We start from the raw sequence: 230,686 nt of genomic DNA on the forward strand, positions 1-230,686 counted from the left end.
TTGACGATTGCACTTGCCAGCGCATTGCTATCTGCTATTGTCCTCTATGGCTTTGGGGTTATGCAGGAAACGCAGAACCGCAACCAAAAAACAGCGCAGATTATGTATCATGCGATTTCTGAACAACAGGGACAGGAACTATACAAGCAAGAAGAAATTGCGTGGGTTGGGGAATTTTTTAACGCATTTTCTGAACAGGTAAACCATTCAACCGTGAATTTTACTTATGCAAATGCAGATATGCTAAAATCCCAAAGTATGCCCTATTCGGGAGATTTACCAGCTTCGGAGAATGAAATTGTAGTGCAAGAATCCTTTTTGGATAGTTTGGGCTATTCAAATGAATTGGGACAGACAATTCAAATCCCCTTTTCTGACGGCACTACCCATGATTTCAAATTGACGGGAATCTTAGATGTGAAAACCGGCGATATTGGGCGCTATACAGCCATTATATCGAAAGAATTAGTAAGACAGCAGTATGGCGACGAGGGCATGATTGATTATTACATTGGGCTGAAAGGCGCTCAAAATATGAGCGAGGAAGAAGCCACCAACTATGCAAACACTCTGGCGCAGCAATTAAAAATTTCCGATGATAATGTGATTGTCCGTTCCACATATTTTAACTTAAAGGACGAAAATCACGGAAGCGATATGCTGTTCTATTTCTTGATTGGTTTTGTAACTTTCATTGGTTCCGGCATTGTGATCTATTCGATTTTTTATATTTCAGTAGCAAGCAGTATCCGTAACTATGGACAGCTTCGCACAATCGGAACTACAAAACGACAGATCAAAAAGATGGTTTACCGCGAGGGGAAATTACTTGCTGCCATTGCTATCCCGATTGGTCTGGTTATTGGAAATGTGATTGGGTACTTCCTGATTCCTGCCGGTTGGTACTGGCTGACTACTTTATGTGTGACGGTCGGGGTTGGCCTTTTTGCATTTATTATTGTGATGATTGCCATTCATACTCCTGTAAAAAGAGCTGCGGCAGTATCTCCGCTGGAAGCATTGCGATATTCCGATTATCAGGGAAAAATGAAAGAAAGTTCCGTGCTGCACCGTAAAATAACGCCTGCTTCACTTGCTAAAATGAATCTGTCCAGACAAAAGGCAAAGTCCACTTTAACAATACTTTCTCTTTCACTCGGCGGAGTATTGGTTGTATTGATTTCGACAATGTTAGTTTCCTATGATGGCGTTGCAGAGGCAAGAGGCAGGGCTTTCCCTGTCGGTGAATTTAACATCCAACTCAACGCAAATCAATCGTGGGACACTGCCGGTATTTCTTTGTCTGGATTGCAGCAAAAGAATTTTCTAAATGCCGATTTTATAAATGCAGTAGAAACTATTGATGGCGTTACAGGAATCAAGCACTGGTATTACACGGACGCAGAATATCGTGTAAATGGTAATTCTGGAAAATGGATTCAGGGCTTTTGCCGAGATGAACAGCAGAATTTGGAGAAAGAGCGAATTGCGGGAACGACTGATTATGATGAACTGGTGGCAGGAAATGGAATTGTCTTGCTTCAAGAGCGTGCCGATCTCTATGATATTGAGGCTGCGTTGGGTGATACCGTCGAAGTGGACTATAAAACCGAATCCGGCCAAATTTGCACAAAGACCTATACCGTCATGGGCATTGTAAACGAATATTCTTACTCCGGCTTCTCAAAATGCTTTGCGCTTCCGGAGCAGTTTATGAATGAAGCGACCGGGATAGATTGCACAGGTACGATTTCTGTAATTACCGATATGGAAAAATTTGATACAGTTGAAGCTGCATTAAATCAACTGATAGACGGAAATAGCGATTTGATTATGGAAACCATAAAAGAAAGTATCACTTATTATAGCGGACTTCAACAACTTTCCTTCGGGGTATTGTTGATCGTGGCTGTTATTGTTGTGTGCTTTTCTTTAATCAACCTTGTCAATACGACAATCACAAACTTCTTATCCCGTAGGCAGGAAATTGGAATGTTACAGGCGATTGGTTTGAGTAAAAAGCAGCTTATCAAAATGCTGTGCTATGAGGGGTTGATGTATTCAGTTTTTGCTACGCTGGTAACATTGGTTTTGGGGACTGGACTGGGCTTCCTATCCGTACAGGTAGTTGTGAAAACGATGAATCCATACTTTTACTATTCATTTCCGTGGCTGATCGTATTGATATATTTAGCAATCCTGCTGATTGTGCAATTCACCTTGATTTCTTACACAACTGGAAATCTGAAAAAACAATCTCTTGTTGAGCAAATCAGGACGATGGAATAGCCGTATGGGATCGGCGGGGCGGCGTGTGCTGCCCCGCTTTTTTCGCCATTTCTCAAAAAAATTTTTGAAATGTCCGAGCGTTGTAACAATTCAGCCTGTTTTTCTGTCGAAATCAAAGGCACCTCGGACATTTGTGTAACATTTGTAGTTTATGCTTGTGGTAAATCAATATTGGGGGTGAGGACACATGAAAAAGATACTGCTGATTGACGACAGCGACACCTATACATGGTGTCTGCAAAAATACTTACAGCACCGGGGCTACCCGGTAAAAACGGCTTGTACGCTGAAAGAAGCGCGGGCCGCCATCCAAGAGGAAATGCCGCTGGTGGTCTGCTGTGATCTCGACCTGCCGGACGGTTCCGGCATGGACTTTCTGGACGAGGTACGGGCGGCAGACAAGGAGCTGCCCTTTATTCTGGCATCCTGCCATGACAGGGACGACTACGAACAGGAGGCCAAGCGTCGGGGCGCGACGCTGTGCATGGACAAAATGAAAGGACTGCTGCTGCAAGATAAGCTGGTGGAATATGCCTACCGGCAGCTATCCGGCGAAAAGGCCCCGACTTTTCACAAGCTGCTTTTTGTCCATGCAGAAGATACCAGCGCCGGAGTGCTGCAGGCGGCTATGCTGCAAAAGGGCTTTGACCTGATTCTGGTTCCCTCGATTGGGGAGGCCAAGCGCCGGATTTTTGAGGATAAGGAAATAGAACTGATCTTGTGCGATCTGAAACTGCCGGACGGCACAGCAATGGAGCTGTTTCATACGCTGCGGCGGGTGGCAGGGATGTTCCAGATGAAGAATCCCCCTGTCCGGCTTCTGCCGTTCTTTATCCTCACCGAGAACAACGACCTTGCCATGGAATATGAATACCGGCATGAGGGCGTGAACGACTATATCACCGCCCCGGTCAATATCCCGGAGCTGATCCGGCGGGTTCTGTTCTTTGTGGAATGAAACGAGCCTACATATTCAAACATCTGCCTCCACAGCGGGGAAAAGAAAAAAACCGCTGACGGGCAGAGGATTTCGTGCGCTTTCCTGTATCACTGACGGATACGGCGGTTTTGAGTAGATCAAGGCCGCCGTTTTTTTGCTTCGACGACCCCTGCACCGTGTTCTGGCATGGCGGCTTTAGGAGGGAGCCGCTATGCAACGAAAACTACTTCGACAAAATCCGACAGGGATTAGCCTGTCAAAAAAAGCCGTCCCCCGGCAGCGGGGACAAGCGGCTGTGCGTATGTACTATACCATGTAGGGAAAGAACATATTGCTTTTGTTTCGCCCTGTGGGTCTTTGACCTGCCGGGCGAATTTTGTTGTTTCCTGCGGCCTGCTATCCGGCGCAAAAAGAAATTTCAAAAAAGTGAAAAAAGGAGGCGTTTAGCGGGCAGCCAGAGAGATTCCATTCGCTCTATTGGCGGAAAGGGAGAGAACCACCACATCCCCCATAGAAAGGGGGTGAGAAGATGGAAGCGATCCCCCGCAAATACGGTGAATGGAGCCAGTTTGACCGCTACTGCAAGCTGGTTCTGTACCATGAGGCGATAGATTATCTGCGGGAAATGAAGTGCCGCCGCGACCGTGAAGTGTCGCTGGACGCTGTTTCCCCGGCTGATTGGGACAAGCTCTCGACCGTAGATCGGTATTCCTGCGACAGCTTTACATTCAGTTCGCATGGCTATGACCTACATATCGACAACGAGCTTGTGGCCGAAGCGTTTGCCAGCCTGCCAAAAGACGAGCAGAGTATTTTGATTCTCCGCTTTGTTCTGGATTTGACTGACGAAGAAATCGGCCGCCTGATGGGAATGTCCCGCAGCGCAGTACAGCGCCACAGGACAAGCACCCTGAAAGACTTGCGTATAAAATTGATGGCGTTCATGCCGGAGGGAGGTTAAACGCGGATGAAGCAATCCAGTTACAAGGGCAAAAGCCCTCTGCCGGATTTTGTGATCGACGCGGCCTGCGCCGGTAACGCCGAAGCCGTGGAGCGTGTCTTGCAGCATTACGACGGCTATATCAATAAGCTGTGTACCCGGACGCTCTATGACGGCAGCGGCCAGCCTCATATCTGCATTGACGAGTATATGAAGCGCCGATTGCAAATCAAGCTGATCCATTCCATCGTTAGTCCCATTGGCGACTGACGGTTAAGGCCCCGGCCATAGACAGGCGGCTTTCCCTTTCCCCGCCTGCCTGTTTTCCCGGCGGCCCCTTTGCTCCTTGACAAATACGCCCGCAGGACAATGGCGGCGCGTCATAGGGCAGACGGATACATTCTGTCTGTGCCGAGCCGGGCGGCAGGTGCGCCAAGAGGCTTTCCCTCATTGGGGTAAGCGGAGCGATTTTACCGTGCCGTAAAGCAGGTGTGGCAGCCTGCGGGCGACGACGCGCAGATAGGACAATGATACTCCCTTGCCGTCGTAGTCCGAGCGTTTGAAGCGTCGCAGGCAACGAGCAGGGCCGCGTGAGAACCACGCGGGGGTGAGATTCCCGTGGAGCTGTGCCAGCAGCCGTCCGTTCTTTTCTGCCCACTTTCACAAAAACAACCTTTGTTTTGAAAAGAAAGGGGGCCTTGTTATGAGTAATAACGATGTGCCTATTTGGGAAAAATACACGCTTACCATTGAGGAAGCGTCCAAATATTTTCGGATTGGGGAAAACAAACTGCGTCGGCTTTCCGAGGAAAACCCCACCGCTGGCTGGGTGATCCTGAACGGCAACCGCATCCAGATCAAGCGGAAGCAGTTTGAAAAAATCATTGATTCCCTTGACACAATATAGTGAAAAAGGGCCTTGCGCGTGTTATAATAGGTTATAAGCGTGTCAAGGCTCTTTCCGTCATGGAAAGGAGCATGACGAAATGCCAAGAAAAGAACGAGATGAAAAAAGACGGGACAACAAAGGCCGCCTTTTGAAGTCTGGAGAGAGCCAGCGATCAGATGGAAGATACGCTTACAAATACATTAACACCTTTGGAGAACCCCAGTTTGTTTACTCATGGAAGTTAGTACCCACCGACAAAGTACCTGCCGGGAAACGGCCCTGTCTTTCCCTGCGCGAGAAAATCAAGCAGATACAGAAAGACCTTGACGACGGGATAGACACCATCGGCAAGAAAATGACCGTGTGCCAGCTTTATGAAAAGTACACCCGGCAGCGCGGGAATGTGCGGAAAGGAACCCAAAAGAGCCGCCAGCAGTTGATGAAACTTCTGTCCGAAGATAAGCTGGGCGCGGCCAGCATTGACAGCGTGAAGCTGTCTGACGCGAAAGAATGGGCCTTGCGTATGCAGGAAAAGGGCGTTGCCTACAACACCATCTGCAACAGCAAGCGTTCCTTAAAAGCCATCTTTTATATGGCCGTACAGGACGATTGCCTCCGCAAGAATCCCTTTGACTTCCAGATCAATGAGGTTATCAACGACGATACCGTACCAAAGGTGCCGCTTACCCCTACACAGGAAAACGAGCTTTTGGACTTCATGCAGAACGATCCCGTCTATGCCAAGTATTATGACGAGGTGGTGATCCTGCTGGAAACCGGGCTTCGTATTTCCGAACTCTGCGGCCTGACGCCAGCCGACCTGAATTTTGAGAAGCGCTTTGTGAATGTAGACCACCAGCTTTTGAGAAGCACCGAGGACGGTTACTATACCGAAGCGCCAAAAACAGAAAGCGGATTCCGTCAAGTGCCTATGAGCGCAGCCGCCTATGAAGCGTTTGAGCGCGTGTTGAAGAAGCGCAGGGACGGCAGGTGCATTGAGGTTGACGGTTATAAGGACTTCCTGTTCCTGAACCGGGACGGCCTGCCCAAAACCGCCGTCAACTATGACGCCATGTTCAAGTGCCTTGCCAAGAAGTACAACAAGTGCCACAAGGAGCCGCTGCCCGATGTGATGACGCCGCACACCATGCGGCATACATTCTGTACCAGAATGGCAAACGCGGGCATGAACCCCAAGGCATTGCAGTACATCATGGGACACGCCAACATTGTAATGACGCTGAACTATTACGCCCACGCTACTTTCCATTCCGCACAGGAGGAAATGGAACGGCTGCAAGCCAAGGCAAAAACCACCGCAGAGGCCAAGCCGGAGCCTGCGGCGGAAAGCGCCGAGGAAACCAAGGCGGCATAAGTAGTACGCAGAATTTACTACTGCTTTTACTACTTTTGAGAGCGAAAACATAAGGGGTAATAAAAAGATTTGTGAGGTTCTTCCGATATGAAAAGTGCCGGAAAAGCCCGGAATAACGGGCTATACCGGCATATAAGAACATCTAAAGAGATAATTAGAAATCTATTAAATGATTCCAAAAAATGTTGGAATGTGCTCAAAAAGCATATTTCCAACATTTTTTGTCGTTCATTATGCTAAGGACAAGAAAAAAGCCTCAGGCAGACACCTGAGGCCAGTTAAACTCGATTTAGGCTCTTTCAACTAAACCGGATCTTAAGCAAGAAGTACATACATACATCTTCTGAGCTCCGCCATTAGTTTTAACCTTAACAGACTTAACGTTAGCTTTCCACATTTTGTTAGATCTTCTATGTGAATGACTCACTGCATTACCAAAATGAGCAGCTTTCTCGCAGATTGCACACTTAGCCATCGTAGCACCTCCTTAACCGATCATTGGACTTCCTATTAAAATCCATAACAAAGGTATAATAGCAGAAAATAGGAAAATATGCAAGTGAAAAACCAAAAAAAATAAAAAAAGTTTTCGACAGATGTCTATTTTCTATTTCCTTTTTAACGTGGGTGGTGTATAATATACGCGTAAGCCATGAGTCATGCGGATAAAAAAGGCTGAAAAACGGTGTTGTGCTTGCACATAAGCCGTATTTCAGACATTTTTATCCATAGGGCGAAGCCCGTGAGCGAGATGGAGCGAAGCGGAATCGAGCTGCATGACGGGGTAGAGAGACGCATATATTTCATTCCACGCGCAGATACAGGAGCCGCTCCGGCTCCGCATATCCAGCCCGTGAAGTACTCATCCCACGCGCCGACACAGAAGCCGCCCCGGCTCCGCATGTCCAGCCCGTAAAAAATCATGGCATAAAATTCGAATCAAACAAAAACAAGTAAAGAAACGGAGGCTGTCAATATGAAAGGACGCATCGACAATAAAATGGGTTCGATCCAGATCGATCCGGAAGTAATTGCAATGTACGCCGGAACGACAGCAGTAGAATGCTTCGGTATCGTTGGCATGGCGGCTGTCAGTATGAAAGATGGTCTGGTAAGACTGCTTAAAAAAGAAAGCCTGACACACGGTATCAACGTAGCCATCAAGGACAATGCACTCAGCATCGATTTCCACGTAATCGTGGCATACGGAGTCAGCATCTCTACCGTTGCGGACAACCTGATCGAGAGTGTAAAATATAAAGTAGAAGAGTTTACTGGCATGAAGGTTGAGAAAATCAGCATTTATGTTGAAGGCGTAAGAGTGATAGATTAAGGAGGAACAAACCCTGTGGGCATGAATTATATAGATGCCGGGATGTTAAAGAATGCATTTCTGGCTGGAGCAAAGGGCCTGGAGGCCAACAAGGAATGGATCAATGAGCTGAACGTATTTCCTGTTCCAGATGGAGATACCGGTACGAACATGACGATGACGATTCTGTCAGCCGCCAGAGAAGTGGCAGCCGTTGAAAATCCGACGATGGAGGCGCTGGCGAGAGCGATTTCCTCCGGTTCCCTGCGTGGCGCACGAGGCAATTCCGGCGTTATCCTTTCACAGCTCTTCCGCGGATTTACGAAAGAGATTAAGACGGTAGATGTCATTACGACGAGTGTTCTCTCAGACGCATTTAACCGTGCGACGGAGACAGCTTATAAGGCAGTTATGAAGCCGAAGGAAGGTACGATTCTGACGGTTGCCAAGGGAATGGCGGATAAAGCGGCAGAACTGGCACCGCAGACCGAGGACGTACTTGAATTTTCAGAGAAAGTATTGGAGTACGGCGAATATGTTTTAAGCCAGACACCGGAGATGCTTCCGGTTCTGAAAGAGGCAGGTGTAGTGGATTCTGGCGGACAGGGTCTGATTCAGGTTATCAAGGGCTGTATTGAGGGCTTAAAAGGAAAAGTCGTGGATATCGACGCGGCAGTTACTCCGTCTGTATCGGGAAATGGAGCGGCAAAAACAGCAACAGGCGCCGGAAGCACGCAGGCAGCGGATATCCGTTTTGGTTATTGTACGGAATTTATTATCAATGCAGAAAAACCGGCGGATGAGACGACAGAGCAGGAACTGAAAGATTATCTGAGCACGATCGGCGACTCTCTGGTAGTTGTGGCAGATGATGATATTGTCAAGATTCACGTTCATACAAACGATCCAGGTCTGGCGATTCAGAAAGCACTGACCTACGGTTCCCTGTCCCGCATCAAGATTGACAATATGCGTGAGGAACATCAGGAGAAACTGATCAAAGATTCCGAACGTCTGGCGGCACAGCAGAAGGCAGAAGAGGAAGCCAAAGAGAAGAAGGAAGAACCACGCAAGAAATATGGATTTATCGCCGTATCGGTCGGAGAAGGTCTTTCTGAGATTTTCAAGGGTATCGGCGCTGACTATATCATCGAGGGCGGACAAACGATGAATCCGAGTACGGAGGATATGCTGGAAGCAATCGAAAAAGTCCATGCCGAGACAGTTTACATTCTGCCGAACAATAAAAATATTATTCTGGCGGCAGAGCAGGCAAAGAGCCTGTCAGAAGATACCAAGGTATATGTAGTTCCGTCCAAGACGGTTCCGCAGGGTATCACGGCGCTGATTAATTTTGCTCCGGATCTGACGGCGGAAGAAAATATGGAACAGATGTCCGAGGAGATGAGCCACGTTAAGACCGCTCAGATTACCTACGCAGTCCGCAATACATCGATCGATGGTATGGAGATCGCAGAGGGCGATATCATGGGGATCGGCGACAGCGGCATGCTGTCAGTTGGCAAGAATATCGAGGAGACCGCGATGGAGTCTCTTCGTAAGATGGTAGATGATGAGTCTGAGCTTGTGACGATCTATTATGGTGAGGATGTCACGGAAGAGGACGCAGAGGCATTCTGTGAGAAAGCCCGCAAAGAATTTATATCCTGCGAATTTGAATGCCAGAATGGCGGGCAGCCGATTTATTATTATATGATTTCGGTAGAGTAGATTTAGGTCGTTTAAAGTGATTGAAATGCGTTAAATGAATCTGCACTATTGGCTGAGAAAATGCAGATAACGAGAAAATGAATTTTCTATGTGATGGCGCAGATAAAACATTTGACGTATAAAACAAAATAATTCATAAGTATGAAATGAGGCAGGTCAGGGGAGAGATCCCTGCGTCCTGCCTCTCTTTCATTCCAATGTATTCCCGGATTTTTTGTCCGGTAACTGTCCGCGTGGCTGATTTTCCGGAGAATATTCTGAAAAGCAGGAGGAGATAAATGGAACAGCAGAATATAACCGCTGTCAAGGGCATCGGTGAAAAGACGGCAAAGCTATTTCAAAAAATAGGCGTGGAAACGGTGGAAGAACTGCTCCATTATTATCCGCGTGCTTATGATGAGTTTAAGGAACCGCAGCCGATCGCGGAACTGAAGGAAGATACGATCGCGGCAGTCGGCGGAATCCTGGCAAAAACGGCGGATGTGGTGCGGTATGGAGCGCGCCTGCAGGTTACGACGGCTGGATTGCGGGACAGCGGAGGCACACTGGCGCTGGCATGGTACAATATGCCCTATCTGCGCGGGACGCTCAAGGCGGGGGAACGCTTTATTTTCCGTGGCCGTGTGGTAAAAAAAAGGGGAAGACTTACGATGGAGCAGCCGGAGATCTACCGCCCGGAACAGTATGCGAAAGTCGTGTCGTCTATGCAGCCGGTTTACGGACAGACGAAGGGACTTGGCAATAAGACGATCGCAAAGGCAGTCACGGAAGCCCTCACGATGCACCAGATGGAACGGGAATATCTGTCGGCTGGTCTGCGGGAAAAGTACGGATTGGCGGAAATCAACTATGCGTTGGAGCACATCCATTTTCCGGCAAACCGGGAAGAACTGATGTTTTCCCGGAAACGTCTTGTGTTTGATGAATTTTTCATGTTCCTGATGTCAGTGCGCCTGCTCAAAGACAAAAAAGAAGATAAAAAGAGCGCATATCCATTTACGATTTCTGGGGAAATGGCGTCGGTGGAAGAGCGCCTCCCATATGCTCTGACCGGGGCACAGAAAAAGGTAATCCGGGAGGTGTACGCCGATTTGTCCGGCGGGCATATCATGACCCGATTGATTCAGGGCGACGTTGGTTCGGGTAAGACGATTGTGGCGATTCTGGCGTTGCTACAGGCGGCGGCAAATGGATATCAGGGGGCACTGATGGTGCCGACGGAGGTACTGGCGCGCCAGCATTACGAGTCGATGACCGAATTGTTTGCGTCACTGGGAATCACATATCGTCCGGTGCTTCTGACCGGTTCGATGACAGCGAAGGAAAAACGGCTTGCCAGAGAGTCGATTGAAAATCATGAGGCAGATATCGTGATTGGAACCCACGCGCTGATTCAGGAAAAAGTGGTGTACGACAATCTGGCATTGGTAATCACGGATGAACAGCACCGTTTTGGAGTGGCACAGCGGGAAATGCTGAGCAAAAAAGGCGGCGAGCCGCATGTGCTTGTCATGAGTGCGACGCCGATCCCGCGGACGCTGGCGATTATTTTATATGGGGATCTTGATATTTCCATCATCGATGAACTTCCGGCAAACCGGCAGCCGATCAAGAACTGTGTCGTGAACCGTGAATTTCGCCCGAATGCCTACCGTTTCATCGAAAATGAAGTCCGTGCCGGCCGTCAGGCATACGTCATCTGCCCGATGGTCGAGCCGAGCGAGATGCTGGAGGCAGAGAACGTCATCGATTATACCGAAGAGCTGCGCCGCGCCCTGTCCCCGTCGATCCGGGTGGAATATCTGCACGGAAAGATGAAGGGAAAAGAAAAAAATGCGATCATGGAAGCATTTGCGGCAAATGAGATTCATGTACTGGTATCCACCACGGTCATCGAGGTCGGAATCAATGTCCCGAATGCCACCGTTATGATGATCGAAAATGCCGAGCGTTTCGGTCTGGCGCAGCTTCATCAGCTCCGCGGGCGCGTCGGTCGAGGAAAAGACCAGTCCTACTGCATCATGGTCAACGCCTCCGGCGAGGAAGACGCCGGAAAGCGGCTGGATATTCTCAATAAGTCAAATGACGGCTTCTACATCGCCTCCGAAGACTTAAAACTGCGCGGTCCCGGAGACCTCTTCGGCGTCCGCCAGAGCGGCGATCTCGAATTCCATTTAGCGGATATATTTGCAGATGCAGATATATTGAAGGCAGTTTCGGATGAAGTGAAGAAATTAATGGATAAAGATCCGCTGTTGGAGGCGGAGGAGAATCAGGAACTGAAACGGAAGATGAATGGGTATTTGGAGAGAGGTTGGGAGAAGGTGAATTTGTGATGGGGATGGATTGAATTGCAAATCGCGGTTTGAGTAGATTAATTAGAAAAAGCTCCTGCATACACAGAATGAAGATTCATCTGTGTATGCAGGAGTTTTTTGAAATTTCCAGCCGTTTATCAGCCGTCAATTCTCATTACATTTTCCCTTCGTTATATCGCTTAATCAGCTTCTGGATCTTCGCAGTCGGAGTCAGTGCGTTCTCCAGAGATACGTTATGGTTCAGGGAGTTGATGATTGCAGCGATAAACTTGCTCATATCAGCTTCTACATACCAGTCACGCTGCAGAAGTTCCGGCGTGTGGTAGTTTAAGTTGGTGGTTACAACGCAGTCGAGGTAACCTTTTGCGAAAAATTCGTCGAATTTCTCAAGTCCGTTGGTGAACAGACCGAAGGTAGCGCATACAACGACGCGTTTTGCCTTGCGCTCTTTGAGGGCGCGGCAGGTGTCCAGCATGCTCTCGCCGGAGGAGATCATGTCATCGATGATGAGAACGGTCTTTCCTTCAACGGAAGAACCTAAGAACTCATGGGCAACGATCGGGTTACGTCCATTGACAACACGGGAGTAATCGCGGCGTTTGTAGAACATACCCATGTCAACACCCAGGTTGTTTGCCAGATATACGGCGCGGGACATAGCGCCCTCGTCCGGGCTGATAACCATCAGGTTGTCCTTGTCGATCTTTAAGGTTTTGTCATGGTTCAGTAATGCCTTGATAAACTGGTAGGTCGGCATGAAATTATCAAAACCGCTTAACGGAATGGAGTTCTGTACACGCGGGTCATGTGCATCGAAAGTAATGATGTTGCTTACGCCCATCTGAATCAGTTCTTCGAGCATCATCGCGCAGTCAAGGGATTCACGACCGCTGCGCTTGTGCTGGCGTCCTTCATATAAGAACGGCATGATAACATTGACACGATGTGCGGTAGCAATGGATGCGCCGATGATACGTTTTAAATCCTGGTAATGGTCGTCCGGGGACATATGATTGGTAAATCCGCTCATTTTGTAGGTCAGGCTGTAGTTGGTTACATCGACCATGGCGTAAATATCGGTACCACGGACAGACTCATTGACGATGCCTTTTGCTTCACCGCTTCCGAAACGCGGGCACGCGCAGTCAAGCATGTAGGAATCAGCATCATAGCCGCGGTACTGTAAATTTTCCTGACGCTTTTTCAGGACTTCAATATCGTTGCGGCGGAAATTGATAATGTGGGAGTTGACTTTCTCAGCCAGATCCCGGCAGCTCTCCAGTGCGGCAATTTTAAGCGGCGCAACCGGAAGCGTGTCATTAAACACGTAGTCATTCGACATGATTATACCTCCAAACAGTGTAGGTCCTTCGGTGCATGCGGGCAGAGCGTACAAGTTTGTCTGCCATTTGCAGGACATAATACAACTATTTTATACCATTTTACGATAAGAAACGTCAATAGCAAATGAGAAAATTACAAAAAAAATCAAATATTTGGCTTGCTTTCATTTTTTATTTCATAGGACGTATTTTCCTGTGAAACAAAAAATCCACATCTGCGAATCGGAAGCACAACTTTACAAAAAAGCTGATTACTGTTAATATAATACTGGATTCTTAGGGTTTAAAAATATTTGAAATGAGGATTTTATAAATGAAAAAAGGTCATCTGATAAAATCGGTCGATCCGGGCTCGATTGCGGAGGAAATGGAGCTGGAGCCGGGGGACGTCCTTTTGACGATCGATGGAGATGAGATAGAGGATATTTTTGATTATGAATATAAGATAAACAGCGAGGAGATCACGCTGCTGGTCCGCAAGAAAAACGGTGAGGAGTGGGAACTGGATATCGTAAATGAGTATCAGGATCTGGGGATTACCTTTGAAAATGGTCTGATGAGCGATTATCGTTCCTGCAGGAATAAGTGCATCTTCTGTTTCATCGACCAGATGCCGCCGGGCATGCGTGAGACACTGTATTTTAAGGACGATGATTCCAGACTTTCGTTCCTGCAGGGCAACTATATCACGCTGACGAATATGAAGGATAAGGATATTGAGCGGATTATCCGGTTTAAGCTGGCGCCGATCAATATTTCAGTGCAGACGACAAATCCGGAGCTGCGCTGCAAGATGCTTCATAACCGCTTTGCCGGTGAGGCGCTTCAGAAAATCGACCGCCTGTATGAGGCGGATATCCCGATGAACGGTCAGATCGTTTTATGCCGGGGCGTCAATGACGGGGCGGAGTTAGACCGTTCGATCCATGATCTGACGAAATACATTCCGGCGATGCAGAGTGTTTCGGTCGTGCCGGTCGGTCTCTCGAAGTACCGCGATGGTCTGTATCCGCTTGAGCCGTTTACACCGGAGCAGTTGGGCGATACCATTGATTTGATAGAGAAATGGCAGAAGAAGATCTATGCGGAACACGGTATTCACTTCATTCACGCCAGCGATGAGTTTTACATGGGCGCCGGGCGCCCGCTTCCGGAAGCGGATCGCTATGATGGCTATATCCAGCTGGAAAATGGGGTCGGCATGATTCGCCTGATGGAGGAGGAGATAGCCGAGGCGCTGGAGCAGCTGCATCCGGGAGAGGCTGGCGAGGTGTGCCCGGAGGAGATTTCGATTGCAACGGGACGGCTGGCTGCTCCGTATATTGAGCAGTATGTAGAGCGCGTGTGCCGCCAGTTCCCGGGGAAAAAGGTACATGTATATGCGATCCGCAATGACTTCTTTGGTGAGCGGATCACGGTGGCGGGGCTGATCACGGCAAAGGATCTGATTGCACAGTTAAAGGAACAGCCGCTTGGCAGCCGCCTGCTGCTTCCAAGCGCCATGTTCCGAAGCGGCGAGGAGACATTTCTGGATGATCTGACCCGCACGGATGTACAAAATGCTTTACAAGTTCCGGTGGATATTGTAAAATCAAGCGGACGTGATTTTGTGGAAGCAATTCTGGCTCCTGTGAAGGAGGAAAGCTCCAGGCATGGCGAGTATGAGCCGGATCCGGAGGAATTTGCCGCTCAGATGGATGATAACTGGCAGGAAGAAGATCTGGATGGCGTACAGGTGTACGCATATGAGCCGGAAGACCTGGATTAGGATGCCCCGGACGAAGTCGTTTGTTTTGAAGAGGAAGACTTAGATCTGGAGGATGAGAAAGAAACGTGATGGCTGGAAATACAGTGGAAAACGTGCTTTCGGACACACAGAAAGAAAGCGTCTGGATGTGAAATGCATCACAATGAATGAAACAAGTAACTGGACAATAAAAATAGCAGCTGTGGATTTACAAACCAGCTGCGGAGCATGAAAATAAATGGAGGCATAAATATGAAAAAGAAACCGGTGGTGGCGGTCGTTGGACGTCCAAACGTGGGAAAATCCACCCTTTTCAACGTCCTTGCGGGCGATATGATTTCGATTGTAAAAGATACTCCAGGTGTAACGCGTGACCGTATTTACGCGGACTGTACCTGGTTAGACCATTCTTTTACCCTGATCGATACTGGCGGTATCGAGCCGGATACGAAGGATATTATCCTGTCCCAGATGCGTGAGCAGGCGGAGATCGCGATCGCGACGGCGGATGTGATCCTGTTTATCGTAGATGTGCGTCAGGGCATGACCGATTCGGATTCCAAGGTGGCGGATATGCTGCGTAAATCGAGAAAACCGGTTGTTCTGGCGGTCAATAAAGTAGACAATCCGGCGAAATTTGGCAATGACGTCTATGAGTTCTACAACCTCGGTATCGGTGATCCGGTAGCGATCTCGGCAGCCTCTCGTCTGGGACTGGGCGATCTGCTGGATGCAGTCGTGGCACATTTCCCGGAGGGAAGCGGCGACGAGGAAGAGGATGACCGTCTGAGAGTGGCGATTGTCGGAAAACCAAACGTAGGTAAATCTTCTATTATAAATAAGCTTCTGGGCGAGAACCGCGTCATCGTATCGGATATCGCCGGTACGACCCGCGATGCAGTCGATACAGAGATTGTCCGCAACGGTACCGAGTATGTCTTTATCGATACGGCAGGTCTGCGCCGCAAGAGCAAGATCAAGGAGGAGCTGGAGCGCTACAGCATCATCCGTACCGTAACGGCGGTTGAGAGAGCTGATGTGGTTCTGATGGTCATCGACGCGAAAGAGGGAGTAACCGAGCAGGATGCAAAGATTGCCGGTATCGCACATGAGCGTGGAAAAGGTATTATCATCGTGGTAAATAAATGGGATGCGATCGATAAGACCGATAAGACTATTTATGAGTACACCAATAAGATTAAGACCGTTCTGTCCTTTATTCCGTATGCGGAGTTCGTGTTCGTATCCGCACTGACCGGACAGCGTATGAATAAGCTGTTTGAGATGATCGACATGGTGCGCGAAAATCAGACACTGCGTATTGCAACCGGCGTTCTCAATGAGATCCTGGCAGAGGCAGTGGCACTGCAGCAGCCGCCGTCTGACAAGGGCAAGCGTTTAAAGCTCTACTATATGACACAGGTAGCGGTCAAACCGCCGACATTCGTTGTGTTTGTCAATGATAAGGAACTGATGCATTTCTCATATACACGGTATCTCGAGAACAAGATCCGTGACGCATTCGGATTCAAGGGAACTTCCTTAAAATTCCTGATCCGCGAGAGAAAGGGGAAGGATCAATAATGGAACGTCTCATCTGTATTGTGATTGGCTATATCTTTGGTCTGATCCAGTCCGGCTATCTGTATGGAAAGGCGAATCATATGGATATCCGCCAGTACGGCAGCGGAAATGCCGGTTCTACGAACGTCCTGCGTGTGATGGGAAAGAAAGCGGGCGCGATCGTATTTTTAGGGGACTTTTTCAAGGCGGTGTTTGCAATGGCAGTCTGCCGTCTGCTGTTTAAGGGAAATGCGGACGTGGATCTTCTTGCGTTGTATGCGGGTCTGGGAGTCACACTCGGTCACAATTTCCCGTTTTACCTGAAATTCAAGGGCGGCAAGGGAATTGCCTGCATGGCGGGCATCATGACAGCGATGGATCTGCGGATTACGCTGACCTGTTTCGTGATTTTCTCCGTGACGGTGTTCCTGACCCGCTATGTATCGCTTGGTTCGATTCTTGTGTCGATCACCTTTTTTGCAGAGCTTGTGATCTTTGAGAGCATGGGTTCCTACCGGGTAAGCACGCCGAACCGCATCCAGTTCTATGCACTGGGCGCGATCCTGATGTGCATGGCGATCTGGCGCCATCGGAGCAATATTGGGCGTCTGTTGTCCGGCACAGAAAACAAACTGGGCGCGAAGAAATCATGAGAGAAGTTTAACAACACTTTACATAGTTGCCATAAGGTAATTGTTCACAGGTAGGCACTTTTGGAACCGAAAGTGCCGTAAGAAAACGTGGTGGCAGCAGGAATTTGCCGTATTGAAATGCGAGCCACGGCAAATCCCGTTACTGGGCACGTATGCGTGAACAGTAACGTCATAAGTAATGGGAATTAATGGGAATGTATAAAAATTTCCAAATAACATTGACCTGTAGAGAGAAGAAGAGAGAAAAGCAGGTCGGGAGGTATCAGGATGGCAGCAGTAGGAATTATCGGAGCCGGAACCTGGGGCACAGCCCTGGCGGTGCTTCTGAACAATAATGGGCAGGATGTGACAATCTGGTCCGCATTTGATACAGAGATCCAGGAAATGAGCCGCACCAGACGGCACAAAAATCTGCCGGAGGTTGTACTTCCGGATCCGATCCAGATGACAGCGGATCTGCGCACTGCGATGGCGGAGAAGGATATGCTGATTATGGCGGTTCCGTCCGTCTATGTCCGCAGTACGGCGGCGAAGATGAAGGAATATCTGCGTTACGGTCAGATTGTCGTGGATGTGGCGAAGGGAATCGAGGAGCAGAGTCTTATGACGATGTCACAGGTCATCGAGGAGGAACTTCCGCTGGCGGAGGTAGCCGTCCTTTCCGGACCGAGCCATGCCGAGGAGGTGAGCCGGGGACTTCCGACTACCTGTGTGGCAGCGGCGCACCGCAAAAAGACTGCCGAGTTCATGCAGAGTGTGTTCATGAGTCCGGTGTTCCGCATTTACACCAGCCCGGACATGCTGGGCGTCGAGATTGGTGCGGCTCTTAAAAATGTCATTGCGCTGGCAGCCGGTACAGCGGATGGGCTGGGATGCGGCGATAACACGAAGGCGGCGCTGATCACCCGCGGAATTGCGGAGATTGCCCGTCTGGGTATTGCAATGGGCGGAAAACAGCAGACCTTCTACGGATTATCCGGCATCGGTGATTTGATCGTAACCTGTGCGAGCATGCACAGCCGCAACCGCCGGGCGGGTATCCTGATTGGAAAGGGATACACGATGGATGAGGCGATGAAGGAAGTGCAGATGGTTGTCGAGGGCGTTTATTCTGCGAAAGCCGGCCTTCTGCTGGCACAGAAATACGGCTGCGATATGCCGATTGTTTCCCAGGTCAACCAGGTGTTGTTTGACGGGAAATCTCCGAAAGAGGCGCTGGCGGATCTGATGATGCGTGATCCGCGGATTGAATCGAGCGATCTTCCATGGAAGGGATAATTCAGACGGCAGTCATTATTCTGAATTTGAGTGATATAATTCAGAATAATAGCAATGAGATCTACTATGTTTTTCTGGAAAATGCAGGTGTCCACGTCAGGTGGACAAAAGCTTATAAAAGTGTTTGCTATAACCTGTAAGAATACTTAATATAACTACGAGATCTGGAAAAGAGAGAATTTAGCGAAAAAAAACGAAAATCCGCTAAATTCCCTCTTTTTTAAGTGGTTTTTGTATTGACAATTAGAGGGGTAAAATTTATAATTGCCTCATTCAAATAGTTGTTGTATTCCATTGCAGCATAGAATTGGAGGAGAATATTATGAAAAAAAGAGTAGTTAGTCTTGGGCTTGCAGCTATGATGGCGATGTCTATGACCGCTTGCGGCGGTTCTGGAAATGCGGGCACTTCTGAATCAGCAGCAGAAGATGCACAGGGCGCAGAGGGAGCTGACGGCGAAGTATTTAAAATCGGCGGCATCGGACCGATCACCGGCGCGGCTGGCGCTTACGGCGAGGCTGTAAAGAATGGTACTGAGCTGGCAATCAATGAGATCAACGAGGCTGGCGGTATCAATGGTTACCAGGTAGCGTTCAACTTCCAGGATGATGAGAATGATCCGGAGAAGGCGATCAACGCATACAATACCTTAAAAGACTGGAACATGCAGATGCTTCTTGGCACCGTTACTTCCAAGCCGTGTATCGCAGTTGTAGCAGAGACAACAGCAGATAACCTGTTCCAGCTGACTCCGTCCGGATCTGCTGTTGAGAGTATTTCCGGCGACAACGCATTCCGCGTATGCTATTCTGACCCGGATCAGGGACGTGCATCCGCTCAGTACATCGGCGAGCACAAACTGGCAACCAAGATCGCTATCATCTACGACAGCTCCAGCGAATACTCCGATGGTATCCGCGAGTCCTTCGTAGCAGAGGCTCCGAATCAGGGTCTGGAGGTAGTAGCCAGCGAGGCATTTACATCTGATAACAATACCGATTTCTCCGTACAGCTTGACAAAGCAAAAGAGTCTGGCGCTGATCTGGTATTCCTGCCGATCTACTATCAGGAGGCATCTGTTATCCTGAAACAGGCAAACGATAAAGATTTCCACCCGCAGTTCTTCGGCTGTGATGGTATGGACGGTATCCTGAGCGTTGATGGCTTTGATGAGTCCTTAGCAGAAGGTCTGATGCTTCTGACTCCGTTCTCCGTAGACGAGGAGTCCAGCCAAGACTTCGTAACTGCTTACCGTGATGCATACGGCATCGACCCGCTTCAGTTCGCAGCAGACGCTTACGACGGCGTATATGCAATTAAGGCGGCTGCTGAGAAGGCAGAGATCACACCGGATATGAGCACTTCCGATATCTGCGATGCACTGAAAACAGCTATGACTGAGATCCAGATAGATGGTCTGACCGGTACAGAGATGCACTGGACTGCAGAAGGCGAACCGCAGAAAGCTCCGAAAGCTGTAGAGATCAAAGATGGCAAATACGAGATGATGCAGTAATTAAAAATTTAAAAACTGCAGAACCGTTGCGGCTATATTTATGTAGCTCTGATGGGACTGCTACTGGATGTCCGGCGGCACAGATGGCTGCCGGGCATTTAGTAACAGCTTTCTTTTTAAAACGGTTCACTGCACATGCTTGCCTGCGACGGCGACTGGGTGTTTGCTTTCTGCGGACTGCGAGACGGTCATGTTTGTTCTGCTAAATTCGGTCACAGGTAAACATGTGCAGCGAAATGCGTGTACAGGGAAATGCGAAAACGTAGAAACAAAGAGGTAGGTGTATACATATGAGTTTTCTTTCTTATTTAATCAATGGCATCAGTCTGGGAAGTGTCTATGCGATCATTGCACTGGGCTACACCATGGTTTATGGCATCGCGCGTATGCTGAACTTCGCACACGGCGATATCATCATGGTAGGCGGTTTCACAGTGTTTACGATTGTCACAACGATGGGCGGTTCTCCGGTTGTGGGTATTCTGGCTTCGGTGGTTGTGTGTACAGTGCTGGGCGTTACCATCGAGCGGGTTGCATACAGACCGTTGCGTGACGCGTCCCCGCTGGCAGTTCTGATCACCGCGATCGGTGTCAGTTATCTGCTCCAGAACGTGGCGCTTCTGATTTTTGGTTCCAATGCGAGACAGTTTACATCAGTTATTACTGTACCGGCATTAAAGCTGGCTGGCGGCAAGCTTTCGATCTCCAGTGTCACGATCGTGACGATTTTAAGCTGTATCGTGATTATGGCTGCCCTGATGACATTTATCAACAAGACGAAAATGGGGCAGGCGATGCTGGCGGTTTCTGAGGATCGCGGTGCGGCAACCTTGATGGGTATCAATGTAAACCGCACGATCTCCGTAACCTTTGCGATTGGTTCCGCCCTGGCGGCAGTAGCAGGCGTGCTGCTCTGCTCGGCGTACCCGTCCCTGTCTCCGTACACCGGTTCCATGCCGGGCATCAAGGCATTCGTGGCAGCGGTATTTGGCGGTATCGGTTCGATCCCAGGCGCATTTATCGGCGGTATCCTGCTTGGTATCATTGAAAACCTTGCCAAGGCGTATATTTCCTCCCAGCTTTCTGACGCGATCGTATTCTCTGTCCTGATTATCGTGCTTCTGGTCCGCCCGACCGGTATTCTCGGCAAGAAGATGACGGAGAAAGTATAATAGAGAAAATTATACGATGGTTCATGCCGGGGACTTTTGAAACGGAAAGTGCCGTGTGAAAACAAGATGGTGCATGAACTGCAATAAGCAAGAGAAAGTGCAGGTGTTTAAAATGAACGCATATAAAAATAAAATTCGGATTCAGAATGCGATCACATATGCGATTGTAATCGGCTGTTACATTCTGATTCAGATTATGATGGCAGGCGGCCATGTAAACAGTCTTTTAAAGGGTATTCTGGTTCCGCTTTGTACCTATACGATTTTGGCGGTTTCCTTAAACCTCACGGTTGGTATCCTCGGCGAGCTGAGTCTGGGTCATGCCGGATTCATGTGTGCGGGTGCGTTTTCAGGTGCATTTTTTAATCATGCCATGAAAAATCTGATCGCAAGCAACCAGGTACGCTTCATTCTGGCGCTCTTTGTCGGTGCGGCGGTAGCGGCGGTATTTGGTATCCTCATCGGTATTCCGGTTCTGCGTCTGAAAGGAGACTATCTGGCGATTGTAACGCTGGCATTCGGTGAGATCGTTAAAAATATTATCAATGTTCTGTACGTCGGCATCGACGGAAACGGAATCCACGTTTCCATGAAAGATGTAGCTTCCTTAAAGCTGGCAGCGGACGGTCAGGTGATCATCAAGGGTGCACAGGGTATCACAGGTACACCGAAGACGGCGACCTTTACGATCGGCATTATCCTGGTACTCCTGACCCTGTTTATTGTATTGAATATCATCAATTCCCGGACAGGCCGTGCGATCATGGCGATCCGCGACAACCGTATTGCGGCAGAGTCTGTGGGTATCAATATCACGAAATACAAACTGATGGCATTTACCATCTCTGCTTCCTTAGCCGGTGTGGCAGGCGTTCTGTACGCACACAACCTGGCGACGCTGGCAGCGACCCCGAAAAGCTTCGGTTATAATATGTCCATTATGATCCTTGTATTTGTGGTTCTGGGCGGCATCGGAAATATCCGTGGTTCCATGATCGCGGCGGTTATCTTAACCCTGCTTCCGGAGATGCTTCGAAGCCTCAATAATTACCGTATGCTGATTTACGCGGTCGTCCTGATTGTAATGATGCTTTTGACCTCCAGTCCGAAGGCGATCGAGGTCCGCGGGCGCATCTTTTCATCATTCCGGAAAAAGAAGACAGAAGGGGAGGCGTAAATCATGGCAATGCTGGATGTAAAAAATTTAAGTATTTCTTTTGGCGGTCTGAAAGCGGTCGATGATTTCAGCATCACGATAGAAAAAGGACAGCTCTACGGCCTGATTGGACCGAACGGCGCTGGTAAAACGACTATTTTCAACCTTTTGACGGGCGTGTACAAGCCGGATGGCGGACGGATTCTGCTGGATGGAAAGGACATTACCGGTCACAAGGCAATCCAGATCAATCAGGCAGGCATCGCGAGAACCTTCCAGAATATCCGTCTGTTCAAGGAGCTGAGCGTGCTTGACAATGTAAAGGTTGGTCTTCACAACCATCATAAATATTCTACGCTGAGCGGCATTCTGCGTCTTCCGTCCTATTACAAGGTTGAGAAAGAGATGGATGAGCGCGCGATGGAGCTTTTGAAGGTGTTTGACCTCGACAAAGAGTTTGATTATAAGGCATCGAACCTCCCATACGGCAAGCAGAGAAAGCTGGAGATCGCCAGAGCGCTGGCGACCGAGCCGAAGCTTCTGCTTCTTGACGAGCCGGCAGCCGGCATGAACCCGAATGAGACGGCAGAGCTGATGAAGACGATCCGTTTCGTGCGCGATCATTTTGATATGACCGTACTTCTCATTGAGCATGATATGAAGCTGGTCTCCGGTATCTGCGAGCGCCTGACGGTCTTAAACTTCGGTCATATGCTGGCAGAGGGACCGACCAGCGAGGTGCTCAGCAATCCAGAAGTTATCAAAGCATATCTGGGAGAATAGGGGGAAGTTTCGTATGTCAATGCTGGAAGTAAAAGATTTACAGGTATATTATGGTGTGATACAGGCACTCAAGGGAATTTCCTTTGAGGTAGAACAGGGCGATGTGGTAGCGCTGATCGGTGCCAACGGAGCCGGAAAGACGACGACGCTTCACACGATCACGGGTCTGCTGCCGTCCAAGGCAGGCAATATCACATTTGAGGGAACGGATATTACCCATGTACCGGGCTATAAGCTGGTATCAATGGGAATCGCCCACGTGCCGGAGGGGCGCCGTGTGTTCGCCTCCTTGACGGTTCTCCAGAACCTGAAAATGGGTGCGTATACGAGAAATGACAAGAAGGAAATTGAAGATACGATCGAAATGATTTACAAGCGTTTCCCGCGTCTGAAAGAGCGCAAGAACCAGCTTGCCGGAACTTTGTCCGGCGGCGAGCAGCAGATGCTTGCGATGGGACGCGCCCTCATGAGCCACCCGCGCCTGATCGTTCTCGACGAGCCGTCGATGGGTCTGTCCCCACTCTATGTTAATGAGATTTTCGATATTATCCAGGAAATCAACAAGGACGGAGTGACCGTTCTTCTGGTCGAGCAGAATGCGAAAAAAGCGCTCTCCATTTCCAATAAAGCATATGTGCTTGAGACGGGCAATATCGTTCTGAGCGGTGATGCGAAAGAACTGATGAATAATGAGAGAGTGAAGAAGGCTTATCTGAGCGAATAAAAATGTTCTGTGAGCCGGAGCTTTCCAAATGGGAATATTCATAACCCCCTTATGGTCTGAATACATTGTATCAGCAGACCAAGGGGGTATTTTTATGGATCATTTTAATGTATACAGCGATATCCAGGCGCGAACCGGCGGCGAGATCTATATTGGAGTGGTTGGTCCGGTTCGGACAGGGAAATCGACCTTTATTAAGCGCTTTATGGAACTTCTCGTCCTTCCGGGGCTGGAAGATGTCCATGCCCGCGAGCGCGCCCGGGATGAACTTCCCCAGTCTTCGGCGGGGAAAACGATCATGACAACGGAACCGAAATTTATCCCTAAAGAGGCGGCAAAGCTCTCGCTTGGGGACGGTGTGGAGGTGCGGGTCCGCCTGATCGACTGCGTCGGTTTCATGGTGGAGGGCGCTGCCGGTCATATTGAAAACGAGAAAGAACGCATGGTGCGGACGCCGTGGTATGAGGAGGAGATCCCATTTACAGCGGCAGCCGAGCTGGGAACGCGCAAGGTCATCACGGATCATTCGACGATCGGGCTTGTGGTTACGGCGGACGGCAGTTTCGGGGAGTTGAAACGGGAGAATTATGTTCCGGCGGAAGAGAAGACCGTGCAGGAACTGAAAAAACTGGGAAAGCCGTTTCTGGTGCTTTTAAACTCGCAGAAACCGTATTCGGAGGAGACGCGGGCGCTGGCAGCCCGGATGACCGAAAAATACGAGGTGCAGGTGCTCCCAGTCAACTGTGAACAGCTGCGCGCCGAGGATATCCGGGAGATTCTGGGGCAGGTGCTTCTGGAATTCCCGGTCACGGAGATCGATTTTTCGATTCCGAAATGGCTGGAGATTCTGCCAAACAGCCATTGGCTTAAATCGGAGGTCATACAGGCAGTCCGGGGGATGATGGATCGGACGGTACATATGCGCGATGTGGCGTTGGCGCTGCCAGAGGAAACCGGGGAAGCGATCCGCCGGATCCGGATTGTATCAATGAAAATGGATGATGGCAGCGTTCAGGCGGTGGTCGAGCTGGACGACGGGCATTATTATCAGATCCTCAGCGAGTATGTGGGAATGCCGATCGAGGGCGAGTACCAGCTGATGCAGACCTTGAAGCGGTTGGCGTCGATGCAGAGCGAGTATGAAAAGGCATCCGTGGCGCTCACGCAGGCGCGCAAGAAGGGCTATGGGGTTGTCACGCCGGAACGCGGGGAGATCGTCCTCGATGAGCCGCAGGTGGTGCGCCACGGCAATAAATATGGAGTCAAAATGAAAGCGCAGGCGCCGTCCATCAATCTCATCAAGGCGCAGATTGAGACTGAGATCGCGCCGATTGTGGGAAATGAACAGCAGGCAGAGGATTTGATCCGATACATCCGGGAGAATGCTGGAAAAGGTGAGGAAGGCATCTGGGAAACCAATATTTTTGGAAAATCAATCGCCCAGATCGTCGATGACGGGATTCAGGCCAAGATCTCCCAGCTCACTGAGGACTGCCAGGTGAAGCTGCAGGATACGCTGCAGAAAATCATCAATGACAGCAATGGGGGGATGATCTGTATTATTATATAATAGAATAGGTCTGGCTCTTGTTGGGAAAATGGTGCGTTGTCTGGAATGGGAATGTGGGACAGATAAGGTGATTTTATGAAAATTTTATCGAAACTTTATCGGGGAAATTGCAAAATTGTCAGAAATCAGTTATAATGAAGCTAATAGCAAAAACATTTTCCGCAAGGGGTATGCGGAAACATAAACGACAGAACAGGGGGCTGATTTTATGAGGCTTACATTTATCGGTGCGGATCATGAGGTTACAGGCAGCTGTCATTTCCTGGAGGCAAGCGGACTGAATATTCTGATTGATTGCGGTATGGAACAGGGGATCAACAAGTATGAAAATGCAGAACTTCCGATTCCGTATTCGGATGTGGACTATGTGCTGGTGACGCACGCCCATATTGATCATGTGGGATTGCTTCCGCTTATCTATGCGAGGGGATTCCGCGGACAGATTATGGCGACGCGCGCGACCTGCGATCTGTGTGATATCATGCTGAAAGACTGCGCCCATATCCAGGAGTCAGAAGCGGAGTGGAAAAACCGGAAGGCCATGCGTGCCGGAAAACCGGAGGTGACGCCGATTTACACGATGAACGATGCAGAAGGGGTACTGCATCACTTTGTCCCCTGCAATTACAATGAGATTATCCGTCTGAATGACAATCTGGAGATTCGGTTTGTCGATGTGGGACATCTGCTTGGTTCGGCTTCGATCGAGATCTGGATGAAGGAAGACGATTGTTCCAAGAAGATTGTATTTTCAGGTGATATCGGTAACAAAAACAAGCCGCTCATCCGCAGCCCGCAGTACATCCGTCAGGCGGATTATGTTGTCATGGAGAGCACTTACGGCGGTCGGTTCCACAAGAATACAGGCGATCACGTGGAAGAATTTGCCCGCGTGATTCAGGAGACGCTGGATAAGGGCGGCAATGTCGTGATCCCGGCATTTGCGGTCGGCAGAACGCAGGAAGTGTTGAATTACATCCGTATTATCAAGGAGAAGAACCTTGTAACCGGGCACGGCGTATTTCCGGTTTACTTAGACAGCCCGATGGCGGTGGAAGCGACCGGCGTGTTCAAGGACAATATGATGGATTGCTACAATGAAGAGACGAAGGAGCTGGTAAAAAAGGGCATCAATCCGATTTCTTTCCCGGGTCTGCATCTCTCGATCACCAGCAGCGATTCCGTTGCAATCAACTTCAACGAGGAACCGAAGGTTATCATCTCGGCAGCCGGCATGTGTGATGCGGGCCGTATCCGCCATCATTTGAAACACAACCTCTGGAGACCGGAGTGTACGATTTTGTTTGCTGGCTATCAGGCAGTCGGCACACTGGGACGCAGCATTATTGAGGGACGCGAGGAAGTGAAGCTGTTCGGTGAGTCGATCGAGGTCAAAGCACGGATCGAGAAGATCGAGGGCATCAGCGGCCATGCGGACGAGACCGGGCTTTTGGAGTGGGTTGGCAGTTTTATGGAAAAACCGTCCCAGGTCTTCGTGGTACACGGCGATGACACAGTGTGCGATGCATTTGCAGAGACGGTCAAGGAGACTTACGGCATCAATGCGATGGCTCCGTTCTCCGGCAGTTCCTACGACCTGAAAGAGGGATGCTTCGTGACTGTTACGAAGGGTATTCCGATTCAGAAACCGGCAGTGAACGAAGCAACGAAGAAAGCGGCTGGTGTATTTGCCCGCCTGCTGGCAGCCTGCGACCGCCTGCGCCGTGTTGTTATGCATAACGAGGGCGGGGCGAACAAAGATTTGGCACGTTTTGCCGACCAGATCAACTCGCTCTGCGATAAGTGGGACCGCTAAGCTTCAATAATAGACATAAAGGAGATTTCTGACTTGAAAGTAACTATATACACAGACGGCGCCGCCCGCGGCAATCCAGATGGTCCGGGCGGATTTGGAACCGTCATTCACTATGTAGATCCGGCAGGAAAACTGCACACGAAAGAGATTTCCGGCGGCTACAAACGAACTACGAACAACCGTATGGAGCTGATGGCAGCTATCGCCGGTCTCGAGGCGCTCAACCGCCCCTGCGAGATCGAACTCTATTCAGATTCCCAGTATCTTGTCAACGCTTTTAACCAGCACTGGATCGAGGGTTGGATCAAAAAGGGCTGGAAACGCGGCAAAAATGAGGAGGTTAAGAATGTAGATCTATGGAAGCGCCTGCTCGCTGCCAAGGAACCCCATCAGATTTCGTTTTTCTGGGTGAAGGGGCATAATGGGCATCCGGAGAATGAGAGATGTGACTTTTTGGCTACTTCGGCGGCGGATGGGGACGAGCTGATGGTGGATCCGGGGGTATAGCTCGTTACTGCTCACACATGTGTGACCAGTAACAGGATTTTACCGATGCTTCGCATTCCAAATCGGCAAAATCTGCATCCGGAACTGTATTGTACGGAATTTTCAGTTCAGAAAATTCCTACATGTGAGCAGTTACTATAACAACCCTTACGATATGTTTACATCTTTCGATCATCTATTTTCAAACCGTATTAAATGTGCTATTTTAAAATTATCAAGTGAACAGGAATAGCAAAGGCGGTTGAGAGTAATTTGAAAAATAAAGGAATGATCGCTGCCCTCGGTTTGATTCTGGTGCTGGGGATTGTGACGACGGCGGCAACGCGGCGTTATATCCGGGAGCAGGCGGGAAGTGAGAGAAGCCTGACGGTCGGACCGGAGGCGATGTATGAGGCGGAACCATTTGCGGCGGAAGCAGCGGAAAATGGTCTGGCGGAGGATGCGCCGGAGCCATCTTCTAAAAAAATGGCGCATGTGGAAAGCGTGGGGACAGAAGATAGAGCCTGTATGCAGGCGGAAGGAGATGTTTCTGTCCAGTCTTTAGGTGAACAAAAGGAAAAACGTGCAGATAATCGGGCGGCTGCTAAGGCGGCAGAGAAGCAGAGCGCGGGCGATGAGTCGGATCATTCTGTGAATACAGGGGAGGTTGTGTCCCCGGTTGAAAATGGAATTGTATCTCCTGCGCGAGGCGCGTCCTCCGGGACAGGTGCAGGCTCGGACCGGACAGCGGAAGATTACCGGAACCGGCTGGGCGAGATCGAGAATACGATTCAAAACCTGGAAAATTCGGGAAGTGCGAATACGACCGACGCGATGCGGGAGGCGGTCGCGTATGAGTACCGGCTCTGGGATGCCGAATTAAATCAGATTTATCAGGCAATCATGGCGGTGCTTCCAGACGAGGAGACAGACACGCTGCGTGGTCGGGAACGCAGATGGATCCGGGAACGTGATACGGCGGCGAAACAGGCGGCGGAGCGCTACAAGGGCGGCACGATGGAAAATGTCGAGTACACGGCGTCGCTGGCAAATTCGACGCGGGATCGGGCGTATGAGCTTTTGGATTTGTATGAATCGTATCTTCCGGCAGAGTAGTGAAAAAATTAGAAAATGGGACTTTTGCGGCATATAGAATTGCGGTAAGGGTCCCATTTTTACACACTTTTTGTACACTTTTTGTACCGATAAACCTCTTGCGAAATGTAAATTCCTATGATAGGATATAAAGAATGAGGAAAATTTTACTTAAATAGAAGTAACTATAGGAGGAAGCAACGTGAAAAAATACGGTGTGAACGAACTTAGAAAGATGTTCTTAGACTTTTTTGAGAGCAAGGGACATCTGGCAATGAAGAGTTTCTCTCTGGTTCCGCATAATGATAACAGCCTTCTGCTTATCAACTCTGGTATGGCTCCGTTAAAGCCATATTTTACGGGTCAGGAGATTCCGCCGAGAACAAGAGTATGTACCTGTCAGAAATGTATTCGTACCGGCGATATCGAGAATATCGGTAAGACTGCCCGTCATGGTACCTTTTTTGAGATGCTTGGCAACTTCTCCTTCGGTGATTATTTCAAAGAGGAAGCGATTCACTGGTCCTGGGAATTTTTAACCGAGGTTGTCGGACTTGATCCGGATCGCCTCTATCCGTCTGTGTTCGAGAGCGATGACGAGGCATTTGATATCTGGAATAAAGAGATGGGTATTCCGGCAGAGCGTATTTTCCGCTTTGGCAGAGAGGATAACTTCTGGGAGCATGGCGCTGGTCCGTGCGGTCCGTGTTCTGAGATCTACTATGACCGCGGTGAGAAATACGGCTGCGGCAAACCGGGATGTACGGTAGGCTGCGAGTGTGACCGTTACATGGAGGTATGGAACAATGTATTCTCCCAGTTTAACAACGACGGTCACGGCAACTACACCGAGCTGGAGCACAAGAACATTGATACCGGAATGGGTCTGGAGCGTCTGGCAGTGATCGTACAGGATGTAGATTCCCTGTTTACGGTTGATACCAACAAAGCTCTGTTAGACCGTGTCTGCGAGCTGGCACATACCGAATATCAGAAAGATCATGAGACCGATATTTCTCTGCGTATTGTAGCGGATCATATCAAGTCCTGCACCTTCATGATTTCCGATGGCATTATGCCATCCAACGAGGGACGCGGATATGTTCTGCGCCGCCTTCTGCGCCGTGCAGCACGCCATGGCAAAAAACTTGGCATCGAGGGTGAGTTCTTAGCAGCTCTGTCCCGCACCGTTATCGACCTTTCCAAGGATGGTTATCCGGAACTGGAAGAGAAGAGCGCGATGATTTTCAAGGTTCTTTCGGAGGAAGAGGATAAGTTCAACAGAACCATTGATCAGGGTCTTGCGATCCTTGCTGATATGGAAGAAGATATGAACAAGAAGGGCGAGAAAGTGCTGTCCGGCGACAACGCATTCAAGCTCTACGATACGTATGGATTTCCGATCGATTTAACCCGTGAGATTCTCGAGGAGAAGAGTCTCGGTATCGATGAGGACGGCTTCAACGCAGCGATGAAACGCCAGAAAGAACAGGCGAGAGCGGCGAGAAAGACGACTAACTATATGGGCGCGGATGTTACGGTATATCAGTCCATCGATCCGGCTATTACAACTGAGTTTATCGGCTATGATCGTCTGACAGCGGAATCCGAGATTTCCGTTCTGACGACCGAGGATGAGATTGTAGAGGCACTGACTGACGGTCAGACTGGTACAATTATCACCAAGGAAACCCCGTTCTACGGAACCATGGGTGGTCAGGAGGGTGACTTCGGTCAGATTACCGCTCCGGACGGCTCTGTGTTTGAAGTAAAAGATACCATTCATTTACAGGGTGGCAAGATCGGTCATGTCGGTGTTGTAGTAAAGGGTATGTTCGAGGTGGGAGAAAAAGTAACCATGTCGGTTGATAAGGAAAACCGTGAACTGACTTCCCGCAACCATTCCGCAACCCATCTGCTTCATAAAGCGCTGCGTACCGTACTTGGTAGCCATGTAGAGCAGGCTGGTTCCCTGGTAACCCGTGACCGTCTGCGTTTCGACTTTACTCATTTCTCTGCGATGACTCCAGAGGAGATAGAGAAGGTTGAAAAGATTGTAAATGATGAGATTGCAGCATCCCTGCCGGTTGTAACCGATGTTATGTCCTTGGATGAGGCAAAGAAGACGGGCGCGATGGCACTGTTTGGCGAGAAGTACGGCGAGAAAGTCCGTGTTGTCAAGATGGGGGATTTCTCCACCGAGCTTTGCGGCGGTACACACGTATCCAACACAGGCACAATTGCATCCTTCAAGATTCTCTCTGAGGCTGGTATTGCAGCAGGCGTCCGCCGTATCGAGGCGCTGACCTCCACCGGTTTGATGAACCACTACAAAGAGGTAGAGAATGAGCTGCATGAGGCGGCGAAACTGGCAAAGACCACTCCGGCGGCACTGAGCAGCAAGATTGAGTCCATGTTAGAGGAGATCAAGACTCTGCACGCAGAGAATGAGAAGTTAAAAAGTAAGCTGGCGAACGACTCTCTGGGCGATGTTATGAACCAGGTACAGGATGTAAACGGCGTGAAGCTGCTGGCAGTTGAGGTTAAGGATGTAGACATGAACGGTCTGCGTAATCTGGGCGATCAGCTGAAAGAGAAGCTGGGCGACGGCGTTGTTCTGATTGCATCTACTCTGGATGGCAAGGTAAGCCTGATGGCTTCTGTAACTGACGGTGCGATGAAGAAGGGTGCACATGCTGGAAACTTAATCAAAGCAATCGCAGGTCTTGTCGGCGGCGGCGGCGGTGGCCGTCCGAACATGGCACAGGCTGGCGGAAAGAATCCGTCTGGTATTGCAGCAGCCCTTGAAAAAGCGGCAGAAGTAGTAGCAGAGCAAGTAAAATAAAAAAATCATAAAAAAATGTAAAATGTTGTTGACGTATCATTTTTTTATGATATAATCTTTTTAGTGCTAAAAAAATACCCATACAGTTGTATTAATATGCACTTATTACACAACTGGAGGGAGGTTAGGTGTGAGCTATGTCAAATGTAATCGTTAAAGATAACGAGAGTCTGGACAGCGCTTTACGCAGATTCAAAAGAAACTGTGCTAAGGCTGGTATCCAGCAGGAGATTCGGAAAAGAGAGCATTACGAGAAACCGAGCGTTCGTCGTAAAAAGAAATCCGAAGCTGCTAGAAAACGCAAATACAATTAAGTAACGCAAAAGTCCTGGTTTTCATATGAACCAGGACTTTTTTGTGCAATAGGAGAAAGAGAAGAAATGCGATGTGGCGGATGATGGAGTGAGGGGCATGAGAGAGAAGCAGGAAAAAGAGAGACGGGGAAAGGGATTGAAACAATATATTGCGGATCGGCGCCTGGCAGCAGTCAGCCTTGTGCTGGGTGTTTTGATGGGGCTGATGATTCTTCTGGGAATCCGTTACAGCCGCAATGAGCTGATTTACCGGACGGCGGGTCAGTTTTTGGGACAGTTGGCGGGCTGGGTGGTGTGTATGACGGTGATGGTTTGGGCGATTTGTGTGGGACTGGATGCTTTGGGGCGTGGCTGGCCTAAGATACGGGATTTTCAGTTCGGAAAATTCCTGCCTGTGAACAGTTACCAGAAACGGACGCAAGCACGGAGGGGGAAAGACTGCGAAGACCAGGGAAGCAGCCGCGATGTGGAAAGCCAGGGACGGGAATCGAAACTGCGCGCAACGCAAAATTTGGATTTGGGGACATGGCTGAAATGGGTGTTTCTCTCCTGGTGCGTCTATCTTCCAGTTTTTCTGGCAGTTTATCCGGGCATTTATTCTTACGATGCGTCCGCGCAGCTTCTTCAGTTTTATGGAAAACTGCCGCTGACAACCCACCATCCATTAATTCACACGCTATATCTGGGACTCTGCATGAAGATTGCGGGGCGTCTGTTCCATACCTATCAGGCAGGGATGGCGCTGTATGCGCTGTCGCAGTCGTTTTTTATGAGTGCGGTCTTTTCCCTGTGTCTGTGCCGGATGAAAGCGCGGCGGGCACCGCGATGGCTCTGCGTTGCTTCATGGACGTTCTGGATCCTGAATCCGTATCTGACGGTCTTTTCCTTTGTCACGACGAAGGATGTGCTCTTTGGCGCATTTTTCCTGCTGGCATTTGATACGGCATGTTGTCTGGCGGAGGATCCGGAGCATTTTTGGCGGGGAATGTGCCAGAAGAAAGAAGATTTGGATAAAGAAAGAGAGCTGGATAAAGAGAAAAATCTGAACGAAACAGGTTCTCAGAAAAAAGTGGGAAAGACGGGTGATTGGCTGCTCTTTTTTGTGAGTGTGCTTTTTATGTGCCTGTTCCGGAATCAGGGAATCTATGTCTTCCTGTTTTTTGTCTTGGCAGCCTGCCTGTTTCTACGAAAAAAAGTGTATTGCAAAAACAGGTTTATTAGGGCATCTCTGATGGTGGCAGCTTTATGGTATGTTTTATCTGGTCCGATTCCAACGGCGTTCGGCGTGGGAAAGGGCGATGCGAGGGAGATGCTGTGCGTGCCAATGCAGCAGCTGGCGCGCATGTATCATGAAGTTCCGGAGAAATTGACGCCGGAGGAAAAGGAATATATCGAGACGCTGATTGACCCGCAGGCGCTCAGTGAGTATGTCCGTGTCAATGCGGATCCAGTGAAAAATGGATTCCATACGGAAGTGATGCAGGCAGATATAGGACGCTTCGTTCGTACCTGGGCGGAAATCGGGAAGCGCCATCCGGGTATTTATCTGGATTCATTTCTGATGGGGAACTGGGGGTACTGGTATATGGGAGACAGCCAGTACTGGATCAGCTATATTTTATACGATGGGGCATACTTGGAAGGTAATTTAAATATCCTGCATATCACACGTAACAGCCATTTCCAGGCGTTTTCGGACTGGTTGAGGGAGGCGACACTGACACCGGCATTCCAGTCGGTTCCGGTGCTGTCGGTGCTTCTCAATCAGGCATTTCCGTTCTGGCTGATGCTGTTTGCGGCAGGATTTGCAGTCTGGAAGCACCGGGCGTATGAGATCATTCCGCTGATGCTTCTGCTGGGCTGCTGGGGAACACTTCTGCTGGGACCGGTGGTTTCCCTGCGGTATGCATTGCCGTTGATTTACTGTGTGCCGCGGATGCTGGAAATGATAGTGGGTTTGACGGGAAAATAGTAAACGGCATAGTTTCTGCTTTCCTACATATATTAGATAATAACAATGAAATAGGCGGTAGGCGCTTGTTTGGCAGACAGAAAAAAGCGATCGTTTCGGCACTTCATCTGCCGGAGGACGTCGTTCTCGGAGAGATGCTTCTGTATTTTACCGGCAGTCGGGCGGCTGTGGTAGAAAATTACAGGAGCATTCTCTTTTTTTCCGACGAAATGCTGCGGCTGACGGGAAAGAACATCCGGCTTACTATCAAGGGGAAAGGGCTTTCGATTGAGTATTATGACCGCGACAATCTGCGGGTCACGGGGCAGATTGTGTCTGTCGAATTTGGGGTGCTGTGAGGAATGAGTATGGCGAAGGTAAGACACCTTCTACATGGGATAGTGCGGCTTAACATGCGCGGCACCTCCCCGGAGAGATTCCTGAATCTCTGTACGCTGGCAGGTTTAAATGTCTGGCAGGTAAAAAAAGAGCAGGAAAATCTGCTGTTTTATATGGAAATCCGCGATTTTAAGCGGTGTGCGCCACTGGCAAGAAAAGCGGGAGTCCGTCTGCATATCGTTGAAAAGCGTGGGCTGCCGGTGTTTCTCTGGCGGAACCGGAAACGGAAAGGGTGGGCGATCAGCTTCGTTCTTTTTTTTCTGTTATTATTGTTTCTGGCACAATTTGTCTGGGAGATCGACTGGAGCGGAAACCGGCGTTATACCGAAAGTGAGCTGAATCATTACCTCCAGACACTGCAGATTGAAGAGGGAATTCCCAAGAAGCGGATTTCCTGTGCGAGGCTGGAGGAAGAACTGCGGGAGTCATTTGAAGATATCACCTGGGTGTCGGTGCGCCTGCATGGGACGCGCCTTTTCATCCGCCTGCGGGAGAGCGAGGTTCCGGTCCGTCAGGAAGTGGAGTCCGGCGAGACGTGCGATCTGACGGCGGTATCAGACGCGCGGATCACGTCGGTAGTCGTCCGGAGCGGAATTCCGCTTGTGCAGGCGGGAGATACGGTGGAAAAGGGGCAGCTTCTGGTGTCGGGAACGGTGCCGATCACAGATGATGGAGGCGAAGAAATTTCCTCTTACCGGGTGCGGGCGGATGCAGATATATATGGGATCCGGGAGCGGGTCGGGAGAAAGGAGCTTCCGCTCTGGAGGGAAATGCGGACGGAAACGGGAAAGAAACGATACGGAATTGCTTTGGAAGCAGGAACACACACATTTTACTGGAAAATTCCAGAATTTTATGATATGATAGAACATACATTCGATATGGCGGAGCGGTGGGGCTTTTTCAGACGAAGCAGGCGGATGAAACCTGCCTGGACGATCCGGACGGAGTACCGGAAATTGCGGCTCCCGCTTGATTTTTATCTGCCGCTTTCTGTCGGGTGGAGTGAGTACCGGGAGACGTCTGTCTGCGAAAAAAGGTATACAGAACCAGAGCTTGCGGCGCTGTCAGCGGCATTTCAAAAGGAGACGGAAGAAAAATTGATCGAAAAAGGTGTACATATTATGGCAAGTGATGGTAGAATACTAATAAATGGCGGAGTCTGCCATTTTGAGGTACGGCTTCAGACGGAGGAGCCGATTCAAGTTGTGACACAAGGAGAACAGCAAAGGAATGAGCATAATAGAGACAATGATTGATATTCCGATGGAACATGAGCGGAATGTATGCGGACAGTTTGACGCGTATCTGAAAAAGATTGAGCGGACGCTGCACGTGACGATGATCACACGCGACGGCGCGCTGAAAATCATCGGTCCGGAGCAGACGATCCGGCAGGCGAAGAGTGTGTTCAACAATCTGTTAGAGCTTTCCAGGCGCGGCAATACCATTACCGAGCAGAATGTTGATTACGCCCTGTCGCTGTCCTTCACGGAGAAGGACGATCAGATTCTCGAGATCGATAAGGATATCATCTGCCGGACGATCACGGGTAAGCCGGTCAAACCGAAGACGATGGGACAGAAACAGTACGTGGACCTGATCCGCAAGAAGATGATTGTATTTGGCATCGGTCCGGCGGGTACCGGAAAAACGTATCTGGCGATGTCGATGGCGATACAGGCATTTAAGAGTGGCGAGGTAAGCCGGATCATCCTGACGCGTCCGGCGATCGAGGCGGGGGAAAAACTGGGTTTTCTGCCGGGCGATCTGCAGAGCAAGATCGATCCGTACCTGCGTCCGCTTTACGATGCGCTGTATCAGATTATGGGGGCAGAAAGTTACCTGCACAATTCTGAGAAGGGCTTGATTGAGGTGGCGCCGCTTGCGTACATGCGTGGTCGTACCCTGGATAATGCGTTCATCATTCTCGATGAGGCGCAGAATACGACCCCGGCACAGATGAAGATGTTCCTGACACGTATCGGCTTTGGTTCTAAGGTAATCGTGACGGGCGACCAGTCGCAAAAGGATCTGCCTGCCGGAGCTACGTCCGGACTGGATACGGCGATTCATGTACTCAAGAAAATTGACGATATTGGTTTCTGCTATCTGACCAGCAGCGACGTAGTCCGCCATCCGCTGGTACAGAAGATCGTAGAGGCATACGATGCGTATGAGAAAAAAGATGCGGATGCGTCCCGCGGTTTCCGGAGAAATAGTTCCGGGACGCGTGACCGGAAAGATGGAGGAAGAAAGAACAGATGACAATCCAGATCGAATATGAAGCAGAGCGGGAGTGGGAGATAGATTACCGTCCGATCATCGAGGAGATCGTGGTTGCGGCGCTCGATTATGAAAAATGCCCGTATGAGGCGGAGGTCAATGTAGTCCTGACAAATGATGAGGAGATTCATCGTATTAATAAGGAATTCCGAGGAATCGACCGGGCAACCGACGTCCTCTCTTTTCCGATGGGGGATTACGATGTGCCGTCCGATTTTGAACGGTTGGAAGAGCAGTCAGAGGACTATTTTAACCCGGAGACGGGCGAACTTCTTCTGGGCGATATCGTGATCTCGATCGATAAGGTAGACGAGCAGGCGGAGAAATACGGTCATTCTAAGGAGCGCGAGCTGGCGTTCCTGGTGGCACACAGTATGCTGCACCTGTGCGGTTACGATCATATGGAAGATGACGAACGCCTTGTGATGGAGAAAAAACAGGAGGAAATCCTGGCTGGCAAAGGGTATACGCGCTAAAAGCAGGGAAAAGAACCGGAGGGAAAGGGGAGAGCCCATTCGGGAAATGAGGCATATGGGGATGTGATGGGGGAAGTACGGAATGAAAAAAAGCAGTTGGAAAATAAGGGCACTGGCACTGACTCTGATGGCAGTCTGCTGGCTGTCAGGCTGTTCGGCTCACAAAGAAATATCGGTAACGGCAGCAGAGACACAGGAGGAGACACGTGAGCTGTCCTTAAATACAGAGACGGAGGCCGAAACGCAGCCGGAAGCAGAGCCGGAGGGACGTTACGAAAAAGACGGGAAGATACAGAGTTATCTGACCGGGGAATGGACGGATGTCGCAAAGGCGAACCGCCGTCCGCTCGCAATCATGATGAGCAATGACAAGGCGGCGCTTCCGCAGTATGGCATCAACCATGCCGGAGTGGTCTATGAGGCACCGGTGGAAGGCAGCATGAACCGCTATATGGCACTGATAGAGGACTATGACGATCTGGACCGGATCGGTTCCGTCCGGAGCTGCCGCCCATACTATACTTTTTTTGCAAGGGAATTTGAGGCGGTCTATGCACATTATGGGCAGAATACGTTTGCACTTCCGTATCTGGAGCAGATGGAACATTTAGATGGAATCAAAGGCAATGGGGCATCTGCGTATTTCCGGACCAAGGATCGGAAGACCCCGCACAATGCCTATGCATCGGGACCAAAGCTGCGCCAGGCGATCGAGGCGAGCGGTTATGCGGATGCATATCTGGAGAGCTATGAGGGGCATTATACTTTTGCGCCGGAGAGTGCGCCGGTGTGCTTTGAGGATGGTATCGCAGCGGCCAAAGTAGTGCCAGGTTATCAGTTAAGCAATCCCTGGTTTGAGTATCACCCGGAGGACGGGCTGTACTACCGGTATCAGTATGGCGGTCCGCATATGGGAGATGAAGGACAGATAGCGGTTAAAAATATTATTTTCCAATACTGCTTGTGGAAATATTATAAACCAACGGAATATCTGGATATCGATGTCCATACACCGGCGACGGGGTATTATTTTACAAATGGACACGGCATTCTGATTCGTTGGGAAAAAGACGGCGCTTACGGCGTCACAAAGTATTACGATATGGACGGTCAGGAAATCAAGCTGAATCCGGGCAAGACCTGGGTCTGCATCCTTCCGAATGACCGTATGGATAAGGCGGAATTCTATGGAGAACAGACGGAGTAGAAGAAAACCCGGAATGCGGGAAGAGACAGAAAGAGAGATAATCAGCCGGCAGCGCACGGCAGGACGTAGAGAAGAAGCAGCTGGAGTCAGCCGGGAAAGTGCGGGCAGAAGCCGTAACCGGTCAGGAAGCAGCCGGAAGCCGGAAGCGGTTCCGGTGAGAAAAGAAAATTTTGTTATTCAGGGTACGATCCTGGCAGTTGCCGGTATCATTGTGCGTCTGATCGGTATTCTGTACCGCGTCCCGATGACGAATATCATCGGCGATGAGGGCATGGGATATTATTCGACGGCATTCAACGTATATAATATCATGCTGATCCTTTCATCGTACAGTCTGCCTCTGGCGGTGTCGAAGATGGTAGCGGCCCGCCTTGCGAAAGGGCAGTACCGCAATATGAACCGTGTTCTGCGGGCGGCGCTTGTCTATGCGACGGTCGTAGGTGGTCTGGCATGCTTTATTACCTGGAATTTTGCAAGCTTTTTTGCAACGACCTTGTTTAACACGCCGTTCTGCGTGTATGCACTCCGCACACTTGCGCCAACGATCTGGATCATGGCGTATCTGGGCGTGCTGCGCGGTTATTTCCAGGGACATGGAACGATGATTCCGACGGCGATCTCCCAGATCCTGGAGCAGGTGGTCAACGCGATTATCAGTGTGGTGGCCGCCAGCGTCCTTTTCAAGGTGGGACTGGATACAGCGAAAGTATATGGAAAAGATGGATATGCACAGGCATTTGGCGCGGCAGGCGGTACGATCGGCACAGGAAGCGGCGCGTTTGCAGCCCTGCTATTTGTGCTGGTATTGTTTTTACTCTACCGTCCGACGGCAAAACGGCGGATTGCCAAGGATCGGAGCGGTAGTGTGGATTCCTACCGTCAGATTTCGAGAATCTTCTTCTTTACCGTTATTCCGGTTATCGTAAGCTCGGGTGTTTACAATATTAACTCGGTTATTGACAACGGTATCATGGCGCACGGCATGGAGTCGCTGGGACGCGGTAAAGAGTTTTTAGCCCTCTGGGGTATCTACAACAACAAATATATGCTGCTGGTACACGTCCCGCTTGCGATGGCGAATTCACTATCCTCGTCGCTGATTCCTTCGCTGTCCGGTGCAATAGCGCGTAAGGACCGAAAGGCGGCGATTGAGAAGACAGCCCTTGCGATCCGGTTTGCTATGCTGATTGCGATTCCGTCGGCGGTGGGGCTGACGGTACTTTCAGCACCGGTCAATAACCTGTTATTCCGGGGCGGCAACAATGCGGAAGCGATCCGTATGATGATGATTGGCGCTTCAGCCGTTATCTTCCTGTCGCTTTCGACGGTTACCAATGCAATCTTACAGGGACTGAACCGGATGAATGTTCCGGTGCGGAACGCCCTGATTTCGTTGGCATTACACGTGATTGCGCTGTATATTATGCTGATGATCTTCAATATGGGTATCTACAGTATGGTATTTGCAAGTATTTTATTTGCGCTCTTTATGTGCATTTTAAATGCGATCGCGATCCGCAACACACTTGGTTACCGCCAGGAGATGGTCAAGACCTTCCTGCTGCCGGCGATCAGCGCAGCATTTATGGGCGCGGCGGCATATGGCGTGTACCGTGGGGTTACGCTGGTGATCCACAGCAATGTGCTGGGAACGCTGCTGGCGGTGCTTGTGGCGGTCGCGGTATATGGCGTGCTTCTTATCAAGCTGCACTGTATCGAGGAAGATGAGATGTATTCGATGCCGATGGGACGGAAACTCACACGCATCTGCCGGAAGCTGCATCTGATGTAGGGTTAGAAATTTAGCTATGATTAAAATTTAGAAAAAAGTGAATAATAAGGATACACAACAGGAGGTATCCTTATTATGAGAAAATATCAGGGAATACTGTTTGCGGCGCTTTTTTGTTTTGCAATGCTTCTGCTTCTGGCGGCAGGGCTCTGGTGGTACCGTCCACGGCGGGCGGAACCGGTACCGGGGCGCGTGTATGAGTCAGAGCGGATGCCGGAGAATAATGCGGTTCTGAATCCGGAACCGGAAGTGGCGGAGAAACAATCCGGCTATTGTCTGACGGCGGAGGATGGGATGCTGCTTATCTTTGATGGAACAAGCGGCGAAGTCTGTTTCCAAACCCATATGCCGCTCTCAGAATTTTCCGTGGAAGAACAGGAAAAACTGCTGGAAGGAGTCTGGTTCGACACAATGACGGATGTGTTTCACTATCTGGAGTCTTTCAGCAGTTAGATGTGATTATAATACAGTCAAAAAACAAAGAAGAAAGTCCGCGTATGAACGGTACGAAGCAAACGGTCAGGAAGGGAAATAGGGATGAGTCAGAATAAAGTAATCATAGTGGGAGCGGGAGCAGCCGGAATGACGGCTGCCATTTTTGCTGCCAGGGAGGGCGCTCAGGTGGTTCTGCTGGAACATAAAGACCGGGTCGGCAAGAAGATCCTGTCTACCGGCAATGGACGCTGTAACCTTTCAAACCGTTTGCAGGAGCCGTTCTGCTACCGCAGTGGTCAGCCGGATTTTCCATGGAAGGCGCTTGGGGCGTTTACGCTTCCGATGACACTGGAATATTTTGAGGATCTCGGCGTTTTGACGCGGGAGCGGGGCGGATATCTGTACCCATATTCCGGGCAGGCAAGCGCTGTTTTAGATGCACTCCGTCTGGGACTTGCGCGGGAGTCGGTTCAGGTGGTGACGGAATGTGAAGTTTTCTCGATCACGCCGCGCGAAGATGCGAAACACCGGTTTGAAGTGAAGACGTCCCAGGGGAGCTTTTCGGGCGAGACGCTGATTCTGGCGTGCGGCAGCAAGGCGGCACCGGGTACAGGTTCGGATGGAAGCGGATATAAGCTGGCGAAACGGCTGGGACACCATATCATCAAGCCGCTTCCGGCACTGGTTCAGCTTCGTTGCCCGGAAAAGTTCTTTAAACAGCTCGCTGGAGTACGCGCGGATGCCTCTGTGATACTCTACAGCGATGGCAGAAAGCTGGCGGAGGACAAGGGCGAGGTGCAGCTTACGGATTATGGTATTTCGGGGATTCCGGTTTTCCAGGTCAGCCGCTTTGCGGCGCGCGCGCTCAATGAGGGACGGGATGTACGGGCGGTACTCAATTTTTATCCGGAATGTCCGGAAACGGAGACACGCCGGATATTAAAAGAGCGGAGTGAGCGCCTGAAAGAACGGCAGGTGGAGGACTTTTTTTCCGGCTGGATACATAAAAAACTGGCAGCTCTGTTTTTAAAACAGGCAGGAATCCGGCCAGATCGGACGGTTGGCAGCCTGACAGAGGCACAGATTCAGACGCTGGGGGATCTGCTCTGCCGGTTTGAGGTCAGCGTGAACGGTACAAATTCCTTTGAACAGGCACAGATCTGCTGCGGCGGCGTCGATGTGCGGGAGGTTGACGCACAGACGATGGAATCGAAGAAGGTAAAAGGGTTATATTTTGCCGGGGAGATTCTGGATGTCGATGGCATCTGCGGCGGTTATAATCTCCAGTGGGCGTGGAGCAGCGGCGCAGCAGCTGGAAAATGTGCTGGAAGGGAGTCAGATAAATGATACGAGTAAATCAGGTAAAACTGCCGGTCAGCCACAGTGAGGCGGATCTTCGCAAGAAAACTGCCAAAATGATGGGAGTATCGGCAGATCAGATACAGTCGGTGGAGCTGGTGCGCCAGTCTCTGGATGCGCGCAAAAAGCCAGATCTGTACTATTTATATGCATTAGATGTTGCAGTGGCAGGGAAAGAGGCGGCGATTGTCAAACGTGCGCGCAGTGTAAATGTGCAGATTCGAAAGGAAGAGGCGTACCGCCTGCCCGATCCGGGAATAGAGCCGCTTCGGGAACGACCGGTAATCGTGGGCTTTGGTCCGGCAGGTATGTTTTGTGGTCTGATGTTGGCGCGTGCCGGATATCGTCCGCTTATTCTGGAACGGGGGCTGGATGCGGACAGCCGTGCAAAGGCAGTTGCACGTTATTGGACAGATGGAACGCTGGATACGGAGTGCAATGTGCAGTTCGGCGAGGGCGGTGCCGGTACGTTTTCAGATGGAAAGCTGAATACGCTGGTCAAGGATCCGTCTGGGCGGAATAAGGAAGTGCTGAAAATCTTGGCGCAGGCGGGCGCGGATCCGACGATTACCTATGTGAACAAGCCGCACGTTGGAACGGATGTTCTGCGGACGGTGGTAAAGAATATTCGAAGTGAGATAGAGAGTCTGGGCGGTGAGGTACGGTTTGGCTGCCGTCTGGAGGACTTTGAGACACAGAATGGTCATTTGTGTTCCATCCGCGTCAGTGCCCGTAAAGGCACGTCGGAGGCAGTACGGACGGTGGAGGAGATTCCGGCATCGGCACTGGTGCTGGCGATCGGGCATAGCGCCCGCGATACGTTTGCGATGCTGGCAGAGAAACCGCTCGACATGCAGGCAAAGGCATTTGCGGTGGGACTGCGGATCCAGCACCCACAGACGCAGATCAACTTAAGCCAGTACGGACGGGAAGAAGCCGGGAATCTGGGGGCTGCCAGCTATAAGCTGACGGCACAGACCTCCGGAGGCAGGGGCGTGTATTCTTTCTGTATGTGTCCGGGCGGCTTTGTTGTGGATGCATCCTCAGAGCCGGGACGGCTGGCAATCAACGGCATGAGCAACCATGATCGTGCCGGTGCAAACGCAAACAGCGCCCTGATTGTGACCGTTACACCGGAGGATTTTCCACAGCCGGGCACACTTGGCGGCGTGACGTTCCAGCGTCAACTGGAGGAAGCGGCATACCGCTGCGGCGGCGGAAAAATCCCGGTACAGCTTTATGGAGATTTCCGGGAAAACCGGATTTCAACGGGATTTGGAGCAGTGACACCACAGTTTGAAGGGCAGTTTGCATTTGGAAATCTGCGGGAGGTGCTGCCGGAAGCGCTTTCGGCAGCGATGTTAGAGGGAATGGAACATTTTGGACATGTGATTCATGGCTTTGACCGTGAGGATGCGGTTTTTGCCGGAGTAGAGAGCCGGACCTCCTCGCCGCTGCGGATTCCGCGTGACCACGCGACGATGGAGAGCAGCACGATCGCGGGCATCTACCCATGCGGCGAAGGCGCTGGATATGCGGGCGGCATTACCTCGGCGGCGATGGATGGGATGAAGACGGCAGAGGCAATTATCGCGAAGTATGCTATCCCCCAAATTAAATTGTGAGAGAGAATGGTTCAGCGGCTTTAGGCTTTATAGTAAGGATGTCTGCCTGTAGCTGCGAAGAAACAAGCATTATAAGAGGAGAAATGATAGATGAAACAGGAAAGAATTGACCGTATTAATACGTTATATCATAAGAGCCAGGCAGTTGGATTGACCGAAGAAGAGAAAAAAGAGCAGGCAGCGCTTCGGAAGGAGTACATTGAGTCAATCCGTGGAAATATGCGAGGACAGTTAAATTCGATACTGATTAAAGAGAAAGACGGTTCTATCACGGATCTGGGTAAGAAATACGGCGGCGTTACGGATACGAAGAATTAATTGAAGGGTAGAAGAGATGGTTATTCATTCATCTGGATCGCAGATATCAAAACAGGAGATTCGCGCATATGTCCTTCAAAAACGCCGGACTCTGCTGCCAGAAGAACAACAACGATGGGATGAGGCGTTGTTAGAACGTCTCCACCCCCTCTTTCCATCAGCCGGGACGGCAGTGTATGCCTATACGAGTGTGCGCGGTGAGGCAAGTACGGAATATTTGATTGACGAGCTGTTAAAGCGCGGCTGCCGGGTAGCGCTGCCGCGGGTGTTTGGGCGTGAGATGCGTTTTTTCTATGTCACAGATCGGAGCCAGCTTGTGGCGGGGGCATATGGCATCCCGGAACCGGCGGACGGATGTCAGGAGGCAGATGCGCCGAAAGCGCTGGTGATCACGCCTGGCGTGGGGTTTTCCAAGGACGGAAACCGCATCGGTTATGGGGCGGGGTATTATGACCGCTTTTTTGCGGCAGAACCGGACCATATGGCGGTGGGGATCTGCTATGGATTCCAGTTGTTTCCGGCATTTGAAACCGAAAAGCACGATAAAAAAATGGCATATATTGTGACACCGGAGCAGACAATTAAAGTTTTGTAATGTCTGGCGCACTCGCGCGAAGCAGAAACATATCAAAGGCATACAGGAACAGAGCAGCCGTGTGGTAAACTCTGTTTTTGCTTCCAGATACATGAACCGGAATATTTTGTAAGAAACTGGAAAGGATTCTGGCAGGAATGGGACTTGCGAAAATGAGCGCCATATAGTAATATTATCTAATGTATGAAATATTAGGATTATTAGGATAATGAAAGAATAGTAAGGAGCAATACAATTTATGGATTTACATACAAACGATTCGTCCGAATCCGCAGCAGGCGTGTTTGTGTCTGACAAATGTCAGATTCCGGTGGGCGGTATACCGCAGCAGGAACCGGATCGCCAGCAGTATTATATGGCACTCTGCCGTCAGAAAGTACAGGAGATTTCGGACAAACTGGGGCGTCCGCTGACCTGCTTTATCTCGACGTTCGGGTGTCAGATGAATGCGCACGATTCAGAAAAGCTTCTCGGTATTCTGCTGGAAGCAGGATTTGTGGAAGGAACCAGTGAGGAATCGGATTTCGTCCTCTACAATACATGTACAGTCCGTGAAAATGCGAACCTGCGCGTGTATGGACGTTTAGGGTATCTTCACAGTCTCAAGAAAAAGAATCCGCACATGATGATCGCACTCTGCGGCTGCATGATGCAGGAGCCGGAGGTTGTAGAGAAATTAAAGAAGAGCTACCGCTTTGTGGACTTGATTTTCGGCACACACAATGTATATAAACTGGCAGAGCTGCTGGAACAGCGCTTTGAGACGGGGAAGATGGTCATCGATATCTGGAAAGGAACTGATAAGATCGTTGAGGATCTGCCGTCGGAGCGCAAATATACATTTAAGTCTGGCGTTAATATCATGTTTGGCTGCAACAATTTCTGCAGCTATTGCATCGTCCCGTATGTGCGCGGACGCGAGCGCAGCCGTGCGCCGGAGGACATCATCCGTGAGATTGAAGAGCTGGTTAAGAACGGCGTCGTGGAGATCATGCTGTTAGGGCAGAATGTCAATTCCTACGGAAAGAACCTGGAATCTCCAATTACCTTTGCAGAACTTCTGCGCCGGGTAGAGCGGATTGAGGGGCTTAAACGGATCCGTTTCATGACCTCCCATCCGAAGGATCTGTCGGATGAGCTGATCGAAGTGATGGCATCTTCCAAGAAGATCTGCCGCCATCTGCATCTGCCGCTTCAGTCGGGCAGCAGCGAGATCCTAAAGAAGATGAACCGCCATTACACGAAGGAGCAGTATCTGGAACTGACAGAGCGCATCCGCAAGGCGGTACCGGATATTTCCCTGACGACGGATATCATCGTTGGATTTCCGGGAGAGACGGAGGAAGATTTCGAGGAGACACTGGAGGTTGTGCGGAAAGTCCGCTACGACAGTGCATTTACCTTTATTTATTCGAAGCGCACCGGAACTCCGGCGGCAGCGATGGAAAATCAGGTTCCAGAAGAAGTTGTCAAAGAACGTTTCGACCGTCTGCTCGCAGAGGTACAGGCGATTTCCGCACAGGTCTGTGGACGAGATGTCCATACGGTGCAGGAGGTTCTGGTGGAGGAACCGGACAGTCACGTGGAGGGACTGGTAACCGGACGTATGTCCAATAACACAATCGTTCATTTCCCAGGTGGAAAAGAGCTGATTGGTAAAATTGTTAAAGTATATCTGAAGGAATCCAAGGGATTTTACTATATGGGATCCCTGGTAGATTAAGGAGGATAAATTTATGAAAAAGCATTATAAAGGATTGACGGTTCTGCTGTCAGCCTTCATGCTGGCAGGAAGTGCTTCCGTCGCATATGCAGGACCGGCAGATGACATTGCAAACGGTACAGTCGGTATGCCAAACACCGGTTCGTCAACATCGGCAGAGCAGTTCAACCAGGGAACCGGGCAGCAGGATGAGAACACGGCACTTCATGTCGGCGTCAATTATCTGTATAATGCGGAAGGCGATATTTCTGCATTTGCGATGGATTTGAAAAACTTTGAGGGGATCGGCGGCGTGTCCTACCGTGCATATACCAACACAGGCGGTTATCTGTGGTGGTACCATGACGGCATCCAGACCGGTGTGGTTGGTTCTGGAAGCTGGGTAGAGGCGATCCAGATTCAGCTTTCCGGTCAGGCTGAGAAGATGTACGATGTTTACTATAGCGTTACATCCAGTGGTCAGGGCAAGATGGGATATGCGAAGAACGGCGAAGTGGCTGGTACCGTGGATATCGGCGAGAAGATCCTTTCGATTGAAGTCGTATTAGTTCCGAAGGGAAGCGCAGGTCCGCAGAGTGCAGCACCGCGCTACAAATCAGCTGCTTCCAGCAGACTGAGCGTAGCAGAAAATGCAACGGTTATGTTCAATGAGGACGGAAGCGTATATAACGGCTGGCTTTCCGATGACTTTGTACGTTATTATTTTGAAAATGGCTACGCAAAGACCGGCTGGCAGTATATCGATGGTTACAAGTTCTACTTTGACTCCTGCGGTCGTCTGGTTCAGGACGTAGACAGCCTGATTGGCAAGCAGTCCGATTATCTCCTGAAGGTAAATAAGACACTGAACTGCCTGACGGTTTATGCAAAAGACGGCAATAACGGATATATTATTCCGGTGAAAGCAATGCTGACCTCCGTCGGTGATGATACACCGATTGGAACTTTCAAGACACCGGAGAAATATCGCTGGAGACTGATGGTAAATGATACTTACACCCAGTATGCAACCCGTATCACACAGGGATTTTTGTTCCATTCGATTACATACGCAACCCCGAATGAGAATAACCTTCTGACCGTTGGCTATAATGGTCTGGGTGTTTCCCGTTCTTTAGGCTGTGTACGCCTGAACTGTAGAAACTCCAAGTGGGTATATGATAACTGCCATCTGGGAACGACTGTACAGGTATACGAGGATGCCAATGTAGCATCTCCATTTGATAAGCCGGAGCTGGTACCGATCTCCGATCAGCAGACCTGGGATCCGACGGATCCGAAATTCAACTAAAATAAAACGACAGCGGTCTGTCTGGTCTGGCATTCAGATGAGTGAAGTGCCGGAAAACGGGCAGATCGCGATGAAGAGAGGTAAATTGTGGCACTTTCACCAATGATGACTCATTATCTGGAGACGAAAAAACAGTATCCGGACTGTATTCTGTTTTATCGTCTTGGCGATTTCTATGAGATGTTTTTTGAGGATGCCCAGACTGTTTCGAAAGAACTGGAACTTACCCTGACTGGAAAAGACTGCGGACTGGAGGAGCGCGCGCCTATGTGCGGCGTTCCTTATCATGCCGTAGAGGGTTATTTGAGCCGTCTCGTCCAGAAGGGCTATAAGGTCGCCATCGCAGAGCAGATGGAGGATCCGAAACAGGCAAAGGGACTTGTGAAGCGGGAGGTAATCCGGGTGGTGACGCCGGGAACCCTGACAAATTCACAGGTTCTGGAAGAATCAAAAAACAATTACCTGATGGGAATTGTATACATAGACGGTGTATTCGGCGTTTCGACGGTTGATGTCAGCACGGGCGACTATCTTGTGACGGAGGTTCGCAACGAGCGCAGTCTGTTAGATGAAATTTATAAATTTTCGCCGTCGGAGCTTATCTGCAACGAGGCTTTTTACATGTCAGGAATCGATTTAGAGGACTTGAAAGTACGGTTAAATGCCGTGATCTCAGCACTTGAAAATCGGTTCTTTTCTGATGATTCCTGCCGGAGAATCCTGCGGGAACATTTTCATGTAGAGCACCTGGAAGCGTTGGGACTGGCGGACTATGAGACGGGCGCGATCGCGGCGGGTGCTGTCCTGCAGTATCTGTATGAGACGCAGAAAAATACACTGGAACACCTGACGCGCCTGACTGTCTATACGACCGGACAGTTTATGATGCTGGATACGTCCACGCGCCGGAACCTGGAGCTTACTGAGACGCTCCGGGAAAAGCAGAAGCGGGGCACACTTCTCTGGGTGCTTGATAAGACGAAAACGGCGATGGGCGCCCGTATGCTGCGGACACTTGTGGAGCAGCCGCTCATCAGCCGGGAGGAGATCCTGCGCCGCCAGAATGCGATCGAAGAGCTGAACATGAACTATATCAGCCGCGAGGAGCTGTGCGAATATCTGAATCCGATCTACGATCTCGAACGTCTGATCGGACGCATCAGTTACCGGACGGCAAATCCGCGCGATCTCATCGCGTTTGGCAATTCACTGGCGATGCTTCCGTATATCAAACAGATTTTGAAGGAGTTTTCAGGCGAGCTGCTTAAAAACCTGGAAGCCGCTCTGGATCCGCTGGCAGATTTGAAGGAACTGATTGACAAGGCGATCGTGGAAGAGCCGCCGATCACGGTGCGCGAGGGCGGCATCATCAAGGAAGGCTACCATGAGGAGGCAGACCGTCTGCGTCATGCAAAGACAGAAGGAAAAGACTGGCTGGCACAGTTAGAGCAGAGCGAGCGCGAAAAGACAGGCATCAAAAACCTGAAAGTCAAGTTCAATAAGGTATTTGGCTACTATTTTGAGGTGACTAATTCCTTTAAGGATCTGGTGCCGGATTATTTCATCCGTAAACAGACCCTGACAAACGCAGAGCGCTATACGACCGACCGGTTGAAAGAGCTGGAAGATATCATTCTCGGCGCCGAGGACAAGCTGGTTTCTCTGGAATATGATCTGTTCTGCCAGGTGCGCGACCAGATCGCGGGCGAGGTAAACCGGATTCAGAGTACCGCCCGTGCGATCGCGATGACGGATGTGCTGGCGTCTCTGTCGGTGGTGGCGACGCGTTACAATTACGTGAAACCTCATATCAACGAAAAGGGCATCATCCGCATCAAAAACGGACGTCATCCGGTCGTAGAGCGCATGATGGGCGGCGAGATGTTTGTCGCCAATGACACATATTTAGACAACGGAAAGAACCGGATTTCGATCATTACCGGTCCGAACATGGCTGGTAAGTCGACTTATATGCGTCAGACGGCGCTGATCACGCTGATGGCGCAGATCGGAAGCTTCGTCCCGGCGGATGAGGCGGATATCGGTCTCTGCGACCGTATTTTTACCCGTGTGGGCGCTTCGGATGATCTGGCATCCGGTCAGAGTACCTTCATGGTGGAGATGACCGAGGTTGCGAATATCCTGCGGAATGCGACGAAAAACAGCCTTCTGATTCTCGATGAGATCGGGCGCGGTACGAGTACCTTCGACGGTCTTTCGATCGCCTGGGCGGTTGTGGAGTATATTAGTAATACGAAGATTCTGGGTGCTAAGACGCTGTTTGCGACACATTACCATGAACTGACAGAGCTGGAAGGAACCTTAAGCGGCGTCAACAACTACTGTATTGCGGTCAAGGAACAGGGCGACGATATCGTCTTCCTGCGTAAAATCGTGAAGGGTGGCGCCGATAAGAGCTACGGCATCCAGGTGGCGAAGCTTGCAGGCGTTCCGGCTCCGGTCATCGATCGGGCAAAAGAACTGGTGGAAGAGTTGAGCGATGCCGACATTACAGCGCGTGCGAAGGAGATTGCAGAAAATGGTCCGGGAACCCAGACGCGCAAAAAGGTGGCAAAACCGGACGAGGTAGATCTGCAGCAGATGTCGATCTTTGACACGGTCAATGAGGACGATATCATCAAGGAGATCATGGAACTGGAAGTAAACCGGATGTCTCCGCTGGATGCGCTCAATACATTAGATAAGCTGCAGGCGAAGCTGAAAAACCGGTGGATGCACCAGTAAAAAAGAGTTTAGGAAGGATGTGGAGGAGATAGATGGCTGCGATTCAGGTCTTGGATTCCAATACAATCAATCAGATTGCAGCCGGCGAGGTCATTGAACGTCCGGCGTCGGTTGTCAAGGAGCTTTTGGAAAATGCGATCGATTCGAAGGCGACGGCGATCACGGTGGAGATTCAGGGCGGCGGTCTGCAGACGATCCGGGTGACGGATAACGGAAGCGGCATCGTGCGCGAGGAGATCCCACTGGCATTTAAGCGCCATGCGACCAGCAAGATCCGGACGGCGTCGGATTTGTTTCAGGTGGCATCGTTAGGGTTCCGCGGCGAGGCGCTGGCGTCGATCGCGTCGGTGGCGAAGGTGGAACTGATCACGAAAACAAACGATTCGATCAGCGGTTCCCGTTACCGCATCGAGGGCGGCGAGGAACTGGGACTGGAGGAGGTCGGTGCGCCGGAAGGTACGACCTTTATCGCCAGAGATCTGTTCTACAATACACCGGTACGCCGGAAGTTTTTAAAGACGCCGGCGACAGAAGGGTCCCATGTGGCAGATTTAGTCGAAAAGATTGCCCTGTCGCATCCGGAAATCTCCATCCGTTTCATCAATAACAACCAGAGCCGTCTCCATACCTCTGGAAATCATAACTTAAAAGATATAATTTATGCGGTCTTTGGACGCGAGATCACGGCAAACCTGATTGAGGTGGATGCCGGAGCGGATCCGATCCGGGTAGGCGGCTTCATCGGTAAGCCGCTGATCGCGCGCGGCAACCGCACGTATGAAAATTATTTCATCAACGGACGCTATATCAAGAGCAGTATCATCGGAAAGGCGATCGAGGACGCATATAAACCGTTCATGATGCAGCACAAGTATCCATTTACGATGCTGCAATTTACGATCGATCCGTCGTATATTGACGTCAACGTCCATCCGGCGAAGATGGAGATCCGTTTCAGGGACGGCGAACAGATCTACCGGACGGTCTACCATACGATCGCGATGGCACTCGCTAACCGGGAACTGATTCCGGCGGTTTCGCTGGAGAATGAGAAGAATGCAGAGAAAGAGCTGAAGATTCCGGGGCTGGAAAAGGGAGTGCTGCCGGAGCTTCCAACCAGAAAGATGGAAAGCAGCCAGGGCAGCCGTCCGTCCTTAAAACCGGTCCGTATCCGTGAGGAACATCCGGAACCGTTTGAGACGAAACGTCTGGGGGCGTCGCAGGCAGAAATGATGTCGGTCTCGGAAGATATGCCGGGATATGGGGCTGAAAACGGCAGCGGATCAAATGTGGCTGTGTCAGGAACGGGGCGGTTCGATGAAGTGTTTGGAAGAACCGACACAACCGGCAGAGTTGAAAATGTTTCAATTAATACAGAGTCAGATCTGCCAGAGCCGGCCACGTCAGCGCCTTCCAGCGAATCCGTCTCAGCTTCAGCGGGGCAAACTGCATCTCCTGCATCTGTTTCAACGGGATCGACCCAGTCCGCCCCATCTGAAAAGCCCCGTCAGATGGATCTGTTTGAAGATAAACTCCTGACCAAACCGGCGCGTGCGAACCACCGCCTGATTGGACAGCTGTTTGACACATACTGGCTGGTGGAGTATCATGATAATCTGTACATCATTGATCAGCATGCGGCGCATGAGAAAATCCTCTATGAGCGGACGATGGCATCCCTTCAAAAGAGGGAGTACACCTCCCAGATGATCGATCCGCCGATCATTTTGAGTCTCAACAGCAGTGAGCAGCTCAAATTAGAGCAGTATATGGAACATTTTACCTCGATCGGATTTGAGATTGAGCCGTTTGGCGGCAAGGAGTACGCGGTGCGTGCCGTTCCGGCGAACCTCTTTTCCGTCGCAAAACGCGAGCTTCTGATGGAGATGATCGACGATCTGGCGGAGGGCAATGGAAGCGGAACCCCGGATCTCATCAATGAGCGTGTGGCGACGATGTCGTGTAAGGCGGCGGTCAAAGGCAATCACACATTATCATTTGCTGAAGCGGACAAGCTGATCGATGAGCTTCTGGAACTCAAAAATCCGTATGCGTGCCCACATGGACGCCCAACGATCATATCGATGAGCAAATATGAGTTGGAGAAGAAATTCAAACGGATTGTATAACCCATTAAAAGGAGAGAAAGTCTTATGGGAAATCTGGAACAAGCGGCTGAAAAAAAGCCTCTGATTGTCCTGACCGGACCGACGGCAGTCGGAAAAACGGCGCTGTCCATTCAGCTTGCCAGGCGGATCGGCGGCGAGATCATCAGCGCGGATTCGATGCAGGTGTACCGCCACATGGATATTGGTACGGCAAAGATACGCCTGGAGGAGATGGACGGTGTGCCGCACCATCTGATCGATATCTTAGAGCCGACTGAGGATTTCAATGTCGTGCGGTTTCAGGCGCTTGCCCGCGCGGCGGCGGAAGATATTTACAGCCGCGGAAAAATTCCGATCGTGGCAGGTGGAACCGGCTTTTATATTCAGGCACTGCTCAATGATATTGATTTCACCCAGATCGACGAAAATACGCAGTTTCGGGAGGAGATGGAACGCCTGGCAGCCGAACAGGGGGCGGAAGTCCTGCATGAGCGCCTGCGGGCGGTCGATCCAGAATCGGCGGAGGCGATCCACGCAAACAATGTAAAACGTGTGATCCGCGCGCTGGAATATTATGAGCAGACGGGCGAGAAGATTTCTGCCCACAATGAGGCGGAGCGGGCAAAGATTTCACCGTACCATTTCTTCTATTATGTATTAAATACCGATCGGACAGTTCTCTATGAGCGGATCGAGAAGCGGATCGATGAGATGATGGAAGAGGGACTGGTCGAGGAAGTGAGGCAGCTGCAGGCGATGGGCTGTCGCCGTGATTCAGTGGCGATGCAGGGACTTGGATATAAAGAAATTCTGGCATATTTAAATGGCGAAATGTCGTTGGAGACAGCGGTCAATATCCTGAAACGCGATACGCGCCATTTTGCGAAACGTCAGCTTACCTGGTTCCGGCGGGAACGCGACGTGCGTTTCTTATATTTGCCGGAATTTGATAATGACCGGGAACGCGTGCTGGAACATATTCTGCAGGAATTAGCGGCGGAAGCGGGTATTATGGAGTGTGATTCATAAGATGGATGGAACACTCTAAATTATAAGTTGTAAAAATCAAGAAAAGTTAAAGAAACAAAAAAAGAATTATAGAATAACCGTAACTGTTCAGTAGGTCTGCGCATTTACTGCGCTGACCGTACGAAAACATGGGTCAGCAGGCAAAAATCCCATTGCCGTAGGCGATTTTTAATGGATTTTTGCGCGTGACTGTGAAGGTACTGAACAGTTACGAATAACCGACAACAGGAAAGGAACCACCATGGAGTTAGAGAAAATGTATGGCGACCTCGGCATTTCGAAAGAAGTGCTTGAATATGGAGCCAGAATCGAAGCGGCTCTGGAAGACCGTTTCACAAAGATCGATGGCAATGCAGAGTACAATCAGTTAAAGGTAATCGCTGCGATGCAGAAAAACCGCGTCAGCGATATTCATTTTTCCGGTACAACCGGATATGGTTACAACGACCTCGGACGTGAGACGCTGGAACAGGTATATGCGGATGTATTTCACACTGAGGACGCGCTGGTGCGCCCGCAGATCGTGTGCGGAACGCACGCGCTCTACACGGCATTAGCCGGAAACCTGCGCCCGGGCGACGAACTGCTTTCGCCGGTGGGAAAACCGTATGATACTCTGGAGGAAGTGATCGGCATCCGCGAGTCCAACGGTTCCCTGCGGGAGTACGGCATTTCATACCGTCAGGTTGACCTGCTGCCGGACGGAACCTTCGATTACGACGGCATCCGCGCAGCGATCAACGAGAAGACAAAACTGGTAACCATCCAGCGTTCCAAGGGATACGCATCCCGTCCAACCCTCTCGGCAGAGCAGATCGGTGAACTGATTGCATTTGTTAAATCCATCAAACCGGAAGTGATCTGTATGGTAGACAACTGCTATGGCGAATTCGTTGAGCGGATCGAACCGAGCGATCTCGGTGCGGACATGGTAGTCGGTTCCCTGATTAAAAACCCGGGCGGCGGACTGGCGCCGATCGGCGGCTATATCGCCGGAACCAGACAGTGCATCGAAAATGCAGCGTACCGCCTTGGTTCTCCGGGACTCGGACGGGAGGTCGGCGCCAGTCTTGGCGTCAACCAGTCCTTCTTCCAGGGACTTTTCCTGGCACCGACCGTTGTATCCGGCGCATTAAAGGGAGCTATCTTTGCGGCAAACGTCTATGAGCGCTTGGGCTTTGATGTGGTTCCAAACAGCACGGAGCCGCGCTATGATATCATTCAGGCGATCACGTTTGGAAAACCGGAGGGTGTTATTGCGTTCTGCCAGGGCATTCAGGCGGCGGCGCCGGTTGACAGCTATGTATCGCCGGAACCGTGGGATATGCCGGGGTATGATTCCCAGGTTATTATGGCAGCAGGTGCCTTTATCCAGGGATCCTCGATAGAGCTTTCCGCGGATGGTCCGATCAAACCGCCGTACAGCGTCTTCTTCCAGGGCGGACTGACCTGGTACCATGCGAAGTTAGGCATTTTAATGTCCCTGCAGAAGCTTCTGGATGCAGGCATAGTAAAACCTGAGCAGCTCAAAATCGACTAGAAATGACGTTTTTTGAATGATTTTGTAATTAATTTTAAGAAAACTTTAAAAAAAAATCTGCCGGACTGTCTATACACATTCCGGCAGTTTGTGCTAAGATAATAAAGATTATAGAAAGGGACGGTATTCGGTATCATGAATCGAGCAAAAAATTTCTGGATTCTTCTGCTGCTCCTGATGACAGGGATTGTGTTAGGTGGATTTATCGGAAATATGGCATCCGGCGTCAGGGGACTGTCGTGGCTGAATTACGGACAATCCTTCGGTCTGATGGACCCGGTTGTTCTTGATTTAGGAATCCTGGTTATCACGTTTGGTCTGTCAATCCGGGTGACGATGGCGAGCATCATCGGCGTTGTCATTGCACTGATCGCATATCGTCTGATTTAATCAAAGAATCCCGCCTGGTGGGAATGGCTTTCTGTATGCAGAGGAGAGGCACGCAGGAGGACAATCAATGAAAAAAGAAACAGAGAAACCAGTAAAAAGTTCTGAACCGGCCGGTGGATGGCGTCTTACCATGAAAGATATCCCTGAAAAAGACCGCCCCTACGAAAAATGTGAGAGGGAGGGAGTTGGGGCACTGACGGACGCCGAGCTTTTAGCGATCCTTATCCGGACCGGAAACCGGCAGGAGTCGGCACTTTCTCTGGCAACCCGGATTCTGGCGCAGGCGCAGCCGCCGGGGATTTTAGGGCTTTTGCATCTGACTCTTCCAGAACTGATGGAGCAGAAAGGAATCGGCAGAGTCAAGGGAATCGAACTTTTGTGTGTGGGAGAACTGTCACAGCGGATCTGGCGCACCTTGACGCTTTCAGAAGCGCCTGCTTTTACGGCGCCGGAGGCGATCGCCGCTTTTTATATGGAGGAAATGCGTCACAAAGAGCAGGAAGAGATGCACCTGATGATCCTCAATACGAAGCAGAAGCTGATTCGGGATATCCTGCTGTTTCGGGGAACCTTCAATCACTCTCCGGCATCTCCGAGGGAGATATTTATCGAGGCGCTGCGCTATCATGCAGCCAGCATCGTTTTAGTACATAATCATCCGAGCGGGGATCCTACCCCCAGTGCGGAGGATCGGCGGACGACCGTCCGGATTCAGGAGGCGGGCGCTATGCTGGGAATCCGGCTTTTGGATCATGTGATTATCGGCGAACAAGCCTATTTTAGTTTCAAAGAACGGGGAATACTATCATTATGAAAAACAGCAAGTATATTCTGGCAGGTATGTCAGCCTTCTGTCTTGTGCTGATTACAGCAACGTCTATCAAATCAAGCTTTCTGATGCCGCTTCGGACGGGTGTCGGTTTTGTTCTGGTACCGCTGCAGTCAGGCGTCAACGCGATTGGCACAGGTCTCTACAATGCGCTTGAAAATTTTTCCTCCCTGCGGGAGGCGCAGGAGGAGAACAAAAATCTCCAGATGCGTCTGGATCAGATGGTGGAAGAGAACAACCGCTTGCAGTCGGAGCTTTACGAGTTAGACCGTCTCAGAGAGCTGTATCAGCTTGATCAGGAATATATGCAGTATAAAAAAATAGCCGCCCGTGTCATTGCAAAGGACTCTGGAAACTGGTTTCAGGTATTCCGGATCGACAAGGGAGCGGACGATGGCATCCAGGAAGATATGAACGTCATGGCAGGTGGCGGACTGGTCGGTATTGTAACCGATGTCGGGGCAAACTATGCAACTGTCCGCGCGATCATCGATGATGACAGCAACGTCAGCGGCATGTCCCTGCGGACCGGCGATACCTGTAATGTATCCGGCAACCTGACGCTTTACCAGGATGGACGGCTGGGACTTGACCATATCAAGAAAGAGGCAGATATCCAGGAGGGCGACAAGATCGTGACCTCCAACATCAGTGATATTTTCCTGCCGGGCATTCTCATCGGTTATGCCTCCGGGCTGACGACCGATGCCAACAACGTAACCAAATCCGGTACAATCATTCCGGTTGCAGATTTTGATAACCTGCAGGAGGTACTGGTAATCACCCAGCTGAAAAATGGGGATGGAGGCGACAATAATGCGGAAGCTGCTGATTAACCTTGTCATGCTGATTCTGGCATTCACGATCCAGATCTGCGTGTTCCCACAGATCGCCTTCTTATCTTCGGCTCCGAACCTGCTGCTGATTGTGGTGTTTGTGTGCAGCTTCATTGAGGGGCGCGAGCGGGGGATGTTCTACGGGCTGGTGGCAGGTCTTTTTATGGATCTGTTTTACAGTGGACCATTTGGCTTTTATACACTGTTTTTCATCAATCTGGGGTATGTCAGTGGAATCTGCAACAAGTATTATTATGAAGACTACATCACGCTGCCGCTGCTTTTGAGCCTGGCAAGTGATTTAATCTATAACCTGTACATCTATGTATTCCGGTTCCTGATACGGAATCGTCTGAATTTTGGGCATTATCTGGTCTCCATCATTATCCCGGAGATCATATTTACCACGGTTACGACGCTTGTCGTATACCGGTTTTTCCTTTTTATCAACCGGAAACTGAAAGAATGGGAACAAAGGAGAGATTCGAACATTGTTTGATGACCTGAAAGAATATCTGCGAGAATGGTTCAAAAAAGTGATTACCTCCCGGCTTTTTGTCCTGGCGGTTGTGTTCTGCCTGATGTCGTCCGCATTGGTGATGCGGTTGTTCAACCTGCAGATCATCAAGGGCGAAGAGTATCAGGATGCATATACAGCGATGACGGAAAAAGTCATAAAGACTGCCAGCACGCGGGGTAATATCTACGATCGGAACGGCAATGTGCTGGCGTACAACGAACTGGCATACGACGTTACCATACAGGATACCGGTGCGTACAAGACGGATGCACAGTGGAACACGATGCTCTACGATCTGGTATCGATCTTGAATAAACACGGTGAGAGCGCACAGACCAGTTTAGAGCTTACGCTCGATCACGATGGAAATGTCGTGTATACCTCCGAGACACAGTCCGGACGCAAGCGATTCCTGCGTGATTATTATGGTCTTAAAAATGTGGATGAGATGGACGATTCAGATGGAAAATACCCGTCCGACATTTCAGCGCCAGATCTGCTGGAGCGGATGAAAAAGGAGTACCACCTGACACTCGGTGACGATAAGAACCGGGACGGGCGCCCGCTTGACAAAGACGGCAATCCCATCGATGTTTCGGATGAGGTGGCGCTGCAGATCGTCGGTATCCGCTACACGATGCGTTTTACCGCGTTCCAGAAGTACGAATCTACAACGATCGCGACGGATATCAGCGATGAGACCGTTGCAGACATTTTAGAGCACGCAGCCGATCTGGTGGGCGTCAATATACAGGAATCGACGATCCGTGTGTACAATGAAAGCATCTACTTTGCGCCGATCATTGGATATACGGGAAAAGTAACGAGCGAACGTCTGGAGGAGTTAAAGACGGTCAACGATGACTATGAGTTAAATGATGTCGTAGGCCGTACCGGCATCGAATCCTCGATGGAGCTGGAATTAAAGGGTAAGAAAGGTTCCCAGACGGCATATGTAGATAACGTCGGAAGAATCCTAAGCGTGACCGGGGAAGTCGCACCGGTGGCAGGCAACGATATCTGGCTGACCCTCGATCTGAACCTTCAGAAGGGTATTTACCACATTCTGGAGAAGCAGCTGGCGGGCGTCTTGTTAAAGACGATTGTCAACCAGGATGAGAAAGATATCGCTTATATCGATTCTTCCAGTATTAAGATACCGATCAAGAAGGCATACTTCCAGCTGATCAACAACAACGTCCTCTCGATTGACAATTTCGCTTCCGAAGAGGCATCCGATGTGGAACAGCAGATTTATCAGAAGTACGAGAGCTCACGCGTGCGGATTGAACAGGAACTGCGGGGTGAACTGCAGTCTGAAAATGCAACGCCGATGAACGCGCTGTCAGAGGAAATGCAGGCATATATGCAGTATATCTATTCGTATCTTTCTTCCAGCAACAAGGCGATTGTCCAGCGTGATGCGATCGATACGTCCAGTGACATGTATCAGGCGTGGAAGAACGGTACGATCAGTCTGCGGGAATACTTATATTATGGAATTGCCAACAACTGGATCGATACGACGAAGCTGGACATACAGAGCCGGTATTCGAATGCGGACGATGTCTTCACGGCACTGCTGGACGACTGTTTCCGCGATCTGGAACAGGATCCGGCATTCGAGAAACTGATTTATCAGTATTTAATCAATAACAATGTTGTGACCGGGCGCGAGCTCTGCATGGCGCTCTATTCCCAGAATGTGCTTGCATACGATGAGAATGAGGTCAACCTGCTGCGTGTCAGCGGGGAAGAATATGCGTACCAGTTCCTGATGAATAAGATCCGCAATATTGAGATCACACCGGCGCAGCTGGCACTTGACCCGTGTACGGCGAGCTGTGTCGTGACGAGCGCGAAGACTGGCGAGGTGCTGGCACTGGTATCTTATCCAAGCTATGACAACAACCGGATTTCGGACAGCACCTATTTTGCCCAGCTAAATGCCGATCAGTCGCTGCCGCTGCGAAACAATGCGACGCAGACGCTGAAAGCACCAGGCTCCACCTTTAAGCCGATCACGGCGATTGCAGGTCTGGAAGAGGGGGCAATCACGCTTTCTGATATGATTAACTGTACCGGTATTTATGAGGAAGTCAGCAATCCGATCCGATGCTGGAAATATCCAGGCTTCCACGGACCGTTAAACGTCGTGGGAGGTATCGAAAATTCCTGTAACTATTTCTTCTCGGAGGTGGCGCACCGCCTGTCCACAGAGACAGATGGAAGCTACAAACCGGAGAAAGGTCTGGAGACGCTGAAAAAATATGCGACCATGTTCGGTTTGGACCGGACTTCGGGCATTGAAATCTCGGAGGCGACGCCGTCTATCAGTGATACCGATCCGGAGCGTTCCAGTATGGGACAGGGTACGCACCAGTTTGCGAGCGTGCAGCTTGCCCGCTATGTGACGGCGCTTGCCAACCGCGGCACGGTCTATGATCTGAGCTTGATTGATAAGGAGACGGATTCCCAGGGTAATCTGGTCAAGGATTATTCGCCGGCTGTGGCGTCAACCCTTGATTTCCAGACAAGCACCTGGGATGCAGTCCAACAAGGTATGCGCCAGGTAGTTACCAACAGTTCGACCAAGCGCATGTTTGATGGTCTGGACGTACACGTGGCCGGTAAGACCGGTACGGCGCAGGAGTCCCAAAAACGGGGCAACCACGCGTTCTTTATTTCGTTTGCACCGTATGAGAATCCGGAAATTTCGGTGACGGTCAGTATCCCGAATGGATATTCTTCTTCGAATGCAGCGATGGTGGCAAAACACGTATATCGTTATTTCTATGGCTATGCGAGTCTGGACGATATCCTGAATTCAGGAGCATTGGATGCGTCCAATGAACGAATCAATGGAGATTAAGAGGTGATGGAACTATGAAAAGTTCCGTAGTAATAAAGGGATGTAAGTCCGGTATGACGGTAATTCTGAATCCGGACACCCCCTTTGAACAGTTACTGGAGGATGTAGGGAAAAAGTTTAAAGAAAGTGAAAAATTCTGGGGATCCGCCCAGATGACGCTGACCCTGGAGGGGAGAAAACTGACCCCAATCGAGGAACTGCAGGTGACGGATGCGATTACCGCCAATTCCCAGATAGAGATTCTCTGTCTGCTGGATACTGACGCTAACCGCATCGCCCGCTGTGAAAAGGCGCTGACCGAGCGGCTGATGGAGCTGACTGCCCGGACGGGACAATTCTATAAGGGTAATTTATCCCGGGGCGATCTGCTGGAATCCGATGCGAGCATCGTGATCATCGGGGATGTGGAGCGCGGCGCGCGTGTCAGCGCACGGGGCAATATCGTCGTCCTCGGCACGCTGGCGGGTTCCGCCCATGCTGGGGCGGCGGGAAGTGAGGACGCGGTGATCACCGCGCTGGAGATGTCGCCGATGCACCTTCGGATTGCTGATCTGACAGCCAAAACGCGCAGCCAGGGTAAAAAGATGGGGCGCGGACCGATGATTGCATCGGTATCCGGTGGAAACATTGACGTAGAATCGGTCAAAAAAAGTTTTTTAGATTATTTTCATTTTATTTAGCGTATTTAATGGATTTAAGACTGGAATTATTCTACTTTTTAGAGTAGAATAAAATGGTAAAACAGAATACAGGAGGATGTTCCTATGAGCGAAGTTATCGTTATTACTTCCGGAAAAGGAGGCGTCGGCAAAACGACAACCTCAGCGAACGTCGGCACCGGGCTTGCCATGCTTGGCAAACGGGTGGTTCTCATCGACACCGATATCGGTCTGAGAAACCTGGATGTCGTCATGGGACTGGAAAACCGGATTATCTACAATCTGGTCGATGTGATCGAGGGAAACTGCCGGATGAAGCAGGCGCTGATTCGAGACAAAAGATATCCTGACCTGTTCTTATTACCTTCCGCCCAGACGCGGGACAAGTCGTCCGTGAGTCCGGGGCAGATGATAAAATTAGTAGAAGACTTAAGAGAAGAGTTTGATTACATACTGCTTGACTGTCCCGCCGGGATTGAGCAGGGCTTTCGCAATGCGATCGCCGGGGCGGACCGGGCGCTGATTGTCACGACACCGGAGGTATCCGCGATAAGGGATGCTGACCGGATCATCGGACTTTTAGAAGCATCCGGGGTCGGGCGTATGGACCTGATCATCAACCGGATCCGGAGCGATATGGTGCGCCGGGGCGATATGATGTCGGTGGATGATGTGATGGATATTCTGTCTGTCCCTGTGATTGGCACAGTCCCGGACGATGAGGATATCGTTATATCCACGAATCAGGGCGAACCGCTGGTCGGCATGAATGGATATGCCGGGCAGGCATATTTAAACATATGCAAACGAATACTTGGAGAATCGGTACCATTTATACAGCTTGATGCGTCTCCGGGCTTCTGGTCCCGGATATCCGGCTTCCTCAAACGTGCATAGGAGGGGACGCTATGATTCTGATTGCAGAACTGTTTACGAAAAAGAATTCCGGCGAGATAGCCAGAAAGCGTTTAAAACACCTTCTGACTGCCGATCGGGCGGGCTGTTCGCCGGAACTTCTGGATCTGATTCGCGCAGATTTCCTGAGGAGCGTGTCACGTTATCTGGAGATTGATCCGGGGGATGTGACACTCCGGATTCTGAGGACATCCTCAGAACAGCCGGCGGAGGTATTCCCGGCGGTCTGTGCGTCGGTGCCGGTTCTTACTTTAAGGAGCCATTTACAGCATGATATTCGATTACCAATTTAGAAATTACAACTTTCGAGCCCTCATTTATATGATTCTGCTGAGTGTTCTCGGCATTTTGGTTGTCGGGAGCGCCAGCAATCAGGACCGTTCCTCTGTGATAAAACAGATTATCGGAGTGGTTGTATCCCTGATTATCTGTCTGGTTCTGTCTTTGATTGATTACCATCAGTATTTCCGATTTACCACGCTTATCTATGTGGTCTGTGCCGGAATGCTGGCGGCAGTTCTTTTGTTTGGACGTACCACCAAGGGCGCGACCCGCTGGCTGCGGATCGGCGGGATTCAGATCCAGCCGTCCGAGTTTGTAAAGATCGGTCTGATCCTCATCCTGGCGAATTTTCTTTCCAGAAACCGGGATAAAATCAATGAGCCAAAGACATTGGGGATGACGGCGCTTATCTGTGTCCTTCCGGTCGGCATGGTATATTTACAGCCGAACCTTTCCACCACCATCGTCATCTGCTTCATGATTCTGTGCATGGTTTATGTAGCCGGTATCAGTTACAAATGGATTGCCGGTGCGGTGGCGGTCGGGGTACCTGGATTTGCGGCGCTTATCTATCTGTCGCTGCAGGGATTCATCCCGTTTCTCCAGAAATACCAGGCACAGCGTATCATGGGAAAGATTTTCCACAGCAGCAGTGAATTTACGGATCTGAACCGTCAGCAGGATAACTCCATGATGGCGATCGGCTCCGGGCAGCTGCGCGGCAAGGGGCTTTTTAACAACACATTAAGCTCCGTCAAGAATGGAAATTTCCTCTCGGAGGAACAGACGGACTTTATCTTCGCTGTTATCGGAGAGGAGCTTGGGTTTGTCGGCGGCGTGGCGGTCATTGCCCTCTATGCGCTGCTGGTGTATGAGTGCCTTTGGATTGCGGCGCGCGCAAAAGACACAGCTGGACGTCTGATTGCATCGGGCATGGCGGCGCTTCTGGCGTTCCAGAGTTTTGCCAACATTGCGGTAGCCACGGGAATCTTCCCGAACACGGGTCTTCCGCTTCCGTTTATAAGCTCCGGACTTAGTTCACTGCTCAGTATGTTTATCGGAATGGGAGTTGTTCTCAATGTTGGATTGCAACGAAATAACGTAACCGTTCAGTAAGTACATGCATGGACTGTGAAGCTGCATGGAAATTGAATTTTATGGTTATGAAAAATAGGAATCATTAAGGAGGCAGGTATAGATGTATATCGGGTTAATCGCACATGATGCGAAGAAAAAACTGATGCAGAACTTCTGTATCGCATATCGCGGCATCCTGAGCAAGCATGAACTCTATGCGACAGGAACGACAGGCCGCCTGATTGAGGAGGTTACGAATCTGACCCTCCATAAATATCTGCCGGGTCATCTGGGAGGTTCCCAGCAGCTCGGCGCACAGATCGAACACAATCAGATCGATCTGCTGATTTTCCTGCGCGATCCGTTGGCGCCGAAGCCGCATGAGCCAGATGTTAATGATGTTGTCCGCCTCTGTGATATTCACAATATCCCGATGGCGACAAACCTGGCGACGGCAGAGCTTCTCGTCAAGGCGCTTGACCGCGGCGATATGGAATGGCGGGAGATGTACAAATGAGAAAACAGACAATCGGACTTGCGGGTGCACTGATGCTTTGCGGTATCGGCATGCTGACCGGCTGTGGTGCCCGCGGTCTGGAACAGGCATATTCATTTCAAAAACGGGAAGCGCAGATGACGCCAGCGGCAGGTGCCGGGCTGGCGCCCTTTTTTGCGTCTTCTCTCTGCGTACCGGAATCTGCAGACGGCGATATTGCTCCAGATGATGCGGTGACGGCGCAGGCGGGCGCATTGTTTGATGTGACCGACTCCAGCGTTATATATGGTAAGAACATCTATGACCAGATGTACCCGGCGAGCATCACGAAGGTAATGACGGCGATCATCGCGATCGAGGAAGGCAATCTTTCCGATGAGGTGACGGCAAATGATGATGTCGTGATCCGCGAGGCAGGCACTTCGATGGCAGGCATCAAGCCGGGCGATACCTTTACGCTGGAGCAGCTCTTATATGGACTGATGATTCCGTCCGGCAACGATGCAGCCAATGCGATTGCGGATCATATCGCCGGAAGCACGGATGCGTTTGTGGAGAAGATGAATGCGAAAGCGAAGGAACTCGGTGCGACCCACACGCATTTTGTCAATGCAAATGGTCTGCACAGCACCGACCACTATACAACGGCATATGATCTCTATCTGATTTTCAACGAGGCGCTTAAACTGCCGCTGTTTTGTGAGATCATCAACGCGCAGTCTTATACAGCTGATTATACCGATGCAAATGGAGCCGCAAAACAGCAGGTCTGGAAGGTTGGCAACTGGTATCTGAAGGGAGACCGCGAGGCACCGGAGGGAGTGACTGTCTTAGGCGGCAAAACCGGCACCACACAGGCGGCTGGCTACTGCCTGATCATGGCGAGCGATGGGGACGATGGCAAGGAATATATATCGGTTGTGCTAAAATCTTCAAATCGTCCGTCACTTTATGACAATATGACGGAAATTTTGACTAAAATTTCAAATAAGTGATTGCAATATTTATAAATTTATACTATAATTATTTATACAATAAAAGATTTTACATACAACTTAAATAAACTCAAGGAGGAGATTGTTATGGTTCAGATCATCGCAGGAGCAAAGGGAAAAGGAAAAACTAAATATTTACTCGATATGGCGAACACGGCTGTCAAAGAAGCCAAGGGTTCCGTTGTCTATCTGGATAAGAGTTCCAAACATATGTATGAGTTGAATAACCAGATTCGCCTTATCAATGTACAGGAATATCCGATTGATACCAGCGATGGATTTATCGGATTTATTTGTGGTATTATCTGCCAGGATCACGATCTGGAGCAGATGTATCTTGACAGCTTCCTGAAACTTGCCTGCCTCGAGGGAGCGGATATTGAAGAGACCTACAAGACGCTGGAGACCATCAGTGAGAAATATCATGTAAAATTCGTTTTAAGCATATCCATGAATGCAGCCGATCTTCCAGAGTGTGCGAAAGAAAGTGTTGTAGTATCTTTATAAGAGATTCAAAATGAACGAAACCGCAGCTGTCAGCGCAGGGCGGAGACAGGAGACTGTCCGATTCATCTGAAAAAGGAGAATTGGATGGTCTCTTTTTTTCTAATTTTCTAGTTTGGGCTCAAAACCATCTTTCCACATTTTCATTGAAATGCTTCTTTTGCAGGTACCACCTTTGGGAAAAAATAGATATGCTTTTACATTCTTTTCAAAATTGAAAGGATTTCCTATCATATATATGAAATTTTGCATTAAATGAAAAAATTACAAAATATACTGAAAAATAATTGTAAAATTTTGATTTATACGGTATAATGACACATGTCGGGAGACAAAAGATTACGATACATCTATTTGTGAGATAGATACAAAAGTATACGGAAATCATTTAAAAGACAGGAAGGAAAATACTATGAATGCAGAATTTTACCAAGGGAACCGACAGCGGCTGTATGACAGCCTTCCGGATCACACCCTGCTTCTCCTGTTTTCCGGTTCTTCCATCCGAAAAACAGCCGATGAAAATTATCCGTTTTATGCCGATCGGAGTTTTCTCTATCTGACCGGCATCGGGCAGGAACACACAGTCCTGATGGCAGAGAAGGACGGAGAAGAGGTACAGGAAACACTTTACATACTTCCGCCGGATATGCTGGCCGAGCGGTGGACCGGGAAACGGTTCACACCGGAGGAGGCCAGGGCGCGATCCGGGGCCGCGCAGATCGCATCGAGCGGCGAGTGGGAAAACCGTCTGAAACTTCTGATGCGGAGCGGACGGTTTGAGCGGATTGCGATGGATCTGTATCGGCACGATCCGGAGGATGCAGATACCGAGAGTATCCGGATGGCACGGAAACTTAGAAAGTGGTACCCGGCAGCCACACTCACGGATATTTCCCGTCAGATACGCCGCCAGCGCACCATCAAGCAGCCGTGTGAGATCGAGGCGATGCGGGAGGCAGTCAAGATTACAAGGGACGGCATTCTGGCGATGATGAAGGCATCAAAGCCGGGAATGTACGAATACCAGTATAAAGCCGAATTCGACTACGCACTGGCGCAGCACGGATGCCTTGAACCGGCATTTCCGAGTATCATTTCCGCGGGAGCCAATAATTTCTGTATTCACTATTATGAGTACACAGGGCAGGCGAAGGACGGCGATATGATTCTCAACGACGTAGGCGCCCAGTACGACCACCTCTTCAATGATGTATCGCGCGGTTGGCCGTGCAACGGAAAGTTTTCCGAACGGCAGCGACTTCTTTACACATGTGCATACCGGACTTCGCAGCACATGTTCTCTATCATCCGGCCGGGAATGAAGATGGCAGACGTGGACCGGCTGGCGAGGGAATACAATTTCGAACAGCTCAAAGCGATCGGCTTATGTGACCGGTATGAGGATGTCGGCAGATATATCTGGCACGGCGGCGCCCACCATGTTGGCTGGGACACACATGATCTGGTCGATGTCGATATCGTAGAGCCGGGTATGGTTTTCTGCGTGGATATCGGCATCTACTGCGAGGAATGGGGCATCGGCTTCCGCCTCGAGGATAACTGCCTGGTAACGGAGGATAGCTGTGAGAATCTGACAGCATCCATCCCCAGAACGATAGAGGAAATAGAATCAGTGATGGGAGGAGAGTAAGCATGGAACAGTTACTTGCGTATATGCAGAAAGAGCACCTGGATGGCATGTTCATCAGCCGCCCGGTCAATGTAAAGTATGTCAGCCATTATACCGGCGAAGATTCCTGGCTTTTTATCACGGAGCAGGAAAAATTCTTTCTGACAGATCCGCGCTACACCGAGCAGGTTTCCTATGAGTGCCCGGATTACACAATTTTGAACTGGAGAGACACCTACGGTTCCATCGGAAAGGCACTTGCCTACGCGGCGGAAAAGGTTGGGGCAAAGACGATCGGCTTTGAAGCAGCCCACCTGACCGTTGAACAGTACCAGAACCTCCAGTCGGAGGTAAAAGCAGAGCTGGTACCGGCGGACGGCATCATCGAGGAGTTCCGCTCCATCAAGAGGCCGGAAGAGATTGAGTGCCTGCGTATCTCCTGTGATATTGCTTCAAGGGCATATGAAAAGATCCAGAAGGATATCCGGGTCGGCATTACCGAGAAAGAGCTGGCGGCGCGTTTAAGCCTCTATATGGTTCTGGAGGGCGCGGATACACAGCCATACGGCAATATCCTCATCTCCGGTGCGAGAACATCCCTGCTTCATGGAATTCCGTCCCAGAAGGCGATTGAATACGGCGATCTGGTCCTGATGGATTATGGATGCCAGTATCATGGTTATTTATCTGATATGACGCGTACCCTGGTAGTCGGACGCGCAACGCCGAAGCAGAAGGAAGTATACAAGATTGAGCAGCAGATGGTCGCTGCGGTGGAAGGATTCTTAAAAGATGGGGTTTCGGCATCGGATGCATATTATGAATCCACGAAGATCATCGAGGGGACCGAGTATTTTCCATATCACTACACAGGAATCGGACACGGCGTCGGCATGTTTGTCCATGAGATTCCATTTATGAGCCCTGTTTCTAAAAATATCGTGCATGCCAATAATGTCATGACCGTGGAACCGGGTATCTATATTCCAGGATGGGGCGGTATCCGCATTGAAGATCAGCTTCTCATCACGGAGACAGGCAATGAAAACCTGATCAGCGCCACAAAGGAACTGATTGAGCTTTAATAAAAAAGGACAAGGAGGAATATTATGAGAAAAAACAAACTACTTGCACTGGGATTAGCTGCACTGATGGCAGCGAGTGTAGCGGGCTGTTCCACTCCGAGCGCTTCGGTGGATGATACGAAGGCAGCTGAATCGGGAAGTGACAGTTCCCAGAGCGCAGCAGCGGGCGAAAAGATTTTCCGTTATTCCAACACGGCGGATATCGCGACGATTGACCCTGATAAGACAAACTCGGTAGCAGACGCGACCGTCTCCTATCATATCTATGATGGTCTGTACCGCAACGTACAGGGCGAGCTTCAGCCGGCAACCGCTGAGAGCTATGAAGTCAGCGATGATGGTCTCGTATATACTTTCAAACTCCGTCAGGATACAAAGTGGAGTGATGGACAGACTGTTACGGCTAAGGATTATGAGTACGGTATGAAGCGTCTCTGCGATCCGGCAGCAGCCTGCCCTGCCAGCTATCTGGGTGCTGTTTTAAAGAACGGTGCCAAGGTCAGTGAGGGTGAACTTCCGGTGGATGAACTGGGAGTCAAGGCACTGGATGACTTTACCCTGGAGATTACGCTTGAGAATCCGGCTGATTACTTTGTCAGCATGACAAGCATGAGTGCATTCATGCCGGTACGTGAAGACCTGGTTGAGAAATATGGCAATGAGTTCGGCGGAAGTGCCGATAAACAGGTTTACAATGGACCGTTCGTTGTAAGTGAATACAGTAACGGCAAGGTAGAACTGACGAAGAATCCAGATTACTATGACAATGAAAAGATCAGTCTGGACGGCGTTGAGATTCTGACCGTAGCCGATCAGACTACCGCTGTTTCGATGTTCGATGCAGGCGAGCTGGATCTGGCAGAGGTTCCAACCGAGCTGGCAGCGCAGTATGAGGGCAAGACACAGTCCTACTACAACGGCGCAGACGATTATGCGGCACTGAATCACCGGAATAAATATCTGGCAAACAAGAACCTGCGTCTGGCGATGAACTACGCAGTCAACCGTGAAGAATACATTCTTCTGACCCACAATGGCTTATATCAGGCTAACCAGAGATATGTGCTTCCGCAGGTTCGCGGCGTGGACGGTGAGTACGGCACCGAGTATCCGTTAGAGGCATTCCCACTTCAGGGTGATATGGATAAGGCAAAAGAGTATCTGGATACGGCATTATCTGAATTAGGTCTTTCCAGTGCTTCTGATATTTCCCTGAAACTGGTTGTATCCGATTCTGACACAGCGAAGAAAGAGGCAGAGGTTGTTGCAAACCAGTGGAAGAACAACCTGGGTATCAACGTAGATATCAACATGGTTCCGTACGCAACGAAAAACGCACTCCTGGTTCCGGACAGTGATGAGTACGATATCATCATGAGCGGCTGGGCACCGGATTACTCTGACCCGTACAGCTACCTGGAGCTCTGGTACAGCACCTCCGGCTACAACTACTTAAATTACCACAGTGATGAATACGATAAGTACATCGACGCTTCCAAGACAACTTCCGGTAAAGAGCGTATGGACAATCTGTTCAATGCAGAGAAGACACTCCTGGAAGACGGCGCACTGGTAGCGCTTCAGTTAAGAGAGGTTCCGTATATGGTATCTGACCGTGTACAGAATCTGGGCGCATACTTTGTTGGACTGAACTATGACTATATGTATGTGGACATCACAAACTAATCCATCATCTATCCAAAACATATTGAAAAACCTTAGAAGATGATTGAAGCACCTGCGCTTCAGGATCCGGCAAAGCGGCTGGATTTCTGAAGCGCAGTACATATCCGGTGGCTACCTGGCGGATGAATGAGCCGTAACCGGCGGCCGGAACAACCGGATTTGGGATGTTCCCGTAGTTAAAGGAGCGTGAACCTATGAAAAAATATATACTGAAGCGGGTGGGAATATCCATTGTGACTGTGTTTGTTCTCGTATCCGTTGTATTTTTCCTGGCAAGGCTGATGCCGGGCGGACCGTTCAATGATCCGAAAATGTCAGCAACCGCAAAGGCCAATTTAAGTGCCTACTACGGATTCGATAAACCTTTACTCCAGCAGTATCTGACATATCTGAATAATCTGATTCATGGAAATTTCGGTTTTTCTACCAAATATCCGAGCCGTACCGTCAATGACCTGTTAGCAGGCGCATTTCCGTATTCGGCAGACCTTGGTATCCGCGCATTATGTTTTGCGATTTCCTTTGGTCTTGTATTTGGTATTATTTCTGCATTAAACCGTGGCAATAAAATTGATTTAATCTTTGTGATTGTAGCTGTATTTGGTACAAGTGTCCCGGATTTTATCATGGGCGCACTGCTGCAGCATTTCTTTGCAGTCAAATGGGGACTGTTCCCGATCGCGCAGTACAAGGGCTTTTCGTACACGATCCTGCCGTCGATCGGACTGGGATTCTACACGATGGCATCCGTCTCGCGTATCATGCGTGCGAGTATGCTGGAGGTAGTCCAGCAGGATTATATCAAGACAGCGCGCTCGAAGGGTATTTCGAAGTTCCGTGTGACCTGGAAGCATCAGATCCGGAACGCGATCATGCCGGTTGTCACAATCCTTGGTCCGACGGTAGCAGCCGTTCTGACCGGTACATTTGTTATTGAGTCCCTGTTTGCTATCCCCGGCATGGGTAAATATTATGTTGAGAGTGTGCAGAACAACGATTACTCCCTGATCCTTGGCATGACGGCGTTTTACGGCACATTCCTGGTATTCTGCAACATGGTAGTTGATATTCTGTATGGCGTGATCGATCCGAGAGTGCGGATCGGTGGAAAGTAGGTGGCAGTATGGGTGAGATGAAAATGAAAGATGGAAATGTGCTGCCTTCTGAGAATTCCGGCGCAGCAGCGGGTACATCCGAAAACTTGACAGATGGACGCGCGATTACCCTCGACAAGTTTGAGATGGTAGGTAAAAATATTGAAAAAATGGAATCGATCTCCCGACCAAGCCTGACCTTCTGGCAGGAGGCGTGGAGACGAATCCGGACAAATAAGGCGGCATATTTCAGTCTGATTCTGTTGATTGCATATGGACTGTTAGCGATCTTTGCACCGATGTTCAGCCACTACGGATTTGACCAGCAGGATGCCTACTCGATGAGCAAGGGGATTTCAGCAGCTCATTGGCTGGGAACCGACTCTCTGGGGCGTGACCTCTGGGTACGTGTCTGGATGGGCGCGCGTGTTTCTTTGACGATCGGTCTTCTGGCAGCCCTTTTAAATACTGTAATTGGTACAGTGCTGGGCGGTTTCTGCGGCTATTATGGCGGCAAGTTTGATATGATCGTCATGCGTATCATCGATGTTATTTATGGTATTCCATCCCTGATCGTCTGTATTTTGGTTATGGTAGTATTAGGTTCCGGCGTTAAAAGCTTAATCATTGCAATGGTTATTGTTGGATGGACGGGAACCTGCCGTTTTACCAGAGGCGAAGTATACCGCTTGAAAGAGCAGGATTTTGTACTGGCAGCCCGCGTCATGGGCGAGTCGGCGTTCACAATCATCGTGCGTGAGATCATCCCGAATATCATGGGTCTTCTGATCACAAACCTGACAATGGCAATCCCGAGCGCCATCTTCCAGGAGGCGTTCTTGAGTTATATCGGTCTCGGCATTTCCCCGCCGCAGGCAAGCTGGGGCGTTCTGGCAAAAGAGGGAACCCGTATGATGACGGCAGCGCCGCATATGCTGTACGTGCCGGCATTCTTTATCTGTACAACTGTACTGGCGCTCAACCAGCTCGGAAATGGTCTGCGGGATGCATTTGATCCGAGACTGAGAGGAACGGAATAGGAGGTAGGAGACAATGGCTAAAAATATATTGGAAATCAAGAATCTGACCTTCTCGTTCCATACATACGGCGGCGTGGTAAAATCCGTCCGGGATGTCAGTTTTAATGTACGCGAAGGCGAGATTCTTGGAATTGTAGGCGAGAGCGGATGCGGCAAGAGCGTTACCTCCCAGTGCATTTTAAAGCTCAACCCGGAGCCGCCGGGATTTTTTGAGGGCGGTTCGATCAAGTATAAAGGCGAGGAGATCATCACCAAGACAGACCGCGAGATGCGGAAAATCCGCGGTGTGGAGATTGGATTTATCTTTCAGGATCCGATGACCTCGTTAAACCCGACCATGACGGTTGGAAAACAGATCGAGGAGGTTTTTGTCGGACGGAAGGGGATGACCCGGGCAGAAGTCAGGGAACGGGCGCTGGAGATCCTGCGTCTGGTCGGCATTAATGAGCCGGAGCGTCGTTATAAACAGTATCCGCATGAGTTGTCCGGCGGTATGAAGCAGCGTGTCATGATCGCGATCGCGCTGGTCGGCAAGCCGAGCATCATCATCGCGGATGAGCCGACGACCTCGCTGGACGTAACGATCGAGGCACAGATCCTGGATCTTCTGAAGGAACTGCGCGATAAGATGAACACCTCGATTATCCTGATTACCCACGATCTCGGAGTTATCGCCAAGATGTGCGACCGCGTGCTTGTTATGTATGGCGGCAAGGTGGCTGAAAAAGGAACGGTTGATGAGATCTTCTATGAGACGGCACATCCGTACACGGCAGGTCTCATCAAATCAATCGCTACGCTGGATACCTCCAAGAATCAGAAGCTGGTGCCGATCGATGGAACTCCGCCGGATCTGTTTGCACCGCCGAAAGGATGCCCGTTTGCAGCGCGCTGTGAGTTTGCGATGAAGGTCTGTTATGAAGAACAGCCGGAATTTCACAGGCTTTCAGACGAACATACCTGTGCGTGCTGGCTGCAGCATGAATATGCGCCGAAGGTGGATATCATGAAAGGGCTGACTGAGGCGCAGAAACAGGAAGAAGAGGAAAATGTTGCGGCTCTGCCGGAAGAGAAACGGAGGGGACACCATGGCAAAACGAATTGATAGGAGCACACCCCTGTTCCAGGTCACGGATCTCTGCCAGTATTTCAACGTCGGCAGGGGAAAAGTGCTGAAAGCAGTTGATCACGTGCATTTTACGATTTATAAAGGGGAAACGTTGGGACTGGTAGGTGAGAGCGGATGTGGCAAGTCCACGACGGGACGGTGCCTGGTAAAGCTCTATGAGCCGGCAGCAGGCACGATCACCTATAAAGGAAAAGATATTTTTAAATACACCCGTGAAGAGGAAAAAGCATTCCGCAAGAATGTGCAGATGATCTTCCAGAATCCACATTCCTCCCTGAACCCGCGTATGACGGTCAAGGATATCATCGGTTCCGGCATGAAACTGCATGGACTGGCGACGGACAAGGATGTGGATCAGAAGGTAGAGGCGATCCTGAAGCGCGTCGGTCTGAACCGCGACCATATGTCCCGTTTCCCGCATGAGTTTTCCGGCGGTCAGAAGCAGAGAATTGGTATTGCCAGGGCATTAGCGGTCGAACCGGAGTTTGTGATCTGCGACGAGCCAATCTCCGCACTGGATGTTTCAATCCAGGCGCAGGTTTTAAATATGTTAAAGGAACTGCAGGAAGAAATGGGACTGACCTATCTCTTCATCGCACATGACTTGAGCGTCGTCAAATACATTTCCGACCGTGTTATCGTTATGTATCTGGGAACGATGGTTGAATTTGCCGATTCCGAAGAGCTGTATGCACATCCGCTGCATCCGTACACGCAGGTGCTTCTGTCCTCGATTCCGGTTGCGGATCCGAGGCTGGTGCGTGAGAAGAAGCGTATCATGGTTAAGGGCGAGATTCCAAGCCCGATCAACCCGAAGGACTGCTGCCGTTTTGCCGAGAGATGTCCGTATGCGACGGAGGAGTGCCGGGCGAAGCTGCCGGAACTCCGGGAAGTGATGCCGGGGCATTTTGTGGCTTGTCATATGGTAAAGTAAATTAAATAGATTCGTGAAGGCGTCGAAGCTGACGGGGACAGGACAGCCTGGCTTCTCAGACTTATCATTGTTCGCTTGCTTTCGCTACAGATGCTCGCCTGATGCGGACTTACATCTGCCTCATTCGGACATCTGTGCTCAAAATGCGTACAATTTGACAAGCTGAAAGCCAGACCGCCCTGTCCTCGTCAGCTTCTTAGTTTTTTGGCTAATTGAGGGAGTAATTGTAGACATTGATCGCCGACTGGTGTAAAATATTAGTTAGAATTTTTTTAAAATTATGGCTGAATTTGGAAAATTTTAACGATATATAACAGAAAGGTGGATTTTCTATGCAGTACGATTTTGATACACCGATCGATCGGACCCATACTTGGTCGATCAAGCATGATTTTAAGAAAGAAAATGGGAAAGCGGATGATATTCTGCCGCTCTGGGTGGCGGATATGGATTTTCGATCGCCGGACAGCGTGGTTGAAGCGCTGAAAAAGGCAGTAGATCACGGGATTTTCGGTTACAGCCGGGCAGATGAGTCGTACTTTGATGCGGTGGCAGCGTGGTATCAGAAACGCCATCATCTGACTCTGCAGCCGGAGTGGATGACCTGCACGCCAGGTATCGTGTTTGCACTCTCGATCGCAGTGCGGGCTTTTACCCAGGAGGGCGATGCGGTGTTGATCCAGCCGCCGGTCTACCATCCATTCAGCCGGGCGATCCTCCGCAATAAGCGGACGCTGGTGGAGAATCCGCTGGTTTTAAAAGATGGACATTATGAGATGGATCTGGAAGAGTTGGAGCAGAAGGTGCTGGATGAGCATGTCAAACTGATGATTTTATGCAATCCGCACAATCCGGTTGGCCGTGTCTGGACGAGGGAAGAGCTGACCGCACTGGCTGACATCTGCCTGCGCCACCATGTATACGTGATCAGCGACGAGATCCATGGCGATTTTGTATGGCAGGGGCATGAGCAGACTCCGTATGCGTCGATTTCAGAGGAAGCATGCCTTCATTCGATGATGTGTACAGCGCCGAGCAAGACCTTCAATCTGGCTGGCATGGCGACATCAAACCTCTTTATCCCGGATCCGGAGATGCGGCGTAAATTCCGGTCGGAGCTGCTGGATGTTGGTCAGGAAAATATGAACCGTCTGGGATTGTTCGCCTGCCGTGCAGCGTATGAAGGCGGCGGGGAATGGCTGGATCAGCTTATCGGCTATCTGGCTGGCAATCTGGCACTGGTGCGCGATTTCTGTAAAAACCGTGTGCCGCAGATTCAACTGGTAGAACCGGAGGGAACGTATCTGGCATGGCTGGATTGCCGTGAACTGGGGATGACGGATGATGAATTGATGGCATTCTTCTCGAATGAAGCGAAGGTATGGCTGGATCCGGGCACGCATTCGGGTGAACAGGGATCTGGATTTATGCGCTTTAATCTGGGCAGTTCGCGCAGTGTGATTGCACAGGCGCTCGATCAGATCGAGGCGGCATGGAAAGAACGCATAATGAATAATAGCAGAACCGTAAAAATAAAACGTTCGGAGGGATTGCATGGAATTTGAAGAAGTGGAGAATATTGGACAGCGGATCAAGGAGATTCGCAAGAGTAAATCTATCACGATCCAGAAGCTGTCCCAGTTTACCGATCTGTCAGTGGGATATCTGAGCAATCTAGAGCGGAACCAGGCAAGCCCGACGCTGAACAATTTGCAGCGCATCTGCGTGGCGCTTGGTATTTCGATCCGGGATCTGCTCAGTCCTTCCGGCGAGGAGAGAACCCTGATCCGCCAGGAGGAGCAGCAGTTATATGAATATGATGAGTACAAGCTTCAAATCCGCCGTCTGGATTTTGGAAAGAAACGCGGTATTTATGAGTTTTCAACCTATGATCCAGAGACAAAAGATACACCGCCGTCCTGGGGGCTGCATCCATACGCGGAGGTCGGAGTCGTTCTGGAAGGCAAGATGGAGGTCAATCTGGATGGAACGGTTTATCTCTTAGGACCGGGCGATTCGATCTATATCAAGCCGAATCTCTATCACACGATGCGGAATGCGGGCGATACTCCCTGCCGCTCCTTCTGGCATTTGCAGATTATGGATGATTCTGTATAATTGACGGGATGAATTGATCTTGAAATTTGGACAATTCACTCGTATAATAAAGGCTGTACGTTGGGCTATACAGAATATTGCAAAAGTCCATGGCCGTAGACAAATTTGCGTGGATTTTTGTCTGGTAACTGTGAAACTGCAGAAACAGCTGCCAGAGAAGTACATCGGGAAAAGGGAGGATAGAGCTGCATGGCCAAAAACAAGAAAATTGTACGCTACAGAAAGCCATTGAATATCAATGTAGGCATGATCATTTTTGCCATGATTTTCGTCTATCTTTCTTTCAGTGTCTATACATATCTCAGGCGGGATCACGTCCAGTTTTATGAGGTCGTCGAGGGAAGTATTGTAAATAATAAAGAATACAACGGAATCCTGTTTCGGGATGAGACAGTGGAAAATGCACCGCAGACCGGGTACGTCAACTATTATGTGCGCGAGGGAAAGCGGGCAGGCGCTGGGGCGCGCGTCTATTCGCTAGATGAGACCGGCGAGCTGGGGAAATTTTTGGAAGAAAATCAGTCCTCTGGGGTGTCCCTGTCAGCAGAAAATCTGGCTGATTTGAAGAAACAACTCAGTTCGTTCTGTTTATCCTACAACGATCAGCGCTTTGAAAGCGTCTACGACGCCAAATATTCTTTGCAGGCTTCGGTTGCAGAGTATATGAATTTCAATGCGCTGGGCGATATGGATGCACAGCTTCAGGCACAGGGTATCAATTACAAACAGATATCGGCGCCCCAGCCGGGTATTATTTCCTATGTGACCGATTCTTTTGAGGGGGTCGCGCCGGAGGAGGTGACGGCGGATTCGTTTGACCGGAGTCAATATACGCGGCAGGTGGGACGAGCTGGGGAACTGATCGAGGCGGGCACGCCGGTGTACAAGATCATCACATCGGAGAACTGGAGTATCGTGTTTCAGATGGATGACAAGGATAAAGAGCAGTTTGCCGATCAAGATACACTGACGATCGAGCCGTTGGGAAGTGATATGAAATTCCGGGGAAATTATTCGATGTTTACCGGTTCCGATGGCAATCTGTATGGACGCCTGGATCTGGACCGTTACATGATCCAGTTTGAATCCGAGCGTTTTATGAACTTCGAGATCTCCAGCGAGGAAACGCAGGGACTTAAAATTCCGGTATCATCGGTGATGGAGAAGGAATTTTATACCATTCCAGTTGATTATATGACAACGGGCGGTAACGCTACTGAAGATGAGGCTGGCTTCAATAAAGAAGTTTACGGCGAAGGCGGAAAGGCGTCGATTGAATTTGTCACGCCGGAGATTTACAGCTCGACCGATGAGTATTATTATGTCGAGAAGAGCGACGATGGGCTGTTAAAGAGCGGCGATTATCTGGTGAAGCCGGATTCAAACGAGCGCTTCCAGGTAGGACCGACGGCAAAGCTGACAGGTGCTTACAATATTAATAAGGGATACGCGGTGTTCAAGCAGGTGAAAGAACTTGCAAATAGCGGTGAATATTACATTGTAGAAAAAGGAACCAAATATGGATTATCGGTTTATGACCATATCGTGTTGGATGCCAGCACCGTATCGGATGGCCAGATCGTATATCAGTAATGATATTTCCAAAATATAGAGATAAGGAAGGTGTATCACATATGGTTCAGGAACAGTTAGAAGAAGTACGTCAGAATATACGGAACGCCTGCGAGCGGAGCGGACGGAAGGTGGAGGATGTCACGCTGATCGCGGTCAGTAAGACAAAGCCGGTGCCGATGCTTCAAGAGGCATATGATGCCGGCGCCAGAGATTTCGGCGAAAACAAGGTGCAGGAGATTCTGGAGAAGGAACCGCAGCTGCCGTCTGATATCCGTTGGCATATGATTGGACATTTACAGAAAAATAAAGTCCGTCAGGTAATTGACAAGGCAGTTCTGATTCACTCCGTCGATACGGTGGGACTGGCAGAGCAGATCGAAAAAGAAGCGGTCAAACGTGATCTGGACGTTTCTATTCTTCTGGAGGTCAATGTCGCCGGAGAAGAGTCCAAATTTGGTTTTGCCCCGGAAGAAGTCGAGGAAGCGGCACGCGAAATTGCAAAGTACCCGCATGTCCACATACAGGGACTTATGACGATTGCACCATTTGTAGAGAATTCGGAAGAAAATCGTGGTGTTTTTAAAAAATTATATGAATTATATGTTGACATGAAACGGAAAAACATTGATAATGTTACTATGAATGTCCTTTCGATGGGAATGACCGGAGACTATCAGACAGCGATTGAAGAAGGTGCAACTATGGTAAGAGTCGGTACGGGCATTTTTGGAACCAGGGCAAAGATAGGAGAGAAATAGGGTTATGAGTATTCTGAACAAATTAATGGATACAATGCGTCTCACAGAGAATGATGACGATTACTTCGATGAGGAAGATTACGAAGAAGAAAAACCGGTGATTAAGAAGCGTTCTTTCGGCAAGAGGGACGAAGAGATGGATGATTACCGCCACGAGGAGGAATCTAAGCCGCGTTTTCTGCCACGTTCCTCTAACAATAAGGTAGTGCAGATGCGCCGCAGCATGGAAGTATCTCTGATCAAACCTACTTCCATGGAGGATACGAGAGAGATTTGCGATTACCTGCTGGCTGGAAAAGCTGTTGTTTTAAATATGGAAGGAATCCACATGGAGGTTGCACAGCGTATCATTGATTTTACCTGTGGCGCGACCTATTCGATGGATGGAAATCTCCAGAAGATTTCCAATTACATTTTTATTGCGACACCGTCATCGGTTGAGCTGTCCGGCGACTTTCCCGAACTCTTAGCAGACGGTTCCATGAATGTTTCCGGGATGAATCTCCACTTCTGATACTGATATACTCCCAGGTTCGCTATATATCTGAACCTGGGAGTATTTATTATACAATCGGAAATTTGTGTGATTTCTGATTGTATACAGGCTCTCTGAGCAGGAGCACACTTTATATAAGCACTTTCGAACAGGAGTAGAAACACGCGATGCTGCAGGAAAAAGAAGAACAGCTTTTAAAAAAGAGAATGATAGAACTGGCCGGACTCTGTTATCAGCGCGATATACAGACAAGTACCGGCTTTTTGTCGTTAAATGAACAGACGATCTTTCACTCGATCGAGAAGACGCTGCCGCCGGTGCGGACTTGCCTGACGGGTGGCTTTGAGGGCGCAGAGCGCAAACTTCTTTGTTTTCTGGCTTCGTATGACGATGAGGAGTTTGGACTTCCGATTGCCGTGTTGGAGGTCATTCCGGCAAACCTGCGTTACAGTGAGGCGCTGACGCACCGGGATTATCTCGGGGCGCTCATGAACCTGGGGATTGAGCGCAGCTGCATCGGGGATATTCTGATGAAGGAAAATGGCTGCTGCGTCTTCTGCCAGGAAAAGATGGCGGATTATCTCTGCCAGGAACTCACGATGGTGCGCCACACCTCTGTGATCTGCCGCAAGGCGGACGCGACGGAGCCGATCACACCGAAGATGGAGCGCGTGAGTGGAAGCGTTGCATCACCGCGTCTTGACAGTGTGATCGCGATGGTATTTTCATCCTCCCGCACGAAGATACTGCCGCTCATTGAGGGTGAAAAGGTGTTTATTGACGGGAAACAGGTGACTTCCCCGGCGGTGCAGCTTAAAGAGGGCGAGATTGTATCTGTGCGCGGCATGGGAAAATTCCGCTTTGCCGGGAGCGGGGGATTGTCGAAAAAGGGACGTCTGTATGTTTATGCGGATAAATATGTGTAAAAAAGAAAGGACTGAAAACAAATGACAGCTGTAAAGAATGAGAAAATGAATCGCGTAACCGTTCACCTGGACGAGAAGCCGATCTATGATATTGTGATGACCGAAGATTTTTCGGCACTTCCGGGTGAAATCGAAAAATTCTCCATTTCAAACCGCCGTCTCTGCATCGTGACGGATTCGAACGTAGAAAAATTATATCTGAATGAGGTAAAAGAACTTCTGGCGCCGTGCTGCAAGACGGTAATTTCGTTCGTATTTCCGGCGGGCGAGGAGCACAAAAACCTCGACACCGTCCGGGATTTATATGAGACCTTGATTTTGAACCATTTTGACCGCAACGATATGCTGGCAGCACTCGGCGGCGGAGTTGTGGGCGATCTCTGCGGATTCGCGGCGGCGACTTATCTGCGCGGCGTTGCCTTCATGCAGATTCCGACGACGCTTCTTTCCCAGGTGGACAGCAGCATTGGCGGCAAGACGGGCGTTGATTTTGACGCGTACAAAAATATGGTTGGCGCGTTTCATATGCCGAAGCTGGTATTTACCAATATCAATACGCTTCAGACGCTTCCGGACAACCAGTTTTCCGCCGGTATGGGCGAGGTTATCAAACATGGTCTGATCAAGGATGCGGCATATTATGAGTGGCTGCTTGAAAATGCGGCAGATATCTGGGCGAGAAAGCCGGAGGCACTCCGCAAGACAGTGACCTGGAGCAATGAGATCAAGCGTGCTGTGGTAGAGAAGGATCCGACCGAAAAAGGCGACCGTATGCTCTTAAACTTTGGTCATACGCTGGGACACGCGATCGAGAAGCTGAAAAACTTTGAACTTCTGCACGGTGAATGCGTGGCACTCGGCGCGCTGGCAGCGATGAAGCTGTCGGAAAACCGCGGCATGATCAAACCGGAGGAAACAAACCGCTTCAAAGAAGCACTGGGAGAATTCCATATCGGTACGCAGGTATCCGGGCTTGAGAAAGATGCGATTGTGGCAGCGTCCAAGAACGACAAGAAGATGGATTCTGGCATCATCAAATTTATTCTCATTCATTCTATCGGCGACGCCTACGTGGATCGCACAGTAACCGAGGACGAGATGAAACAGGCACTCGATCAGGTGCTGGTATAATAGCAGGAAAGGAATCAGGTGCATGAACACGAAATTACGACAGTTCTTTATCTTTTTTATCGGGCTGGGAGTCAGCATCGGACTGGATCAGTTTACAAAACATCTGGCAGTTGTCCATCTGAAAGGGCAGAAGCCATTTGTGCTCATTAAGGGTGTGTTTGAATTTTATTATTCTGAAAACCGCGGCGCTGCTTTTGGAATGCTGCAGGGACGGCAGGGATTCTTCTTCCTGATTGCAGCGGCAGTCATTCTGGCAGTGTTGTGGGCGGTTTACCGGATGCCGGCAGGGAAACGGTATCTGCCGCTGATGTGCAGCTTGTTTCTGCTCGTATCAGGCGCAGTTGGCAATATGATCGACCGTCTGACACAGAAATATGTGGTGGATTTCCTGTATTTTAAGCTGATTGATTTCCCGATTTTTAATGTGGCAGACTGCTATGTGGTGATCGCGACTTTCTCGCTGATCCTTCTGTTTTTCTTCTTCTATTCGGATGAGGAACTGGAATTTCTTTCTTTTAAAGGTGCGAAAAAGGAGTCGGGGCGATGATGCAGGAATATCTGGTTCCAGAAGAGGCGGCTGGAACCCGCATCGATAAATTTCTGGCGGACGCCTGCCCGGATCTGTCCCGTTCCTTTTTGCAGAAACTTCTGAAAGAGAGCAGCGTGACAGCAGATGGAAAAGCGGTTAAAAGCAGTTTCAAGGTAAATGGCGGGGAAACTATCGCCTTTGAAGTTCCAAAACCGCAGGAGGCGGCGATCGAGGCGGAAAATATCCCGTTGGACATTTTGTATGAAGATTCGGATATAATTTTAGTCAATAAGCCGAAGGGGATGGTTGTCCATCCGGCGGCAGGGCATTATACGGGGACTCTGGTCAATGCGCTGATATACCATTGCAAGGATCAGCTCTCCGGCATCAACGGAGTCATGCGCCCTGGGATCGTCCATCGGATCGATATGAACACGACCGGTGTGCTGGTGGTGTGCAAGAATGATTTCGCCCATAATTCACTTGCAGAACAGCTCAAGGTGCATTCGATCACCCGCGTGTATTATGCCATCGTATTTGGCAATCTGCGCGAGGATGAGGGCACTGTCCATGCACCGATCGGGCGTCATCCGACGGATCGCAAGAAAATGAGCATCCACTCCAAACAGGGGCGCGATGCGATCACGCATTACCGCGTACTGGAACGCTTCGGGGCGTATACATTTATCGAGTGCCGCCTGGAGACGGGACGCACACACCAGATCCGCGTCCATATGGCAAGCATCGGTCATCCGCTTCTGGGCGATGAGGTGTACGGTCCGGCGCGGCAGCCATTTTCACTGGAAGGGCAGACCCTGCATGCGGGAGTCTTAGGCTTTATCCATCCGCGGACTGGGGAGTATGTGGAGTTTTCTGCGCCGCTGCCAGCGTATTTTGAAGAACTGCTGGAGAAGCTGCGGAAAAAAGCTGGAAAGTAAAAGTGACGTGAATAGTAAGATCGTTCTAATTCGTATACACATTCTTTTCAGATAGTTTATTTCTGTGTCGCTAAGAAATACCTTTTATTCCGAAAAAATGATGACTTTTCAGATAGCTTGTGTTATAATAAAGGCAGAACTTGAAAGGAGTTGAGGGAGACATGAAAAAAAATTTAGTAATTACAATCGGTCGCGAATGCGGCAGCTCCGGAAGAGCGATTGGACGAAAACTGGCGGAATCATTGGGAATCAAGTGCTATGATAAAGAGCTTCTTGCACTGGCAGCGAAGAACAGCGGTCTCTGTGAAGAGCTTTTTAAGACGCATGATGAGAAACCAACCAACAGCTTCTTATATTCACTGGTAATGGACACCTATTCGATGGGTTATAATACATCGGCTTATATGGATATGCCGATCAACCACAAGATTTTCCTGGCACAGTTTGACACGATCAAGAAACTGGCAGATGAAGAATCCTGTGTCATTGTAGGACGGTGTGCGGACTATGCGCTGGCAGATTATCCGAACGTAGTGTCTGTTTTCATCTGTGCAGATGAGGAAGTGAAGATTCAGGAATTGATGAAACGTCACAATATTACCCGCGATAAGGCAAAAGATGTGATGATCAAGACCGATAAGCAGCGTTCTGGTTATTATAACTATTATTCCAGCAAACGCTGGGGCAGCTCCAAGAGCTATAACCTCTGCATCAACAGCAGTGTCGTAGGCATCGACGGTGCCGTAGAAATTATTAAGGAATTCGCCAAAAAGAAACAAGAATTTCTTAAGATAAACGAGAACGCATAAAAGTATAATTAAAACCGGTGTGTTTGAATTTCTGGTGAAGAATCAGAAAGGACGCATCGGTTTTTTGCGCCTGGATGTTTTGAAGATAAGATTGCGTTGGGGTATAAAAACAAAATAGTTACTTAAGATTTTGAATGTAGATACATGAAGAAAATGATGATGAAAGAAAGACATTCTTATATAATCCGAACGGCGCTCATGGCGGCATCGGGTATTTTATTGTGCGGGATTGCCGAAGCAGTGCGCCCGGAGGTGGATTTATCAGTCGGTGTGCCTGCTGATAAAGTTGTGATTGCAGATGGGATTTTAGACCAGGAGACACAAAATGATACAGACGAATCCTTCTGCGACCGTCTGATGAAGAAAATGGTACACCCGATTCACATGGCATCCCGGTTTTTAAATGGTCTGGGGGCAGACTCGGAAGAATATGTTCCGTCGGAAACGGAGTATAACCTGATGGCGCTCCGGACGGAAGAGAGCGCTGTTGATTTGTCTGATCCATTGGCGGCATTTGAGTCTCTTCCATGGTATAAACTTGCAAAACAATTCCGGAGTATGGGGACAGAAGATACCTGGGGCGCGAAGATGTACGAAGCGCTTGGAGCGAGGGATGCACAGTGGATATCGGAGATCTACGGGTGGATCCAGACGACACCGCTTACAGCTTCCCAGAAAATGGGACTGCCAGCTGCGCAGGTACTCGGCAGCTATGATCCCTCCAATCCAGAGCATAACGCGCAGGACCCGGCGAGCTGGGTAGTTCCAACTTGGAAAAATATCCGTTTCCAGATATGCGACGGAGACGGAAAGCCGACGTCCCTCGCATCCAATGCGACCGATATTTTGTCCATGGCAAACGTATATACATATAGCCTGGACTGGAAAAATACAGACCTGTTCAATACCTATATCAATCAGCTCTGGACCAGTTCCCACCAGTACCACGTGAGCATTAGCAATGTGTATTACTGTGAGGGCTGTACAGAACTGCCGGACGAGCCGGCGACAGAGGAAACAGCAGATGACGATGTGGAGAGCGGCAGTGCAGCAGGAGAGGCATCCTCGGAGGCTTTAGATGCCCAGGGCGCAGGAGACGGTCAGACAGCGGCAGAGGAGCCGTTAACGGAGAGCGAGGCGGCATCCACAGCAAATAATTATGTCAAACCGGCACAGGGACCGGGGGCTTCCACACAGGAGCAGGCAGCCGAATCAAAAGCGGCTGCGTCCCCGTCAGAGGCGACGTTCAGTGCGGAGAGCGCTGCGGCAGTTACATTAAATGAAAACGGAAAATATTGCCCGGGACACGTTGATCTGACCATTACCGTTAAGACAACCGGTCTGAAAGAGAAGCATAATCTGTTTGCGCTCGATGGAACGGGAAATCAGACTGTCGGGAACTGGCAGGGTTGGACGGAAGAAAAACAGACAGCCGCCCAGACACTCGCTGCTCAGGATTGGCAGGAAATGTACGGGCTTGCCAGTTCAGAGTTTGCACTCGGGAATCCGCTGACACCGGCAGAAATTGCGTCTTACCTGGATTTACTTCCAGAGGATTTATCACCGGAGCGGCGTGCCGTTATCACATGCGCGCTCAATTCCGTTGGCAAGATTCCATATTATTATGGAGGAAAACCGAGTACAGCAGGACTTTCCGGCAATCATTTTGCCAGCGTGACAAGCCCGGATTACAAGGGACGGATTTTGTCAGGGCTTGACTGTTCTGGATGGGTCAACTGGGTATACTGGACCGCGCTTGGCAATAGAATGGGTGCCGCCAGCACCTACGAGATTGTGCGGACAGGACGGGCGATCAACAGCGCAGAGCTTCAGCCGGGCGACTTGCTTGTCCAGCTTGGCGGTAATTCGCACGTTGTAATGTTTTTAGGCTGGAACGCAGACGGAACCATACTGGGCGTACATGAATCCGGCAGTGCAAGCAATGTAACGGTCGGAAAGGTCCATACGGTCTGGCCGTATTACCGGGCGTTTTTGGATTAAGAAGTGAATAAAGAATAAAATGAATATGAATTAGTCATAAGGGATTTTGAGCTGGATGGATGTTGCCTTTGTTTTTTGCTGGAGTGTTTGCTGGTAAATGGCAAAGGCGGCATCCATCCATTTTGTGTTTAGGTTTGTTTTTATGCTGAAATACGATATTGAATAATTCATAAAATGATTTATTTACAAATAAAGGGAAACATGGTATGATAGGAAGATAGATAAAACTATTCGTGAAAGCCTACTTTATCGAATAGTTGAAAAAGAAAAATACGGTATATTAGGCAAACTGTTTTTAGTCTGCTTAATATACCGTATTTGATATTTATAGGATGCATTTCATCCTCTTAACGAACTGTCATAAAGAAAATGACTCCCGCCATAGCTACACAAGCAATTCCCCATTTTAGGAAACGCCATAGGGGGATTAATATGTCACCCAGCACTATAACTCCGGGAAGTCTCTGCCCGCCGCCTGGTAATTCCTTTTTGTCCTCTGGGACTGGTGGCAATCCCAGAGGTGTTTCTTCGTAGAATACAGGCTTCTTGTTTCTTCCTGGTTTAACGTGAATAATCATATCATTTCCCCCTTGTGCGTCTTATTGCTCCATGTCTTGTGCTATCAAGTCTTTGATATATCCGCTTAATTTCTTATATCCTTTAGATTCCATGTGTTCTAGTATTGCTGGATAGTCTTCTTCACGAATACGTGATTATTTTTGAGGAATTTCGTTCAAGCGTTCGAATTGGGGATATGCTGAACTTCTTAGACGGTTATCCGCTTGAATTACCTTGCCGTTATGCGAACAAAGTCGCTTGCTATACAAAAGTGTATGTTATCACGAATATTCCGTTGACGGAACAATATACACAGCTCCAGCGGGAACAACCGGAAACATGGTGCGCTCTCCTGCGTCGCTTTCATCATGTGATTCATTATACCTCGCATGACATTTTGAAGCACAATATTCACTTTGTCGGCGATGGTTTTGTGGAACTGCTTGATGATGAGAATCAGCCATTCGATAAGGTTCAAATCTCTTCTATTGCTGGATAGAGAAAATCGTGTTAGAATGATAAACGCTAGAAACTATTCGTAAAAGTAAACTAAAATGTAATAGTTGGATAAATTTCAACTAGTTCGATAAAGTAAACTTTCACGGAACAGTTCCGAAACCCGCGCGCTCCCTTAGGCGGAAAACGAATGGTCGCGCGCCGGAACTGCCGCTTCGTCTCCGCCTACTCTTTCGTGAAAGTGGGACTTTATCGAATAGTTTGAAATATAAATATGTGTATGCACTTAATCTGTTTGCTAAACTATTCATTCGTTATATTTGAAAGGATGTTCTCATGAAACTTCAACGTCTTCTAAGTTTAACCCGCCAGGCAGTTGATGACTATCGTCTGATTCAATCCGGCGATAAAATAGCTATCGGTATTTCTGGCGGTAAAGACAGCCTGACACTTTTATATGCTTTACAGGGGCTTCGCCGGTTTTACCCGGAACCATTTGAACTTTGTGCTATTACAGTTGATCTGGGCTTTCAGGCGCTTTCTCCGGAGGTTTCGAACCGGTTGTCGCCGACGCTTTCATCGGATGCGGCTGCATTTGATTTAAAACCGGTTCAGGAGCTTTGTGATGAATTAAACGTGCCCTACACGGTCGTTCCGACGGAAATCGGCAAGATTCTCTTTGAAACCCGTCAGGAATCCAATCCATGTGCGCTCTGTGCCAAGATGCGAAAAGGCGCTTTAAATGAAGCGGCTCTGAAACTTGGCTGTAATAAAATCGCCTATGCACATCACCGCGACGACCTGATCGAAACCATGCTTTTATCCCTGATTTATGAGGGACGTTTCTATTCCTTCTCGCCGAAAAACCATCTGGACAAAACGGGATTAACTCTGATCCGCCCGCTGATGTATGTCCAGGAAGCCGATGTGATCGGATTTAAAAACAAATACCATCTTCCAGTCTGTAAAAATCCATGCCCGGTAGATGGAAAAACAAAACGCGAGTATGTGAAGCAATTAACAAAGAAACTCAACCATGATTCACCGGGGGTAAAAGATCGCTTTTTCCATGCGATTATTGATGGAAACAATCCCGGATGGCCGGAACGGACCGATCGCCATCTGAAAAATTTGATACATTCGGACCTTTCATCATCACCAAAGGAGGAATTGTGATATGGCTGTACTCTCCTACCACGAACAGGAAGACATCGAAAATACAAAACGAATCCGAGGCATTCTGAAAGAGCTGCCACCGTTCTGTACCGATTTCTTCCGCGGCATTGAACCACGTACATCGGCGCGCACTCGGCTTGCGTATGCCTATGATTTAAAGACATTTTTTGATTTCCTGAAACAAGCAAATCCAGAGCTTAAAACAAAGGAGCTGCGTGATTTTCCGCTTTCTATTCTGGATGAAATCAAGTTGATGGATCTGGAAGAATATATGGAGTATCTGAAATGTTATTCGACCGAAAAACGTGAGGATCTGATGAATACAGAGCGGGGTATCATGCGGAAAGTCTCGACGGTCAAGAGCTTTTACAACTACTTTTACCGGACCGAGCGGATTCAGAATAACCCCGCTTCTCTTCTGCAGCTTCCCAAGATTCATGAAAAAGAAATTATACGCCTCGATGTTGACGAGGTGGCGCGTTTCCTGGATGAGGTTGAGGATGGCGAATGTCTGACCGAAAAACAGAAAGCCTACCATGCAAAGACCAAGCTGCGAGATCTGGCGATGATGACGCTTCTGCTTGGTACGGGGCTTCGTGTATCAGAATGTGTCGGACTGAATATCAACGATGTTGATTTCCGAAACGGTGGTCTTAGGATTCATCGAAAAGGCGGAAAGGAAGTCATCGTATATTTTGGTGCCGAGGTAGAATATGCGCTTCAGGACTATCTCAGCGAGCGTGAACATATTGTCCCAGAGGAAGGCAGCGAAGAAGCACTCTTCCTCTCCATGCAGCGTAAGCGCATTAACGTACGCAGTGTGGAAAAAATGGTCAAAAAATACGCACAGCTCGTCACACCGCTAAAAAAGATCACGCCACATAAGCTCCGCAGCACCTACGGCACTAATCTGTACCGTGAAACCGGCGATATTTACCTCGTCGCGGATGTTTTGGGACACAGTGATGTCAATACGACGAAGAAGCATTATGCGGCGCTGGAGGATGAACGGCGGCGAAGCGCAAGGAATAAGGTGCAGCTGAGAGAAAAAGAGTAAAGGGCAAAAAAGGCAAAAAGTAAAAAAATTTTTAGGTAAAAAAGGCTAATTTCGTACTTTATTTCCGTGTAAAGTGAAAATAGTATTTTGCTAAAATAAAGTTCAAAATTCATATTTGCCAAGAAAACCGATGACCTCGACTGCTTATAGTCTATGCCATCGGTTTTCCTAGTTCAAGCACTCTCACTCTGCTTCATCTGTGTCTCAATAACTTCGTCTAAGTTGGCTGCTGTAGTTTGTTCACTCATAGCCTTCTGCCTCTAATAATAAACACTGCAAAGGTTTAAAATATCCTGCAACAGATCATACTCCATCTTTGCCTTATCATTCATTTGATAATTTATCAGAGCCTTTTGCGAGTACATCGCATCTACGCTTTGCGTTTTCGTTGAAAATTCCATCAAAGTATCCGGGCCAATGCCCAAACTGGTAAAAATTTTATTCAAATGCTTATCGAATGAGCTTTTACTATCTATCTCGCCATTTAAAATTTTATCTAAAGTAGGTCGAGAAATTTCTGTCTTTTTGCAGAACGATACCTTAGAGAATCCATTGCCACTGATGTAGTCCTTTAATTTTATTCCTGTCAGTTTTCTCATTTCAAAAAGTTCATCAAAACGCACTCTCTATCTCTCCCAGTAACAAATTGTCAATAGTTTTTTAATCACTTTTCTTAAAAAGGAAAAAAATAAAACGTATAGTAAACGCTATGGTGCGTTGACAACGTATAGATTATTTCCATACGCTCTATCTCTCATTTCGTAAACGCTCCATAGCAAGTACCTTGCCAGCCCAAAGTGCTGCAACATGGTTTTGCAAGCAATAATCCGCAACGTTCGCTCCTCCAGTATTCACCTGTAATCTCCATACCGCCATCTTCTCATCTCCCCGCTTTCTTCTTTAGTGCTTATTCACCTTCCGCTTCGGGAACCATCCTTTTTCCACTCTTTTTTCCTGTTCTTTCAGTTCCTTAATGCTCCAAAAGCAACTGACGCCCAAAACACCCAGGGAAACCGACCAAAGTATTTCCTGCATTCTTACGGATAGAATCATACACAAAATGCCCACCAGCAAAAATACCGGCCAACAGCGGCTTCCAAAGTAATACTCCGCATATATAACAATAGGATGGAACAATCCAATCAGAAAAAAGGTAAGCACACCAATCAATATCCCACTAAAATTCATCATAACTCCTTGTCCTTTTCCTTATACAAACAGCACATTATCGCAGACCGGCGCAACTTATCTTCTGCGTGCAACAGTCGCCCTCAACAGCATATCCAATATGCGCAAAGAAGAAGTATTGCAATATAGAACTACAACCGTCCTCTTCCATATTTTTTAAATATCTGACACATTTTTACGGATTGCATTTTTTACACGGATCATAACCTGCAGCAATCAGCGCATCCCTACTCTCTGATGAGGATTTTTTATTACTCTCCTTCATCTGTTTGACCGATGAACAGGACGGCCGATGAAATTTCTTTGTATTGGTATTGAGGATATAGGATTCCGTGCTGGTCTGCTGAGAAGCTGCCTGCGTAACAGCCTGTGTGGCCTGCTCTGTTTCTGCCGTCTTGTTTGTTCCAGAAGCCGAGCTGTCCCCCGTCGCATAATTGATGTTAAAGGTCACTTTACCCATTTTGAGGGATGTAAAGTGACCTTCTCTTAGTCAAATATAATGCCGTTCCTTTCTTCGCAAACCTTTACAGAAAGTACAAGCATCCATGTTTCGTTTTTGATAAAGAATCCGTTGCTTTGGTGAGCACTTATAATCGTGTGCACACACTGGGCATGTCCAACAAACAGGTGTTATGCAATTATCCAAAATCTGATCAGGATCACATAACAAATAGTTATCCAAATGGTTCCACTCATTCATTAAATCCGGATGCAATACGGCAAAGGAATTAACACCCGGAAGAACTTCTTTCATTGAACAATACACACAATCCACGTTTCCCGTTGCCATATCTCGAATAGAACTTATATATTCGCCACCACAATCAGGGCATTTCCAGAGTGCTCGGTAACATGAATTATTTAAATAATGTGACATTGGTTCTTCATTATTAGAAGACCATCGCGACATTAATTCTGGATTCGTTAACTTGAATTGACATAAACTTTTTCTTAAAATCACCTCCTCGTCTACTTCCTTTCACACTATCACCTCCAGAATCACACGCGCTCAAATGACAGATATCTCGTTCCCTGAAACGTAAGTTTCCCAATGTCGCCTTCCGCCAGCATTCCATATTCTCTGCCAGAAACCGACAGTTCCATCCGGTCACCGCTCTCTACCTGAAACGTGACATAGTAGCTGGTACTTGAAGTCGAATGGTAGCCATGAGTTCCAGACAGGTCACCCGCATTTGCATGGCTATGATGTGTGATATTTTCACGCTTTGCGACGATGGTTGCACTCACCGACAAACGCGGTGACTGATTGTTTTTATGCCATGTTCCGATTCCTGTCACAAACTGGAAGATGATCATGCCAAAAACCATTACGAAGATAATCGGAAACATAAACTCAAACAGCATAAACATATAGCTCACCTCTTCTTCATCTTTCGTCCAATGATTACTCTGAGCACAAAACATACGACAATCACGAAAAGCGAGGCAGCGATATACAGTAATGCTTCTGTATACCACGGTGCAGAATACGATTCGTATAGTTTCGGAAAGCGCTTATACCCATAGAAATCCATACCCGTTTTAATCACAATTATGTAGAAACTCGCATAGATAATATATTTTAATAAATCGTATAGTCCATCGTCTCCGCGATATTCTGTTTTAACCTTTTAGCATCGGCAAACTGAAATTTTCAAATTAGTCTTTGCAAATAACCTTTGAATCTTCACCATCAATTACAATTCCCTGACGGTTGTTAATTGGGCATAGATTCAAATCCGAAAACTCAGTCATTATTTTCTCGGTAACTTTCTTAAATGGTGCTGTAAGATAATGCGGAAGAACATAGAAATCAATCAAATCAATCCCTGCATCATCTTCTTGTGAGTAGTCCTCCGGCTTTTCATCCATTTGCTCGATATATTGGATGCTTGGAGCGCATATAATTGCGCCTGCCGACTCGCCGATCATCAATTTTCCATTTGCCAATTCCTTTTTCAGCAGTCCATCAGTTCCCGTTTTACGGAGCTGGTCCATAAGAAAGAAAGAATTTCCGCCGGTAAAATATATCACATCTGCTTCTTCAAAAACAGACTGTATCGTTGAATAAGCCTCCGTTGAAATATCAATTTCAGTTACGATTGCTCCCAACTTTTTGAATAATTTTCGAGCCGAGCCGACATAACCGGTGTAGCCTTCACGCAGTGAAGCTGTTGGAATAAATGCGACTTTCTTATTTTCAATTTCTTCCTTTATCAGACTTCCTACACTTGAAAAGTGCGAACATAAAAATAGTTTCATCAATATTCTCCTTTATAAATCCCGACTTGTTACTCACATTATATCATATTTTTTCTTCAGTTACATCCACCAAATTTTAGTACACTGCCATTCGGCTTGCTTCTGTAACCGGCATCCGTTTAATCTTCTCCTGCATTGTTTCCTTTGTATCTTCATTGATTTCTATACGGATTTCCCTTATGTTTTGATTAAGAATACCCTCTCAATGTATGAAAGGCCGGTTCAATTATATGTGTCTATTTTAATTCTGGAAACAGTTTCTCCAATTCTTCATGAAATGTCCCATTCCTTAATGGTTTGCCGCAGCGTCTCGATGGTCTGCGTTTTCTGCTCATTGATGTTCCGGTTTACAGCCTGCATTTCTTCCTCGGTTGTAGTAGATTCCTGCCAGCCTCTGTTCACGATCATTTTTCTGGATCTTCTGTTGGTTCTGGAAGTCTCCGGCTGCTTTTCCTATAACGGTATGGGTTTCCGTCTGAAACTTCCGTTCCGGATTTTCCTTTGTGGATACAGAAAGCTCTTTTCCATTAATAGAACCGTTTATAACAACATATCTTTCACGCATTTACTCCGATAGTCACTCGGCGATATTTTGTATCTTTCTTTAAATGTTCGGTTAAACGTTCTTTGACTTTCAAATCCACTATCCAGTAGGAATCCGAATCACCAATGCTCAGATTTTACTTGAAACAACAACTTATTCCATCAATGAGATTTCTAAGATTGTTGGGTATGATAACCAGCTTTATTTCAGCCGACTCTTCCACAAGCTAAAAGGATATTCACCTAGAGAATACCAAAAGATAAGAAATAAGTTCTGAAAACCATAATATTATAAGAATCCAATTTATTTAAAAAGAGGATTAAAAATGTTACATTCCTAGTTTTCTTATCACAAGTTGCTTCTAATACATGATTCCCCTTAAATAAAAGATAATATAAAAAGGTCACTTTACCCATTTTGAGGGATGTAAAGTGACCTTCTCTTAGTCAAATATAATGCCGTTCCTTTCTTCGCAAACCTTTACAGAAAGTACAAGCATCCATGTTTCGTTTTTGATAAAGAATCCGTTGCTTTGGTGAGCACTTATAATCGTGTGCACACACTGGCATCGAATTCGATACAGAAGAATAGCGCCTCACTTTGGCAAAGCAAGGCGCTATTCTCTGTTACAGGAAAAATCAGGTTATTCTCCCATGATCTGAACCGTATATTTTCTTATCTTCAGTCCATCGAACTCCACAAAATAAATATCCTGGGCACTTCCGCCCGCTGTTTTTCCATCTATTACCGGAAGCACACAATGATTTCCGCAAAGCATTGACTTCAAATGTCCCGGGGCATTTCCGCTGCAGGTTCCATAGCTTGGGAGCATATGGGTATGCACGTAATCTCCGTCTGTTGGTATCAACCGTTCCAGCGTCAGTTCAATGTCCTTTTCCACACAGGGAAGGCTTTCATTTATCATAATCGCCGTAGTCGTGTGCATGGATATGACAAAAACAACTCCCGCTGTGATTCCGCTGGCAGCCACGTCCTTTTGCACCTGATCTGTGATTTTTACCATTTCAAATTCCTGTCTGCTGGCAATTTCATGCGTATAAGATTTAATAATCATAGCCTCTTCCTTTCATTCCCAGAAACACTTCCGCATTCTCTCCCAGGATTTTTTTCAGCACATCTGGACGAAGATTTAGTTTTTCCAGACCGTCCTTTGTTCTGACCTGGCGAAATCTGGGGAGGTTGGATCCATACATCACCTTATCCATCAGATTATTCTGCAGCCATCCCGGAGCCATATTTTTCAAGAAAATCTGTTCATAATAGTTTTTGGGGCTGTCCATAAATACCGTCGCCGTATCTGTATAAACATTGGGATACTTTAACAACAGCATGCACAGCTCATCCACCCAGGGCCATCCCAGATGCGACAGGCAGAACCGAAGCGTCGGATATTCCACGGCGATATCTTCAAACAAAATCGGACGTGTATATTTTGACGGGGAATCCGGTTCCCAGCTGAAGCCGCTGTGAAACAGCACCGACTTGTCATACTTTGTGCACAGATCTAATAACGGTTTTAACCGTCTGTCATCCGGATACATATTTAAATGGGATAAATTCAGCTTCAGACCCATCAAATTCAGCTTTTCAAACGCGTCCTTCAGTTTTTCTGCCGCACATTCCTCTCGCGGATCGACACTGGCAAAGCCGATAAAGCGTTCCGGAAACAATTCTACGATCCTCTTTACTTCTTCGTTTGACACAATCGGCTGTCCCATCGATGCAGAATAATCTTCCGCAAGAATTACCGCCCGATCCACTCCGGCATGATCCATCACGGCCATGACCTGCTCCATGGGCACAGGAGATGATTTGTACAGGCCAAACGCCTTCTTTCTGAAATTCACCCTGTCCGAATCTGTACAGATCGGCCCAAATAACACCGGGTGTACATGTACATCAATAATCACGAAACGACAACTCCTTTCTCTCCAAAGCTTCCTTTACACATGATAAGGTTCAAATATACTGACAATCTCAGCAGCCTTTTTCGCGCCGGAAAGCATACATTCCGGTATGCTCCTGCCCCGAAGAATTCCGCTCATAAAGCCGGCGCCATAGGAATCTCCCGCGCCTACGGTATTCACCAGCTTCGGTGCCGGTATGCACGGCTGTCGATAAAACTCTGTTCCGTCAAAAGCCAGAGAGCCTCCTTCCCCAAATGTGGCAAGCAGCACCTCGGCTCCCATGGAACAGCCCATCCGCAAAAGCTCTCTTACCTCCTCGGTCTCCTCTTCAAATGAAAAAATACCATAATTGATATTTTTTAGAATGGTCGGAACATCCTCATGCCGATACCGCTTAGAAAAATCAAAATAGATCTTCGTTCCCTTGCTTCTCATGTCCTTCAGCAATCCTGTCACATTCCACGAAAGATCGGTATGAATGTAATCCTGTGTCCGGATAAAATCCATATCCTCTCCCGTTGGCTGATATGGAATCATGACTCCTTTTTCCGCCCTGTGATGCACCCGGTCTCTGCCATTTAACAGCATCTCTATCACTGCCGTCTGTCCCCCGGGAACAATGGTAACATGCCCGGTATCTACCTTCCTTTTCTGACACGCTTCCAGCATAGACTGTCCATAGGCATCATCTCCAATCGCCGTCACCACGGACGGCACAAGCTCGGGAACCAAATCCATCAGATTAAACATCAGATCGATTCCATTGCCTGTCGGGTAACTGATATTTAAGTTTTTGTATACATCAATACAGGTGAATCCTACCGCTGCAAACCGCATAGCTGCTCCTCCCTCTGTTTATCTTCGTCACTGCATATACATTTTTAAATTCCGTACATTTTTCTTATCATGTTCAAACGGATTAAAATAATATGCAGCATCTGCTCCAAGCACTCCGGCATACGCTGCAAAATTCAGCGTCTGCCCCCCAGGAAACATGGTTTTTAAATGGATGTACTTATCACATACATTGTCCCCAATCCCTATTACCTTCATTTCCTCAGCTTCTTTAGTCGAATTCCTCTTCAATCGATTGATTATATATCATTATATAATGTTATGATATCATATTAGTGTTTCTGAATCATTTTGTCAATAGGATTTTATAAAAAAACAAGAAAAAAATGCAGCCACATTGAGCCTGCGCTCAACATGTCTGCATCATTCCTTTTTCTCTTCTTTTATTCCTCTATTCTTCTTCTCTTTTTCTGTTCTTCTTTATGTAACATGGATTATTTAAATAATGTGACATAGGACGCAATTCCTCCCGTCGTTTCGATCAATCTAAATTGACATAGTAATAAAATTATATTCCGTTCATTTTCTTTCTTTCCAGTTTACCCCAGTTCAGTTTGTTCTTCTTGTATCCCACAAATGCAGTCACACGGACAAATGCCAGATAAAAGCGGAGAAAAGTTGTTTCAAAAAAACAAGCAACAATAGCAAGGATCAGTTCTCGAAAAGAAAGCTTCTGGTCAATGGTATAGATTCTTGAAAAATATGCAGTTAATGTAAGTAAAATACCATACAGGGCATAGCAGGCAAGAAATGCCAGCATAAATTTCACATTCAGCATATCCATCATCACAGATAAAACCATTGTAAGTATACCAAAAAATTCAATAAATGGTGACAATAATTCGTAAAACAGAAAATAAATATAGGATAAAAGTCCTACAGCTCCGTACCGTGGGTTTGCCAGCATTTTACGGTGTCCCCACATACACTGGAACAATCCTCTCTGCCATCTTTTCCGCTGCTTGCCCAATTCACTTAATTTTTCCGGTGTTTGCGACCAGCAGATGGCATCCTGTGCAAAATCAATCTTATATGGCTTACGATTCATGCGGCTGAATTCATGAAGTTTGACTACCAGTTCCATATCCTCGCCCATTGTACTGCTGTCATATCCGCCTACGGCAATCACTGTTTTTTTCTCAAATAATCCAAAAGCTCCGGATATGATCATGTTTGCATTGATTTTATCCAACAGGATACGTGCTGCCAGAAAAGAACGGTCATATTCCAGGGATTGCATTCTTGCTATTATATTTCTAGGCAGCCTATATTTTATCACATGACCTTTTTTTATGACAACACCATTGGCTGGACGGACACTTCCACCAACGGCTATTACATTTTCGTCCTCCAGAACCGGACGAACGATTTTCTCCAGCGAATCATGCTGTAAAATAGAGTCCGCATCCATGCAGATAAACCAAGGATACCTGGCTGCATTGATTCCGGCATTTAGGCTGTCTGCTTTTCCGCCGTTCTTCTTGCGGATCAAAGTAATGGGTACTTTCTGGTTCGGGCATTCATAAACATCTTCCTCGGGCTGACATTGGATTAGATGACGGATCGGGCGCGCCACTCGCTCCATATGAAATGCATCAATCAGGATCTGAGATGTTTTGTCTTTAGAACCATCATCTATCACTATAATTTCATATAGTTTATAATCCAGGTTGAGAAGTGAAGTAACTGTGTCCTTCACCGTGATCTCCTCGTTATAAGCCGGAACAAGAATGGAAACAGGTATGTAATAGCTTTGCCACAGTTTATTGTGCAGCTGTTCAAGGCGGTATGATTTGTACAGTTCAATTGCTCCTGCTACAACCGACAAAAACAAAAAGCTGGAATATCCAATCAGATATATAATAAAAAACAGATTGACACATTCCAGAAAAAAACGAAATGCATCGGTCATAAACCCGCCCTCCTTTGTGCTTTTGCTGCATCCAACTGGTACTCTAACATTTCTTTTGCATAGCGGTCATTTCCCTGTAAAATATCAGCTAATGCGTCCCTATCTGTATTCAGAACTGCAAGGCTTTTTGCAGCATTATGCCGGACATACCAGTTTTTACTGGAAATCTCTTTTTTCAAAATTTCCAGTGTCTGCGGTCCGGGATACACAGCAAGAGCGGAAATACAGGCATTCTGCAATTCCCAGAACCCTTCCTTTTCTTCTTCGGCGTGATGAAGCAAAAAAGAAACACTTCTTTCATCCTGATATCTGCCAAAATAGCGGACACATGCGATCTGAATTTCCATATCCTGGCTTGTTTCCAACATAGACAGCATTTCATCCTTCCAGTTTGACGATGCATATCGAATATAATCCAACAGGTTTACCTGCATCCTTGGATGAAATTCACTCAATTTTTTCCAAAGGAGTGGTATCAGTTCTTCTTTTTTATTAAAGGAAAGAAGTCCATCTGCAAGTATTTTTTTATGCGGAAGCAGCTGCTCATTTGCATTCAGGAATTCCAATGCCTGCATAATTGCGTGTATATCTTCTGAACTGTATAACGCCCGCAAAGCATTCTCTCTGCAATAGAGACTTTTATTTCCAAGCAGGTCAAAAAGAAATGGGAAAACAATTTCCTTAGCCTGGAATTTCGTCATATGAAATATGGCAAATACATAAGCCAAGCAGGCTTTTTCCATATCCGATTTTCTTTTATAAACTGGTATCAGTTCTTCCATCAGCCGACTTACAGATGCTATTCCCTGCTGGAATTGTTCCGGCATACGGTTTTCAACTTTATATAATGCTTCACTGAACGTCAGAAGTCTACTGGTTGACTGGAGCTCTTTAACCAGCCTTTTTTCCTGCTTTTTATTTTCCGTTATATTATCTAAAAACAGCTGTCTGTATTCTTCGCAATATCGTTGTTCCCTCCTTTTCAGAACACAGGAACGATATCTTGAAACTATCTCTATAAAGCAGTTAAACAGAATAATCCCCACACAGACAATAAAATAAAAAACAATCACAAATTGTGCTATCATTCGTGTTCCTTTCCTGTCCAGTATGTCTTCAGAACCTGGTATGCTTCTTTTAATCTTTCATGGTAAGATACTGTATTTTCCCATCCTTTCAGTTTAAGCCGTCCCATCTCGATAGTATTTCCTTCTCTGCCAAGACCTATAAACATCTCTTTGATCCCCACTGCTTCAATGCCATAATTTCCGTCATAATAATCATCATGAATTTGCATTCGGGACGGATCAGAAAAATTCAGCAGCTGCCATGGGATTCTAATTTCCACATCATCTCCGTTACAGATAAAATCTGCCCTGGAATCATAAGCAGATGCAGATGGATTTCCATTACCATAATACAGCTTTCCACTTTCAAAGGTTCTTAACGGTGTGGCAGCATCCTGATACTGACCAATAACATCCCGTAATACCATGCAGATATTTTCGAATACAGCGCTATCCCGAGCCGGTGGATCAATATAAGAATCTTCTCCTGTAATATCTTCCTCATAATTGGCATGAATGGGATTATACCGATCCTGAACCAACAGACGAGTATTATCTTTTCCATTCAAGATCAGTACAAAATCTGTAGGTCTTTCAAATTCTGCTGTACAATTTTCCATACGGGTACTGCCTGTTTTAGGGGTCGTATCAACCGGAACATACAGCGTGTCATTTTCCAGATCAAAGCCCTTTTTATGGAGATATAAATAAACATCGGAGGCATCATACTTCACACTGATGAAAGAGCCGTCTTCATATTGGATCACCATATCCTTATCTGTCCATTCGGAAGTATCCCCGTCCACGTAACAAACACTTTCTTTTTCCCCACAGTCAAATGCCAGCAAGCCAAAATGCTGGTCATTTGTCTGAGCATCTTCCCAGTAAATATTACGGCTTAAATCTACAGCATACATGGTATTCCAGGTATGCTTGAACCATTCATCCTGCCAGGAATAGACACAGCCTCCGGAAAGTCCGGCAGCCATAATGTCTTCATAACAATCTACCAGAATCTTTCCCTGTTCTTTTTCAGAATAGTATCCAAGTCCTCTGCTGGTCACCTGATTCTCCTGAATCTCACCTCGTCCTGTGGCTGCACCAAATTCAACAGCCAAAACCGGCATTGTATGATGTTCGTTTAAAAGTCTTAAATATGCCCGATAAGTATTCCGTTTTCCGTCAGGAGTGATACAGTCACTAAAGTCGATCTTTTTATCAGACAAACTGTTCCATGTTGTGTATTCCATACAGGAAAGGTAATCCTGATCATATGGAGATGCACTGTAGCTGGCAAACTGACCTGATATAAATTTATCAGTTGCAGTTATATGTTCTGCGTCGATCCGGGCACATTTTCGGAAATATTCTGCAATCTCTTTAGGATAATCAAAGGGATCTGTTGCATTTCCACTGGAAAAGGAGATCAGACGCTGCTCATCATATCTTGTTGATTCATAGTACAGCATCCTGTCACCTGTTTCTGCAAGCAGGGATTCAAAGGCAGAGGCATCTTTTGAAGCAGTAAGATAGGTTCCTTTATACGGTTCCATATCCGGATATTTCTCATCTGTATATGCAACGGTTGTATCTTCCCATCCATTTCCGATAATATATCCCAGCACCCATTTCGAGATATCGTGTAAATAAAGTCCTGTACTTGTATCTGCATCATTATTGATGATAAGTCGTTTTCCATGGATCACATCTACAGTGACCAGGCAATTATCCAGAAGCTTTCCTGCAAAGGAGTCGGCATATGCATCCACTAGGGAGTTCTGTATATAATCATTTACCCAGATTCCCTGAAGTAAATATAACGGCTCCTCATGTTGGGAATTGTATTCATAGAACGCTTTATAAAAAGACGGATTCTGGACAGAATAGACTCTCAGCGTATTTGCTCCTGCTTCCTGGATCAGCTGAAACCAGCGCAGATAGGTTTCTTTGGTAATCGCATAATCTGTAGACCATTCACCTGGAATACCGCTTCCCATGTCAATTCCTCTGACTTCAAATGGTTTCCACTTATCTTTGTCCTTTATAAGTATCTCTTTATTCTCAGTCCGGACAAATGTGTTTATATGATTGTCCCGGCCTGAGTCCACATAAAATCCGCCATAAAACACAGCTATAAATCCAATAAATACAAGCAGAATGATGGCAGATATACTGATAATAAATCGTTTCATATTTTAATCATTAACCTCATTATACTGCTTTACACGGGAGGATGCTGAATACTGACGCAGAGTCTCAATGTTTTCATCCAGCCATTTTCCTCTGTTTCGCAAGTAACCTTTTAACTGTCCTTCAGCGGCAGATCTACTGTCAAGATTTCTCGATACCGGAACCAGAAGTCCCTTTGCCTGCTGTTCCACACTTCCCCATCGTGCATCGTTTCTTGCAAGAGCTGGTGCGATAAAATCAAGGGTTTCATCGATATAACGATAAAGTGATTCCTCACTTAACAGACCTTTTCGCAAGGAATGATATCGCTGGATGATCCGTTCAGTAAAATCCTCATCTTTGATAAGCATTTCAAACCATAATCGGTTGTTCAGGAAAAATCCTGTATAAGGAAGTTCCTCCTCGAAATAGTTATTGCAGGCATTATTAAAATCCCATACACACATACGATACAGATTATCGGTTCCCTTATAAATATAAGTGGAATAGTTTCCGGCATCTGCATTACTGGAAAGCTCATTGATTATAAAGTAATCTACAAAGCTGTCTACATCTATCATAGAAGTGTAGCCATGTTTTTCCCTGTCATAATCATATGAATACAGAGTTTTTTCAAAATTTGAAAAATCCTGCCGGATTTCTTCTGTCAGTCTGGCATCTCTGTTCCTGCTTCCGGGATATTCTATCTGCAGCAGGAAGGGGGTTTTGTAGGTATACGTTGTAAAGCTGTTTAAAGCTGCTTCGCCCGCATGCTGATGATCCAGGCGAAGCAGGTATCCGGAAAATGCGCTGCGCTTGGCATTTACACGAAGTCCCAGCCTGGCGCCATCTTTTCCGCCGGTTATCATTTCAGTCATTACATATAGACCTTCATATTCACCATTAAGAATTACTTCGCAGAATCTTACATTTGGCGCATAAGACATCATTTCTCCGGCAAGATTGTAAAACATATAATTTCGTATGGCTGTTTTATCGAGCCAGGGACCGTATAATACCCATTCATGGTGCGCATCCATTCCCATAATGGAAAGCGGATTGTTTTCCCCTTTTTTATCTACAAGTCTGATGGCATAGCTTGGCTTATCAAACTTTCTTGAGGAATTACCTCTCATTCGTATACGGATTTCAGAAGATACATCTGCCGTTTCATTTGCATGATGGTACTCTTTGCTGTCATTCCCAATTATATCCATCTGAGCAGCAATTGTAGTTTCCCCATCCGTAGCGCGTGTATAAATGCGGTTGTTTCCATCATCCTTAATGGGTCTTCCCGGGATTTCCATCCCATCTGTATCAATTTTGACAATCGGAAGATATGTACACAGACCGCCATCCGCAGGATCCGTACATGGTTCCTGGGGAATTTCCTGTTCATGCTGATGAATTCTCTCTGTTTTTCGGTAGTCCTTATAAGACAATGGCGCAAAAACGGCAATCAGGATAACCGCAAAGCAGCATATAAATCCTATTATTTTGTATTTCATATCAGTTATAAATCTCATCGCTTTGAGCTACAATATTAACACTTTCGATTTGTCCAAGGTTATAGAAATCATCTGTTAAAGCCGGATACTGTTTCTGAACTTTCTCCAGTATTTTTCTGGATAATTCATAAATGTACTCAGCATTTTCCTCTGTCGTATTTTTTACCCGAAGAACGACACCAGTCCCAAAATAACGAAAGACCTGAGATTCTATATTTTCACAGCGGCTTCTTTTTGCACGGATGATCAAAAGCATATGGTTATCACTGCGAATCGCTCCCATGATAAGAAAAATAAGAAAAATAGCAGAACTGCCTACTGCAGCAACCAGATAATCTCCAACTCCACAGCATATTCCCACAATAATCGTCCAGAAAATATATACAGTATCTCTGGAATCTTTTATTGCAGTTCGAAAACGCACAATAGATAATGCACCGACCATACCAAGCGACAATGCAATATTGTTTCCTATGACAGTCATAACTGTTCCTGTCATAACCGTCAGAACGATCAGTGTTACTCCAAATTTTTTGCTGTAAATCGTTCCCTTATGTGAAATCACATATGAAATAAAAATAAACAGACCAATGACAGCACTTACCAGAATATGCATTATAATTTGCTGCCAGGTCATATCCCCCTGTTGGGCAAGCAGGTTATAAATCGTCTCTTTCATTTCCTTTCCTCCTAAAACCTGTAGTTACAGCCAATTTGTCTTGCCATACAATATTTGCTCACGGAAAGCTCGCTTTTCTGAACGGGCAGAAGCATATGCTTGATATAGCTTAACAAAAAGCCATTGTATTTTACTTCCAGCACTACAGCAAAAGGAGACATTACACTGTTTAACACCAGATTTCTATCAAACACATTAAAATTCACTTCATTAGCCCGTATTTTGGAATCAAAGGTTATTCGAATAGAGTTTTCTGGCGCGATAAATGCAAATCTGTCATATTCTACAACTGTTTTAGGACGGTATGCCCACATTTCCATAATTGAATAACATTCCTGTCCAAACTCACTGCCACTGTTTAAAAGTACGGAATAATCACCCTCAATGAGAGCCTGCGCTTCCTTTCTGGATAATCTTAATGATCGCTTTCGCTGATATGGTCCCTGCTTCTGCTTCATTTCAAACAGTGCAAAATCCGCATCAGGACTATATACCCGCAAACGAAACTTCCTTCTTAACTCCAGACCATCTTCTTTTTCCTGAAAATCCCGATTTGACAAAGAATCAAAGTACAAAGAACGTACCTGGTAACCATCGGATCCATTATGTAAATCGGTATGAACCACATTTGACAGATAATTCCGGAGTTTTAAAGCTTCTGCCTGATTCAGCAGAAATTTCTTTTCTTCCCGCAGTACATCGCGCACAGTATTATTTCCTCCTGCTTTTGCTTTTTAGTAAATCCAACTCTATAGTATACATCCAAAAAATTTTTCTGTCTAGAATACAACTTCATACTATACAATGACCTCTCAGTTACTATTCAGGGGTTAGCTGGACTTGAGGAAACCGATGGTGTAGACTGATAACAGTCAAAGCCATCGGGTAAGCTCATCTGTATTTGTTTTCCATTTTGGGGAACATATCCAAAATACATTCCATTGACATTAACCCTTTTTGCGGATAACTGCTTTTGGAATTCTTGTAACCCACTTTATTCCACTATTTATGAAATTTCCAAAATGGAGCGATTTGAAAATGTACTTTATTCTGTTTCGAAATAAAGTACATTCTGAAATAAAGTGCATTTTGAAATTTTTGTACTTTATGCTATAATCCTTGTATCTAAGCCATTTATTAACCACTAACTATAAAGTACAAAATTTTTTACTTTTGAAAAAGGCTAATTTCGTACTTTATTAAAAAAGCAAAAAAGGCATCGTACAAAAATTTTAAAAGTTGAACACTTGAATTTCTCACAGTTTTCACAGAAAGGAAATGTTTATGATAAAAGGAACCTTATATGGCGTAGGAGTAGGTCCGGGCGATCCGCGGCTCATGACGTATCTGGCAGTTGACACGATTCAGAAGTGCCCGGTGATTGCGGTACCGGCGGATGGAAAGGAAAATGCAGTTTCCTATAAAATTGCCAGTGGGATCGTGGAAAATCTGGATGAAAAGGAATGCTTAAACCTCACTACTCCGATGACAAAAGATAAAGCTGTTTTAAATGCAGCATACCAGGCTGCCTCGAATCAGATTATAGAGCAGCTGGAACAGGGGAAGGATGTTGCCTGCCTCACGCTCGGAGATCCGACGATTTACAGTACCTATATTTATATCCATCGGATTGTAAAAGCACATGGTTATGCAACTGAAATCATCAATGGCATTCCGTCCTTCTGCGCGGTCAGCGCCAAGCTTCAGGACAGTCTTGTTGACCGCTCAGAACAGCTTCATATTATTCCGTCCACTTATGATATTGAGGCGGCGCTGGAACTTCCAGGTACCAAGGTTCTGATGAAAGCAGCTTCCAAGATGCCGCTTGTCAAGGCGACCCTGAAAGAAAAGCATATGACAGGTATCATGATCGAAAATTGTGGTATGCCAGAGGAGCATATTTATCATAAAATCGATGAAATTCCAGAACGGGCAAGTTATTATTCGATTATTGTCGTGAAGGAAGGGGACCATGATTGAATTAAAGCATCTGACAAAAAAATACGATCATTTTCTGGCGGTCGAGGATCTGAACCTGAAAATTGAGACAGGCGAGTTCTTTGGGCTTTTGGGACCGAATGGTGCCGGAAAAACGACCACCATCGGAATGCTCTCCACTCTCCTGCTTCCGACTTCGGGTGAAATCTGGATCAACGGAGAGCTGCTGACCCGTCAGAAAAATCAGCTGAAACAAAAACTCAGTGTCGTTACGCAGGAATACTCGATGCGTCAGGATATGACGATGAACGAGATTATGGAATATCAGGGACATCTTTATTATATGCCGATCAAAAAGATTCGGGAGCGGTCAGAGGAATTGCTGGAATTCTGCGGGTTGATCGATTATCGGAAGAGAACCGTCCGAAAGCTTTCCGGAGGCATGAAGCGGAAGCTGATGGTCTGCCGGGCACTTTTAACGGAACCGGAAATCCTTCTTCTGGATGAACCGACTGCAGGGATGGATGCATTTGCCCGCCGTCAGATGTGGAATCTTCTGAAAAAGCTGAATCAGCAAAAGCTTACCATTCTTCTGACAACGCATTATATGGAGGAAGCAGAAACGCTTTGTGACCGTGTCGGCTTTATGTGCGGTGGACGTCTGGAGGAAACAGATGCTCCGGGGCATATGATAGAGACGCTGGGGCGGTATGCGGTTGATGAGACTTCACCAGATGGGCTGAAATCACACTATTTTCATGGAAAGGAGGAGGCAATTCAGTATTTGTCCGCGTCAGAACAGGAAACAGCGCTTCGCAGTACGACATTGGAAGATGTATTTCTGGAGACAATCGGGCAGCAGCTGGAATGCCGGTAAAAATGGGTATTCTTACTGTGTTATGGGAAAAATGGGTAGAATTCCGGCGGGATTTTTATAAAATCACGCTGGCTGCCATGATTGCCCCTCTTTTATATATTCTGGTGTTTGGTCTTGGAATCCAGACCATGTCGCACGGACAATCGTATCTGAACTTTCTGATTCCGGGAGTGGTTGCCCTGACGACCATGAACGGCAGTTTCAATGCTATCGCCCAGAATTTAAACGTCCAGAGATTGTACGAAAAAGCATTTGACCAGGTCATCATCTCTCCTACCCCGCTGTGGCAGTTCATCGCGGGACAGATCATCGGCGGAAGTCTCCGGGGATTATATGCGGGAGCCGTGATTATTCTTCTGATTTTGCCGATCGGAACGGGGCTCTGTTTTAACGGCTGGTCGTTTCTTCTAATGTTTTTAAACGGATCTGTGTTTTCCACAATTGGAGTTGTGGTATCTTTTTATGCCAAAAACCATGCCGATGTGCCGCGCTTTTCGAATTACGTGATTATGCCGATGGCATATCTGTGCAATACATTCTTTTCAGCCCGGAGTATGCCGGATGGTCTGCGCCAGGTGATTGAATATCTGCCGTTATCGCAGACCAGTGCGGCGCTTCGCAGCATCGCCAATCATGAGGCATTTTCTTATACAACGATTGGGATCCTGCTTCTGTATCTGGCGTGTTTTTCGATTGCTGCGTCCTGGTTTCTGTATAAGAAAAAGAATTTATAAACACAGGGTAAGGAGTTTTCTGTCTATGAAAAAAATAGGTTTCATTCTTTTGGGAATCATTTGTATCTTATTTAGCAGCCGGTGGACGTTGACAGCGCAGGCAGGTGCTGGAACGCTGCTTTCCCTGAAGGATGGTGAATATGCCATCGAGGTAACAATGACCGGAGGAAGCGGAAAGGCTTCGATCCAGAGTCCTGCTCTTCTGACGGTGACAGATGGAACGGCATACATATCCATCACATGGAGCAGTTCCAATTATGATTACATGGTGGTAGATAATAGAAAATACGAGAATGAAAGTGCCAAGGACGCAAATTCTCATTTTACGATCCCTGTTTTGGATCTGACAAAAGAACTTACAGTCAGGGCGGATACACTGGCGATGGGAACGCCTCATGAAATCGAATATACCCTTCAATTCAATACTACGTCGATTGCGTCTAAGAGCACACTTCCGCAGGAAGGGGCGAAACGTGTGCTGATGATGGCAGCCGTTATTATTATCGGTGGCGGGATTCTGAATCATATCGTAAATGAACGCCGGAAGCGGGATTATACGGGGAAACGCCGGACTTAAATTAAAAGGGATTCGTAACTGTTCAGTACCTTCACAGTCACGCGCAGTAAATGCGCAGACCTACTGAACAGTTACAGGGATTCTTCTTTAAAAACCAGATTCGGGAGCATCCCCTTTCAATGCTTTTATCTTATTTATTATTCAGCCTGCTTTTGTACATAAAACAGGCGAGAATCAAAGTCGCAGCTCTCTCTTCTACCATCCATATACTGTCCGGAAGAGGCGTCACTGGTAATCAGTCCTAAATTCATCAGTTCGTCACCATAGTGGGTGCTTACGGCACTTTCATGTCCTTCTGTATATTCCGTGACATTGTAAAGATCGGATTCTTCCAGTCCCTGTAAATACAGCCGCGTAAACGGACCATTGGCTACATTCAGTGTCCGGTACCAGCCGACCAGGGCTTCTGTGCGGTCTTCACTGACTACCATCCAGGCAGTGATATTGTTTTCAAACGGACTGGAAAGTCTGTAAAAAGTACCATACTGAATCAGGGACCGGTGCTGTTTCATAAAGGCGGTCTGAATTTTTAATTCAGATAGCTCATCTTCTCCGAGCTGTGCCAGATCCAGTTCATAGCCGAAAGTTCCGAAGAACGCGGTATTGGCACGTGTCCAAAGCGGTGTCTGACGATGAAGCTGATGGTTCGGAGAAGCAGATACATGGGATCCCATCGAGCTGATCGGGTAACCATAGGAAGTACCGTATTGAATCCGCAGGCGTTCAATCGCATCTGTATTATCACTGAGCCATCCCTGCGGTGCGTAATACAGCATACCTGCATCAAAACGCGCTCCGCCGCTGGCGCACGATTCGAACAGAATGTCCGGAAAGCGTGTTGTCAGCCGCTCATACATCTGATAAACACCCAGAATATAGCGGTGAAATACTTCTCCCTGCTGTCTGGCGGAAACTCCTCTGCTCCATACATCACTGAGACTTCGGTTCATATCCCACTTGATATAGGAAATGGAGGCGCCTTCCAGAATCGATGCAATCTTTTCATAGATGTAATCAAGGATCTCCTGCCGGGAAAAATCCAATACATACTGGTAACGTCCGTGACAAGGCGTTCGCCCTGGAACCTGGAGGATCCAATCAGGATGCGTGCGGAATAAATCGGAATCGGCATTTACCATCTCCGGTTCGATCCAGAGACCAAACTTCATACCGAGCGCTTCTATCTTCTGTGCCAGTCCGGAAAGACCGTTTGGCAAACGGTCACGGTTTGCCTCCCAGTCGCCCAGTCCGGCTTTTGAGCTGCTTCTGGCACCAAACCAGCCGTCATCTAAAACAAACAGCTCTATGCCGCATTTCTGCGCTCTGGAAGCCAGCTGTAGAAGTTTTTCTTCGGTAAAATTGAAGTAAGTTGCCTCCCAGTTATTGATCAGGATTGGGCGCTCGCGATCACGCCAGTACCCCCTTGCCAGTCGGCGCCGATACAGCCGGTGAAAAGTCTGGCTCATGTCGTTAAGTCCCTGAGAGGAGTAAACAAGCACTGCCTCCGGAGTCTGGAAGGTTTCACCAGGGTTCAGCTCCCAGCTAAAGCCAAACGGATTAATTCCTATCATAAGACGGGTGGTTCCATGTGACTCCACTTCTGCCTGAGCCAGAAAATTACCGCTGTAAATCAAGCTGCAGCCAATGGCTTCTCCCTGAAATTCGTCAGCCGAAGGGCGTTTTAAAATAATGAACGGATTCTGCTCATGGGAAGAATGTCCCCGGGTGCTGTCAATCGCCTGAATGCCATACTCAAGCCTGCGTGTGTGGAGTGCGCGCTCTCTCGCCCATGCCCCAGAAAACTGCATCCACTCATAATCGTGGTCAGGAAGATCCAGGCAAAGACTCATCGCGGTCTGAACCTGTACAGAAATGTCTCCCTGATTGGAAATAGAAGCACTTCGGGCAATGACACCGCCCTCGACAAATATTGTATATAAAAGATGCAGCTCCAGATTAGTATGGGTATCTTTTAACGTAATAATAAGAGTTTCAGCTTCCCCGTCCTGTTCAGTATAAGTAGCAGGAAGTCCTGGCAGTTTTGGCTTTCCGGATGTAACCTGATATCCAGTAAATTGAAAATCTGAATAGGTACTTCCATCATTCTGGAGAATCTCTACTGCCGGATGACGGTAATCACCGCTTCCGTAAGTACCGTACTCCAGCTTAATATGTCCAAGTGAAAAGGTGCGATCGTTTTCATAGAGATAAGATGCCATGTCTCTGGGAGCTAATTCAAGAAGGTATGAGAAATCTTCCTTGTCACGAATCTTTTTCCCATAATACAGCTGTCCCATATGTCCGTTTGGAAGAACCATCATGATATAGCTGATGGTCTGGTTATATAAATGAAATATCTTCGATGATTCGTGATATACAATACTCATATCCTTATTTCCTCCTGTTCTTCTGTCGCTTGTCATTTAATCAGATATAGACTGCTTGCTAAACTTTATTCTACCAGAAAATAGATTAAATGAACAGACTACGGACAGGAATATGGAAAATTCTATAAATTTGATTCTGTCTCTGTTATCGGTTGTGTGTACGTGTATGTGAACGGTAACGATTTATTTATAATAACGAATGGTCAGGTAATGCCCTGCGTCAATATGGTCATCCGAAAGACTGTTCATCTGGCGCAGCTCCCGTACATACTCTTCAACTGACTCCTCCGAATCTGCACAATATGTCTGAGCAATGCTCCAGAGCGTATCTCCATCTTTCAGATGAATACTGGTATAGTACTTTTCCGGTCTAGTATCTGCTTCTTCCTCAGCCATCACATACATCAGACTCCGTCCAAAAAAGCCCGAAAGCAGCATGATGAAAACAACAGCTAAAACCATAACACCTTTTTTCAACGTATACATTTGCAATCTTCTCCTCTCGTGTTTTGTTGGAATCGTCTTTTTGTATTCAAATCTGTTCTTAAAGAATGAGAAGAGATTTGAATATTATAAAAATGTCAGGAACATCTGTTCTGTATAGCTACATTATACGATACGAACAAATGTTTGTCAATGGTTTCGAAAGAAAAAAGCAAACATTTGTTCGCAGCTTGCTACTGTTCACGCATACGTGCCCAGTAACGAAATTTTCCGTGTCTTCGCATTTAAATACGGCAAATTTCTGTTGCCACCACCTTTTCTTACGGTATTTTCGGTTTCAAAAGTGCCGTAAGAAAACGCGGCTCTGCTCGTAAGCAGCAGACACCTGCTCCCTATAAAAATCTAAATACTTTAGGTATATAGATTTTTATAGGGAATCATACATATTGCACAAAACTGCGCTGCTATTTCTGGCAAATATAACCACAAAAGTCGATGAAACTATTCGCGAAAGCATCCTTTCACGAATAGTTGATAGTTTCATTCCTATTTTTACTATCAAAATCATAATCTATGTATAACAATAATCATGTATAACATATATATAACATATCACAGAATCAGATTGACGCCCTTGTGGTTTCATGATAATCTATATATATAAAATAAAGTATGACGCAATTTGAAATTTCAATTTAAATCGAACGTTATAAGACTTGGCGCATGATCTTTGCAAAGCACTTCTTTGAAATCAGTTTGATAAGCAGAGTATTATCTCGCGTAACTGTCTACATGAGTATGAACCGTTACCATCTCGCAGCAAGAATGTCAGGGTATTAAACAAACAGGTAACTGTTCAGTACCTTCACAGTCACACGCAAAAATCCATTAAAAATTGCCTACGGCAATGGGATTTTTGCCTGCTGACCCATGTTTTCGTACGGTCAGCGCAGTAAATGCGCAGACCTACTGAATAGTTGCATAAACAGTTACAAAAAAATAGATTGGAGAATATAGAATATGGGAGAAATTAAACAGGCAAACTTTCGAATCGATTCCGATACAGCGGATGCTTTCCGTGCATTTTGCGAACAAAAAGGAATGAACCAGGCCCAGGGCTTTGATCATGTGATGCAGGTGTTTGAGTTAAATCAAGCCAAATCCTCAATCCCGGGGAGAAGTGTCGAGATTGAGGAGTTTGAAACCATGGTTAAGTCCATCACCTCCGCATATCTGTATAGCTTGGAATTGAACCAGAATGCAGAAGCCAGAGCACGGGAGGAGTTCTCTTCTGAACTTCAGAGAAAAGAACTGCGCCTCACAGAGTTACAGAAAAAAGTGGAACAACTTCAAGCAGAAAAGAAAAAAATGGATGCAGAGTCCGCTTTGCTGACCAAGCAGGAACAGACACTCACTGAACAGTTAGAATCGCTCAGAAAAAGCGCAGCTGACCAGGAACAGATCAACCAGATGCTGAAGGAGAAACTAGAAGAGGCACAAAATCAGCTGAAGAAAAATGAACATTCAAAAGAATCAGAAGAAATGCTTAAGAATGAACTTTTACAATGCAAACAGGAACTTCATGATACCGTACTTGCGCTCTCTCACTCTCAGAAGGAACAGGAGGTAAAGTCAGAGTCCTATCAGCATGCATCCGATCGGATTCTGGCACTTGAAACTGAAAATAAAGAACTACAGCAGAAACTCACAGAACTTACCCAGGAATTATCAAAACAAAAAGCAGATGCTGATATGGGTCTTCAGCAATGCAAAGCCCAGGCGGAGCTTACGATGGAGCGCGCACTATTCAAAAAAGAACGGGAAACGCAGGAACTCCTTCGTCAGGCAGACAAAGAAAATGCCCGTCTGGAAGTGCTGCTTGAGCAGGCAAGAGAACAGCTTAAAAAAGAAAACATTGATAAAGACGAACAATAGTTTGCATTTTGCCCGAACATATGTTACTATATATAATATAATAAGGGCTTACTATAGGCCAGACCTTTCAGTGATTCAGCTGCTGGTCCCATCAGGTGGGCGTTCGACTTGTATCCTGCCAGAATCACTGTATATCCGATATTAAAAACATTTTATATACTTCATCGACAGGAGGAATCTATATGGCACAGGGACGTATTACAGATAAACAGAAAGAGATCTTGGAATTTATTAAAGCATGCATTTTAAAGAAAGGTTATCCGCCGACGGTACGTGAAATTTGTGAAAAGGTACAGCTTAAGTCTACCTCTTCTGTCCACTCTCATCTGGAACAGCTTGAGAAGAACGGATATATTCACCGGGATCCGACGAAACCGAGAGCCATCGAGATCGTTGATGACACCTTTAACCTGTCCCGCCGTGAACTGGTAAATGTACCCCTTATCGGTACTGTAGCAGCCGGTGCGCCGATTCTGGCTGATGAGAATGTGGAGAACTATTTCCCGATTCCGGCAGAACTGCTTCCGAACAGCGAAACTTTTATGCTGAAAGTCCGCGGCAATAGTATGATCGATGTGGGCATCTATGACGGAGATCGTGTTATCGTGGAACAGACCAGTGTCGCAGAGAATGGCGAGATCGTGGTTGCACTCATCGATGATTCAGCTACCGTTAAGCGTTTCTTCAAGGAGAACGGTCACTATCGTCTCCAGCCGGAGAATGCAACCATGGATCCGATTATTGTGGATAAAGTACAGATTCTTGGCAAAGTAATCGGTCTGCTGCGCCTTATGCGGTAACCTTTTGGTTTACTGACGCTTACCTTTTGCTTATTATCATGAAAATGACAGAAGCATTATGTGGCAAAAATTAACTCAAAAGCTCTATGCTATTCGTTGACGTCCGGAGATACGGTACGCTCAATTTTATAGAATAGAGCTTTTTTGTTCGTATGATTCATTTTTGCAATATGCTTCTTTCGGTGATTAAACCGGTGCATACCGCTCAAAAAGCCAGTCTTCCAGTGCATTTAAGTTATCATCGGAATGTTCTACTTCCCGGGCATATCTCCAGGAGATTTCTTCCACATCCTTCATGGAAAGTTTCTTTCCATTTTCAAGCCATCGGACCATCAGAAATTCTTGTATCCAGCGGACAGAGAACAATGCCAGTTCCATCTTGGAACAGACCATATCGTCGTAGACAGCCCCGCAAAAATAGGTATAGACAAAAAACATTAAAAGCTGCTCGCCCAGATTTTCCCATTCTTCTTTGTGACTTCCTAAGCTTCCATATGCCTTATGAAATTCTTCGCAAATTTTATGATAGGTTTCCTCACTTCCCTGATACAGCCACTTTTCAGCACCATCCAGCACATCATCCCATTCCGGACGCAGGCGTTCCAGACCGCGTAGTACCTGCAATTCTTCTATCTGGCGTGCCCACCGATGGAGAGATGCTGCATCAATGCCTTTTTCAGCAAGACTTTCTGATACAAATTCCTGGAGTTTTTTTCTCTGATGATGAGCTTCACAGTTTCGCAGAAGTTCATCAATTTCATATTCCTTCTGCTCTTCCACCCGGATCTGATATTGTTCTGTCAGCTGTTCGGATGCCGACATTCGGAGTGTCAGAGGAAGGGATCGATCCTGTAAAATCGAAAACAGAACATCTCTTGTATCTTCCAACTGGGAAAACATCATAAAATCGAATTCTTCAAAATCGTCCTCCAAATCGTCCTCTTCTTCCAGAAAACGGACCGGTTCTTTACAGGAAAGAATGATTCTAGCCGCCTCCGGACAGGACAGGGAAAGAGATAATTCCCGAAGTCCCTCGTATTCTTCCGTATGTCTCGGGTACATCCGGCAGGTATCACAAAGAGAATCTGGTCCCAGTGCTTTATAAAGATCGCAGAGATTTTCTTCATTTAAAAATGCACAGCGCCGATTGTTCTGGTAAAAACATTCTTCATCCCAGTCAATAGAATTGCGTAATCGCGTTCCGAACTCGCTCTTTTCATTTCCATATCGCTCCAGAGAGGTTTCATCAATCATGATCTGCCATCCGGCACAGCAGCTATCCGGACAATCTCCTGCTGTACAGACAAATTTATCATAAAAATGTGGTTTTAAATATCGCATTTATTTTCCTTCTTTCTTTTTATATAGATCCAGGCACATAAGGCAGTAAAAATAACAGCCGCAGCAATCCATACCGGCCATACCGGAATCGGACAGACTCTTGCGTTCATCATGTTCAGTCCCTGATGAAGTGTGAAAGCACCAAATATGGAAAAAATAACAAATGCCAGTGTATTCAGCAGCCCATCGGGAGTTTTGCTCTTTAAAAGATATCCAACCAGCATTCCGAGAATATCCGCTGCAAAAAGTCCCAGAGAGCATCCAATCCATACAACAAAGGCTGATTTCATGCCTTCATTGGCTCCGAACGTGATGGCTGTAAGCTGAGTCTTATCTCCCAGTTCTGCCACAAAAAATGTGCAAAAAACAGCTAAGGGTGCGAATTGAATCTTTGATTTACCGCCCTCCTCCTCTTCTTCGTCATCATCACCGGCAAGAGTCGATGCGGCGAAATACAGAAATGCAAGTGCTGCAATCATCTTAATAAGCCAGTCAGGAATAAATTCACTGACAAGTCCGCCCGCCAGAACGGCAAGACCATTCAGAACAAGAATCGCCGCCGCAGTTCCTAGTATAATATCTCTCAACTTATATTTTGAAGTCAGAGCAATCAGCATAAGCTGGGTTTTATCGCCCATCTCTGCGATAAATTCTGTAAAAAACACTTTAAAAAACAGCATCATTTTTCATTTCCTCCTAGATGTAATGCATGTTCCCTCACCGCTCACTGTCGATTATGATGTCCTCTCTTTTTTGCATCAATGCACAAAAGAAAAACTCATGTATATCAACTGACAGCTATGCATCATACAAAAACTGTCCATCGATATACATGAGTCTCATTATTTAAGATTTGCCAGATTATACAGTTGCTATAATCAGAATGTTGACAAACCACACTTTCGCGCTAACTACTCCCTCATGGAATATTGAATTTACTTGATAAATAGTATCAAATAAAGAATGTGTTGTCAACGGAATTTAACGCTTTTACCTACGATTGTCTCATTCGGGTTATGATCTCATTTGCCCTTTTGTAAACTTCCTTTGGCTCCACCCCAATGAAGAATTTCTGGTCTTCATAGAGGATCTTGCCGTTGATCATGGTCATCTTCACATTCTGTTTGCTTCCGCTGTATACCAGGTTTTTCATCGGGTTGTTGATAGGTTGCATATTCGGCTGGTTCAGATCGATCATAATCAGATCCGCCTTTTTGCCTTCTGCAAGGCAGTCGCAGTCTGTCAGTCCCATTGCTTTTGCACCGCCGGTTACTGCCATTTTCAGAACTTCTTCTGCTGGTACTGCAGATGCATCCCGATCATGAAGTTTTCCCAGTCCCGTCACTAAAAACATTTCCCGGAACATATCCAGGCAGTTGTTGCTGGCTGGTCCATCTGTGCCGATGGCCATATTGACTCCGTGTTTCAAAAATGCCGTAGTGTTGGCGATGCCGCTTGCAAGTTTTGTGTTGGATCCAGGATTGGTTACCGCTGTCAGTCCTTTCCTGCGGAAGAGTTCTATTTCCTCATCGGTAAACCAAATGCAATGATATCCACCGCCCCCATGTTCAAATAAGCCCAAGGAATCCAGATAAGCTGCAGGTGTAGTTCCATGGCGCTGTACACACTCTGCCACTTCCCGTTCTGTTTCTGACATATGAGCAAATACAGGAGCCTTGTAGCGCTGTGACAGCTCGGCAATCTTTTTTAAGAGTTCTTCGGAACAAGTGTATTCTGCATGAAATCCCAGACAATACCTGATCAGCTCATCATATTGGTTGTAGGTATTAAAATCTGCCTCCACTTCCTCCAATGAAGAGGAAAAATCATTGATTCCGCTGACGAGTACACTCCGGAATCCACATTCTACCGATGCTTTAGCCATCATTTCTGTATTCAGATACATATCAAAGCAGGAGGTAATACCGCTGGTCAGGTATTCCATGATTCCCAGTTTGGAGAGCCAGTAGATATCATCCGGCTGTAATTTTGCTTCCATCGGGAAGATCTGCTTTGTCAGCCAGTCCTGCAGCGGCATATCATCCGCATAGGATCGAAGAAACGTCATGGCTGTGTGCGTATGTGCATTTTTAAAGCCCGGCATGATGAGATTTTTTTCTGCATCGATCTCACGGTCCCACACATTGCCGCATTCCTTATGAGGACCTACATATGTAATAGTGTTCCCTTCGACCCATACCTCTCCGTGGATGATATCCATATTTCCATTCATCGGAAGAATCTGGGCATTATAAAAACGAATATTCATGTTCTACCTCTTTCCTTTGTCGTAAATCTCTCCAAGTGCACGAGGAGCACGATTGTATTTTGAGAAGAAAATCAAAAGCAGCATTGTAACGATATAAGGCAGCGTCATGGCAAGATCCGAGTAACTGCTGGGCATCTGCATCTTCTGGACAAGATAATAGCCTCCGGATCGGGCAAAACCAAACAGCAGGCAGGATCCAAGTGTAGGAAGGATCTTCCAGTTTCCGAATATCATGGCTGCAATCGCCAGATATCCGTATCCCACATAGATGTTGGAAGAAAAGTTCGCTGAAATGGAATAAGCAAAGCTGATTCCAGCCAGACCGGACAAAGCACCGGATACAAGGACTGCAATCAGACGGATCCGGGTAACATTCTCTCCTGCTGCGTCTACTGCGTGAGGATTATCTCCACAGGCACGAAGATTCATGCCATAACGCGTTTTATACAGCACATACCAGGCAACAACTGCGATCAGAAGGATCAGGATCTCAAATGGATAGACATCTTTAAATGCGGCTCCAATTACTGGGATGCCGGAGAGCAGCGGAATTGTAAACCGTGCAGACACACCCAGAACAAATTTTTCCGAAGCTGCACCGAACACAAGGCGGTTTAAAAGTTTTGTAAAAAATGCAGTCAGTGACATAGCCAGGATATTGATCACGACTCCGCCAATGATCTGATTTGCCTTCAGACGGATACATAACAGTCCATATAAGAGCGAATACAGCATTCCACCTGCCATGGCACATACAATTGCGAGATAATAAGGAACCTGGGAATTGCTTCCAAAATAGCCTGCAGCCAGAACGGCCACAAAGGCGCCTATAAATGCCCCCATTCCCTGCAATCCCTCCAAAGCCAGATTCGTCACGCCGCTCTTTTCGCTGTAGATCCCTCCGATTGCCATTACGAACAGCGGGATCGCAAAGGATAAACCATCAATCAGGATTCGTTCCATCAGCTGATCCCCCTTTCTGTCTCTTCATTTAACTCTTGTTTCATTCGATTCACTTTGTAACGGATATATACACCGCAGGCGGAAAACAGCAGGATCAATCCGGTGATAACGGATGCGATCTCTGATTCCAGACCGGATGCTGAATTCATGTAGGTACTGCCCTTGCTGATCACTGTGATCAGAAGAGATGAAAATATGATGCCGATGGGATGGTTTCCTGCAAGAAGTGCCACTGCGATGGCATCAAAACCGGTGCTTGGAAGGACGCGGGGCTGAATCGAACCAAAATACCCCAGGTAGTACGTCACTCCTGCCAGGCCTCCTAATGCACCGGAGAACATCATCGCCATGATCATGCTTTTGCCAACATTGACACCTGCATACATGGCCGCTTTTCTTCCAAGTCCCACGCATTTGAGTTCATAGCCAAATACGGTGCGATCTAACACGAACTTCACCAGGACTGCAGTCAGAACTGCAAGAAGGATTCCTAAGGGAATATCCATTTTCAAGTTTCCGACGGGTGTGTCCATCAGAGTCAGGCGGGATGCTTTCGAGACGGCCTGGGACTGCCTGGAAACCGGATTGATATAGTACGTGTTGATGAAAAAGCTGATCACATACTGGGCCGTATAGTTTATCATGATCGAAGATACGACTTCATTGATATTAAATTTGTATTTTAACCAGCCAATAAGTGCACCGATGAGTGCACCAACGACTGCTCCGACAATCAGTACGCATGGCTTAGCCACCGCTGCCGGAAGGGAACTATATCCGATCACCAGAGTTGTGATAAAACCAGAGGTAAGCATCTGACCGGAGACACCGATATTAAAGAGTCCGGCACACATACCGACTGCTACTGCCAGAGACGCAAAAAGCATCGGAGTCCAGGCATTCATATAACTGGTGAAGTCGGTCAGCATATTCTTATATCCGGCATAACTCGGTTTCGGGAGGAATCCAGCCCCCTGAAGAAGGTTACCATAGGCCGACAGAGGATTCTTGCCAAGCAAAAGAATGATCACAGCTCCAGCCAGAAGGCTTAAGAAAATGGCCGACATGGGAATGGTGATACCCTGGTATTTTTCATTTCCCAGGAGTCTGACAAGCATCTTTTTCAATCTGTGTTTAATTTTCAGCATTTTGGTGCACCCCCATCATAAATTCTCCCACTTCATTTGATGTAAGCGTTTTTGCAGCTGCTATTTTCTGGATTTCTCCATTATATATTACTCCGATGGTATCTGCACAATTCATGATCTCATCCAGCTCTAACGAAATCAGCAGGATTGCCTTTCCTGCATCTCTCTGTCGGATAATCTGCTTATGGATATTTTCGATGGCTCCGATATCCAGACCTCTGGTTGGCTGCACAAAGATCATCAGAGGAGACTGAAGTTCAATCTCTCTTCCGATGATGGCCTTCTGCTGATTACCGCCGCTCATGGAGCGGACAATGGTCTTGTTTCCCTGACTGCTCCGGATGTCATACCGGTCAATCAGTTCATTTCCGTACTGGGAAAATTCTGCTTTATCCAGTACACCTTTATGGGAAAATGGTTCTCGGAAGTAGTTTTTCAGTCCCAGATTTTCCTCCAGGGTAAAATCCATGACCAGGCCGCAGCTCTGCCGATCCTCCGGAATATAAGAGATTCCTTCCAGGGTTCGTTTGCGGATGGAGTAATTGGTGATATCGACTCCATTCAGAAGAATACTACCTGAAGCTGCCTTCTCAACTCCTGCAATCGCATCTGCAATCTCAATTTGACCATTGCCGGATACTCCGGCAATGGCAAATACTTCTCCGCCGTGGACAGAAAAGGATACATTTTTTACTACTTCAAAATGATCCTGATTTTTTACAGTGAGATTCTTTACCTCTAACACAGTCTCCCGGTAATGAGGCTCTGATTTCTCTACTTCAAAAGAAACTTCCCGTCCAACCATCAAATTGGCCATCTGCTTTGTAGAGGTCGTGGCGACATCCAGAACATCGATGAGCTTTCCTCTGTTTAAAATCGCACATCTATCTGCAATTTTTTTGATTTCCTCCAGCTTATGGGTGATCAGGATGATGGTTTTTCCATCATCTCTGAGGTTGCGGATGATCGTCAGCAAGGATTCAATCTCCTGAGGCGTCAGCACTGCTGTCGGCTCATCAAAGATCAGAATTTCAGCTTCCCGGTACAGCATTTTCAGGATCTCGACACGCTGCTGTGTCGATACACTTGTATTTTCGATCACATCGGTCGGATTGACTTCCAGGCCGTACTTCTTAGAAAGCGCCTCGATCTCCTGATCTGCTTTTTTTAAATCAACATAGGGAAGGATTCCAAACAGTTTGTCTTTCTTCTTTAAACCCAGAATAATGTTTTCTGTAATCGTGTAATTCTGTACCAGCTTAAAATGCTGATGGACCATACCAATATTGAGTTTTGTTGCGTAGCTTGGCGAATGAATCTGTTCTTTCTTACCCCGGATGAAGATCTCACCTTCATCCGGTTCATACATACCAAATATCATGCTCATCAAAGTTGATTTTCCGGCACCGTTTTCGCCAAGCAGTGCGAAGATCTCACCTTTTTTAATTTGAAGCGTCACATCATCGTTTGCCACGATACCTGGGAAACGTTTTGTGATGTGCTTCATTTCAATGATATATTCCGACATTTAAGCCTCCTCATTTTCTGGTACAGAACGTATTATTTCAATCCCGGGAAATCTTCCGGCTCAATTCCGTTAAAGTTTGCTGCCGGAACGATAGTTCCATCTTTTACAAGTTCATATGCTTCGTCCATCTTCTTCACGGTATCCTCAGACATGCTCTGACGTCCTTCCTCTGTTACATAACCAACAGAATCAGAATCTGCACCTAACAGAGCGTTTGCTCCCTGGAAACTTCCGTCTGCGATAGCATTTAATTGTTTCTCTACGTTCATGCTCATAACTTTCAGTACAGAAGTCAGAATAATGTTATCAGAACCGTTAGCACCATCATCATACTGGTCTACGTCACAGCCTACTACCTTTACATTGCCAGCTTCTTTAGCAGCAGTAAATACACCGTTTCCAGAACCGCCTGCAGCTACGAACAGAATATCACAGCCCTCATCGATGAGAGCTTTTCCAACAACTTTACCGGTTGCTTCATCTGCAAAGCTTCCCACATAGTTTCCACCTACATTTTTATTGGTAACGTCAACGCCTGCGTAAGATGGGATCTCTACGATCTCAACACCGGTATCATATTTCTCATTTGCGTAATTGACACCACTCTCAAAACCGTACTGATAGTTTACATTGCTTGGGTATGCAATACCGGTTACTACAGCTACCTTTTTGCTTTCAGACTCCAGTGCAGCTGCCATTCCCGCGAAGAAACCTCCTTCCTGCTCCTTGAAAGTCATTGCATAAATATTATCACATTCGATGTCATTACCCTCAGAATCGGTCGGATTCGTATCTACAAGGATAAAATCTACATCTGGGTTATCGGTTGCGATGGTTCCGATTCCGGAGAATTGGAAGCCCGGGCATACGATCACATTGTAGTCTGCAACGATATCAGCAACTGCCTGAATAACTGCAGCCGGATCACCGGTTTCCTCGCGAACCGGAGTTACGGTTGCTCCCGGATGAGACTCGATAAATTTCAGGATACCGTTGTAGTTATCCTGGTTAAAGGAGCCGTCATCTACACCGGATGGACTGGTCACGATGGCGATCTTTAAATCTCCATCAGCGTTCTCAGCAGAAGCTGCTGCTGTTTCAGCCGTATTTTCCTTTGTCTCGGCTGTATTATTGTTTCCACCGCATCCTGTCATTAACGCTACGGATACTGCTACACCTGCTACAATACCAAATAATTTTTTCATCAATCTTTTCCTCCTATTTTTTGTTTTTGCCAAACATATTTGCAAGACTCTCCGTATACGGTGGTCTGCAGATTCCTTTTTCCGTTACAATTCCGGCGATCAGCGTGTGATCGGTTACATCAAATGCCGGATTATAACATTTGACACCCTCCGGTGCCATCGGTTTTTCATAAAATTTGCTTTTGATCTCTTCCGGACTTCGAAGTTCGATCTGGATATCATCGCCAGTTGCACAGTCAAGATCGATGGTTGAACTCGGTCCTAATACATAGAACGGAATTCCGTAATGTTTTGCAAGGATTGCAACACCACTGGTTCCAATCTTATTGGCCGCATCACCGTTGGCAGCGATACGATCACAGCCTACGAAGCAGGCCTGGATCCAGCCGTTTTTCATTACAATGCTGGCCATGTTATCACAAATCAATGTTACATCGATTCCTGCCTGATCTAACTCATATGAGGTAAGTCTTGCTCCCTGAAGAAGCGGCCTTGTCTCATCTGCAAATACATGGAAATTCATGCCCTGCTCTTTTCCAAGGAAGAGAGGTCCTAAGGCAGTTCCATAGCGGGAGGTGGCTAAGGGTCCGGCATTGCAATGTGTCAGAATTCCGTCTCCGTCCTTAATAAGGCTTAAACCATATTCAGAAATCGCTCTGCACATCTGGCTGTCCTCTTCCTGAATATCCATGCACTCTTTCTTCAGATATCCAAGAATCTCTGGTACAGAAGCATCGCTGTGGCTTGTCACTACCTGCTCCATGCGGTTTAATGCCCAGCTCAGGTTCACTGCCGTTGGACGGGAAGAGTTCAGATAATCCTTATACTCTCTGAATTTCTTTAAAAACTCATCGTAATCCCCGGTTTCAATCGTTCCGGCCAGAACATACATTCCAAATGCCGCACAAATTCCGATTGCCGGTGCTCCCCGGACTTTCAATTCAAAAATGGCATCATACAGATCCTTCGCCGTTCCAAGGGTCAGGTATTCGGTAACCGTTGGAAGCTTAGTCTGATCAATGATGGTCACAGCTTTGCCGTCTTCATGCAAGTACACATTTTTGATTGCTTCTGACTGATTGTCCACTTTATCATCTCCTTTGTTTTTTATTCATCACTCAGATCATTTTACCGATTCGAACTATGGATTCCGTAATCAGCTGTTTAAATAACGGTGCAACACGGTCAGCTGTTTCCTTCACTTCCTCCGCACTCAAAGGCTGATCAGTCATTCCGCATCCCAGATTGGAAATGCAGGAAATACCGCAGACCTTCATGCCCATATGATTGGCAGCTATGGCCTCGCATGCGGTGCTCATTCCTACTGCATCTCCTCCAAGTATCCGGCACATTTTTACTTCATGGGGAGTTTCAAAATTCGGACCGGACAGCTGGATATAGGTTCCCTCCTGAAGCGGAATCTGAAGGTCTGCAGCAGCACCCCGGATGATCTCACAAAGGTCCTTACGGTAAATCTCAGACATATCGCTGAAACGCTCTCCCAGCATCTCCTCATTGGGTCCGATGAGAGGAGACGGTACAAAATTACTGATCTGGTCGGTGATCATCATAAAATCACCGGCTTTGTAATCATAATTCACACTGCCGGAAGCATTGGTCAGAAACAAGACCCGGGCCCCCATCATCTTCATGAGACGGGTGGGAAGAACTACATCCTCCATGGAATATCCTTCATAGTAGTGGACACGTCCCTGCATGATTACGACCGGGACATCTCCTACGTATCCAAAGACAAATCTGCCCTTATGTCCGCTGACTGTGGACACAGGAAAACCCTCAATATCATGATAATCCAAAACAGCTTCTACCCGAATGGTATCTGCATAATCACCGAGTCCGGATCCCAGCACCAGTGCCACCTCTGGCTTAAAATTAATTTTGTCTTTAAAGCACTGATAGCATTTTAATAATCGTTCATACGCCTTTGTCATATCAGACCTCCTCGTATTCTTTGATCACAACCGGATGTCCTGAACAGAGTGCAAGATGATAGATCTTTGCAGCATCCTCCACATAAACACTGTTTGTATATGCTTCCGGTAATGTTCCGCCGATAGCCACGACACCGTGATTGGCCATCAGACAGGCATTTTTCCGTTCCAGGATTGGAACTGCATTCAGACCAACCTCTGCACTTCCCTGCTGTGCATAAGGACTTACCTCCAGTTTCCCTTTTAAGAAAGGAATCATTTCAATCAGTACAACTGGAATTTCCTGATGGTTTACCGCAAAACTGCTTGCATAAGGAGAATGTGTATGCACCACCGCATTAGCATGGGACAGGTGACGGTAAATCTCGGCATGCATTTTCCACTCGGAAGATGGCTTGTGTCTTCCTTCGACCAGATTGCCATCCAGATCAATCACTACGATATCCTCTTCCGCCATCAAACTGTAATCATAGGAGCTGGGAGTAATTACGATCCACTGCTTCTCACGAAAGTAAGCACTGATATTGCCGCTTGTTCCGGCCATCAGCTTTTCATCATAGGCCTTTTTCGCTGTCATCAGCACATTTTGTTTCAGTTCCTTCAAATCTGTCATAATCTTATCGCTCATCTCCTTTGGTTTTTGATTTTCTTTCCGCTTTCCCTTCCAGGACAGGGATCTGATGTGCCTGGAACCATTCCCATAGGTCCGGATTGGTTTTTCGGATGGAATGATCCACAACCACCTGACTGAGCTGCTCCAACTCTCCGATCACATACACCTCGTTGCGTCCGATCTTCGTATTGTCCACCACCAGGATCTTATGTTTCGCCTGCTTTAATACCTGACGACGGATATCTGCTTCTTCACGGGTGGAATCTGTAATACCTGCCTCCAGACTGCAGCCGGCACTGCTGACAAATGCATAATTGATAAAGCAGGTTTTCATCTGTTCCAGTACGGTCTGTCCTTCAAACGCTTCCCGATCGCGATTCAGCTCACCGCCAAATAAAATAAGACGAATCTGCGGATTCGCATCAATCTCCTTTGCCACTGCCAGAGAATTGGTCATGACGGTCAGCTTGCCGGGAAAATCCGCTAATTGCTTTGCAATATGAAGAGCCGTGGTACTGCAATCCAGAAAAATGGAACTCTTTTCGTGGATCCATTGCATGCAGAGAGATGCAAGAAGCTTTTTCTCTTCCTGCATCACCTTGCTGCGAACCGAGATGGGAGTTTCATTGCCAAAACCTTCGTTTAAGTAGGCACCTCCGTGAACACGGTTTAATTTCTCCTGTTTTTCCAGTTTTTCCAGATCCTTTCGAACCGTTTCTTCCGTAACTCCCATTTCACGGCTCAGATCCGTCACCATGACTACTTTATTCTTCTCCAGCATGGACAAGATGTATTCTGCACGTTCGATTGCATGCATGTTATTGATAGTCCTCACCTTCCAGGTAATTATAGAAAGCGGTATTGCAGAAGCGTTCAACCGGTACAACTTCCAGGCCGTCGGAGATTTCCGTCAGTTTTTCAACAACCTCATCTTTATCTTCCGGTAAGGTAAATGGATGAATGGAATACGTATCGTTCGTGATTACGCAATCATAGATCTGATGATAATCAGTCTCCGGCATATCTGTTCTGGTTGAAGAATAAAGCGGCTGCCACCAGGATGCATAGATCAGGCCCTTTGCTTCTTCATTTCCTTCATTTTTCTTTGCGTACGTCTTGATTACTTCGTCAAAACGATTCATATCCTCAAGATTGTCGAACTCAAGCTCAAGGTCATATTCTACTGCATATACCAGTGCAAGATCTTCATATTCTTTTACTTCGTAGGTTGGAGTAGCCTCCGGGATCGGACCCCACTCCGGCAGATACTGGTAAATACTAATCTTCGGCTCAAGCTGAACCTTTGCTGTGATATTCTCGCTGTTCAGAAGCCCCATCAGCTGATGTACATGTTTGATATCAGAATGACCGTACTGTAAGGTCAGTTCCGGTAAAAAGCGGGCACTGTATGCAGCAGATTTTAATCCATATCCGGTGGTTACCTTGTTCTGTACAGCTTCTTTTCCGATCTCTGCCAGTTTGCTGTCATCAAATAAGATAAAGGAATTCCATGCCTGGTCCAGTTTCGCGTAAATGTCTGGATCATTTGACATGCCAAGGTAGTTTCTTGCGTCTCCATTTGCATTGGCAATTGCCATCAGAAGACTGATTTCATCCTCAGCTGTAAAGGCATCTTCTGCAACGACTTTTTTCGCAGTTTCGGAAGTGATGAGGCTGGTATCCAGAGCAGCAGCAACGTATCTGGCATATTCATTCGTCTCATCCATCTTTACCCCATATTGTTCAAGACGATCTTTAATCTTATCTTCCGGATAGCTAAGAGCAAGCTCTTCATAATCAGCAGCAGCCACAGCAGCTTTCACAGCAGAAAACCAGGTCATGTCCCCCTCGACAGCCGGTGCCTCATCTCCTGCTACCTTTTTCAGGTCAGCGGAAAAAGCAGCACTGTCCGGATCTTCTTTGATCTGTACATCGAAAAACTCTGCCAGGTATTCTGCCTCATGGGCATCAGCCTCTTTGGTTTCTTCCTGAGCTGCTTCTGTCTCCTGAGCAACAGAAGTCTCAGCCGGTTTGGTCTCTGCGCCGGTCGGTGCTGCATCCTTTGCACCACAGCCCCCTACCATCGCGGTTGCGGCCATAGCAGCCATCATTACTGCAAGTTTTTTTCTCATCTCTTCTTCTCCTCTTATATGTATTTATTAGTTTTGCTACTAACTAGCAGCTGATTTATTTACATACATTATAAGCACCTTTTATAGGAAAAGCAAGTACTAATCTTTCTTTTTCTTTGTTTTTCTGTTTTTTGTTTTGTTTTTTCACCATAGGATGAGGTTTTCTATGTCACAAAAAGATCCCCCGAAAAATCGAAGGGATCTTTCTAGGAGAGCTGAATTGGAATCCGAGCTTCCAGTTTGCAAGTTTAAGTTCTGATTTAGCTAATCACTTGCAAAAGTAAATTCTGGCAAATCAAAATATCATGATTTTTATGGACGTTAGTTTTGCAAAGTTCTTCAAAACTGGAATTTACTATTAGAAACAAGCTGTTTTATGCTTCATATGCTGATATACCCTTGAATAATGTACTGTTTCACTTCAAATACGTGACCGTAGCAACAACACTTAAGCTTTCACGTAACAACAATTCCCGGCTCGCCCAGAAGTAACTCCAAGGATGATTTTCCCTCACTGGCTGCCACATACGCATCCATCTTCGCCTGTTCCTCATCCGTCAGCTGAATATGCCACCAATTATGTTCCTCATGGCACTTGGGACACGGCTGGTTGATTTTGTAAAGTCTTCCCATAGTCTGATCTCCTTTCGATTTTTTCTGCCCAACTATATCATCATCGAATTCGAATTTCCAATTAGCGGTTTCTGCGGATAACGTTTTGAGTCAAATTTTCGCTCAGACGTTCCTGCCTGAAATCATAAAGCGCTTTATCATAATTCCGGTTTTGGAATTCTTGTGACCCAATCCATTCCGTGTTTATAACCCACTTCAGTACACTATTTTTGAAATTTCCAAAATGGAGCGATTTTAAAAAGTAAGTTTTGAGTTAGGTTTTGAACTCTTTCAGACCGAAATCCTTCTTACCATGAAAAATGGCTACGGAATTGCTTCCGCAGCCGTTGTGCCTGAAAACCGTACCTTGGCACCGTGATCCCTCACAGGTTTTTTACAGGGTGATTTGAAAATCTGCATGATATGCTTTTCCAAAGCCGTCTCCATGAACCGAAACACATAACCCGATAACAAATAACCGATAAGCGATGACAATGAACCGTAACCACTCGTAATTTTTTGTTAGAAGTATGCCCTGTACGGAAATTCTACTTAGATATCCACCTCAAACAGCACCGTCTGATTATAACGATCCAGTGCAATCTGCATTTCCATGATCGTATTGGAGATGCGGTCATATTCCTGCCGGATCAGTTCCGGATCGTAGTTGATATACTTATACTCCGGTGCCGAACCAGAAGAACCGAAGGAGTTGCCATAGACTCGCGTTTTTGGAAGTCTCTTGCGCATATCGTCAAGCACCGTCTTTCTCTTGTTGAGCTGCGCCATCCGGATTAGGATGCCGTCAATGCTCATTTCCTGAGCGCCGACCTGCACTTTTGCGGTGGCATTGGTCAGATTCAATGTGTGCTTGATAGTAAGGATCTTCCTGTCAATCTCATCAATCGTATTCGCAACAGTCATGTAATCATATTCCGGAACGACTGGTTCCTCGTTGACCGCAGCCACGTAAGTACTGGATGTCGATTCCTTGTTTACCCAGAATGCCTTGTCTTCTTCCAGGCTTCTCAGCATCTTATTTGCATAAGCCGATGTAATTTTCTGCATGATTTTCGCCTCCCACAATGTTCTTATCAATATAAATAAAAATGATCTCAGTCCCACAGATCCCAGAGATATCTGGTAAAAAGCTTCATTCCTTCTTTCATACACCGATCTCGGTATGCTGCCAGTTCCTTCTCCGCTGCAAACCATTGGTCCAATATCTCCTTGTATTCCGGCACATCGGACATGGTATGCACACAGTAATAACCTTTATCTTTTTCCTGCTCTTTTTCTTCTTCGGTTTTCAGCTTTTCACCAAACATCCCGTATTTCCGGGTGAAAGCCTCTCTTGCCTGATCATGTGCTTCTTCATATGGATTTTTCCGGTGACAGGTTTCCTCGTTTGCCTCCCGAAACAGAAATTCCATATGTTCCAGGATCCGGTTCCATTTCCGCACATTCTCTTCTTCGGTTCCTGTGAAAGATCCCGGATATCCATGACCGTTGATACGTAGATCGTTGAGCATATTGGGGATGATAACAAGAAACCACTGGTCAATCGCCCAGGCATCACGGTAGCAGTATCCGTAACGCAATCTCTGACAGATGCAGATGATATCTTCTTTCCAACGTTTTATCCATCCCAAGGGGAAAACGTGAATCGGTCCGTAAGTAAGAAAAACAGGATATTCCGGTTTGCGCATCTTACTTTTCCGTTTCTTTCGCAGAATATCATTTAACATAAATTTATGTTCCGATTCCATGTTTCACCGTCCTCTCCTCTATCATTTGTTTCTGATCCGATTGTAAATCATACGGCAACGGATGTCGTTCAACCATCGGTTTAAAATTCCCCATAAACGAGGAATATCCCCGTCAATGACGAGGATATCTTCAATCGTAGTATGCAATAATCTACTTAAAATAATGAAGTTGTCGATGCTGGGTAACGATTTACCGGACAGCCATTTGTAAATGGCCTGCGGATTTTCAAACCCGAAAGCTCCCTGGATTTCCCGAATCGTATACCCTTGTTCCAAAAGCAGTCTTCTTATGCGTTCCCCTGTCTCTTCCGGCTGGATTGACAAATACATTGGTTCCATACTTTGCACCTCCATGATTCAGGACCGTGTTTCTTGATAACGTAAATATTCTACCACGGAAAGGACAGACCCACCAGTACCAATCATACTATAGCAGTAGGGAATGTAGGGTTTTTCCTACCACTATTATATGATCTTTTAAAAAAATATCAATATATATACTTATTGCTTTGATACAACACTTCTCAATAAACAAATTGCGTTCGTTGCAATTAGCGTATTCCAACCTTGTAACTCGTTTTATTTCACTATTTTTGAAATTTACAAAATGGAGCGCTTTTAAAAAGTAAGTTTTGAGTTGAAAGGAAAACACTTTATCAGCCTTGTTCGCGATAGATGGGAAAACACAGATTTCAAGTTTTTCTCTCTTATTCGCGATAAAAGGGAAAAACCATTTGCAGGTTTTTCCCTTTCTGTTCGTGATATAAAAGGAATGAAACAAAAATCTATTACAATTCCTCCACATTCTCAACTACTTTTCCGTCTCTCCAGATGCGCTCCAGATCATAAAACAGTCTGTCATCGCGGGAGAAAATGTGTACGATCAGATCGCCGTAATCCATCAGGATCCATCCGGCAGTCTGATAGCCCTCGATCTGACGGCACTCATGACCGGCTTTGCCGAGTTCTTCCTCTACATTATCTGCCATTGCCTTTACCTGGCTGGCGTTGCTTCCGTCTGCGATGACAAAGTAATCAGCCAGTACAGATACTCCATGAATATCAATGACGCGAATATCTTCGCCTTTTTTATCTTCCAGCGCCTTTACGGCAAGTTTGGTCAGTTCTTTTGCTTCCACGGGGATTATCCTCCTCATTATTTTATTTAAATCCTGTTAATGTGTCTATTGATGAACATGACGTTCATGATAGTATTCCCAGGTCTGTTCGGTTGTATCATCCTCTGCCGTGCCCGTTTCCTTTAAATAATTGCGGGTGCTGTCCAGAATCTGATACAGCGCTTCGTCCAGATCTTCAAATGCAAGACGGCGGAGCTTCGGCAGATTTGGCGCCTTATCACGGCGCGGTTCGATGTAATCGGCTACGTACAGGATCTTGTCTAACAGGGACATCGCCGGTTTTCCGGTCGTATGGCAGGCGATTGCAGATAAGACCTCTGGATCGGTAATACCATACTTGTGTTCTGCCATCCATGCGCCTAATTTTGCATGAATCACAGCCGGAGCCCGCAGTTCACCTTCAGTCAGTTCAATGCCATGCTCCTGGCATTTGCAGATGATAGTCGCATCATCATAGCGCTTTGCACAGTCGTGGAGAAGTCCAGCCATCTCCGCCTGATCCAGATTGGCACTGTAACGCATAGCCAGAGCCATGCATGTGTATGAAACACCCAGCGTATGTTCATAGCGCATCGGGTTCAATTTCTTTTTCAAATGCTTCCGTATCTCTGTAATTCTTTCGTCCATTACACATTTACCTCCTGATACAAGCCGTGCTGTTCGATATATTGACAGACTTCCTTCGGCACCAGGGAACGAACGTCTGCTGCGTGTCCTGCCCGGAAAGCCGCGCGGATCTCCGCCGAAGCGACATCCATTTCACGGCAGTGAAGACGCAGAATATGCGCCTGATATTTCTGGTTTAAATAGGAAATCTGCTCATCCAGCGAACGATCCGCCTCCTCATGCTCTCTTGCTGCCGCCAAAAATGTGACGGCTGGAAGAACATATTCGGGATGATACCATTTTTCAATGTCCATAATTGAGTCTGCGCCCGCGATAAAGAAAAATTCAACATCCGGATATTCTTCTTTCAATAAGCGAAGCGTGTCTGCTGTGTAGGTATTTCCGCCGATTCTGCGAAGTTCAAAATCAGACAGCTTAAAATAAGGATACGGCGCGATCGCAGCTGCAGTCATTGCCAAACGGTCCTTTGCCGCTGTGATCGTATGATCCTTTTTATGCGGCGGGATCCTGGAGGGCATATACCAGATGCAGTCAAGATCATATTCTTCATACGCCTGTCTTCCCAACATGATATGTCCATTATGGATCGGGTCAAATGTTCCCCCCATAATACCGATCTTTTTCATCGTCATCCGTATCCTTTCTGTCAGAGATTCATTCGCAGAATGCAGCCCCTTTATTTTGGCAGAACGATCTTACGTTTTTTCTCGTCCTTTGCCTCTTTATAAAGAACAATTTTCTTGCCGATTACCTGTACTACCTGTGCGTGGGTACGCTCAGCCAGAACGGCTGCCAGCTCATTGCCGTCATCGACGCAGTTCTTCAGAATATTCAGTTTAATTAACTCGCGGGCCTCCAGCGCCTCTGCCACAGCAGCGGTCAGTTCTGGCGTCAGGCTGGATTTGCCGATCTGGAAGATCGGATCCATGGTCATCGCGAGACCTTTTAAATAAGCTCTCTGTTTGCTTGTCATAAAATCTATCTCCTGTTAAAATTCAAACTCAGATCCAGTGTGGATTTCTGAGTTTGAAATATTGTAAATGTGTAACTATTCAGTAGGTCTGCGCATTTACTGCGCTGACCGTACGAAAACATGGACCAGCAGGCAAAAATCCCATTGCCGTAGGCAATTTTTAATGGATTTTTGCGCGTGACTGTGAAGGTACTGAACAGTTACGTAAATGTCAATTATTTATAGTAATCAAATTCAAGACCATACATACGAACTGTATCGCCCTCTTCGATGCCAGCTTCTTCCAGCTCAGCCAGAATACCGCTGTCCTTTAAGAATTTCTGGAAGAACTGGAAGCCCTTCTCAGAATCAAGGTTTGTGTAACCGAGCATCTTCTCGATCTTCGGTCCTTCTACCACATAAATACCATCTTCATTGCGTTCCACGGTATACGGAAGATTCTCGCCCTGATACTGGTATTCAAATTCTTTTTCGAAAATAACTGGCTTGCGGTCAACCGTTTTCAGCAGATCATTTACATGGTAAAGGAGCTCTTTTACACCCTGCCCGGTAACTGCAGAAATGGCAAATACCTGGATGCCTTCCGGCTCAAATTCGCGTTTTAAGCGCTCTACCGGGTCTTCCCAGTCCTCTTCGCCAGTATTGTAAATCGAATCTACCTTGTTGGCAGCAATCACCTGCGGACGCTCTAAAAGCGACGGATTATATGCTTTTAACTCCGCATTGATGGTACGGATATCTTCAACCGGATCACGTCCCTCGACGGATGCCGCATCCACAACATGAACGAGAACCTTGGTTCTCTCGATATGGCGCAGGAAATCATGTCCCAGACCGATTCCCTGGGAAGCACCCTCGATGAGCCCCGGAATATCTGCCATGACAAAGCCTTGTCCATCCTGCAGATCAACCACGCCAAGATGCGGGTTCAGCGTCGTGAAATGGTAATTGGCAATCTTCGGACGTGCATTGGAAACGCGTGAAAGCAAGGTCGATTTACCGACGTTCGGGAAACCAACCAGACCAACATCTGCGATTACCTTTAATTCCAGCTGTACCCAGAGTTCCTGTGCCGGCTGTCCCGGCTGTGCATACTTCGGAACCTGCATCGTCGAGGTCGCAAAGTGCATATTTCCAAGACCGCCCTTGCCACCTTTTAAAATCACTTCTCGGCGGTTCTCGCCGGACATATCCGCGATTACCTTACCGGATTCAAAATCCTTGATAACGGTTCCTTCCGGAACCTTGACAATCAGATCCTCGCCGTCTGCTCCGTGACAGCGGCGCTTTCCGCCCTGCTCTCCGTCGCCAGCCACATATTTGCGGACATGACGGAAATCGGTCAGGGTATTCAGTCCGTCGTCCACTTCAAAAATGACATCGCCGCCGCGACCGCCATCGCCGCCGTCCGGACCGCCAGCAGCTACGAAAAGTTCCCGGCGGAAGCTGACATGACCGTCGCCGCCTTTTCCGGATCTGATATAAATTTTTGCACTGTCGGCAAACATAAATACCTCCTTCTGATCTGAAAAAAGCTCCATACAATCCGTATGGAGCTTCTTTATAATTATTCGTTAATTGTTCTCGGGTAAACAGAAACCTGCTTTTTGTCTCTGCCCTTTCTTTCAAACTTTACGACGCCGTCAACCATAGCGAATAATGTATCATCTCCACCGCGTCCTACGTTCACACCTGGATGAATCTTGGTTCCGCGCTGTCTGTAAAGAATGTTGCCAGCTAATACGAACTGTCCGTCTGCTCTCTTCGCACCAAGTCTCTTAGACTCAGAATCACGACCGTTCTTTGTGGAACCAACACCTTTTTTATGAGCGAATAACTGAAGGTTCATTTTAAACATGCGTTACACCTCCCTGAATCGAATTTTAATGTATTTATCTCCATAACTCTCCGCGATATCGGTAAGTCCAAGTATCAGCGAATCCATCAGGAGTTTTGATTCCGCACTTACAGTACCGGTAAAATGAAAAATAAACTGACCTGTCTTTTCATCCACACTGCCCTTAAAACCGTCATCGGTAAATTTTTCCACCGAATTAGCCATATTGACAGTCAGAACGGATACAGCCGCACAGACAATATCTTTGCCGTACTCATCATATCCAGCATGTCCCTTTACTTCCACTCCCGTGGTACATCCTTTGGAATCGGAGTATACGTCTACTTGAATCATTTCAATTAAGCGTTGATCTTTTCGATCTTAACTTCTGTAAAGAGCTGTCTGTGACCATTTTTCTTATGGTAGCCAGTTTTTCTCTTATACTTGTAAACGATAACTTTTTTGCCTTTGCCTTCTTTAACAACTGTTGCGGATACAGTAGCACCCTCTACAGTCGGGCATCCGATCTTCATCTCACCGTTGTTAACAGCCAGAACCTGATCGAAAGTAACAGCTTCACCTGCAGCAGCACCGAGTCTCTCAACTTTGATTACATCGCCCTCGGCAACCTTATACTGCTTACCACCTGTTGCAATAATCGCGTACATCTGATGGCACCTCCTATTATCATTACTCGCCAGCTATGGCGGCTTGCGCACTTTTAGCCTCGCTGTGCGGCACACTTAGATATTCTAGCATCGGAATATGGATCTGTCAATGGTTTTTTCTTGAATTTGGGAGAAAATTTCAAACCAGTGTTACGGATAAAGCTGCTTTTTCCAAGTCCTCATAAGTACCACCAAACTGTTCAACCCTTTTGCCTCTGTAAAATAAGCAGAAAAAAAGCTGGAAGTCCTGATCAACTTCATTTTTCAGTATTTACCAGAAAGAATGGTGAGGATCTCCTTTTACTATTTATTTCACTCAGCCAGAGCTGCAAACTGCTTTCCAATCTCCACCAGTATCTCCGCCGTCTTCTGAAGCGAATCCACCGGAATAAATTCATATTTTCCATGATAGTTATACCCGCCGGTGCAGAGGTTCGGGCACGGGAGCCCCATGTAGGAGAGGCGGGCGCCGTCGGTGCCGCCGCGGATCGGAACGACCTCCGGCTCGATGCCGCAGGCTGTCATCGCCTCTTTGGCGGTATCGATCAGGTACATGCACGGCTCAATTTTTTCTTTCATGTTGTAGTAGCTGTCCGTTACTTCGGCGATCACGGTGCCCTTACCGTATTTGCGGTTCAGGAAATCGGCGGCTTCGGCGAAAAATTTCTTTTTCTGTTCAAATTTTTCATGGTCGTGATCGCGGATGATATAATTTAACTGCGCCTCTTCTACATTTCCGCTCATTTCATCCAGGTGATAGAATCCCTCATAACCTTCTGTGTACATCGGATTTTCAAAGACCGGCAGCAGGCTCTGAAATTCCATGCCGATGAGAATGGCATTTTTCATCTTGAGCTTCGCATCTCCCGGATGGATGCTGGCTCCCTGAATCCGGACTTTGCCGGAAGCGGCGTTGAAATTTTCATATTCGATCTCGCCGATCGGACCGCCGTCTACCGTATAAGCAACCGCTGCACCGAAGTCTTTCACATCGAAACGATCCGCGCCGCGTCCGATCTCCTCGTCCGGCGTAAATCCAATGCAGATCTCGCCGTGCGGGATCTCCGGGTGGCTCAGGAAATATTCTGCCATCGTCATGATCTCCGCCACGCCTGCCTTGTCGTCGGCGCCCAGAAGCGTGGTTCCGTCAGTTACGATCAGATCCTGACCTTTTAAGTCGGCTAAAAACGGAAATTCTGAAACTTTCATGACAATTTGTTTTTCTGCATTTAATACGATATCTTTGCCGTCATATGCCTGGACGATGCGCGGCTTTACGTTTGTTCCGGTTAAGGACGGCGCGGTGTCTATGTGGGAAATGAAGCCAAGTGCCGGGATGGTAGCTTTCTGCCCAACGTCGGATGCACCGTGAGCAGACGCAGTGCTAAAAGAAGCTTCCGCTTCTTGCGGTGCAGAGGTACTGTCAGTATTATCCGGAATGCGTGCAAACAAGTATCCGTACTTGCTCATCCGCACATCGGATGCACCCATTTCTTCCAGCTCGCGTTTCAGCTCATTGGCTAACAGAAGCTGTTTTTTTGTGCTCGGGCAGGTGTCATATGCCTCGTCTGACTGCGTATCATATGATACATATTTCAAAAAACGTTCTACGGCTGTTGTCATGAAAAATCATCCTCTCTTTCTCCTAAATCCCGGCTCAGCGGTTCCAGATAATGGACTAATATATCCCGGTGGCTTTTGATGCGCCACGTTTTATCCATTTCCTCATATGTAAAACTCTTTCGTCCGCCCTGCTGCATCCGCTCCCAGTATGCGTCCAGATGGAAAAATGGCAGGTAGTAAAGTTCATCCCTCTGTGAAAAATATATAATTAAGAAAGCAATCCCGCCCTGCTCTTCAAATTCCCGCATAAATGCGACCTGATGCGGATGGACGTTCTGCAGTGGAAATGTATCTGCCGCGCATTCTTTCGCATCAAAGCAGACCGGGACGCCCTGAATCGCGCCGATGTAATCGACGGTACTCTTCTGGTCGAAATACGCCAGCGTGATATGGCGGCTGGTTTTATCGATCGAAACGGGTGTGATCGGCGTCGGGATTTTCTGGATCAATGCCAGCTTTTTCTCACGGTAAAGATCGTTTGTGTGGTTTATCATATCCTCCAGGGTTGAACCACGAAGTCCCCGGCTGTTCCAAGTCCCCATGTTGTTGCTCCTCCACTTATTTTTTTGATTTTTCGCACAATTTAAAATTTACAGGCGATGATTGGCTGGGCGTTTTGGAGCTGATTTCATCATCTCTTCCATCCGTTTCATCTCCGCCGGCATAGGCGCGGTAAATTCTTTGCCCGCCAGATATGAAAGCGGCTCGGAGATCGTTTCCGGCATTACCAGCCGCCACGCATGAAGCATCTGCGAACGGACGCCGAAGCGTTTCTTCACTTCCTCATTGACCCGGGGATCGCCGTACTTCGGATCCCCGGCGATCGGGTGTCCGATGGAAGCCAGGTGGGCGCGGATCTGGTGGGAGCGTCCGGTGATCAGATGAACCTCCAGAAAGGTATATCCATTTCCAGATACCAGCGGTCTGTATGCAGTCCGGATCGGCAGACTTCCAGGGGTCTCCTCTTTTCGGATCGACACCTGATTCGTCTTTTCATTTTTCGTCAGCCATCCCTCGATGCGAGCTTCACCTTTTACGATTCCCCGCACGACGCAGACATAATATTTTCCCAGACTCCGATCCTTGATGACTTCGGACATGATCTGCAGTCCCGGCAGGGAACGTCCAGCTGCCACGATGCCGCTTGTGTTGCGGTCGAGGCGGTTGCAGACGGACGGACGGAAGCACGCCAGGTCCTCTTTCTTTAATTTGCCGGAATCCAGCAGATAGTCAATCAGGTATTCAACCAACGATTCATCCGTCTCTTTCGCTTTCTGGGACAGCATTCCAGATGGCTTATTGATCAGTAAAATATGTTCGTCCTCGTAGACGATATCGAGCTTTTTCTTTTGAACCTTCTGAATCTTCACTTCCGAAAATTTCTCGATCGTCTCCTCTGCCAGAAACAGCTTGATCTCATCGCCCTCGGTCAGATGTTCGGAACCGTCGCATTTTTTTCCATTCAGGGTAATGTTTTTCTTCCGCATCATTTTATAAATGAAGCTTTTTCCCGCCAGATTCAGATATTTTGCCAGCAGCTTGTCCAGGCGCTGCCCCGCCTCATTTTTAGATACTGTCAGCATCCGCATGGCTGCCGCCTCCCTTTTTTACATCGATAATCCTTTTATTACGCGCACGCCGTACTCTACAGTTCCATCGTCCTCATACTCTGACGCCGGTTTCAGGCTGTGAATCCGCTTGTCAAAGGTGCTGCGTGAGGTCACGATTTTCAGGTTCGGATCCAGTTTGTTAGCCTTTAACAGTTCATTTAAACCTGCCTCCGCGCGCTTTACATTCAGCTTTGGATTAATGCAGTACACATAGATGCCGGTCGGGTGAACGACGGTCACATCGGACGGAATCACATCTTCCGGTGTCGTCAGAACCAGATCATAGAGAACTTCAAATTTTTCCTCATACGGCATATATGCCTCATGAAACGCCTGCTCCGGCGTATGGTATTTGAAAATGGCAATCAGCGGGGAAGCGAGATTCGCCGCCGGAAGTACCGTGACGATCGCCATGACCGTCAGAATTTTTTTGACGGAATCATTGTCTGTAAAAGACCGCCCAACCAGCTGTGCGATGATAAATAATGCCAGAAGTGCGATGATAAAAAGCTGTTTCCGCTTGAAATGATTGCGGTAGCCATAATCGCCTTTTTTTATCTTTTTCACGGTGTAAAAATCCTTTCTATCATGTTTTTATTGAATGATACTAGCTTTTTGTCTGATTTAATGGTTTAACGCCTGCATCGCGCGCAGAATCCATTCATGCGGAACTACCTTGCAGAGCACAAAAAATGCCTTCATCCATACGCCGTAAACCGACACGCTTTTTCCCGCCATACAGTCGCGGATGGCAAGTTTTACAACTTTGTGCGGATCTGCCATCACCAGACGCTTATAAAGCGGAATCTCCCCGGTTGTCTCGGCAATGTCGAAAAACTCGGTTTTGACCGGTCCGGGGCAGACCGCCGTCACGCCGATTCTGCGCGGGCGGAGTTCTTCCCGCAGGGCGCGGCTGTAGCTTAAGACAAATGCCTTGGTTGCCGCATAGATGGCAAATCCCGGCTGCGGCAGAAAGGAGGCTGCTGACGCGAACTGGAGAATCCGGCTGTTTTCGCTCATATAGGGAAGCACCATATGCGTGACCGCGCACAGCGCCTTGCAGTTGAGCTCTACCATTCCCGTTTCATCGTCAAGCGGCAGGTTCCCGACCGTTCCGATTTTACCAAAGCCGGAAGCATTTACCAAAAGCTTTACATTGGGCTTGCGCGCCGCCAGCTCGTTTTCCAGCGTCTCCCGCTGGGATGCATCCGTCAGATCGATGGCGAAACACCGCGCCGGGATCGGCAGCGTCCGTTCCAGCTCCTGCATCCGGTCCATCCGGCGGGCAATCAGCCAGACTTCCTGAAGTCCCGAAAAGCGATCCGCCAGCTGTCTGGCTGCCTCGCGCCCCATGCCGGAAGAGGCACCTGTAATTATCGCAATTTTCATGAGAAATTCCTCCCGTCTCAAGTATGTACGCTCGGAGTCGTTCCTGCATTCCGAGCGTACATACGTTTTATTTCTTCTTGTGCACGTTCCGGATGGTTTTTTTCTTTCCGCTTCCGCTGCTCTTTCCACCTACAGCGCCGCCAAATCCCCCCGCATTTCGTCCATTTCCATTTACGCCGGTCTGTTTGTGCCCGGTCATACCGCCCACAGCCGGTCTTTTGTCGTCTTTTGCACGATTGGCAGCAGCCGGTTTTGCCGCCTGGCTGCCATGATGCGCCCCTTTATATCCGCCAGCCGCGAAATCGCGTCCTTTGATCTGCCGCGGACGGATCAGGCATTTCTTATCAAAACCGATCAGATCCGTTCTGCCTGCCAGACGGAGTGCTTCCAGCACCAGATCATAGTTTTTCGGATTGCGGTACTGGATCAACGCACGCTGCATCGCTTTCTCATGCGGGTTGGTCGGCACGTACACTTTTTCCATCGTGCGCGGATCATATCCCGTGTAATACATACACGTAGACAGTGTGGATGGCGTTGGATAGAAATCCTGCACCTGCTCCGGCATGTAGCCGAGGTCGCGCAGATATTCTGCCAGTTCGATCGCCTCCTTGAGCGTGGAACCTGGATGGGAGGACATCAGGTACGGAACGAGGTACTGCTTCATTCCCAGCGAGTCATTCATCGCTGCATATTCCTTCATGAACTGGCGATAAACCTTATTCTCCGGTTTTCCCATCCGTTTTAATACATTATCCGATATATGTTCCGGCGCTACCTTGAGCTGTCCGCTGACATGGTACTGACAAAGCTCCCGCAAGAATGCCCGGTTTTTCTCCGCCAGCAGATAATCGAAACGGATACCCGAACGGATGAAAACTTTTTTTACCTTCGGAATCGCCCGCAGCTTCTTTAACAGGGAAATATAGTCGCTGTGATCGGCATTCATGTTTTTGCACGGCTGCGGGAACAGGCACTGTTTGTGCGGACAGGCACCGTAGGTCATCTGTTTTTCGCATGCCGGGTGACGGAAGTTTGCGGTCGGACCGCCGACATCGTGGATGTAGCCCTTGAAATCCGGTTCCTGGGTCAAAAGTTCTGCTTCCTGAATAATCGATTCATGGCTGCGGGTCTGCACGATGCGTCCCTGATGGAAGGTCAGCGCACAGAAGCTGCATCCGCCGAAGCATCCGCGGTTGCTGATCAGGCTGAATTTTACTTCCGTGATCGCTGGAATACCACCCGCTGCATCGTAACACGGATGCCAGGTTCTCATGTATGGAAGTGCGTAGACATCGTCCATCTCTTCCTGGGTCAGTGGTTTCGCCGCCGGATTCTGGACCACATAAAGGCGGTCGCTGTACGGCTCAACGAGGCGTTTTCCCGAAAATGGATCGGTGTTGCTGTACTGGGTGTAAAAGCTCTCCGCATACGTCTTTTTATCGGAGGAAACCTCGCGGTAAGACGGCAGACGGATTTCGTCGTAAACAGAATCCAGGTTTTCCGCCTTATAAACAGTTCCCTCGATGAAGGTGATATCCTTTGCCTCGATGCCGCTGGCCAGTGCATCCGCGATCTCCACGATCGAGCGCTCGCCCATTCCGTAGGAAATCAGATCTGCCTGGGAATCCAGCAGAATGGACCGTTTCATTTTTCCGGACCAGTAATCATAATGTGCCAGACGCCGCAGGCTGGCTTCGATACCGCCGAGAATGATCGGCTTTTTCGACCAGGTGCGGATCAGATTAGAATAGACGATCGTCGCATAATCCGGACGTTTTCCCATCTCGCCGCCCGGTGTGTAGGAATCCTTTGCGCGGCGCTTTTTCGAAACCGAATAATGGTTTACCATCGAGTCCATATTTCCGGCGCTCACAAGCCATCCGAGACGCGGTTCGCCCAGAATCTGAATGGATTCCGGATTCTTCCAGTCCGGCTGGGCGATGATGCCTACTTTATAGCCGTGCGCTTCGAGTATACGGCTGATGATCGCGTGGCCGAACGACGGATGATCGACATACGCATCCCCGCACACGTAGACAAAATCGCAGCTCTCCCAGCCGCGCTTGTCCATATCCGCCCTGCAGATCGGTAAAAAATCATGTATCATTTTATCTTGCCCCCTGTATCAGTTCCCGGTAGTCCCGGATATAAAAATCAGCTAATTCTTTCTTTTCTTCGATCATGGAAAGTGAAAATACGTCCTCGACCGCGCCGACGCGCATACCAGCCCGTTTTCCAGCCAGAATCCCCGCCGGGACATCCTCAAATACCAAACATTTTTCCGGCTGTACGCCCAGATCCGCCGCCACCTTCAGATAGATATCCGGCGCCGGTTTTCCTGCCGCCACCTCACAGGCAGTTGCCACCACACCGAAATAGGAACGGATTTCCAGAGAATCCAGCACAGCTGCTACCATATCCTGTGCATTGCTCGTCGCAATTCCCATGCGGATTCCTTTTTTCTTTAAAAATGAAAGAAATTCCGCAACACCCGATTTCAGCGGTACCTCATGGCGGTATTTATCGATCGACATTTCAATCCAGATGGCCTTTATCTCATCCAGGGTCATCGGCAGCTGGAAGCGATCTTTAAAATAGATTGCTGTCTCGGAAAAGCTCATGCCCTCGATCACCTTCTCAAGATCTTCCGGACAGTCATAGCCGTAACGCTTTAAAAATTCCACATCGATCGCTTTCCACATCCACATGGAATCGACCAGGGTGCCGTCGAGATCGAAGAGGACGGCGTCTACTGTGTTCCAGTTGATTTCAGGAGGTGTGTTATTTTGGGTGTCTGACAAATTTTCGTCATTCGATACACAATTTTGTGAGGTTAGCGTTCTTTCTATTAACGCTCTAATTTCATCTTCCGTCAGCGCCCGGTACTCTCCCGTCGCCAGTGCCTCATCCAGGGCAAGCGGTCCCATCGAAAGGCGTTTCAGGTAAATGACTTCGCCGCCCTCTGCCTCAAACATCCGCTTTACCTGATGAAATTTTCCTTCATGGATGGTCAGGCGCGCCTCGCAGAGGTCTTCTCCTGCGTCGTTCCATTTTTTCTCGATCACAAGCTCTGCCGGCCGTACCGGTGTGCCATCCTTCAGCGTCAGTCCTGCCTGAAAGCGCGCTTCGATTCCTTCTTTCAGTGTTCCCTTTACGCGTGCAAAATAGACCTTATCCACGTGTTTTTTCGGTGCCAGAAGCTCATGCGCCAGCGCACCGTCGTTTGTGATGAGAAGCAGTCCTTCCGTATCAATATCGAGGCGTCCGACCGGGAAGAGGTCTTTTCGCTTTGCTTCATCAATAAGGTCAATGACAGTCTGATAGCGCCCGTCTTCCGTTGCGGAAACGACGCCCTGCGGTTTATTTAACATATAATATTCCGTGTCTGCCCAGCCAACCGGCTGTCCATCCAGTGTAACCCGGGTTTCGTCCGGGAATATTTTCCGGTCAGACTCGCGGCAGACGGTTCCATCGACCAGAACCCGCCCTTTGCGGATCATCTCTTTTACCTGACTGCGCGTTCCCTGCTTCATCTCTGCCAGGAAACGGTCTAAACGTATACTTTTACCCTGTCCCATCACTGCCACCTCCATCCGGGATTGTATTTATTTTTAAGCTGACCGCCCCGTTTCTGCGCCCAGCCAAGCGGAAATCCATCCACACAGATTAGTACAAGACCATCTGCTGCCTCTTCCTCTGCGGCTGTCAATGTCTCGCCCTTTAAATAGCGGATCGTGCGCTCATCCGAGGCATTAAAATTTAAGTAATTTACAAATTCCTGCATCCGCAGGTTCATTGCCAGCGCCTGGGATGGTTCAAACCGCCCTTTTTTCAGTTCTCCGAGCAGAAGTCCGGTACGCAGACAGCGGAGCGGCTTAAAATAACGTGTATTGTCGCCTGCCAGCGCTGCCGGGAGGTAATAGATGCGCTCGCCGTCACGGTAGAATTGCTCCGGATTCCAGGTTCTTACCGGAAGCTGGCGCAGAAGCTCAAACAGGGGGGAAAAATCCTCGGCGGTCTGGTTTTGCGCCACGTTTTTTCCCTTTCCAAACATTTTCCCTTTCGCTTTTCCGGAAGCCATCTGTCTGGACTTACCGTCTTCCGCCACACGGCACAACCGCGCTTCTATTTCCTCTACCAAAAGTGGATCGCTCAATGCTTTCTCACCGGCATTTTCCAAATCCTTGACATTTGCGTCTGGTTTCTCCGTCCGCTTCTCCAACAGCGCAACAAAATGTCCTTCGCCCTCCAGACGGTGCGGAAACAATCTCAGACAGCCCTCAATGCCACGGCTTCCCTCAAAGCCATATTCCGGTTTCTGCGGCACGACCGCCATCTGAGGATATTTCTCCAGAATATACTCGATCGTTCCCTCGTCCTCGCCCCTGTCAAAGGTACAAGTCGAATAAACCAGTTTCCCGCCCGGCGCAAGCATCTGCACGGCACAGTCGAGAATCTGGCGCTGCAGCGGCGCATAATAATCGGGACCTTTTTCGTTCCAGCTCTTTACCATCGACGGATCGCGGCGGAACATACCTTCGCCGGAGCACGGCGCATCGACCAGAATCTTATCAAAAAACTCCGGCAGGATGCCAGCCATTTTTTCCGGTGCCTCGCTCGTTACACAGATATTTCCCGCTCCGAACATTTCCAGATTTTTAAGAAGCGCTTTTGCGCGCGAATTGCTGATATCATTGGAAAACAGGACACCTGTACCGGCTAATTTCGCCGCCAGTTCCGTACTTTTACCGCCCGGTGCCGCGCACAAATCCAGAACCCGGTCGCCCGGCTTGATCGGCAGCCATGCCGCCGGTGACATCGCACTCGGTTCCTGCAAATAGTAGAGTCCCGCGTAGTACCACGGATGCCTGGATGGGCGTTCGCCCTGATAATAAAAACCGTTCTTCGTCCACGGCACTGGTTTCAAATTCCAGTCCGCCGTCTGTGCCATCTCTAAAAACTGTTCCGGTGTCAGCCTGCCCGTGTTGACGCGCAGCCCTGAACGCGGCTCTTCCTCATACGAAGCCAGATACTCCGGGTATTCCTCCCCCAGAAATTGTTTCATTTTTTCAAGAAATTCTTCCGGCAGTTCTCGGTAATCCAATCGTTTTCCTCCTGTTTTTGTCTATTGCTCTGTATATCCATTTATAATCGTGATTCTAAAGACTTTTTCTTCGCGCTCATTCGTTCTTTCTTTGTTCGGTATGCCGGTTTTCAGGCTTCCAAAAGGAATGAGCCATTTTCTGTCTACATATATATAATCTATCTTTATATTACTTTTTAATGATAGAAAGGCGCTCCCATGCCATATATAAAAAAAATATTATCCGCCCTGTTCCCAGCACTTATCCTGGCGCTTCTGCTCTCGCATCCGCGTCTCTCTGCGGATGGGGCACAGAAAGGACTTCTTTTATGGTTCAATACGGTCTTTCCGACGTTATTTCCCTTTATGCTCTTCTCAAAGCTTTTAGCTGAACACGGCGGCGTCCGGCTGCTTCTAGCGCCATTTCATCCGGTTTTGGAACATCTTGGGATGTCTGTCTACAGCGGCTATGCCCTGCTTGCCGGGCTGCTCTGCGGTTACCCGATGGGAATGAAAACTGCCGCCGATTTTAACCGGAAATCGCTGCTTTCGGCACATGAAAAACGGCTTCTGACCGCCATCAGTGCTTCGCCAAGCCCCATGTTTATCGCCGGATATGCTGCACCTAGGCTGAACCCGGCAGTTCCGTCAAACTATCTGGTTCTGGCACTATATACGCCGCTTTTATTGGTTGGAAGTCTTCTATGCATTTATAATAAAGTAACTTCTTTTACCCTTCAAAACCGATTTTTTTCGAAAGAAACCGGCTCTGTCAAGCCTGCCCGCACAAAATCCACATCTGTCTCCGTTCCCGCTTCCTTCGACACCATCCTGATGGACTGCATCGAACTGCAGGTCCGCATCGGCGGTTTGATCATGCTGTATTCGATCCTCGCTGCCTTTGCCGACGCCTTCTGTTCCGGCACGCTGCGTCTGGTTCTGATCGGGACGGCTGAAATGACAACCGGCATCGATGCGATCGCCCGTTCTGGTGCCATATTCAGTATCCCGGTTCAATCCGGCGCGATAGCGGCATGTGCTGCGTTCGGCGGGTTATCCGGGATCGCCCAGACAAATTCAGTCATACGGGACAGCCGAAAAGACAGAGAAAAAAATGCCGGACTTTCCATCCGGCATTATGTACTGTGGAAACTGGTTCACGCCAGTCTCTCGTTCGTTCTCTTTATTCTGCTGCTTCGCCGGATGCCGCCTGTGTAGCGGCCGCTGCTGCCTCGGCGCCTGTGTTCTCCTCCGGCTCGGTCACGACACTGCCAGCCAGCTCATTGCGGTTGGAAGATACGACATCGTAGCTGGACTGCATCGAACTCATGTAAGACTCGAAACGGCTCTGCGCGCCCTCCATCGAATGCTTGATGATGGTCTGCAGGCTGCGGAGCATGTCGTCCGTGTACTGAACGGAACCCTGGCGGATATTGTTTGCCTCTGTGACAGCGTTGTCCACGATCTGCTGTGCCTGTGCATTTGCCTGCTCAATAATGCTGTTTGCTTCTGCATATGCACGCTGCATGATCTCATGCTCATTAACCAGTTCATTGGTCTGGGCGGTCGCCTCGGCTACCATCGCGTCTGCCTGGGAACGTGCCTCCTGCAGAATCGCATCCTGGTTGCTGATGATCTTCTGATATTTCTTGATCTCCTCCGGAATGCGAAGACGCAGTTCCACGAGCAGTTCTTCAATCTCTTCTTTATTTACTAAAATCTTCGTGTTGGACAGCGGCTGAAACTTGCAGCTGTCGATATAATCTTCAATTTCTGTGATGATCTGTTCAATTCTGCTCATAGCTTTTCTCCTTACTTACATTCCCTGTCTTCCTGAAGCGCCTGGTATTTCTCCTGTACTTGTTTTGCAATGACCGGATCGAGAAATTCGGAAATGTCTCCGCCGTACATCGCAACCTCTTTTGCCATACTGGAACTTAAATACGCGTATTTAAGGTTCGTTGTCAGAAACAGGGTATCTATTTCGGGTGCAATCACCCGGTTCATCTGCGCGAGCTGCAGCTCATATTCGAAATCCGTGATCGCACGCAGACCACGCACGATGACCTTTGCGTGATTCTGGCGCATGAAATCGACCAGAAGTCCGTCAAACGACTGCACCTCCACGTTAGGAATGTCTTTTGTCACTTCCTCTAACATCTTAACACGTTCTTCGACAGAAAACAACGGAGATTTTGCGTTATTACACAAAACTCCCACGATGACCTGATCAAAAATTTCGGAGGATCGCTTTATAATATCAAAATGTCCGAGCGTCACCGGATCAAAGCTGCCCGGATAAATGGCTGTTTTCATCTTTTTTTCTCCTTTGGTATTCAAGCTTTTCGGATAAACAGATGTTTATTCGTCTTATATATCTTCTCTTTTTCGAGATGGTATCCCAGTTCTGAAAGGTAGCTGCACCCGGTCTCTTTCGATGCCTCTGTGATGATCATCGTATGTTCATCTGCCAGGGACGAATGTGCCAGATAAGTAAGCACTTCTTTCTCCCAGAGATGGTTGTACGGAGGATCCATAAAAATGAAATTAAACGCGCTCTTCCGGTTTTCTATCCGTTTCAATGCATCCGAAATATCACAGTTTAAGAGCGTCGCCTTATCAGCAAGGCGGGCCGCTTTCAGATTGTCACGGATGCAGTCCGCCGCTTTCGGATTCTTCTCCACAAAAACAGCTTCTTTTGCCCCGCGGCTTAAAGCTTCGATCCCGATCGCCCCGCTTCCGCTGAATAAATCGAGAAATGTGCATCCATAAATATCATTCTGAATCATATTAAAAAGAGTTTCTTTGATACGGTCCGTCGTCGGTCTCGTATCCATTCCCTCGATCGTCTTTAAAGTAAGCCTTCTGGCACTTCCTGCTATTACCCGCATGGATTTTTCTCCATCTTACTAGAAATATTAATGTATTTTGAACTGCAACCGTAAAATTCACCAAACAGTTTGCGTATTTTTTAACACTACATCTGTTCTATTATAGTATGAGTTTTACTGATATACAAGCATAAAATCGGATCAATACTAACTTTTTTCCCTACATTGTGGGAGTTTTGCCCCAAAATGTCAATTCGCACAAAACCTTCTAGTGTATTTCACTTTTAAGATCCGCATACTGAGAATGTAACAAAAAGAGACACCCGGACAAACGAAAGTTTGAAGGGGCACACGCAAAAAAGGAGGCGTCTGTTATGTCTAGTTCCAACAACACGAACAAAACCAATGTACCGGAAGCCAAGGAAGCGATGAACCGCTTTAAGATGGAGGTTGCCAATGAGATTGGCGTTCCGTTAAGCGAGGGCTACAATGGTAACCTGACCTCCGCACAGGCTGGTTCCGTCGGCGGCTATATGGTCAAAAAGATGATTGAGGAACAGGAAAAAAAGATGGCTGGTAAATAAGGCATCGTAGGGCTCTTCTGAATCTTCGCTGAAACGGCGAAAAAAACGGCAGCAGCATGATTGACAAAACCGGACTTGAACGACCGATTTTCAATCATGCTGCTGTTCTTTTCTGCAAAACATTCATTCACTTGTTTGACAGACAGATTGTATACTTACTTTAGCGATAAAAATGCCGCCAGATTCCCCCTCTTATCTCCCATCACGCGGTGTGAATATAAAAGATCCGGATTGCATTTCGTACATACATTCGTCACAGCCAGATGCTCCGGCAAAATTCCGGCATTCAGGAGCACCCGGCGGTTCGCGCCCCAGAGGTCAAGCTGATACTTGCCATTCCCCTTATTCATGAGAATCGATTTCCCATTCCAGGAATAACAGGATGTTGAATCATCCTGACTGATTTCTGCTCCAAATTCTTCTTTAAATGCGTCTGCCACATCCTCACTGACCTCATAACAGTCCCGGCAGATGCTCGGTCCGATGCAGACGCACAGATCCTCCGGCTTCGTGCCGAACGCCTCTCCCATCGCCTCGATCGTTTTCTGTCCCATCCGGTGAACGGTTCCCTTCCAGCCGGAATGCGACAGTCCGATGGCATGATGCACCGGATCTACAAAATATAATGGTACACAGTCCGCAAAAAATGTAACCAGCGTCAGCCCCGGCACGTTTGTGATAAGCCCGTCGATGTTTTCATAATCGCGTTCCCGCCAGATTCCTTTTCCAGCGTCCGCTTCCGTAACAAGACGGATATTCGTCGTGTGTGTCTGATGGCTGAGCACCATCTTTGACACATCCGTTCCCAGAATCCGCGCCATTTTCCGGTAATTTTCAAGCACATCGTCCCGGTTGTCGCCGCGCGTCAGCGAAAAGTTCATCGTACTGAAATACCCCTTGCTCGCTCCGCCAAGCCGGGTAGAAAATGCGTGGCGCACCATCCTGGTCTGCTCTAAGAGCGGAAAGGTAAAATAAGCCACTCCGTTTGACTCATGAAGGGTAATTGGTGTCGGATGAACTGTTTTTTGTATATAGGTAAGCGCCATGATTGTCACATCCTTTTTCTGTCTCTTGCTCAAATCTGATTGTGCAGTTTTTGAATTCTTTCATTTGTAATTATCCGCACCAGAACGCGTCCCGAATTAATCTCACGTTACTGCCAAGCACCGCCACCACATCAAACCGACACGGCGTGTCCTCGGAAATATGATAACGCGTCATATAATACCGGGCGGTACGAAGAATCCGCGCCTGCTTGCGGGCATCCACTGCCTCCGCCGGATCGCCTTCGTGTTCATCGCGGCGGTATTTGACCTCGATAAAAACCAGGTAGTCTCTATCTCTTGCGATAATATCAATTTCACCCTGGCGACAGCGGAAATTCCGGCAGAGAATCTGATAACCATGCCGGGTGAGATATTCACACGCCAGGGTTTCATATTCAGTTCCGATGGCACGGCGGTTGAATGAATTTCCATGAAGATGAAAGTTTCTTTCTCCCATTCAGCTCCCTTTCTGTTATTTCATTCCCTGCATCGTGGCTTCCTCGCCCAGCAGCTTCTTCAAAAAGGTTCTCCGGTGGATCGGGCATGGACCATAGGTTAAAATTGCCTCGTTATGCATCTTGGTTCCGTATCCTTTATGCTTCGCAAACCCGTATTCCGGATAGATTTTATCGTACTCCATCATCATATGATCCCTCGTCACTTTTGCCAGGATACTGGCTGCCGCGATCGAGACACTTTTTGCATCGCCCTTGATAATCTTAATCTGCTTTTCCTCCGAAATCCCCGGAATGATGACCGCGTCATTTAAAAAGATATCCGGCTCCTGCGGAAGCTGTGCGACTGCCTGACGCATTGCTTCATAGGTCGCCTGCAAAATATTGATGGAATCGATCACCTCCGGGCTTACAATTCCAATTCCGTAGGCAGCTGCCTTTTCTTTGATTTCCAGAAATAATTCTTCCCGGCATTTTTCCGACAATTTTTTGGAATCGTTCAGCCGCAGAATCGTACAGTCTTTCGGAAGTACCGCGACCGCCGCCACCACCGGACCGGCTAATGGACCTCTGCCCGCCTCATCAATGCCGCAGACGATCCCTGCACTTTCGTACTGATGTTCATAGGCGCGCATTCCTTCGAGACGCGCCAGTTCTGCTTCCAGTTTTTCTCCTGTTAGTTTTCTCATGTTTTCCTATACCTCCGGCACTTCCAGCGTCACGCGCCCCAGTTTGCCGCTGCGGAAGTCATCTAATAGGAAGCCAGCCGCTTTTTTCGTATCCAGCTCGCTGCCCTTTAAAAGACAGGAACGTGCCCTTGCGATTTCACGCAGAATTTCCCAGGCTTTTTTTGTATCTTCGCCGTCCCCAGCCGTATTCTCAACCAGCGTCACACCATACCGCTCTTCCAGGCGCTTTCCGTAACGTCCGGACATATTTTTGATCAGCTCGGCTGCCAGCTCTTCCTTATCCAGAATCTCATCGTTGATCGAGCCGATAAATGCAAGGCACAGTCCCACATTCGGATCTTCAAATTTCGGCCAGAGGATTCCCGGCGTATCGAGAAGTTCCAGTGTCTTATTTAAGCGGATCCACTGGTTTCCCTTGGTAACACCCGGTTTATTTCCAGTCTTGGCGCAGGCTTTTCCGGCAAAGGAATTGATAAAGGTCGATTTTCCGACATTCGGAATGCCGACTACCATCGTCCGCACCGGGCGGTTTTTGATACCGCGGCGGCGGTCACGCTCAATTTTCTCCTTGCATGCCTCCTGCACCAGCGGCTGGATCTGCTTCATTCCCATGCCGCTGCGCGCGTTGATCCGGAGTGCATGGATGCCCTGCTCCTTAAACCATGCGATCCAGCGCTCTGTACAGCCGTCGTCCGCCAGATCCGCCTTATTTAAAAGGACAATCCGTCCCTTTCCCTTCGCAAGCTCATCAATATCCGGGTTGCGGCTGCCGAGCGGCACGCGCGCATCCACCAGCTCAATCACCAGATCGATCAGCTTGATATCTTCCTTCATGGCTCTTTTTGCCTTTGTCATATGTCCAGGGTACCATTGTATCTGCATGAAATTTTCTTCCTTTCTTAGAACCTATCTCGACGAAATCAACCCAAACCGGCTAACCGGCTGGATCCGCAGCCAGACCTTTCCTTTGATCTGCCGGAACTTCACATTTCCCACATTGGAAAAGCGGCTGTCCTCACTGCCGGAGCGGTTGTCACCCAGCAGAAAATATTCGTTTTTATCCAGACTAATCGGATATTCCGCCAGTCCAGCCAGAGCCGCCTTACCCAAGTCGTTCGGGGCGTCTAATTTTTCATTATTAATGTAAATATAACCGTCCTTGATCTGCACCGTCTCACCTGGCAGTCCAATGACGCGTTTTATATTGTAATTTCCCGTTTCTTTTTCAAATACGATAATGTCATAGCGCTTTGGGCGCATCACGCGGTAACTCAGGCGGTTCATCAGAACCTTTTCGTTCTGCGACAACACCGGTTCCATTGATTGACCGCTCACCCGTATCTGCGTCCCCATCGCAAACACGGCGAACCACGCGATCGAAATTACCACCGCGATATCCACGATCCATCCAACCACCAGACGGATGCGGTTTTTATCCTCTTTCAGCTCCATATGTCACTCCCTCTCTATCCGTTCCCCATGAATCATCGCTCATGTCGCAAGCGACCGCGCTCGGCGCGAGAATGTGCCAGGACACATTCTTTTTTATAATAGGGAATCACAAGGAATTTCCTATTACACGAAAAAAAGCTGCTGCACAGCTCCTCCCGCCGCGCCGGACACACATAACCGCATATCCGGATGCACAGCAGGCTGACCTGTACAGCAGCCCCATCCGCTTCAGAAATTATTTTACTAACTCTTTTACCTTCGCTGCCTTGCCGATTCTGGATCTCAGGTAGTTCAGTTTTGCTCTTCTTACTTTACCTCTTCTTACTACTTCAACGTTCTCTACAGACGGAGAATGTAACGGCCAGGTCTTCTCTACACCAACACCGTTGGAGCTCTTTCTAACAGTGAAAGTCTCGCGAACGCCGCCGTTCTGTCTCTTAATAACAGTTCCCTCGAAAACCTGAATTCTCTCGCGGTTTCCCTCCTTGATCTTAGCAGATACACGTACTGTATCGCCTACGTTGAAACTCGGAACGGTTTCCTTTAACTGAGCTGCTTCAATGTTCTTAATAATCTCGTTCATCTTTGTGAACCTCCTTTAAAATCTTTGATGTTCTTAATACGATCTTTTATCCCGTAAAAACGTGCTTCCTGTAACAGCGGAACATCTCTTTATTTCACAGAATATGATTTTATCATAGAAATCCTTGATTTGCAAGGACTTTCTGCTCTCTTTTTTAGAGTTTTTTTGTTTCTTTTTCCTCTTTCTGACGAATCAGCTCTTCCAGATATTTCTTCTCTTTCTTATCCAGAACCGCATCCTTTAAAAGGTCCGGGCGGCGTTCCAGCGTCCGTTCGATCGATTTCTGACGGCGCCAGGTCTCGATATTTTTGTGATGCCCGGTCAGAAGTACGTCCGGGACCGCCTTATCCATAAATACAACCGGGCGGGTGTACTGTGGATATTCCAGCAGATTGTCGTGAAATGACTCAAATTCCGCGGATACGTCATTATTTAACACACCAGGCACCAGACGGGAAATGCAGTCGATCATAACCATCGCCGGAAGCTCACCGCCCGTCAGGACATAATCGCCGATCGAGAGATAGTCGGTCACAACCAGCTCTAACGCGCGCTCATCGATCCCCTCATAATGCCCGCAGAGGAACACCAGATCCTCTTCTTTCGCCAGTTCTTCTGCGATTTTCTGGTTGAAAACCTGCCCCTGCGGAGTCAGATAGATCACGCGCGGACGTTTTCCGGTGCGCGCCGCCAGGGCTTCATATGCATCGTAAATCGGTTCCGGCTGCATCACCATACCGGCGCCGCCGCCATAGGGCGCATCGTCTACATGGTGGTGTTTGTCCTTCGAGTAATCGCGGATATTGATCGCCTCGACCGAGATCAGCCCTTTGTCAATCGCACGCCCCGTAATACTTGTGTTCAGTCCCCCCATTACCATCTCCGGAAACAGGGTCAGAATATGAAAATTCATCCGTTTCTCCTATATTTATACAGCACTTTCACAACGGTACTTTCATTTTAGGATTTTCATTCCATTTACAGATCCAGCAGACCGTCCATGATATGAACCGTTACAGTGCCAGCCTCCAGATCCACATTCAGGATGCATTCCTTGATGGATGGGAAAAGGTATTCTTTGCCCTCAGGTCCTTCGATCACGTACACGTCGTTAGCCGCTGTCTGAAGGATATCTTTCACCGTACCGAACTCCTCGCCCTCGTCCGTCAGCACTTTCAGACCAATCAGATCGGCAATGAAATTCTCATCTGGATTCAGTTTCACCGCCTGATCGCGGGTGATCAGAATATCCTTATTACGAAACGGCTCGCAGTCCTCAATCCGATTCATCTCTTTAAATTTAAGAATGACCATATTTTTGAAAAAACGCACCTGTTCCACGGTCACCGGCATTTTTTCTTTTCCAGTGTCGATATACGCTTTTTTTAATTTTTTAAAACGATTCACATCATCGGTGGTAGGAAATACTTTCACATCTCCGCGCAGGCCATGCGGGGATGTAATTACACCAACTCTCAGATAATCAACCATTCTATAATCCTCCTGTATGAAATAGAACGTGCCTTGCATTCCCGCGCCGGGGTGCGGTTGCGTTGGCATCCTCTTGAATTTCCTGTGATATAAAAAAGCCGGACACCCTTTCAGGCAGCCGGCTTTTCAGCTTCGTCTGTATTACTGAATCTCTACAATAACTTTCTTGTCTTCCTTGGATGAAGCCGCCTTGACAACCGAGCGAATCGCTTTCGCGATACGACCCTGTTTTCCAATTACCTTACCCATATCGGCCGGTGCAACGGAAAGCTCGATTACAGTCTCGTCGTCTTTGACCGATTCTGTAACCACTACCTCGTCCGGGTTCTCAACCAGTGCTTTCGCGATAACTTCTACTAATTCTTTCATACCTTTGCACCTCACAGGTCAGTATGCTTGATTTACTGGATACCAGCGATCTTTAAGAGTTTACCAACAGTCTCTGTCGGCTGAGCGCCTGTTGCTAACCATTTCTTAGCAGCTTCCTCATCGAATTTCAGAGTGCTCGGCTCTGTGTTCGGATCGTAGATACCGATCTCCTCGATGAATCTGCCATCTCTCGGGGATCTGGAATCTGCAACAACGATTCTATAGAAAGGAGCTTTCTTCTGACCCATTCTTCTTAATCTCATCTTTACCATTTTAAATTACCTCCTGAAATTTTCCTTATTTCCTTGAATTATAAAATATAGCTAATGCACACTGCATCTACTAACACTTGTTTAAAACGGCAGCTTCATCTTGCCAAGCATACCGCCGAGTCCGCCAAGACCCTTGCGTTTTCCGCCGCCTGCCATGCCCGGAAGCTGTTTCATCAGCTTTTTCATATCTCCGAACTGTTTTACCAGGCGGTTGACTTCTGCGATATCCACGCCTGCGCCCTGTGCGATTCGTTTCTTGCGGGACGGATTCATCAGATCCGGGTTGCGCCGCTCTTCGGCTGTCATCGAGAGGATGATCGCCTCTACGCGCCCCATCGTCTTCTCATTTTCATCTAAATCCAGACCCTTAAGCTGTCCCATGCCCGGCATCATGCTCATGATGCTCGCCATGCCGCCCATCTTCTTGATCTGGTTCATCTGATCGAGGAAGTCGTTGTAATCAAATTCTGCCTTCTTAATCTTGCGGCCGAGTTCTTTTGCCTTCTCCTCGTCGATCACAGCAGATGCTTTGTCGATAATGGAAAGAACATCGCCCATGCCCAAGATCCGGGAAGCCATACGGTCCGGGTAAAACTGTTCCAAATCGGAAAGTTTCTCGCCCATACCGACATAGAGAATCGGTTTTCCGGTTACCGCCTTGATAGAAAGAGCCGCACCGCCTCGCGTATCGCCATCCATCTTTGTCAGAACCACACCGTCAATGCCGATTTTGTCGTTAAACATGCTCGCTACATTGACTGCATCCTGACCAGTCATGGCATCTACAACGAGAAGTGTCTGATAAACATCCACATTCTCTTTGATCTCAACCAGCTCATCCATCATCGCTTCATCGATGTGGAGACGACCGGCTGTATCGATGATAACCACATTGTTGCCATTTTTCGCCGCGTGCTCAAGCGCTGCCTTTGCGATATTGACCGGTTTGTGGTTCGTTCCCATCGCAAATACGGGAACACCCTGTTTTTCACCATTTTTCTGCAGCTGTTCGATTGCCGCCGGTCGGTAGACATCACATGCTACCAGCAATGGATTTTTTCCCTTTGCCTTGAGCTTTCCGGCAATCTTTGCCGTCGTGGTCGTCTTACCAGCACCCTGGAGACCTGCCATCATGATGACGGTAATCTCATTGCCCGGTTTTAACGCAATCTCTGTCATTTCGGAGCCCATCAGCTTGACCAGCTCGTCGTTGACAATCTTTATTACCATCTGTCCTGGATTCAGACCATTTAAAACATCGGTTCCAATCGCCCGCTCCTGTACAGAATTGATAAACTGTTTTACTACCTTGAAGCTTACATCCGCTTCCAGAAGGGCCATCTTGACTTCTTTGAGTCCGGCTTTTACGTCGCTCTCGCTGAGTCGTCCCTTGCCTGTCAGGTTTTTAAACACATTCTGCAGTTTGTCTGCCAAGCTTTCAAATGCCATCAAAAACCTCCTGCATTATAAATCCAATATCTCGTTTGAGATTCGCCCGATTGCCTCAATCAGCGCCTGATTCTGTGTCTGGCTGAATTCTTCCGTCAACCGATGAATCTCAGTTACTTTTTCCTTGGTTTTCTGGAATTTGGCAATCAGTCCAAGCTTTTCCTCATAACCAAGAAGTGTACGGTCACAGCGCCGGATCAGATCATGCACACCCTGACGGGTAATGCCCTGTTCGTCTGCAATCTCGCTGAGGGACAGATCGTTAAATACCACATCCTTATATACACTTTGCTGATGCTTTGTCAGGAGTTCTCCGTAGAAATCATACAAAAGACCCTGTTCAACAATTTTTTCCATTCCTCATCACCTGTGTTATCATACACGATAATCTAATTGGTGTCAAGTATTTTTTCTTTACACCAATCAGATTATCAATCGAATTATTTTTTAATGACGTTCTGTTTATGTTTTTCAAATTCTATCCCCGCACCGGATGGCCATCTTCCTTCGGCATCTTCTTCGCCGCCCGCCAGAAGCAGATCATATGTGCCGTCGCAGTGACCGCCCAGGAGATTGGGTACGACAGATACAGGATCGCCAGCGACCGCTGCGCTGCAAATATGGTAAAGATCCAAATCACTCGCAGTCCGCAGGCGCCGGTCAGAGAGACTAGCGTCGGCAGGATCGAATACCCAAGTCCGCGGATGCTTCCGACCATCGTATCCATCACGCCGCACAGGAAATACGTCGTACAGATGATCGACATCCGGAGCAGTCCATAGGAAATAACGTCGGCGTCTTCTGAATATATCTGCAACAGCCACGGACCGCCGAGGTATGCTGCAAATCCAAGCACCAGTCCTACTGTCACAACGACGCCCTGGCAGGTGGCAAGAATCTTTTTGATCCGCGTGTATTTCTCTGCTCCGATATTCTGGCTCGTAAAGCTTAAATTGGTCTGGTACAGCGCATTCATCGAGGTATACACAAATCCCTCGATATTCTGCGATGCCGTGTTGCCTGCCATCGCGATCGAACCGAAGGAATTGACGGACGACTGAATCAGTACGTTGGAGATCGCAAAAATCGCCCCCTGAATACCAGCCGGAAGACCTACCTTTATAATAAGAAGAAGTTTCCTCCGGTTGACTCCCAGCTTGGAAAGCGACAGCTTCATCGCGCCATCTGAACGCATCAGGCAGCGGATAACCAGAAATGCGGAAATACACTGGGAAATCACGGTTGCCAGCGCGACACCTGCTACATCCATCTGGAGCTGGGTAACAAAGAATACGTTCAGTGCCGCATTGATAACACCTGCCACGGTCAGGAAATACAGCGGGCGTTTCGTATCGCCGATCGCGCGCAGGATTGCACTTCCGAAATTGTACACCATCGTTGCCGGCATACCGGCAAAATAAATCCGCATGTAGATCGTCGATTTATCGATGACATCGTCCGGCGTCCCCATCAGTTCCAGCCAGAAACGTGAGGTAAACAAACCCAAAAAGACTAGAAACAGCCCGCTCATCAGGCTGACCGTGATCGCCGTATGGATTGTCTCGCTCATGTCGCGGTCATTCTTCGCGCCATAATAGCGTGCCACCAGGACGTTCGCACCGATCGACAGACCGATAAAGACGTTAATGAGAAGATTAATAAGGGAACTGGTCGAGCCGACTGCAGCCAGAGACTGGCTGCCTGCAAAACGTCCCACCACGATCACATCTGCCGCATTGAAAAGAAGCTGAAGCACACCGGAAAGCATCAGCGGAATGGAGTATGTAAGTACCTTTCCGAGAATCGGACCATTGCACATATCCATTTCATAGGATTTCGCCATGTTTTTCATCCTTTCGTATCTTAAAAATAAAAGTCCTTTCATTTTTCGAAGGCTGGTCAGTTGATACTATTCTACCCCCTTTCCATGCGCTTTTCAAGCGTTCTTTTAATCGTTGACTTTTTCCCGGCGCGTTTTATAATAAGGGTAGATAATTTACGGCGTAAACTGTCTGGCATCTTCACAGTTACAGCCACTTTACTTATAAGGAGGACATCATGATGAACACACAGCGACTTGAGAAAGTTTTAAAGAAAATGGAAACAGAAGGACTCGAGCAGATGATTATTTCCGATCCTTATGCGATCTATTATCTGACGGGTCGTTTTATTGATCCGGGTGAACGTCTGCTGGCACTTTACATTAACCAGTCCGGAAAGAATAAGATCTTTATCAATAACCTCTTTACCGTTCCGGAAGATCTGGGCGTAGAGAAATTCCGTTTCTCGGATACAGACGATTACCTGACTCCTCTGTGCGACTGTGTTGAGGCAGGCAAACCGCTCGGTATTGATAAAACATTTGCTGCCCGTTTCCTGATTCCGGTCATCGATCATTCGGGCGCTTCCTCCTACAAGGTCAGCTCCATCTGCATCGATGAGGTCCGTGCGTGCAAGGATGACGAAGAACGTGAAAAAATGCGTGCGGTTTCCGCAATCAATGATAAGGCGATGGCACAGTTCCGAGGTCTGATCCATGAGGGCGTGACTGAGGAAGAGATCGCTTCCAAGATGTTAGATATTTATAAGAGTCTCGGTGCAGACGGATATTCCTTTGAACCACTGGTTGGCTTCGGTGCAAACTGCGCGCTTGGACACCACGGTCCGGACAACACGGTTCTGAAAGAGGGCGACACCGTCCTGTTTGATGTTGGATGCAGGAAGGATGGCTATTGTGCCGATATGACACGTACTTTCTTCTATAAAAAAGTACCGTCTGAGAAGCACCGCGCTATTTATGAGACCGTCCGCCGCGCAAATGCTGCCGCAGAAGCAATTCTGAAACCGGGCGTTCCGCTCTGCGAAGTCGATAAAGCTGCCCGCCAGATCATCGAGGATGCCGGATATGGTCCGAACTTTACCCATCGGCTGGGACATTTCATCGGTCTAGAAGTACATGAGTACGGCGATGTTTCTTCTGCGAACACCAAGGTCGCTGAGGTTGGCAATATCTTCTCCATCGAACCAGGTATTTATGTAGAAGGCGAAGTTGGCGTGAGAATCGAGGATCTGGTGCTGATTACTGAGGATGGATGCGAGATTCTGAACTCCTTCAGCAAGGAGCTGGATATTGTAGAGTAATCACATCGCATCATTTATAACACGATTATAAAAAAGAAACTGTTACAGATGGTATTTCTGGTAATTCCGATTACAAATCACGAATCATCCAGAAAGCCGGCATCTGTAGACAGTTTCTTTTTAGTTTTCTTTAAAAGCTAATTATAATTTTCATTTATAAAAAGGCGTTTTTACGCGTTCAGCTTCTCCGTCATCATTTCATTCACTTTACCCGGATTTGCCTTGCCCTTCATCGCTTTCATCACCTGACCGACCAGGAAACCAAGTACCTTTGTCTTTCCGCTATTGTACTCTTCCACCGTCTTCGGGTTTGCGGCAAGCACATCGGAAACTGCCTGTTCCAGAGCACTGTCGTCATTGACCATGCCAAGTCCGTGTGCATCGACATAGGCGGACGGATCGACATCTTGCTCAAAAATAGCTGTAAATACTTCTTTGGCCGTGTTGTTATTGATCGTTCCGGCATCGACCAGATCGGTGAGCTGTGCCAGATGTATCGGGGAGAACCACAGGCTTTCAGCGTCTTCTCCTTTTTCCTTGAGCAGGCGGCTTGCCTCGCCGATCAGCCAGTTTGCCACCTTCTTCGGTTTCTGGCAGAGGGTGGTGGTCTTTTCAAACATATCCGCCATTTTCTTAGACTCAGTCAGGATGCGGCTGTCATATTCAGACAGACCATATTCGCTCTGGTAACGTGCCATTTTTTCTGGCTGCAATTCCGGCAGGGCGGCGCGGACAGATTCCAGCCACTCATCGCTGATGCAGACCGGCGGAAGATCCGGATCCGGGAAATAACGGTAATCTTTCGCATCCTCTTTGGAACGCATCGCATAGGAGTATTCCTTGTTGTCATCCCAGCGTCTCGTCTCCTGGATGACTTTCCTGCCCTCTTCCAGCAGCTCAATCTGGCGGGCGCGCTCGCCGTCGATCGCACGGGCAATCGCCTTGAAAGAGTTCAAGTTCTTCATCTCGGTTCTCGTACCAAATGTCTCACTTCCCACCTCACGAACCGATAAGTTGACATCGGCACGCATCGAACCTTCCTGCAACTTGCAATCGGATGCGCCCAGATACTGTACCAGCAGGCGCAGGCGTTCGAGGTAGGCAATAACCTCATCAGCACTCCGCATATCCGGCTCGGAAACGATCTCGATCAGCGGCACGCCGCTTCGGTTGTAATCAACCAGCGAGCAGTCTTCCCACTCGTCGTGAATCAGCTTTCCGGCATCTTCCTCCATATGAATTTCATGAATACGAATTTTCTTTTCACCGGCAGGCGTGTCGATCGGGATATAGCCGTCGTGGCAGATCGGGAGATACAGCTGGGAAATCTGGTAGTTCTGCGGGTTGTCCGGGTAAAAATAGTTTTTCCGGTCAAATTTACAGAACTGGTTGATACCACAGTTTGCCGCCAGACCGACAGACATCGCGTATTCAACGACCTTCTTATTTAAAACCGGCAGAGAACCCGGCATACCGGTACAAACCGGGCAGGTATGAGTATTTGGTTTTGCTCCAAATTCGGTGGAGCAGCCGCAGAAAATCTTGGTTTTCGTCGCCAGCTCTACGTGTACCTCCAAGCCGATGACTGTCTCATATTCTTTCTTCATCTTATCTGCCCTCCTTGTCTGTCATAACCGGAAGCTTCCATGCACCTCTCGCCTTTTCGTATGCAGATGCCACGCCAAACAGCTTCTTTTCCTGGAAGCAGTCTGCGATCATCTGAAGCCCGATCGGAAGTCCCTTCGAATCCAGCCCGCACGGAACTGAAATGCCCGGAAGACCTGCCAGGTTGACCGAAACAGTATAAATATCGCCCAGATACATCTTCATCGGATCGGAAAGGCTGTCGCCCAGCAGCGGTGCCGTGGACGGCGCTGCCGGTCCCAGAATGACATCGTATTTCTCAAACGCCTTGTCAAATGCCTGTTTAATTAATGCTTTTGTGCGGAGTGCTTTCAGATAATATGCATCGTAGTAGCCTGAACTCAAAACGAACGAACCGAGCATGATACGGCGTTTTACCTCTGGTCCAAAGCCCTCGGAACGACTCTTTTTATACATTTCATGTAAATCTTCATATTCCGGTGTGCGGTAACCGTACTTCACACCGTCAAACCGGGACAGGTTGGAGCTTGCCTCCGCCGATGCAATGACGTAATATGCCGGAATCGCATACTCAACCATGCCTAAATCAAAAAACTCCACTTCTGCCCCGCATTCTTTTAACGCATCAGCTGCCTCCAGAACAGCTTTTTTTACATCTTCATCGAGTCCTTCGCCCAGATAGTCGGACAGGATTCCAATCTTCATTCCTTTTACCTCTCCGGTCAGGGCAGCGGTAAAATTGTACGCCTCCCGCTTGACAGAAGTGCTGTCCTTTTTATCATAGGAAGCGATCGTCTCCAGAATTGCCGCGCAGTCTGCGGTATCTTTCGCAATCGGTCCAATCTGATCCAGCGAGGAACCATAGGCGATCAGACCATACCGGGAAACCGTTCCATAGGTCGGTTTGATGCCGGTCACGCCGCAGAAGGAACTTGGCTGGCGGATGGAACCGCCCGTATCTGAACCAAGAGCAAAAAAGGTCTCTCCCGCTGCGACAGCCGCACACGAGCCACCGGAAGATCCGCCCGGTACATGCTCTGTATTCCAGGGGTTTTTCGTCGGTCCAAACCAGGATGTCTCGGTCGTACTTCCCATCGCAAATTCATCCATATTTGTCTTGCCAAGCAGGATCGCACCGGCTTTTTTGAGGTTCAGCGCTGCCTCCGCTGAGTACGGAGGTACAAATCCCCTTAAAATTTTGGAACTGCACGTTGTCTCAATTCCCTCTGTACAAATATTATCCTTGATCGCCATTGGAACGCCCGCCAGCGGTCCGGTCAGGGTGCCATCGTCAATCTGTTTCTGGATCTCATCCGCCTGTGCCAGTGCTGCCTCCTCGGTCAGCGTTACATAAGCATGAACTGTATCTTCATATTTATGAATCCGTTCCAGAGATGCCTGTACCGCCTCCCGGACGGAGATTCGTTTTTCTTTAATTTCTTTTCCCAGCTCCAGCGCTGTTAATTCTGAAATTCCCATCCTGATTTCCTCCATATCGCTGCTTATATCTCTAATTCTTTTTACTCCACTGTCCTAGGCACCTTGTACTGTTTTTCTTTCTGCTCCGGTGCATTCGAAAGCATCGCATCTGATTCATCTCCATTTTCCACGACATCTTCGCGGAACACATTGTGAATGTCAAAGACATGCGACATCGGTTCTACCTCCGAAGTATCAAGCTGATTCAGCATATCGATATACTCAAGCATCCGGCTCATGTCGCTTTTCGCTGCCTCCTTTTCCTCCGGGGAAAGGGAAAGCTTTGCTAAAATACCAACATAATCAATCATTTCATCGTCTATTTTCACTGCCATAAGTTCTGTTCCTTCCTATTATAATATGTGTTATGGACAAGCTCTTTGTTTCATAGGAAATTGCGTCCTGTCACGTTACGGTACCAGACGGCTCATATCTCTCGGGAAGAGCGAAACCTCACGGACATTCTCCTCTTCAAGCAGCTGCATCGTCATACGTTCCAGACCGATACCGAGTCCGCCGTGAGGCGGCATACCGTGTTTGAAGGTGCTTAAATACTGTTCCATTCCCTCGGTATCCATACCGCGTTTTTCAATCTTCTCCATCAACTCGGTGTAGCTGTGGATACGCTGTCCGCCGGTTGTGACTTCCAGTCCACGGAATAAAAGGTCAAAGCTGAGTGTTACTTTCGGATCTGTCGGGTCATCCATCGCATAGAATGGACGCTTCTTGGATGGATAATGGGTGACAAACACGAAATCGGCGCCGTACTCTTCTTTAAAATAGCGTCCAATCAGGTGTTCTTCCTCCGGCTCCAGATCGTATGGGTTTTTGATCTGGGTTCCATATTTTTCGGAGGCAAGGCGTTTCGCCTCGGTAAAGGTCACTGCCGGAATCTTCTCTACTTCCGGAAGTTTGACTTTAAGGATTTCCAGCTCCGTGGAATATTCCTTCTTTAAAATTTCCACCATATGATGAAGAAATCCGGTTTCCATCGCCATGATATCGGTAAAATCATCGATATATCCCATCTCAAAATCCAGTCCGGTATATTCGTTTAAATGGCGTTTCGTGTTATGCTTCTCCGCACGGAACACCGGACCAACCTCCATCACACGGTCAAACACGCCGACCATCATCTGTTTGTAAAACTGCGGACTCTGCGCTAACACCGCCGGGCGGTGAAAATAATCGAGTTTAAAGACGTTTGCTCCGCCCTCGGCTCCTTTTGCTCCGATCTTCGGGGAATGAATTTCCGTAAATCCTTCTCCATGCAGGTACTCCCGGAATGCCCGTGCGATTCCTTCCTGGATTCTGAAACGTGCGCGCTCCCGCAGGTTGCGGAGTGTCAGAGAACGCATATCCAGTTTGGCTTCCAGGGATGCGCTCATTTTCCATTTTGATACGGCAATCGGCATCGGTTCTTCCGGTTTCGAGAGGATCCGAACACTCTTTAAACGAAGTTCCATGCCTCTCGGCGCCCGCTCTTCTTTTCGGAGGACACCGGAAACTTCTACGAATGTTTCTTCTCTTAATTCAGCAAAATCCGCGTCGGTCACACCTTTTTCATAGACAGTCTGCAACACGCCGTCACGTTTCCGGAGAATCACAAATGCGATATCGCCCATGTTGCGGACACTCATGATCGCGCCGTTTACCTTTACTTCCCGTCCTTCCATACCGTCTGCAAACACGGCTGCCAGATCCAGCACTTCTTTTTCCTTTTTACCTGTCATAAATTCCATCGCTGTTTCCTCTCTTTCTCTGCTTTTTGATATGTCCGGGACGGGAATAATGAAAAAGAATGTGCCTTGGCACATTCTCGCGCCGAGCGCGGTCGCTTGCGACAAACTACATCTTCGCGCGAGTGCGCATCATTGGCACGTTAGTGCCTTTTTGTGTAATAGGGGATTCCAAGGAATTTCCTATTACACAAAAAGTCCCGGAATGACGTTCACTCACATCATTCCGGGACGGGATATTCCCGCGGTACCACCCGCATTTAAAAAGAAACGATTGTTTTTCTTTTTACTCTTTCGCTGCTTAACGCGCAGTCACGTGATGACCTACCTGCGGCGGCTGGCGGGGTGTCCAGTGTCGCTCTCAGTCATCCGGCTCCGGAGTGTTCCCTATTGTCCCGCTCCCTCCTGACACGGCTCTCAGCCGGTGACCGCGTCTTTCTGTCGGATTCTTCGAAACAGAGTCTCCATCTTTGCCTTTTAAAAAAGTGGGCACGAATACCATGATTATCATGGCATCCTTGCCCACCCCGTTGGATTCAATTTTTTATGTTCAAACTATAAACTATTTTTCTGAGTTTGTAAAGAGGTTTTTTAATTTTTTTTCACGCAGTAATTCTGTATGGAATAGGTCAGCTTCGCTGACCAGTATCACGCGCCAAGTCTCACAGATGTTCGACTTGAATAGAAGAAATCTTGTACAATATTCTCCCTTGAAACATTTTTTCAAAATTCGTGTGCAAATTGTATTGACATTCAGAATTTTTCGTGTATACTACTACACATAAAAGCAAGGGCGCTTCGAGATGATCGAGGTGCCCTTTTCTTTATGTAAAATGTGTCAGAGCACATTCATCTTACGTAGATTTAATCATCACAAAATCGCAGACATAAAACCTGAAAGGAGACATGAGTTATGAAAAAAAACATCCCTGAACTGTATGGAAGTCTTGTATTCAACGACAAAGTCATGAAAAGCAAATTGCCGCGAGATGTTTATAAGGCACTCCGCAAAACGATTGAAAATGGCAGTCATCTGGATCTCGACATTGCAAATGCAGTCGCAGTTGCAATGAAGGAATGGGCCGTTGAAAATGGTGCAACTCACTTCACACACTGGTTCCAGCCGATGACCGGCATCACTGCTGAGAAGCACGACAGTTTCATCAACCCGGTTGGCAATGGCGAAGTTATCATGGATTTCTCCGGCAAAGAGCTGGTAAAGGGCGAACCGGATGCATCCAGTTTCCCATCCGGCGGACTTCGTGCCACCTTTGAGGCAAGAGGTTATACAGCCTGGGATCCAACCTCCCCGGCATTTATTAAAGACGATACACTCTGCATCCCGACCGCATTCTGTTCCTACAGCGGCGAGGCACTTGATACCAAAACCCCTCTTCTGCGTTCGATGGAAACCATCAACCGCGAGGCGCTGCGTGTCCTGAAGCTCTTCGGAAATGAAGATGTGACCCGCGTTGTCTCCACCGTTGGTCCGGAACAGGAGTATTTCCTGGTTGATAAAAAGCTGTTTAATAAGAGAAACGATTTGAAGTTCTGCGGAAGAACTCTGTTTGGCGCACCAGCTCCGAAGGGTCAGGAAATGGATGACCACTATTTCGGCGCTCTCCGTCCGAGAGTTTCCGCTTTCATGAAAGAACTGGATGAAGAGCTCTGGAAGCTCGGTATTCCGGCAAAAACCAAACACAACGAGGTAGCTCCGGCGCAGCATGAACTTGCCACCATCTACACGACTACCAATGTGGCAGTTGACAACAACCAGCTCACTATGGAAATCATGAAACGTGTGGCAGAGAAACATGGTCTTGTGTGCCTGCTCCATGAGAAACCATTTGAGGGCATAAACGGAAGCGGTAAACACAACAACTGGTCTTTATCGACCAACACCGGCGAAAACCTTCTTGATCCGGACCGCGATCCGGCAAAGAACTTACAATTCCTTCTCTTCCTGTTCGCAACGATCAAGGCAGTCGATGTCTACGGCGATCTGCTCCGCGTATCAGTTGCAACTGCTGGAAATGACCACCGTCTGGGCGGCAACGAGGCACCGCCAGCTATCGTGTCTATGTTTATCGGAGATGATCTGGAAGCAGTTCTCGATATTGTGGAAAAAGATCTCGAGTCTGAGGCAAAAGAAGTCCAGACCATGAAGCCGGGCGCAAAGGTTCTGCCGCACTTTATCAAAGATACAACCGATCGCAACCGTACTTCTCCGTTTGCCTTTACCGGCAATAAATTCGAGTTCCGTATGCCAGGTTCCGCTCTCTCTGTATCGGAACCGAACATTGTCATCAATACAGCCGTAGCTGAAGTTTTAGGCGAATTTGCAGACCGTCTGGAAGGTCTTTCAGGCAAAGCTCTGGAGGCAGAAATCCATCTGCTCTTAAAGGAAGTGCTGCGTGATCACCGCCGCATCGTATTCAACGGCAACGGTTACACCAGCGAATGGGTAGAGGAAGCTCACAAACGCGGACTCTTCGACCTGCCGAGCTGCGCAGAGGCATTTCCGCGCCTGATTGCTGAGAAAAACGTAGAACTGTTCCTGAAACACGGCATCTACACCAAGGAGGAACTCTTCTCCCGCTACGAAATCAAGGAAGAGAACTACATCAAGACCATCAACATCGAGGCAAAGACGATGCTTTCGATGATGAAGAAGACCTTCCTGCCGTCCGTCCTCTCCTACTGCAAGGAGCTGGCTGAAACCGCCGCAAAGACAAAGGCAATCCTACCGGACGCACCGATCAGCGCCGAGAGCAAACTGCTTGAGAAGCTGTCCGGTCTCTACACCGAGATTTCCGAGAAAACCGAAGCACTGGCAGAGGCTGAAAAAGCGGCAGAATCCATGGAAGATAATATCGAGAAGGTTGCATATTTCCACTATACGATTCTTGCCAAGATGGATGACTTAAGAAGCAGCGTTGATACCGCAGAAGCCCTGATTCCAGATTCCTTCCTGCCGTATCCGACTTACGATGAACTGCTGTTCTCCGTATAATCTGACATGTCAATATTATGACTTGATTGAAAAATCGAGAAAAATGTGTTATGATTTGGCTGCAAAATATTGGTATATTGTCTTTTATACTGATATTTTGCAGTCAATTTTGGGTTCTTATCCCTGTTATTTTCTTATCATTCAGGTATCTTGAATACAAAGGAGGTTTATATCATGAGGGAGTCACTCACATACGAAACCGGGCTTCGTGAGGAATGCGGCGTATTTGGAATGTTTGACCTGGAGGGCGGCGATGTTGCCAGAGATATGTACTACGGACTCAGCGCACTCCAGCACCGCGGTCAGGAGTCATGCGGCATCGCAGTCTGTGACACGAACGGCCCAAAGGGCGTTGTCAACTGCTACAAAGGGCTGGGACTTGTCAATGAGGTATTTCATGAGGAGACGTTAAAACGCCTCGGCGGCAATCTGGGAGTTGGTCATGTTCGCTACTCCACAACCGGTTCTTCTACCATCGAAAACACACAGCCACTGGTACTTAAGTATTTTAAGGGAACACTCTGTCTGGCGCACAACGGAAACCTGGTAAATGCGTTTGAGATGCGCCGCCAGCTTGAAGAAACCGGCGCAATCTTCCAGACGACGATGGATTCAGAGGTAATCGCGTTCCACATCGCCAGAGAACGTCTGGCTGCCCCGACCGCTGAAGAGGCAATCAAACGGACCGCGGCAAAAACACGTGGCGCTTATGCCCTGATTATCTCCAGCCCGCGCAAGCTGATCGGTGTTCGTGACCCATTTGGTCTGCGTCCTCTCTGCCTCGGCAAAAAGGGAAATGTCTGGATCATGGCATCGGAAAGCTGTGCCATCACCTCGGTCGGCGGCGAATTTATCCGTGATATCGAACCGGGTGAGATCGTAACCATCACCCGCGACGGCGTTTTTTCTGATAAAAGCCTGCAGCAGGAAAAACGGGCGCACTGCGTTTTCGAATACATCTATTTTGCCCGCCTCGACAGCCACATCGATGATGTGAGCGTCTATGAGGCAAGACTGCGCGGCGGCGCGGCTCTCGCACATTCCTTCCCTGCCGATGCCGACCTCGTCGCCGGTGTACCGGATTCCGGTCTGACCGCCGCGATGGGATATGCGAAGGCATCCGGCATTCCATATGAGATTATTTTCCATAAAAACAGCTATGTCGGCAGAACTTTCATCAAACCAACCCAGGAAGAACGCGAAAATAGCGTCCGGATCAAGCTTAATATTCTGGAACCGGCTGTCAGGGGAAAACGCATTGTCCTCGTCGATGACTCCATCGTGCGCGGTACGACGATGAAAAACCTGATCCGCATGCTCAAAAAAGCCGGGGCGAAGGAAATCCATGTGCGCGTCAGCTCTCCGCCATTCCTCTTCCCCTGCTATTTCGGTACCGATGTCCCCTCCAATAAACAGCTCATCGCCAGCAGTCATTCCGTCGAAGAAATCTGCCGGGAGATCGGTGCGGATTCGCTTGGATATATGCCGGTTGAAGATCTCGAGGAGATGGCAGGCGGACTGCCGCTCTGTACGGCATGCTTCACCGGAAACTATCCGATGGATGTGCCGGATGGGGAGATTAAGGATGCATTAGAATAAATATTGCGCAAATGAAAAAGAATGTGCCTTGGCACATTCTCGCGCCGAGCGCGGTCGCTTGCGACATGTTTCTGCTTCGCGCGAGTGCGCATCATTGGCACGTTAGTGCCTTTTTGTGTAATAGGGAATTCCAAGGAATTTCCTATTACATAAAAAAGGGCTCTCACCGAGTCCTTTTTTATCCCTCACACTTTTTCACGTTTTGTCAAAACTTTTGTTTTTGTTTAAAATGTCTTATATGTTTTTATACATTGGATGACGGACGGTTGTTCTGCGCTTTTAACGCTTTCAACTCGTCAAATACAACATCGTTCAGAACCTTAATGTAGGTTCCCTTCATACCGGACGAACGGGACTCAATAACGCCTGCACTTTCAAACTTGCGGAGTGCATTGACGATAACGGAACGGGTAATGCCGACTCTGTCTGCAATCTTGCTGGCTACCAGAATGCCCTCGTTGCCTTCCAGCTCATCGAAGATGTGGGTAATTGCTTCCAGTTCGGAGAAGGACAGGGTGCTGATCGCTGATTTAACGATCTGGATCTTTCTTGTCTCCTCTGCATTCTCCTCGTTGACAGAACGCATCATCTCAAGTCCGACAACAGTGGTTCCGTACTCACTCAGGATGATATCGTCGATGTCGTACTGTGCATCTGATTTGTAGATGAACAGAGTACCCAGTCTCTCACCGGATATATCAATAGGCGTGATGATCGCCTGATACTTCTTCACGTTCTCCTCGGCGAATCCCAATGTGGCAAGGTTGACATTTTCCTTCGTTGACAAAACGCTTAAAAGGCGTTCATTCAACATACGGTCAACAAAACCGCCGACCTGATCCTTGATCAACTCTTCGATCTCATCCACACCCTCATGAATCGCAACTCCGAGTACTTTACCTTTCTTGCTGATTACGAGAATATTGGATTCCAGTATGTCACTGAGGACTTCACAAATGTCATTGAACACAACCTTATGAGAATGGTTGTTGTGCAATAACTTATTAATTTTTCTAGTTTTGTCCAGTAATTGAACGCTCATTTTACCAGTTACCTCCTTTGCCTTTATCGTAAATTAGAATTCGATCCTAACCTGTAAGAATTGTAACACGATTTTCGTATAATAGCAAGAGTTTTTCTGTATTTTTCATTTTTTTTAATAATTAATATCTATTTCAAGAGTTTTTATGAGTTTTTTACAAAACCGCAGGCTTCGTTAGAACAAAGAAGCTTATTTCCCTTTTCGAGCATAATATGTCCACATTTCGGACACATTTCTTTTGACGGTTTCTGCCAGGTCATAAAATCGCAGTCCGGGTTATTTTCGCAGCCGTAATATCTTCTGCCCTTTTTCGATTTACGGATGACAATCTCACCACCGCATTTCGGGCACTTCACGCCGATCTTTTCCAGGTACGGCTTCGTGTTTTTACAGTCTGGGAATCCCGGGCAGGCAAGGAATTTGCCGTGCGGGCCATACTTAATTACCATGTTGCGCCCGCACTGGTCACAGATCACATCCGTCACCTCGTCAGCAATCTTGACGCTCTCAAGCGTCTTCTCCGCTTCTTTAACCGCCTTGTCAAGATCCGGATAAAAGTTTTCGATAACAGTCTTCCAGCCGATCGTGCCGTCCCCGATGCTGTCGAGCAGGTACTCCATATTTGCCGTAAACTGCAAATCGACGATGGATGGGAACGCCTTCTTCATCATCCGGTTGACTACCTCGCCAAGCTCTGTCACATAGAGGTTCTTATTTTCCTTCGCTACATAGCGGCGCGCGATGATTGTCGTGATGGTCGGTGCATAGGTACTTGGCCGTCCGATGCCCTGCTCTTCCAGCGCCTTGACGAGCGACGCCTCTGTATAATGTGCCGGTGGCTGTGTAAAATGCTGTGCCGGTTCTAACTGGTTTAAATCCAGCTTCATGCCTGCTTCCAGCGACTCGTTCAGAACGCCGTCGGTCTCCTTATCCTCGTCCTGTGAATAGACGGACATGAAGCCATCAAATTTGATTTTGGACGCCGACAGGGTAAAAAGCTCCTCTCCGGCTGCTACCTTGACGGAGGTTGTCTCGTAAACCGCCGGGCGCATCCGGCTCGCCGTGAAGCGCTTCCAGATAAGCTGGTACAGACGGAACTGGTCTCTGGAAAGCTGTTCTTTTACCTGTACCGGCGTCAGTGTAATGTCGGTCGGACGGATCGCCTCGTGTGCGTCCTGGATCTTGGCGTCTGATTTTGCCGCCGCCGGCGCCTCGGACACGTAACTTGCCCCAAACTGGTCGCCGATATAGCTTCTCGCCGCCGCATCTGCCTCTGCCGCGATGCGGGTGGAATCGGTACGCAGGTAGGTGATCAGACCGATTGTGCCGCGTCCCTTGATATCCACGCCCTCATAGAGCTGCTGGGCAAGGCGCATCGTCTTCTGCGTTGAGAAATTCAGCGTCTTGGATGCCTCCTGCTGCAGCGTACTGGTCGTAAACGGGATCGGCGCCTTCTTCACGCGCTCGCCCAGCTTCACATCGCGCACTTCGTACTCACAGCCCTCCAGACGCTTCATAAGCGCCTCCACTTCCTCTTTGCTGTGAATTGCCTTCCTGCCGTCCTTATCGCCGTAATAATGGGCGGTCAGCTTCTTTCTGGAGCCATGTACGTGGAGCTGTGCATCCAGCGTCCAGTATTCTTCCGGTATAAACGCATTGATCTCTTCCTCACGGTCGCAGATCATACGCAGCGCGACCGACTGCACACGACCGGCGCTGAGTCCTCTCTTGACCTTCGCCCAGAGAAGCGGGCTGATGAGGTAACCCACCATACGGTCGAGCATACGTCTCGCCTGCTGTGCATCCACCAGATTTTCATCGATGGCACGCGGCTCTTTTAAAGATGCCTTGACGGCGTTTTTTGTAATCTCATTGAAACTGATACGGTAAACCTTTTTATCTTTCTGTTCATCCAGCTTTAATGCTTTCATCAGGTGCCAGGAGATCGCCTCTCCCTCGCGGTCCGGGTCAGTTGCGAGATAGATCTTATCCGCTTTTTTGACCTCTTTCCGCAGACGCGCCAGCACATCGCCCTTTCCTCGGATGGTGATATACTTCGGCTCATATCCGTGCTCCACATCCACTCCCAGCGTACTCTTAGGGAGGTCGCGCACATGACCGCCGGAGGCGTCCACCTCATAGTTGGAACCCAAAAATTTTTTAATTGTCTTGACTTTCGCCGGAGACTCTACAATAACCAGATTTTTTGCCATAACAGACCTCTATACAATCTTCCTAACGTAATATTGATTCATTGGCTGCAGGATCACTCCCTGCATTTCCAGATTTAAAAGCGCAGTCATGCATTCCCCTGCTGTCAACCCACAGCTTTTCATGACCGCTTCCAGATGTTTCGGTTGTGAATCTAGGCAACTATACACCATTTTTTCCGACTTGGCAAGTGCATTTACTGATTTTATTGTTTTTTTACAAGAATTTTTACATTTTATATGGAAGAAATCCAACACATCCTCCGGTTTCGTCACGATCCCCGCCCCCTGTGCAATCAGCCGGTTGCAGCCCTCACTGAGCGGATCGATGCGCCGTCCCGGCAGCGCAAATACCTCTTTTCCCTGTTCCAGCGCCAGATCCGCCGTAATCAGGGAGCCGCTTCTTTTTCGTGCTTCCACGACCAGCACCAGGTCGGAAAGTCCGCTGATGATCCGGTTCCGGATTGGAAAATGGGATGCCGTCGGCGGTACACCCGGTCCATATTCTGACAATATGCCGCCTTGTTCACGGATGCGCGCATGCAGCCGGATGCCGGATGGCGGATAACAGGTGTCAATCCCACAGCCCATCACGGCATACGTCAGTCCACCGCCATCCATCGCGCCCTTATGCCCCGCCTGATCGATCCCCAACGCCATGCCGCTCACTACCTGCACGCCATTTTCTGCCAGAATCCGGCCGAAATACTCTGCCTCCTGTCGTCCATACGGCGTACAGCTGCGCGCCCCGATGACTGCCGCGGATGGTTTCGCATCTTCTGGAAGCATTCCACGCACAAACAGCCACATCGGTTTATCATAGATATGCATCAGGCGCTTCGGATATGCCGCCTCACCGCACAGAATGAAACGTACCCCCTGTTCCTCCAGCTTATCGTATTCTTCCACGCGCTGTTTGAAGAGCGGAACTGCTTCCTCCAGCCCCTTTTTCACAGCCTTTCCGAGAAAGGAACATATAAACGGATCCAGTTTCTTCCTATTATATAAAACCCGCTCATAGATTCCCTCAAAACTGCCGCAGGATTCATATAATTTAGCCGCCGTCACCGCGCCGATTCCATCCACTCTCGATAACCAGTAGGCATGGATGCGCTCACGGTCGGAATACTGCATATTTTCTGTCAGAAGCATTTTTTTATGCGGCGGTTCCTGTGTTTTTCCATATAGTTCCTGCATAGAAAGCTGAGCATTCTGTACATTGCTCTCTTCTTTTCCTATTTCCATATCTTTCCCCCTATATATGTCAGATCGGCTGCCTTTTACCTTCAAGAATGCCTCGGCATTCTTGCTGCGAGATGCGCGTCATGCAAAGCATGACATACTTCTTTTGCGCATCTTAAGCAATCCTGCCGGAGGCTATATCAGATGGGGGATTGGCGCCCACCACTGATACTAATTTGCTTCTCGCCACCTGAAAAGGTGGGAGTCATCTCACATCTGATATAACAATTACAACCCTTGTTAAACTTTTTATTCTTTCAATCTTTTAGACATGCTTCTTTTCAGAGACTCCCCCAATATTTTTTTTCAAAACTCCGGAATCCAATCGCCTCCGCCAACTGCGTCCGCCCGATCTCCGCCTGTCCATCCAGATCGGCAAGTGTGCGCGCTACTTTTAAAATCTTTCCGTGTCCCCTGGCACTGATTCCCTGCTGCCGTTCGACCTTTTCCAAAAATACCGCATCTTCCCCGGATAGACGACAATACTCTTCGATCTGGCGGCGGGTCATCTGGCTGTTGTAGGAGATAGATTCGTCTGCAAACCTCTTTTCCTGTCGAGCGCGCGCCTCCATGACGCGGGCTCGCATGACAGCGGAGGAATTCCTCTGCTCTGTCTGTGGAAAACTCCCCTCATCTATACTCTTCTCTGCAGCCATCATCCCCAAATCCTGCCGCGGTACTTCCACCCCAATATCGATCCGATCCAAAAATGGTCCCGAAACGCGGTTCAGATACCGGCGGATCTGGGTTGGAGTACAACGACATTTTCCCAAATCTGGGAAAAAACCGCATTTGCAGGGATTCATCGCCGCCGCAATCATCGTTTTTGCCGGAAATACAACCGTCTGGTTGAGACGGGAAACCGTGATGCTTCCTTCCTCCATCGGCTGACGCAGCAGATCCAAGATTTTCGGCTGAAACTCCGTTAACTCGTCTAAAAAGAGGGTTCCATAACTGGCGAGTGAGATCTCCCCGGGCTTCGGATTTCGTCCTCCGCCTGCCATCGCCTGGGCGGTCGTGCTGTGATGCGGGCTGCGGAACGGACGCTGCAAAACCAGCGGTGTGTCTGGCTTCAGGAGACCGCAGATACTGTATATCTTCGAAACTTCAATGCTTTCCTCCAGCGTAAGCGGCGGCAAAATTGTCGGAATACGCCGAGCTGCCATCGTTTTTCCCGTTCCAGCCGGTCCGATATAGAGAATGTTGTGACGCCCCGCTGCTGCCGCCTCGGTTGCCTGCCGCACCAGCGGAAGTCCGACGATCTCATCAAAATCGACGTCAAATTCTTCCTGTCCCGCCTGAAACAGATCTGGTGTGAACCATTGTCCGTGAATCTGTTCCGGATGCTGCAGGCAAGCCGTCAGCGCTTTCACATCCCGGACTCCGACGATCTCGATTCCATCCACAGCCCGTCCCTCCTGTACATTCTCTTCGGATAGAAAAACCCGTTTCATTCCGCAGCGGCGCGCTTCATAGACCATCGAAAGAACACCGGTCAACGGCTTGATGCTGCCGTCCAAACCCAGTTCACCGATAAACGCCCATTGGTCCCAATCCGGTGCAGAATTATTCTCCTCATCTTCCATCCCATCCATTTCCGGGCAGGTTTCATCCGTCTTTCTTATTTTTGCCTTTTCACCCTGTTCCCACAAGCACCTCAAAATTCCTGCCGCGATCGCCAGATCACACCCCGTTCCCTCTTTCCGCACCCCAGCTGGCGATAAATTGACCGTGATCCGCTTCGGCGGCAGGCAAAACCCCGCATTCCGAAGTGCGGTCCGAACGCGCTCCTGCGCCTCCCGCACCTCCTCCGCCAGGTAGCCCACCATGACAAAACTCGGCAATCCGTTGCTCACATCAACCTCCACCGTGATCCGGTAGCCATCGATGCCGCGGGTGCTGAAACTGTTTATTTTACTGAACATATATTTCCCCCTATTATTGATTTTTTATCTTGCCTTGTATTTTTCATATCATACAGGCTTAAAATTTGGATACTTTTAATGATATTTTGAATTTTTAGAATTAAAAATATATTATAACAATCTTATCTTCTCTGAAATTGATATCACCCAAAAGAGGTGGGGTCTTCTCAACTGAGATAAAAGAGATTCTACTTGAATTTGATTTGAAATTAAAATAAATAGATTTGAATCATGAAATCAGATTTACCAGACCTAAAATAGATATTCACTCTTTCATTATATATAGACCTGCGGCAGAATGCAAGCCAAAACAGCTTAGAACTATGACACTAATTAATTGACATTGTGCGCACACAAAAACAAAACGCTGCAGCAAAATGCTAACATATAACATTCTGCTGCAGCTTTTTGTTTTTAATCTATCTCTTTAAATAAAATCTTCTCCCAGCTTCTCTGCCGCCGCGCGTGCAATCTGCTCCGGCGTGATCGGAAGCTCATAGAATCGTTTTCCGACTGCATTGTACACCGCATCAGCAATCGCCGGAAGCGGCGTATTGATAACAATCTCGCCGATCGACTTTGCTCCGAACGGACCAGATGGCTCATAACTGCTCTCAAACTCAACGTTTAAATGTCCATAGTCAATCCGGGTCGGAATCTTATACTGCATCAGGGAATTTTCACGCACACCACCCTGTGCATTACGGGTAATATTTTCCGTCAGCGCCATGCCGATTCCCTGCATCAGACCGCCCTCAACCTGCAGGCGGGACAGATTCGGATTGATCGGTGTACCGCAGTCTACCGCTGCCGCATAATTAATAACGCTGGTTTCGCCTGTCTCCATATCAATCTCAAGCTCAACCGCACCTGCCATAAACGGAGGCGGGGAAATGTGGGCGGTTCTCGACTCGGTTACCTCCAGCGGAATTTCATGCCCGTACATGGACGCCGTTGCGATATCAGCCAGAGCGATCTTCTTCGTCTCATCCCCGGCTTTTTCGGTTGTGAATACCTCTTTTCCGTCAAATTCCACTGCATCCGCCGGGACGCCCAGAAGCTCTGCCCCCAGTTTACAGATCTGCTCGCGCAGGCGCAGCGCACACCGTTCGGTCGCTTTTCCGGTCAGATAAGTCGTACTCGATGCATAAGAACCTGAGTCATACGGGGATGAATCCGTGTCCGCGCCCAGCACCGTGATTGCGTCAATTGGGCATTCCAGCACTTCCGCCGCAATCTGCGCCAGAATCGTGTCACAGCCGGTTCCCATATCTGCCGCTCCGAGCGACAATGTATAGAACCCTTCGTCGTTGACTTTGAGACGGGCACTTCCGACATCCATCGCCGTGATTGCCGATCCCTGCATCGCCATACCCATGCCGACGCTGCGGACCTTGCCATTGCCCATGTCACGCACCGGATATTTGTCTTCCCAGCCGATCATCTCACGCACTTTTTTTACACAACGGTCGAGTGCGCAGCTTGTATTAACCTGATTATAATATGCTGGCATCAGATCGCCCTCTTTAACCATGTTTTTCAGGCGGATCTCAAAGCGGTCCATCTGAATCTGGTCTGCCAGCTCATTGACCGCCGACTCGATCGCGAAAAGTCCCTGTGTCGCACCATAGCCACGGTACGCGCCTGCCGACATGATATTCGTATAGACAACATCGCTGATAAAGCGGAATGCTTCAACACTTCCATACAACGGGATCGATTTGTGTCCTGACAGTCCAACGGTTGTCGGTCCATGCTCGCCGTAAGCACCGGTATTGGACAATGTGTAAAGATCGATGCCGCGGATCGTGCCGTCCTTCATCGCGCCCAGACGTACATGCATCTCCATCTCATGGCGCGGCGAAGACGCCGTCTGTGTCTCCATCCGGCTATAAATCAGCTTCGACGGTTTTTTCGTCATCCAGGTAACGAATGCCGGATACACTTCACAGACCGCCGTCTGCTTCGCACCAAAACCCCCGCCGATTCTCGGCTTGCTCACGCGCACCATCGACTTCGGGATATGAAGCGCATTTGCCACGATTCTGCGACAGTGGAACACGATCTGCGTGGAACTTAAAATATTTAATCTTCCGTAGGTATCGATCGAACAATAGGTACGGAATGTCTCCATCATCGTCTGCTGGCACGGCTTTGTGTGGTATACATGGTCAATCACGATGTCGCAGTCCTTTAAAACCGCCTCGACATCCCCGTTGCCGCACTCATCGTGCGCGCAGAGGTTGCGCTTGTTGTCTGCGCCGACCGGAGCAAGACTCTCCCAGTTGTCCTCTGGGTGAACCAGGATCGGGTTGTCCTTTGACGTATGGAAATCCAGAACCGGCTCTAAGACTTCGTACTGTACCTTGATCAGGCGGAGTGCTTTATCGACACATTTTTCATCTTTTCCTGCTACAATCGCCACAATATCGCCCTGAAAACGGACATGGCGGTCGATCAGGAGACGGTCATACGGGCTCGCCTCCGGGTATGTCTGCCCCGCCTGTGTGTAGCGCTTTGCATCCTGCGGCACATCCTCCCAGGTATAAATTGCCTCGATGCCCGGAACTTTCATTGCGATCGCGGTGTTGATCGTTTTTACCATCGCATTCGCATACGGGGAACGCAGAAGTTTGACGATCAGGCAGTCCTGCGGCGCCAGATCATCCACGTAAACCGGCTGTCCGGTTACCAGCTGCATCGCATCTTTTTTTCGTACAGAAGTATTGACTACTCTCATTCTGCCGCCTCCTTCTGTTTTTCTCTCTTCCAGTCTAAAAATGCCAGAATGCCGCGAAGCTGTCCTTCATAACCGGAACAGCGGCACAGGTTTCCTGCCAGATATTCGCGGATTTCATCCTCCTCCGGGAACTCTTTTTCCCGGAACAGCGCCAGCGCATTCATGATAAAGCCCGGATTACAGAAGCCGCACTGTTCGGCTCCCTGATCGGCAATGAATGCGCCAAATTCTTTTGCCTCCTCCTGGAGTCCTTCCAGCGTCGTCACGCTGTGACCGTCCGCCCGCGCCGCCAGCACGGAACAGGAAAGCACTGGTTTTTCATCCAGAAATACGGTACAGAGTCCGCAGTTTGCCGTCTCGCAGCCGCGCTTGACACTGTAACAGCCCTGACTGCGTACCAGATCAATCAGAAGCGTATCCGGCTCAATCTCCGGAGAAATCTTCGTTCCATTTAGAGTAATCGTTATCTGCATCATATGTGAATCTCCTAATATTCATACTATTATACGATCATTTTATTGTCCTATTTCGTTTAGCACTCTTCCAGCACACGCACCGCCCGCTTTATCAGAACACCGGTTAAATGTTTCCGGTATTCAGCGCTGCCGCGCATATTTGAAGACGTCTGAACCTGATCACGGATCCACTTTGCAAGACAGGCTGCTTTCTTCCCGGTCTGCGCCTTGTCCTGATTTTCTCTGGTATCGGCATCCGCATCTGCTTTTGTTTCAGCCTTTTGCTTTTCCTCTATAAGCGCCTGTATTGTCTCCGCTGATGCCTCGAACAACACAGCACGCCCCGGACGCGCACCGATGCTAAAACGATATGCTCCATCCGCCCGTTTCGCCGCCGCACAGGTCAGCACTGGAAAATCAGTCTGCGTATTCCGCACAGACTGGTAGTGATATACGGCTTTGTCTTTATGGACAATTAATTTGACTAAAATGTCCCGACCGCCGATCTGTTTTGCAAATTCCACCAACGGCATCCGTCCAGCTTTGTAAAGTTCCACTTCGGTGTCCATCGCCAGGAACATCGTCAGGACATCTGAAAATCCAAATCTGCCATAGATACTGCCTCCGACTGTCGCCAGGTTCCGAAGCTGCACGCCGACGATATGGCGCACCGACTCGCGCATGGCACCGTCTGTGTATGCCGCCAATCCCGGATGTTCTTCCAGCTGGCGCAGGGTAACCATCGCGCCAATCTCAAACGCATCCTCTGTCTCCTCTATCTGATCCAGCCCCAGCCCTGAAATATCAATCGCGGTTCCTACATTGCCCCGGCTCATCTTCAGCCAGATCATACCGCCTATCACCCGGTTCGCTTTTTTCTGATTCAGCTCCCAGGCTTCCTCCAGGCTTTCTACCCGTTTATATTCTCGAATCGTCATCATAGGTTTTTCCTCTTTTTCATCTATTTCTTAAATAACAAAATTATCCATCTTTTATTATAGCATAAAACATGGTATAATTCCGTTGTTATTTTTAAAATACAACGAGGCCCCTTTTTCCAGAAAAGATTAGGAGAATTTGACAAAACTATGAAACCATCCATCCGTACCTACCTCTGCAACGACGAAAACCATCGTTTCTTTGGCGAAGGTCCTCGTCAGCTTCTTCATGCCATCGATGAAACCGGCTCGCTCCGCTCCGCCGCTCTGTCCATGAATATGGCGTATACAAAAGCACTTCGGATTATCCGCTCCGCCGAAGCCACGCTTGGATTTCCACTGACCGTCCGCACCACCGGCGGAAAAGGCGGCGGAGGCAGCCAGATGACGGCGGAGGCGAGGGAGTTTCTAGCTAAGTATGAGGCATATCGGGATGCATGTACGGAGAGTGGGCAACAATTATATGAAGAATTTTTTTGCAGACGGAAATCTGTTTTTTTCTCTTCTGGAACACAAACGCCCTCTTTCACTTGTTTGCAAAATTCAAACGATGTCCGGATCGCCTGCATCATCATGGCCTCCGGTCTTGGAAAACGTTTCGGCTCAAACAAGCTCATGGCTTCGTTCCACGGTACTCCGCTCATCCACTCGGTTCTGGATGTGACCGGTTCTGTTCCGCTCTTTGCCGATCATCTCGTTGTGACGCGCTCCCGGGAGGTTCACGATTACTGTCAGTCCCTGGGGATTCCGGTGCTGATTCATACACTTCCCAATCGAAACGAGGCGCTCTGCCTGGGACTTACACACATGTTAAAAAGGCACCCGGATTTATCAGGCTGTCTCTTTGCACTCGGCGATCAGCCGCTTCTGCGTCCACGGACACTGGAACGGATATGCCGGCGCTATCTCGAATGCAGAATATCACCAGGTCACTCAAAATCTGTTTTCCCAGATTCTGATTTTTCTATTTTGGAATCAAAATTGCCTCAGAATTCAGGAATTGCAGAAAAATCACCGATCGTACAGCTCTGCAGCGTCCAAATGACGGCTTCTCCCGAACCTTCCGTCTCAACCACCGTCGGAAGCCCGATTCTCTTCGACCGGGCATATTTTGACGAACTGCTCCATCTGCCGGAAAAAGCTGGCGGAAGCCATGTTCTCCGCCAGCATCCGGACGTTGTCCAGTATGTGACTGCCGAAGCGCCGGAGGAATTGATGGATGTAGACACGCCGGAGGAGCTCAAACGCCTGGAGAATCTGGTAACAATTGAATAAAACTATAAGGACTGACATCATACATGCAGCATGATGCCAGTCCCTTTTTATCAATCTACGTATCACTTTCAGCCATACATTCCATATTTTATAGATGGATCTTATATTTTTATGTACCTATGACCTTTTTCTAATCTTCCTATTTCTTACGCCTCATCCTTCGGCAGCAGCACATTCAGGATAATCGCCATGAAAGCTGCCGGAACGATACCAGATCCGCCGAATACAAGCTGAATTGCTTCCGGCATCTTGGAAAGGATGGTTGCATGTGCACCCATGCCGTAACCAACACCCAGTGCAACAGAGACGATGGTCAGGTTGCGTGAAGTCATCTTCTCTTTCGTGATAAGCTGAATACCGCTAACTACGATCGAAGAGAACATCATAACCGCTGCGCCTCCCAGTACCGACTGCGGCATGATCGAAACGATCGCACCCAGCTTCGGAATCAGACCGCACAGAATCAGGAATACCGCGCCGGTTGCAAGTGCCATGCGGTTGACTACCTTTGTCATCGTAACCAGACCTACGTTCTGGCTGAACGAAGTGTTCGGAAGAACACCGAACAGCGCTGCAATACTGGAACCAAGTCCATCGCAGATAACGCCGCCGGAAAGCTCTTTATCGGTCGCCTCACGGTCCATACCGCCCTCAACGACACCGGAAATATCTCCGACCGTCTCAACAGCGGTTACAATAAACATGATAAGAACCGGCAAAATTGCGCGCATATCAAAGACAATTTTAACCGGGACGATCGGCGGAATGCTGATCCAGCTCGCCTGTGCTACCTTATCCCAGTTTAATACCCATGCTTTGGTATATTCGGTTCCGTCCGCTGCAATGCCCGTGTGAGGAAGCACCAAACCCATGATGAATGCTACAGCATAACCGGCAATAATTCCGACCAGAATCGAGGAAGAACTTAAATATCCCTTCGTTCCGTGCTTCACTGCCAGAATCACAATCAGGACAAAAATAGCAAGCAGCATATTTTCCATGGAACCAAAGTCCTGCGCCGAGCTGCCGCCTCCGAAGGAATTGACGCCGACCCCGATCAATGACAGACCAATCGAAAGAACGACCGTACCTGTTACGACCGATGGGAAAAATCGGCGAAGCGGCTTTAAGAAGCATCCAAGCACACTCTCGAACAGACCTCCGATGATCGAAGCACCCATAATGGCGCCGTACGCTAAAATACCGCCGCCCATCGTAGCCGCCACGCTGTTGAATACACCGATGAAACCAGAGCTGGTTCCCATGATAATCGGAACCTTGCCGCCGACCGGACCAACCGAAAATAACTGCAGCAGCGTGATCAGTCCCGCCACCAACATCGCATTCTGCAGAAGCTCGATCTGCAGCTGTGCCAGATCGTTTCCGCCCGTGATACCACAGGCGCCTGTGATGATCAGAAGCGGTGTCAGGTTACCGACAAACATCGCAAGCACGTGCTGCAGTCCCAGCGGAATCGCCTGTTTTAACGGCATCTTCGCCTCAAACTCATAGGCAGGTCCCGTAAATTTCTTTTCATTTTCCATAGATTTTCTCTCCCTGTACCCAATTTAAAACTACCTTTTTACACAGTTTCCAAAACATTCTCAATTATAAAAAAAAGCATATGAACTGTAAAGATTGTTTTTTCATTTGTATATTATTTTTCATTAAGTAAGTTATAAGTATTACTTATAATTTGCTTACCCAGTCCACAATATCACCAAATACCTCTTCTCGGTTGATCTCATGAAACAGTTCATGCCTTGCCCCCGGATAAAGTTGCATCGCCACATTGGTACATCCGGTTTCTTGCAGATCTTCCATCGCGCGCCGCACACCGCGTCCGCCTTCTCCGACCGGGTCCTCCTCTCCCGATATCAGCAGAATCGGCAGATTTTTCGGAATTCCATCAAAGCCTCTCTTCCGCTTCAAATCCAGCATGACCTGGAAAAAATCGACGAATGCCCCATCGGTAAATAAAAACTGGCAGTATGGATCCGCCTCGTATTTTTCATCCTCCTCCGTCACGCGCGACAGCCATTGATGTTCCGTTTTTCCTTTTTCAAAATAGCGGTTATAGCTTCCAAGAACCAGCTGGTGCAGCCGCTCATTTCGTCCATTTCTTCCTTCCAGCCACGCTGCCGCTGCCACGACGGTTCCGCCCAGCCACAAAAGTGGTTCCGGCTGGCTTCCGGTTCCCATGAAAATTGCGCCGTCCAGCCATTCTCCATAATGCGTGATAAAACGGCGTCCAAAAAACGAACCCATGCTGTGCCCCAGAAGAATATGCGGAATGCCCTGAAACTTGTGTTTCGCAAAACGTGCCACCTGCGCCATCGCACCGTTCACGCGGCGGACACCATTTTTCTCCGCGAACTCGCCCAATTCCCCTGGTTTTGCTGTCCGTCCATGTCCCGGATGATCGTGCCCGATGACCGCAATCCCCGCCCGGTTCATCGCCTGTGCAAATTCTTCGTATCTGCCAATGTGCTCGATCATACCGTGCGCCACCTGAATGACCGCCCACGGTGTTTCCTCCGGCTCCCAGCAGATGCCATGGATTCTGCCGCTCCCATCCTGAAATGGAATATAAAAATCTTTGCCCTGTGCCATCCTGATTTCCCCGCTTTCTAAATGCTATATCGAATTATCTCTCTCAACATTGCCTGAAATATTTTTTATTTTCCTGTTTTATTGAAGCATATAATTTTCAGATCCTTTTCATATACAGGATACCACAAAAACACTCTATTATACGATTTTCCCCCTTAAAAAAAGAATGTGGCTTGTTGTGTAATAGGGAATTCCAAGGAATTTCCTATTACACAACAAAAGCTCCATCTTTCGACGGAGCTTCTGCAGTCATACGTTTTATATATCGTATGTCATATATTCATGAATCAGTGATTCATTAGTTGTTTGTATACAGAGTAACGAGCTTGTTCAGGTACTGATATCTAGCCTTTGCCTCTTCCTCGTTCTTTGCATCCAGCGCGCCGGCTCTATCCGGATTCTTCAGAGCCAGAGATGCGTAACGAACCTCACCCTTTAAGAATGCCTGGTAGTCACCTGTCGGTGCCTTGCTGTCCAGAGTGAACTTCTTGTCCTCTGCAGCCGGATTGTAACGGAAGTTGTGCCAGTAACCGCACTCTACCGCCAGTTTCTCCTCGGTCTGAGCCTTGTCCATACCTTTCTTGATACCGTGGTTGATACACGGAGCATAAGCAATGACTAAGGACGGACCCGGATATGCCTCTGCCTCAGCGATCGCCTTAACTGTCTGAGCATAGTCAGCACCCATGGAAATCTGGGCAACATATACATAGCCGTAGCTCATAGCGATGGAAGCAAGATCTTTCTTCTTCACATCTTTACCGCCTGCTGCGAACTGTGCAACTGCACCGGTCGGAGTCGCCTTGGAGGACTGTCCGCCTGTGTTGGAGTAAACCTCGGTATCGTATACCATGATGTTGATATCCTTGCCGGAAGCAAGTACGTGGTCAACACCGCCGAAACCGATATCGTAAGCCCAACCGTCGCCACCGAATACCCACTGGGATTTTTTAGCGAGGAAGTCTTTGTTCTTCACAATATCCTTGCAGTTCGGGCAGTCGATGCCGTCCAGAGCCTCTACCAGCTTGTCGGTAGCTGCGCCGTTCAATGCACCGATTCCGTAAGTATCCAGCCACTCTTTGCAAGCTGCTTTCACTTCATCGGTCGCCTGTTCTGCCGCCATCACAGCCTCAACCTTACCCTTTAAGCCGTCACGGATTGCGTTCTGAGCCAGAAGCATACCATAACCGAACTCTGCGTTGTCCTCGAACAGGGAGTTGTCCCAAGCCGGACCCTTGCCAGCCTTGTTCATGGTGTAAGGTGTGGACGGTGAAGAGTTGCCCCAGATAGAAGAGCATCCGGTTGCGTTGGCAATGTACATACGATCGCCGAACAGCTGAGTAATCAGTTTTGCGTACGGAGTCTCGCCGCATCCTGCACAAGCGCCGGAGAACTCAAGTAACGGCTGTTTGAACTGGCTTCCCTTAACGGTTGTCTCTTTATATTTATCAATGACATCCTGTTTGATCGGAAGTGTCTGACCGTAGTCATAACCCTTCTGAGCCTCCAGATTCTTGTCAAGACTTACCATCGTAAGTGCTTTCTCACCCTTCTTGCCCGGGCAGACATTTGCACAGGAACCACATCCGGTACAATCCAAGGAAGAAATAGTCATCACGAACTTGTACTGCGGCATACCTGTAAGCGGCAGTGTCTTTGTTCCTTCCGGAGCGGCAGCAGCCTCTTCCTCGGTCATCGCGATCGGGCGGATAACTGCGTGCGGGCACACATAAGAACAGAAGTTACACTGGATACAGTTGTCCGGATTCCAAACCGGTACATTGACTGCGATACCACGTTTCTCGTATGCAGCGGAACCAGACGGAGTTGTACCATCTACATAATCGGTAAATGCAGATACCGGCAGGTTGTTACCCTCCTGAGCATTGACAGCAGCCTGAACGGTGTTGACAAACTTAACAACGTCTGCTCTTCCCTCGGTTGCGTGAGTCATCTCAAGTCCCTCGTCCTCGCCGTTCTTCCAGCTTTCCGGAACCTGAATCTCTACAACGTTCTGAGCGCCTGCATCGATAGCAGCCCAGTTTTTCTTAACAACATCTTCGCCCTTACGACCGTAGGTTGCCTTTGCAGCAGCCTTCATCAGTTCGATCGCTCTCTCCTCCGGAATAATATTTGCCAGCTTGAAGAATGCGGACTGAAGGATGGTATTGATACGGGTCGGACCCATACCGGTCTCGATACCCAGTTTAACACCGTCGATGGTGTAGAATTTAATCTTGTGGTCAGCGATGAACTTCTTAACCTGTCCCGGTAAGTGCTGCTCCAGCTCTTCCATGTTCCACGGGCAGTTTAACAGGAATGTACCGCCGTCAACCAGTTCCTGAACCATGTTGTACTTACGGATGTAAGCCGGGTTGTGACAGGCAACAAAGTTTGCCTTGTGGATCAGGTAGGTGGATTTGATCGGTTTATGACCGAAACGAAGGTGGGACATTGTAACACCACCAGATTTCTTGGAGTCATAATCGAAGTAAGCCTGTGCGTACATATCGGTATTATCGCCGATGATCTTGATGGAGTTCTTGTTTGCACCTACAGTACCGTCGGCACCAAGACCCCAGAACTTACAGTTTACAGTTCCTTCCGGAGTGGTAACAAGCGGTGCGCCAAGCTCCAGGGAAAGGTTGGTAACATCATCTACGATACCGATGGTGAACTGTTTCTTGGTTGTGTTCTCATATACAGCTACGATCTGAGCCGGTGTGGTATCCTTGGAACCAAGTCCGTAACGACCTGTGAAGATCGGAGTCTGATCGAATTTTGTACCCTTTAATGCTGCTACTACATCAAGGTAAAGCGGCTCGCCAAGGGAACCTGGCTCTTTGGTGCGGTCTAATACGGAAATCTGCTTAACTGTATCCGGAATAGCGTCTACCAGTGCGCTGGCTACGAACGGACGGTACAGGCGAACCTTTACAACGCCGACTTTCTTTCCAGCTGCTACGAGGTAATCGATCGTCTCCTCGATGGTATCGTTGACAGAACCCATTGCGATGATAACGTGCTCTGCATCCGGAGCGCCATAGTAGTTGAACAGCTTGTAGTCTGTGCCAATCTTCTCATTGACCTTGTCCATGTATTCCTGAACAATCGCCGGAAGTGCATCGTAGTACGGGTTGCAAGCCTCTCTTACCTGGAAGAAGATATCCGGGTTCTGAGCAGAACCGCGCTGACACGGGTGGTTCGGGTTCAGTGCATTCTTACGGAATGCATCGATTGCATCCATATCTGCCATATCTTTCAGATCTTCATAATCCCAGGTCTCGATCTTCTGAATCTCATGGGATGTACGGAAACCATCAAAGAAGTTAATGAATGGAATCTTGCCCTTGATGGATGCCAGATGTGCAACCGGGGTTAAATCCATAACTTCCTGTACGCTGGATTCACACAGCATCGCGCAGCCTGTCTGACGGCACGCATAAATATCAGAATGGTCACCAAAGATGGATAACGCATGGCTGGCCAGTGCACGAGCAGAAACATTAAATACGCCCGGGAGCTGCTCACCTGCAATTTTGTATAAGTTCGGGATCATCAGAAGCAGACCCTGGGAAGCGGTGTACGTGGTTGTCAGCGCACCTGCTGCCAGAGATCCGTGTACTGCACCTGCTGCACCTGCCTCAGACTGCATCTCTGTAATCTGAACTGTGTGGCCGAAAATATTGGTTCTTCCGTCTGTTGCCCATTCATCGGTAGCCTCAGCCATCGGAGAAGAAGGGGTAATCGGATAGATAGCTGCCACGTCGGTGTATGCGTAAGAAGCATGCGCTGCTGCGTGGTTTCCATCCATGGTTTTCATCTTTCTTGCCATAATGAATATTCCTCCTATTGATAGTGAATGTATTCAGTAATAAATCTCCCCAAATAGATTGTCCTGGAAATTTACCTGATAATATTATAACAAATTCTCGTCAAAATGCAAATAAATTTGATTTATATCCGGTATTATTTTTCGAACAATTACAAAAAAGCTGTCTACTGTTTTTTCAGATAGTCGATAAAACCATAAAATATGAAAAAAAGCGCCGCCAGATGAAGAAAGACTCTCCATCCAGCGGTGCTTTTCATTCAAATGCCGCTTGAATGCCCTTTTATCATTCATTTTTGCAATCTATCTTACAGCACTTTCTATATTTCACCTTAGTTTTGCCTTGATTTTAATTGCTTCCAGGTCCATTTGCTTCCACAACCGGGTTCGTTTCCTCTGGCTCTGGAGTTGTCTCCTGTGGTCCTTCGTTGGATGCCGCCGCTGTCGTGGTCGGAGCTTTTGTCTCGCCGTCAGGGCTGGACGGTGCCGCTGTGGTTGTCTCATGTGCCGCTGTGCTCTCATTAGCTGCATTTGTCTCAGCTGCGGTGCTCTCTGCTGCCGCCGTTGTCTCCGTTGCGTTGGTCGCTACAGTAGCGGAACTGTTACGTTTGATTTGCGCTGCCTTTCCACGATAGCTGCTATTGTGAAAAAATTCACGACTCACTTCTTTATCATTCTCATAGGTAACCAGATCCGTGGACCAGCGGCTGCCCGGAGTCGCTGCCTTTGTCTGCACTTCCTGACCCGGCTGCAAGGAACCATCCTCGGTATAAACCGCAGACGGCGGATCAATCTCGCCTGTCTTCTCAGAAGACATACGAATCTTGACACCCTCTTTCAGAATCGGAACTCCATACAGTGCGATCGTCAGTTTTCGATCAGATGCGCTGAAGCTTGCCTTGATAGCCAGCGGATATTCCGAGTTGTTGACGAACTTGAAGTCCGGTCCGCCGTAGCTGACTGCCGCATCCTCGCCCGGTGTAACGTAGGACGGCTCGTAGCTATGTGCGTGGCGCTCCGTACTTTTAAGCCCCGCAAATACAACCGCGTTATATAAGGTCGAAGATACCTGGCAGACGCCGCCGCCTGGCTCCTGGACAACCTCGCCATTTAAGTATGCGGTTGCCGGCTTGTAGCCTTTTTCTTCGGTTCTCGCACCGGTCGTATTGTTAAAGGAAAATTCCTGTCCTGGTTTGACAATCGTTCCGTTTAACGCTGCGACCGCCAGACGGATATTCTCGTTTCGGTTGCTGTTGGAGGTCGTCGTGGTTGTGTAGGTGGACATTGTCTTGTACTTATCCTGTACCGACGAATCCGCTGCGACTTCCTTCGTCTCTGCGGTCAGAACGGCATCAAACTCTTTCTTGTCAATCGCATCGACCATCGCCTGTGCCAGCTTGTCCTGATCGATGACAAGTCCCTTGGTGCCCTCGCTGAACTCAAACTTGCCCGTTTCCTTATTGTAACCGGAGATACCGCCGCTCTTGGCTGCCATGTTCCAGTTTCCGGCAATCAGTGCTGCCTCTGCCTTGGCATCCTCGATCATATTTTCCGTGTTGACTTCATATGTCTCACCCGGTTTCAGATCACTTGCATAGATCTCCTCGAGAAGCTGATCAACTTTATCCGCCATCAGATTGGTGACGTCGGCCTCTTTGTCCTCGTATTTGACCTTCATCTTCCAGTCAAATGAATCAAGGATCGCCTTGCGCGCCTCCTCCTGCGTCATTCCGTAAATATTGACGCCGTTGACGGTCACCGCTCCATCTGCCACGGTACTCTCCTGTACGGCATCCGATTCGGTCGCCCCGCCTGCCGCGCTGCCCCCACCGCACCCGCGGGAGGCAATCGCCGCTATCAGGATAACCGCCAGGACACCGATCACGATCAAAAGGATCTGTGTAATATCCAGACGGTTTCTTCTCTTCTTTTTATAACGCCCAGAAGTATGCCCACTCCGACCGGCTGCCGCCCGGTTCATCGCAGTATCCCGGCGTCCCGTGCTTGTGTGCGCAGCTGTACTTTTTGTATGGCTGGATGTTCCGGACGACGAACGATGCCCGGTACTGCTGTACGAACTCAGCGTTCCGCCCTCCAATCCTCTATGTTCAAAATTCCTTCCTCCTGAAGAATTTCTGTTGTACTCACTCATTTTCCATCACCTGTCCGTCTTTTCCATGAAATTTTATTATATGTGTTTATTTGAAAATATCCCTGCTACAGTATAGCACAATTCCAGGAAAAGAAAATAACATTATTCTTAAATTAACTTATAAATTTTTTTGATCCCCACAACCGTTTCCTGGTACAAATTTCCACAGCCGCTCTGTTTTTTGTATAACGCTTCTTCTTTCAAATATATCTGATGTAAACAATCATTTTTGTTCCCGTTTACACACTGGCAAACTGCAGCGGGTATCTGCCGCATACTTGACTTTTCCATCTAATGCGGGTAGTCTTACAGCAGAAGGAGGTCTGCATCTATGCAGTTAATTGATTTACACGTTCATTCTACTGCTTCGGACGGAACACTCACGCCCACCGAAGTGACAAAGCTGGCGCTCCAATGCGGTCTGACCGCCTATGCGCTGACGGATCATGATACAGTTGACGGCGTTGCGGAAGCCATGCAGGCAGCCGAGAACACCTCCCTGACTGTCATTCCCGGTGCCGAATTTTCCAGTCCTTATAAAGGAAAAGAAATCCATATTCTGGGGCTCTACCTGAACCCGCACTGCCCGGAACTTTTATCTGCACTGCGGCAGGTCCGCGAGATCCGCAACCGGCGCAATGAAGAGCTTCTCGCTTTATTTCAGGCAGATGGATTTCCCATTAAATATGAAGATTTAATTCATGGAAATGAACACACTGTCATCACCCGTGCCCATTTTGCACGCGCACTGCTTGAAAAAGGCTGTGTCACTTCGGTCAGCCAGGCATTTGATAAATACCTCGGGGACGGCAAAAAATATTACCGCCCGAAGCAGATGATTGAGCCGGAGGAAGCGATCCGCCTGATCCGTGTAGCTGGCGGTTTACCAGCGCTCGCACATCCTCTCCAGTATAAACTTGGCTGGAAAAAGACCGAGCAGCTTCTCTCCTATTTAAAAGAAGCCGGAATGATGGGCATCGAGGTTTATTATTCCTCACACTCTCAATCCGACAGTCTTCATTTACGTGAAATAGCTTCCCGTCTCGGTCTGGTCTCCACCGGCGGTTCCGATTTTCACGGTGCCAACAAACCAGATATCCATCTCGGAAGCGGCTACGGCGGTCTGCGGGTTTCTGCACTGCTGTTGGACAACATAAAAGCCCGGTTACAGCAGAAAAACAGCTAAAATGCTGATTTACCCGCTCACGCTTCTATCGGTTCCGTATGTTCAGGCATTTACAATCTATATGAAAACTTCTTCATGAACCTGCTGAACAGACGTCTGTTTATATGTTTACATATGATAGAGCGCCTGCTCAATCCCTTCTTCCGAGACGGACTCCGCCAGTACGGCTTTCATTCCCGCCGCGCTGGCGGTTTTTTCTGTCTTTTCTCCGATACAGACGGCTGTAAATCCGTTCAATGTCTCCTTATCCGGCTGTAAAATATCCAGGAATCCCTGTACCGTCGATCCGCTCGTAAACGTGGCCGCATCGATCGCGCCCTCTTTTAGGAGTTCACGGATGCGCTCTGCAAGCGGCGATTCCTCCGGCGTGATCGTATCGTAAAGTGTCACATCCATATAGGATATTCCGGCAGCTTCAAATGCCTGCGTCAGTTCCGGCGAACCATGTCTGGCGCGCAGGATGCATACGCGTTCGTTCTGCTTCACCTGTTTTGCCAGCCCTTTTCCGAGATCTGCCGCATAAAAGCGCTCCGGAATATAATCTGGGTAAATGCCGTGTTCCCGGCAGACGGACGCGGTACCCTCACCGATCACAGCAAAACGCAGATGGGAGAGGCTCCTGAAATCTTTCTGCATCCGGTTCAAAAGCTCAAAGAAATATTGCGCCCCTGCCGGACTCGTGAGCACCAGCCAGTGATACGATTCCAGATTCCGAACCAGTTCATACAGTTTTTCTTTATCCGCTGTGCCAGCATCCGCTTTTTCTGATTTTTTCCAGACCGGTTTTAACTCAATCGTTGGAAATTCCAGCACCTCCGCTCCGGCATCGCGCAGATGTTCCGCCAGCTTCTGGCTGCGCTCCTTCGGGCGGGTAATCACGATCCGTTTTCCTGCCAACGGCTTTTCTTCTCTCCATGCACACGTATCAGCAAGCGCACAGACCTCCCCGATCACAAGGATGGCAGGCGCCTTGACGCCCTGACGCACACCCTCTTCCGGAAGTGTCTGCAGGGTTGCGCGGATCATTCTCTGGGACGCAAGGGTTCCGTTCATCAGAAATGCCGCCGGCGTCTCCGGTTTCATTCCCGCATTCAGAAGCCCCTCACAGATCCTCGGCGCATTCGCAACACTCATCAGAAAAATTAAGGTGCCGCCGACCCGAGCAAGTGCCTCAAAATCCAGAGCCGGCATACCCTCCATACGATGTCCGGTAATCACATGAAATGATCCCGCCAATCCTCGGTGCGTCACTGGGATGCCAAAATATGCCGGAACTGCCAGGCTGGAGCTGATACCCGGAACCACCTCAAACGGGATCTGATGTTTCTTTAAAAATTCAGCTTCTTCGCCGCCGCGTCCAAAGACGAACGGATCCCCGCCCTTGAGGCGCACGATCGTTCCGCCCTTTTTCGCTTCCTCTAATAAAATTTCTAAGATTTCTTCCTGCTTCTTCGAATGGCGTCCACTCCGTTTACCAACGTCAATTTTCCGCGTATGCTCCGGAATCCAGCCCAGTACCGCGTCGCCTGCCAAAGCGTCGTAGACGACGGCATCCGCCTGCTCCAGAAGTTCTCTGCCGCGCAGGGTAAAAAGCCCTGCATCGCCAGGGCCCGAGCCGATAAGGTAGACTTTCCCCAGCGGAGACAGTGCAGGCTTTCCCGATAACTGTTCCGCCAATTTTCTTCCAAGCTCCGCTGCTTTCTCTGCATCGCCCTCAATGGAACCAATACAGACTTCTCCCGTTTCTTCCTTATAATAAAGACCTCGCAGCTTGATTTTTCCATTTTCAAGCACCGCCGAAGCTGCCGTCGGCGACGAACATCCGCCTCCAAGCGTGGCGACAAAGCCCTGTTCTGCCCTAGTTAAAACCGCAGACTCCTCAGAGTGAACCATTTTCACAAAAGGGATCTCCCGGTCACGCCGTCCCTGGATTGCCAGAATGCCCTGTCCTGCTGACGGGATCATTTCCTCCACAGAAAAATAACGGCTGATGCGATCTGCAAATCCCAGACGAATCAGCCCCGCCGCTGCCAGAATCAGCGCATCATATTCGCCAGAATCGAGCTTTCGCAAACGCGTGTTCAGGTTACCTCGGATCCCCTTAAATTCTGCATCCGGGAATAATCTCTGCCCCTGTAGGACGCGGCGGTGGCTGGAAGTTCCGATTACCGGGTGTGCCGGAAGCTCGGATAAGCCTTCACGCAGAACCAGCACATCGCGGCAATCTTCGCGCTCTAAAAGCGCCAGCACCGGCAGCTCCTCCGGCGGACAGAGCGGCATATCTTTTAAGGAATGAACTGTCAGCTCGCACCGCCCTTCATAAAGCGCCTGATCCAGCTCTTTTACAAACAATCCCCTGCCGCCAACCGCATCAAGTGGACGGTCAAGCACCTTGTCTCCCGTCGTTTTCATCGTGATCAATTCAAATCCTGTCTCCGGACAGACATTCTGCATCGCTGCGATCGCCATCTTTGACTGAACAACTGCCAGCGCACTGTCGCGGCTGCCTACGCGGATCCTATTTTTATCTGTCAATTTTTAATCTCCTCTATAAAATATATTAAGTATCTTCTACCTCTGCTTCCGCCAGCACGCGGCGTACTTCTTTTGCCACACGATGCGTTAATCCCGGATCCGCTCCGCCAGAAATCAATCCGGCTGTCAGTTCTCTGCCCTGGGCGATCGCCGGGAAATAAAACTCTGACTGACTTTTATCGGAAGCCATATTAAACCAGACGGAATGGCTCGACGCATCCTCCTTGATCCCTGCGTCCGTCCCCGTCTGCCCGGTCGCTGCCAGCGCCATAAAAAAGTTTTTTTCCTGCCAGATCGTATCTCGAACTTCCTCATAGGTTTGTTCAATCAGACGGATTTTCCGTGAATCCGCCAGCTTCCGTATCTCTTCCGAAGTGTTCGGTGCAATCACCGTGATCGCTGCGCCAAATTTTTCCAGCACGCCGACCCGCCTCGATGCCACACTTCCAGCTCCCACAACCAGTACCTGCCGATCTGTCATATCTATAAAAATCGGAAAATAGGACATTTCTCTTCTCCCACTATTTTCGTTTGGTAACTGTTCAGTGCCTTCACAGTCACGCGCAATAAATCCGCAGACCTACTGAACAGTTACTTCGTTTGTTTCTATGCCACCGGAATTGAGTTCATCTCTTCAAAACCGTATTTCCGTATTATTATAAGGTTTCACGTTTTATAAATCAAGCATGAGGCAGATCTATTTTTCATTTTAGAACCTCTTTTGTTTCTGTTCACGGGTAGGCACTTTTGGAACCGAAAGTGCCGTAAGAAAACGTGGTGGCAGCAGGAATTTGCCCTATTGAAATGCGAAGCCACGGCAAATTCCGTTACTTTTTACGTATGCGTGTACAGTAACCCTCTTTTATTAATACCCGTATACGTAAAAAGTAATCCTTGTTTTGTCTTGCCAGAACAGTGCAGATTTTGTATACTTATAACACATTTAAATTCAATACAATGAGTATAAAAAGATTGACTAATACCAATAAAGGAGTTACAACGATGGAAGAATTTTACAAAGCAATCGAAGACAAGATCAAAGCTTCCGGCTATCCGGGCGAGGTAAACGGCGAGGATATCTACAACGACATCTGCGATCAGATGGAGGAAAAAGAAAATGGAACCTATCTGTTTCTCTCCAAAAAAGACAATGGCGTCGTATTTGAATACAAGGTAGACATTCTGGATGAGTCTTTCAATCTCTCCTATGTTCATATTACCGCAAATAACGACACGTTTCATATTGATTTTGACAATTAATAGACAATCTTTTCTTGGACATCCCTGTATTTTTGACATACAGGGATATTTTTTTAAGGATTTTTTTGGAAAATGTGAGCATTGCGCCCTTTATAGAGGTCTGTTATAATTATCATTGTTAAAAGATTGACGAAATTATAAACTGCACACAGGGTTGTGTGCCAATCCATGAAGGAGGGCTAAATATGAAAATCCAGAATATTTCCGATGTAAACACATTTTTTAAAGTAATTGATTCCTGCAAAGGAACCGTCGAGCTGGTTTCCCCGGAGGGCGACCGCATCAACCTGAAATCCAAGCTGTCCCAGTATCTGTCGATGGCAAATATTTTTTCCAATGGCTATATCAAAGAGCTGGAACTGGTTGCTTATGAGAAAGAGGACTTAGACCGACTGATTAAATTTATGTATCAGGGGGAGTAAGCTCTCTTCTAAGGTGTACACGGTATGTATCTTGCCGTTGTATAAAAAAATGTTTGAATGATACGATAGAAACTGTATAAAAAAGCTTCCTGGCTGCATGGCAGATTGGCTCTGCTGCACAGGAAGCTTTTTTCCGTTTTATGAATCTAAGTCAAACCGTTTCTCATACTTCACGCAGTAAACACGCAAACCTTCTAAACAGCTACGCTTCTATCCGCGCCAGCTCTTGAAAGACTTTTTCAATTTCTTCCCGCGACGCCCGGAATGTTCCCTGCACCATCTGGGTGCTCCCACCGCCGCGTCCCTGCAGACGGGCGTTTAATTCTTTTCCGAATGCACGCATATCACGGCCGAGGCTTCCGGCTGTGTAGTTATAACCTGACGCGTCATCGCCAGAGCACACCAGCACGGTCTCTCCTTTTTCCTGTTCCAATAGCAGATTTGCAAACTGACGCACCAGAACTGGCGTCATGCCCTGCTCAAATACAGCCAGCGCTTTCTGACCCTGCGGATAGACGTCTGCCTGCATGGTGAGAATGCGCTGCCAGAGGTGGTTGATCTCACCGTCCTTGCGCCCGCTCTCCTCTTTCAGATGGCTGACCGCCTCCGCCGCCTTCTCCGGTTTTGCAGAAAGCAGGTTAGAGATCGTCTGCATCTGCTCCGTCTTCGCCTCAAAATTCTCCAGCGCACGGTCACCACAGAGCATGGAGAAACGCACGCCACCCTTGTAATTCATCAGGGAAAGCACCTTGATCACGCCGATCTCTCCCGTGTAATCCACGTGTGTGCCGCAGCAGGCACAGATATCCGCCCCCGGAATCTCTACGATGCGGACCTGACCGGTCAGCTCTTTCTTGCTACGGTAATCGATGGTTTTCAATTCCTCCTCACCCGGATATGTCACCTGTACCGGAAGATTCGCCCAGACAACCGCATTTGCCTTCTTCTCGATTTCCTTTAACTGTTCCCAGTTAAGCGGACCATTCAGATCGACCGTCACTTCATCGTGTCCCATATGAAATCCGACATTATCATATCCGTATGCGGCATGAATCAGCCCCGATATGATATGTTCTCCCGTATGTTGCTGCATGTTGGAAAAACGCTGTTCCCAGTCGATGGCCGCGTGAACGGTGCTTCCCACCTCCAGCGGAGCGTCCGTCTCATGAACAACCACGCCATGTTTCTCCTCCACATGTGTCACGTGCACTTCCCCGATCCGTCCGGTGTCCGACGGCTGTCCGCCGCCCTCCGGGTAAAATCCGGTCTGGGAAAGTTCCACCTCAAATCCGTGCTTTGCCGGACGGCAGGCGGTGACGATGGCATCAAATTCTTTTACATACGGTGTCTGATAATATAACGGTTCCATTTTCATTCCTCTTTTCATTTCGTTGTACAATGTTCTGTGACAAATCGTTATGGATAAACATCCATGTCGATCCGCCCGGTTATCTCGATTATTTCAACAAAAAATTTATAGTAAAATATTTCCGTCCTAATTTTCCTGATTTATGGAAACTGTGGCAAGCTGCCCCTCATATGATGAAGTGTATAGAAAATCTCGGAGGACATAACCATGAGTGATTTAGCGGCTACCAACTGCGGTTGCGGATGTGATAACAACGGAGGAAGCTGCGGCTGTAATTGTGGCTGTGGATGCGGCGGTTTCGGCAACAACAACTGTCTCTTCCTGATTCTGATTCTGCTGTGCTGCGGCGGATGTGGCGGCGGATGCTTTGATCACGGATGCGGCGGCAACAACTGCGACTGCCTGATCTGGATCCTGCTCCTGTGCTGCTGCTGTGGCGGCGGTGGCTTTGGCTGCTGATAAACATCCGCCCATATCCAGCATATCTTTTGAGAATGCATCCATGTACATTTTAATACCGCAGATTTAACACCATCACATCTTATTTGCGCGTCAACTGATAAATCAATGCATTGCAGATCGCGGCGGCTACATTGCTGCCGCCCTTTCTGCCTCTTGCCACAATATAAGGAGTGTCCGGCAAGGATATAATCAATTCCTTGGACGGCACGACATTGACAAAGCCGACCGGCACGCCGATGATGAGCTTCGGGTGGATTTTTCCCTCCTGAATCAACTCGTACAGACGCACCAGCGCGGTCGGTGCATTCCCAACTGCAAAAATACAGTCTTTTCCCATTTCTGCCGCCTTGTCCATGCTGGCAACCGCACGGGTGGTCCCGGACGCTGCCGCTTTCTTCGCGACATCCTCGTCCGCCATAAAACAGTAGACCTCACCGCCCAGCGACGCAAGCGCGCGCTTGTTGATGCCGGATTTTCCCATATTCGTATCAGTCACGATGCACGCCCCATTTTTCAGGGCTTCCAACGCCTTATCGACTGCGCCCGGTGAAAATACAAGCGAATCTGCGTACTCAAAGTCGGCTGTCGTGTGAATCACGCGTTTCACAATTGGTGCTTCTTTCTCCGGAAATGTCCGTTCCCCCAGCTCCTCGGTGATAATCTCAAAACTTCTCGCCTCGATCTCCGACGGCAATACCTGACTGAGTTCTTTCATTTTTTCATCCATCTATTTACACTCCCTCTTCCAGAATCCGGTAAATTGCTTCCATATCCAAGTACTTCCGCATCGTGTCTGCCAGCCGGTTGTACTGCTCTTCCCGGTATTTCTCATAATCAAACGATAATCCGCCGACTTCCGGCTCCATTCCTTTTTCTTTCATCAGCGCACAGACAATCGTCTCCGCCACCTCTGCCTTGTCAAAAATGCCGTGGACGTAAGTGCCGTAGAGGTTGTCCCGGCAGCAGCCATCCTGTTTTTCAGTGTGGTTTCCCGCCTGTTCTTCCCTGAGTTTCAATAAACTATGATTTACGGCTTTTTCCTGCTCCTTGATCACGTTCTTAACAATATCACCGCCGACCGATGATGTCTCTCCCATATGTATTTCATATCCTTCCGCCTCCATCCCCGAAAGCCCGGAAAAGATACCGCTGACCGTCCCGAAACATCCCTTGACCTGTGTCCTGGTCTTTTCTTCCTGAAACTGTGTCTGTAACGGCAGAAGTCCCATACCGGAGATCGTACGCCCAGGCACACCCGCCTCGGTTCCTTCCTGATCTGACAGCGTCTGTCCCATCATCTGATAGCCGCCGCAGATGCCCCAGATCGGCGTTCCTCCGGCTGCTTTCTTTAAAACTGCCGCTTCCAGACCATTCTGCCGCATCCAGAGCAGATCCTCGATCGTATTCTTCGTTCCCGGAAGAACAATCAGATCCGGTCGTCCCAGCTCAGACAGGCGGCTCACATAACGCACCGAAACGCCGGGGATCGGGTCAAAGACGTTCAGATCAGTGAAATTGGATAAACGCGGAAAGCGGATGGCTGCAATGTCGATCCATGCCTCTACATGTTTTTCAGATGACTCGTTTTCCTGTTTAAGGGTATTATTCCGCCCTGTGGATGAAAGGCGGCTGCTTAAGCTATCCTCGTCCTCGATATCCACGTCCATGTACGGAACGACGCCGACCACCGGAATCTTGCATAATTTCTCGATCATCTCAACACCTGGATCCAGGATCGTCTTATCGCCGCGGAATTTGTTGATGATAAGCCCCTTTACCATCGCCTGTTCATCCGGTTCCAGAAGCGCTACCGTTCCATAGAGCTGTGCAAACACGCCGCCCCGGTCGATGTCCCCGGCAAGCAGCACCGGCGCACCCGCCATGCGCGCCATTCCCATGTTCACGATATCATCCGATTTTAAGTTGATTTCCGCCGGGCTGCCGGCGCCCTCGATCACGATGATATCGTACTGTTCGGACAAGTGCTGAAACGCTTTCTTGATTTCCGGGATTAGCTGCTTTTTATACTTGAAATATTCCTTCGCGGGCATTGTGCCGATCGGAACACCGCGCACGATCACCTGAGAACCGACATCGCTGGATGGCTTTAAGAGAATCGGATTCATGTCCACCGATGGCTCACAGCCCGCCGCCTGCGCCTGCACTACCTGTGCGCGTCCCATTTCCAATCCCTCGCTGGTAATATAGGAGTTCAGCGCCATATTCTGCGATTTAAACGGCGCCACGCGGTAGCCGTCCTGCTTGAAAATCCGGCAGAGTCCCGCCGCCAGCAGGCTTTTTCCCGCATTGGACATCGTTCCCTGTATCATGATTGCTTTTGCCACGGTGAAATCCTCCTTATTTTTGAGTGTCTTACCAAATAATGGTTGCTCAAAGCTATTTAATTCGAAGCTATTTTGTGCTTAACCGAAACTATTTTTCTGCCATTTGTCCTTTCAAATGACAGAGGCTATTTTATGGGTTCGTGTAACTGTTCAGTACCTTCACAGTCACGCGCAAAAATCCATTAAAAATTGCCTACGGCAATGGGATTTTTGCCTGCTGGCCCATGTTTTCGTACGGTCAGCGCAGTAAATGCGCAGACCTACTGAACAGTTACGGGTTCGTTTTATATTACAAATTCACATTGTGTTTTTCTTCAGATTGTACCTCTTTCAAAATATTTATCAACCTTTCATTTTCTCCCCGGTTCCGCACCACCACCCGGTAATAATGACGGTTCAGCCCCTCAAAATTCTCACAGGCGCGAATCAAAATGCCATGCTCTAAACAACCCTGTTTGTAATCGCGCGAATCCTCATCCGGCGAACGGAACAACAGATAATTTGTCTGGGACGGATAAACGATAAATCCCAGTTCTTCCAGTTTTTCCGCCAGCCGCGGACGTTCCGTCTGCAAAGATTTAACCGTCCATTCCAGCAGATTTCCTTCTGAATGATCCGCCAGTACCGCAAATGCCGCCACCCCGCCCGCCTGTGCCGGAGCCGAGACACTCCACGGCTGGCGGAACTTCTCGAGGCGTTCCCGGAGTCCGGCATTGGAGATGATGCCATAGCCCAGGCGAAGGCCTGCCATTGAGCAGATTTTGGTCAAGGCATTTAAGAGGATAACGTGATCTCCAACACCATTTAACAAATTTCCAACAAACGAACATTCTCTCCGTGTATCCAAAAACCACTGAAAACACTCGTCCAGCATAAGCCAGGTATGTGTTTCCCGGCAGACCTGTGCCAACCTTTCCAGCTCGGTGGCTGAAATGGCGCGCCCTGTCGGGTTATTGGGATTTCCGAGAATCAAAATTTTTTCCCAGACGTTTTCACGTTTAGAGGATAAAGTTGGGACCGAATCTATCTTCGATGCATCCCCGGAGCCATCGCAAAGCATGGCATACAATTCTTCCCTCGCACTCTCCAGGGAAAATCCATTTTCATCCTTTAAATGAAGCCACCGGATCTCGCAGCCGCACATCCGAAGCGCCTGCTCATACTCCGAAAATCCCGGTGCCAGCAAAATCGCCTGTTTGGGCCGAATCGCTGAGACAACTGCATATAAAATATCCGAAGCACCGTTTCCAAACACGAGCCAGTCCTCCGGAATCGGCGTGCCGTCTGCCTCATAAAAAGCAGCCGCTGCACGCCGCAGCTTCCGGCATAAAGCATCCGGATATTGTTCCCAAGCAGCCGCCGATGCCATCACAGCATCACGGACAGCCTGCGGCATTCCAAGACGATTTGTATTGACTGAAAAATCTAACTCTACGGCTGCATCACCGTAAATATCGCCGCCGTGCGTGTATGGCATAGATGCTTCCTCCCTGTTGTTCCCTCTTTTTATATATTCTTTATCTGTTTACTGTTCTCTTATTTCGTTCTGTTTTGTAATTGTTCAGTAGGTCTGCGCATTTACTGCGCTGACCGTACGAAAACATGGGCCAGCAGGCAAAAATCTCATTGCCGCAGGCAATTTTTAATGGATTTTTGCGCGTGACTGTGAAGGTACTGAACAGTTACTCTGTTTTTAATATTTTTATCATTCCGGAATTCTTCCAATTCTATAAAAACAGAATCACACCGCGCACCACCAACGCAATAATCCCCATGATTCCCGCCGCTCCATACATCAGGCGGTTGACCCGGCGGATGTCCTGCGGTTCAATCGGGTGTATCTCATCACCGATATATGGCTTCGGAACTAACTTGCCGAAATACCAGGCATCGCCCGCCAGTCGCAAGCCCAGCGCGCCGGCGCATGCCGACTCGGTCTGCGCGGAATTGGGGCTTTTGTGGTTCCGGCGATCACGCCGCCAGATACGGTAAGCATTCTTTCCGTCATATCGTAAAAGGTATGCAGAGACTATCAATAAAAGCGCTGCCAGACGCGACGGAATCAGGTTTACCAGATCGTCCAGTTTTGCTGCCGCGCGTCCAAAATGCAGATATCTGTCATTTTTATATCCGACCATCGAATCCATCGTGTTGACTGCCTTGTACAGCCAGCCAAGAAGCGGACCTCCGATGGCCAGATAAAACAAAGGCGCAATCACTCCATCCGACGCATTTTCCGCTACCGTCTCAACTGCCGCCCGTGCGATCCCCGCCTCTGAAAGAGGTTTCGTATCGCGCCCGACAATCATCGACACTGCATAGCGGGCTTCCTCGATCTCTCCCGCCTCCAGCTTCCGGCAGACCGCCATGCTCTCATCCCGCAGGGAGCGCGCCGCCAGCAGATAGTAAGTCATGACCGCCTCGACTACTGTCTGAATCCAGATGCCGCCCAGACGGGAAATCCAGAGGATTGCGCCTGCCACACTGCCTGTCACAAGCAGCACCAGACACACAAAAAGAACGCCCGCGCGGCGTTCCCCCCGTTCCGTTGCATGCTTTTTTCCAGCTGGACGCAAATATTTTTCCAGCCACACAATCAGATTTCCGATCGCCCGGACCGGATGCGGCATCGAATGCGGATCACCCAGGCACAGATCCAGAAGATAACCTGCCAGAATCGCAGCTAAGTGATATCCGACCATTCTACCTTCTATCATTCCTGTCAATACTTTACTGATTGCTGTCATTTTGTCTACTCCCAACTATTCTTTTATTTGATCCGCATTCCCAGACCGCAGATAACCCGGTGCACTTCCTCCGAATATGCGGCGATCCGCTGGCAAATGCGCCCGTCTGTCTCCCGGTAATCGCGCTCAAATGCTTCCATCGGCACAATGCCGCAGCCGATTTCATCCGCCGTCACGAATGCATCCGGATTTTCCTGCATCAGGCGTTCTGCAAACACGTATGGATCGCGCCCGGCTTCCATCTCACGCCTCACAAACAGTTCAAAATGCGTGATCAGATCCGCCTGCATGATCGTCTGTTCGTCCGTTTCTAATCTCCCATCCGCGATGCGTGCCGTAACTCTACACGCTTCTGGATTTTTCGATCGATTCAGAACGGTGGATAAGTCTTTTGCTTTCCTCCGTTCCAAAGTACGTTTTTCCCACAATTTCATCGCATACGCTGTCTTTCCTTGTTCCCTGCCGCCAATTATAAAAATCATTCTGCTTTTCCTCGCTTAAAAATTCAAAAACCGCAGGCACGTACCTGCCAGCCGCATCGCCGCCAGCACCAGCACCACATTCCGCTCGCAGCTCTGCAGAAAATGCCCTGCCAGATCGCCGTTGATGCCGCCAAATTCCCGCATGGAAAAACGATAATAACAAACGAAAGTCACAAGGGCTGTTAAGGCTGCCAGAGCGCCGCGCAGATGTCCCCAGTAAATCATCCAGCTGATCGCCAACACTGCTAAAACTGCCATACTCACGCGAACACCCTTTGTCTCGGCACTTCTGGAAAATTCAGCGGCAAGCCCGTCCTTTTTCGCCTTTGGAAATGCCACCACCGAATAGCCACTGCAGGCGCGTTCCAGCATAAGCGCCCCCGGCAGCAGCCACACATCTGCTCCCACAAGCTCAGAAACTGCCCCCGCATAGAGAAGCAGGTACAGCCCCAGACCGATGATCGCAAACGCCCCCGTATGGGGATCTTTTAAAATCGCCAGCTTTTTTTCCCGCTCGCCGTAGGAATGGCGCGCATCCGTCACATCGAGATACCCGTCCATATGGATTCCACCGGTAATCAATAGTGGAACTGCCGTCAACAGGCAGGTCTGGAACAGAACTCCAGCACCCAAAATTTCACAGAGCGCAAACGTGGCTATCTCTACCGCCCCGATCACCGCCCCGATCAGCGGAAAAAAACAAAGCGCATAGCGCATCCGCTCTTCCGTCCAGTCCATGCGCGGCATCGGAATGCGTGAATACATGGAAAATGCAATGACAAAACTTCCTATCAGATTCAATCTTCGATCCCCCTGACTCTATTCTGGCAACCATAACTTTAGCAGGCATTCCGCTCTGTTCCACTCACTGACTACCCTACATCTTTTGTCCTTTCACCGGCTGCAAAAACAGGTGTTGACACCGCAAGCGGAATTCCATACACCACTTCCGTCACCGAATCCGCCATCTGTCCCAGTTCCCGGTTGATCCGTCCCAGAAGCTCTATGTACCGCTCCGATTCCAGATCATACGTCACACCGTCCGAAAAGATCTCATTCGTTACAATGATAAGGTCATGGCACTGGTTTTGCAAGTGTTTTATTCCTTGCAGAATCCGCTCTTGCGCACCATTTTCCTGAGCATAAAATTCATTGAGGACAAGGTTGGACATACATTCAAGGAGAAGCACTGGTTTTTGTGCCACTCGGCAGGACTCCCAGCGCTTCAAACTATCGTTTTCCTGTTCAGCGTCCAAACCAGCCGAATTGGACTCTTCGAATCTCTCCTCTAATTCTACTGTTTCTAACCCCGTATACCGCTCAATCGTCTCAAACCCTTTTGCCGCGCGCATCCGCCGATGGCGCTCCACTCGTTTTCTGCCTTCATCATCCCAAATCCGCATCGTCGCCAGATACCAGAGTGTCCCGCCGGTCCTGTTCCGGCACTGCACGGCAGTCTGTTCGGCATATTCGGACTTACCGCTGCCACTGCCGCCTGTAACTATATATAACATCGTTCATTTATCCTCTTTTTCACCGAATTGCAGCAGTTTCCATGCTTTAAAAACATACGCAAAAAATGTTTTAATCCGTATATCTCATCACACCAGCGGCTTATATTCCTCTATTTCCATCTCCGCAAACGTATCCATATCCCGGTAAATGGACAGCGCCATATCCAGCAGTGGAAACAGCGCCAGCGCCCCTGTACCTTCTCCGAGTCGAAGTCCCGCCTGGATAGCCGGAGTTACTCCTATCAAATCAAGCAGCCAGATAGACGCCGGTTCCGCCGATACATGGGCTGCCAGCATATAGTCCGTCGCTGCCGGTGCAATTCTTCCGGCAGCTGCCGCCGCAGCTGCCGCGATAACCCCGTCAATCACAACCGGAACATGATAGATGGCACCGCCCAAAAAAGCACCTGCCATCGCCGCCAGATCGAATCCGCCTACCTTTTGCAATACCTCCATGCCATCCATGGGATCCGGGTGATGCAGTCCGATTCCACGCCGGATTACCTCCGTTTTCCGTTTCAATCCAGCCGAATCTAAACCCGCCCCAGCTCCAGTGACAAGTTCTGGATCCTTTTGCAGCAGAACCGATGCGACCGCACTGCTGGTCGTCGTATTGCCGATCCCCATTTCACCCACTGCAGACAAGCGGTACCCCTGCTCCTTCAGCACACGCACTGCATCGATTCCCGTCAAAATGGCTGTCAACACCTCCTGACGCGTCATCGCTGCTGCTTTTGTAAAATTGGAAGTTCCACGGCGGATTTTCCGTTCCGTTAGGGGATAAAGTTCTCCCCGATGTTCTACCTCACAGGCAATTCCCATATCGATCGGAAACACATCTGTCTCTGCCTTTACTGCCATCAGGCAGGAACAGCTCCTCCCGCGTGTCATATTCGAAACAACTGCCGCCGTAACCTCCTGCCCGGTCTGTGATACTCCTTCTTCGACTACCCCATTATCTGCGCAAAAAATTAAAAGCGCACGCTTGGAGAAGTCTGGCACTTCCTCCCCCTGCGCTGCCGCCGCCCGCACAATATCTTCCTCCAGGACTCCCAGACTGCCAAGCGGTTTTGCCACATGCTCCCAATGCTTTTCTGCCTGCTCCCGGATTGTCTTGTCCGCTGGTACAATCTGTTTCTTAAGCTGGTCAAACCGTATTTCCAGCTCTTTTTCCGAAAAATGCCGAAAATCTTCCAGAGATTCCAATGTCTTCATATTCTCCTGCTGCATCTATATGTTCCTCCCGTTTTCATTTCCGGCCTTTTCCATGGGTCCGTGAACGGGCGTACCCTTTCAGTCTATCGTTTACCGGTTCAAAATTCCGCCTATGATTGTACCATTGACCGGAACAATACGCAAATACAAATTTGTTCTCACACCGAAAGTACGAAAACAGTAACAAAACGACACCCCCATCCGGGCAGTGCCGTTTTTTTCAAACCCATCTTATAAAATTCTATTCCACATATCCATATAAAACATATAATCTTAGGAAGCGCAATCACTTGGTCCTCACGCAACCCCTTTCAACATCCACTCATACGCATCATATGCCGTCCGCAGGGAAATCTCGGCAGTCTCTAGTTCTGCTTTTTTCTGCAGATAGGACGCCTCGCCCTGTAAATACGTTGCTTTATTGATCGCACCGGACTGATACTTGATCTGGGTGGCGCTGTATGTTTTTTCGGCAGACTGGTAGGCTGCCTGCGCCGCGTCGCGTTCTAGGCTTAATGCCGCTATCTCAGCGTACTGCTCATCCGCTGAGGCGCTTGCAGCGCTCTCGGCTTCCTCGATCTGCTGGTGGCGCAGCTTGCGCGCCGCATCTCCGGTTGCGGAGGATCGTCTGGCTGATTTGACACTGGAACTTGCAACGACAGCTGCCGCACGGTCCGCATCCAGATTCATAGAAGCCAGTTCCGTTGCCGATACGGCTGGAATTTCCCCCAGCGTAATAGAAGTTCCGCTCTTTCCAAGTAAAATGGCAAGCTGGCGCAGCGCCTTATTTGCCTGATCGGTCGTGGATTGTAATGCTGTCTGGGCGCTTAGCAGGTTTTTCTGAGCCTGCAGCAGATCCGTCTCCGTGCAAAGCCCCGCTGCCAGTTCCCGCTCTTTGCGATCTGCCTGCGCCTGATAGTTCTCTGCCGTCTTGGCAGCCGCCTCCACCTCGTCCTGAAGCTGCCGGCAGGTGCCCCACTGGATCTGTGCGGTCTTTACGACCTGCCAGACCGTCCGGTTTCTGGACGCACGGCTTGACGCCGAATTTAAGGAAGTGAGCGACTTTTTATACTGCTTCGCTGCCATCGACAGCGTTTGTGCATTTCGCTCATAGGTGCCGATCAGTGCCTCATCTCCGCCCGCATCTTCGAGCTCATCTGCTTTATAGTTCATATCCCGGGCACCGGAAATCATCGCATCGTAGGCTTCCTGGTGGACGGCAAGGCTGTCCTGATAACTGTAATCGGCGCTGACAGCCGTTCCATTGCCGCGCCGCACCAGCGCCTCCAGTTCCCCGTACTCTATCACAGAATCCGCGAGCTGTTCCTCCGTATAGGAGCCGGACTGGCTGGCGATCGTGTTGTCTGCGCTGTTTTCGGTTATGGTGCCATCTTCCAGCGCCGGACCATCTGCCTCGCTGTCTGAATCACTTTCTGTGCCGGAAATCAAAGGCGTTTTCGCCGCCTGCGCCGGGCTCGATACAAGAATACAAGCCGCCAGGGCAATTCCGATCGAACGAGTCAATCTGCTTTTTCCGATTCGTTTCACATTATAACCGTCCAGATGCACATCCAAAGCACTTGCACCGCTTCGGTCTCTTTCTTGCCCCTTGCGCATCTTTTGCTCTGTCCCAGCTTCCGCGTTCATCCATTTTCCTTTCAGATTTCGCATCATCCGCCCACCCCTTTCTACTGCGTGGACGCCAGACCGCCCACCGCCCACTGGTAGGCGAGCTGCGCCTGGAGAAGCGACATCGCTGCCGTCTCTTTTGCCACGGATGCCGATTCATAGGAATAGGTTGCGCTCTGGTATGCGTTCTGGCTGATAAGTCCGGCTGCCAGCTTGCGGTCGTTGGTCTGTTTCGTCTTTTCTTCTAATTCAAGGCTGCGTTTTGCCTGTTCATACTGTGCCTCAGACATCTTCAGATTCTGATAAGCCGACTGGACATTCGACTTGACTGCCTCCTTCCCGCTGGTCAGAGTTGTCTGGTACTGCTCTTTAAGGGTGCTTGTCATCGCATTGTTGACCTGACGTACCAGAATCTTTAACTGATAATTATTTTCCTGTGCTTTCGCAATGTCCTCTTCGAGGTTGACCGATGCACTCATCTGTTCCTGCGGGTCCGGTAATGCACAGATTTCTACTGATGCGCCATATTTCCATCCAAGCATCTGGCACAGGGATTCCTTCGTCGATGCAATATTGCTCTCCGCCGTCGTGATGGACGCCTGCGCCTTTAAAAGAGTCTCCTTGGCATCCAGCACATCCGTCTGGGTCGCGCTTCCGGATGAAAGCTTTAAGTTTGCCGTCTCATAGTCTTTTTCTGCCTTGGACACCTGGTTCTGCACACTCTTTAAGTTTTCCTGGGCATTCCAGTACTGGATCATCAGGTTCTGCGCCTGCTGTACCAACGATTTCTCGGTCTGCGTATACCCCCACGCCTTAACATTCGCATCATCGACGTTATTATCGCCCTGCTCGCGCATCTGGGTCGCGGAAGCCTCGCTTCTCTGTGCTGCTGCCAGAGCGGAACCATAATTCGCATCATCTGAATCCGGGTACTCGATGCTGCTCTCGATCTCATCTGCCGCGTCATAATATTCCTGCGCGATCTCATTGCTGTCTTTGCCTTGATAATCCTTGTACTCGATCCGGTTCTTCTCCACTGTGCTGTTGTACTCATGGATTAGATCAGCAATCTCGTCAAATTCGAGCTTATCATCCTGCAGCGAAGCCCATTTTTCTGTAGAATATGCAAATTGCGGGCTGGCTGCCAATACCTGGACCGGCGCACCTGCCGCCAGAAAAAGCCCCAGTGAGCAGGCTGCTGCACCGGTCGCAATCCGATGCTTCAGACATATTTTTTTATTTCGATTCATGTATGTCACTCCATTCCGATATATCTGATTTTAACAATTATCCTATTCTGTTTCCAATTAATCTATGTCCGGTATCTCTTCCTTTGCTTTCCGGCTCAGCAGTGCGTAATATACTGGAACCATGAAGAGCGCGACAATCACACCTGCGGTCAGACCGCCGATATCTACGATCGCCAGGCCCTGTGTCGTGGAACCGCTGCTTCCGATTGCCAGTGCCATCGGGATCATCGCGAGGATGGTTGTCATACTTGTCATCAGAATCGGTCGGATACGGGTCGCACCTGCCTCGATGAGCGCTGTCCGCAGATCCATTGTGGAGCGATACTGGTTGACCGTATCCACGTAGAGAATACCGTTATTTACAACAGTTCCGACCAGAATCAGGAAGCCAAGCAGGGACGTCATACTGATGCTGACGCCGGTCAGCTTCAGTAATCCGAAGGAACCAACCAAACTGAACGGGATGGTCGTCATAACCATGATGGAAAACTTCACAGACTCAAACTGTGCCGCCATGACAACGAATACCAGGAAGACTGCAATCGCAATCGCGCGGTACAGGGAGCTGAACTCACTCTTCATCATACGGTCACGGCTGTTCTGCCCAATGCTGATTGTACCGCTTAAGTTCGGAGTAATTACCTCACTGTTGATTTGCTGCTGTACATTATCACCGGTGTAATCAGCAGAGATTGTGATCTCATATGCACTGTCGGTTCTGGAAATCGAAGCCGGACTGTCCTCAAATACGACATTTGCCACATCGGTCAGTGCCACCTTCTGTCCGTTTGTTCCCGTCAAAATAATATCTTTTATGTTATCAACTGTCTCGTACTCGCCCTCCGGATACTCAACCGTTACCGTAATGTCCTCGCCGTCAATTTTAAGTGTCGTCGCGTCGATACCGCTCAACATCTGGTTGATCGTCGTTCCGATACTGGAAGCCGTGAGTCCATACGCCTTTGCCATGACCGGATCAATCTTCAGGGTAACGATCGGTGCATTATTCTCAATACTGGAATGGATGTTGATGACATCCGTTCTTGCTGTCATTTCCTTGACAATCTTATCACTAACTTCTTTTAATTCATCATACTGCGTGCCGTGAAGAATCACTTCATAGCCGCGCTGTCTTCCCATGAAGCTCATGGAAGTCGATGCCGATACGTCGATCGTACAGTTTGCAATGTTATCCATCTCTTTCTGCCACTGATCGGCTACATCGTCTGTTTTCATGGTACGGTCATCTTTCAGATAGGCACTGATCTCGCCGCTGTCTCCGTCGTAACGCAGCATGTACGAATCAATCTGGTCGCTCGCGGAAACAATCGCCTCCGCTTCTGCCAGCGCCTCCTCGATCTTTTCCTGTTTCAGCCCCGGACGCGTCTCTATGCTGACACTGACTGTACCGGTATCATCCGATGTCATCAGCTCCGTCTGCATTCCGCTCGCCAGAATTACCGTCAGTACAAGTACCAGAACCGAAAATCCCATAACCATCGCCTTGTGGTTTAACAGACGGTCCATGATGCCGCGGTACCATTTCTGTAAACGTTCAATCGGACGTCCCATCAGGGCGCGCTTCGCCTCGCTCGGTTTATAGAACAGATAACACAGCGGAACCACCGTCATCGCAGACAGCAGGGACGCTGACATACAGAACACGATCGTAAATCCCAGCGGCTTGAACATCTGTCCGGTCATACCGTTTAAGAATGCCAGCGGCAGGAATACGACACAGGTCGTAATCGTCGAACCGATGATCGAGTTAATGACAATGCCGGTTCCGTGAAGCGCTGCTGAAAAATAGCCAAGCGCCCCCTTGTCTTCCTGCTCCGCCGTTGCACGGAAACAGCTCTCCAGTACAACGATCGAGTTATCGACCATCATGCCGACGCCGAGTACCAGCGCACTCATCGTGATAACGTTCAACGAAAATCCTGCCATCGTGATCGCAATCAAGGACATCAAAATCGAAGTCGGAATGGAACTTCCGACGATCAGAGACGCCTTATAATCGCCAAAGAACAGGAAAATGATAAACATGGAGATGATAACCGCCAGAACCATTGTCTCTGCTACGTCTTTTAAGGAATCAAGAATCGTGTCAGATGTATCATTTGCAACCGTGATCGTCAGATCCGAATCATCTGCCATCAATTCTTCAATTTTCTCTTTTACAGCCGAGGACACTTCCATATCTGTGCTGTCCTGCTGCTTCTGAATCGAAACGGAGATCGTCTCCTGACCGTTGTAACGGGAAATGCCGCCCCGGTCTTTCGTTGCCTCATACACATTTGCCACATCCGACAGAGAAATAATCTGTCCTGCCGGCGTCTTGATTGGAATATCCTGCAGCTCATTTACCTGTTCTGTTTTTAAGGAGGTAGTAACGGAAAGCTCCAGGTTTCCGGCATCTGCCTCACCCGACGGGGATGCCACGTTCGCATCGTTAATCGCACTCGCAACATCCTGCATGGTCAGATTGTACTGATCCATTTTTTCAGACTGTAATTCAATGCTGACGTACTTAGAAGAACCGCCTCGCGTCTCAATGTTTGCAATTGAAGAAATTCGCTCTAATTCAGGTACTATCTTCTGATCCACATAATCGTAAAGGTTTGTCTGCGTCTTATGTGCAATCGAAAGCATCATACTGTCTCCTTGATTGGAGTTCATCGACATAACGCTCGGTTCCACATCATCCGGCAGCTCCCGCTGGATATTGTCCAGTTTCTGCTTTAAGTTGTCATACGCCTCATCCATATCGGTGCCGTAATCGTACTGAAGCATGATCATCGAACGTCCATCGCTCGATTCGGAGGTAACCGTGTCCACACCTTCCAGCGTACCGATCGCATCCTCGATCGGTTCGGTTACCAGCTCGCTGATATCCTCCGGTCCTGCGCCTGAATAATTTGCCATGATAATCAGCATTGGCGTCTCCATATCCGGCATCTGCTCCAGCTTTGCCGAAAAGACCGATGAAATACCGAATACAACCAGACACAACAGAGCCATGACAGTAGTAACCGGATGTTTCAGGATATATTTCGTTACTCCCATGTCTTACATTCCTCCTGTCCTACTGTTTCTGTCCATTTTTTGCATCTTTCGGAGCACCTGCATCACCCGCAGGCTGATCGTTTCCGCCATCTGCCGAAGCGCCCGCTTTCTGTCCATTTTCAGACCCTGCCAGGGCATCAGCTTTCTGGTTTCCAGCTTCATCCGCTGCTGCCGCATCTGTTTCTTCACCCTTTAAGTTAACGGTTGAACCCTCATAAAGCTGGGAACTCCATGTACTAATGACGAGATCATCGGCCGTCAGCCCGGACTTGATTTCCGCCAGCTCCGTATTATAAAGCCCCACTTCGACTTCCACTTTATGTACCGTTCCATCCTGGTAAACATAGACATTTCCAACGCCGTTATCATAGTAGATTGCATCTACCGGCACGGTCATGACATTCTCTGCATGCTCAGAAGTTACTGTTACCTTGACATTACTTCCCGTTGAAAGGCTGTTCGCCTCCGGCAGCTCTGCCTTTATCTTAAACAGACCGTTGCTCTCGTCCGCCATGCTGCTGACATCGGTAATCACACCATCATAAGTCGTTCCATCTTTTACAATCGTCATCGCGTCGCCCTGATTTAAGTTGCTCATAACACGCTCGGATACGTAGAACGATACCCGTTTATCTCCCTCACCGGAGATAACGCAGAGCTGCGTCTGCTGGTTGACATGATCATATACATCAATATCCATCGTCTCAATCTTGCCGGAGATCGGTGCGGTCACGGAACTGTATTCCACCTGACGGTCGTAGTTTAATTTTGCCGATTCATAATTTAACTGTGCCGTCTTCGCCTGGTTCTGATACTGCTCCCATTCCTGATCAGAAATATCTCCTCCCTGATAAAGAAGCTGCATACGGCTTAAATTGCTCTGTGCCTCGGTCAGGTTAACAGAGGCGGAGTCCATCGCATTTTTCGCCGTCTCAACCTGTTCGGTATTGATCGTACAGAGAAGCTGACCCGCTGTCACCATATCACCGACGCTGACGTTGACACCCGTCACATCGCCGGATGCCTTCGCATAGACATAGACAACGTCCGATGCCTCGACAGTACCGGATGTGCTGGTTGTCCGCTCAATCGTTCCGCTCTTTGGATTCTCAGCCGCAACCGTCGCCACATTGTCCATCTGCGTGTCCTGCATACCGCCTGGACCGCCCGGACCGCCGCCGGAACCTCCTTTGCTGCCACCCTTGAAACGCATAAAAAGCGCCGCAAGTACGATCAGCACCACCACCGCAATGATGGCTGTTTTCTTTTTATTCTGCTTTACCGTTTCCATCAGAGAAGATAGTTTACTCATTTCGCATATTCCTTTCTGGTTTTTCCTAATTGTCCCTAGTATAACATCCCATTTTTAAACGAGTTTCAACTAAATATAAACTGAATGTAAACGAACCGTGAAAAAAATGTGTTGCACCGTTCACAATCAGTTTAAACTTATGTGGTATAATATGAGCACTTAGTGAGGTCTTTTCGAACTTAGTGCGAGTCATACCTAAGTCCTTAATGAAGCCGAGCCGAAGGTGAGAGCTGAATTTAGTACTTATGGTATACTATGAGTATTTATGATATTACATCTTTTTAATTGAATTATAGGGAGGATTTACGGATATGTTTCACATTCTCGTGGTAGAAGATGATGCGAAACTGCGTTCCCTGTTCTGCACGGTACTCACCAACAATGGTTATCTGGCGCTTCCGGCAGAAAGCGGCGAAAAAGCATTATCTCTTTTAGATTCTGAATATGTAGATCTCATTATTTCGGATATTATGATGTCCGGAATGGACGGATATGAACTGATTGATCACCTGCGGACGAGTGGATTTACGATGCCGATCCTGATTATCACCGCCAAAGAGCGCTTCGAAGACAAGCAGCGCGGCTTTCAGGCAGGCACGGATGACTACATGGTGAAGCCGATCGATGTCAATGAGATGGTTCTGCGGGTTGGCGCCCTGCTCAAACGCGCCAAGATCGCGACGGAGCATCGGATTGTCTGCCAAAATACGATTCTCGACTACGATGCACTGACGGTCACGGCCAACGGGCAGGAGACACTTCTGCCGCAGAAAGAATTTTACCTTCTATATAAATTACTTTCTTATCCAAATAAGATTTTCACGAGGCAGCAGCTCATGGACGAAATCTGGGGGCTTGACTCGACAACCGACGAACGGACGGTCGATGTGCATGTCAACCGGCTGCGCGAACGGTTTAAAAACTGCGATGATTTTATCATCATGACCGTGCGGGGTCTCGGCTATAAGGCGGTGAAAACAGAAGTATGATCAGCAAAAACTTTACCAAATATTTCCAGATTCCACTCTACTGGCTGACCCTCCTGGTCTTTTTCTTCCTGGTGTCCTCGTTGATGCCGATGCTGACCGGATATTTTGTCTCGCTGCTCACAAGCGGAACAGATAAACACGAAGTTTTTCGGATTTTCGGTCCGAATTTTCCGAGTCTGATGTCATTTTTGAGCAGCCTTGCATTCAGTATCGCGCTGTCGCTGTTCCTCTGGTCGAAAATTCTCTGCCCCATCGGTTCCATAAGCCTTGCCGCTAAGCAGGTAGCAGACGGAGACTTTTCTGTTCATGTGCCAGATTCGAAGTCTTTGCAGGCGATCTGTGAACTAACCTACAATTTTAACCGTATGGTGCAGGAGTTAAACAGCATCGAATCGCTGCGAAATGATTTTGTGACCACGGTTTCCCATGAGTTCAAGACACCGCTCGCCGCCATCGAGGGCTATGCGACATTGCTGCAGGATCCATCTCTCTCAGAGGCGGACCGGAATGAATACACGCGCATCATCATCGACAGCACGCGCCAGCTCACCACGATGACCGGCAACATTCTTCTGCTTTCCCGCCTGGAAAAGCAGGAGATCGTGACCGGCCGCACGACGTTCAGCCTCGACGAACAAATCCGGCAGGCGATTCTTCTGCTGGAACCGCTCTGGGAGAAAAAGCATCTGAATCTCGACATTGATTTGACGGCGTGCAAATTTTACGGCAACTGTGAGATGCTGCAGCAGGTCTGGATCAATCTCCTGCAAAATGCCATCAAATTCACCCCGGCTGGCGGTATGCTTTCTGCCAAACTCGTTATCACAGGAGATAAGGTGCGTGTCTCCATCCGCGATACCGGCGTCGGCATGGATGACGCCACGATGAAACGGATCTTTGAAAAATTTTACAGCAGGAACTCGGATCCCAATGAAAAGGGCAACGGGCTGGGACTTTCCATCACGAAACGGATCATCGACCTGATGCACGGTACCATCGAGGTATCCAGCCAGGTGGACGAGGGTAGCTGCTTTACAGTGATTCTGCCACTTGAAAAAGCATAGAATCTCATCGGCAAAACATATTGTACCCGACAATCATCAGAGAAATGGCGATGCTGACCCATAGAAAATTCTTTGGGAAAATGAGCACCAGGGTCATGCCAAATCCCATTGAAAAAAGGACTAAACCAAATAAACGCTTCATAGAATGATACCTCTCTGAAATGTCTGTTTTCAAAAGAAGTTAAATAGCAGGCGATCATTGCCAGAGACATCTGACATTCGATCGTGTGCTATGATCATTCTATGAAGCGTTTTGATTTTAATTTCTTTATTTCTTCTCTTCCATCTCGCCCGCCATTTTCTCAGCTGTCTGCATCGTCTCCGCATCGATCGGTCCGGTGCTTCCGCCGACAAATTTATTGACGAGATCCGGTGCCATGTCGAGAACCTTGGTCAATGCATCCTGATGCTTGATATTGACCACTTTCGTCATGCCATTCTGAATGACCAGCACCGCGCTCGGCGTCATCTTGGCGCTCATGCCGCCCGCATTCTTCTCTTTCGCCGACTGACCAAACGCGCCCGCCGCCATGCCGCAGGTTACATCCACGAGTGGAAGTATAATCGCATCGCCAACTGTCACCGGCTCTCCCACGACTGTCTTCGTCGTGACGAACTCATCCATACCCTGAAATAATGCACCGATTGTCGATGCAAACTGATTGTCTGCCATATTATCTTCCTCCTCGGTTTCTATATTTATAAACCTGTGTCCGTACATTCTTATCCATCCAGATCCGAAGCGCCATCAATGCCAGCACGCCAATCTGGACTCTGCCCCGGAACGAAAGCTCCCCGTCCAGCGCATTTGCATCCATGACCGGAGTCAAATCAATCTTCTTTCCGTAAACTGGATACAAAAAAGCCGCCACACTCAAAATTTGTCCCATCAAATAAGGATCCTCCACGCCAAACGTAACCTGCCCGGACAGCTTTCTGGGAAATATATGCCGCAGAACTCGCATGAGCTGGCGTTTGATCAGGCGAAATGACTTCTGATTTTCTTCATTTTCTATAAATGCAAGGACGGATTGGCGTTTGTGCTCCAGGTTGTTGATTCGGGTAAGCAGCTTTGAGAGGGATTGCCGCAGGGCGCTCCATTTTTGTTTGAACCAGCTAATGATTCTATGAAGGAACGATTCACGCTTTTCCTGGCTGGGATTTGATTTTAATTCATTCTTTGCCCGATGCGTTTTTCCTTCTGCCTCTGACACTCCCGCCTCCTTCACATCTGGAAATGCATCTGCATTCTTCACAGCTTGAGACATTTCCGCCTCCCTCTGCGCACTCCGTCTCTTCACCGCCTCCTCCAGCAGCCTGGCAGTTTCCTCCGCTTTCTCGATCGCGGCGTCTGTCTTCTCCGATGCTGCTTCCGCCCGCAAAATCAGTTCACCGGTGTCTAAATCATCATCCTCTGTTTTCTCCTGCGCATTTACAAATTCCAGCTCATCCGAATCCGCTGCCTGCGTGCCTTCCCGCACACTCCTAGATTCCGTATCTTTCTCTTCACTCTCACTCCCGAAAATCCGGAATCCAAACAACTTAACCGTATATCGAAGCCCATTTTCATAAGCAATCCGCAACGACACCGCATGAAGCAGCCAATGGATATGCAGATGCACACAAAAATCCTTGATACTGTGGTAGCTTCCGTTCCCCCGGTATCGAATCGGGACAAATAAAACCGCCATCAGGCACAGAAACAACAGTCCCAGAATGACAAGAAGCAGGATTCCGAGTATTTTCAAGATTATGAACAAAATATGCAGCAATCCATCCCCTCCCCCTTCTTATTCTTTCATTGACAAATTCATGTATCAGCTCCGTATCATATGATGTTGGGGTCAAAAGACATTTTCAGTCCAAAAAATCTTCATCAAAGGCTACAAAATACTTACCTCTTTTTCCTCAGCCTGTCTTCCTTCTCTCTCAGATACGTCTTCACATCAAATCCACCCGTCTCGCGGTACGTTTCATCCACAATCCGCCCCACCGTCTCCACGGCATCCTGGTAGCTCGCGCCGACCCCTACGATCAGCAGATCCGCCTGCTCCCGGTAATAATTCTGCCGGAGCACATAGGCAGGCTGGATATCAAGCAGGTTGTGTCCGCCTGAGGCAGGCGTGATCACGTGAACGCCCGGCTGTAGCTTTCCGAGGCGGAGTTTCTGTAGAATCGAAAAACGATGCTTTTTAGCAGTTTCTCCCAGATACAGATATTTATACCAAATCATCGTCCCCGCCTCCTAAAAAAGGAGAGCCTGATCCATGGCGCTCTAAAAACAGCACGTTTCCGGCTATTTCTCCCCGCCTGTCAGCTCTCCCTCCTTTACATGATCAATCTTTTTTATAATTCTTAATAATCGACCGTCTCAGCAGATCCAGCGCCTGAATCACCGTCTGCTCACGCACCTTCTCGCGGTTTCCGCGGAAATGGTATTCCTCTACTTTGACTTTATCCTTCATATAACATGCGATATAGACGAGTCCCACCGGTTTCTCCTCGGTTCCGCCGTCCGGTCCGGCGATGCCGGTCACAGCGATACAGGCATCCGCATCCGTCGTAAATACACCGCCTGCAGCCATCTCACGCGCCGTCTGTTCGCTGACCGCGCCGTATTTTTTCAGGGTCGCCTTACTGACGCCCAGGATCTTTTTCTTTGCCTTGTTGGAATACGTCACGTATCCCTCGTTAAAGACCTCTGAGGCCCCCGGCACGTTGACGATGCGTCCGGCGATCAGACCGCCTGTGCAGGACTCTGCGGTTGTCACAGTCAGGTCGTATTTCTTTAAGAGGCGAACAACGACATCCTCCAGATTCTCATGCTCATCCGTCGTGTAAACCGCATTACCGAACCGTTTCTTAATCTCTTTGATAACCGGTTTTAACAGCTGTTTTGCCGCGTCTTCGCTCTCGGCTCTCGCGGTCACGCGCAAATGTACTTCTTTCGTCTTTGCATAGGTCGCAATCGTCGGGTTCGTCTGCTGGTCGATGAGGTCGAGAAGCATCTCCTCCACCTTGCTCTCCCCGTATCCGCAGATTTTGAGCATCTGGGAATAGATCACACAGTCAGATCGTTTCTGAATATAAGCACAAACCTGATCTTCCACCATCGGATACAGTTCGTTCGGCGGTCCCGGAAGAAGAATCGCGGTCTTACCGTTTTTCTCCAGGGCAAGTCCTGGAGCTGTGCCGTTTGTGTTGGAAAATACCACCGCGCCCTCCGGCACCAGCGCCTGACGCCAGTTGCTATCCGGAATATCGGTGCGCTTGCGCTGCCGGTACCAGTCCTCCAGATGTGCCCGCACCTCCGGATCCTCGACTAACGGCATTCCCATCAGCTCCGCGCAGACATCCTTCGTGATATCATCCTCCGTCGGTCCCAGACCGCCGCCGATGATAACGAGATCGGCTCTTGAGAGCGCCGTCCGGAAGACTTCTGTCATGCGCTCCCGGTTGTCCCCTACCGTCGTCTGGTAATAGACGTTAAGCCCCAGCTTTGCACACGTTTCCGATAAATACTGCGCATTGGTATTGACGATATTGCCAAGCAGCAGCTCTGTTCCTACCGAGATCAGTTCGACTATCATATCAGATACTCCCTTCTGTCAGTATTTTATGATTCTTGTAAATATAATCAACAAGTGACACAATCGTCAGCAGCAGCGCGATCCAGACACAGATCGTCGTGACAAACGCAAGCGCCGGAATATCCAGAATCAATAACACCACCGATACCATCTGAAACGTCGTCTTAAATTTGCCCCAATAGCTGGCGGCGATGACAACTCCGTTGTCCGAGGCGATCAGACGGAATCCGCTGATGATAAACTCCCGGCTGATGATGACGATAACCATCCAGGCTGGAAGCGCGTTCAGCTCGATCAGACAGATGAGCGCCGAGCACACTAAGAGCTTGTCCGCGAGCGGATCCATAAATTTTCCAAAGTTCGTAACCAGATTGTACTTTCTGGCAATCTTTCCATCCAGAAGATCGGTCAGGCTGGCTATGATAAACAGTGCCAGTGCAATCATACGGAAGGTACGGTTTTCACCATTCTGCCAGAGAAGAAAAAACACAAAAAACGGAATCATGATGACGCGAAGCGTCGTAAGCTTATTCGGTAAATTCATCAGCCAACTCTCCTATCAAATCATATTCGAGTGCTCCCGTTACGCGGACACGGCAGAAATCGCCGGACATCAGCGGAACATCCGCATTGACAAAAATCAAACCATCTACGTTCGGCGCGTCCTTATAGGTACGTCCCACGAAAGCATTCTCGTCTGCCACTTTTCCCTCGATCATAACCTCAAGCACACGGTCTTTCATATTCTCGGCTTTCTCAAAGGCAATCTCCTGCTGCAGCTCCATGATCTCGTCGCGGCGGTCTTCCTTGACCTCCTGCGGTACCTGATCCGGATATCCGGCTGCCGGTGTGTCCTCTTCCGCAGAGTATGCAAACACGCCCAGGCGGTCAAATTCCATCTCATCGACGAACCGCATCAGTTCCTCATGATCCTCCTGTGTCTCACCCGGGAAACCGGAAATTAAGGTCGTGCGGAGTGCAATATCTGGGATCTCTTCCCGCAGATGCGCGATCCGCTCCCGAAGCTCCGCCTGATTCGTACGGCGTCCCATCCGCTTGAGAACGGCATCGCTCGCGTGCTGGATCGGAATATCCAGGTAATGACAGACTTTTTCCTCCGCCTTGATCGCCTGAATCAACTCCTCGGTGATCTCCTCCGGATAACAGTACTGGATACGGATCCATTCGATTCCATCGATCTGTGCCAGTTCATGTAAAAGTTTCGGCAGGGTCTTCTCTCCATACAAATCCACGCCGTAAAGCGTCGTCTCCTGTGCGACAAGAATCAGTTCCTTCACACCCTGATCCGCAAGCTCCTTTGCCTCTGCGAGAAGCTGCTCCATCGGCACACTGCGGTACGGTCCACGCAGGGACGGGATAATACAATAGGTACACCGTTTGTTACAGCCCTCGGAAATCTTTAAAAAAGCATAATGTCCGCCGGTCGTCACCAGACGTTTGCTCCGCATCTTCGTCTCCGGAAGTTCGGACAAATCGTGGAAATCAGATACCCGCTCGCCCTTCAGCGCCTCCGCCAGCACCTTGCTGACCTCATCATAGCTGGTCGTACCGAGAATACCGTCCACCTCCGGCACCTCCTGCAGGATCTCTTCCTTGTAACGCTGTGCCATACAGCCGCTGACTAAGAGCGCCTTGCAGGTTCCGCTCTTTTTGTACTCTGCCATCTCTAAGATGGTGTTGACACTCTCCTCCTTGGCATCGTTGATAAAGCAGCAGGTATTGACCAGAATGACATCTGCCTCCTGCTCGTCATCGGTAAACGTGTACCCGTCCTGGCTCAGCGAACCCAGCATACGCTCTGCATCAACCAGGTTTTTATCGCAGCCAAGGGATATACAAAGTAATTTCATTCAATTCTCTCCTAATACCATATTTAAAAAATTTCTGTAACCATAATCGATTTGAACCGTCACAAAAATTCTATATCGTAACTGTTCAGTATCTTCACAGTCACGCGCAAAAATCCATTAAAAATTGCCTACGGCAATGGGATTTTTTCCTGCTGGCCCATGTTTTCGTACGGTCAGCGCAGTAAATGCGCAGACCTACTGAACAGTTACTCTATATCTAAGAAAAGACCATCTCCATGTACATAATGAACACGGGACGGTCTTCTGTCGCCTTTTAGACCTCTTCCTCCGGGGAATCGTTCTCTGCTACAATTTTAACCTTAGAATGGTACAGCTCGTCGATCGCGATCGAAAGCGGTTTTCTTCCATTCTCAATGACCAGTGCCTCATCACCGGCGATCAGCTGTCTTGCACGCTTTGCAGTCGCAATTACGATGGAGTAACGGCTCTGAATCAGCGGTTCTTTCCCCGGCTCAGCCTCTTTGTTTACAACATTAATTAAGTCAAGATATGACGGACGCAGCATCATAATACATCTTTCTCCTTTCAGAATTGCTTCATCTCTTCTTTTATTTTTTCAATCAAAGTCTTGTGATTTTCTGTTCTGGCATGCATCGCCTGAATCAGTGCGTGCATTTCTTCTACACAGCGGTCTACCTCATCATTCACCAGAATGAAATCGTAGTCATCCATCTGCTTGGACTCCTCTGCTGCTCTCGAAAGCCGTGCGGCAATCTTCTCCGGTGTCTCGGTTCCACGACCTGCCAGCCGGTTTCTAAGCTCCCCGGCACTCGGCGGCGTGACAAAAATGAGAACTGCCTCCGGGAATTTCTTCTTGATTTTCAGGGCACCCTGAATCTCAATCTCCAAAAGAACATCCTTGCCCGCTTTCAGGTTGGAAAACACATACTCCTTCGGTGTGCCGTAATAGTTTCCGACATACTGGGCGTATTCGACCAGCTCATCGTGTTCGATCATCTGTTCGAACTCTTCCCGGGTCTTAAAGAAATACTCTCTTCCATCAACCTCGCCCTCGCGCGGTGCGCGGGTGGTCGCGGAGATGGAAAGGGCATAATTGTCATACCGCTCCAGCAATGCACGCATCAATGTTCCCTTGCCTGCCCCTGAAAATCCGGATATAACTGCCAGTACTCCCTGATTATCCATATATTTCGCCTGCTTTCTAAATTCTATCTATTATTACAATATTTCATATTCTCCGTATTTTCACCGCCAACGGCAGCTTTCCGTGAATACCTCTTCCAGCATGATCGGCTATTCAATATTCTGAATCTGCTCTCTGACTTTCTCGATCTCTGTCTTGAGTGCAATCGCACAATCGGAAACCTCCAGATCGTTTGCCTTGGAAAGAATCGTATTCGCCTCGCGGTTCATCTCCTGTGCAATGAAATCCAGCTTACGTCCGACGCTTCCGCCCGCCGTCAGCTCCTTGCGGGTCGCCTCAATGTGGCTTCTCAGGCGGACCGTCTCCTCATCGGTGCAGATCTTATCTGCAAAAATCACAACCTCTGCCGCAATCCGGCCTTCATCGACGCTGCTTCCTTCCAGAAGCTCTTTCACCTTATCTTCCAGTTTCGCCCGGTATTCTTCCACGATCTTCGGGGAACGTTCTTCAATCTGATCGACCAGCGTTACCATATAGTCCAGCTTGCCAAGCAGATCCTGCTTCAGATTCTCACCCTCGCGTGTGCGTGTCTCGACAAATTTCTCTGCCGCCTCGCCGATCGCCTTTTCGAGAATCTGCCACATATGCTCCTCGTCCTCCGGCACCTGTTCCATCGTAAAGACCTCCGGACACCGTGCAAGACGCATCACCGTCGCGTCATTCGGAATCCCAAGCTCGTCCGCCATCTGACGGAAATAATCCATATACTCGCCGGCCAGGGAACGATTGTACTTTAAGGACATCTTCTCATCCGTATAATCTTCATAGGAAATAAAGACATCTACCTTTCCCCGCTGAATGTATTTCTTGAGCTGCGCGCGAATCGCCGCCTCAAAGTAATTAAATTTCTTCGGCATCTTAATGCTGAGATCCAAGTAACGGTGGTTTACCGCCTTCATCTCCACAGAAATCTTATATTCATCCGTTGCCATCTCGCATCGGCCAAATCCAGTCATACTTTTAAGCATAGTGACGCCTCTCTCTTTCATCCATAGATAATGGTATTATAATGCAAATCGCCGCAAGCGTCAACCGAATTTAAAAGTGATTGTTTTTCGTGTCTTCTTTCATTATAATAGTAGATACTACACAAATAAAGGAGCACCAAAACCATGGCATTTGACGGAATTGTAATCGCAAACCTGGTTAAGGAGTTTAGTGACGCGCTTACCGGCGGCAAGATCGCAAAGATCACGCAGACCGAGCGCGATGAACTTCTTTTTACCATAAAGAACTTCCGGGAGACGAAACGACTTCTTCTCTCGGTCAACGCAAGTCTCCCGCTGGCATATCTGACGGATACCAACAAGCAGGGACCGATGACTGCCCCGAATTTCTGCATGCTGCTTCGCAAGCACATCGGAAGCGGACGCATCGTGTCCATCAGCCAGCCGGGTCTGGAACGCTGTATTCATTTTGAGATCGAACATCTGGACGAGATGGGTGACCTCTGCCGCAAGCTGCTTATCGTCGAACTGATGGGAAAATACAGCAATATCATTTTCTGCAGCCCTGACGGCACGATCCTCGACAGTATCAAACATATCTCCGTGCAGGTCAGCTCCGTGCGCGAGGTTCTGCCGGGACGGCAATATTTCCTCCCGCAGACGGTCGCGAAGCAGGATCCGCTGACTGCATCTGCCGATGATTTCGCCTCCATTCTGGCACAGTCACCGGCACCGGCAGGAAAAGCCATTTACACGAATTTCACCGGTATCAGCCCGGTCATGGCAGAAGAATTCTGCTATGAGGCATCGATCGATGCCGACCGCCCCGCATCGGAACTGAATGAGCTGGAGCGCACGCACCTCGGGCACACGCTGGAACTGGCAATGGAATCCATCAAAAATGGACAGTTCTCGCCCTGCATCGTATACCGTGAAGATGAGCCAATGGAATTTGCCGCTCTCCCATTGGCCTCGTTCCCGCCGGAATATCAGGTCGAACACTTTGATTCGATCAGTAAAGTGCTGGAGACCTACTATGCGTCCAAGAACGTCATCACACGAATCCGCCAGAAATCCTCGGATCTGCGCCGGATCGTCCAGACTGCCCTGGAGCGCAATTATAAAAAATACGATTTGCAGCAGAAACAGTTAAAGGACACCGAAAAACGGGATAAATACAAGCTCTACGGCGAGCTGTTAAACACCTACGGTTATGAGCTGACCGGCGGCGAAAAAGAACTTGTCTGCACGAACTACTACACAGGAAAAGAGGTCAAGATCCCGCTTGACCCGCAGCTGACCGCCCGCGAAAATTCGCAGAAGTATTTTGACAAATATGGAAAACTCAAACGTACTTTCGAGGCTCAGAGCCAGCTCATTGAGGAGACGAAGCAGGAGATCGAGCACCTCGAATCCATCAGTACCTCCCTCGATATTGCCTTAAAGGAGGAAGATCTGACCCAGATCAAGCAGGAGCTGACGGAATATGGCTTCATCAAAAAGCACGGTCCGGCTGGAAAGAAAGTGAAAATCACAAGCCGCCCATTCCACTACCTTTCCTCCGACGGATTCCATATCTACGTCGGCAAAAACAACTACCAGAATGAGGAGCTGACCTTCAAGATCGCGACTGGAAATGACTGGTGGTTCCACGCAAAAGGAATCCCGGGTTCCCATGTCATTGTGAAATCCGAAGGAAAAGAGCTTCCGGACCGCACCTTCGAGGAAGCTGCCGGGCTGGCTGCCTACTATTCCAAGGGACGGGAAAATGAAAAAGTTGAGATCGATTATGTACAGAAAAAGCAGGTCAAAAAAGTAGCGGGCGCTGCTCCGGGATTTGTGATTTATCATACGAATTATTCGATGATGGCGACGCCGTCGAATCAGCTGGAAGAACTGCCATCATAATGCCGCCTGAAAAAAGACAATGTCTATATTTCTGCAATTCACAATGAGTCCAGTAAAAAACGCCACAGGCACACAACCCATGGCGTTTTTTTACTGGACTCAAATGAACTTAGCGAATCTCGCTCTTACCACCCATATACGGACGCAGAACCTCCGGAATGCGGACAGAACCGTCTGCCTGCAGGTTGTTCTCTAAGAATGCGATCAGCATACGCGGCGGAGCTACTACAGTGTTGTTCAAGGTGTGTGCAAAGTATTTGCCGTCTTTGCCGTTGACACGGATCTTCAGACGTCTTGCCTGTGCATCACCTAAGTTGGAGCAGCTTCCAACCTCGAAATATTTCTTCTGACGCGGGGACCATGCCTCTACATCAACGGATTTTACTTTCAGATCAGCCAGGTCTCCGGAGCAGCACTCCAGAGTACGAACCGGAATATCCATGGAACGGAACAGGTCCACGGTGTTCTTCCACAGTTTGTCATACCACATCTTGCTGTCTTCCGGTTTGCAGACTACGATCATTTCCTGTTTCTCAAACTGGTGGATGCGGTATACGCCTCTCTCCTCGATGCCGTGAGCGCCCTTCTCTTTACGGAAACACGGAGAATAGCTGGTCAGTGTTTTCGGAAGCTCTTCCTCCGGAACTACGGTATCAATGAATTTACCGATCATAGAGTGCTCGCTGGTACCGATCAGGTAAAGATCCTCGCCCTCGATCTTGTACATCATCGCATCCATCTCATCGAAACTCATAACGCCGGTTACAACATTGCTGCGGATCATGAACGGCGGGATACAGTAGGTAAATCCACGGTCAATCATGAAATCTCTTGCATATGCGATAACAGCAGAATGAAGTCTTGCGATATCGCCCATCAGGTAATAGAAACCATTTCCAGCTACCTTTCTGGCACTGTCCAGATCGATGCCGTTGAATTTCTCCATAATCTCGGTGTGGTACGGGATCTCGAAATCCGGTACAACCGGCTCGCCGAAGCGCTCGATCTCTACGTTCTCGCTGTCGTCTTTACCGATCGGAACACTCGGATCAATGATGTTCGGGATGGTCATCATAATCTTTAAGATGCGCTCGCCAAGATCCTTCTCCTGCTCTTCCAGCTCAGACAGGCGGGCAGACTGCTCTGCTACCTGTTTCTTCAGCTCTTCTGCTTCCTCTTTCTTTCCCTGACCCATCAGAGCGCCGATCTGTTTTGCAATCTTGTTCTTGTTCGCACGCAGATCGTCTGCTTCCTTCTTCGCTGCACGGTTCTTGGCATCCAGCTCAATTACCTCATCTACCAGCGGAATTTTCTTGTCCTGGAACTTATTTTTAATATTCTGCTTTACAATGTCAGGATTTTCTCTGACGAATTTAAGATCTAACATATCTTCCTCCTACTGTTATGCAATTAACTGCACGAAAACTAGTTATAATTATACTACAACTTTGTACGAATGAAAAGCCCTGTTTCAAGAGTTCCTCTGTTCGTTACTGTTCACGCATACGTGAACAGTAACGGAATTTGCCGTGGCTTCGCATTTAAATACGGCAAATTCCTGCTGCCACCACGTTTTCTTACGGCACTTTCGGTTCCAAAAGTGCCTACCCGTGAACTGTAACCTCTGTTCTTCTTGATACAAAACAGGATAGACTGCCCCATTATATTTAACTCAATTTCGTCAAATAGGACAGACACTCCTCCAGGCACAGTCCGTCCTGCTCCGGGGCACCAAGTTCTTCTGTCTTTTCCACACATTTTTTTGTAAAAGCTGCCGCCCGTCTGACGGCTTCCTCCATCGGCACACCTCGCACCATGCTGGCACCGATGACTGCTGCAAAGACATCCCCGGTTCCGTGGTAATTGCCCGCCACAAATTTAGTTGCATGAAAGACCGGCTCCTTGCCGCGCTCATGGATCACGTTGAGGATCTGTTTGCCCTTGACCACGCCTGTCAAAATGACTGACCGCGCGCCCAAAAGGTGAAGCTTCCAGGTCAGATCTGAGAGCTTGCGCTTACTCCATCCATTTTCCTGATACAGCGTGTCCGTCAGGGCACAGGCTTCCGTCAGATTTGGCGTGACAACGTCCGCATACTGCATCAGCTCCCGCATCGCCTCGATCAGATCCTCGTCACAGACGCTGTAGAGATGTCCGTGGTCTCCCATCGTCGGATCTACCAAAACCTGCGTATTTTCCCGTTTGAAATCCCGGATAAAATCTGCCACGATCGACGCCTGTCTGGCAGAACCTAAGAATCCAGTCATGATTCCGTCCATCTCAAATCCCATCTTCCGCCACGGCTCCAGGTATGCCTCCATCCGATCGGTATAATCATCCATATAGCATTCCGGATATCCCGCGTGATTGGACAGCACCGCCGTCACCACCGGACAGCACTGTACCTTGAGGGCGCTGATAACCGGCATCGCCGCCGTCAGCGAACAGCGCCCGTAGCCTGACAGGTCATTTAAAACCGCTATTTTCTTCTGAATTCCTTCCATGTATAATTTTTCCTCATTTTCTTAATTTTAAGATACCAGGGTCAAAAGGTCAGAAGTTCGACGCAAGCTTGCCTGCAGGAGAATTTTTGACCTTGGGACCCGCCAAAAACATGAGTAAGTAGCCATTTTTCCAAGAAAAATGAGCGAATTACGAATGTTTTTGAAGATTGCGGGAGCATATAGTGCGGAGCAATCTGGTATCAGAGGGGTCAAAACGTCTTTTGACCCCAACATCAATTTTAAGCAACCTTATAATCTAACATATTCTCGCAGCAGATACGACTGCCTGCGGCATGATTCTGGTTCCTACAAGCGTGTATCTATGCATTTGTGTTTTATAAGCCGCACACTCCAATGACGCAACAAGGAGACTGCGCCCGGACAGATGTTTTTCCCATTCTGCCCAACCACAGTCTCCTGTATGTATTTCATTTTAATTCTTCTCGACTGAGATAAATTGCCTTATGCTCTCGCTTCTACAGACAATGCATCCAGAAAACCTGCCTTGCGGAGTGCCGGACGAACTGCCATATATATAACAACAGACGCAATCGTAGATGTCACCGCATTGATCGAAGTCGCTGCGATATTCCATGCAAGTGTGAGCTCTGCCGCCGGTTTACCAATGATCCAGAGTTTATAATAATATCCGATCAGCGGATCTGCAATGACGTTGAATAAAAGACCTGCCACCGCTGCTGCAATCGTAAAACCAAGGATGTGGTTCTTATCGGTGCTCCGGTCAATCTTGCCCAGACGATGTGCTACGAATCCGGCGATCAGTCCGATGCAGAGTTTGCAGATAAATGTCTTCGGTGCATATACAATATAAACCGGATCGAGAAGGTCACCTATCGTCATGCCGATAGCACCTCCCAAACCGCCGTAAAAGCCGCCGACTAAGAGTGCCCCGATGACACAGACTGCATTTCCCAGATGAATGGAAGTTGCATCGCCGCCCGGAAGTGTGATCTTCACCTGTCCGTATGTAAATACGACATAGGAGAGAGCTGCCAGCAGACCGACCATCGCGATCTTGTAAGCCTGATTTGATTTGTTTGCCATGATGTTTCATCCTCCCTTGTTATTGGACTCATCATAGCACAATCTTGTCCCCTGAAAAACATACAGTTTTTATCATTTTAAGCAGGTCAGTTATAACTTGCCACTTTTTTATCCGGATTAATCATGTGCCTCCACGCACAAAAGGACGCCTCTCTCCAGCTCCAGAATGCCCTCTTCCCGTTTGAGTTCATTGCTGATGCAGAGACTCGTCCCCAGCCCGATCGTCCGCCGCTGGAGCGGGTATTTAAATCCCCGCAGCGTCAGCCCCTCGACAGTCTCGGTCATCGGCAGGAACGAAATGTATTTTCCATACACCTCTTCCCGGTGAAATACCTTATGCCCGCCCAGAAGATACAGGCGGTTGCGGGCATCATAAATATTCACTTCCATTCCCTGGCAGAAAAACTGATACATCAGCTGGATATTGCCGATGGCGTGATCCATACGGCCGCCCAGCGCCCCCAGGATATCAACTGCCTCACAGCCCTGGCGCGCCGCCGTCAAAAGCGCCAGCTCCGTATCCGTCTCATCCTTCTCCGGTTTATGGATCTCAAATTCGATGTCCGGCTGGTTCTGATATTCTTCCAGAACCTTTTTGTCCACCGTATCCAGATCGCCGACCACCGCATTTGGAGAAATATGCAGCGGGCGCAGAACCTCCAGCCCCGCATCTGCCGCAATTACATAGTCATACGAGCGCTGTGAGAGAAAATCTTTCGCAAACGCAATATCAATCGTTCCGCCTGTCACAATCAAACAACGCTTCATCTTCATCATCCCTGTTCAAATTCCTGAAAAATATTTAAAAATGTTTTTACATTCCCAGCCGGGTTTCCCTTAAATACGGCGCTTCCCGCCACGATCACATCGGCTCCTGCCTCTAATACCGTCCGCACATTGTCCGGCGTGATTCCGCCGTCCACCTCAATGCGGGTGGAAAGTCCCCTCTCGCTGCACATTGCGCGCAGCTTCTTGATTTTTTCTACCGTATATGGAATAAATTTCTGACCGCCAAATCCCGGGTTGACCGTCATCAGAAGAACCATGTCCACCTCCGGCAAAATAACATCCAGTGTCTCGACCGGGGTCGCCGGATTTAACGCTACACCTGTTTGCAGCCCTGCCTCACGGATCTGCGCGATCGTGCGGTCCAGATGAAGACAGGCTTCCTGATGCACACAGATCAGATCCGCCCCCGCTTTTTTGATATCCTCTACGTAACGTCCCGGTTCTTCCACCATCATGTGTACGTCAAACACACGATCCGTCACCGGGCGCAGGCTCTTAATTACCGGCATTCCAAAGGAGATACTCGGCACAAACGCGCCATCCATCACATCCAGATGGATGTACTGTGCGCCTGCCTTGTCCACCTCAGCGACCTGCTCTCCCAGCTTCGTAAAATCTGCCCCCAGAATCGAAGGTGATAATATAATCATGGTTCTTTCCTCCCATTTTTTGTATAATATCCTCAACGGCTGCTTCTGCCGTATTTCTTTTTCTCTTTTAATTCCTGATACATCAAACGGTAATTGTCATACCGGCTCTGCCCGATCTTATGCTCCTGCACCGCCGTCTTGACGCCGCATTCGCGCTCGCCAATGTGGACACAGCCTAAGAAACGGCATTCATCCTCATATGCCTCAAATTCCGGGAAAAAGTCCTTGAGCGCCTCCGGCTCCAGATCCTCGATATAGAGAGAACTGAATCCCGGCGTATCCATCATATAGGTGCTCTCTTCCACGAAAAACAGTTCTGAATGGCGCGTCGTATGTTTGCCCCGGCGGATCTTCTCACTGATACCGCCCGTCTCCATCTGTGCCTCCGGCTGGATAAAGTTCGTGATCGACGATTTTCCGACACCCGAAGGTCCTGCTAAGACCGTTGTTTTCCCAATGATCAACCGATGAAACTCCTCCAGCCCTGATTTTTCGTAGGTGCTGATAAAATGCACCGGATAGCCCGCCGGTTCATAGATCGCACGCAGCTTCTCCTGCTCGGCTGCATCGACCAGATCGATCTTGTTGAAACAGATGCTGACCGGAACTTCCTGCCGTTCCATCATGACGAGGAAGCGGTCGAGAAGGTTTAAATTTGGCATCGGATCGGTGATGGCAAAAACCACCACCGCCTGATCAACATTTGAAACCGCCGGGCGGATCAGACGGTTTTTACGAGGAAGGATCTCATCGAGATTGCCTGTCGCCTTCTCCTCATCGAGAACACTGATCTCCACGTCATCGCCTACCAGCGGCTTGATGCCGCGATTTCGGAAAATTCCCTTTGCACGGCATTCATATACCTTTCCAATACCGTCGTGTACATAATAGAAACCGCCGATCCCTTTAATTATCTTTCCCTGCATACCTGTACCTTACAACTACCTCTTATTAATTATCTGAAACTTCCACAAATTCAAGCTGATACGTTTTTAGAACCCGATCGTTCGTCAGATCGAGGATCTGCAGCTCGCCTGTCTGCACACCGTCCGCTCCCTCGATATTATAATGAATCGGAAGCGTGATATCGCCGCCGATCTCCCTCGGTTCCATGACCGTCTTAGTCACAGTATTGCCGGCAATCGTCTGCTTCATCACAATACTGACGCGGATATGCGTATCTCCGGAACTTGGTCCAAACAGTTCACTCATCTGGAATTCATCGTTGATCGCCGCCACATAGCGGGTCCCTTTTCCCAGACTGACTGTATAGCCAATGGCACTTCCCTCCGGTGTATCTGTTTTCTCCAGGACATCCTGACTGATGATCTTGCCCTTTGCCACTTCCGAACTCTTCGCTTCCTTGCGCTCGCCAAGCTCTAATCCGACCGCTTCCAGAACAACTTTTGCATTTTCCTCTGAAAGCCCTGTAATCCTCGGCATCGGTACCGTCGGTACGTTCGGACCTGTGCTGACATACAGCGTCACCGTGCCGCCCGGATCCACGCTGGACGGACTGTATCGGATCACTATACCGGAGGCAACCGTATCGCTGCTCTCTTTCTGCACTACTACGGTCAGTTTATTTTCTTCTGCCAGAAGCGTCTCCGCATCCTCGCCGGACATCTCTTCCAGTCCAAGTTTCGTCAAATCTATTGCCTCATTGCCTTCTCCGATCGTGACGATAACTTCCGTCTGTTTCGAGACAACCGTGCCGCTGGCAATACTCTGACCGATGACCTTCCCTTTTTCAGAGGTTTCCGACTTTGCATATTCATAACGGATTTTCAACGACTGCTTTTCCAATGCTGTCTTCGCCTCATCCTCCGTCATGCCGTCCAGTGGCGGAACCCTGCACTCCGTTGATTCCAGACTCTCGCTCTCAGACGCCTCCGAAGAAGCTTCAACGGTCGTCTTCGGATGCTTCTGACTACCAGATCCCAGATTAAAGATGCCTGTCAACTTCGCAGCAATGACAATCACAACCACCACAATCAATACGGCTGCACCGATTCCAATCATCGTAAGCAGGCGCTCCATCTGCGGATTGACATCCTCGCTGTCTTCTTCTATACGGCGTCCCTTCCGTCTACGGTCTGGGCGCCTTGAGGTTTCTTCCTCATAGACATCCGTCTCTTCTTCCTGCCAACCTTCTATCTCTTTCTCCGGCGGTTCCGGCTCTTTCCAGACTACCTCACCACGTTCATTTTCTGTCGGAACCGGTCCGGTCTTTTCGCTCACTGCCGGATGTTCCATCGTTTGTTCCAGATTTCGATTTCTCTGTGCCTCCATCTGGCGGTTCAGTTCCTCTGCCCCGCGCACGACTGTCGGGGAATTTTCATCAAATTCCGGTTCTTTTTTCAGAAAATCATCGTTTGGATCCACCAGCGCATGGCGCAGATCCGCGATCAGCTCATACGCATTCTGGTAACGGCGTTCCGGCTTTTTCTGGGTACATTTTAAAATAATGCGGTCCAGGCTTGCCGACACCTCCGGGTTGATGCGGCTCGGCGGCTGCACCGGTTCTTCCAGATGTGCCAGTGCCACTGAAACCGGGGTATCCCCGTCAAACGGAAGTTTTCCTGTTAGCATCTCATACATCGTGATTCCCAGTGAATACAGATCGCTTCGTCCGTCGCTATAATTTCCTTTTGCCTGCTCCGGCGAGATATAATGCACGGAACCGACCGCATTGACCCCGGTCGTCTGGGACGATACAGCTCTGGCGATACCGAAATCCGCCACCTTCACCTTGCCGTCACGCGAGATAATCATATTCTGCGGTTTGATGTCCCGGTGCACAATATGCTGGTCATGTGCCGCTGCCAGCCCCTGCGCTACCTGGATGGCAATTCCAATCGTTTCTTTAACGCCCAGATGACCTTTCTTGAGAATGTAGCTTTTCAGCGTGATTCCCTCGATGAGTTCCATGACGATATAATGAAGACTGCCCTCATCCACAACGTCATAAACACTCACAATATTGGGATGGGAAAGCCCTGCCGCCGCCTGCGCCTCCATCTTGAATTTGCTGACGAAATTCGCATCCTGGCTGTACTCATCCTTTAAAACCTTGATCGCCACCAGACGGTTCAGAGTGTGGCATTTTGCCTGATACACCTCTGACATGCCGCCCGTACCAATCAGTGAGAGGATCTCATAGCGATCCTGCAGATAAGTTCCCGGTTTCAGCATCATGATTCTCTCACCTCCTTGATCTGCGGGTCAATCAATATGACCGCGATATTATCTTTCCCGCCGTTCTGGTTTGCGAGCGCCGTGAGCGCCCTTGCCTTGGTGTCCAGGGTTCCCGGCAGAAGCACCATCCGGTAAATTGCTGAATTATCCACCATATTGGTTAACCCGTCCGAACACAGCAGTATGTAATCGCCCGGGTTCAGTGAAACCTCAAAGAAATCCGGCTCCACATGCCCACCGATCCCGACTGCGCGGGTAATGATATTTTTCTTCGTCTCATATTCCCGGCTGCCGCGGCTCATCTGTCCCAGCGAGACCATCGCCTCCACGTAGGAATGATCCCGGGTAATCTGATGAATGCCGGAGCGCTCAATCCGGTAGAGACGGCTGTCCCCCACGTTTGCCACGTAGAGTGTATTTCCCTGAATTGAAGCCGCTACCAGCGTTGTTCCCATGCCGGCAAGCTCCTCGCGCTCACAGGAAAGGGTATAAAGTTCCTGATTGACTGCCTCGATCCCCTTTCGAAGCGCCGCGACCGGCTCATTCTCACCACTCTCTTTGATATATTCCGGCATATGCTCGATCAGATAGCGCGAAGCAAAATCTCCCGCCTGATGACCGCCCATTCCGTCCGCCACGACAAACAGGTTGGAAAGTTCTCCCACCGGCTCCGTGCTGGCAAACTGAGCATCCTGATTGACCTTACGCGTTTTTCCGATATCCGTCAGTGCGTATGCTTTCATTTGACTGCCGCACCTTCTTTCTCCTGCTCTTTATCCATATAGCTCTTCCGGAGCTGTCCGCAGGCACCGTCTATGTCGCGCCCCATCTCGCGCCGGATTGTCACATTGATTCCCTTAGATTCCAGACATCCCTTAAATGCTTCGATCGCTTTTCGTCCCGACTGTACATAAGAGCGCTCCTTGATCGGATTGACCGGAATCAGATTCACATGCCCGTGCTGATCCTGAATCAGCGCCGCCAGCTCGCGCGCCTCGTCCAGATTGTCGTTGACTCCCTGCACCAGGCTGTACTCAAACGTCATGCGGCGTCCCGTTTTTTCAAAATAGTAATGACAGGCCGCCAATACATCCTTTAACGCATATGTACGCGCGATCGGCATCAGGCTCTTCCGCACCTCGTCATTCGGCGCATGCAGAGAAAGTGCCAGCGTGATGGTCAGTCCCTGATCTGCCAGCTCCCGGATCTTCGGAACCAGCCCACAGGTGGAAACCGTCACATTTCGCTGACTGATATGCAGTCCGCCTTCCTCCGTCAAAAGATGGATAAAGCGGATCAGGTTATCGTAATTGTCCAGCGGTTCACCCGATCCCATCACAACCACGTTGGAAACGCGTTCGCCTGTATCGCGCTGAATCTGATA

The 230,686-nt window shown here is 48.5% G+C and carries 212 protein-coding genes and 1 pseudogene (2 of these 213 cut by a window edge); 95 read left to right on the forward strand and 118 right to left on the reverse strand.

Annotated features, from left to right (window positions below):
• The 6 genes from C7U56_RS01135 to C7U56_RS01165 form a co-directional block, all read left to right on the forward strand.
• On the forward strand, window positions 1–2,289 hold the 3' portion of the coding sequence (locus C7U56_RS01135; protein ID WP_106999817.1) for an ABC transporter permease. The gene continues 96 nt to the left of window position 1, outside the view; the window shows 2,289 of its 2,385 coding nt (coding positions 97–2,385); the start codon falls outside the window, past its left edge; the stop codon is at window positions 2,287–2,289.
• 187 nt (window positions 2,290–2,476) lie between these two features.
• Window positions 2,477–3,247 (forward strand): response regulator, encoded by a 771-nt coding sequence (locus tag C7U56_RS01140; protein ID WP_106999818.1) that lies wholly within the window; start codon window positions 2,477–2,479, stop codon window positions 3,245–3,247.
• Window positions 3,248–3,758: 511 nt separating this feature from the next.
• Window positions 3,759–4,190, forward strand: a complete 432-nt coding sequence (locus tag C7U56_RS01145) for a sigma-70 family RNA polymerase sigma factor (protein WP_055201460.1) — start codon at window positions 3,759–3,761, stop codon at window positions 4,188–4,190.
• A gap of 6 nt (window positions 4,191–4,196) precedes the next feature.
• The gene (locus tag C7U56_RS01150; protein WP_004611627.1) at window positions 4,197–4,439 is read left to right on the forward strand and encodes a helix-turn-helix domain-containing protein; all 243 of its coding nucleotides are present in this window, start codon (window positions 4,197–4,199) and stop codon (window positions 4,437–4,439) included.
• Between the two features lie 433 nt (window positions 4,440–4,872).
• Window positions 4,873–5,076 (forward strand): excisionase, encoded by a 204-nt coding sequence (locus C7U56_RS01160; protein ID WP_055201461.1) that lies wholly within the window; start codon window positions 4,873–4,875, stop codon window positions 5,074–5,076.
• Between the two features lie 79 nt (window positions 5,077–5,155).
• Entirely contained in the window at window positions 5,156–6,433 is a 1,278-nt protein-coding gene (locus C7U56_RS01165) for a tyrosine-type recombinase/integrase (RefSeq protein WP_106999819.1), read from the forward strand.
• 289 nt (window positions 6,434–6,722) lie between these two features.
• On the opposite strand, the gene rpmB is transcribed toward C7U56_RS01165, so the two are convergent.
• The gene (rpmB, locus tag C7U56_RS01175) at window positions 6,723–6,908 is read right to left on the reverse strand and encodes a 50S ribosomal protein L28 (protein WP_003504147.1); all 186 of its coding nucleotides are present in this window, start codon (window positions 6,906–6,908) and stop codon (window positions 6,723–6,725) included.
• 501 nt (window positions 6,909–7,409) lie between these two features.
• On the opposite strand from rpmB, the gene C7U56_RS01180 reads away from it, so the two are divergent.
• The 3 genes from C7U56_RS01180 to recG all read left to right on the forward strand — a co-directional run bounded on the left by C7U56_RS01180 (window position 7,410) and on the right by recG (window position 11,812).
• The gene (locus tag C7U56_RS01180; RefSeq protein ID WP_106999821.1) at window positions 7,410–7,766 is read left to right on the forward strand and encodes an Asp23/Gls24 family envelope stress response protein; all 357 of its coding nucleotides are present in this window, start codon (window positions 7,410–7,412) and stop codon (window positions 7,764–7,766) included.
• Window positions 7,767–7,781: 15 nt separating this feature from the next.
• Entirely contained in the window at window positions 7,782–9,476 is a 1,695-nt protein-coding gene (locus tag C7U56_RS01185; RefSeq protein WP_106999822.1) for a DAK2 domain-containing protein, read from the forward strand.
• Between the two features lie 278 nt (window positions 9,477–9,754).
• Window positions 9,755–11,812 carry an ATP-dependent DNA helicase RecG gene (recG, locus tag C7U56_RS01190; RefSeq protein WP_106999823.1) on the forward strand — a complete coding sequence of 686 codons (2,058 nt, stop codon included), beginning with the start codon at window positions 9,755–9,757 and terminating at the stop codon, window positions 11,810–11,812.
• 136 nt (window positions 11,813–11,948) lie between these two features.
• Here the strand turns inward: recG and C7U56_RS01195 are convergent, their stop codons facing one another.
• The gene (locus C7U56_RS01195; RefSeq protein ID WP_106999824.1) at window positions 11,949–13,136 is read right to left on the reverse strand and encodes a ribose-phosphate pyrophosphokinase; all 1,188 of its coding nucleotides are present in this window, start codon (window positions 13,134–13,136) and stop codon (window positions 11,949–11,951) included.
• Between the two features lie 314 nt (window positions 13,137–13,450).
• Here C7U56_RS01195 and C7U56_RS01200 point away from each other — a divergent pair, with 314 nt between their 5' ends.
• The 63 genes from C7U56_RS01200 to C7U56_RS01510 all read left to right on the forward strand — a co-directional run bounded on the left by C7U56_RS01200 (window position 13,451) and on the right by C7U56_RS01510 (window position 84,991).
• The gene (locus C7U56_RS01200) at window positions 13,451–14,905 is read left to right on the forward strand and encodes a DUF512 domain-containing protein (protein ID WP_106999825.1); all 1,455 of its coding nucleotides are present in this window, start codon (window positions 13,451–13,453) and stop codon (window positions 14,903–14,905) included.
• Between the two features lie 231 nt (window positions 14,906–15,136).
• A complete protein-coding gene (gene der / locus C7U56_RS01205) occupies window positions 15,137–16,468 on the forward strand; it encodes a ribosome biogenesis GTPase Der (RefSeq protein ID WP_106999826.1) in 1,332 nt (443 codons plus the stop codon).
• Window positions 16,468–17,100, forward strand: coding sequence for a glycerol-3-phosphate 1-O-acyltransferase PlsY (gene plsY / locus C7U56_RS01210; protein ID WP_022359710.1), 633 nt, complete (start codon window positions 16,468–16,470; stop codon window positions 17,098–17,100). The genes der and plsY overlap by 1 nt, the downstream gene beginning before the upstream one ends.
• A 267-nt stretch (window positions 17,101–17,367) precedes the next feature.
• Complete coding sequence (locus C7U56_RS01215; protein ID WP_106999827.1) at window positions 17,368–18,378, forward strand: NAD(P)H-dependent glycerol-3-phosphate dehydrogenase; 1,011 nt, start codon at window positions 17,368–17,370, stop codon at window positions 18,376–18,378.
• Between the two features lie 322 nt (window positions 18,379–18,700).
• Window positions 18,701–19,894, forward strand: coding sequence for an ABC transporter substrate-binding protein (locus C7U56_RS01220; RefSeq protein ID WP_106999828.1), 1,194 nt, complete (start codon window positions 18,701–18,703; stop codon window positions 19,892–19,894).
• A gap of 290 nt (window positions 19,895–20,184) precedes the next feature.
• Complete coding sequence (locus C7U56_RS01225) at window positions 20,185–21,066, forward strand: branched-chain amino acid ABC transporter permease (protein WP_022359707.1); 882 nt, start codon at window positions 20,185–20,187, stop codon at window positions 21,064–21,066.
• A gap of 112 nt (window positions 21,067–21,178) precedes the next feature.
• Window positions 21,179–22,243: a branched-chain amino acid ABC transporter permease gene (locus tag C7U56_RS01230; protein WP_106999829.1), complete on the forward strand. Its 1,065-nt coding sequence runs from the start codon at window positions 21,179–21,181 to the stop codon at window positions 22,241–22,243.
• Window positions 22,244–22,246: 3 nt separating this feature from the next.
• Complete coding sequence (locus tag C7U56_RS01235) at window positions 22,247–23,005, forward strand: ABC transporter ATP-binding protein (RefSeq protein ID WP_022359705.1); 759 nt, start codon at window positions 22,247–22,249, stop codon at window positions 23,003–23,005.
• A gap of 13 nt (window positions 23,006–23,018) precedes the next feature.
• Complete coding sequence (locus C7U56_RS01240; RefSeq protein WP_022359704.1) at window positions 23,019–23,729, forward strand: ABC transporter ATP-binding protein; 711 nt, start codon at window positions 23,019–23,021, stop codon at window positions 23,727–23,729.
• Window positions 23,730–23,823: 94 nt separating this feature from the next.
• Window positions 23,824–25,299 carry a stage IV sporulation protein A gene (gene spoIVA, locus C7U56_RS01245; RefSeq protein ID WP_106999830.1) on the forward strand — a complete coding sequence of 492 codons (1,476 nt, stop codon included), beginning with the start codon at window positions 23,824–23,826 and terminating at the stop codon, window positions 25,297–25,299.
• A 208-nt stretch (window positions 25,300–25,507) separates the two neighbouring features.
• Window positions 25,508–27,115, forward strand: coding sequence for an MBL fold metallo-hydrolase RNA specificity domain-containing protein (locus C7U56_RS01250; RefSeq protein WP_106999831.1), 1,608 nt, complete (start codon window positions 25,508–25,510; stop codon window positions 27,113–27,115).
• Between the two features lie 33 nt (window positions 27,116–27,148).
• A complete protein-coding gene (rnhA, locus tag C7U56_RS01255; RefSeq protein WP_022359619.1) occupies window positions 27,149–27,622 on the forward strand; it encodes a ribonuclease HI in 474 nt (157 codons plus the stop codon).
• 252 nt (window positions 27,623–27,874) lie between these two features.
• Complete coding sequence (locus tag C7U56_RS01260) at window positions 27,875–28,717, forward strand: lysozyme inhibitor LprI family protein (RefSeq protein ID WP_106999832.1); 843 nt, start codon at window positions 27,875–27,877, stop codon at window positions 28,715–28,717.
• A 214-nt stretch (window positions 28,718–28,931) separates the two neighbouring features.
• Window positions 28,932–31,541: an alanine--tRNA ligase gene (alaS, locus tag C7U56_RS01265; RefSeq protein WP_227589512.1), complete on the forward strand. Its 2,610-nt coding sequence runs from the start codon at window positions 28,932–28,934 to the stop codon at window positions 31,539–31,541.
• A 137-nt stretch (window positions 31,542–31,678) separates the two neighbouring features.
• A complete protein-coding gene (rpsU, locus tag C7U56_RS01270; RefSeq protein ID WP_003504099.1) occupies window positions 31,679–31,855 on the forward strand; it encodes a 30S ribosomal protein S21 in 177 nt (58 codons plus the stop codon).
• Between the two features lie 97 nt (window positions 31,856–31,952).
• Complete coding sequence (locus C7U56_RS01275; protein WP_106999833.1) at window positions 31,953–33,827, forward strand: DUF6020 family protein; 1,875 nt, start codon at window positions 31,953–31,955, stop codon at window positions 33,825–33,827.
• A 65-nt stretch (window positions 33,828–33,892) separates the two neighbouring features.
• Window positions 33,893–34,165, forward strand: a complete 273-nt coding sequence (locus C7U56_RS01280; protein ID WP_106999834.1) for a YabP/YqfC family sporulation protein — start codon at window positions 33,893–33,895, stop codon at window positions 34,163–34,165.
• Window positions 34,166–34,174: 9 nt separating this feature from the next.
• Window positions 34,175–35,464, forward strand: coding sequence for a sporulation protein YqfD (locus C7U56_RS01285; RefSeq protein ID WP_181357138.1), 1,290 nt, complete (start codon window positions 34,175–34,177; stop codon window positions 35,462–35,464).
• Window positions 35,439–36,473: a PhoH family protein gene (locus tag C7U56_RS01290; RefSeq protein WP_233430141.1), complete on the forward strand. Its 1,035-nt coding sequence runs from the start codon at window positions 35,439–35,441 to the stop codon at window positions 36,471–36,473. The genes C7U56_RS01285 and C7U56_RS01290 overlap by 26 nt, the downstream gene beginning before the upstream one ends.
• Complete coding sequence (ybeY, locus tag C7U56_RS01295) at window positions 36,470–36,967, forward strand: rRNA maturation RNase YbeY (protein WP_022359625.1); 498 nt, start codon at window positions 36,470–36,472, stop codon at window positions 36,965–36,967. The genes C7U56_RS01290 and ybeY overlap by 4 nt, the downstream gene beginning before the upstream one ends.
• Before the next feature lie 82 nt (window positions 36,968–37,049).
• The gene (locus tag C7U56_RS01300; RefSeq protein ID WP_106999836.1) at window positions 37,050–38,174 is read left to right on the forward strand and encodes a DUF3048 domain-containing protein; all 1,125 of its coding nucleotides are present in this window, start codon (window positions 37,050–37,052) and stop codon (window positions 38,172–38,174) included.
• Window positions 38,155–39,966, forward strand: coding sequence for a putative polysaccharide biosynthesis protein (locus C7U56_RS01305; RefSeq protein ID WP_233430142.1), 1,812 nt, complete (start codon window positions 38,155–38,157; stop codon window positions 39,964–39,966). The genes C7U56_RS01300 and C7U56_RS01305 overlap by 20 nt, the downstream gene beginning before the upstream one ends.
• A 75-nt stretch (window positions 39,967–40,041) precedes the next feature.
• Window positions 40,042–40,419 carry a hypothetical protein gene (locus C7U56_RS01310; protein ID WP_106999838.1) on the forward strand — a complete coding sequence of 126 codons (378 nt, stop codon included), beginning with the start codon at window positions 40,042–40,044 and terminating at the stop codon, window positions 40,417–40,419.
• Window positions 40,420–40,503: 84 nt separating this feature from the next.
• The gene (locus tag C7U56_RS01315) at window positions 40,504–41,748 is read left to right on the forward strand and encodes a BaiN/RdsA family NAD(P)/FAD-dependent oxidoreductase (protein WP_106999839.1); all 1,245 of its coding nucleotides are present in this window, start codon (window positions 40,504–40,506) and stop codon (window positions 41,746–41,748) included.
• Window positions 41,745–43,385: an NAD(P)/FAD-dependent oxidoreductase gene (locus tag C7U56_RS01320; RefSeq protein ID WP_106999840.1), complete on the forward strand. Its 1,641-nt coding sequence runs from the start codon at window positions 41,745–41,747 to the stop codon at window positions 43,383–43,385. The genes C7U56_RS01315 and C7U56_RS01320 overlap by 4 nt, the downstream gene beginning before the upstream one ends.
• 90 nt (window positions 43,386–43,475) lie before the next feature.
• Window positions 43,476–43,703, forward strand: coding sequence for a DUF896 domain-containing protein (locus C7U56_RS01325; protein WP_022359502.1), 228 nt, complete (start codon window positions 43,476–43,478; stop codon window positions 43,701–43,703).
• Window positions 43,704–43,719: 16 nt separating this feature from the next.
• Window positions 43,720–44,298, forward strand: a complete 579-nt coding sequence (locus tag C7U56_RS01330; RefSeq protein WP_106999841.1) for a 5-formyltetrahydrofolate cyclo-ligase — start codon at window positions 43,720–43,722, stop codon at window positions 44,296–44,298.
• A gap of 355 nt (window positions 44,299–44,653) precedes the next feature.
• Complete coding sequence (gene miaB / locus C7U56_RS01335; protein WP_333523587.1) at window positions 44,654–46,021, forward strand: tRNA (N6-isopentenyl adenosine(37)-C2)-methylthiotransferase MiaB; 1,368 nt, start codon at window positions 44,654–44,656, stop codon at window positions 46,019–46,021.
• A 13-nt stretch (window positions 46,022–46,034) separates the two neighbouring features.
• Window positions 46,035–47,312 (forward strand): L,D-transpeptidase family protein, encoded by a 1,278-nt coding sequence (locus C7U56_RS01340; protein ID WP_106999843.1) that lies wholly within the window; start codon window positions 46,035–46,037, stop codon window positions 47,310–47,312.
• A gap of 102 nt (window positions 47,313–47,414) precedes the next feature.
• Window positions 47,415–50,057, forward strand: coding sequence for a DNA mismatch repair protein MutS (mutS, locus tag C7U56_RS01345; protein ID WP_106999844.1), 2,643 nt, complete (start codon window positions 47,415–47,417; stop codon window positions 50,055–50,057).
• Between the two features lie 32 nt (window positions 50,058–50,089).
• Entirely contained in the window at window positions 50,090–52,186 is a 2,097-nt protein-coding gene (gene mutL, locus C7U56_RS01350) for a DNA mismatch repair endonuclease MutL (protein ID WP_106999845.1), read from the forward strand.
• 24 nt (window positions 52,187–52,210) lie between these two features.
• Entirely contained in the window at window positions 52,211–53,194 is a 984-nt protein-coding gene (gene miaA, locus C7U56_RS01355) for a tRNA (adenosine(37)-N6)-dimethylallyltransferase MiaA (RefSeq protein WP_106999846.1), read from the forward strand.
• Between the two features lie 241 nt (window positions 53,195–53,435).
• Entirely contained in the window at window positions 53,436–54,734 is a 1,299-nt protein-coding gene (locus tag C7U56_RS01360; RefSeq protein WP_106999847.1) for a methionine gamma-lyase family protein, read from the forward strand.
• Between the two features lie 135 nt (window positions 54,735–54,869).
• Entirely contained in the window at window positions 54,870–55,124 is a 255-nt protein-coding gene (locus tag C7U56_RS01365; RefSeq protein ID WP_106999848.1) for a DUF4321 domain-containing protein, read from the forward strand.
• Between the two features lie 67 nt (window positions 55,125–55,191).
• Window positions 55,192–55,938, forward strand: coding sequence for a RadC family protein (gene radC, locus C7U56_RS01370; protein ID WP_106999849.1), 747 nt, complete (start codon window positions 55,192–55,194; stop codon window positions 55,936–55,938).
• Entirely contained in the window at window positions 55,935–56,789 is an 855-nt protein-coding gene (mreC, locus tag C7U56_RS01375) for a rod shape-determining protein MreC (protein ID WP_106999850.1), read from the forward strand. The genes radC and mreC overlap by 4 nt, the downstream gene beginning before the upstream one ends.
• Window positions 56,770–57,288 carry a rod shape-determining protein MreD gene (mreD, locus tag C7U56_RS01380; protein WP_022359512.1) on the forward strand — a complete coding sequence of 173 codons (519 nt, stop codon included), beginning with the start codon at window positions 56,770–56,772 and terminating at the stop codon, window positions 57,286–57,288. Before mreC ends, mreD begins: the two co-directional genes overlap by 20 nt.
• Entirely contained in the window at window positions 57,281–60,181 is a 2,901-nt protein-coding gene (locus C7U56_RS01385) for a penicillin-binding transpeptidase domain-containing protein (protein WP_106999851.1), read from the forward strand. Before mreD ends, C7U56_RS01385 begins: the two co-directional genes overlap by 8 nt.
• Window positions 60,182–60,195: 14 nt before the next feature.
• Entirely contained in the window at window positions 60,196–60,861 is a 666-nt protein-coding gene (locus C7U56_RS01390) for a septum site-determining protein MinC (RefSeq protein ID WP_106999852.1), read from the forward strand.
• 84 nt (window positions 60,862–60,945) lie between these two features.
• Window positions 60,946–61,737, forward strand: coding sequence for a septum site-determining protein MinD (gene minD / locus C7U56_RS01395; RefSeq protein ID WP_022359515.1), 792 nt, complete (start codon window positions 60,946–60,948; stop codon window positions 61,735–61,737).
• An 11-nt stretch (window positions 61,738–61,748) separates the two neighbouring features.
• Window positions 61,749–62,048, forward strand: a complete 300-nt coding sequence (locus C7U56_RS01400; protein ID WP_022359516.1) for a cell division topological specificity factor MinE — start codon at window positions 61,749–61,751, stop codon at window positions 62,046–62,048.
• 28 nt (window positions 62,049–62,076) lie between these two features.
• Window positions 62,077–63,153, forward strand: a complete 1,077-nt coding sequence (locus tag C7U56_RS01405) for an FtsW/RodA/SpoVE family cell cycle protein (protein WP_338108838.1) — start codon at window positions 62,077–62,079, stop codon at window positions 63,151–63,153.
• A gap of 82 nt (window positions 63,154–63,235) precedes the next feature.
• Window positions 63,236–63,631 (forward strand): methylglyoxal synthase, encoded by a 396-nt coding sequence (locus C7U56_RS01410; protein WP_022359519.1) that lies wholly within the window; start codon window positions 63,236–63,238, stop codon window positions 63,629–63,631.
• A complete protein-coding gene (locus C7U56_RS01415; protein WP_181357139.1) occupies window positions 63,628–64,605 on the forward strand; it encodes a D-alanyl-D-alanine carboxypeptidase family protein in 978 nt (325 codons plus the stop codon). Before C7U56_RS01410 ends, C7U56_RS01415 begins: the two co-directional genes overlap by 4 nt.
• Window positions 64,606–64,692: 87 nt before the next feature.
• Entirely contained in the window at window positions 64,693–65,112 is a 420-nt protein-coding gene (locus tag C7U56_RS01420) for a hypothetical protein (RefSeq protein ID WP_022359521.1), read from the forward strand.
• Between the two features lie 409 nt (window positions 65,113–65,521).
• Window positions 65,522–66,763, forward strand: coding sequence for an aminopeptidase P N-terminal domain-containing protein (locus C7U56_RS01425; RefSeq protein WP_106999854.1), 1,242 nt, complete (start codon window positions 65,522–65,524; stop codon window positions 66,761–66,763).
• A gap of 2 nt (window positions 66,764–66,765) precedes the next feature.
• Entirely contained in the window at window positions 66,766–67,827 is a 1,062-nt protein-coding gene (locus C7U56_RS01430; protein WP_106999855.1) for a M24 family metallopeptidase, read from the forward strand.
• A 24-nt stretch (window positions 67,828–67,851) separates the two neighbouring features.
• Complete coding sequence (locus C7U56_RS01435) at window positions 67,852–69,513, forward strand: peptide ABC transporter substrate-binding protein (RefSeq protein WP_106999856.1); 1,662 nt, start codon at window positions 67,852–67,854, stop codon at window positions 69,511–69,513.
• 194 nt (window positions 69,514–69,707) lie between these two features.
• Window positions 69,708–70,628 (forward strand): ABC transporter permease, encoded by a 921-nt coding sequence (locus tag C7U56_RS01440; RefSeq protein WP_022358658.1) that lies wholly within the window; start codon window positions 69,708–69,710, stop codon window positions 70,626–70,628.
• 8 nt (window positions 70,629–70,636) lie between these two features.
• Window positions 70,637–71,647 carry an ABC transporter permease gene (locus tag C7U56_RS01445; RefSeq protein ID WP_233430143.1) on the forward strand — a complete coding sequence of 337 codons (1,011 nt, stop codon included), beginning with the start codon at window positions 70,637–70,639 and terminating at the stop codon, window positions 71,645–71,647.
• A gap of 13 nt (window positions 71,648–71,660) precedes the next feature.
• Window positions 71,661–72,752: an ABC transporter ATP-binding protein gene (locus C7U56_RS01450; RefSeq protein WP_022358656.1), complete on the forward strand. Its 1,092-nt coding sequence runs from the start codon at window positions 71,661–71,663 to the stop codon at window positions 72,750–72,752.
• The gene (locus C7U56_RS01455; protein WP_106999857.1) at window positions 72,736–73,710 is read left to right on the forward strand and encodes an ABC transporter ATP-binding protein; all 975 of its coding nucleotides are present in this window, start codon (window positions 72,736–72,738) and stop codon (window positions 73,708–73,710) included. The genes C7U56_RS01450 and C7U56_RS01455 overlap by 17 nt, the downstream gene beginning before the upstream one ends.
• Before the next feature lie 332 nt (window positions 73,711–74,042).
• Entirely contained in the window at window positions 74,043–75,275 is a 1,233-nt protein-coding gene (locus C7U56_RS01460; RefSeq protein ID WP_106999858.1) for a MalY/PatB family protein, read from the forward strand.
• A complete protein-coding gene (locus C7U56_RS01465) occupies window positions 75,265–75,828 on the forward strand; it encodes a helix-turn-helix domain-containing protein (RefSeq protein ID WP_106999859.1) in 564 nt (187 codons plus the stop codon). Before C7U56_RS01460 ends, C7U56_RS01465 begins: the two co-directional genes overlap by 11 nt.
• 189 nt (window positions 75,829–76,017) lie before the next feature.
• A complete protein-coding gene (locus tag C7U56_RS01470; RefSeq protein ID WP_106999860.1) occupies window positions 76,018–77,421 on the forward strand; it encodes a biotin/lipoyl attachment domain-containing protein in 1,404 nt (467 codons plus the stop codon).
• A 41-nt stretch (window positions 77,422–77,462) separates the two neighbouring features.
• The gene (locus C7U56_RS01475; protein ID WP_106999861.1) at window positions 77,463–78,161 is read left to right on the forward strand and encodes a YggS family pyridoxal phosphate-dependent enzyme; all 699 of its coding nucleotides are present in this window, start codon (window positions 77,463–77,465) and stop codon (window positions 78,159–78,161) included.
• 4 nt (window positions 78,162–78,165) lie between these two features.
• The gene (locus C7U56_RS01480; protein ID WP_022358650.1) at window positions 78,166–78,675 is read left to right on the forward strand and encodes a cell division protein SepF; all 510 of its coding nucleotides are present in this window, start codon (window positions 78,166–78,168) and stop codon (window positions 78,673–78,675) included.
• Between the two features lie 149 nt (window positions 78,676–78,824).
• The gene (locus C7U56_RS01485; protein ID WP_233430144.1) at window positions 78,825–79,583 is read left to right on the forward strand and encodes a YlmH family RNA-binding protein; all 759 of its coding nucleotides are present in this window, start codon (window positions 78,825–78,827) and stop codon (window positions 79,581–79,583) included.
• Window positions 79,584–79,604: 21 nt separating this feature from the next.
• On the forward strand, window positions 79,605–80,714 hold the full coding sequence (gene aroB, locus C7U56_RS01490) for a 3-dehydroquinate synthase (RefSeq protein WP_106999862.1): 1,110 nt from the start codon (window positions 79,605–79,607) through the stop codon (window positions 80,712–80,714).
• Window positions 80,715–80,736: 22 nt separating this feature from the next.
• Window positions 80,737–81,261 carry a signal peptidase II gene (lspA, locus tag C7U56_RS01495; protein WP_106999863.1) on the forward strand — a complete coding sequence of 175 codons (525 nt, stop codon included), beginning with the start codon at window positions 80,737–80,739 and terminating at the stop codon, window positions 81,259–81,261.
• On the forward strand, window positions 81,261–82,181 hold the full coding sequence (locus C7U56_RS01500) for an RluA family pseudouridine synthase (RefSeq protein ID WP_353956895.1): 921 nt from the start codon (window positions 81,261–81,263) through the stop codon (window positions 82,179–82,181). The genes lspA and C7U56_RS01500 overlap by 1 nt, the downstream gene beginning before the upstream one ends.
• 161 nt (window positions 82,182–82,342) lie before the next feature.
• Window positions 82,343–82,990: a cytidylate kinase-like family protein gene (locus tag C7U56_RS01505; protein WP_022358645.1), complete on the forward strand. Its 648-nt coding sequence runs from the start codon at window positions 82,343–82,345 to the stop codon at window positions 82,988–82,990.
• Between the two features lie 144 nt (window positions 82,991–83,134).
• Complete coding sequence (locus C7U56_RS01510) at window positions 83,135–84,991, forward strand: NlpC/P60 family protein (RefSeq protein ID WP_106999865.1); 1,857 nt, start codon at window positions 83,135–83,137, stop codon at window positions 84,989–84,991.
• A 347-nt stretch (window positions 84,992–85,338) separates the two neighbouring features.
• Here the strand turns inward: C7U56_RS01510 and C7U56_RS01515 are convergent, their stop codons facing one another.
• Window positions 85,339–85,569 (reverse strand): hypothetical protein, encoded by a 231-nt coding sequence (locus tag C7U56_RS01515; protein WP_106999866.1) that lies wholly within the window; start codon window positions 85,567–85,569, stop codon window positions 85,339–85,341.
• A 104-nt stretch (window positions 85,570–85,673) separates the two neighbouring features.
• Between C7U56_RS01515 and C7U56_RS15515 the strand changes: the two genes are divergently transcribed.
• The 3 genes from C7U56_RS15515 (at window position 85,674) to C7U56_RS01530 (ending at window position 88,238) form a co-directional block, all read left to right on the forward strand.
• Window positions 85,674–86,048, forward strand: a complete 375-nt coding sequence (locus C7U56_RS15515; RefSeq protein ID WP_181357140.1) for a hypothetical protein — start codon at window positions 85,674–85,676, stop codon at window positions 86,046–86,048.
• Between the two features lie 293 nt (window positions 86,049–86,341).
• Entirely contained in the window at window positions 86,342–87,181 is an 840-nt protein-coding gene (locus C7U56_RS01525) for a tRNA lysidine(34) synthetase (protein WP_106999867.1), read from the forward strand.
• 1 nt (window position 87,182) lies between these two features.
• Window positions 87,183–88,238 carry a tyrosine-type recombinase/integrase gene (locus C7U56_RS01530; RefSeq protein WP_106999868.1) on the forward strand — a complete coding sequence of 352 codons (1,056 nt, stop codon included), beginning with the start codon at window positions 87,183–87,185 and terminating at the stop codon, window positions 88,236–88,238.
• Between the two features lie 260 nt (window positions 88,239–88,498).
• Here the strand turns inward: C7U56_RS01530 and C7U56_RS01535 are convergent, their stop codons facing one another.
• From C7U56_RS01535 to C7U56_RS01575, 8 genes and pseudogenes are all read right to left on the reverse strand, one after another.
• Window positions 88,499–88,861 (reverse strand): helix-turn-helix domain-containing protein, encoded by a 363-nt coding sequence (locus tag C7U56_RS01535; RefSeq protein ID WP_106999869.1) that lies wholly within the window; start codon window positions 88,859–88,861, stop codon window positions 88,499–88,501.
• Between the two features lie 277 nt (window positions 88,862–89,138).
• Window positions 89,139–89,429, reverse strand: a complete 291-nt coding sequence (locus tag C7U56_RS01540) for a DUF4491 family protein (protein WP_338108839.1) — start codon at window positions 89,427–89,429, stop codon at window positions 89,139–89,141.
• 172 nt (window positions 89,430–89,601) lie between these two features.
• Window positions 89,602–89,877 (reverse strand): Ada metal-binding domain-containing protein, encoded by a 276-nt coding sequence (locus C7U56_RS01545; protein WP_233430145.1) that lies wholly within the window; start codon window positions 89,875–89,877, stop codon window positions 89,602–89,604.
• A 39-nt stretch (window positions 89,878–89,916) separates the two neighbouring features.
• Window positions 89,917–90,336 (reverse strand): zinc-ribbon domain-containing protein, encoded by a 420-nt coding sequence (locus C7U56_RS16255; protein WP_227589513.1) that lies wholly within the window; start codon window positions 90,334–90,336, stop codon window positions 89,917–89,919.
• Between the two features lie 89 nt (window positions 90,337–90,425).
• Window positions 90,426–90,797 (reverse strand): DUF2500 domain-containing protein, encoded by a 372-nt coding sequence (locus C7U56_RS01555; RefSeq protein WP_106999873.1) that lies wholly within the window; start codon window positions 90,795–90,797, stop codon window positions 90,426–90,428.
• 288 nt (window positions 90,798–91,085) lie between these two features.
• Complete coding sequence (locus tag C7U56_RS01565; protein WP_007888235.1) at window positions 91,086–91,688, reverse strand: Type 1 glutamine amidotransferase-like domain-containing protein; 603 nt, start codon at window positions 91,686–91,688, stop codon at window positions 91,086–91,088.
• A gap of 270 nt (window positions 91,689–91,958) precedes the next feature.
• Window positions 91,959–92,096 (reverse strand): hypothetical protein, encoded by a 138-nt coding sequence (locus C7U56_RS15520; protein ID WP_181357141.1) that lies wholly within the window; start codon window positions 92,094–92,096, stop codon window positions 91,959–91,961.
• Between the two features lie 132 nt (window positions 92,097–92,228).
• Window positions 92,229–92,339: pseudogene (locus tag C7U56_RS01575) on the reverse strand (AraC family transcriptional regulator); the annotation flags it as partial.
• Window positions 92,340–92,350: 11 nt separating this feature from the next.
• On the opposite strand from C7U56_RS01575, the gene C7U56_RS01580 reads away from it, so the two are divergent.
• A complete protein-coding gene (locus C7U56_RS01580) occupies window positions 92,351–92,509 on the forward strand; it encodes a helix-turn-helix domain-containing protein (RefSeq protein WP_333489807.1) in 159 nt (52 codons plus the stop codon).
• Between the two features lie 366 nt (window positions 92,510–92,875).
• On the opposite strand, the gene C7U56_RS01585 is transcribed toward C7U56_RS01580, so the two are convergent.
• From C7U56_RS01585 to C7U56_RS01630, 9 genes are all read right to left on the reverse strand, one after another.
• On the reverse strand, window positions 92,876–93,307 hold the full coding sequence (locus C7U56_RS01585) for a secondary thiamine-phosphate synthase enzyme YjbQ (protein WP_106999876.1): 432 nt from the start codon (window positions 93,305–93,307) through the stop codon (window positions 92,876–92,878).
• On the reverse strand, window positions 93,297–94,163 hold the full coding sequence (locus tag C7U56_RS01590; RefSeq protein ID WP_106999877.1) for an amidohydrolase family protein: 867 nt from the start codon (window positions 94,161–94,163) through the stop codon (window positions 93,297–93,299). Before C7U56_RS01590 ends, C7U56_RS01585 begins: the two co-directional genes overlap by 11 nt.
• A gap of 33 nt (window positions 94,164–94,196) precedes the next feature.
• Window positions 94,197–94,997, reverse strand: a complete 801-nt coding sequence (locus C7U56_RS01595; RefSeq protein WP_106999878.1) for a PfkB family carbohydrate kinase — start codon at window positions 94,995–94,997, stop codon at window positions 94,197–94,199.
• Between the two features lie 526 nt (window positions 94,998–95,523).
• Window positions 95,524–96,927, reverse strand: a complete 1,404-nt coding sequence (locus C7U56_RS01605; RefSeq protein WP_106999879.1) for a glycosyltransferase family 2 protein — start codon at window positions 96,925–96,927, stop codon at window positions 95,524–95,526.
• Entirely contained in the window at window positions 96,924–97,502 is a 579-nt protein-coding gene (locus C7U56_RS15425; protein ID WP_147352096.1) for a HEAT repeat domain-containing protein, read from the reverse strand. Before C7U56_RS15425 ends, C7U56_RS01605 begins: the two co-directional genes overlap by 4 nt.
• Window positions 97,503–98,011: 509 nt before the next feature.
• A complete protein-coding gene (locus C7U56_RS01615) occupies window positions 98,012–100,186 on the reverse strand; it encodes a hypothetical protein (protein WP_106999881.1) in 2,175 nt (724 codons plus the stop codon).
• A 3-nt stretch (window positions 100,187–100,189) separates the two neighbouring features.
• Window positions 100,190–101,671: a CotH kinase family protein gene (locus C7U56_RS01620; RefSeq protein ID WP_181357142.1), complete on the reverse strand. Its 1,482-nt coding sequence runs from the start codon at window positions 101,669–101,671 to the stop codon at window positions 100,190–100,192.
• Window position 101,672: 1 nt separating this feature from the next.
• Window positions 101,673–102,350: a DUF4956 domain-containing protein gene (locus C7U56_RS01625; protein ID WP_106999883.1), complete on the reverse strand. Its 678-nt coding sequence runs from the start codon at window positions 102,348–102,350 to the stop codon at window positions 101,673–101,675.
• Window positions 102,351–102,361: 11 nt separating this feature from the next.
• On the reverse strand, window positions 102,362–103,057 hold the full coding sequence (locus C7U56_RS01630) for a polyphosphate polymerase domain-containing protein (protein WP_106999884.1): 696 nt from the start codon (window positions 103,055–103,057) through the stop codon (window positions 102,362–102,364).
• 577 nt (window positions 103,058–103,634) lie between these two features.
• Between C7U56_RS01630 and cobI the strand changes: the two genes are divergently transcribed.
• The 4 genes from cobI to C7U56_RS01650 are packed head-to-tail and all read left to right on the forward strand — an operon-like array spanning window position 103,635 to window position 106,476.
• Complete coding sequence (cobI, locus tag C7U56_RS01635; RefSeq protein ID WP_333493341.1) at window positions 103,635–104,330, forward strand: precorrin-2 C(20)-methyltransferase; 696 nt, start codon at window positions 103,635–103,637, stop codon at window positions 104,328–104,330.
• Entirely contained in the window at window positions 104,323–105,165 is an 843-nt protein-coding gene (locus C7U56_RS01640; RefSeq protein ID WP_106999885.1) for an ABC transporter ATP-binding protein, read from the forward strand. The genes cobI and C7U56_RS01640 overlap by 8 nt, the downstream gene beginning before the upstream one ends.
• On the forward strand, window positions 105,156–105,899 hold the full coding sequence (locus C7U56_RS01645; protein ID WP_233430146.1) for an ABC transporter permease: 744 nt from the start codon (window positions 105,156–105,158) through the stop codon (window positions 105,897–105,899). The genes C7U56_RS01640 and C7U56_RS01645 overlap by 10 nt, the downstream gene beginning before the upstream one ends.
• A 25-nt stretch (window positions 105,900–105,924) precedes the next feature.
• Window positions 105,925–106,476 (forward strand): hypothetical protein, encoded by a 552-nt coding sequence (locus C7U56_RS01650; protein WP_106999886.1) that lies wholly within the window; start codon window positions 105,925–105,927, stop codon window positions 106,474–106,476.
• 137 nt (window positions 106,477–106,613) lie between these two features.
• Here C7U56_RS01650 and C7U56_RS01655 read toward each other — a convergent pair whose 3' ends face one another.
• Both C7U56_RS01655 and C7U56_RS01660 read right to left on the reverse strand, forming a co-directional pair.
• Window positions 106,614–108,863, reverse strand: coding sequence for an alpha-galactosidase (locus C7U56_RS01655; protein ID WP_106999887.1), 2,250 nt, complete (start codon window positions 108,861–108,863; stop codon window positions 106,614–106,616).
• 183 nt (window positions 108,864–109,046) lie between these two features.
• A complete protein-coding gene (locus C7U56_RS01660) occupies window positions 109,047–109,349 on the reverse strand; it encodes a LysM peptidoglycan-binding domain-containing protein (RefSeq protein WP_022359414.1) in 303 nt (100 codons plus the stop codon).
• A 978-nt stretch (window positions 109,350–110,327) separates the two neighbouring features.
• On the opposite strand from C7U56_RS01660, the gene C7U56_RS01665 reads away from it, so the two are divergent.
• Window positions 110,328–111,242, forward strand: a complete 915-nt coding sequence (locus C7U56_RS01665; protein ID WP_106999888.1) for a coiled-coil domain-containing protein — start codon at window positions 110,328–110,330, stop codon at window positions 111,240–111,242.
• A 182-nt stretch (window positions 111,243–111,424) separates the two neighbouring features.
• Window positions 111,425–112,042: a transcriptional repressor LexA gene (gene lexA / locus C7U56_RS01670; protein WP_022359416.1), complete on the forward strand. Its 618-nt coding sequence runs from the start codon at window positions 111,425–111,427 to the stop codon at window positions 112,040–112,042.
• 186 nt (window positions 112,043–112,228) lie between these two features.
• On the opposite strand, the gene fliB is transcribed toward lexA, so the two are convergent.
• The 32 genes from fliB to C7U56_RS01830 form a co-directional block, all read right to left on the reverse strand.
• Entirely contained in the window at window positions 112,229–113,383 is a 1,155-nt protein-coding gene (gene fliB / locus C7U56_RS01675) for a flagellin lysine-N-methylase (RefSeq protein WP_106999889.1), read from the reverse strand.
• Complete coding sequence (locus tag C7U56_RS01680; protein ID WP_106999890.1) at window positions 113,371–114,066, reverse strand: TMEM165/GDT1 family protein; 696 nt, start codon at window positions 114,064–114,066, stop codon at window positions 113,371–113,373. The genes fliB and C7U56_RS01680 overlap by 13 nt, the downstream gene beginning before the upstream one ends.
• Before the next feature lie 311 nt (window positions 114,067–114,377).
• Window positions 114,378–115,652 (reverse strand): amidohydrolase family protein, encoded by a 1,275-nt coding sequence (locus C7U56_RS01685; protein WP_106999891.1) that lies wholly within the window; start codon window positions 115,650–115,652, stop codon window positions 114,378–114,380.
• A 3-nt stretch (window positions 115,653–115,655) separates the two neighbouring features.
• On the reverse strand, window positions 115,656–116,615 hold the full coding sequence (locus tag C7U56_RS01690; RefSeq protein ID WP_106999892.1) for an ABC transporter permease: 960 nt from the start codon (window positions 116,613–116,615) through the stop codon (window positions 115,656–115,658).
• The gene (locus C7U56_RS01695; protein WP_106999893.1) at window positions 116,615–117,763 is read right to left on the reverse strand and encodes an ABC transporter permease; all 1,149 of its coding nucleotides are present in this window, start codon (window positions 117,761–117,763) and stop codon (window positions 116,615–116,617) included. The genes C7U56_RS01690 and C7U56_RS01695 overlap by 1 nt, the downstream gene beginning before the upstream one ends.
• A complete protein-coding gene (locus C7U56_RS01700) occupies window positions 117,750–119,291 on the reverse strand; it encodes an ABC transporter ATP-binding protein (protein WP_106999894.1) in 1,542 nt (513 codons plus the stop codon). The genes C7U56_RS01695 and C7U56_RS01700 overlap by 14 nt, the downstream gene beginning before the upstream one ends.
• A 32-nt stretch (window positions 119,292–119,323) precedes the next feature.
• Window positions 119,324–120,496, reverse strand: coding sequence for a BMP family lipoprotein (locus tag C7U56_RS01705; RefSeq protein WP_106999895.1), 1,173 nt, complete (start codon window positions 120,494–120,496; stop codon window positions 119,324–119,326).
• A gap of 13 nt (window positions 120,497–120,509) precedes the next feature.
• Window positions 120,510–121,583, reverse strand: a complete 1,074-nt coding sequence (mtnA, locus tag C7U56_RS01710; RefSeq protein WP_233430147.1) for an S-methyl-5-thioribose-1-phosphate isomerase — start codon at window positions 121,581–121,583, stop codon at window positions 120,510–120,512.
• 31 nt (window positions 121,584–121,614) lie between these two features.
• Window positions 121,615–122,448, reverse strand: coding sequence for a purine-nucleoside phosphorylase (locus C7U56_RS01715; protein WP_106999896.1), 834 nt, complete (start codon window positions 122,446–122,448; stop codon window positions 121,615–121,617).
• A 1-nt stretch (window position 122,449) separates the two neighbouring features.
• A complete protein-coding gene (locus C7U56_RS01720) occupies window positions 122,450–123,061 on the reverse strand; it encodes a class II aldolase/adducin family protein (protein WP_107000398.1) in 612 nt (203 codons plus the stop codon).
• Window positions 123,062–123,065: 4 nt separating this feature from the next.
• Window positions 123,066–123,878 (reverse strand): DeoR/GlpR family DNA-binding transcription regulator, encoded by an 813-nt coding sequence (locus C7U56_RS01725; protein ID WP_106999897.1) that lies wholly within the window; start codon window positions 123,876–123,878, stop codon window positions 123,066–123,068.
• 1 nt (window position 123,879) lies between these two features.
• Window positions 123,880–125,193, reverse strand: a complete 1,314-nt coding sequence (locus tag C7U56_RS01730) for a hypothetical protein (RefSeq protein WP_106999898.1) — start codon at window positions 125,191–125,193, stop codon at window positions 123,880–123,882.
• A gap of 456 nt (window positions 125,194–125,649) precedes the next feature.
• The gene (locus C7U56_RS15525) at window positions 125,650–125,826 is read right to left on the reverse strand and encodes a zinc ribbon domain-containing protein (protein WP_181357143.1); all 177 of its coding nucleotides are present in this window, start codon (window positions 125,824–125,826) and stop codon (window positions 125,650–125,652) included.
• Between the two features lie 531 nt (window positions 125,827–126,357).
• A complete protein-coding gene (locus tag C7U56_RS01735) occupies window positions 126,358–126,873 on the reverse strand; it encodes a hypothetical protein (RefSeq protein WP_106999899.1) in 516 nt (171 codons plus the stop codon).
• Window positions 126,874–126,920: 47 nt separating this feature from the next.
• On the reverse strand, window positions 126,921–127,574 hold the full coding sequence (locus C7U56_RS01740; protein WP_106999900.1) for a hypothetical protein: 654 nt from the start codon (window positions 127,572–127,574) through the stop codon (window positions 126,921–126,923).
• Between the two features lie 21 nt (window positions 127,575–127,595).
• The gene (locus C7U56_RS01745; protein ID WP_106999901.1) at window positions 127,596–127,913 is read right to left on the reverse strand and encodes a helix-turn-helix domain-containing protein; all 318 of its coding nucleotides are present in this window, start codon (window positions 127,911–127,913) and stop codon (window positions 127,596–127,598) included.
• 449 nt (window positions 127,914–128,362) lie between these two features.
• Window positions 128,363–128,731, reverse strand: coding sequence for a ribosome silencing factor (gene rsfS, locus C7U56_RS01755; RefSeq protein ID WP_106999903.1), 369 nt, complete (start codon window positions 128,729–128,731; stop codon window positions 128,363–128,365).
• A 27-nt stretch (window positions 128,732–128,758) separates the two neighbouring features.
• The gene (gene yqeK, locus C7U56_RS01760; protein ID WP_022359429.1) at window positions 128,759–129,340 is read right to left on the reverse strand and encodes a bis(5'-nucleosyl)-tetraphosphatase (symmetrical) YqeK; all 582 of its coding nucleotides are present in this window, start codon (window positions 129,338–129,340) and stop codon (window positions 128,759–128,761) included.
• Window positions 129,340–129,966: a nicotinate-nucleotide adenylyltransferase gene (nadD, locus tag C7U56_RS01765; RefSeq protein ID WP_107000399.1), complete on the reverse strand. Its 627-nt coding sequence runs from the start codon at window positions 129,964–129,966 to the stop codon at window positions 129,340–129,342. Before nadD ends, yqeK begins: the two co-directional genes overlap by 1 nt.
• A gap of 50 nt (window positions 129,967–130,016) precedes the next feature.
• A complete protein-coding gene (gene yhbY / locus C7U56_RS01770; RefSeq protein WP_022359431.1) occupies window positions 130,017–130,313 on the reverse strand; it encodes a ribosome assembly RNA-binding protein YhbY in 297 nt (98 codons plus the stop codon).
• A 215-nt stretch (window positions 130,314–130,528) separates the two neighbouring features.
• Complete coding sequence (gene obgE, locus C7U56_RS01775; RefSeq protein WP_106999904.1) at window positions 130,529–131,821, reverse strand: GTPase ObgE; 1,293 nt, start codon at window positions 131,819–131,821, stop codon at window positions 130,529–130,531.
• Between the two features lie 59 nt (window positions 131,822–131,880).
• Window positions 131,881–132,171, reverse strand: a complete 291-nt coding sequence (rpmA, locus tag C7U56_RS01780; RefSeq protein WP_022359433.1) for a 50S ribosomal protein L27 — start codon at window positions 132,169–132,171, stop codon at window positions 131,881–131,883.
• A 3-nt stretch (window positions 132,172–132,174) separates the two neighbouring features.
• Window positions 132,175–132,504, reverse strand: a complete 330-nt coding sequence (locus C7U56_RS01785) for a ribosomal-processing cysteine protease Prp (RefSeq protein WP_022359434.1) — start codon at window positions 132,502–132,504, stop codon at window positions 132,175–132,177.
• A 5-nt stretch (window positions 132,505–132,509) separates the two neighbouring features.
• On the reverse strand, window positions 132,510–132,818 hold the full coding sequence (gene rplU, locus C7U56_RS01790) for a 50S ribosomal protein L21 (protein ID WP_106999905.1): 309 nt from the start codon (window positions 132,816–132,818) through the stop codon (window positions 132,510–132,512).
• A 312-nt stretch (window positions 132,819–133,130) separates the two neighbouring features.
• The gene (gene pepT, locus C7U56_RS01795) at window positions 133,131–134,441 is read right to left on the reverse strand and encodes a peptidase T (RefSeq protein WP_106999906.1); all 1,311 of its coding nucleotides are present in this window, start codon (window positions 134,439–134,441) and stop codon (window positions 133,131–133,133) included.
• Window positions 134,438–134,983 carry a Holliday junction resolvase RecU gene (locus C7U56_RS01800; protein ID WP_022358599.1) on the reverse strand — a complete coding sequence of 182 codons (546 nt, stop codon included), beginning with the start codon at window positions 134,981–134,983 and terminating at the stop codon, window positions 134,438–134,440. Before C7U56_RS01800 ends, pepT begins: the two co-directional genes overlap by 4 nt.
• A 48-nt stretch (window positions 134,984–135,031) precedes the next feature.
• Window positions 135,032–136,030: an RluA family pseudouridine synthase gene (locus C7U56_RS01805; RefSeq protein WP_106999907.1), complete on the reverse strand. Its 999-nt coding sequence runs from the start codon at window positions 136,028–136,030 to the stop codon at window positions 135,032–135,034.
• A gap of 18 nt (window positions 136,031–136,048) precedes the next feature.
• The gene (locus C7U56_RS01810) at window positions 136,049–136,618 is read right to left on the reverse strand and encodes a hypothetical protein (protein WP_022358597.1); all 570 of its coding nucleotides are present in this window, start codon (window positions 136,616–136,618) and stop codon (window positions 136,049–136,051) included.
• A gap of 57 nt (window positions 136,619–136,675) precedes the next feature.
• Complete coding sequence (locus C7U56_RS01815; protein WP_106999908.1) at window positions 136,676–137,440, reverse strand: SDR family NAD(P)-dependent oxidoreductase; 765 nt, start codon at window positions 137,438–137,440, stop codon at window positions 136,676–136,678.
• 67 nt (window positions 137,441–137,507) lie between these two features.
• Entirely contained in the window at window positions 137,508–139,550 is a 2,043-nt protein-coding gene (locus C7U56_RS01820; protein ID WP_106999909.1) for a YgiQ family radical SAM protein, read from the reverse strand.
• 1 nt (window position 139,551) lies between these two features.
• Window positions 139,552–141,021 carry a pseudouridine synthase gene (locus C7U56_RS16160; protein ID WP_106999910.1) on the reverse strand — a complete coding sequence of 490 codons (1,470 nt, stop codon included), beginning with the start codon at window positions 141,019–141,021 and terminating at the stop codon, window positions 139,552–139,554.
• Window positions 141,021–142,547: an RsmB/NOP family class I SAM-dependent RNA methyltransferase gene (locus tag C7U56_RS01830; RefSeq protein ID WP_106999911.1), complete on the reverse strand. Its 1,527-nt coding sequence runs from the start codon at window positions 142,545–142,547 to the stop codon at window positions 141,021–141,023. Before C7U56_RS01830 ends, C7U56_RS16160 begins: the two co-directional genes overlap by 1 nt.
• A 198-nt stretch (window positions 142,548–142,745) precedes the next feature.
• Here C7U56_RS01830 and C7U56_RS01835 point away from each other — a divergent pair, with 198 nt between their 5' ends.
• A complete protein-coding gene (locus C7U56_RS01835) occupies window positions 142,746–143,744 on the forward strand; it encodes a nucleoside recognition protein (RefSeq protein WP_233430148.1) in 999 nt (332 codons plus the stop codon).
• Here C7U56_RS01835 and C7U56_RS01840 read toward each other — a convergent pair.
• From C7U56_RS01840 to rsmD, 3 genes are read right to left on the reverse strand one after another with little or no spacing between them, the layout of a single operon-like run.
• Window positions 143,710–144,327 carry a hypothetical protein gene (locus tag C7U56_RS01840; protein ID WP_022358776.1) on the reverse strand — a complete coding sequence of 206 codons (618 nt, stop codon included), beginning with the start codon at window positions 144,325–144,327 and terminating at the stop codon, window positions 143,710–143,712. The two genes, C7U56_RS01835 and C7U56_RS01840, sit on opposite strands and share 35 nt — an antisense overlap.
• A gap of 11 nt (window positions 144,328–144,338) precedes the next feature.
• Window positions 144,339–144,842, reverse strand: a complete 504-nt coding sequence (coaD, locus tag C7U56_RS01845; RefSeq protein ID WP_022358775.1) for a pantetheine-phosphate adenylyltransferase — start codon at window positions 144,840–144,842, stop codon at window positions 144,339–144,341.
• 20 nt (window positions 144,843–144,862) lie between these two features.
• The gene (gene rsmD, locus C7U56_RS01850) at window positions 144,863–145,417 is read right to left on the reverse strand and encodes a 16S rRNA (guanine(966)-N(2))-methyltransferase RsmD (RefSeq protein WP_106999912.1); all 555 of its coding nucleotides are present in this window, start codon (window positions 145,415–145,417) and stop codon (window positions 144,863–144,865) included.
• 314 nt (window positions 145,418–145,731) lie between these two features.
• On the opposite strand from rsmD, the gene C7U56_RS01855 reads away from it, so the two are divergent.
• A complete protein-coding gene (locus C7U56_RS01855; protein WP_022358773.1) occupies window positions 145,732–145,941 on the forward strand; it encodes an alpha/beta-type small acid-soluble spore protein in 210 nt (69 codons plus the stop codon).
• Window positions 145,942–146,096: 155 nt separating this feature from the next.
• On the opposite strand, the gene pgeF is transcribed toward C7U56_RS01855, so the two are convergent.
• The 13 genes from pgeF to C7U56_RS01920 form a co-directional block, all read right to left on the reverse strand.
• Window positions 146,097–146,987 (reverse strand): peptidoglycan editing factor PgeF, encoded by an 891-nt coding sequence (pgeF, locus tag C7U56_RS01860; RefSeq protein WP_106999913.1) that lies wholly within the window; start codon window positions 146,985–146,987, stop codon window positions 146,097–146,099.
• Window positions 146,988–147,057: 70 nt separating this feature from the next.
• Window positions 147,058–147,444 (reverse strand): YraN family protein, encoded by a 387-nt coding sequence (locus tag C7U56_RS01865; RefSeq protein ID WP_106999914.1) that lies wholly within the window; start codon window positions 147,442–147,444, stop codon window positions 147,058–147,060.
• 15 nt (window positions 147,445–147,459) lie between these two features.
• Entirely contained in the window at window positions 147,460–148,131 is a 672-nt protein-coding gene (locus tag C7U56_RS01870) for a ribonuclease HII (RefSeq protein WP_106999915.1), read from the reverse strand.
• A gap of 6 nt (window positions 148,132–148,137) precedes the next feature.
• Window positions 148,138–149,013, reverse strand: coding sequence for a ribosome biogenesis GTPase YlqF (gene ylqF, locus C7U56_RS01875; RefSeq protein WP_022358769.1), 876 nt, complete (start codon window positions 149,011–149,013; stop codon window positions 148,138–148,140).
• Between the two features lie 24 nt (window positions 149,014–149,037).
• A complete protein-coding gene (gene lepB, locus C7U56_RS01880) occupies window positions 149,038–149,583 on the reverse strand; it encodes a signal peptidase I (protein WP_106999916.1) in 546 nt (181 codons plus the stop codon).
• Window positions 149,584–149,818: 235 nt separating this feature from the next.
• Window positions 149,819–150,166 carry a 50S ribosomal protein L19 gene (gene rplS / locus C7U56_RS01885; RefSeq protein ID WP_022360232.1) on the reverse strand — a complete coding sequence of 116 codons (348 nt, stop codon included), beginning with the start codon at window positions 150,164–150,166 and terminating at the stop codon, window positions 149,819–149,821.
• Between the two features lie 154 nt (window positions 150,167–150,320).
• Window positions 150,321–151,079, reverse strand: coding sequence for a tRNA (guanosine(37)-N1)-methyltransferase TrmD (trmD, locus tag C7U56_RS01890; RefSeq protein ID WP_106999917.1), 759 nt, complete (start codon window positions 151,077–151,079; stop codon window positions 150,321–150,323).
• Between the two features lie 65 nt (window positions 151,080–151,144).
• Window positions 151,145–151,657 carry a ribosome maturation factor RimM gene (gene rimM, locus C7U56_RS01895; RefSeq protein WP_106999918.1) on the reverse strand — a complete coding sequence of 171 codons (513 nt, stop codon included), beginning with the start codon at window positions 151,655–151,657 and terminating at the stop codon, window positions 151,145–151,147.
• A gap of 141 nt (window positions 151,658–151,798) precedes the next feature.
• Window positions 151,799–152,026 carry a KH domain-containing protein gene (locus tag C7U56_RS01900; protein ID WP_022360235.1) on the reverse strand — a complete coding sequence of 76 codons (228 nt, stop codon included), beginning with the start codon at window positions 152,024–152,026 and terminating at the stop codon, window positions 151,799–151,801.
• Window positions 152,027–152,058: 32 nt separating this feature from the next.
• Complete coding sequence (gene rpsP, locus C7U56_RS01905; RefSeq protein ID WP_106999919.1) at window positions 152,059–152,298, reverse strand: 30S ribosomal protein S16; 240 nt, start codon at window positions 152,296–152,298, stop codon at window positions 152,059–152,061.
• A gap of 81 nt (window positions 152,299–152,379) precedes the next feature.
• Window positions 152,380–153,747, reverse strand: a complete 1,368-nt coding sequence (gene ffh / locus C7U56_RS01910) for a signal recognition particle protein (RefSeq protein ID WP_106999920.1) — start codon at window positions 153,745–153,747, stop codon at window positions 152,380–152,382.
• 15 nt (window positions 153,748–153,762) lie between these two features.
• Complete coding sequence (gene ylxM, locus C7U56_RS01915) at window positions 153,763–154,104, reverse strand: YlxM family DNA-binding protein (protein ID WP_106999921.1); 342 nt, start codon at window positions 154,102–154,104, stop codon at window positions 153,763–153,765.
• Between the two features lie 121 nt (window positions 154,105–154,225).
• Window positions 154,226–155,590, reverse strand: coding sequence for an MATE family efflux transporter (locus C7U56_RS01920; protein WP_107000401.1), 1,365 nt, complete (start codon window positions 155,588–155,590; stop codon window positions 154,226–154,228).
• A 215-nt stretch (window positions 155,591–155,805) separates the two neighbouring features.
• On the opposite strand from C7U56_RS01920, the gene C7U56_RS01925 reads away from it, so the two are divergent.
• On the forward strand, window positions 155,806–156,888 hold the full coding sequence (locus C7U56_RS01925) for a M24 family metallopeptidase (RefSeq protein ID WP_353956899.1): 1,083 nt from the start codon (window positions 155,806–155,808) through the stop codon (window positions 156,886–156,888).
• Window positions 156,889–157,058: 170 nt separating this feature from the next.
• Here C7U56_RS01925 and gatB read toward each other — a convergent pair whose 3' ends face one another.
• The 4 genes from gatB to aspS form a co-directional block, all read right to left on the reverse strand.
• Window positions 157,059–158,495: an Asp-tRNA(Asn)/Glu-tRNA(Gln) amidotransferase subunit GatB gene (gene gatB / locus C7U56_RS01930; RefSeq protein ID WP_106999923.1), complete on the reverse strand. Its 1,437-nt coding sequence runs from the start codon at window positions 158,493–158,495 to the stop codon at window positions 157,059–157,061.
• A 1-nt stretch (window position 158,496) separates the two neighbouring features.
• Window positions 158,497–159,972: an Asp-tRNA(Asn)/Glu-tRNA(Gln) amidotransferase subunit GatA gene (gene gatA, locus C7U56_RS01935; protein ID WP_106999924.1), complete on the reverse strand. Its 1,476-nt coding sequence runs from the start codon at window positions 159,970–159,972 to the stop codon at window positions 158,497–158,499.
• Window positions 159,973–160,013: 41 nt separating this feature from the next.
• Window positions 160,014–160,307 (reverse strand): Asp-tRNA(Asn)/Glu-tRNA(Gln) amidotransferase subunit GatC, encoded by a 294-nt coding sequence (gene gatC, locus C7U56_RS01940; protein WP_106999925.1) that lies wholly within the window; start codon window positions 160,305–160,307, stop codon window positions 160,014–160,016.
• Between the two features lie 75 nt (window positions 160,308–160,382).
• On the reverse strand, window positions 160,383–161,714 hold the full coding sequence (gene aspS, locus C7U56_RS01945) for an aspartate--tRNA(Asn) ligase (protein ID WP_106999926.1): 1,332 nt from the start codon (window positions 161,712–161,714) through the stop codon (window positions 160,383–160,385).
• 910 nt (window positions 161,715–162,624) lie between these two features.
• Here aspS and C7U56_RS01950 point away from each other — a divergent pair.
• The gene (locus C7U56_RS01950) at window positions 162,625–164,724 is read left to right on the forward strand and encodes a glutamine synthetase III family protein (protein WP_106999927.1); all 2,100 of its coding nucleotides are present in this window, start codon (window positions 162,625–162,627) and stop codon (window positions 164,722–164,724) included.
• 174 nt (window positions 164,725–164,898) lie between these two features.
• Complete coding sequence (gene purF, locus C7U56_RS01955; RefSeq protein ID WP_106999928.1) at window positions 164,899–166,323, forward strand: amidophosphoribosyltransferase; 1,425 nt, start codon at window positions 164,899–164,901, stop codon at window positions 166,321–166,323.
• Between the two features lie 244 nt (window positions 166,324–166,567).
• Here purF and codY read toward each other — a convergent pair whose 3' ends face one another.
• The 7 genes from codY to C7U56_RS01990 form a co-directional block, all read right to left on the reverse strand.
• Entirely contained in the window at window positions 166,568–167,365 is a 798-nt protein-coding gene (gene codY / locus C7U56_RS01960) for a GTP-sensing pleiotropic transcriptional regulator CodY (protein ID WP_022360247.1), read from the reverse strand.
• 143 nt (window positions 167,366–167,508) lie between these two features.
• Window positions 167,509–169,578: a type I DNA topoisomerase gene (topA, locus tag C7U56_RS01965; protein WP_106999929.1), complete on the reverse strand. Its 2,070-nt coding sequence runs from the start codon at window positions 169,576–169,578 to the stop codon at window positions 167,509–167,511.
• Between the two features lie 9 nt (window positions 169,579–169,587).
• Window positions 169,588–170,820, reverse strand: coding sequence for a DNA-processing protein DprA (gene dprA, locus C7U56_RS01970; RefSeq protein WP_233430149.1), 1,233 nt, complete (start codon window positions 170,818–170,820; stop codon window positions 169,588–169,590).
• 278 nt (window positions 170,821–171,098) lie between these two features.
• Window positions 171,099–172,742 carry a YifB family Mg chelatase-like AAA ATPase gene (locus C7U56_RS01975; RefSeq protein WP_106999930.1) on the reverse strand — a complete coding sequence of 548 codons (1,644 nt, stop codon included), beginning with the start codon at window positions 172,740–172,742 and terminating at the stop codon, window positions 171,099–171,101.
• 427 nt (window positions 172,743–173,169) lie between these two features.
• Window positions 173,170–175,482: a xanthine dehydrogenase family protein molybdopterin-binding subunit gene (locus tag C7U56_RS01980; protein ID WP_106999931.1), complete on the reverse strand. Its 2,313-nt coding sequence runs from the start codon at window positions 175,480–175,482 to the stop codon at window positions 173,170–173,172.
• A complete protein-coding gene (locus C7U56_RS01985) occupies window positions 175,479–175,955 on the reverse strand; it encodes a (2Fe-2S)-binding protein (protein ID WP_107000403.1) in 477 nt (158 codons plus the stop codon). Before C7U56_RS01985 ends, C7U56_RS01980 begins: the two co-directional genes overlap by 4 nt.
• A gap of 59 nt (window positions 175,956–176,014) precedes the next feature.
• On the reverse strand, window positions 176,015–176,878 hold the full coding sequence (locus C7U56_RS01990; protein WP_106999932.1) for an FAD binding domain-containing protein: 864 nt from the start codon (window positions 176,876–176,878) through the stop codon (window positions 176,015–176,017).
• A 147-nt stretch (window positions 176,879–177,025) separates the two neighbouring features.
• Between C7U56_RS01990 and C7U56_RS15530 the strand changes: the two genes are divergently transcribed.
• Complete coding sequence (locus tag C7U56_RS15530) at window positions 177,026–178,150, forward strand: NTP transferase domain-containing protein (protein ID WP_181357144.1); 1,125 nt, start codon at window positions 177,026–177,028, stop codon at window positions 178,148–178,150.
• Window positions 178,151–178,296: 146 nt separating this feature from the next.
• On the opposite strand, the gene C7U56_RS02000 is transcribed toward C7U56_RS15530, so the two are convergent.
• The 4 genes from C7U56_RS02000 to C7U56_RS02015 form a co-directional block, all read right to left on the reverse strand.
• The gene (locus C7U56_RS02000) at window positions 178,297–179,694 is read right to left on the reverse strand and encodes a uracil-xanthine permease family protein (RefSeq protein ID WP_106999933.1); all 1,398 of its coding nucleotides are present in this window, start codon (window positions 179,692–179,694) and stop codon (window positions 178,297–178,299) included.
• Window positions 179,695–179,839: 145 nt separating this feature from the next.
• Complete coding sequence (locus tag C7U56_RS02005) at window positions 179,840–180,763, reverse strand: alpha/beta hydrolase (RefSeq protein WP_106999934.1); 924 nt, start codon at window positions 180,761–180,763, stop codon at window positions 179,840–179,842.
• Window positions 180,764–181,061: 298 nt separating this feature from the next.
• On the reverse strand, window positions 181,062–184,598 hold the full coding sequence (gene nifJ, locus C7U56_RS02010) for a pyruvate:ferredoxin (flavodoxin) oxidoreductase (RefSeq protein WP_106999935.1): 3,537 nt from the start codon (window positions 184,596–184,598) through the stop codon (window positions 181,062–181,064).
• A gap of 346 nt (window positions 184,599–184,944) precedes the next feature.
• Complete coding sequence (locus C7U56_RS02015) at window positions 184,945–186,747, reverse strand: VanW family protein (RefSeq protein ID WP_181357145.1); 1,803 nt, start codon at window positions 186,745–186,747, stop codon at window positions 184,945–184,947.
• A 331-nt stretch (window positions 186,748–187,078) separates the two neighbouring features.
• Here C7U56_RS02015 and C7U56_RS02020 point away from each other — a divergent pair, with 331 nt between their 5' ends.
• Window positions 187,079–187,933: a PHP domain-containing protein gene (locus C7U56_RS02020; RefSeq protein WP_106999936.1), complete on the forward strand. Its 855-nt coding sequence runs from the start codon at window positions 187,079–187,081 to the stop codon at window positions 187,931–187,933.
• A gap of 108 nt (window positions 187,934–188,041) precedes the next feature.
• Here C7U56_RS02020 and hemC read toward each other — a convergent pair whose 3' ends face one another.
• Window positions 188,042–190,468 (reverse strand): hydroxymethylbilane synthase, encoded by a 2,427-nt coding sequence (hemC, locus tag C7U56_RS02025; RefSeq protein ID WP_233430150.1) that lies wholly within the window; start codon window positions 190,466–190,468, stop codon window positions 188,042–188,044.
• 25 nt (window positions 190,469–190,493) lie between these two features.
• Window positions 190,494–190,976 carry a precorrin-2 dehydrogenase/sirohydrochlorin ferrochelatase family protein gene (locus C7U56_RS02030; protein ID WP_106999937.1) on the reverse strand — a complete coding sequence of 161 codons (483 nt, stop codon included), beginning with the start codon at window positions 190,974–190,976 and terminating at the stop codon, window positions 190,494–190,496.
• 494 nt (window positions 190,977–191,470) lie between these two features.
• On the opposite strand from C7U56_RS02030, the gene C7U56_RS02035 reads away from it, so the two are divergent.
• Window positions 191,471–191,728, forward strand: coding sequence for a hypothetical protein (locus tag C7U56_RS02035; RefSeq protein ID WP_022359554.1), 258 nt, complete (start codon window positions 191,471–191,473; stop codon window positions 191,726–191,728).
• A 185-nt stretch (window positions 191,729–191,913) separates the two neighbouring features.
• On the forward strand, window positions 191,914–192,150 hold the full coding sequence (locus C7U56_RS02040) for a hypothetical protein (RefSeq protein WP_022359553.1): 237 nt from the start codon (window positions 191,914–191,916) through the stop codon (window positions 192,148–192,150).
• A gap of 202 nt (window positions 192,151–192,352) precedes the next feature.
• Here the strand turns inward: C7U56_RS02040 and C7U56_RS02045 are convergent, their stop codons facing one another.
• On the reverse strand, window positions 192,353–193,519 hold the full coding sequence (locus C7U56_RS02045; protein WP_106999938.1) for an alanyl-tRNA editing protein: 1,167 nt from the start codon (window positions 193,517–193,519) through the stop codon (window positions 192,353–192,355).
• A 207-nt stretch (window positions 193,520–193,726) separates the two neighbouring features.
• Here C7U56_RS02045 and C7U56_RS02050 point away from each other — a divergent pair, with 207 nt between their 5' ends.
• Window positions 193,727–193,978 (forward strand): hypothetical protein, encoded by a 252-nt coding sequence (locus C7U56_RS02050; RefSeq protein ID WP_022359551.1) that lies wholly within the window; start codon window positions 193,727–193,729, stop codon window positions 193,976–193,978.
• 82 nt (window positions 193,979–194,060) lie between these two features.
• Here the strand turns inward: C7U56_RS02050 and C7U56_RS02055 are convergent, their stop codons facing one another.
• The 12 genes from C7U56_RS02055 to C7U56_RS02110 form a co-directional block, all read right to left on the reverse strand.
• A complete protein-coding gene (locus C7U56_RS02055; RefSeq protein WP_022359550.1) occupies window positions 194,061–194,708 on the reverse strand; it encodes a precorrin-8X methylmutase in 648 nt (215 codons plus the stop codon).
• A 4-nt stretch (window positions 194,709–194,712) separates the two neighbouring features.
• Entirely contained in the window at window positions 194,713–196,326 is a 1,614-nt protein-coding gene (locus C7U56_RS02060) for a cobyric acid synthase (protein ID WP_106999939.1), read from the reverse strand.
• Window positions 196,327–196,615: 289 nt separating this feature from the next.
• Window positions 196,616–197,803 (reverse strand): pyridoxal phosphate-dependent aminotransferase, encoded by a 1,188-nt coding sequence (locus tag C7U56_RS02065; RefSeq protein WP_106999940.1) that lies wholly within the window; start codon window positions 197,801–197,803, stop codon window positions 196,616–196,618.
• Between the two features lie 250 nt (window positions 197,804–198,053).
• Window positions 198,054–199,073, reverse strand: a complete 1,020-nt coding sequence (gene cbiB, locus C7U56_RS02070) for an adenosylcobinamide-phosphate synthase CbiB (protein ID WP_233430151.1) — start codon at window positions 199,071–199,073, stop codon at window positions 198,054–198,056.
• A 23-nt stretch (window positions 199,074–199,096) separates the two neighbouring features.
• A complete protein-coding gene (locus C7U56_RS02075) occupies window positions 199,097–199,555 on the reverse strand; it encodes a bifunctional adenosylcobinamide kinase/adenosylcobinamide-phosphate guanylyltransferase (protein ID WP_106999942.1) in 459 nt (152 codons plus the stop codon).
• Between the two features lie 15 nt (window positions 199,556–199,570).
• Window positions 199,571–200,356: an adenosylcobinamide-GDP ribazoletransferase gene (locus C7U56_RS02080; RefSeq protein ID WP_106999943.1), complete on the reverse strand. Its 786-nt coding sequence runs from the start codon at window positions 200,354–200,356 to the stop codon at window positions 199,571–199,573.
• 71 nt (window positions 200,357–200,427) lie between these two features.
• On the reverse strand, window positions 200,428–201,069 hold the full coding sequence (locus C7U56_RS02085) for a bifunctional adenosylcobinamide kinase/adenosylcobinamide-phosphate guanylyltransferase (RefSeq protein ID WP_106999944.1): 642 nt from the start codon (window positions 201,067–201,069) through the stop codon (window positions 200,428–200,430).
• A gap of 87 nt (window positions 201,070–201,156) precedes the next feature.
• The gene (gene cobT / locus C7U56_RS02090; RefSeq protein ID WP_106999945.1) at window positions 201,157–202,299 is read right to left on the reverse strand and encodes a nicotinate-nucleotide--dimethylbenzimidazole phosphoribosyltransferase; all 1,143 of its coding nucleotides are present in this window, start codon (window positions 202,297–202,299) and stop codon (window positions 201,157–201,159) included.
• A gap of 282 nt (window positions 202,300–202,581) precedes the next feature.
• Complete coding sequence (locus C7U56_RS02095; RefSeq protein ID WP_106999946.1) at window positions 202,582–203,958, reverse strand: TolC family protein; 1,377 nt, start codon at window positions 203,956–203,958, stop codon at window positions 202,582–202,584.
• A 14-nt stretch (window positions 203,959–203,972) separates the two neighbouring features.
• Entirely contained in the window at window positions 203,973–205,163 is a 1,191-nt protein-coding gene (locus C7U56_RS02100; protein WP_106999947.1) for a TolC family protein, read from the reverse strand.
• A 57-nt stretch (window positions 205,164–205,220) separates the two neighbouring features.
• The gene (locus tag C7U56_RS02105) at window positions 205,221–208,229 is read right to left on the reverse strand and encodes an efflux RND transporter permease subunit (protein WP_106999948.1); all 3,009 of its coding nucleotides are present in this window, start codon (window positions 208,227–208,229) and stop codon (window positions 205,221–205,223) included.
• Window positions 208,230–208,248: 19 nt separating this feature from the next.
• A complete protein-coding gene (locus C7U56_RS02110; RefSeq protein WP_106999949.1) occupies window positions 208,249–209,541 on the reverse strand; it encodes an efflux RND transporter periplasmic adaptor subunit in 1,293 nt (430 codons plus the stop codon).
• Between the two features lie 311 nt (window positions 209,542–209,852).
• Between C7U56_RS02110 and C7U56_RS02115 the strand changes: the two genes are divergently transcribed.
• Together C7U56_RS02115 and C7U56_RS02120 are read left to right on the forward strand one after the other, a co-directional pair.
• Window positions 209,853–210,530, forward strand: coding sequence for a response regulator transcription factor (locus C7U56_RS02115; protein WP_106999950.1), 678 nt, complete (start codon window positions 209,853–209,855; stop codon window positions 210,528–210,530).
• A complete protein-coding gene (locus tag C7U56_RS02120; RefSeq protein ID WP_106999951.1) occupies window positions 210,527–211,594 on the forward strand; it encodes a HAMP domain-containing sensor histidine kinase in 1,068 nt (355 codons plus the stop codon). The genes C7U56_RS02115 and C7U56_RS02120 overlap by 4 nt, the downstream gene beginning before the upstream one ends.
• Before the next feature lie 268 nt (window positions 211,595–211,862).
• On the opposite strand, the gene C7U56_RS02125 is transcribed toward C7U56_RS02120, so the two are convergent.
• From C7U56_RS02125 to C7U56_RS02165, 9 genes are all read right to left on the reverse strand, one after another.
• The gene (locus C7U56_RS02125) at window positions 211,863–212,267 is read right to left on the reverse strand and encodes a GerW family sporulation protein (protein WP_022360264.1); all 405 of its coding nucleotides are present in this window, start codon (window positions 212,265–212,267) and stop codon (window positions 211,863–211,865) included.
• Window position 212,268: 1 nt separating this feature from the next.
• Entirely contained in the window at window positions 212,269–213,366 is a 1,098-nt protein-coding gene (locus C7U56_RS02130; RefSeq protein ID WP_106999952.1) for a hypothetical protein, read from the reverse strand.
• Between the two features lie 122 nt (window positions 213,367–213,488).
• A complete protein-coding gene (locus tag C7U56_RS02135; protein ID WP_106999953.1) occupies window positions 213,489–213,827 on the reverse strand; it encodes a hypothetical protein in 339 nt (112 codons plus the stop codon).
• 103 nt (window positions 213,828–213,930) lie between these two features.
• Window positions 213,931–215,184 carry a competence/damage-inducible protein A gene (locus C7U56_RS02140; RefSeq protein ID WP_106999954.1) on the reverse strand — a complete coding sequence of 418 codons (1,254 nt, stop codon included), beginning with the start codon at window positions 215,182–215,184 and terminating at the stop codon, window positions 213,931–213,933.
• A gap of 1 nt (window position 215,185) precedes the next feature.
• Window positions 215,186–215,728, reverse strand: coding sequence for a CDP-diacylglycerol--glycerol-3-phosphate 3-phosphatidyltransferase (gene pgsA / locus C7U56_RS02145; protein WP_106999955.1), 543 nt, complete (start codon window positions 215,726–215,728; stop codon window positions 215,186–215,188).
• Window positions 215,712–217,055 carry a 30S ribosomal protein S12 methylthiotransferase RimO gene (rimO, locus tag C7U56_RS02150; protein ID WP_106999956.1) on the reverse strand — a complete coding sequence of 448 codons (1,344 nt, stop codon included), beginning with the start codon at window positions 217,053–217,055 and terminating at the stop codon, window positions 215,712–215,714. Before rimO ends, pgsA begins: the two co-directional genes overlap by 17 nt.
• A gap of 274 nt (window positions 217,056–217,329) precedes the next feature.
• Entirely contained in the window at window positions 217,330–217,584 is a 255-nt protein-coding gene (gene rpoZ, locus C7U56_RS02155; RefSeq protein ID WP_022360270.1) for a DNA-directed RNA polymerase subunit omega, read from the reverse strand.
• Window positions 217,585–217,601: 17 nt separating this feature from the next.
• Window positions 217,602–218,222, reverse strand: a complete 621-nt coding sequence (gmk, locus tag C7U56_RS02160) for a guanylate kinase (protein ID WP_022360271.1) — start codon at window positions 218,220–218,222, stop codon at window positions 217,602–217,604.
• Window positions 218,223–218,330: 108 nt separating this feature from the next.
• Window positions 218,331–219,209 (reverse strand): YicC/YloC family endoribonuclease, encoded by an 879-nt coding sequence (locus C7U56_RS02165; RefSeq protein WP_106999957.1) that lies wholly within the window; start codon window positions 219,207–219,209, stop codon window positions 218,331–218,333.
• Between the two features lie 144 nt (window positions 219,210–219,353).
• On the opposite strand from C7U56_RS02165, the gene C7U56_RS02170 reads away from it, so the two are divergent.
• Complete coding sequence (locus C7U56_RS02170; protein WP_106999958.1) at window positions 219,354–221,096, forward strand: Rqc2 family fibronectin-binding protein; 1,743 nt, start codon at window positions 219,354–219,356, stop codon at window positions 221,094–221,096.
• Between the two features lie 109 nt (window positions 221,097–221,205).
• On the opposite strand, the gene serS is transcribed toward C7U56_RS02170, so the two are convergent.
• From serS to rlmN, 9 genes are all read right to left on the reverse strand, one after another.
• A complete protein-coding gene (serS, locus tag C7U56_RS02175; protein ID WP_022360274.1) occupies window positions 221,206–222,483 on the reverse strand; it encodes a serine--tRNA ligase in 1,278 nt (425 codons plus the stop codon).
• A gap of 280 nt (window positions 222,484–222,763) precedes the next feature.
• The gene (locus C7U56_RS02180) at window positions 222,764–223,600 is read right to left on the reverse strand and encodes a pyridoxamine kinase (protein WP_106999959.1); all 837 of its coding nucleotides are present in this window, start codon (window positions 223,598–223,600) and stop codon (window positions 222,764–222,766) included.
• A 462-nt stretch (window positions 223,601–224,062) separates the two neighbouring features.
• A complete protein-coding gene (locus tag C7U56_RS02185; RefSeq protein ID WP_022360276.1) occupies window positions 224,063–224,665 on the reverse strand; it encodes an ECF transporter S component in 603 nt (200 codons plus the stop codon).
• Between the two features lie 117 nt (window positions 224,666–224,782).
• Window positions 224,783–225,433: a thiamine diphosphokinase gene (locus C7U56_RS02190; RefSeq protein ID WP_107000407.1), complete on the reverse strand. Its 651-nt coding sequence runs from the start codon at window positions 225,431–225,433 to the stop codon at window positions 224,783–224,785.
• Window positions 225,434–225,438: 5 nt separating this feature from the next.
• Entirely contained in the window at window positions 225,439–226,104 is a 666-nt protein-coding gene (gene rpe, locus C7U56_RS02195) for a ribulose-phosphate 3-epimerase (protein ID WP_022360278.1), read from the reverse strand.
• A gap of 32 nt (window positions 226,105–226,136) precedes the next feature.
• Window positions 226,137–227,030: a ribosome small subunit-dependent GTPase A gene (gene rsgA / locus C7U56_RS02200; RefSeq protein WP_106999960.1), complete on the reverse strand. Its 894-nt coding sequence runs from the start codon at window positions 227,028–227,030 to the stop codon at window positions 226,137–226,139.
• 25 nt (window positions 227,031–227,055) lie between these two features.
• Complete coding sequence (pknB, locus tag C7U56_RS02205; protein ID WP_106999961.1) at window positions 227,056–229,302, reverse strand: Stk1 family PASTA domain-containing Ser/Thr kinase; 2,247 nt, start codon at window positions 229,300–229,302, stop codon at window positions 227,056–227,058.
• A complete protein-coding gene (locus tag C7U56_RS02210) occupies window positions 229,299–230,045 on the reverse strand; it encodes a Stp1/IreP family PP2C-type Ser/Thr phosphatase (RefSeq protein ID WP_106999962.1) in 747 nt (248 codons plus the stop codon). Before C7U56_RS02210 ends, pknB begins: the two co-directional genes overlap by 4 nt.
• Window positions 230,042–230,686: the 3' portion of a dual-specificity RNA methyltransferase RlmN gene (gene rlmN / locus C7U56_RS02215; protein WP_022358690.1), read on the reverse strand. Its footprint extends 420 nt past the window's final position; the window shows 645 of its 1,065 coding nt (coding positions 421–1,065); the start codon falls outside the window, past its right edge — the gene reads right to left on this strand; its stop codon occupies window positions 230,042–230,044. The genes C7U56_RS02210 and rlmN overlap by 4 nt, the downstream gene beginning before the upstream one ends.

This window comes from Clostridium fessum (genome assembly GCF_003024715.1).
In the GTDB taxonomy this organism is placed as follows: Bacteria; Bacillota; Clostridia; order Lachnospirales; family Lachnospiraceae; genus Otoolea; species Otoolea fessa.

What these genes read in the sequence shown, in the direction of transcription:
- lspA (WP_106999863.1), top strand. Translation starts at nt 80,737, where the DNA reads ATGAACACGAAATTACGACAGTTCTTTATCTTTTTTATCGGGCTGGGA.
- C7U56_RS01305 (WP_233430142.1), top strand. Translation starts at nt 38,155, where the DNA reads ATGGAGAACAGACGGAGTAGAAGAAAACCCGGAATGCGGGAAGAGACA.
- C7U56_RS01470 (WP_106999860.1), top strand. Translation starts at nt 76,018, where the DNA reads ATGGCCAAAAACAAGAAAATTGTACGCTACAGAAAGCCATTGAATATC.
- rimM (WP_106999918.1), bottom strand. Translation starts at nt 151,657, where the DNA reads ATGGTTGATTATCTGAGAGTTGGTGTAATTACATCCCCGCATGGCCTG.
- aspS (WP_106999926.1), bottom strand. Translation starts at nt 161,714, where the DNA reads ATGGAATTTATGACAGGTAAAAAGGAAAAAGAAGTGCTGGATCTGGCA.
- C7U56_RS01200 (WP_106999825.1), top strand. Translation starts at nt 13,451, where the DNA reads ATGAAAAAAGGTCATCTGATAAAATCGGTCGATCCGGGCTCGATTGCG.
- C7U56_RS01660 (WP_022359414.1), bottom strand. Translation starts at nt 109,349, where the DNA reads ATGTATACGTTGAAAAAAGGTGTTATGGTTTTAGCTGTTGTTTTCATC.
- C7U56_RS01220 (WP_106999828.1), top strand. Translation starts at nt 18,701, where the DNA reads ATGAAAAAAAGAGTAGTTAGTCTTGGGCTTGCAGCTATGATGGCGATG.
- C7U56_RS02125 (WP_022360264.1), bottom strand. Translation starts at nt 212,267, where the DNA reads ATGGCAGACAATCAGTTTGCATCGACAATCGGTGCATTATTTCAGGGT.
- C7U56_RS01215 (WP_106999827.1), top strand. Translation starts at nt 17,368, where the DNA reads ATGGCAGCAGTAGGAATTATCGGAGCCGGAACCTGGGGCACAGCCCTG.
- C7U56_RS02015 (WP_181357145.1), bottom strand. Translation starts at nt 186,747, where the DNA reads ATGAGTGAGTACAACAGAAATTCTTCAGGAGGAAGGAATTTTGAACAT.
- C7U56_RS01865 (WP_106999914.1), bottom strand. Translation starts at nt 147,444, where the DNA reads ATGGGAGAAAGAAACTTTCATCTTCATGGAAATTCATTCAACCGCCGT.
- C7U56_RS01820 (WP_106999909.1), bottom strand. Translation starts at nt 139,550, where the DNA reads ATGATACATGATTTTTTACCGATCTGCAGGGCGGATATGGACAAGCGC.
- C7U56_RS15530 (WP_181357144.1), top strand. Translation starts at nt 177,026, where the DNA reads ATGAAACCATCCATCCGTACCTACCTCTGCAACGACGAAAACCATCGT.
- plsY (WP_022359710.1), top strand. Translation starts at nt 16,468, where the DNA reads ATGGAACGTCTCATCTGTATTGTGATTGGCTATATCTTTGGTCTGATC.
- C7U56_RS01475 (WP_106999861.1), top strand. Translation starts at nt 77,463, where the DNA reads ATGGTTCAGGAACAGTTAGAAGAAGTACGTCAGAATATACGGAACGCC.
- C7U56_RS01705 (WP_106999895.1), bottom strand. Translation starts at nt 120,496, where the DNA reads ATGAAAAAATTATTTGGTATTGTAGCAGGTGTAGCAGTATCCGTAGCG.
- cbiB (WP_233430151.1), bottom strand. Translation starts at nt 199,073, where the DNA reads ATGACAGCAATCAGTAAAGTATTGACAGGAATGATAGAAGGTAGAATG.
- C7U56_RS01645 (WP_233430146.1), top strand. Translation starts at nt 105,156, where the DNA reads ATGCCGGTAAAAATGGGTATTCTTACTGTGTTATGGGAAAAATGGGTA.
- C7U56_RS02050 (WP_022359551.1), top strand. Translation starts at nt 193,727, where the DNA reads ATGAGTGATTTAGCGGCTACCAACTGCGGTTGCGGATGTGATAACAAC.
- C7U56_RS01450 (WP_022358656.1), top strand. Translation starts at nt 71,661, where the DNA reads ATGGCTAAAAATATATTGGAAATCAAGAATCTGACCTTCTCGTTCCAT.
- C7U56_RS01360 (WP_106999847.1), top strand. Translation starts at nt 53,436, where the DNA reads ATGGAGTTAGAGAAAATGTATGGCGACCTCGGCATTTCGAAAGAAGTG.
- C7U56_RS01920 (WP_107000401.1), bottom strand. Translation starts at nt 155,590, where the DNA reads ATGGCGAAATCCTATGAAATGGATATGTGCAATGGTCCGATTCTCGGA.
- C7U56_RS15520 (WP_181357141.1), bottom strand. Translation starts at nt 92,096, where the DNA reads ATGATCGTGAACAGAGGCTGGCAGGAATCTACTACAACCGAGGAAGAA.
- gatC (WP_106999925.1), bottom strand. Translation starts at nt 160,307, where the DNA reads ATGGCAGTGAAAATAGACGATGAAATGATTGATTATGTTGGTATTTTA.
- C7U56_RS01195 (WP_106999824.1), bottom strand. Translation starts at nt 13,136, where the DNA reads ATGTCGAATGACTACGTGTTTAATGACACGCTTCCGGTTGCGCCGCTT.
- C7U56_RS01240 (WP_022359704.1), top strand. Translation starts at nt 23,019, where the DNA reads ATGTCAATGCTGGAAGTAAAAGATTTACAGGTATATTATGGTGTGATA.
- der (WP_106999826.1), top strand. Translation starts at nt 15,137, where the DNA reads ATGAAAAAGAAACCGGTGGTGGCGGTCGTTGGACGTCCAAACGTGGGA.
- C7U56_RS01585 (WP_106999876.1), bottom strand. Translation starts at nt 93,307, where the DNA reads ATGATTATTAAATCTTATACGCATGAAATTGCCAGCAGACAGGAATTT.
- C7U56_RS01530 (WP_106999868.1), top strand. Translation starts at nt 87,183, where the DNA reads ATGGCTGTACTCTCCTACCACGAACAGGAAGACATCGAAAATACAAAA.
- C7U56_RS01480 (WP_022358650.1), top strand. Translation starts at nt 78,166, where the DNA reads ATGAGTATTCTGAACAAATTAATGGATACAATGCGTCTCACAGAGAAT.
- C7U56_RS01505 (WP_022358645.1), top strand. Translation starts at nt 82,343, where the DNA reads ATGAAAAAAAATTTAGTAATTACAATCGGTCGCGAATGCGGCAGCTCC.
- C7U56_RS01320 (WP_106999840.1), top strand. Translation starts at nt 41,745, where the DNA reads ATGATACGAGTAAATCAGGTAAAACTGCCGGTCAGCCACAGTGAGGCG.
- C7U56_RS01950 (WP_106999927.1), top strand. Translation starts at nt 162,625, where the DNA reads ATGAAAAAAAACATCCCTGAACTGTATGGAAGTCTTGTATTCAACGAC.
- rpe (WP_022360278.1), bottom strand. Translation starts at nt 226,104, where the DNA reads ATGATTATATTATCACCTTCGATTCTGGGGGCAGATTTTACGAAGCTG.
- C7U56_RS01805 (WP_106999907.1), bottom strand. Translation starts at nt 136,030, where the DNA reads ATGCGGATGCTGACAGTATCTAAAAATGAGGCGGGGCAGCGCCTGGAC.
- fliB (WP_106999889.1), bottom strand. Translation starts at nt 113,383, where the DNA reads ATGCGATATTTAAAACCACATTTTTATGATAAATTTGTCTGTACAGCA.
- C7U56_RS01165 (WP_106999819.1), top strand. Translation starts at nt 5,156, where the DNA reads ATGCCAAGAAAAGAACGAGATGAAAAAAGACGGGACAACAAAGGCCGC.
- rplU (WP_106999905.1), bottom strand. Translation starts at nt 132,818, where the DNA reads ATGTACGCGATTATTGCAACAGGTGGTAAGCAGTATAAGGTTGCCGAG.
- gmk (WP_022360271.1), bottom strand. Translation starts at nt 218,222, where the DNA reads ATGGATAATCAGGGAGTACTGGCAGTTATATCCGGATTTTCAGGGGCA.
- C7U56_RS01285 (WP_181357138.1), top strand. Translation starts at nt 34,175, where the DNA reads ATGGCGAAGGTAAGACACCTTCTACATGGGATAGTGCGGCTTAACATG.
- C7U56_RS01725 (WP_106999897.1), bottom strand. Translation starts at nt 123,878, where the DNA reads ATGCATGCAATCGAACGTGCAGAATACATCTTGTCCATGCTGGAGAAG.
- C7U56_RS02035 (WP_022359554.1), top strand. Translation starts at nt 191,471, where the DNA reads ATGGAAGAATTTTACAAAGCAATCGAAGACAAGATCAAAGCTTCCGGC.
- C7U56_RS01425 (WP_106999854.1), top strand. Translation starts at nt 65,522, where the DNA reads ATGAATGCAGAATTTTACCAAGGGAACCGACAGCGGCTGTATGACAGC.
- C7U56_RS01525 (WP_106999867.1), top strand. Translation starts at nt 86,342, where the DNA reads ATGAAACTTCAACGTCTTCTAAGTTTAACCCGCCAGGCAGTTGATGAC.
- C7U56_RS16255 (WP_227589513.1), bottom strand. Translation starts at nt 90,336, where the DNA reads ATGTCGCGATGGTCTTCTAATAATGAAGAACCAATGTCACATTATTTA.
- C7U56_RS02135 (WP_106999953.1), bottom strand. Translation starts at nt 213,827, where the DNA reads ATGATTTGGTATAAATATCTGTATCTGGGAGAAACTGCTAAAAAGCAT.
- C7U56_RS01300 (WP_106999836.1), top strand. Translation starts at nt 37,050, where the DNA reads ATGAAAAAAAGCAGTTGGAAAATAAGGGCACTGGCACTGACTCTGATG.
- lexA (WP_022359416.1), top strand. Translation starts at nt 111,425, where the DNA reads ATGGCACAGGGACGTATTACAGATAAACAGAAAGAGATCTTGGAATTT.
- rpsU (WP_003504099.1), top strand. Translation starts at nt 31,679, where the DNA reads ATGTCAAATGTAATCGTTAAAGATAACGAGAGTCTGGACAGCGCTTTA.
- C7U56_RS02055 (WP_022359550.1), bottom strand. Translation starts at nt 194,708, where the DNA reads ATGGATGAAAAAATGAAAGAACTCAGTCAGGTATTGCCGTCGGAGATC.
- gatA (WP_106999924.1), bottom strand. Translation starts at nt 159,972, where the DNA reads ATGGGAATTTCAGAATTAACAGCGCTGGAGCTGGGAAAAGAAATTAAA.
- rpoZ (WP_022360270.1), bottom strand. Translation starts at nt 217,584, where the DNA reads ATGATGCTGCGTCCGTCATATCTTGACTTAATTAATGTTGTAAACAAA.
- C7U56_RS01430 (WP_106999855.1), top strand. Translation starts at nt 66,766, where the DNA reads ATGGAACAGTTACTTGCGTATATGCAGAAAGAGCACCTGGATGGCATG.
- mreD (WP_022359512.1), top strand. Translation starts at nt 56,770, where the DNA reads ATGCGGAAGCTGCTGATTAACCTTGTCATGCTGATTCTGGCATTCACG.
- C7U56_RS02110 (WP_106999949.1), bottom strand. Translation starts at nt 209,541, where the DNA reads ATGAGTAAACTATCTTCTCTGATGGAAACGGTAAAGCAGAATAAAAAG.
- C7U56_RS01500 (WP_353956895.1), top strand. Translation starts at nt 81,261, where the DNA reads ATGCAGGAATATCTGGTTCCAGAAGAGGCGGCTGGAACCCGCATCGAT.
- ybeY (WP_022359625.1), top strand. Translation starts at nt 36,470, where the DNA reads ATGACAATCCAGATCGAATATGAAGCAGAGCGGGAGTGGGAGATAGAT.
- C7U56_RS01510 (WP_106999865.1), top strand. Translation starts at nt 83,135, where the DNA reads ATGAAGAAAATGATGATGAAAGAAAGACATTCTTATATAATCCGAACG.
- C7U56_RS01680 (WP_106999890.1), bottom strand. Translation starts at nt 114,066, where the DNA reads ATGATGCTGTTTTTTAAAGTGTTTTTTACAGAATTTATCGCAGAGATG.
- C7U56_RS02170 (WP_106999958.1), top strand. Translation starts at nt 219,354, where the DNA reads ATGGCATTTGACGGAATTGTAATCGCAAACCTGGTTAAGGAGTTTAGT.
- ylqF (WP_022358769.1), bottom strand. Translation starts at nt 149,013, where the DNA reads ATGCAGATACAATGGTACCCTGGACATATGACAAAGGCAAAAAGAGCC.
- C7U56_RS02115 (WP_106999950.1), top strand. Translation starts at nt 209,853, where the DNA reads ATGTTTCACATTCTCGTGGTAGAAGATGATGCGAAACTGCGTTCCCTG.
- C7U56_RS01435 (WP_106999856.1), top strand. Translation starts at nt 67,852, where the DNA reads ATGAGAAAAAACAAACTACTTGCACTGGGATTAGCTGCACTGATGGCA.
- C7U56_RS01275 (WP_106999833.1), top strand. Translation starts at nt 31,953, where the DNA reads ATGAGAGAGAAGCAGGAAAAAGAGAGACGGGGAAAGGGATTGAAACAA.
- rsmD (WP_106999912.1), bottom strand. Translation starts at nt 145,417, where the DNA reads ATGCGGGTAATAGCAGGAAGTGCCAGAAGGCTTACTTTAAAGACGATC.
- C7U56_RS01695 (WP_106999893.1), bottom strand. Translation starts at nt 117,763, where the DNA reads ATGCTGAAAATTAAACACAGATTGAAAAAGATGCTTGTCAGACTCCTG.
- C7U56_RS01325 (WP_022359502.1), top strand. Translation starts at nt 43,476, where the DNA reads ATGAAACAGGAAAGAATTGACCGTATTAATACGTTATATCATAAGAGC.
- C7U56_RS01140 (WP_106999818.1), top strand. Translation starts at nt 2,477, where the DNA reads ATGAAAAAGATACTGCTGATTGACGACAGCGACACCTATACATGGTGT.
- C7U56_RS01740 (WP_106999900.1), bottom strand. Translation starts at nt 127,574, where the DNA reads ATGGAATCGGAACATAAATTTATGTTAAATGATATTCTGCGAAAGAAA.
- C7U56_RS01390 (WP_106999852.1), top strand. Translation starts at nt 60,196, where the DNA reads ATGAAAAGTTCCGTAGTAATAAAGGGATGTAAGTCCGGTATGACGGTA.
- C7U56_RS01595 (WP_106999878.1), bottom strand. Translation starts at nt 94,997, where the DNA reads ATGCGGTTTGCAGCGGTAGGATTCACCTGTATTGATGTATACAAAAAC.
- C7U56_RS01420 (WP_022359521.1), top strand. Translation starts at nt 64,693, where the DNA reads ATGGTTCAGATCATCGCAGGAGCAAAGGGAAAAGGAAAAACTAAATAT.
- C7U56_RS15525 (WP_181357143.1), bottom strand. Translation starts at nt 125,826, where the DNA reads ATGGGAAGACTTTACAAAATCAACCAGCCGTGTCCCAAGTGCCATGAG.
- C7U56_RS01310 (WP_106999838.1), top strand. Translation starts at nt 40,042, where the DNA reads ATGAGAAAATATCAGGGAATACTGTTTGCGGCGCTTTTTTGTTTTGCA.
- C7U56_RS02180 (WP_106999959.1), bottom strand. Translation starts at nt 223,600, where the DNA reads ATGGAAGGAATTCAGAAGAAAATAGCGGTTTTAAATGACCTGTCAGGC.
- C7U56_RS02210 (WP_106999962.1), bottom strand. Translation starts at nt 230,045, where the DNA reads ATGAAAGCATACGCACTGACGGATATCGGAAAAACGCGTAAGGTCAAT.
- serS (WP_022360274.1), bottom strand. Translation starts at nt 222,483, where the DNA reads ATGTTAGATCTTAAATTCGTCAGAGAAAATCCTGACATTGTAAAGCAG.
- C7U56_RS02095 (WP_106999946.1), bottom strand. Translation starts at nt 203,958, where the DNA reads ATGATGCGAAATCTGAAAGGAAAATGGATGAACGCGGAAGCTGGGACA.
- C7U56_RS02190 (WP_107000407.1), bottom strand. Translation starts at nt 225,433, where the DNA reads ATGAAGCGTTGTTTGATTGTGACAGGCGGAACGATTGATATTGCGTTT.
- C7U56_RS01980 (WP_106999931.1), bottom strand. Translation starts at nt 175,482, where the DNA reads ATGAGAGTAGTCAATACTTCTGTACGAAAAAAAGATGCGATGCAGCTG.
- C7U56_RS01415 (WP_181357139.1), top strand. Translation starts at nt 63,628, where the DNA reads ATGAGAAAACAGACAATCGGACTTGCGGGTGCACTGATGCTTTGCGGT.
- C7U56_RS01465 (WP_106999859.1), top strand. Translation starts at nt 75,265, where the DNA reads ATGGAATTTGAAGAAGTGGAGAATATTGGACAGCGGATCAAGGAGATT.
- ylxM (WP_106999921.1), bottom strand. Translation starts at nt 154,104, where the DNA reads ATGGAAAAAATTGTTGAACAGGGTCTTTTGTATGATTTCTACGGAGAA.
- C7U56_RS01835 (WP_233430148.1), top strand. Translation starts at nt 142,746, where the DNA reads ATGCCATATATAAAAAAAATATTATCCGCCCTGTTCCCAGCACTTATC.
- C7U56_RS02075 (WP_106999942.1), bottom strand. Translation starts at nt 199,555, where the DNA reads ATGATTTTTATAATTGGCGGCAGGGAACAAGGAAAGACAGCGTATGCG.
- gatB (WP_106999923.1), bottom strand. Translation starts at nt 158,495, where the DNA reads ATGAAGAAAGAATATGAGACAGTCATCGGCTTGGAGGTACACGTAGAG.
- C7U56_RS01615 (WP_106999881.1), bottom strand. Translation starts at nt 100,186, where the DNA reads ATGAAACGATTTATTATCAGTATATCTGCCATCATTCTGCTTGTATTT.
- C7U56_RS01800 (WP_022358599.1), bottom strand. Translation starts at nt 134,983, where the DNA reads ATGGGGACTTGGAACAGCCGGGGACTTCGTGGTTCAACCCTGGAGGAT.
- C7U56_RS01665 (WP_106999888.1), top strand. Translation starts at nt 110,328, where the DNA reads ATGGGAGAAATTAAACAGGCAAACTTTCGAATCGATTCCGATACAGCG.
- nadD (WP_107000399.1), bottom strand. Translation starts at nt 129,966, where the DNA reads ATGAAAAAGATCGGTATTATGGGGGGAACATTTGACCCGATCCATAAT.
- purF (WP_106999928.1), top strand. Translation starts at nt 164,899, where the DNA reads ATGAGGGAGTCACTCACATACGAAACCGGGCTTCGTGAGGAATGCGGC.
- C7U56_RS01565 (WP_007888235.1), bottom strand. Translation starts at nt 91,688, where the DNA reads ATGAAACTATTTTTATGTTCGCACTTTTCAAGTGTAGGAAGTCTGATA.
- spoIVA (WP_106999830.1), top strand. Translation starts at nt 23,824, where the DNA reads ATGGATCATTTTAATGTATACAGCGATATCCAGGCGCGAACCGGCGGC.
- C7U56_RS01855 (WP_022358773.1), top strand. Translation starts at nt 145,732, where the DNA reads ATGTCTAGTTCCAACAACACGAACAAAACCAATGTACCGGAAGCCAAG.
- C7U56_RS01975 (WP_106999930.1), bottom strand. Translation starts at nt 172,742, where the DNA reads ATGTTCAGTAAAATAAACAGTTTCAGCACCCGCGGCATCGATGGCTAC.
- pepT (WP_106999906.1), bottom strand. Translation starts at nt 134,441, where the DNA reads ATGACAACAGCCGTAGAACGTTTTTTGAAATATGTATCATATGATACG.
- C7U56_RS01555 (WP_106999873.1), bottom strand. Translation starts at nt 90,797, where the DNA reads ATGTTTATGCTGTTTGAGTTTATGTTTCCGATTATCTTCGTAATGGTT.
- C7U56_RS02105 (WP_106999948.1), bottom strand. Translation starts at nt 208,229, where the DNA reads ATGGGAGTAACGAAATATATCCTGAAACATCCGGTTACTACTGTCATG.
- mreC (WP_106999850.1), top strand. Translation starts at nt 55,935, where the DNA reads ATGAAAAACAGCAAGTATATTCTGGCAGGTATGTCAGCCTTCTGTCTT.
- obgE (WP_106999904.1), bottom strand. Translation starts at nt 131,821, where the DNA reads ATGTTTGCCGACAGTGCAAAAATTTATATCAGATCCGGAAAAGGCGGC.
- C7U56_RS01655 (WP_106999887.1), bottom strand. Translation starts at nt 108,863, where the DNA reads ATGAGTATTGTATATCACGAATCATCGAAGATATTTCATTTATATAAC.
- dprA (WP_233430149.1), bottom strand. Translation starts at nt 170,820, where the DNA reads ATGGAAATAGGAAAAGAAGAGAGCAATGTACAGAATGCTCAGCTTTCT.
- C7U56_RS02140 (WP_106999954.1), bottom strand. Translation starts at nt 215,184, where the DNA reads ATGATAGTCGAACTGATCTCGGTAGGAACAGAGCTGCTGCTTGGCAAT.
- C7U56_RS01445 (WP_233430143.1), top strand. Translation starts at nt 70,637, where the DNA reads ATGGGTGAGATGAAAATGAAAGATGGAAATGTGCTGCCTTCTGAGAAT.
- C7U56_RS02085 (WP_106999944.1), bottom strand. Translation starts at nt 201,069, where the DNA reads ATGTTATATATAGTTACAGGCGGCAGTGGCAGCGGTAAGTCCGAATAT.
- C7U56_RS01785 (WP_022359434.1), bottom strand. Translation starts at nt 132,504, where the DNA reads ATGATTCAAGTAGACGTATACTCCGATTCCAAAGGATGTACCACGGGA.
- C7U56_RS01160 (WP_055201461.1), top strand. Translation starts at nt 4,873, where the DNA reads ATGAGTAATAACGATGTGCCTATTTGGGAAAAATACACGCTTACCATT.
- C7U56_RS01900 (WP_022360235.1), bottom strand. Translation starts at nt 152,026, where the DNA reads ATGAAAGAATTAGTAGAAGTTATCGCGAAAGCACTGGTTGAGAACCCG.
- C7U56_RS01330 (WP_106999841.1), top strand. Translation starts at nt 43,720, where the DNA reads ATGGTTATTCATTCATCTGGATCGCAGATATCAAAACAGGAGATTCGC.
- C7U56_RS01720 (WP_107000398.1), bottom strand. Translation starts at nt 123,061, where the DNA reads ATGACAGATTTGAAGGAACTGAAACAAAATGTGCTGATGACAGCGAAA.
- cobI (WP_333493341.1), top strand. Translation starts at nt 103,635, where the DNA reads ATGATAAAAGGAACCTTATATGGCGTAGGAGTAGGTCCGGGCGATCCG.
- yqeK (WP_022359429.1), bottom strand. Translation starts at nt 129,340, where the DNA reads ATGGACGAAAGAATTACAGAGATACGGAAGCATTTGAAAAAGAAATTG.
- mutL (WP_106999845.1), top strand. Translation starts at nt 50,090, where the DNA reads ATGGCTGCGATTCAGGTCTTGGATTCCAATACAATCAATCAGATTGCA.
- pgsA (WP_106999955.1), bottom strand. Translation starts at nt 215,728, where the DNA reads ATGAATTTACCGAATAAGCTTACGACGCTTCGCGTCATCATGATTCCG.
- C7U56_RS01460 (WP_106999858.1), top strand. Translation starts at nt 74,043, where the DNA reads ATGCAGTACGATTTTGATACACCGATCGATCGGACCCATACTTGGTCG.
- rplS (WP_022360232.1), bottom strand. Translation starts at nt 150,166, where the DNA reads ATGAACGAGATTATTAAGAACATTGAAGCAGCTCAGTTAAAGGAAACC.
- C7U56_RS01400 (WP_022359516.1), top strand. Translation starts at nt 61,749, where the DNA reads ATGATTCTGATTGCAGAACTGTTTACGAAAAAGAATTCCGGCGAGATA.
- C7U56_RS02065 (WP_106999940.1), bottom strand. Translation starts at nt 197,803, where the DNA reads ATGCCATACACGCACGGCGGCGATATTTACGGTGATGCAGCCGTAGAG.
- C7U56_RS01485 (WP_233430144.1), top strand. Translation starts at nt 78,825, where the DNA reads ATGCTGCAGGAAAAAGAAGAACAGCTTTTAAAAAAGAGAATGATAGAA.
- rpsP (WP_106999919.1), bottom strand. Translation starts at nt 152,298, where the DNA reads ATGGTAAAGATGAGATTAAGAAGAATGGGTCAGAAGAAAGCTCCTTTC.
- aroB (WP_106999862.1), top strand. Translation starts at nt 79,605, where the DNA reads ATGACAGCTGTAAAGAATGAGAAAATGAATCGCGTAACCGTTCACCTG.
- miaB (WP_333523587.1), top strand. Translation starts at nt 44,654, where the DNA reads ATGGCACTCTGCCGTCAGAAAGTACAGGAGATTTCGGACAAACTGGGG.
- C7U56_RS02100 (WP_106999947.1), bottom strand. Translation starts at nt 205,163, where the DNA reads ATGAATCGAAATAAAAAAATATGTCTGAAGCATCGGATTGCGACCGGT.
- C7U56_RS01340 (WP_106999843.1), top strand. Translation starts at nt 46,035, where the DNA reads ATGAAAAAGCATTATAAAGGATTGACGGTTCTGCTGTCAGCCTTCATG.
- cobT (WP_106999945.1), bottom strand. Translation starts at nt 202,299, where the DNA reads ATGCAGCAGGAGAATATGAAGACATTGGAATCTCTGGAAGATTTTCGG.
- C7U56_RS01455 (WP_106999857.1), top strand. Translation starts at nt 72,736, where the DNA reads ATGGCAAAACGAATTGATAGGAGCACACCCCTGTTCCAGGTCACGGAT.
- C7U56_RS01410 (WP_022359519.1), top strand. Translation starts at nt 63,236, where the DNA reads ATGTATATCGGGTTAATCGCACATGATGCGAAGAAAAAACTGATGCAG.
- C7U56_RS01225 (WP_022359707.1), top strand. Translation starts at nt 20,185, where the DNA reads ATGAGTTTTCTTTCTTATTTAATCAATGGCATCAGTCTGGGAAGTGTC.
- C7U56_RS02185 (WP_022360276.1), bottom strand. Translation starts at nt 224,665, where the DNA reads ATGGCAAACAAATCAAATCAGGCTTACAAGATCGCGATGGTCGGTCTG.
- C7U56_RS16160 (WP_106999910.1), bottom strand. Translation starts at nt 141,021, where the DNA reads ATGGGACAGGGTAAAAGTATACGTTTAGACCGTTTCCTGGCAGAGATG.
- C7U56_RS01640 (WP_106999885.1), top strand. Translation starts at nt 104,323, where the DNA reads ATGATTGAATTAAAGCATCTGACAAAAAAATACGATCATTTTCTGGCG.
- C7U56_RS01315 (WP_106999839.1), top strand. Translation starts at nt 40,504, where the DNA reads ATGAGTCAGAATAAAGTAATCATAGTGGGAGCGGGAGCAGCCGGAATG.
- C7U56_RS01235 (WP_022359705.1), top strand. Translation starts at nt 22,247, where the DNA reads ATGGCAATGCTGGATGTAAAAAATTTAAGTATTTCTTTTGGCGGTCTG.
- C7U56_RS01840 (WP_022358776.1), bottom strand. Translation starts at nt 144,327, where the DNA reads ATGAGCAGAATTGAACAGATCATCACAGAAATTGAAGATTATATCGAC.
- C7U56_RS15425 (WP_147352096.1), bottom strand. Translation starts at nt 97,502, where the DNA reads ATGCAGGCATTGGAATTCCTGAATGCAAATGAGCAGCTGCTTCCGCAT.
- rpmA (WP_022359433.1), bottom strand. Translation starts at nt 132,171, where the DNA reads ATGTTTAAAATGAACCTTCAGTTATTCGCTCATAAAAAAGGTGTTGGT.
- C7U56_RS02045 (WP_106999938.1), bottom strand. Translation starts at nt 193,519, where the DNA reads ATGGAACCGTTATATTATCAGACACCGTATGTAAAAGAATTTGATGCC.
- C7U56_RS01605 (WP_106999879.1), bottom strand. Translation starts at nt 96,927, where the DNA reads ATGACCGATGCATTTCGTTTTTTTCTGGAATGTGTCAATCTGTTTTTT.
- minD (WP_022359515.1), top strand. Translation starts at nt 60,946, where the DNA reads ATGAGCGAAGTTATCGTTATTACTTCCGGAAAAGGAGGCGTCGGCAAA.
- trmD (WP_106999917.1), bottom strand. Translation starts at nt 151,079, where the DNA reads ATGAATTTTCATATTCTGACCCTGTTTCCGGAGATGGTAATGGGGGGA.
- C7U56_RS02000 (WP_106999933.1), bottom strand. Translation starts at nt 179,694, where the DNA reads ATGGAAAATGAAAAGAAATTTACGGGACCTGCCTATGAGTTTGAGGCG.
- C7U56_RS01625 (WP_106999883.1), bottom strand. Translation starts at nt 102,350, where the DNA reads ATGAAAGAGACGATTTATAACCTGCTTGCCCAACAGGGGGATATGACC.
- C7U56_RS01990 (WP_106999932.1), bottom strand. Translation starts at nt 176,878, where the DNA reads ATGATGACGATTCGAGAATATAAACGGGTAGAAAGCCTGGAGGAAGCC.
- C7U56_RS01540 (WP_338108839.1), bottom strand. Translation starts at nt 89,429, where the DNA reads ATGATGAATTTTAGTGGGATATTGATTGGTGTGCTTACCTTTTTTCTG.
- C7U56_RS01230 (WP_106999829.1), top strand. Translation starts at nt 21,179, where the DNA reads ATGAACGCATATAAAAATAAAATTCGGATTCAGAATGCGATCACATAT.
- C7U56_RS02165 (WP_106999957.1), bottom strand. Translation starts at nt 219,209, where the DNA reads ATGCTTAAAAGTATGACTGGATTTGGCCGATGCGAGATGGCAACGGAT.
- C7U56_RS01250 (WP_106999831.1), top strand. Translation starts at nt 25,508, where the DNA reads ATGAGGCTTACATTTATCGGTGCGGATCATGAGGTTACAGGCAGCTGT.
- rsfS (WP_106999903.1), bottom strand. Translation starts at nt 128,731, where the DNA reads ATGAGGAGGATAATCCCCGTGGAAGCAAAAGAACTGACCAAACTTGCC.
- topA (WP_106999929.1), bottom strand. Translation starts at nt 169,578, where the DNA reads ATGGCAAAAAATCTGGTTATTGTAGAGTCTCCGGCGAAAGTCAAGACA.
- miaA (WP_106999846.1), top strand. Translation starts at nt 52,211, where the DNA reads ATGGGAAATCTGGAACAAGCGGCTGAAAAAAAGCCTCTGATTGTCCTG.
- C7U56_RS01690 (WP_106999892.1), bottom strand. Translation starts at nt 116,615, where the DNA reads ATGGAACGAATCCTGATTGATGGTTTATCCTTTGCGATCCCGCTGTTC.
- C7U56_RS01925 (WP_353956899.1), top strand. Translation starts at nt 155,806, where the DNA reads ATGATGAACACACAGCGACTTGAGAAAGTTTTAAAGAAAATGGAAACA.
- pgeF (WP_106999913.1), bottom strand. Translation starts at nt 146,987, where the DNA reads ATGGCGCTTACCTATATACAAAAAACAGTTCATCCGACACCAATTACC.
- coaD (WP_022358775.1), bottom strand. Translation starts at nt 144,842, where the DNA reads ATGAAAACAGCCATTTATCCGGGCAGCTTTGATCCGGTGACGCTCGGA.
- C7U56_RS01715 (WP_106999896.1), bottom strand. Translation starts at nt 122,448, where the DNA reads ATGACAAAGGCGTATGAACGATTATTAAAATGCTATCAGTGCTTTAAA.
- C7U56_RS01405 (WP_338108838.1), top strand. Translation starts at nt 62,077, where the DNA reads ATGATTCTGCTGAGTGTTCTCGGCATTTTGGTTGTCGGGAGCGCCAGC.
- C7U56_RS01650 (WP_106999886.1), top strand. Translation starts at nt 105,925, where the DNA reads ATGAAAAAAATAGGTTTCATTCTTTTGGGAATCATTTGTATCTTATTT.
- mutS (WP_106999844.1), top strand. Translation starts at nt 47,415, where the DNA reads ATGATGACTCATTATCTGGAGACGAAAAAACAGTATCCGGACTGTATT.
- C7U56_RS01700 (WP_106999894.1), bottom strand. Translation starts at nt 119,291, where the DNA reads ATGTCGGAATATATCATTGAAATGAAGCACATCACAAAACGTTTCCCA.
- C7U56_RS01150 (WP_004611627.1), top strand. Translation starts at nt 4,197, where the DNA reads ATGAAGCAATCCAGTTACAAGGGCAAAAGCCCTCTGCCGGATTTTGTG.
- C7U56_RS01365 (WP_106999848.1), top strand. Translation starts at nt 54,870, where the DNA reads ATGAATCGAGCAAAAAATTTCTGGATTCTTCTGCTGCTCCTGATGACA.
- C7U56_RS01290 (WP_233430141.1), top strand. Translation starts at nt 35,439, where the DNA reads ATGAGCATAATAGAGACAATGATTGATATTCCGATGGAACATGAGCGG.
- ffh (WP_106999920.1), bottom strand. Translation starts at nt 153,747, where the DNA reads ATGGCATTTGAAAGCTTGGCAGACAAACTGCAGAATGTGTTTAAAAAC.
- C7U56_RS01815 (WP_106999908.1), bottom strand. Translation starts at nt 137,440, where the DNA reads ATGAAAATTGCGATAATTACAGGTGCCTCTTCCGGCATGGGGCGCGAG.
- radC (WP_106999849.1), top strand. Translation starts at nt 55,192, where the DNA reads ATGAAAAAAGAAACAGAGAAACCAGTAAAAAGTTCTGAACCGGCCGGT.
- alaS (WP_227589512.1), top strand. Translation starts at nt 28,932, where the DNA reads ATGTTCTTAGACTTTTTTGAGAGCAAGGGACATCTGGCAATGAAGAGT.
- C7U56_RS01440 (WP_022358658.1), top strand. Translation starts at nt 69,708, where the DNA reads ATGAAAAAATATATACTGAAGCGGGTGGGAATATCCATTGTGACTGTG.
- rimO (WP_106999956.1), bottom strand. Translation starts at nt 217,055, where the DNA reads ATGAAATTACTTTGTATATCCCTTGGCTGCGATAAAAACCTGGTTGAT.
- nifJ (WP_106999935.1), bottom strand. Translation starts at nt 184,598, where the DNA reads ATGGCAAGAAAGATGAAAACCATGGATGGAAACCACGCAGCAGCGCAT.
- lepB (WP_106999916.1), bottom strand. Translation starts at nt 149,583, where the DNA reads ATGGAGCTGAAAGAGGATAAAAACCGCATCCGTCTGGTGGTTGGATGG.
- C7U56_RS01745 (WP_106999901.1), bottom strand. Translation starts at nt 127,913, where the DNA reads ATGGAACCAATGTATTTGTCAATCCAGCCGGAAGAGACAGGGGAACGC.
- C7U56_RS02030 (WP_106999937.1), bottom strand. Translation starts at nt 190,976, where the DNA reads ATGTCCTATTTTCCGATTTTTATAGATATGACAGATCGGCAGGTACTG.
- recG (WP_106999823.1), top strand. Translation starts at nt 9,755, where the DNA reads ATGGAACAGCAGAATATAACCGCTGTCAAGGGCATCGGTGAAAAGACG.
- codY (WP_022360247.1), bottom strand. Translation starts at nt 167,365, where the DNA reads ATGAGCGTTCAATTACTGGACAAAACTAGAAAAATTAATAAGTTATTG.
- C7U56_RS01685 (WP_106999891.1), bottom strand. Translation starts at nt 115,652, where the DNA reads ATGAATATTCGTTTTTATAATGCCCAGATTCTTCCGATGAATGGAAAT.
- C7U56_RS01180 (WP_106999821.1), top strand. Translation starts at nt 7,410, where the DNA reads ATGAAAGGACGCATCGACAATAAAATGGGTTCGATCCAGATCGATCCG.
- rpmB (WP_003504147.1), bottom strand. Translation starts at nt 6,908, where the DNA reads ATGGCTAAGTGTGCAATCTGCGAGAAAGCTGCTCATTTTGGTAATGCA.
- yhbY (WP_022359431.1), bottom strand. Translation starts at nt 130,313, where the DNA reads ATGACAAGCAAACAGAGAGCTTATTTAAAAGGTCTCGCGATGACCATG.
- pknB (WP_106999961.1), bottom strand. Translation starts at nt 229,302, where the DNA reads ATGATGCTGAAACCGGGAACTTATCTGCAGGATCGCTATGAGATCCTC.
- C7U56_RS01515 (WP_106999866.1), bottom strand. Translation starts at nt 85,569, where the DNA reads ATGATTATTCACGTTAAACCAGGAAGAAACAAGAAGCCTGTATTCTAC.
- C7U56_RS01985 (WP_107000403.1), bottom strand. Translation starts at nt 175,955, where the DNA reads ATGCAGATAACGATTACTCTAAATGGAACGAAGATTTCTCCGGAGATT.
- C7U56_RS01145 (WP_055201460.1), top strand. Translation starts at nt 3,759, where the DNA reads ATGGAAGCGATCCCCCGCAAATACGGTGAATGGAGCCAGTTTGACCGC.
- C7U56_RS02120 (WP_106999951.1), top strand. Translation starts at nt 210,527, where the DNA reads ATGATCAGCAAAAACTTTACCAAATATTTCCAGATTCCACTCTACTGG.
- C7U56_RS02040 (WP_022359553.1), top strand. Translation starts at nt 191,914, where the DNA reads ATGAAAATCCAGAATATTTCCGATGTAAACACATTTTTTAAAGTAATT.
- C7U56_RS01730 (WP_106999898.1), bottom strand. Translation starts at nt 125,193, where the DNA reads ATGAGAAAAAAACTTGCAGTAATGATGGCTGCTATGGCCGCAACCGCG.
- C7U56_RS01735 (WP_106999899.1), bottom strand. Translation starts at nt 126,873, where the DNA reads ATGCAGAAAATTACATCGGCTTATGCAAATAAGATGCTGAGAAGCCTG.
- C7U56_RS01620 (WP_181357142.1), bottom strand. Translation starts at nt 101,671, where the DNA reads ATGAAATACAAAATAATAGGATTTATATGCTGCTTTGCGGTTATCCTG.
- C7U56_RS02020 (WP_106999936.1), top strand. Translation starts at nt 187,079, where the DNA reads ATGCAGTTAATTGATTTACACGTTCATTCTACTGCTTCGGACGGAACA.
- C7U56_RS01870 (WP_106999915.1), bottom strand. Translation starts at nt 148,131, where the DNA reads ATGAGAAAACTAACAGGAGAAAAACTGGAAGCAGAACTGGCGCGTCTC.
- C7U56_RS02005 (WP_106999934.1), bottom strand. Translation starts at nt 180,763, where the DNA reads ATGGCACAGGGCAAAGATTTTTATATTCCATTTCAGGATGGGAGCGGC.
- rsgA (WP_106999960.1), bottom strand. Translation starts at nt 227,030, where the DNA reads ATGCAGGGAAAGATAATTAAAGGGATCGGCGGTTTCTATTATGTACAC.